Origin of the sequence: Mesorhizobium sp. M9A.F.Ca.ET.002.03.1.2 (assembly GCF_003952365.1) — a bacterium.
Classification (GTDB): Bacteria; Pseudomonadota; Alphaproteobacteria; order Rhizobiales; family Rhizobiaceae; genus Mesorhizobium.
The window spans coordinates 1,735,139-1,960,626 of sequence record NZ_CP034443.1 but is presented as its reverse complement, the minus strand read 5'-3'; the positions used below and the strand labels follow the sequence as shown (position 1 = coordinate 1,960,626).

The following is a 225,488-nucleotide window of genomic DNA, read 5'->3' as shown; positions in this document are numbered from 1 at the left end:
TTTCCGCCATCGGTCCGGAGATCGGGTCGCCCGTCAGCCAGCCATTGCCCCTGTCGAAGATGTTGGTCCAGCGCGTCGCGGCAAACATCGCGCCATGATGCACCGCCCGCTGCGGCTTGCCCGAACGGCTGCGCCCTTCCTGATAAAGCACGCTGCCGCCAGCCGCCCCTTCGGCGACCGGCGGGCATGCCGAGAACAGCCGCTCCGCGATGCCACGCCCGAATTCGGCGAGATTATGCGTCACCAGAAATTCAGCATGGGTCAGCGGGCTGCCAAGCGTGACGAAATCGCTGATCTTCCACGGCAACGGATGATCGGCGTCCCTGGCGCGAAGCTGCCGATAGAGCTCCCATTGGGCGCGCCGGAATCCGGAAAAATCATCCAGACGGTCAGGCCACGCAGAACCATCGGCGTTGAGCGAGGCCTTGTCGATGGCGCGGATTGCTTTCAGCCTCGCCTTGTCGCGGACGGCTTCCAGCTTTCGAGGCCTGAAATCGGCCCACAATATCTGCAGCAAATCATAGGCGATGACTGATCCCAGGCTGTGCGACACCAGCACTATACGGTCGTAGGCATCGTCCATCATAAGACGCTTCAGCAGCGTCAGGCCCCGCTCACGGACAAGCGCGCGCTTCTCGACCGTTGCCGCTTCGGCACGCACATAGGCGGCCACATCGCCGAAATAAGGAAGGCCAAACCGGTCCACCAGCCAGATGACGAACGAGGCCAGGATCGTGACGAGCATGCCCGTGGTCCAGGAAATATATCCTTGCGAGGCCGACGTCGCCAGCACGAGCGCCGCGCACAGGACTACTATGACGGCCAGAAGGGTGGCGACATACAGCCCACGGGCATCGCGCGGAATATCGGCGGGCTTGCGCCAGAGCAGATTTGTCACCCAGGCCGCGAGCCGACCCCGCGTCGTGCCTTGCGTGATATCGGCCCAGTAAAGCTCGTAGAAATCGGTGCGGCGGCCATCGACATCGTAAGGGGTGGTGATCCGGCGAAGCTCGTGCGAATTCGTCCGGCTGTCGGGCGTGATCCAGCTCTGGTTGATCTTTGCGCCGGCAGGGTCGGCCGGATCGGCGACATGGGCATAGAATGGCGCGCGGGCGGGGTCATGGCTCCAAACAGCCTGGACAAATCCCCTCAGCGTGTCCATGGGCCGCTGTTCACCCATGCCATGCACGATCACCACTGCCTGGCTAGGCTTGCGCGGCGCCTTTGCGGAACTTGGCGAAGTGGTCTTGGCCGGCGACACAACAGGGTCGGACACCAGTGCCTCCGTTGGTGACAAATCCCGTCCATCGGAACAGAATTCGCCCATCGTAGCTCTGAAACCGACATGAGGGCAAAGGACCTTCACGGTCGAATGCTCAAGGCCAAGAAAAAACCCGGCGCGGAGCCGGGCTTTTTCGAGCAACTAGAGTCGTATTGGGGCCGCGGACCCTGATCAGTGATCCATGGCCTTGACGATCTCTTCGGTCATCTTCTTGGCGTCGCCGAGCAGCATCATGGTGCCGTCCTTGTAGAACAGCGTGTTGTCGATGCCGGCATAGCCGGAGCCGAGCGAACGCTTGACGAACAGGCAGGTGCGCGCCTTGTCGACATCGAGGATCGGCATGCCGAAAATAGGGGAGCTCTTGTCGTCCCGCGCGGACGGGTTGGTGACGTCGTTGGCGCCGATGACATAGGCGACGTCGGCCTGCGCGAACTCGGAGTTGATGTCCTCCAGCTCGAACACCTCGTCATAAGGCACATTGGCTTCGGCGAGCAGCACGTTCATGTGGCCGGGCATGCGGCCGGCGACCGGATGGATGGCATATTTCACGTCGACGCCGTTGGCCTTGAGCTTGTCGGCCATCTCGCGCAGCGCATGCTGCGCCTGGGCGACCGCCATGCCATAGCCCGGCACGATGATGACCTTCTGTGCGTTCATCATCAGGTAGGCGGCATCGTCGGCCGAGCCCTGCTTGACCGTGCGCTCGATGCCGTCGTCGGCAGTGGCGGAGGTCTCGCCGCCAAAGCCGCCGAGGATGACCGAGATGAACGACCGGTTCATGCCCTTGCACATGATGTAGGACAGGATCGCGCCGGACGAGCCGACCAGCGCGCCGGTGATGATCAGCGCCAGATTGCCGAGCGTGAAGCCAAGTGCCGCCGCAGCCCAGCCCGAATAGGAATTCAGCATCGAGACGACCACCGGCATGTCGGCGCCGCCGATCGGGATGATGAGAAGGACGCCAAGAACAAGCGATGCCGCTACGATCAGCCAGAACACCAGCTTCGACTCGCTGGTGACCAGAAGCACGATCAGCACGATGAGCGCGACGCCGAGGGCCGCGTTGGTGAGATGGCGGCCGCCGATCATGATCGGCTTGCCCGACATGCGCCCGTCGAGCTTGAGGAAAGCGATGACCGACCCGGTGAAGGTGATGGCGCCGATGGCGACGCCGAGACTCATCTCGATCAGCGCCTGGGCGTGGATGTCGGCGACCGTGCCGATGCCGAAGCTTTCCGGCGCATAGATGGCGGCAGCCGCCACCATGACGGCGGCAAGGCCGACCAACGAGTGGAAGGCGGCGACCAGCTGCGGCATCGAGGTCATGGCGATGCGCCGCGCGGTGACCGCACCGACAGAGCCGCCGATGGCCAGGCCGAGCACGATGAGGCCGAAGCCTCCCGCCGAAGGGGTCGCCAGCGCAAGCGTGGTGGCAATGGCGATGGCCATGCCGATCATGCCGTACATATTGCCCTGGCGGCTGGTGGTCGGATGCGACAGGCCGCGCAATGCCAGGATGAACAGGATGCCGGAGACCAGATAGAGGAAGGAGGCGAAGTTGGCGTTCATGGCGCTCTACTTGTCCTTCTTCTTGTACATGGCCAGCATGCGCTGGGTGACGAGGAAGCCGCCGAAGATGTTGACCGAGACCAGCATCAGCGCGACGAAGCCGAAGCCGGTGGCGATACCGGACGCCGAGATGCCGACGGCAAGCAGCGCGCCGACGACGATGACCGAGGAGATGGCGTTGGTGACAGCCATTAGCGGCGTATGCAGCGCTGGCGTGACGGACCAGACGACGTAATAGCCGACGAAGATCGCCAGGACGAAAATGGCGAAGCGGAAGACGAAGGGATCGATCGCCCCGCCTGACAGCGCGTGCGCGGCGTCGCCGGCCGCCTCAGTGCCGCCGGGAGCGGTGGCCAGATCCTGCACCGCGAGCCGGACGGCGGCGGTCGCCTGGTCGAGCTGGTCGAGGGCTTTCTGCAAAGTCTGGTCCATCACGCGACCCCTTTCGACTTGGGTGCGGCCGATTTGGGTGCGGCAGGTTTCTTTGGCGCGGCCAGTTTCTTGGGCGCGGCCGGTTTCTTTGCAGCCGCGGGCGTCTTTGCAGCCGCGGGCTTCACAGGCTCAGCCGAGGCGATCATCACCGCCGGCTTGCCGGCGAAGGCCGGATGCACGACCTGACCACCATCGGTCAGCATCGTCGCCTTGACCAGATCGTCGTCACGGTTGACGGCAAGCGTCTTGGTGGTCTTGTCGACCAGCGTCTCGAGGAACGCAAAGAGGTTCCTGGCATAAAGCAGCGAGGCGGATGCCGCGACGCGGCCCGGCACGTTGAGATGGCCGACGATTTTTACCCCGTTGGCTGTGGTCACCACTTGCCCAGGCACAGCGCCTTCGACATTGCCGCCACGCTCGACCGCGAGGTCGACAATCACCGAACCCGGCTTCATCGAGGCGACCATGGCCGCGGATACCAGTTTCGGTGCCGGCCGGCCGGGGATCAGCGCCGTGGTGATGACGATGTCCTGCTTGGCGATGTGCTCGGCGGTCAGCGTCGCCTGCTTGGCCTGGTATTCCCTGGACATTTCCTTGGCATAGCCGCCCGCCGTCTCGGCCGCCTTGAACTCCTCGTCCTCGACCGCCAGGAACTTTGCGCCGAGTGACTGCACCTGCTCCTTCACCGCCGGGCGCACGTCGGTGGCGGTGACGACCGCGCCAAGTCGCCTTGCCGTTGCGATCGCCTGCAGGCCGGCGACGCCGACGCCCATGATGAAGGCTTTCGCGGCAGGAACCGTACCGGCCGCCGTCATCATCATCGGCAACGCCCGGTCATATTCAGCAGCCGCATCGATCACCGCCTGGTAGCCGGCGAGGTTGGCCTGCGAGGACAAGACGTCCATCGATTGCGCGCGGGTGATGCGCGGCATGAACTCCATCGAAAAGGCTGTGACCCCGGCCTTGGCCAGCGCAGCGACGGCGGCATCGTTGCCGTAGGGATCCATGATGGCAATGACGGCAGTGCCCGGGCGATAGGCCTTCAGCTCCGCTTCATCAGGCCGGCGCACCTTCAGCACCACATCGGCCTTGGCGACATCGCCGGCCTTGCCGATCGCAGCACCAGCCTTGGCGAACTCCTCGTCGGGGATGCGCGACCGTGTGCCGGCGCCGGTCTCGACGACGACGTCAAACCCCAGCCCCGCCAGCCGTTTGACCGTATCGGGCGAGGCAGCAACGCGCGGCTCGTTCGCATCGAGCTCACGAGGGATGAAAACCGTCTGTCCCACCGCATGATCCTTTCGGCTGGAACCTGTCTGCGCAAGACGCCGGCCGGATTTCCGGCGGCGTCACGGGCAAGGGTTTTGAAAAATCTACCGGAGAATGAAGGCGCCGACGGCGAGGATCAGAACGAACAGGATGAACGCCGAGAAGAAGCCGCCCGCGAAGAAGCCGAAAGCCATTGCCAGAAGCACGGCGAGGCAAAAGAGCGATCCGTATTTCGCGAGCCTGAGGAAGCCCGCATAGGTTCGATCATGCTCGGCATAGTCCATCTTCGCGCCCAGCTCGACAGGACCGGTCGGCGTGTGATCAGCCATAGGAATACCCCTTCGAAGACATCTTTCAGGCACATAGCGAAAAGCCGGGCCGAGGGCAATGGCGCTATTGCCGCATCGCCGCCGACAACAGCCTCAAGGGAAAGTTGAAGCTGCCAGATGCAGGAGGATGTTCCGGAGGCGATCGTGGCTGCCGCCCAACGCTTCCTTTCCGGATGGGGCTTGTCACATCAGCCGGCGAGCTGCGGAAACAGCCCAAGCAGACCGACGACGATCAGATAGAGCGCGACGATGTAGTTCAGGAGTCGCGGCATCACCAGGATCAGCACGCCGGCAATCAGCGAGATCAGCGGCGTGAGCGCGAGCGTGGAAATGGTCATGTCGGTTTCCTTTCGTTGGGATTGCCGTCAACGCGATGCAGGTCGACGTCGTTCAAGCGCTACCGGCGCCCTTGCCAGAACGCCGAGGCGACCAGAAAGCTCCGGCCGCGCTTTAAAATCGCGATCCGTCAAGCGGCTTCGCGGTAGTACTTGGCGGTGGGCAGGATGGTCAGCGGCGCAAGTTCGCCGGCATTGGGTGTCTCGAACAGCATGCGTCGCTCCATCGGCGTCGACCGGAAGAACGGAAAACGGGAGAAAGACCGTTCGCGGATGGCGCTGACGTTGGCGCGGTAGAGCACGACCTTGTAATTAAGGCCCGGATAATCGCGCAACTCGCCAATCTGCTCGGAACAGTAAATGCGACGGTAGAAGCCTGCATGTTCCGGGCGGATGGTGGAGAGGCAGTATGGCGCGTCGAAGTAGAAGCATGCCATGCCAGCGAGGCGCAGCGTCAGATAAGGAATCTGCGGATAGACTCGCGACCAGTCCGGATCGGCGGCAAAGCGGCTGGGGTCGGCAAAATGCGCACCAGATGCCAGCATGGGGCGCAATATGTCGCCATAGACTGTCGTGGAAGGCGACTGCGGCGTAACGCTGCAGGCATGGTGAATGCGCAGCGTGCTGACCAGAACGCCGTCGATATAGATTCCGAACTTGGAGCAATTGGCCGCTTCGTCGAGCTCGTCATGCACAATATGGTGGGTATTCTCCGGGACCATATCGCTCAAGCGATAAGATTTGTAGCGCAACCTGTAAATGTCTTCGAGGTCTTCGCCCTTGTCGCAGCGACGATATTCCGTCCGCTCGAGCATTGCCGAGACATTCCTGGCAAAGCTGGACATGGTATCGGACGCGTCAATCCCGTCCGCGCTCGCCGCCTGACGAGGCGAAGTCAACTCAACACCCATGAACTCAATCCCCGTAAACTGCCGCCGCGGTCGACACTACGGCAGGGTCGTGAGATGTAAAGATGAAAATAAGCTAGAGGTTATTTACCGGGTGTTAAGGTTAATAATTAGTAAAATTGTACTAAAATGCGAGATTTTTTGGCCGAAATCAGTGACGCCCCGCCCTCCTGACCGTCTTGATGTCCTTGGCGAAAGGCCAAACCGTGCTCGACATGGTCTCGATGCCGGACGCGCTGAGCGCCGAGCCGAAAAGGAATCCCTGGACAAGGTCCGGCTTGACCTGCGACGATAGGATCTTGAGCTGTTCGAATGTTTCGACGCCCTCGACAGTCACCGAAAGCCCCAGCGGCCGTGACAGATTGACAATTCCCTTGAGCAATTCGAGCGAACGGCGGTTCTGGGTGACGTCCATCAGGAACGAACGGTCGATCTTGATCTTGTCGAGCGGCAGTTTGTGGAGATAGCTCAGGCTCGAATAGCCGGTGCCGAAATCGTCGAGCGCGATACGCACGCCTAGCCGCTTCAATTCCTCGATGTACTGACGCGTCAGCGACTTGTCGTCGAGCAGCGCCGTCTCGGTGACCTCGATCTCCAGGCGGCCGGCGACGAGACCGGAACTGGCGAGCGCATCGCCAACCTTCTGGACGACGTCGCGATTGCGGAAATCCTTGGCCGAGAGATTGACCGAGACACTGGTCTGTACGGGCCATTTGGCGCATTCAGTGCACGCCGCATGCAGGACAAAGGTGCTGATCTCGGAAATGATACCCATTTCTTCAGCCAGCGGAATGAAGATGCCGGGCGAGATCGGCCCGAGATCGGGGTGGTCCCACCGGCACAGCGCTTCGCAACTGGCGATGCGCATCGTGCTCATCGACACGATCGGCTGATAGACCACCCGCAACCCCTTGCTTTCCACCGCGGCGCGTAGGTCCGCCTTCATCAGCTGACGGTTGCGGAAAGCGGCGTCCATCGATGCCTCGAACAGCCGCCACGTGTTCTTGCCGAGTTCCTTGGCCTTGTAGAGCGCGAGATCCGCCTTGACGATCATGGCATCGACATCGGTATCCTTGACCCGCGACAGCACGGCGCCACCGCTGGCCTGGATGCGCAATCCGTGGCCAGCGACGTCGACCTCGCCCTGCAGGTCGACGAAAATCTCGTCGAGTTGGCCGATCAGATGGCTTTCGTCCTCGACGCGGTCGAAGAAGATCATGAACTCGTCGCCGCCGAAACGGCTGACGGTGATGCCTGGGCCAGCGACCGCCGCCAGCCGCTCCGCGACGGCGTAGATCAACCCGTCGCCGACCGGATGGCCAAGCGTGTCGTTGACGCTCTTGAAATCATCGAGGTCGAGCACGGCAAGCCCGCAAAGACGCTCGAGATCGCCGGACGCCATCGCCTCTCCGATCAGCTCGTGGAAATAGGCGCGATTGGGCAGGCCGGTGAGGCTGTCGTAACGCGCCATGAAGCGGATCTTGTCTTCCGCCTCGACGCGGGCCGTGACATCCTCGAAGGTAATGACGCCCAGTTCCTGGCTGCCTTCACGCGCCGAAAACTCATAGTGCTGCCCATTCGCGAGCGAGACGAGGACCTTGCGGTCGCGGCCCTCGCGCAAAGCACGCGTAAGCTGGGCTTCGATATAGCGGCAGTCCTTCGGCGCCAGCATGCCGCCGGCAACGCCACGCATCAGCAGGCCGTGGATCGACCGCCCGAGCAGCGCGTCGGCCGACTTGAGCGACATCAGATGCGCGGCTTCGGCATTGGCCACCGCGACCCGGCCGTCGGGGCCGAGCATGACGAGGCCATGCGACATGGTGTTCAGCGCCCGATTGAAGCGCTGGGCGATGCGGTTCGCCTTCTTCTCCTCGGACAAAGCGGTGAAAAGCACCTCCCTGACCAGATCGGCGAAGCGTTTGATCGCGAATAGGAAGGGAGCCGACATCAGGCCGAGTATCACATGGTAGACATCACCACGCAGGATGAAGCCCAGCGAGATCGGCCACGTCATCGTCATGATGAAGATCACGACCATCCTCGGGGAGCCGTAATTGCGACCGGCGATCGAAGTGGCGGATGCCAGCGTAACGCAGACAGCGGCTATTTCGGCATAGTTGTCATGCGCCAGATAGATGCCGGCGAAACAGAAGGCGCCCAGCATGAAACCATGCATGGAGCCGTAGAGAATGTAATCATTCTCGCGGCGGCGCGCCTCCGCCCAATTCCTGGGTGATGGGGCGTTGCGATATTTCCTGATGTTGCGCAGGCGCAGGAAGGCGACGGTCAGCAATCCGACGGCCACCGCAATGTAGGTCGGATCCCTGGTCTTCCAGTAGACCAGCATGACCAGCAGGGTTTGGGCAAAGAATCCAATCGAAAGCGTCAGGCCGTCGCGAAACAGCGTTTCCACGAACGGGATATAGACGTCGACCGGGATCTCGTTTTTTCTTTTTAGACTCAACGCCTGAATCCCAACCCTTGGGGAGCCAAGCTGTGTCACATTCGCCTTAAGAAAGGTTTAGAGAGGCCGTTTCGGGCCTCCCCGTCAACCCGGTTGACGTAAGGGAACTCTTCTTCAGGTAAACAAGGCGTATCGATCACTCGGCGGCCTGGAGATCAGGTCGCACCGGCGTCTTTGCCAGGCGATCGAGCAGCCTCTGGCGCTCGCCGGCGGCCTTTTCGGCGCTGGCCTGCCTGACATGACCATAGCCGCGAATGAGCGCCGGCACCGAGGCAAGTGCTGCAGCGGCCTCGACCTTACCCGGCGCCAGCACACCGGCGACAAGCTCCAGATCGGCCTCGTACTGCGCAAGAAGCTGCCGTTCCATACGCCTTTCGGTGCTATAGCCGAACACATCGAAGACCGTGCCGCGCAAGCCTTTCATCGCTGCCAGCAGGCGGAACCCCTTCATCATCCAGGGACCGAAGCTCGATTTCCTCGGCTTACCGTCCTTGCCGCGCCTGCCCATGATCGGCGGCGCGAGATGGAATTCGAGTTTGTCGTAGCTCTGAAACTGCTTCCCCAACTCGGCGGCGAAGGAGCCGTCGGTGTAGAGCCTCGCCACCTCGTATTCGTCCTTGATCGCCATCAGCTTGAACAAGTTCCTCGCGGCGACCTCGGTCACATCAGTCGAACCGGGCACCGCCCTGGCTTCGGCCTTGCGCAGCGCGGCCAGCCTGTCGGCATAGCGCTTGCCATAGGCGGCGTTCTGATAGGCGGTGAGGAAAGCGACGCGGCGGGCGATGATATCATCCAGCGTTTCGGCGACAGCGGCAGTCTGTGCAGCCTTGCCCGGCTGGGCGACGAGGCCGCGCACGAAATCCGGCTGGTGAGCGGCGCGGCGGCCCCAGCGGAACGCGGCGACGTTCATCGCCACGGCCTGGCCGTTGAGCTCGATCGCCTTTTCCACCGCCTCGGCCGAAAGCGGCAAGCCGCCATGCTGGAAGGCGAAGCCGAGCATGAACATGTTGGCGCCGAGCGAACTGCCGAAAAGTGCTGCGGCGGTGCGGGTTGCGTCGAAGAAATGCGCCTTGTCGTCGCCCGCGGCAGTGCGGATCGCCTTTTTCAGCCGCTCGACAGGCAGCGAGAAATCCGCCGAACGGGTAAACTCGCCGGGCATGATCTCCGCGGTGTTGGCGAGGAAGATCGTGTGGCCTTCGCGCACCGCAGCAAGCACCTTTTGGGCGCCCGACACGACGAGGTCGCAGCCAAGCACAAGATCGGCCTTCCCCGCCGAAACGCGGATGGCATGGATATCGTCCGGGCTGCGGGCGATGCGGACATGGGTGAACACCGAGCCGCCCTTCTGGGCAAGGCCGGCCATGTCGATCATGCCGCAGCCCTTGTCTTCGAGATGGGCGGCCATGCCGAGCACCGCGCCGATGGTGACGACGCCGGTGCCGCCGACGCCGTCGATGATCGCCGCCCAGCCTTGCTCGCCAAGCGGGAATTCAGCGGGCGCGGGGACGCCGTCGAGCGGATCGGTCGTGCCGGCAATACCCTCGGCCTTCCTGATCTTGGCGCCATGCACGGTAACGAAGGACGGGCAGAAGCCGTTGATGCAGGAGAAATCCTTGTTGCAGCTCGACTGGTCGATCCTGCGCTTGCGGCCGAATTCGGTCTCGACCGGCTGGATCGACACACAGTTCGACTGCACCCCGCAATCGCCGCAACCTTCGCAGACCAGCTCGTTGATAAAGACGCGCTTGTTGGGATCGGGGAAGGTGCCGCGCTTGCGGCGGCGGCGCTTTTCGGCGGCGCAGGTCTGGTCGTAGAGCAGCACGGATACACCCTTGACCGCGCGCAATTCGCGTTGGACGAGGTCGAGGTCGTCGCGGTGATGAATGGTGGCGCCGACGGGGAATTCGACCTTGGCGGCATATTTGCGCGGCTCGTCGGTGACGATGGCGATACGCTCGACGCCCTCGGCTCGCACCTGCCTGGCGATCATGTCCACGGTCAGGCCGCCCTCATGCGGCTGGCCGCCGGTCATTGCGACGGCGTCGTTGTAGAGGATCTTGTAGGTGATGTTGGCGTCGGTCGACAGCGCAAAACGGATCGCCAGTGCCCCGGAGTGGTTGTAGGTGCCGTCGCCGAGATTCTGGAAGATGTGGTCGCGCTTCGAGAACGGCGCCTGGCCGACCCATTGCGCGCCCTCGCCGCCCATGGCGGTGAAGCCAACAGTGTTGCGGTCCATCCACAGCGCCATGAAATGGCAGCCGATGCCGGCGGCGGCGAGCGAACCGTCCGGCACCTTGGTCGAGGAATTGTGCGGGCAGCCGGAGCAGAAGAAAGGCGTGCGCGAAGCGATGTCCGACGTGTCGGCGAGCATCGCCTGGAACTGGCGCAGTTTCGCCACCCGCGCGGCAATCTCATCCGACGGACCGATCGTTCGCAAGATTCTCTCGCCGAGCGCGATGGCGATGTCGTTGGGATCGAGCGCGCCCTTGGCCGGGAACAGCCCGTCGCCACGCTCGTCCTTCTTGCCGACGATGACCGGCTGCGTGGCGGTACCGTAAAGGTTCTCGCGCAGCTGCACCTCGATCAGCGAGCGTTTCTCCTCGACGACGACGATTGTGTCGAGGCCGCGCGCGAAGTCGGCGATGTGCCGCAGGTCGAGCGGCCACGGGCAGCCGACCTTGAACAGCCTGATGCCGATGCGGTTGGCGGCAGCCTCGTCGACGCCGATGTCTTCCAGCGCCTGGCGAACGTCGAGATAGCTCTTGCCGATGGTGACGATGCCAAGCTTCGGGCTGCTGCCACCGGAATAGACGATCCGGTTCAGCCCGTTGGCATGGATAAAGGCTGAAGCGGCGGCGCGCTTATATTCATGCAGTCGCTCCTCCTGACCGAGCATGTCGATCTCGTTGCGGATGTTGAGGCCGCCGGGCGGCATGTCGAAGCCCGGGACGACGATATCAAGCCGTTCGAGCGCGGCATCGACCGAAGCCGTCGATTCGATGTTGTCCTTGACGCATTTGATCGCCGCCCAGGTGCCGGCGAAACGCGACATGGCAAAGCCGTAGAGCCCGTAATCGATGATCTCCTGGACCCCGGCCGGATTGAGGATCGGGATCATGGTGTCGACGAACAGGAATTCGGTGGCGTGCGCGTTGGTCGAGGATTCGGCCATGTGGTCGTCGCCCATCAGGGCGAGCACGCCGCCATGTCTGGACGAGCCGGCGAGATTGGCATGGCGAAACACGTCGCCGGAGCGATCGACGCCCGGCCCCTTGCCGTACCAGACCGAAAAGACGCCGTCATGCGTGCCTTCACCCAGCAATTCGGCCTGCTGCGACCCCCAGCAGGCGGTGGCCGCGAGTTCCTCGTTGAGGCCGGGCTGGAAGACGATGTCCGACTGGGCGAGTTGCTTCCTGGCCTTCCAAAGCTGCATGTCGAGGCCGCCGAGCGGCGAGCCGCGATAGCCGGAGACGAAGCCGGCGGTGTTCAGGCCAGCCCGGCGGTCGCGCTCGCGCTGCATCAAAAGCATGCGGATGACCGCCTGCGCGCCGGAAAGGAAGATGCGCTCCTTTCCCAAGTCGAACTTGTCGTCGAGCGCGACATCATGCAGCGTCATCAGGCATTTCCTCTGCGGAGGCCGCACGTCGCGCGCAGCCAACGTCGGAGTCGGAAGCTGCAGTGTTTCTCCCCTTGCCGGGCAGGTCAAACAAAATCGAAGGCGCCAGGCGAAGCGCAATAAACGATCCGTTCCGCGCCCGATGGCGTAAGAAACCGCACATCGGCTGCTCCATCAGCGCACGAAAATTCAGGCCGCAGCCGATACCGGCGATGGCGCGTCAGGTAGCCTTCGAACAGTCGGGCCTGGGCTCGTCCGGCAGTTTGCCGTCCGGATGACCGACAAGGTCGGGATTGGGCGTATAAAGCTGGTCGATGACCAGCGGCCGGTCGGGCAGGACCGATTGGTCCTGCGTCGACATCAGCGTGGTGTCGATCGTCTGGAGGACCGCACCCTCGGCATCCTTGATGCTGATCGCAATCGCATAGGGCTTGTCCTTGACGATGCAGAAAAGTGCCGGGCTCTCCAGTGATACCTTGCCGAGCTTCGGCCAGACTTTCTGTTCGACGACCAGCGGCTCGCCGCCCGCCGGATTCTGGAAGCTGGCGACCGCGATCTGTCCTTCCTGCATCGGCCGCAGCGGTCTCAGCGTGACAACATAGGTCGCCCTTGCGAGCCGGTAGTTGAAGACGAACAGTTTGCCGGAAATCTCGAACAATCCGCCTTCGCCGTCCGTGCCGGTATCGCGGCAGGCGCCAAGCGTTGTCGCTGCCACGAGCGCAACAATGATCAAGCGTAAGGGGTTCCTAGACATTGGTGGTTCCTCTGGCGGCCGCTCGACGGCGGCGATAATGGCGGCTTGCCTTCCGGCGGTTTCCGCACACCGCCATGTCGCACCAAAGGCGGCTGGAATTGCGGCTTCTGTCGAGGAACAGCCAAGTGCAGTTGGGGCAGATCCTCAGCCTTGCGATCGCGTCGCCCTGCAGCAGAGACAGTGCGGAAACCGCCAGTGCCGCCTCGAAGGCGATGGGCGTCGCCGGATCGCCGAACGGCCGTCCCGACGCACCGATCTCGGTGTGGCTGTGCGCGAGACCCTCGGCGCAGGCTTTCAGAAACGGGGGCAGATCGCCTGTAGCGACCGCGCCTTTCGTCACCGCGCCGCGAAACAGCCTGTCGGTGGTCTCACGGATCGCCAGCACGACCGGCGCGATTTCATCCGGCAACGGCGCTTCGAGCCGCCTGCCGCCAAGCTCGGCTGCGCGGAATTCGCTTGCCGCGTCGGCGAAATGGACGATCTCCGCCGGGTTGTCGAAACGGTCGAAGGTTTTCCGGGGATCACCACGCAGCACGACGGTGTTCGCCGTATCGAGTGCAAGAAGGCCGCCGGTGAAGCGGTGCGGGGTCCAGGAAACGGTCATGAGCAGCATTTCTAACCGATTAATCGCATTTGACAAGTTAGATTGCCCGATGCCAATCTGCTGTGCGTGGACGCGGTTTTCCGCGATCCAGGGAGCTTCGCATGCTCTATTTCTTCCAACAGGTCCTTAACGGGCTGCATTCCGGCGCGCTCTATGCGCTGCTCGCCTTCGGCTATGTGCTGACCAACGGCATCCTGCACCGGACGAACCTCGCCTATGGCGCGCTGTTCGCCTTTTGCGGACAGACGATGATCCTCACCGCGGCCTTCGGCTATCAGGCCCTGTGGCTGACCCTGTTCGCGGCCGTCGCGCTCGGCATTGTCGCGGCATTCCTGTATGCGGCGCTGATCTGCCATGTCCTGTCGCGCAACATCTTCGAGCCGCTGGCCGACCGTACGCCCAACGCGATCGTGGTGACGACGCTGGGCATATTGCTGCTGCTGTCGGAGGCGAGCCGCATCGCCGCCGACACCCACGACCTGTGGCTGCCGCCGATGCTGGCCGAGCCCGTCGTCTTCGCGCGGGACGCCCGTTTCAAGGTGACGCTGACGCTCATCCAGTTGCTCGACAGCGCGGTCGTCGCGGCAACCATCGCGCTCGCCGCCTGGGCGCTCGCCCGCTCGAGCTTCGGCCGGCGCTGGCGCGCCGTGTCCGACGACCCCAAAGCCGCGGCCATGTGCGGCGTCGACGTGCGCGCTATGTTTCGGCACACGGTGGTCGCAGGAGGCCTTTGCGCGGCGCTGGCCGGTGTGCTTGCCGGCCTTTACTATGGCAATATCAGCTTCGGCTCCGGCCTGGTCTATGGGCTGAAAATCCTGTTCGTGACGGCGGTGGGCGGCTATCTCTCGCCGTTGCGGGCCGCACTTGGCGCCGCCGTCTTCGGCATGGCCGAATCGCTGTGGGCCGGCTATTTCCCGGTCGAATGGCGCGACGCCTGGATGTATCTGTTCCTCGTCGCCACCTTGGTGCTGATCGGCGCCGGCCGCGACCAGGGCAAGATCGCCTGAGCCGCATAAGACTTGGGTAGACTTTGGTTGCATGACGTCGACAGCGCCGCGCGTCCTCTCGGACGCGCAAAGGACGCTGCAGCGCCTTGATTTTGCGCATGATCCTTTCCGAAAATCGATTCCGATTTTCGGGGTCATGCGCTGCGTCAGGCGGCCGTTTCGCCTCTTCCTCACCTCACAAGATTGTTCTACTCGGTCTGCACTGTGTTGACCCGCCGGACCACGCACGGCATACCGTTGGGCCACAGCGAGGCGACGGATAACAAGCAGGAATCGGCGCGCCTCTGGTATTTTGAGTCACGCATCGTGCTTTCCGAAAATCGACACCGATTTTCGGGCCGATGCGTAAAGGGAGGAATGCATGGCAGGGCTTCTCGCTCTATCCAGAACCATCGATCGTGTGAGCGAATTCATCGGCAGATGGGTATCGTGGCTGATCCTGCTGGCAATCCTGGTCAGCGCCGCCAATGCGGTCATCCGCAAGACGTTCGACATGTCGTCGAACGCCTGGCTGGAGCTGCAGTGGTATCTGTTCGGCGCCGCCTTCATGCTGGCCGCCGCCTACACGCTGAAGCAGAACGACCATATCCGCATCGACATCGTCTACGGGATGTTTTCGCGCCGCGTGCAGCACTGGATCGACCTGTTCGGCCATGTCTTCTTCCTGATGCCGTTCGTGACGCTGATGGTGATCTATTTCGTTCCCTATGTGTCGCTGTCGTTTCGCAGCGGCGAAATGTCGAACAATTCCGGCGGGCTGATCATCTGGCCGGCAAAGGCGATCCTGCTGGCCGGCTTTTTCCTGCTGGCGCTTCAAGGCATCTCGGAGATCATCAAGAAGATAGCCATCATGCGCGGCGACATGGACGATCCCACCCCGTTCATATCGGTACATGAGCAGGCCGAACTCGAAGCCAAGGCGCTCGCCGAAGAGGTGCGCTCGTGATGGAGTTCATCGCCCAGAACATGGCGCCGATCATGTTCGCCTCGCTGGTCCTCTTCCTGCTGATCGGCTATCCGGTCGCCTTTTCGCTCGCCGCCAACGGCCTGCTGTTCTTCTTCATCGGCGTCCTCCTGTCGCCCTATTCGGGCGGCTCGATCAATCTTGCCTGGCCGCTGCTGCACGCACTGCCGGACAATTTCTACGGCAGCCGGGTGATGTCCAACGACACACTGCTGGCCATCCCGTTCTTCACCTTCATGGGCATCGTGCTCGAACGATCGGGCATGGCCGAGGACCTTCTCGACACGATCGGTCAGTTGTTCGGGCCGATCCGCGGCGGCCTCGCCTATGCCGTGATCTTCGTCGGCGCGCTGCTTGCCGCAACCACCGGTGTGGTGGCTGCCTCCGTCATCGCGATGGGCCTGATCTCGCTGCCGATCATGCTGCGCTACGGCTATGACCGCCGTGTGGCGTCCGGCGTCATTGCCGCATCGGGCACGCTCGCCCAGATCATTCCGCCCTCGCTGGTGCTGATCGTTCTAGCCGACCAGCTCGGCCGCTCGGTTGGCGACATGTATGCGGGCGCGCTGATCCCGGGGCTGATTCTGACCAGCCTTTACACGATGTATATCGTGATCATGTCGATCGTCCGGCCGAAGTCGATGCCGGCCCTGCCGCTGGAGGCCCGCACGCTCGGCCACGGCATCCTGTCGCTGCTGGTCGCGGTGCTGGCGGCAGTGGTGATTTCCTACGCGGCGTATCGCTATCTTGCGCCCACGCAGGGCCAAAACGCCGACATCCTCGGCGCCACCATCGGCGTGATCTTCATCTACGTCCTGGCGATCGCCGATCAGCGCCTAAACATCAACATGATGTCGCGGCTGGCGCAACAGGTGATCATCGTACTGATCCCGCCGCTGGCACTGATCTTCCTGGTGCTGGGCACCATCTTCCTCGGCATCGCGACACCGACCGAGGGCGGCGCCATGGGCGCTGTCGGCGCGCTGATCATGGCTGCGATGAAGGGGCGGCTGTCACTGGACGTAATCAAGCAGGCACTGGCGTCGACGACGCGGCTGTCGTCCTTCGTGCTGTTCATCCTGATCGGCGCGCGGGTGTTTTCACTCACCTTCTACGGCGTCAACGGCCATATCTGGGTCGAACATCTCCTGACATCGCTGCCGGGCGGTGAAGTCGGCTTCCTGATCGGCGTGAATATCCTCGTCTTCTTGCTCGCCTTTTTCCTCGACTTCTTCGAGCTCGCTTTCATCATTGTGCCGCTTTTGGCGCCGGCCGCCGACAAGCTCGGCATCGACCTGATCTGGTTCGGCGTGCTGCTCGGCGTCAACATGCAGACCAGCTTCATGCATCCACCCTTTGGCTTCGCGCTGTTCTACCTGCGCTCGGTCGCCGCCCGGGTGCCCTATCTGGATCGCCTCACCGGCAAGCAGATCGCACCGGTGACCACCGGCCAGATCTATTGGGGCGCGGTTCCCTTCGTCTGCATCCAGGTGATCATGATCGGGTTGACCATCGCCTTCCCGCAGATGGTGATGCACTACAAGGGCACGGCGGTCGACCCGGGCACGATCGATTACCAGGTGCCGGAAGCGCCCGGTTTCGGCCTGCCACCGCTCGGCGCACCACCAGCCGACGGCACCGCGCCTGCGGCGCCCGGGGCCCAGGACCTGTCGCAGCCGCCGAATTTCGGCGAAACGCCGCCTGCCAAGCCGGCAGCCCCAGCGACCGATCTATCCCAACCGCCGAGCTTCAATTGATGCCGGAGGCTCAACAGTCATGAGAGCGGTGCGGCTGGAGGGCGTGGGCAGCATCGCCCTGCGAGAGGTCGGCAAACCGTCCGCCGGGCCGGACGATCTCCTGGTGCGGATCGAGGCATGCGGCGTCTGCGGCACCGACCGGCATCTTTTCCATGGCGAATTTCCCTGCACGCCACCGGTGACGCTTGGGCATGAGTTCTCCGGGATCGTCGAGGCGATAGGAACCGCTGTGTCCGGCTTTTCCGTCGGCGATCGCGTCACCGGCGATCCCAACATTGCCTGCGGGCGCTGCCCGCACTGCCATGCCGGCCGGGTCAATCTCTGCCACAATCTGATTGCCATCGGCATCCGCCGCGACGGCGGCTTCGCCGAGTATGTCGTGCTGCCTCAGAAGCAGGCCTTCCTCCTTCCGAAAGACCTGAAGCCGACGCATGGCGCGTTCTGCGAGCCGCTTGGCTGCTGCCTGCATGGCTTGGATCTGGCGCAGATCAGGCCCGGCTCCTCGGTCGCCGTGCTTGGCGGCGGCGTGATCGGCCTGCTCACCGTGCAACTGGCAAGGCTTGCCGGCGCGACCACAATTATCCTGTCGACGCGCCAGGCCTCGCGGCGTGCCCTCGCCGAAGAATTGGGCGCGACGATGACGGTCAACCCCAGCGCTTACGATATCATCGACGCGATTGTCGGTCCGTCGGGTCTGTTGCCGGGCGGTGTCGATGTGGTGTTCGAATGTGCTGGCGTAAGAGAAACGGTCGAGCAATCGATGCGGCTCGCCAAGGCCGGCGGCACGATCGTCGTCGTCGGCGTGACACCTCAAGGCATGAAGGCAGAATTCGAACCTTTCGATCTGTTGTTCCGGGAATTGAAGGTTCTGGGCTCTTTCCTCAATCCGTTTATGCATCGCCGGGCCGCCGATCTCATCGCCTCGGGCGCGATCGAGATCGACAAGCTCATCTCACGGCAGGTTACTCTTGAAGAGGCGCCTGCGGTAATCGCCAATCCGCCTGCTCCAGGTGAAGTCAAGGTACTGGTGGTACCGCGCTGATCGGCAAATCGAAATGTTGCGGTGCCACGCTTCCGAAGAACGCGTGGCACCAGAGCTGTCTCAGGTTCAGAGCTTGCGGTTGCGCTGCTGGACCATCATGAAGGTGTCGTAATTGTACTCGGCCACCTGCGCCCAGAGATAGTGCTCCTTGCGGAAGGCCTTGATCGACTCCCAGATTTTCTTGAACGGCGCGTTCGAGGCTTCCATCTCGGCATAGACCTCATTCGCCTTGTCGAAGCACGCCGCCATGATTTCCGGGCTGAACGGGCTCAATTTGGCGCCCCCTTTCACCAGCCGATTCACGGCCGCCGGATTCAGATAGTCGTATTTCTGCAGCATGTTGGCGTCGGCGGCCTGCGCGGCGGTGTGCACCAGCGCCTTGTAAGCCGGCGAAAGCTCCTCGTATTTCGCCTTGTTGAACATCAGATGGACGGTTGGGCCGCCTTCCCACCAGCCGGGATAATAGTAATAGGGTGCAACCTTGTAGAAGCCGAGCTTCTCATCGTCATAGGGGCCAACCCACTCGGCAGCGTCGATGGTGCCTTTTTCCAGCGCCGGATAGATATCGCCGCCGGCGATCTGCTGCGGCACGACGCCGAGCCTTTGCACCACTTTGCCGGCAAAGCCACCGATGCGCATCTTAAGGCCCGAAAGGTCGGCGACGGTCTTGATCTCCTTGCGGAACCAGCCACCCATCTGCACGCCGGTATTGCCGCCCGGCAAGCCAAAAAGGCCCTGCGTAGCGAGAAACTCGTTGAACAGGTCGATGCCGCCGCCGTGGTAATGCCAGGCATTGATGCCGCGCGCGTTGAGCGAGAAGGGAACCGCGGCACCCAATGCCCACGTGGGGTCCTTGCCCCAATAATAATATGCCACCGTATGGCAGGCCTCGACGGTGCCGGCGGTGGTGGCGTCCGCGACCTGCAGGCCGGGCACCAACTCACCGGCAGCGAAGACCTGGACCTGGAAGTTGCCGTCGGTTGCCTCCGAAAGCATCTTGGAAAAGACCTCGGCGCCGCCATAGATGGTGTCGAGGGATTTCGGGAAGGACGACGCCAGGCGCCATGTCACTTTCGGATTGGATTGGGCAATTGCCGGCGCGGCAAGCGTTGCGGCAGCGGCCGCGGCGCCCACACCGGTCACGCCGGCCTTGCGGATGAATGATCGACGATCCATGAAGTCCTCCCTATTGGATCAACAGACCGACGTTCGGGAATCCTCGCTGCCCAGGCCGGCTGGGGGGAACAATACACAGGCAAGAAGTCGAGTCCAGCGCGGCAGCCGGATCAGGCGCACGTCATGCAACTATAGTCTAATGCGGATTCGTGGCCCACACGACACGCTGAAACTTGTCATGGAAAGTTGTCTTCGGATCGCCTATTTTGTAAGCAGAATAATTCCTTAGCACCAATGGAACCCGTATCCAAAATGCACCAGCCGCTCGTCGCCATCTCAACCGACGTCCGCCAGTTCGACAACTACACCTGGCATGCCGCTCCGCAGCAATATCTGGAGGCGGCGCTTTCGGGCGCCGGCGTATTCCCAGTGCTGGTGCCGTCCTTCGGCGACCGGCTCGATTTCGACGAATTGCTTTCCTCCGTCGACGGCGTCATGGTCACCGGCTCGAAGTCCAATGTGCATCCCTCGCTCTATGGCGGCGATGCCAGCGAGGCCAACGGCCCTTACGACCCTGCCCGCGACGCCACCACACTGCCGCTGATCCGCAAGGCGGTGGAGCGCGGCGTGCCGCTGCTCGCCATCTGCCGCGGCATCCAGGAGATGAATGTGGCGCTGGGCGGCACGCTGGCTGCTGAAATCCACGAGCGCGAGGGGTCGCTGGACCACCGCGCGCCTGCAAGCGACAATCAGGACGAACGCTTCGCCATCCGTCAGACCGTTTCGATCAAGCCCGGAAGCTGCCTCGCCGGCGTGTTCGGAGCGGGCGACATCATGGTCAACTCGGTGCATCGCCAGGCGATCGACGGGCTCGGTCCGAAGCTGCAAATAGAGGCGGTCGCCGCCGACGGCACGGTCGAGGCTGTCTCGGTGCGCGATGCCCACGCCTTCGCCGTCGGCGTTCAGTGGCATCCCGAATACTGGGTCAAGTCGGACAGCGTCTCGGCAAGGATATTCCGCGCCTTCGGCGACGCGGTGCGCCTCCACGCGGCGGCGAAATCCGGCGCGCGCGCCGCCGCTGAGTAATCAAGGTCGAGAGTTCAAGGATTGGTGACCGCCGGTGGCAACAGCGGCAGGACCGGCACGTAGGATTCATGGCCCTCGTCGTCGGCGATGGCGAAAGTGACGATCGGGTCGATGCCGTTCGCGCAGAGCGCCGCTCAGCTCCGCGCCTTGATCTTTTCTGTCTCCGGCACCGGCGTCAGCGCCTTTCCCTGCGAAAACCAGGAAACCAGATTGTCGACACACAGATCGGCCATGGCGCGGCGGGTGTGCTCCGAAGCCGAGCCGACATGCGGTAAAAGCGAGGTGTTGGGGGCGGCAAGCAGCGCCGGCGGCACGTTCGGCTCGTTGGCGAAGACGTCGAGCCCGGCCGCGGCGATAGTGCCGTTGGCAAGTGCTGCGGCAAGTGCCGCCTCATCCACTGTGCTGCCGCGGCCGATGTTGACGAAGACGCCGTTGGCGCCCAAGGCTGACAAGATCTCGGCATTGACCGCCTTTTCGGTCGAGGCGCCGCCGGGCGCCACCGAGATCAGCGTATCGACCGCCTCGGCAAGGCCTTTCAGTGTCTGGTGATAGTCGTAGGACAGGCCTTCGACCCGGCGCCGGTTGTGATAGGCGATCGGCAGGCCGAAGGCCTCCAGCCGCCGGGCAATGGCGAGACCGATGCGGCCCATGCCGAAAATGCCAATGCTGCGATCGCGCAAGGTTAGCCGGCTTAGCGGATAATTGCCGTTTCGCGCCCAACTGCCGTCGCGCAGCCAGGTCTCGGCGCGCGGCAACTCGCGGATGGTGTTGATCAGAAGCCCGATCGCCGTGTCGGCGACCTCCTCGGTCAACACGTCGGGCGTGTTGGTGACCATGACGCCGCGCTGCGCCGCGTGGCGGGCATCGACCGAATCGTAGCCGACGCCGAAATTGGCGATAATCTCAAGGTTCGGCAGCGCATCGATGAGCGCTGCGCCGACACTTCCGAAGGCGGCAATGCCGCGCACCGTGCGGCGCAGCTCGTCGGTGACCTGCGACGCATCAGGCCGTTCGATCCACACGCGACTGAACGTCCGGTCGATGCGGCTGACCGCATGATCGTTGAACTGGCCCGCCACCAGAATGGCGACTGCTTGCTGCTGTTCGGCTTTTGTCATGCACGTTCCACTGGTTTGCCGGTCGACTGGCGCACATGCAGTTCCGGCTTGATAAGTTCCTGCGACGGTCGCACCATCTGCCCGTTGAGCTTGTCGAGCAGTGCGCTGGCGGCCCGGCGGCCGACCTCGCGCTGGCCGTTCCAGACGGTGGTCAACGCCGGCGTAGCGATCGCCGCCTCCTCGAGATCGTCATAGCCGGTGACGGAGATGTCAATGCCTGGCAACAGGCCGGCGCGCGCAATGCCGTTCATCAGGCCGATGGCGACGAGGTCGTTCCAGCAGCAGGCCGCGGTCGGCTTGTCCTTCAGCGCCAGGAACTGCCCGGCGGCTTCGAAACCGGCCTGCTTGGTGCGCGGGCCGGCAATGCGCCAGGACGGCCTGACCTCCAGCCCGGCCGTCTCCATGGCATTGACATAGCCTTGGTAGCGGTCGCGGCCGGTCGAGGTCTGGTCGGTGCCGCCGACCATGGCGATGCGCTTGTGGCCGAGCGAGATCAGGTGGTTGGTGGCGAGCCCGGTGCCGTAGGCGTCGTCGCCGCGAAAAACGGGGACGTCGGCGCCTTCGACGGTGCGTGCGATCAGCACCGCCGGCAGGCCGTTTTCCTCGGCCATCAGTATGTCTTCGGGCGGCGTGCCAATGGCCGGCGACATGATGACGCCGTCGGCGCCGAGCTGCAGCAGCGTGTCGATGAAGGTGCGCTGCTTTTCGAGCTGGTCGTAATGGTTCGAGAGGATGAAGGTCTGTCGGCTGCGGTCGAGCTCGCTTTCGATCGAACGCAGTATCTCGGCAAAGAAAGGGTTCATGATGTCGTGGACGACGACGCCAACGATGCCCGAACGTGAGGTGCGCAGGCTGGCGGCGCGGCGATTGTAGATGTAGCCGATGGCGCGGGCATGTTCCTTGATGCGGTCGCGGGTGGTTCCGGCGACCAGCGGACTGTCGCGCAGGGCCAGCGAAACCGTGGCCGTGGACACGCCGAGCGCATCCGCGATCGTCGAAAGCTTGATCTTCTGTGCCAGCGCCTTGCGCTCCCCCGACGATCTAGAGCTGATCCATGATCTCCAGCGAAAAACGGATTCCACTTTTCGCTGACGCGGACCTTCGGTTCGGGATCATGATCTAAACAGTTTAAACGCGGCCTTATGCCACCCTTCCGGGACAAATCAAAGTTTTTTTGCCAGCGCTTCCATCTCGACATCGAGGGCCGCGCGGTTGCGCACGCGCAGCCGGTGCTCGCGATGGACGATATAAAGGCCGCTGGCGACGATGACGGCCGCGCCGACGAGCGTCCAGCGGTCGGGAAACTGGTTGAAGACCAGCCACCCGGCAATGATCATCCAGATCATCTGCGAGTAGGGGTAGGGAGCCAGCGCCGTGGTGGTCGCAAGCCGATAGGCCTGTACCAGGAGCCAGTGGCCGATGGCGCCGAAGACGCCAAGCATCAGCAGGATGAACCAGTGCCAGCCATCCTGCGGCAGAGAAAGCGAGAACGGCAGCATGGGCAGGAGCAGCACGGCGGGCGCCAGTGCCGAAAAGAGGATGAGGCTCTCGGAAGTCTCCGTCGCCGACATGCGACGCGTCATGATGACGTAGAGACAGTTCGACAGCATCGAGCCGAGCGCGAAGAGATGGCCGATGCCAAAGACGCCGACGCCCGGCCGGGTGATGATGAGAACGCCGACGAAGCCGCTCAGGATCGCAAGCCAGCGCCGCCAGCCCGCCCATTCGCCGAGCAGCGGACCGGCAAGTGCCGTGATCACCATCGGCGCGAAGAAATAGATCGAAGTGGTTTCGGCCAGTTGCAAAGTCCGCAGCGCCATGACGTTGCAAATGGTCGATCCGAACAGGAAGGCGCCGCGCAGGATATGGGCCGGCAGATTGCTGGCGCGAAACCGCGCCGGCTCGCGCCATCCGCGCAGGAAGATACCGACAAGCACGACATGGACGGCAAAGCGAGCCCAAGCGACGATCAGCGCCGAGACGCCGGCCAGGACAAGATATTTGCTGCTGGTGTCGAGGAAGGTGAAAAACACATAGACGGAAAGCATGCAAAGCATCGCCGCCGGAGGCGTCGCGCTTTCGTCTTGTCTTGGGGGAGCACTCAATTTCAGGCCGGATGGGGAAGCAGGACAGAGCCCAACCTTTGAGGCATTTGTCATCTGCCGGCAAGCCAAAAGAGACTGGACACCAAGAGCCCGCCAACAGGCTCAGGGATGCATGCGGGCGCCCTTGGTGATCTTGTCGACAAGCTTCTTTTCGGCGCGCAGCGCGATGCCGACGACTTTGGCGTCATCGGGTGCGAATTCGGCAAAGACGGCGCGGTTCGCCGCGTCGTGGCCGGTCGAAAACATTTCGTCGACGTAGAGCGAGGTTGTCACACCGCGCTCCAGCGCCCGCCGGTGGATCGCACTGAGCGTCGGGCGGTCGGCCGAAAGCACAATGACCGGCTGGACCGAGAGCGGATTGTAGACGTTGCCCGCACGGTCGCGATAGGGTTCGCCGATGATGTCGGCATATTGTGCTACGATGCCACTGGTCAGGAAGGCGGTGACATTGAGCTTTTGCCAGACGGGAAGGTCGTCTTGCAGCACGATTGCAAATTTCGTGTCGAACATGAGACATTTACCATTCGAGGTTTGTGAATGAAGCGATGTCGCACGGTCTAGATGGCGAGGCCTTTCAGGGTCTTGGACGTTTGTGCGTTGACGTGGCTGAAAACTGCGTCGTCTCGGCTCCCGATTGCGTCGGCATGGAGCGTATCGAGGCACGGTTCCACGGCAGCGCCTTCGATCTCCATCGCCACGACACCTACGCCATCGGCGTGACGCTGCATGGCGTACAGAGCTTCCGTTATCGCGGCGCGACGCATCACAGCCTGCCCGGTCAGATCATCGTGCTCCATCCCGACGAATTGCATGACGGGGGCGCCGGCACCGAAGACGGCTTGCGTTACAGGATGCTCTACCTGGAGCCGTCCCTTGTGATCGACTGCCTCGGTACGATAGGCGCATCGCTGCCCTTCGTCAGGGATGCCGTGGTGACCGACCCCGTCTTTCGCACGAGGCTGCTTTCGGCACTGGGGCCGTTGGACCAGAAGCTGGACGAACTCTTTGTCGCCGACTTCATTGCGCAACTGATGCAAAGCCTGGTACGGCACGCGGGCCTGCCGGCAAGACCGATCCCAAGGACAGCATGGCGGGCAGCCAGCCTGGCGCGCGACTATCTCCAAGAAAATGCGTTCCGTATCGTCCGTTCCGAGGAGTTGGAGGCAATCACCGGGCTGGATCGCTACGCCCTATCGCGGCATTTCCGTGCCGCCTTCTCCACCAGCCCGCATCGCTTTCTCTTGATGCGCCGGCTTCAACGAGCTCGCCGGATGATCGAAGCGAGCGAGCCACTGGCGCAGATCGCGATAGCGGCCGGCTTCAGCGACCAAAGCCATTTCATCAGGCACTTCAAGAAGGCGTTCGGCGTCACGCCGGGCCGCTGGTCGGCATTGATCCATGGGTCGTCAGTAGCAGCTGCCTGATGGCGTCAGCCACGGATCATTCGTCGGCGTCGATCTCATCATCGATGAGAACCATCTCCCCGTTCGAGAGATTCGCCTCGACGCGGGCGAGCAGCTTGAACAGCGCCTTCTGGTCCTTTTTGTCGAGACCCTTCAGCGCCTGTTTCTCGGTCTTCTTCACCGATTTCTCGATGGCGTGAATGATGTCGCGGCCGGTGTCGGTGAGGAAGATATGGGCCTGGCGGGCATCGGCCGCAGAGGCGCGTTTTTCCAGGAAGCCCTGCGCCTGCAGCCGGTTGATGGTCTTGGTGATGGTCGGCGGGCGAACACCGAGGCGGCCGGCAAGATTGCCGGGCGTCTGGCCGTCCTCACGGTCGAGCGCCAGCATGATCTGGTCCTGGCCGGCGTAGAATCCGTGCGCCAGAAGCCGCGCCGCGAGTGCCGTACGTGCCAGCCGCGCCGCCGAATGCAGCCGGCTTATTGTCGCAGTCTTGTCCGCCTTGGCCATGGTGACCCCTTCTCGGCCGAACCGGTGCGGACAGCATAGAGGCGGCCGCCCGATTGGCAATCGACGATCAAAAAGATCCGGCTTTGCAAAACAGCTTTGCCGGCAAGCAATGCGATGTCCGCCGTGGCTAATGCCAGATGTTTATTTCAGTTAGATGACAAAGGACTTTTTCGGTGCGGCTCAATCAGCCTTCACAGCGACGATCATCAAGGCTTGGTAGGCGTCCGCCACCTCGCGCAGCGCCGCCTGGGACAACGGCCCGGCGCGCTGCGCGATACCGTCCCTGGCGTTCAGCGTATCCCGCCTGCCGGACCGGTCGGTGTAGGGTGCGACGGTTGTGAATATCTGCTCGCTCAGGCTGTCCGGGAAAAACATCTGGCCCGTCATCACGGAATTGTCATCGGGGAAGACCTTGAAGTGGATATGTGTGGTGCGGCCGCGATACCAGCCGGGATAGATGGTGGCGAAGGAAACGATGCCGGCGTCGTCCGTCCTCTGCCAGCCGCGCAGAAAACTTTCGCCGGAGGTGTCCACGTCCTGGCCGTCGCCCTGTCCCGGATAGCCCGAATAATGCCCTTGCGCGTCACAATGCCAGATGTCGACGCGCGCACCGGCGAGCGGCCGGCAGGCCGCGTCGACCACCTGCAGCCGCACATTCAGGGCAATGCCCGCTTTGCCTTCGGTGACATCGGCACGTTCCAGCTTCGGATCGAAATAGAACGGCCCCTCGGTCACTTCCGGCGTGATGGCGCAGACACCGGCGCCATCGCCGAACAGGTCAAGCCCCGCATAGGGCGAAGCCTGCTCGCCCAGCGCGATACCCGGCAGAAAGACGCCGCCGCTGGCGGTTACGGCGATAAAGCCGAGCGCCTGACGCCGGCTCAACGGCAAGGAGGACGGTTTGTCGGACATCCGGCGCCTCTTCTGGTTCTTTCGAGCAAGCTGCCTTGTTCCTATCTAGGCAGTGAGACCAGCCGGCGCCAATGAAAGTTCGGCAATGTTGGCGACCTGTAGGCGACCTGTTTTGGCCCATCGGGTTTGCCGCGTGCAAAAGCACGGCGCACATCCTATATGGAGCCAACAATCCTTTTCGAGGCCAAACATGAGCAATGCCACAAGCGACGCACTGACGCAGATTCCCGTAACCGTTCTCACCGGCTATCTCGGCGCCGGCAAGACGACGCTGCTCAACCGCATCCTTTCGGAAAACCACGGCAAGCGCTATGCCGTCATCGTCAATGAATTCGGCGAGATCGGCATCGACAACGAGCTGATCGTGGAATCCGACGAGGAAATCTACGAGATGAACAATGGTTGCGTCTGCTGCACGGTACGCGGCGACCTGATCCGCGTCGTCGAAGGGCTGATGCGCCGGCCGGGCCGCTTCGACGCCATCGTGGTCGAGACGACCGGCCTGGCCGATCCGGTGCCGGTGGCGCAGACCTTCTTCATGGACGACGACGTGCGCTCCAAGACCAAGCTCGACGCGGTGGTGGCGCTGGTCGACGCCAAGCACCTGCCGTTGCGGCTGAAGGATTCCCGCGAAGCCGAGGACCAGATCGCATTCGCCGATGTCGTCGTGCTGAACAAGGCCGATCTCGTCACGCCGGAGGAACTGGGCAAGGTCGAGGCGACGATTCGCGCGATCAACCCGGCGGCCAGGATCCATCGCACCACGCGCGCCGGCCTGGCGTTGTCCGAGGTGCTGGACCGCGGCGCCTTCGATCTTTCCCGGGCGCTGGAGAACGATCCGCATTTCCTCGAGGCGCATGACGATCATGATCATCATGACCACGAGCATCATGACCATGACGGCCATCATCACCGTGATCACGACGGGCATGACCACCATCATCCCGCGCACCCTTCCGATATCCATGACGTGACGGTGCAGTCGGTGTCGCTACGCGGTGGCGAGATGGACCCGAAGAAGTTCTTCCCGTGGATCGAGAAGGTCACCCAGATGGAAGGCCCGAACATCCTCAGGCTGAAGGGCATCATCGCGCTCAAGGGCGATGCCGACCGTTACGTCATCCAGGGCGTGCACATGATCATCGAGGGCGACCACCAGCGCGCCTGGAAGGACGGCGAGAAGCACGAGAGCCGGCTGGTCTTCATCGGCCGCGAGCTCGACGCCGAGCGGCTGAAGAAGAGCTTCGACGCCTGCCAGGCCGCTTGATTTCCAAACCCTATAAGGTTAGCGCTGCCCCTTCCTTCTCTCCTCGTGGGAGAAGGCTGCCGCGCGAAGCTCGGTCGGAATGGGGGGTTGGCTTGGCACCGGCGGCGCTCCGTCCAACACCTCCCAACCGCCTTGGCGCTGCGGGCCAATCCGCCTTCTCCCCCTGGGGAGGAGGTCGCGTCGTACCTAGCCGCGCTAACGATTCCTCTGCGGCGGCTAGGCGCTCACAACAGTCTCGAATGGAATAGTCTCTCATGCCGACAGTCGCTCCGCTTGATCTCCAGGGACATTGCATCGCCGCCGTCTTTCTCGACGACGTGCCGCATTTCGCGCTGGCCGACGGCGCCGTCCACCGGCTCGATCATGGCCACAAGACGGTTCAGGCCAATGACGGGCTGCTCGCCGCCTTCCACGATGCGGCAAACGACCGGCTGGTCACCGGCGGCGAGGATGGCAAGATTTTCTCCGTTACCGCCGGCGGCAGTGCGGCGGAACTGGCAAGCGCCGGGAAAAAATGGATCACCAGCGTCGCTGCCGGACCACAAGGCGCCATCGCCTATGCCTCGGGCAAGACTGCCTTCGTCCGTTTCGCCGACGGCAAGACCAGGGAATTCTCGCATCCGCGTTCGGTCGAGGGGCTGGCGTTCTCGCCCAAGGGCATGCGCTTCGGCGTCGCCCGCTACAATGGCGCGACGCTGCATTTCCCGGCCGCCGACGGCAAGCCGGTCGAGCTTGAATGGGCCGGCGCCCATACCGGCATCACCTTCTCGCCGGACGGCGCCTTTGTCGTCACCACCATGCAGGAGAACGCGCTGCACGGCTGGAAGCTCGCCGACGGCAAGCACATGCGCATGACCGGCTATCCCGGCAAAGTCAAAAGCCTGTCGTGGAGCGTCAAAGGCAAATGGTTGGCGAGTTCCGGCGCGCCGGCTGCGATCGTCTGGCCGTTTTCGGGCAAGGATGGGCCTATGGGGAAGGCACCGCTGGAGCTCGGCACGCGCGGCAACGCCATGGTGACCTCGGTCGCCTGCCATCCGAGCCAGGATGTCGCGGCCGTCGGCTATGATGACGGCATGGTGATGGCGGTGCGCTTCGCCGACGCCAAGGAGGTGCTGTTGCGGCGGCCGGGCAAGGGCGCCATCACCTCGATGATGTGGGACAGGCAAGAGCGCCGCGTCGCCTTCGGCAGCGCCACGGGCGACTGCGGCGTCGTCGACATCTCCGCCTGAGCTCACCTCGCCCGCGCGGCGAGCGGAATGGCCTTTCGCCGCAGCGACAGCCCGTCGCGCATGTTGAGCAACAGGAGCGCGATGTTCACGGCGCCGGCCGCCAGTTCGATCGCCTGGACGATCATGAACATGGTGTCGAAGCGTCCCGAATCGGCAAAGCTGCTAAGCAGGAATGCCGAGGGAACGAGCACCAGCAGCCCGTTCGCCGCGATGATGCGCATACGCCGCTTCTTGCGCGCGACGACCGGGCTCTTCCAGCCCTTGCCGAGCGAGAAGCCGGACGCTCCGGCACCGATCATTGCCGGGATCAGCACGGCCATGCCGATGAGAACGGAAGTCTTGACCGTTGCGATTGTTGCCGCGTCGCCGAACAGCTCCGCCGTTACCGTCGACAGCCAGAAGGCTGCTACCGTGATGAGCGCGATGACGCCGGCGGCTGCGTGAATCCTTGTTTTCATCTTCATCTCCATAGCAAGCTATATATCATTGCATAGCATGCTATTCAACTGCTATTTTGGGGCCATGAAATTTCAAAAGGAACGATCCGCCGGTTTCCTGGCGAACCATATGGCGCGGCTGTTCGCCAACGGGCTGCAACAGCGCATCCGGCCACTCGGACTGGCGCCGGCGCAGTTCATGACGCTGCTTGCTTTGTGGGAGGAAGATGGCCTGACGCAGCGCGACCTCGTGCAGCGGCTCGACGTGGAACAGGCGACCATGGCCAACACGCTGATCCGCATGGAACGGGACGGGCTGATCGAAAGGCGCTCGCATCCCGGCGACGGGCGCTCCCAGTCGATCCATCTCACCGCGAAAGCCGTCGCCCTGCGCGAACCGGCAACGCAGGCGGCGCGTTCTCAGAATGAGGCCGCCCTGACTGGCTTCAGCGAGGGCGAGCGGCGGATGTTTCTCGACCTGATGCGGCGCGCCATCGCCTCGATGCAGGCGGACTGATCTGCCGGATCGAAAGGCCTACTCGGCGCCGCAGGAGACTTTGCCGGTCAACGCGGCCGGCGTGCCATCGTCACCCGTGTCAGCCGCGCCCTCATAAATGGCAAGCGAATAGCGCCCGTCATAGGCGCCTTCCTCGCTTTCCTCGCCGGCCTCGGTCAGGATCGTCAGCTCGACCGAGCTGTAGGTGTTTGCGACCTCGTGCTCGCGATAGACGAGCAGCCGCAGTTCCTTGTCGTCGAGCCAGTATTGCGTGAGGTTGGAGTCCTCGAACACTGTCTTGCGCAGATCGTCGCCAATGGGCCTGCCGAGAACTTCGAGATCGCCGCGGAAATTGAATGTTGGACCGCCCATGCCTCTGGTGACGCCGGCTTCGACCTGGAATTTCACCGCCGCATCCTCGGCCGAGCACCAGATGCCGCCGGTCGCGAAGGCCGAGCCGGCCGACAACAGCAGCGTTGTTACACAGAAGATTGTCCGCATCTTTCTTCCCCCAAGCCATAAACCCTATCCGCATTGATGCCGGATGATCCCTTCAGGTCAAGCGCCAGGCCTCTTCACCGTGGCCGCTGAGCCAATGCAGGGCAGCCGCGCGGCCAATTGCGGTTCCGGATGCCGATTGGCTAGAGTAGCCGCCGAGAGGGGCCTTCATGCATACAATCGACCATTCAAATATCTCCATTGGCGGCATTAGCACTGCCCGCATCGGCGATTTGCGCGAGACCGAAGCTGCAATCTTCCGCAAGGGGCGGCCGAAATCGGCCGCAAAGGTCGGCAATGGCCTGCCCGGCTTCTTCGGCGGCGTGCCGATGCACTGGATGAACGACTGGCCGACGCCGTTCCCGATCCTGGTCGACAGCGCAAAGGGCGCCACCATCATCGATATAGACGGCAACCGGCTCGACGATTTCTGCCTCGGCGATACGGGCTCGATGTTCGGCCACTCGCCGCCGCCGGTCGCCCGCGCCATCCGCCGGCAGGCCGGACGCGGATTGACCTACATGCTGCCTTCCGAAGATGCACTTGCCATCGGCCCGCTGCTGCAACAGCGCTTCGGCCTGCCGTTCTGGCAGATCGCAACGACGGCGACCGACGCCAACCGCTTTGCGCTGCGCGTCGCCCGCGCCGTCACCGGCCGGGAAAAGATCCTGGTCTTCAACGGCTGCTATCACGGCTCGGTCGACGAGACGATGGTGCGGCTGGTCAGTGGCAGACCGGCCAACCGGCCGGGACTGGCCGGCGAATTCCGCGACCTGACCCGGGCAACCGATGTCATCGAGTTCAACGATGTGCCGGCACTTGAGGCCGTGCTCCGGGATAAGGATATCGCCTGTGTCATCACCGAGCCGGTGCTGACAAATTCCTGCATGGTGCTGCCTGACCCTGGCTTCCACGACGCGCTGCGCGGCCTTACCCGCGCGGCCGGCACCCTGCTTCTGATCGACGAGACGCATACGATCTCGACCGACCCCGGCGGCTATACGAAGAAATACAGGCTGGAGCCGGACCTGTTCGTGCTCGGCAAGCCGATTGCCGGCGGTGTGCCGGCCAGCGTCTGGGGCATGAGCGAAGACACCGCCATGCGCTATGCAACCTACAACAGCTGCAAAGAGCCCGGCTATTCCGGCATGGGCACGACGCTGTCGGCCAATCCGCTGCAGTTCGCGGCGATGCGCGCGACACTCGAGGAGGTGATGACCGATGAGAACTATGCCCATATGGACCATCTCGCGCGACGGCTCGACGCCGGGCTGACCGCAGTCATCGACCGCTACCGCCTGCCCTGGCATGTTGCCCGTGTCGGCGCCCGCGTCGAGTTCATCTGCGCACCCGGCCCGCTGAGCAACGGCGGCGAGGCGGAGGCAGCGCACGCGCCGGAGCTCGAAGCGGCGATCCATGTCGCGCTGGTCAATCGCGGCGTGCTGATCGCGCCGTTCCACAACATGATGCTGATCTCGCCGGCGACCAGTGCGGCCCAGGTCAACCGCCTGATCACCGCCTTCGGTGCAGTTGCGGCGAGGCTCGCGGCATGAGACAAGCTTGCGCATGAGAGAAGCGCCCAAGCACACTTTGAACGCCATCATCACCTCCCCTTCCGGCTCGACGCCCGCCGAGGCGCAAGCCTTTCTCGATGCCTATCCCGAAATCGAGGCCTTCGATATCGTGCTGACCGACGCCAACGGCGTTGGGCGCGGCAAGATCGTGCGCCGGCACGAATTGATGAGCATCTTCCAGGGCGGTCGGCACATGCCGATCTCGATCCTTGGCCTCGACATCACCGGCGAGGACGTGCACGAGACCGGGCTGATCTGGACGACCGGCGACGGCGACCTGCGGGCATGGCCGATACCCGGTACGCTGGTGCCGCTGTTCGGCACGCAGCCGCCGCGCGGCCAGGTACTGATGGCGATGTACCATCTCGACGGCCAGGCGATGTCCTCCGATCCGCGGTTGGCGCTGGCCCGCCAGGTCGAAATACTTGCGGCCAAGGGCCTGCATCCGGCCGGCGCCTTCGAGCTCGAATTCTTCCTGCTCGCCAACGAGCGCGACGCCGACGGCAAGGTGCAGCCCGCCAATGCCGTGCTCGACGGTCGCCGCTCGGCCAAGACCGAGGTCTATTCCGTCGACCATCTGCATGGCATGGAACCGCTGTTTTCCGACATTTACGCCGCGGCCAAGCTGCAAGGCATCCCGGCCGAGACGGTCATTTCCGAATATGCGCCCGGCCAGTACGAACTGACGCTGAACTACCGCAAGGATGTGATGCGAGCGGCCGACGATCTCGTCATGCTGAAGCGGCTGGTGCGGGCGCAGGCGCGCCGCCATGGCGTCACCGCTTGCTTCATGGCCAAACCGATCGAGAAATATGCCGGCTCCGGCATGCACTTCCATGTCTCATTGCTGGACGATGCCGGCAAGAACGTCTTCACCGAGGCCAACGGCGAGACCTGGTCCTTGCCGCTGCTGCGCGGGCTCGGCGGTCTCATCCAGACCATGGCCGAATCGATGCTGGTGTTTGCGCCGCATGCCAATTCATGGCGGCGCTTCGTCTCGCAATCCTACGCCCCGGTGGCGCCGACCTGGGGCGTCAACAACCGCTCGGTGGCGCTGCGCGTGCCGGCGGGCGATGCCAAGAACCGGCGCATCGAGCACCGGCCGGCGGGCGTCGACGCCAATCCGTACCTGGTCGCGGCAACGGTGCTGGCGGGCATCACCAGGGGGCTCGATGAAGGCCTCGATCCTGGGCCCGAGACCACCGGCAACGGCTACGAATCGGCAACCACGCGCACGACGATGCCGGTGGACTGGCGCGCCGCGATCGAGGCGGCAAGAGCGTCGACGTTCCTCAAGGAAGCATTGGGCGAAGACCTGCACCGGACGTTCGTGGCGATCAAGCAATCCGAATATCTGCGGGTGGCGCGCACGGTCGGCGAGTTGGATTATCATCTCTATCTGCACGAGGTGTAGGGCATCGCGCGTTGTCGGCCATCCGCCGGTGAAGGCGCAGGCGGTGTAATTTCAACGGAACCTTCCGCGGGCTTTGCTCATTGCGTGTCTGATCGCAGCAGCGGACAAGGCCGCATCAGCCATGATCGCCAGGATGCAGATAAATCCCGCGCCACACCATGCCAAGGTGCAGGCAAGACGCTGGCCGAAGCCTGACTTTCCTGAGACGACGGAAGGCGACAACGCAAGATCTATTCCCGAACTCAGTGAAGTGGCGAAAGCCTGCCGCCGCTGCCCGCTTTGGCGCAATGCAACACAGACCGTGTTCGGCGAAGGGCCTGACAAGGCCAAGGTGATCTTCGTCGGTGAACAGCCTGGCGACCAGGAGGATCTGGCCGGCAAACCCTTCGTCGGGCCGGCGGGCAAGGTCTTAGACGCGATCCTTGACGACGCCGGCGTCGATCGCCAGAAAGTCTATGTCACCAACGCGGTCAAGCACTTCAAGTTCGAGCCGCGTGGCAAGCGTCGTATCCACTCCAAGCCGAATGCCGGCGAGGTGCAGGCCTGCCGCTGGTGGCTCGACAAGGAGCTCGATCTGATCAAGCCCAATCTGGCGGTGGCGCTTGGAGCGACGGCGGCACAGTCGCTGCTCGGCAAGGCCGTGCCGATCATGAGAATGCGCGGCGAGGTCATCGAGCGCGAAGACGGTTTGCGCGTGTTCGTCACCATCCACCCGTCCTTCATCCTGCGCATACGCGACGCGAAAGACAAACAGGCTGAACGCGAGCGGTTCCTGCGGGACATGAAGGCGGTGAAGACGCTGATGGCCGCTTGAGACTTGCGGGCAAGCCTACCTGATCAGGATCGCCCGGAGATCGTTGACATTCGTCCCAGTCGGGCCGGGGACGAAAAGATCGCCAACGGCATTGAAGGCGGTCCAGGCATTGTTGCCGGCGAGCATGGCCTTGGCATCGGCGCCCGCCGCACGCATTCGCGAAACCGTTGAACCATCGGCAAAGGCGCCGGCATTGTCTTGCGAACCGTCGATGCCGTCCGTGTCGGCAGCCAGCGCATGGATGCCTTGCGCGCCGCTGATGCCGATGGCGAAGGCAAGCAGGAACTCGCTGTTGCGGCCGCCCTTGCCTTTTGCCCGCAAGGTCACGGTCGTCTCGCCGCCCGAAAGGATGAGCACCGGCTTCGGGAAAGGCCGGTTGCGCGTCGCGACTTCACGGGCGATCGCGGCGTGGACGCCACCGACCTCGCGCGCTTCGCCCTCGATGGAATCGGAGAGGATGACCGCCTCGACGCCATGGCGCCTGGCTTCCGCTGCAGCCGCCTCCAGCGACACGCCGGCCGAGGCGATCAGATGCACCTCGTTGCGCGAAAAACGCGGATCGTCGTCGCGCGGCGCATCGGCTTGCGGCGAGCTGATATGCGCCATCACTTGGGCAGGCAGTTTCATGCCATAGGCGGCGATCGACGCCAGTGCTTCTTCGCGGTTGCCTGGATCGGGAACGGTCGGACCGGAGGCGACCAGCGCCGGGTTGTCGCCCGGTATGTCGGAGACGACCAGCGATACTACCCTGGCCGGGTAGGCAGCGGCCGCCAGCCTGCCGCCCTTGATCGTGGAAAGATGCTTGCGGATGGTGTTCATGGCGGCTATCGGCGCGCCGGAGGCGAGCAGCGCCTCGTTGACGGCGATCTCGTCGGCCAGCGTCAGTCCTTCGGCAGGCGACGGCAGCAGCGCCGAGCCACCGCCGGAGATCAGCGCCACGACCAGATCGTCCGCGGTCAGCCCCTGCACCTTTTCGAGCAGCCGGCGCGAAGCTTCGAGGCCGGCGGCATCCGGAACCGGATGCGCGGCTTCGATGATCTCGATGCGCTCACACTTCGCGCCATAGCCGTAGCGGGTGACGACAAGCCCTTCGATCGGCCCGTTCCACGCCTTCTCGAAAGCCACCGCCATCTGCGCCGAGCCCTTGCCGGCGCCGATGACGACAGTACGGCCCTTTGGTTTTGCCGGCAAATGGCCCCTGATAGTTTTCTGGGGATCGGCGGCAGCGACGGCGGCATTGAAGATGGCGGCGAGGAAGGTCTTGGGATCGAGCACCGTCATGTTTGGCCGCCAGTTGCGTTCCGCGAGCTTTCATAAGGCTGGCGCCACCCCTCACCCTTACCCTCTCCCCGTATAGAGACGGGGAGAGGGGGGCGCCAGCGTCGGAGCTTCTCCCTTCTCCCCGTCACTATACGGGGAGAAGGTGCCGGCAGGCGGATGAGGGGCGGCGTCAACGTCACGGGTTTTCTTCCAGCGGCAATGCCAACTCATGTCTAGCAATGCCCAAGTGCTCACAGAGCGCATCGACGACGACTCCGTGATCCTCGCGCTCCGGCAGGCCTGAAACCGCGATCACGCCGATCACACCGGCGCCCCTGATCGTTACGGGAAAACCGCCGCCCGCCAACACATAGTCGGCTATGTCCAGTCCCTCGCCGATCTTGAAGGTGCGGTCAGGTCGCTGCTGCTCCAGCACCATGCGATAGGTGCTTTTCAGGAACCGCCGCACCACATTGATCTTGCGCCGCGCCCAATCAGGATTCGAGGCGTTCGAGCCTGGCATCGCCGCGTAGAACAGCGGCCGGTCGAAAGTACGGATGTCGACGATAATTGGCAGGTTCTCGGCCAAAGCCCGGTCGCGGATCGCCGAACCGATCTTGAAGGCGACAGCTTCGTCGAAGGCCGGGAAGACAAGCGTGGCTTCCTGTTTCTTGATCAGAGCGATATCGTCCGCAACGGCCATGTCGTTCCCCTGTCAAACGTCGCTGCACGCTTTGACCGATGGCTGCCGCGCGGTCAAGCCGAGACGTGTGGGATAGCTAAACCGCCATATCCATCTTGGCCGCCCGCCCTGCGACATAGACCTCGCGCACGGCGCGGTCGTCACCCAGCGTCTGCAGCAGAAACAATTCCTCCGCCAGCGTGTCGGCCGTTTCCATCCGCAGCCGCATCGCCGGCGTGGCGCGGGCGTCGAGCACGACGATGTCGGCATCGCTACCTTCGTCCAGCGTGCCAATTTTTTCCGCGACGGATAGTGCCTCGGCATTGCCGCGGGTGAGCTGCCAGAAGGACTGGAACGGGTTGAGCTTCTCGCCATTCAGCGCGATCACCTTGTAGCCCTCGTCCATGGTCCTCAGCATCGAGTAATTGGTGCCGCCACCGACATCGGTGGCGGCCGCGATCCGGAGGGCTTTGTCACGCGTGCGGTAGCGCTGATAGTTGAACAGGCCCGAGCCGAGGAACAGGTTCGAGGTCGGGCAGAACACTGCCACCGAGCCCGTATCCGACAGCGCATCCGCCTCGCGTTCCGACAGATGGATACAGTGGCCAAACAGGCTTTTGCGCCCGAGCAGCCCATAGTGCTCGTAGACGTCAGTATAGTCGCGCGCCTGCGGGTAAAGTTGCAGCGTATAAGCGATCTCGGCGTGGTTTTCCGACAGGTGCGTCTGCATGTGCAGATCAGGATATTCGCGGCAGAGCGCGCCCGCCAACTCCAACTGCTCGGGCGACGAGGTGATGGCGAAGCGCGGCGTGATGGCATAGTGCTGGCGCCCCTTGCCATGCCACTCCCTAATCAGCGCCTTGCTGTCGTCATAGGCCGATTGCGGCGTGTCGAGCACACCCTCTGGTGCGTTACGGTCCATCATCACCTTGCCGGCGATGTTGAGCATGTTGCGGTCATGCGATTCGGCGAAGAACGCTTCAGCCGAGGCCTTGTGCGCAGAGCAATAGGCGGCGACCGTCGTCGTGCCGTGGCGCATAACCTCATCGAGAAACAGCCTGGCGATGCGGCGGCCGTGCTGCGCGTTGTGGAATTTTGTCTCCTCGGGAAACGTGTAGGTGTTCAGCCAGTCGAGCAGTTCGGCGCCGTAGGAGGCGATGACCTGCATCTGCGGGAAATGGGCATGGGCATCGATGAAGCCCGGCAGCAGCAGATGCGGTCGATGGTCGATCTTTTTTGCGCCTTCGCCCGCCTTTTTCTCGACATCGGCATAGGCGCCTGATGCAACGATCCTACCGTCGCGGAGCAGCAGGCCGCCGTCCTCCTCGTAGCGCCAGGCGGCATGATCATCGATGGTTTCGGGCCAGCGCAGGAAGGACAGCGTGCGGCCGCGCAGGAGTGTGCTGGTCATGCTTATTTTCCCGCCTCCTCGAACCAGGCCACCAGCAGCGCCCGCTCGTTGTCGGTCATTTCCGTGACGTTGGCGGGCGGCATCGCGTGGCTGCGGCCGGCCTGCAGGTAGATCTCGCGGGCGTGCTCGGCGATGCCGGCGTCCGTATCCAGCACCACGCCCTTCGGCGCATGGAAGATGCCCTCGTAAACCGGCTCCGCCGCATGGCACATCGAGCAGCGGCCAAGCACCGTGTCGCGCACTGCGGGGAAATGCGCCGAGGCGACATAGACCTGTGCAGACGATGAGGTCTTGACCTCCCCGGTCAGAATCCTGGGCACGGTGGACAGCCAGATGATGACGACGAACAGGACGCCGGCGGCCAGCCAGGTCCAGGTGGGGTTGCCCTTGCGCGCATGCATCGTGTTGAAATAGTGCCGGATCAGCACGCCGATGATGAACACCAGCGAGGCGATCACCCAGCTGAACTGGGTAGCAAACGCCAGCGGGTAGTGGTTCGACAGCATCAGGAACAAGACGGGCAGCGTCAGGTAGTTGTTGTGCAGCGAGCGCTGCTTGGCGATCTTGCCGTATTTGGGATCTGGCTTGCGGCCGGCGATGAGGTCGGCAACGACGATCTTCTGGTTCGGGATGATGACCATGAAGACGTTGGCCGACATGATCGTCGCGGTAATGGCGCCAAGATGCAGGAAAGCGGCGCGGCCGGTGAACAGATGGGTGAGCCCCCAAGCGATGAACACCAGCACGCCATAGAGCACCAGCATCAGGCCGGTGTCGCTTTTCCCCAGCGGCGAACGGCACAAGAGATCATAGACCACCCAGCCGACGCCGATCGTCGCCAGCGACAGCAGGATACCGACCGGCACCGACATGGCAAGCACATTGGGATCGATCAGGAACAGGTCCGCCCCGGCATAGTAGACGATCCACAGCATGGCGAAGCCAGACAGCCAGGTGGCGTAGGATTCCCATTTGAACCATGTCAGGTGCTCGGGCATTTCGGCCGGCGCCACCAGATATTTCTGGATGTTGTAGAAGCCGCCGCCATGCACCTGCCATTCCTCACCGAAGGCGCCGGCGGGCATTCCCGGGCGCTGGCGCAGGCCAAGATCGAGCGCGACGAAATAGAAGGATGAGCCGATCCAGGCGATGCCGGTGACGACATGCAGCCAGCGCACGGCGAAGCTCAGCCAATCCCAGAAAATCGCGAAATCCATCATTGAAAGTCGTCCCTGCCGATTGGGTGACTTTACGGACTGGGACGCAAACGGAAAGGGCCGAGCTGCACGATGACTTTCAAAAAAAAATGGAAAATACTAGGCTCTTCATACGCAGCCGCATGAGAACCACGAATCCGCATGGCCTATCTCGACAACATCGCCGTCTTCGTCCGCGTCGTCGAGCTTGGCAATCTGTCGGCGGCGGGACGCGACATGCGCATCTCGCCGGCGGTCGCCTCCAACCGCATCAAAGAGTTGGAGAAGCACCTCGGCGTCAGGCTGTTCAACCGCACGACCAGGCAATTGATGCCGACCGAACACGGCACGGTATTCTATACCGGCGCCAAGCAGGTGCTGGAAGCGATCACCGAGGCGGAAGCCGCTGTCTCGGCGCTTTCCGGCCAGCCGCGCGGCACCATCCGCGTCACGGCGCCGCTCGGCCTCGGCCGGCGGCTGGTCGCATCGGGCATCCCGGATTTCCACGACAGATATCCTGATATCGAGGTGCGGCTGAGGCTTTCGGACCACAATGTCGACATCATGAAGGAAGGCATCGACGTCGCCTTCCGGCTCGGCATCATCGAGGATTCCAGCCTCAGGATGCGCGGCATCATGGAATGCGAACGGGTGCTGGTGGCGGCGCCGAAATATCTGGACACCCGCGGCGAGCCGACCGAACCGCAGGAACTGATCGGCAACAAGCACGACTGCCTGATGCTGCGCTACGCCGGTGCGCGCGAATATGTGTGGACGCTGCAGACGGCCGACGGCCCGCGGAAATTCGAAGTGCACGGACCCTATGACACGGACGATGGCGACGTGCTGACCGGCTGGGCGCTGTCGGGCCGCGGCATCATCAACAAGCCGCGCTTCGAGGTCGAGCCGTTCATCCGCGACCAGCGGCTGAAGGTGATCTTGACCGACACGCCGCCGACGCCGGTGCAGTTCGCCGCCGTCTACCCGCACAAGAAGCTGCAGGACCCGAAGGTGCGGCTGCTGCTCGACTTCATGGCCGAGCGCTGCCAGCGGCTGATCAAGGATATTCTGGCGGGCAAATGATGCGCAGCTCGAACGACCGTGGCAATGGCACCACAATGAAACTCGCCGTTTCGTTACCTCCTGTCGAGGCTCCTTCCGATGTGCAAGCATCGGCCGATCCGGATTTCGCTCTCCTGGCGCGGTTCGTGCAAAAGGCTGAAGCGGCCGGGCTGGACATGGTGCTTCTTGCCGATTCAGCACCAGCTGCAGGCAGCGACACATCGAAACGGCACGTGCCGTTCGAAGCGACGACCCTGCTGGCGGCGCTGGCAACCGTGACAAGCAGGATCGGCCTCGTCGCCGCGGCGTCGACACTCGCCCATCAGCCCTACAATCTCGCGCGCCGTTTCGCCTCCCTCGACATCATCAGCCACGGTCGTGCCGGCTGGAACGCGACCATGGTTGCGGATCCGCGCGAGGCGGCCAATTTCAGCCGGCCGGAAGGGTTTTCGCCCGATGATTTTCGCCGCCGCGCGGAGGAATTCATTGGCATCGTTCAAGGCTTGTGGAAAGGCTGGGATGCGGATGCCCTGCTGTTCGACCAGCACGGCGGCCGCTTCTTCGATCCCGAAAAGATGCACCTGCTCGATCACAAGGGCGAGTTCTTCTCCGTGCGCGGACCCTTGAACGTGGCGCGATCGCCGCAGGATACGCCAGTGCTCGTCATGTCAGGTCTGTCGGAGCCCGACATGGATATCGTCGCCCGCACCGCCGATGTCATCCTGCTGGACGAGCCATCGGTGGCGGGCGCGAACGATCTGAAGCGCCGTGCGATTGCGTTCGGGCGCAGTCCGGGCGCGATAAAGGTGCTGATGAACGTCGCGCCCGATGCTGAAATGGCCGCCAGGCCGGACGTGATCGCGGACAGGCTCGAAGAGTCCTTCCGATCGAAAAGCTGCGACGGTTTTAACATACTCATGCCGCCGCTCGAGTCTGTGCTCGACGATTTCGTCGACCTCGTGCTGCCGGAGCTTCGCCGACGCGGCCTTGTCCGGTCGGACTATCGCAACGCCACGCTGCGCTCCCATCTCGGACTTGTCGAGGAGGAGGGGCAATGACCGCCCATCAGATGAAGCTCGGTGCCTTTCTGTGGGCGACAGGCCATCACATTGCCGCCTGGCGCCATCCGCAGGCACATGTGACGGCGGGCGTCGACATCGATCATTACATCCAGCTGGCGCGGACGGCGGAAGCGGCGAAGTTCGACATGATCTTCTGTGAGGACGCCGCCGGCGCGCGCGAGGCCAATGTCAACATCGCCAGCCAGACGTCACGCTCGATCGGCTTCGAGCCGATCAGCCTGCTTGCGGCTCTCGCGGTCCAAACCAGCCATATCGGCCTCGTCTCCACGGCATCGACGAGCTACAACGAGCCTTACGGGCTGGCGCGTGCCTTTGCTTCGCTCGACCATCTGAGCGGCGGGCGAGCCGGCTGGAACCTGGTCACCTCCGCCAGCCACATCGAAGCCGCCAATTTCGGCGCGACCGGCCTGCGTCCGCATGCCGACCGTTACGAGCGCGCGCGTGAATTCGCTGCCGTGGTTACCGCACTTTGGCATGGCAAGCCCGATGGGGCTTCCGGGCTTGGCCACGATGGCAGAAGCTTTTCGGTGCGGGACGCGCTCGAACTGCCCCGCTCGCCCCAGGGCGCGCCCGTGATGGTCCAGGCCGGCGCCTCGGACGTTGGCCGTGACCTTGCCGCCCGCACCGCCGACGTCGTGTTCACGGCGGCGCAGACATTCGAGGAAGCGAAGGCCTTCTACGACGATCTCAAGGGGCGGCTGGCGGCCTATGGGCGTGAGCCGGACGACATCAAGATCATGCCGGGTGTCGCCCCAGTGGTGGCCGAAACGGAATCGGAAGCCCGCGAGAAATATGAGGAACTACAGGAACTGATCCCCGACGATGTCGGCGTGGCGCTGCTGTCCAGCTATCTCAGCATATCCGATCTGTGGCGCTATCCGATCGACGGGCCGCTGCCGGAGCTGCCGGCCAGCGAGGGGATGCAGAGCCGGCAAGCGCTCGTCATCGAGCAGTCACGCCGGGACAACCTCTCCATCCGGCAGCTTGCGCGCCATTTCGCCGGCGCGCGCGGCCACTGGCGCATGGTCGGCACGCCGGCCCAGATGGCCGACGAGCTCGAAGCACGGTTCGAGGGCGGCGCGGCAGACGGCTTCAATGTCATGCCATCTTATTTTCCTGGCGAACTCGATACCTTTGCCGCGCTCGTCGTGCCGGAGCTGCAGCGGCGCGGCCTGTTCCGCAAGGATTATGAAGGCCGCACGCTGCGCGAGCATCTCGGTTTGAAGAGACCGGTGTGAGCAGCATGCTGCGGAAGCGCACACGCAAGACAAGGAACGGTCGGCGAAATATAGTAGCCGTCAGCTGACCATCGCCTTGCCGTGAGAGACTGGGGATGGAGTTACTGATGCCGTTGCGTGAGCGACCAGCGCCGTCATGATCTCGGCGGCGGCGAGCGCTGCGATAACCTGCGGGCGCTTATCCTTGACCGCATCGCCACCAATCGGCGAGACGAGGCGGGCAAATTGCGCCTCGCTGCCGCCCGCCGACTTCAGGAACCAGTTCTTGAACGTCGCCTTCTTGGTCCTGGAACCGATCATGCCGACATAGGCTGCGTCCCGGCGTTTCAATGCCTCGGCGACGATCAGGAAATCCAGCGCGTGGTCGTGGGTGAGGATGACGAAGGCCGTTCCTGGAGGGGCGCTGCGCACCAGTGCTTCGGGCACGGGCGTGAGATGGGTATCGATCGTGTCCGGCATGCCTTCCAGCGCCTCGGCACGCGTTTCGATGACGACGACATGCACCGGCAGCAAGGCCGCCGCCGAGGCCAGCGCCTGTCCGACATGGCCGCCGCCGAAGATGTAGACATGCGGCAGCTGCGCCTCCTCGGCTTCCGCCGCCGCAACCAACTCTTGCGCCAACGCTGCGTCAACCAGCCGGATCAGCACCTCGACCCTGCCGCCGCAGCACTGGCCGATTTCCGGCCCGAGCGGGATGTCGAGCGTAGTGACAGTCTTGCCGGGTTCACGCTGCCCCTCACCCATACCCTCTCCCCGTAAGGACGGGGAGAGGAGGTCGCCAGCGTTGCGGCCAGCTCCCTTCTCCCCGTCATTATACGGGGAGAGGGTGCCGGCAGGCGGATGAGGGGCAGCGCCGACATCGGCAAATTCGCCAAAACCGGAGGCTGAAGAGGCCGATCGACCCAGCATCTGCCGCGCCTTGTCGATCGCCATATATTCGAGCTGGCCACCGCCGATCGTACCAAAAATCGCCGAGCGCGAGACGAGCATGAAGGCGCCCTTCTCACGCGGCGTCGAGCCTTTTGTCCCGACCACCTCTACCAGGGCGACCCGACCGGCGCCGGCAAGAAAGGCTTTCAGGCTTTGCACTTTCGAGGTCATGTTCGCTTTCCCTAACGGGAAACATAGGGTTTTCCGGCCCGGATTGCACGCCTTGTCCAGATCTGGGGCCTGTTCGGGGATCGAGTTCAGGTGCCGGCCTTGGCTTCCTTCTTCAGCCGCTCGATCGCCATCAGCACCCGCTCCGGCGTCGCCGGTGCGTCGAGGCGCGGGCAGATCCGGTGGTCGGCAACGCTCGCCACCGCATCCGACAGCGCATGCAGCACCGACATGCCGAGGGGAAGCGGCGGCTCGCCGACGGCCTTGGAGCGGTGCACCGTCGGCTCGCTTGCCTCCGGCCAGTCGGCCAGCGTCACGTTGAAGATCTTTGGCCGGTCGGAGGCGAGCGGGATCTTGTAGGTCGACGGCGCATGAGTGCGCAGCCGGCCCTTGTCGTCCCACCACAATTCCTCCGTCGTCAGCCAGCCCATGCCCTGGATGAACCCGCCCTCGACCTGGCCGAGGTCGATGGCGCGGTTCAGCGAGCGGCCGGTTTCGTGCAGGATGCCGGTGCGCTCGACCATGTATTCGCCGGTCAGCGTGTCGACCGACACTTCCGAGCACGAGGCGCCATAGGCGAAATAATAGAAGGGACGACCCTCGCCCTTATCCCTGTTCCAGTGGATTTTCGGCGTCTTGTAGAAGCCCGCCGCCGAAAGCTGAATGCGCGCCATATAAGCTTGCCTGACGAGGTCGGCGAAGGCGATCTCCTGGTTGCCGATGCGCACCCGGTTTGGCAGGAACAGCACCTGATCGCGCGGCACCTGGTATTTTTCGGCGGCGAAATTTGTCAGCCGCTCCTTGATCTGCCGGGCTGCATTCTGCGCCGCCATGCCGTTGAGGTCGGAGCCGGAAGACGCGGCGGTGGCCGAGGTGTTCGGCACCTTGCCGGTTGTCGTCGCGGTGATCTTCACCTGGTCGAGGTCGATCTGGAATTCTTCCGCCACGACCTGCGCCACCTTGACGTAAAGGCCCTGCCCCATCTCGGTGCCGCCATGGTTCAGATGCACCGAACCGTCGGTATAGACGTGCACCAGCGCGCCGGCCTGATTGTAGTGCGTGGCGGTGAACGAGATGCCGAACTTGACCGGCGTCAGCGCCAATCCGCGCTTGATGAAGCGGCTGTTGGCGTTGAAGGCTTCAATGGTGCGACGGCGCCTCGCATAGTCGCAACTCGCCTCCAACTCGGCGACGATACGATGGATGATGTTGTCCTCGACCGTCTGGTGATAGGGCGTAATGTTGCGGTCTGATCTGCCGTAGAAGTTCTTCTTGCGGATTTCGAGCGGGTCCCTGCCGACGGCAAAGGCGACCTCGTCGATGACGCGCTCGGCGCCAACCATGCCTTGCGGACCGCCGAAGCCGCGGAAGGCGGTGTTCGACACGGTGTTGGTGTAGAGCGGCGCCGACTGCGCGTGCACCGCCGGCCAGAAATAGGTGTTGTCGCAGTGGAACAGCGCGCGGTCGGTCACCGGGCCTGACAGGTCCGCAGAGAAGCCGCAGCGCGCCGCGAACATGAAATCGACGCCGAGAATATTGCCGTCGTCGTCGAAGCCAACCTCATAATCGACGAGGAAGTCGTGGCGCTTGCCGGTGGCGATCATGTCGTCATCACGGTCGGGCCGGATCTTCACCGCGCGATGGTGCTTCTTGGCAGCTATCGCCGCGAGCGCGGCGAACTGGTTGCCTTGCGTTTCCTTGCCGCCGAAGCCGCCGCCCATGCGGCGGATTTCGACCGTGACGGCATGGCTCGGCACGCCGAGCGCATGGCTGACCATGTGCTGGACTTCGCTCGGATGCTGGGTCGAGGAATAGACGGTGACGTCCTGGTCCTCGCCGGGGATCGCCATGGCGATCTGGCCTTCGAGATAGAAATGATCCTGGCCGCCGATGCGCATCTGCCCTTTGAGCCGCCGCGGCGCCCGGCTGATGGCGGCAGCGGCATCGCCGCGCTTCAAGGTAAGCGGCGGGGTGACCAGCTTGTCCTTGCGGGGATCAAGTGCGCCGATGTCGGTGACGAAAGGCAATTCCTTGTATTCGATCTTGGCCAGCCTTGTGGCGCGGCGCGCCTGCTCGCGCGTTTCGGCAATGACGCAGAAGATCGGCTGGCCGAAGAATTGCACCTTGCCGTCGGCCAGCACCGGCTCGTCATGGCGGCCGGTCGGCGAGATGTCGTTTTCGCCCGGCACATCGCTGGCCGTCAGCACGTCGATGACGCCGGGTGCCGCGCGCACCGCCGACAGATCCATGCTGGTGATGGTGGCGTGGGTGGCCGCCGAAAGCCCAAGGCAGCCATGCAGCGTGCCGGCCGGCAGCGGCATGTCGTCGATATAGACCGCCGTTCCGCGGACATGCTTGTGCGCGGAATCATGGCGCTGATCGGTGGCAACGCCGCCGGCGATCTTTTGCGCTTTGAGGTTGGAGGCGTGGGTGGTCATCACGCCGCCTCATGCCGTGAAACCTGGATCGGCGCCTTGGTGCCGCAGGTCTCGGCAAAGAAGCGCAACAGCAGGTTCTTCGCCGCCAGTGCCCGGTATTCAGCGCTCGCCCGCATGTCGGTCAACGGGGTGAAATCGTTTGTATATTCAGCCATTGCCGCTTCCACCGTCGCCTCGGTCCACGGCTTGCCGAGCAGCGTCTTCTCGACCGCGGAGGCCCGCTTCGGCGTTGCGGCCATACCGCCATAAGCGATGCGCACATCCGCCACCGTTCCATTCCCGGCCAGCGTCAGCAAAAAGGCGCCAAGGGCCGCTGTGATGTCCTCATCACGGCGCTTGGTGATCTTGTAGACGGCAAACTTCGTACCCTTGGCCGGCACCGGCACATGCACGGTCTCGACGAATTCGCCCGGCTGCCGGTCCTGCTTGCCATAGGCGATGAAGAAATCTTCCAGCGGGATCGTGCGCCGCTTCTTGCCCCGGCGCAACGTGAGTTGCGCGCCGAGTGCGATCAGCGGCGGCGGCGTGTCGCCGATCGGCGAACCGTTGGCGATATTGCCGCCGATCGTGCCCATATTGCGCACCTGGTCGCCGCCGATGCGATCGAACAGCGGGCCTAGCGCCGGGATGCGCTTGGCCAGCGTTGAGAAGGCTTCGCTATAGGTGACGCCGGCACCAATCGAGATGATGCCGTTGTCTTCGGAGATCGTAGACAGCCCGTCGAGATTGCCGATGAAGACCGCCGGCGCAATATCCCGCATATGCTTGGTCACCCACAGGCCGACATCGGTCGAACCGGCAACGACAGTGGCGCCCGGCTCCTTGTCGAGCACGCGGGCCAGATCATCGGCATCGGCCGGCACGACCAGCCGCTGCTTACCCGAGCCGATCTCGATGCGCGAACCGTCTTTCATGGCCGTGAGCTTTGCCGCGACCGCCTTGCGCTCCGCCGCCAGCGGGTCCTTTGCCGCCTTACCATAGCTGGAGATGGCGCGGGCGGCGCGGGCGATCGCCTCGTAGCCGGTGCAGCGGCAGAGATTGCCCTGCAACGCCTTCTCGATGGAGGCGTCCGACGGCTCCGGCGACCGCATCCACAGGGCGTAAAGCGACATGACGAAGCCCGGCGTGCAGAAGCCGCATTGCGAGCCGTGGAAATCGACCATCGCCTGCTGCACCGGATGCAATTTTTCGCCGTCGCCACGCAGATGCTCGACGGTCACGACATGCGTGCCATCGAGCGAGCCGAGGAAGCGGATGCAGGCATTGACGCTTTCATAGACCAGCCGGCCGGCGGAGAGCCTTCCGACCAGCACGGTGCAGGCACCGCAATCGCCTTCGGCGCAGCCTTCCTTGGTGCCACGCAGCGAGCGCTTGAGCCGCAGCCAGTCGAGCAAGGTCTCGTCGGGCGCTACCATGGTCAGCACCATGTTCTCGCCGTTGAGGATGAAGCGGATTTCGGCACGAGTTCTGAGCTTGGCCATCGCTATTCTCTCCACCCGAAGCGCCGCCCCTCATCCGCCTGCCGGCACCTTCTCCCCGTGAAGGACGGGGAGAAGGGACAAGCTCCAGCGTCGAGTAAGGGTGAGGGGCAGCGCAATCTTTCAAAGTTGGTCATCAGCTCCCCCGGTAAGTCGAATAGCCGTAGGGCGAGATCAGCAGCGGCACGTGATAATGCACCGGCTCGGCCATGCCGAAGCGGATCGGCACGCTGTCGAGGAAGGCCGGTTCCGGCAGACCCAGCCCCTGTCGGCGCAGATAATCGCCGGCCGCGAAAACCAGTTCGTATTCGCCGGTGCGGAATTCCGCGCCGGCCAACAGCGGCGCGTCACAGCGGCCGTCGGCATTGGTGACGACGGTCTTCAGATGCGTCCGCCCATCGTCGTCAACGCGGTAGAGCTCGATCGACAAGCCCGCCGCCGGCCTGCCGGTCGCGGTGTCGAGGACATGGGTCGTCAGACGTCCGCCTTCGGCTTTCGACGTTTCCGCCACTGGCTGCTCCCATCTCCAGTATTAACAAATTGGCCCGGTACAGTCGAACATGTTTGACGAATTGTGCGCCAATTAAAGGCGATGCATAAGTCCCGGTCGAGCGAAGTGCTGCAAAAACACTTTCAAAAATTTTCGGGGGAATGCGCAAGCGATCCTTTCGACTATCCTGATCACACCATCCGGCAGGAGCGACAATGCGTTACGAACGAAACATGCGCGGCTACGGCGCCAATCCGCCGGATCCGAAATGGCCCGGCGGCGCGCATGTCGCGGTGCAGTTCGTCGTCAATTACGAGGAAGGCGGCGAGAACTGCGTGCTGCACGGCGACAAGGCTTCGGAAGCCTTCCTGTCCGAAATCGTCGGCGCGGCACCCTGGGCCGGCCAGCGCCACTGGAACATGGAATCGATCTACGAGTATGGCGCCCGCGCCGGCTTCTGGCGGTTGCTGCGCCTGTTCACCGAGGCTGAGGTGCCGGTCACCTGCTACGGCGTCGCCACAGCGCTGGCGCGTTCGCCTGACCAGGTTGCAGCGATGCAGGAGGCCGGCTGGGAAATTGCCTCGCACGGGCTTAAATGGATCGACTACCGCGACCATGCGCCGGAGGACGAGCGCCGCGACATGGATGAGGCTGTTAGCCTACACTACGAGGTGACTGGGGCACGGCCGACCGGCTGGTACACCGGCCGCACGTCGATCAACACTGTGCGGCTGGCGGCGGAAGAAGGCGGCTTCGACTATATATCGGACACCTATGACGACGAATTGCCCTACTGGCTCGAGCATGACGGGCCAGACGGATCGGCGAAGCCGCAGCTCATCATCCCCTATACGCTCGACGTCAACGACATGCGTTTCGCCACGCCGCAAGGCTTCAATTCGGGCGACCAGTTCTTCGCCTATCTCAGGGACAGTTTCGATACGCTCTACGCCGAAGGCAAGGCGGGACGGCCGCGCATGATGAATATCGGCCTGCACTGCCGCCTCGTCGGACGGCCGGGCCGGGTCGCGGCGCTGAAGCGTTTCGTCGACTATGTCAAATCGCACGACAAGGTCTGGCTGGCGCGGCGCATCGACATCGCAAGACACTGGCAAGAGGCCCATCCGTTCCGGCTGCCCTCGCTGCGTCCGTCAAAAATGGAATTCGAGGCCTTCGTCCAGGCTTTCGGCGGCGTGTTCGAGCATTCACCGTGGATCGCCGAGCGCGCCTACGAACTGGAACTCGGCCCGGCGCATGACAGCGCCGGCGGCCTGCACAACGCGCTGTGCCGCGCCTTTCGTGCCGCCAGCGAGGCCGAGCGGCTCTCGGTGCTCAACGCCCATCCCGACCTTGCCGGAAAACTGGCGCAGGCCAAGCGGCTGACCGCGGAATCGACCAGGGAACAGGCTTCGGTCGGGCTCGACGCGCTGACCGATAAGGAGCGCGAGTTGTTCTCCAAGCTCAATGCCGCCTACGTCACCAGTTTCGGCTTCCCCTTCATCATCGCGGTGAAAGGCAAGACCAAGGCGGAGATCCTGGCTGAATTCGAGGCGCGTATCGGCAACAGCCGCAACGTCGAATTCGAAACCGCCTGCAAACAGGTCGAGCGCATCGCGCTGCTCCGCCTCAAGGACATGCTCCCGCAATAGGTTTGAACCATGGACACGATCAAGATGCCTGACCGAACCTACTACGCGCCGCATGGCGGCCATCCCGGCCAGAGCGAGCTGCTGACCGGCCGCGCCGTCTTCACCGAGGCCTATGCCGTCATTCCAAGGGGCGTGATGCAGGACATCGTCACCAGCGCCTTGCCGTTCTGGGACAAGACTCGTGTCTGGGTGCTGTCGCGCCCGCTGTCCGGCTTCTCCGAGACGTTCTCGCAATATATCGTCGAGGTCGCGCCCGGCGGCGGCAGCGACCGGCCGGAACCGGATGCCGGTGCCGAAGGCGCCCTGTTCGTGGTCGAGGGCGAGCTGACCGTCTTGGTTGCCGGCGAGACGCATATGTTGCTTCCAGGCGGTTTTGCTTTCCTGCCACCGGCCAGCGGATGGACCGTTCGCAATGAGAGCGGTGCTGCGGTCCGCTTCCACTGGATCCGCAAGGCTTACGACGCCGTCGAAGGTATCGATGTTCCGCAAGCCTTTTTCACCAACGAACAGGACGTCGCGCCAAGCCCGATGCCCGGCACTGAAGGCCGTTGGGCGACGACGCGCTTCGTCGATCCGGCCGACATGCGCCACGACATGCATGTCACCGTCGTGACGCTCGAGCCGGGCGCGGTCATTCCCTTCGCCGAAACCCACGTCATGGAGCACGGCCTCTATGTGCTGGAAGGCAAGGCGGTCTACCGCCTCAACCAGGACTGGGTCGAGGTCGAGGCCGGCGACTATATGTGGCTGCGCGCCTTCTGCCCGCAGGCCTGCTATGCCGGCGGCCCGGGACAGTTCCGCTACCTGCTCTACAAGGACGTCAACCGGCATGCCAAGCTCGGCGGCGCCGGCGTCGCGAGGGTCGCGCCATGACCCGCATCGTCGCGCGGCCGCTGAGCCGCGAAAGCTTCGCCGAATTCGGCGACGTCATCGATATGGATGGGGACAATCACTATCCGATCAATGGCGGCAAGGCCGAGCGCTACCACGACCTCGCCACCGCGCAAGCGCAGGGGCCGAATGCACGCGTGCTGATCTCCATGGTGCGCGGCACGCCCTACGATTTTCCGCTGAAGCTCACCATGGTCGAGCGCCATCCCTTCGGCAGCCAGGCCTTCATCCCGCTGTCGCCGCGGCCGTTCCTGATCGTCGTCTGCCATGACGGCGACGACGGTCCGGGCGAGCCGCACGCTTTCATCACCGCGCCCGGGCAAGGCGTCAACTATCCGCGCAATCGGTGGCACGGCGTGCTGACGCCGATCGGCGCCGCCCAGGATTTCCTGGTCGTCGATCGTGGCGGCGACGGCTCCAATCTTGAGGAGTGCCATTTCTCGCACGCTTACGAGATCGATCTCCCCGATGGAACCGCATGATGGCCGACGTCTCGCTGATCGACCGCCTGCTCGACGTGATCGAGCACGACATTATGCCGAAGACGGCGGAAGGCGTCGCCCACGGCAACAAGCTGTTCGGCGCGGCGATCCTGAGAAAGGACGACCGCTCGCTGGTACTGGCCGAAACCAACAACGAGACGGAAAACCCGCTCTGGCATGGCGAGGTGCACTGCCTGAAGCGCTTTTACGAAATGCCGAAGGCCGAGCGCGTCGACACCAAGGACGCCATTTTCCTGGCCACGCACGAGCCTTGCTCGCTCTGCCTGTCGGCGATCACCTGGACCGGCTTCGACAATTTCTATTACCTCTTCAGCCACGAGGATTCGCGTGACAGCTTCGCCATCCCGCACGACCTGAAAATCCTGAAAGAGGTCTTCACCCTCGATCCCGGCGGCTACAATGCCGAGAACGCCTACTGGCAGAGTTTTTCGATCCGCAGACTGGTACGGTCGCTGCCCGAGGCCGAGCGCCGGCGGCTGGAAGCGCGCATCGGCACGATCTCGGCCCGCTACGATGAACTTTCCTACGCCTATCAGGCGAGCAAGGCCGAGAACGACATCCCGCTTAATTGAACCTTGCGGAGCTCGATTGACTTGAACTGCCACCTTTATGGTGGCATATTGCGCTATGGAGAAACGCAGGCCTACTTACGATCTTGATGCGATCAAGGCGGAGTTTGGCTCTGTAGATATGCTGGCGATCACAACGTCCGCGCTGCGGGATGCAATCGGCCTCGGTTTCGATCGCGCTGGTATAGTCGAGGTAATCGGCAGCATCACGCGGAAAATGTTTGTAAAGTCAATGACGACATTCGCGGATCATCGTGTCTGGCAAGATGTCTATCACGTGCCGGCGCGCGACTTGATCCTCTATGTGAAATTTCAGGCGGATGTCGTGACCGAATTCACGGTCATGTCGTTCAAGGAAAAATGACTATGGCGACAAGGGAAAGCAATGAAACGAGCACCATGATCTCCCCTGAAACAGGCGAAACGCTGACGCGCGGGGTGCGTCCGTTCACCGTGAGCTATAAGGGCGAGAGCATGATCGTCGACCTGCCGGGTTACTATCCGCCGTCAGGGGGCGAAGGCGTGCATGTCGGAGACGACATGATTGCTGTCGATGCGGCTCTTCGCATTCTCAAGGAGAAGATAGACGGCATACCAGCCCCGGCTACCATCCGGCGTGTGCGCACCAAGCTCAAGCTGTCGCAGCGCGAGGCGGGATCCCTGTTCAAGGTCGGCGAGAATGCCTTCGACAAATACGAACGAGGGTTGATCGAGCCGAGCGGCCCGACCATTCAATTGATGACGCTTCTGGAAAAACATCCCGAATTGCTGGACGAATTGCGATAACAGCACGTCATTCCGGACAAGTCGCTCTTGTCTGGATCAGGTCGCATATTTCGCTGCTCCAGTCGCGAATAGCGATTGAAAGTCATGTCGCTGCGAGGCGTTATGCCCGGCATGAAAACCGTCACCGAGTTTCCCCGCAAGGTCGTCGAATTCCCCGACATGGCAATCGTCATGCCGGACGGGTGCCGGCTGTCGGCGCGGGTGTGGATGCCGGCCGATGCCGGCGACGATCCGGTGCCGGCGATCCTCGAGCACCTACCCTACCGCAAGCGCGACGGCACGATCTTTCGCGATCAGCTGACGCATCCGTATTTCGCCGGCCACGGCTACGCCTCGATCCGCGTCGACATGCGCGGCAATGGCGATTCCGAAGGGTTGATGGACGACGAATATTCCGAGCAGGAATTGCAGGACGCCCGCGACGTCATCGCCTGGGCGGCGGCCCAGCCCTGGTGCAACGGCAATGTCGGCATGATGGGCATTTCCTGGGGCGGCTTCAACTGCCTGCAGGTGGCGGCAAGGCAACCGCCGGCGCTGAAGGCGGTGATCAGCCTGTGCTCGACCGTCGACCGCTATGCCGACGACATCCACTATAAGGGCGGCTGCCTGCTGATCGAGAATTTCGGCTGGGCCTCGACCATGCTGTCCTATTCGTCGCGGCCGCCTGACCCGCTGCTGGCCGGCGATAACCGCTGGCGCGACCTGTGGCTGACCCGGTTGGAGAACCAGCCCTTCCTGGCGCCGCTCTGGCTGAAGCACCAGCACCGCGACGCTTACTGGAAGCGCGGTTCGATCTGCGAGGACTATTCCGCCATCCAGGCGGCGGTCCTGTCGATCGGCGGCTGGCATGACGGCTATCGCAACACCATTTCCCATCTCGCCGCCAACATCGAGGCGCCGGTCAAGGGCATCGTCGGGCCCTGGATCCACAAATATCCGCATTATGCCGCGCCCGAACCGCGCATCGGTTTCCTGCAGGAGGCCTTGCGCTGGTGGGACCGCTGGCTGAAAGGCATCGACACCGGCGTCGAGGCTGACCCCGCCTACCGCGCCTATGTGATGGACAGCGTCCGTCCCGCGCGCTGGCATCCGGAGCGGCCGGGCCGCTGGGTCGCGGAGCAGAAATGGCCGTCGCCTGATATCAAGACGCAGGAAGTCGAGATGATCCCGGAAGGCAGCAAGCCCGCCATCGTGGCCTCGCCGCAAAGCTGCGGCCTTGCCGGCGGCGAATATTTTCCCTTCACCTTCGGCCCGGAACTGCCCGGCGATCAGCGCCCCGACGATGCGCTGTCGGTGTGCTTCGACCAGCCGGCACTTACCGAAGCGATCGACATTGTCGGCGCACCTGAGGTTCGGGTCCGGGTCTCGTCGGACCGGCGCCAGGCGAACATCGCGGTGCGGCTCTGCGACGTGCATCCCGACGGCGCGTCGGAATTGATCTCCTATGGCGTGCTCAACCTGACGCACCGTAGCTCGCACGAATTCCCGCAAGCGCTTGTGCCGGGCGAAACCGTCACCGCCCGGGTCGTGCTCGACCAATGCGCCTATCGCGTGCCGGCCGGCCACCGCCTGCGTATTGCCGTTTCCAATGCCTACTGGCCGATGATCTGGCCATCGCCGGAACCGGTTCGGCTCGACCTGTCGGCAGCGACGCTGAAGCTGCCGCTGCGCCCGCCGGCTCAAGGCGACGAAGTCACGTTCCCCACGCCCGAGGCAGCCGCGCCCTGGGCGACCGAAACGATTCGCGCCGCCAATTCCGAACGCCACGTCGATCACGACGAAAAGACCGGGACTATCACGCTTTCCATCGTCGACGATTTTGGCGAGGTGCGCGATCTGGAGCATGGCCTCGCCAATGGCAGCATTGCCCGTGAGACATGGGCGATCCATCCTGACAATCCGCTGTCAGCGTCGAGCAAGACGCACTGGACGCAAACGCTGTCGCGAAATGGATGGTCGGTGCGCACCGAAACGTCAGCCGAAATGCGGTCCGACGCGGAAAACTTCATGGTTAGTGCCAGAATCGAAGCCTATGAGGGCGAAAAACTGATTTTCGAGCGCAATTTCGAAGAGAGAATCCCGCGCGCTCTGCTTTGAGCGCTTATGAGAATTGGTCCAATTGCGACGTACGATTTACGCCACGGCATGTCGCATTCGGTCTTGCTTACGCCTTTCCCTTGCGGTCATTATTCACCTCACAAGAAACGAGAAGAACGGCCACAAGGTCGAACCAACAGAGTGAGGAACTCAACATGTCAAACGAACTGGAATTTCTCGGCCGGCGCGTTGCGTCCGGCAAGCTCAGCCGTCGTGATTTTCTCGGCCGGGCGGCAGCGCTCGGTGTCACCGCAACCTTCGCCAACTCGCTGCTTTCAAGTGCAGCGCGCGCCGCGGGTCCGGTCAAGGGCGGCACGCTGAAGGCCGGCCTGGTCGGCGGCGAGTCCACCAACAGCCTTGATCCGGCCCTGTTCATGACCCAGGTGCCGTTCGCCTTCGGCAAGATGTGGGGTGAACTGATCGTCGAACTTTCCCCGGAAGGCAGTCTCGAGAACCGCATCGCCGAGGAGATCGGCTCGTCCGACGACGCCAAGGTGTGGACGCTGAAGATCCGCGACGGCGTCGAATTCCATAACGGCAAGACGGTGACCGCCGAGGACGTGGCCGCCACGCTCGAACGCCATTCGGACGAGAAGTCGAAGTCCGGCGCGCTCGGCTACATGAAGGGCATAGAGAGCATCAAGGCCAGCGGCAAGGAAGTGGTGCTGACGCTGAAGGAACCCAATGCCGACCTGCCCTATCTGCTCAGCGACTACCATTTGATCGTCCAGCCCAATGGCGGCAAGGATGGAGCCGATGCCGGCATCTCGGCCGGACCCTACAAGATCACCACCAACGAGCCCGGCGTGCGTCACGGCGGCGAGCGTTTCGCCAATTACTGGCAGGCCGACAAGATGGGCCATGCCGACCAGATCGAGATCATCGTCATCAACGACGCCACGGCGCGCACGTCGGCCCTGCAGGGCGGCCAGGTCAACATGATCAACCGCGTTGAGCCGAAGATCGTCGATCTGATCAAGCGCCTGCCGGGCGTCACCATCCGCAACCACTCCGGCCCCGGCCACTACGTCTTCATCATGCATTGCAATACGGCGCCGTTCGACAACAACGATCTGCGCACGGCGCTGAAGCTGGCGATCAACCGCGAGGAGATGCTCGACAAGATCCTCAGAGGCTACGGCTCGCTCGGCAACGACTTCCCGATCAACTCGGCCTATCCGCTGTTTTCCGATGACATCGAGCAGCGCACATACGATCCCGACAAGGCCAAGTTCCACTACAAGAAGTCCGGCCATGACGGCGCCATCCTGCTCAGGACATCGGACGTCGCCTTCCCCGGCGCCGTCGATGCCGCACAGCTTTTCCAGCAGAGCGCTGCCAAGGCCGGCATCACGCTGGAGGTCAAGCGCGAACCGGGCGACGGCTACTGGTCGGAAGTCTGGAACAAGCAGCCCTTCTCCGCATCCTACTGGGGCGGCCGCTCGACGCAGGACCAGATGTACTCGACCGCCTATCTGTCGACGGCGGACTGGAACGACACGCGTTTCCTGCGTCCGGATTTCGACAAGATGGTGCTGGCGGCGCGCGCCGAGCTCGACAACGACAAGCGCAAGGCGATGTATCGCGACATGGCGATGCTCGTCCGCGACGAGGGCGGCCTGATCCTGCCGATGTTCAACCAGTTCATCGACGCGACGGGTGCCAAGGTCGCCGGCTGGGTCGACGATCCGCATCAGGAGCTGATGAACGGATACGCTCTGGCAAAGTGCTGGCTCGAAGCCTGAGCCCGGCCTTGCGGATATGTCCTCACCCATCGTGAAACTGGTGACCCAGCGCATCGCGCTGGGCATCCTCCTGCTGTTGGCCGTATCGGTCCTGATCTTCGCCGGCACACAGATCCTGCCCGGCGACGTCGCGCAAGCCATCCTCGGACAGTCGGCGACACCGGAGTCGCTCGCCAATCTGCGCGAGCAGCTCGGCCTCAACGACCCGGCCTTTATCCGCTATTTCCGCTGGCTCGGCGGCGTCGTGACCGGCGATCTGGGCACCGCGATGTCGAGCGGGCAGGATATTGCGACATCGATCAAGGGGCGGCTGTGGAACACGCTGTTCCTCGCCTTCTGGGCGGCGGTCGTGGCCGTGCCGCTGGCGATCATCCTCGGACTGATTGCCGTGCGCTACCGCAATGGCTGGGTCGATAAACTGATCTCCGGACTGGCGCTCGCCTCGACATCCTTTCCCGAGTTCTTCGTCGGCTACGTACTCGTCTATTTCTTTGCCGTGAAGTACCAGATCTTCCCCGGCATCTCGACGGTCTATGACGGAATGCCTTTCGGCGAGCGCATGCAGGCGATCATGCTGCCGGCGGCGGCGCTGACGCTGGTGGTGCTAGCCCACATGATGCGCATGACGCGCGCCGCGATTCTCAACGTGATGCAGTCGGCTTATGTGGAAACCGCCGAGCTCAAGGGGCTTTCGGCATTCGCCGTCATCCGCAGGCATGCCTTTCCCAATGCGATTGCGCCGATCATCAACGTCGTCATGCTCAACCTCGCCTACCTGATCGTCGGCGTCGTCGTGGTCGAAGTGATCTTCGTCTACCCAGGCATGGGCCAATATCTCGTCGACCACGTCACCAAGCGCGACGTGCCGGTGGTGCAGGCGGTCGGCCTGATCTTCGCCGCTGTCTATATCAGCCTGAACATCATTGCGGACATAGCGGCGATCGTCGCCAATCCGCGCCTCAGACATCCGAAGTAAGGGGGCGGGCATGCTCGACATAAAACGCATCCCCGTCCCCGCGCTGATCGGCCTGGTGCTGACGGCGCTGTTCGTGCTGGCGGCGATCTTCGCCCCCTGGATCGCGCCGTACGGCAATGGCGAGATCGTCGGCGACGTCTGGGGGCCGATGTCGTCGGCACATTGGCTGGGCACCGACAATCTCGGACGCGACCTTCTTTCACGCATGATCTACGGTGCCCGCATCACGCTGTTCATCGCGGTGCTGGCCACCGCGCTATCCTTCTCGCTTGGCGCCATCCTCGGTTTCTCGGCGGCGGTTTTCGGCGGCTGGTTCGACACGCTTATGTCGCGTCTAGTCGATCTCCTGATGTCGATCCCGACGCTGATCATGGGCCTCGTCGTGCTGTCCGTCCTGCCATCCAACCTGGTGACGCTGATCCTGGTCATGGGCATCCTCGACTCGACCCGTGTCTATCGCCTGTCGCGCGCGGTCGCCGTCGACATCAACGTCATGGACTTCGTCGAGGCGGCCAAGCTGCGCGGCGAGGGCGAGCTCTGGATCATCTTCCGCGAGATCCTGCCCAATGCGTTGTCGCCGCTGGTTTCGGAACTCGGCCTGCGCTTCATCTATGCGGTGCTCTTCCTGTCGACGCTCTCCTTCCTCGGCCTCGGCGTGCAGCCGCCTAGCGCCGACTGGGGCGGCATGGTCAAGGAAAACAAGGACGGCATCGTGTTTGGCATCGCGGCAGCACTCATCCCTGCGGCGGCTATCGCGATGCTGGCGATTTCCGTCAACCTGGTCGCCGACTGGGTGCTCAACCGCACGACAAGCCTCAAGGGAGGGCGCGGGTAATGGCTGACCAGCGACCAAAGTCCGTGCTGCTCGATATCCGCAATCTGCGCATCGAGGCCACGGTGTTCCCGCCGGGTGAGGCGCCCAAAAACATCGTGCTGGTCCATGACGTTTCGCTGACGCTCGAGAAGGGCAAGGTACTCGGCCTGATCGGCGAGTCCGGCGCCGGCAAGTCGACCATCGGCCTGTCGGCGATGGGCTATGGCCGCGGCGGCGTACGCATCACCGGCGGCGAGGTCATCCTCAATGGCCGCGACATCCTCAAGGGCGGCAAGGAGGGTTTTCGCAAATTGCGCGGCCGCGAGGTCTGCTATGTCGCGCAATCGGCGGCGGCGGCTTTCAACCCGGCGCACAGACTGATGGACCAGGTGGTCGAGGCGACGCTGCTGCACGGCAGGGCGACGCGGGCCGCGGCCGAAAAACGCGCCGTCGCGCTGTTCAAGAAGCTCAGCTTGCCGAATCCGGAAAGCATCGGCGAACGCTTTCCCCACCAGGTGTCGGGCGGTCAGCTGCAGCGCGTGATGACGGCGATGGCACTGTGTTCCGAACCCGACCTGATCGTCTTCGACGAGCCGACCACGGCGCTCGACGTGACGACGCAGATCGACGTGCTGGCGGCGATCAAGGACGCCATCCGCGACACCCATGTCGCGGCGCTCTACATCACCCATGACCTGGCCGTCGTCGCCCAGGTCTCGGACGAGATCATGGTGCTGCGCCATGGCCGGCTGGTCGAATGGGGCGGCACCCGCCAGATCATCAAGGAACCGCGCCAGGAATACACCAATGCGCTGGTGTCGGTGCATGAGATCGAGCACCAGGAGCAGAAGCCCGGCACGACGCCGTTCCTGTCGGTCAAGAACATCACCGCCGCCTACGGCCGCAGCCATATCAAGGTGCTGAAGAACGTCTCGGTCGATATCTATCCTGGCCAGACGCTGGCCGTCGTCGGCGAGTCCGGTTCGGGCAAGTCGACGCTGGCGCGCGCCATCACCGGCCTCTTGCCGCCCGAAGAGGGCACCGTCACCTTCGATGGACGCCCGCTCGCCAACCGGCTCGCCGACCGGCCAAAGGAGGATCTGCGCCAGCTGCAGATGATCTACCAGATGGCCGACGTGGCGATGAATCCGCGCCAGACCGTCGGCACCATCATCGGCCGGCCGCTCGAATTCTATTTCGGTCTGCGTGGAAGGCAACGCGACGCCCGCGTCGCCGAGCTGCTCGACAAGATCGAGATGGGCAAGGGTTTCATCGACCGCTATCCGGCCGAGCTTTCCGGCGGCCAGAAGCAGCGCGTCTGCATCGCCCGCTCGCTCGCCGCCAAGCCGAAGCTGATCATCTGCGATGAGGTGACCTCGGCGCTTGACCCGCTAGTGGCCCACGGCATCCTGGAGTTGCTGCTCGAGCTGCAGAAAGAGGAAAACGTCGCCTATCTGTTCATCACCCACGATCTCGCGACGGTGAAGTCGATCGCCGATTCGATCGCGGTGATGTATCGCGGCGAGGTGGTGCGCTACGGCGCGAAGAGCCAGGTGCTGACGCCGCCCTTCGACGCCTACACCGATCTCCTCTTGTCCTCGGTCCCCGAAATGGAGATCGGCTGGCTGGAAAAGGCGATCAAGGGACGGCGCATGGCCAGCGCGGGGAATTAGACAGCTCGCGATATTGCGGCCTGGAAAGCGCAACAAACGCTGCTTCCGTCATCCAGATGAAATGCGAGGCGAAGAGGATCAACGCGAACGAGCACCGCTCGTGCAAAGCTGTTCTTCGTGAAAGGGGACTTGGACAATGACGACTGAACTCGACCATCTCGCGGACCTTGCCGGCAGGGGCCGGATATCACGCCGCGACTTCCTCGGCCGCGCCGCGGCCCTTGGCGTATCGGTAGCGCTGGCGTCGACGCTGGCCGGCAAAGCCTTCGCCCGGACGCCAGTGAAAGGCGGCACGATCAAGGCCGGCCTGCAAGGCGGCGAATCAACCAACAGTCTCGATCCGGCGCTGAACCTCAGCCAGGTCACGTTCAGCTTCTGCAAGCAATGGGGCGAGTTCCTTGTCCGCCTGAAGCCCGACGGTGGCGTGGAAAACCTCATCGCCGAGGAGATCGGCGCGTCCTCGGACGCCAAGACCTGGACGATCAAGGTGCGCGACGGCATCGAGTTCCACAATGGCAAGACCGTCACCGCTGAGGATATCGCGGCCACCCTCGAACGCCACGCCGACGAGAAATCGAAGTCGGGCGCGCTCGGCATCCTGAAGAACATCAAGGCGGTCAAGGCAAGCGGCAAGGAGGTTGTCGTCACGCTCGGCGATGCCGACGCCGATTTTCCTTATCTGATGGCGGACTACCATCTCGTCATCCAGCCGAACGGCGGCAAGGACGATCCCAACGCCGGCATCAGCGCCGGCCCTTACAAGGTCACCGTCAATCAGCCCGGCGTCCGCCATGGCGGCGAGCGTTTCGCCAACTACTGGCGGGGCGACAAGGCCGGCCATGCCGATCAAATCGAGATCATCGTCATCAACGACGCAACGGCGCGGCTGGCAGCCCTGCAGGGCGGCCAGGTCCACATGATCAACCGCGTCGAGCCGAAGGTGGTGGACCTGGTCAAGCGCATCGCCGGCGTCACCATCGAGAACGTCGCTGGCAGAGGGTATTACCCGTTCAACATGTTCTGCGACACCGCGCCCTTCGACAACAACGATCTGAGGATGGCGCTGAAGCTCGCCATGGATCGCGACGAACTGCTGGAAAAAATCCTGCGCGGCTACGGCTCGGCCGGCAACGACTTTCCAATCAACGAGGCCTATCCGCTGTTTTCGACCGACATCGAGCAGCGCAAGTTCGATCCGGAAAAGGCGGCGGCGCTCTACAAGAAATCTGGGCACAGCGGCTCGATCCTGTTACGCACCTCCGACGTCGCCTTCCCGGGCGCCGTCGATGCTGCCCAGCTTTACCAGCAGTCCTGCGCCAAGGCCGGCATCAAGATCGAGATCAAGCGCGAACCCGGTGACGGCTACTGGTCGGAGGTCTGGAACAAGCAGCCCTTCTCGCTGTCCTACTGGGGCGGGCGGGCCACGCAGGACCAGATGTACTCCACCGGCTACGTCTCGACAGCCGACTGGAACGACACGCGCTTCAAGCGGCCGGAGTTCGACAAGATGCTGTTTACCGCGCGTGCCGAGCTCGACCAGGCCAAGCGCAAGGCGATCTATCACGACATGGCGATGCTGATGCGCGACGAGGGCGGATTGATCGTGCCCTTCTTCAACCAATTCATCGATGCCGCCGCCAGCAACAAGATCAGCGGCTATGTCAAGAACCCGAACGGTGAGATGATGGATGGCTATGCGCTGAACGAGTGCTGGCTCAATGCTTAGCATCCGATCCGTCTGATACGACTTCTAAGGCGCCGTGGGTCCAGGCGACACACGGCGCTTTAACCTCAACGGCCCAAATCGCATGGAGCGGCCCGTGGCGCTCGATACAAAACTTTTGCTCATCATCCTCGACGGCGTGCCTTATCGCAACTGGCGCCGGCTGATGGGCAATCTCGAAGGCTGGGTGCAATCGGGCGAGGCGCGTGTCTGGAAGATGCGCTCCGTGCTGCCGTCGACCTCGGCCAGCTGCTATGCCTCGATCCACACCGGCGTGGCACCGCAGGTGCACGGCATATTGTCCAACGAAAACCGGTTCCGCGTCGAGCAACCGGACATCTTCTCCGAGGTCAGCAAGGCCGGCGGCAAGACCGGCGCGGTCACCCATTCCTACTGGTCCGAATTCTTCCGCGCCTATCCGTTCGATCTGGTCGAGGACATGGAGTTCGACGAGCTGGGCGGGCCGATCACGCATGGCCGTTTCCACACCATGACCGGCTACAATGCCAGGAACCAAATGACGCCGAGCGACGTCGACCTGTTCGCGACGCTGACCATGCTGACCAGGCGGCATGGCATCGACTACGGCATCCTGCACACCTGCACGCTGGACTCGATGGGCCACCGCTTCGGCCATGACTGCCATGAGATGGACCATGCCGTCTATGCGATGGACGGCATGCTCGCCGCCTTCCTGCCGCGCTGGCGCCAAGCCGGCTACGAGGTGATCGTCACCGCTGATCACGGCCAGACCGATCGCGGCCATCATGGCGGCCATGACGACGAGATGCAGGATTTTGCGCTTTATTATTTCGGGCCAGGCAACGGCCCGGAAGCAGAGACGCTGCTCGACCAGTTGCAGCTGGCGCCGACAGTGCTGAAACGCCTCGGCGTGCCGGTGCCGGCGACGATGAAAGCGAAGCCTTTTCTGGGCTGAAGCGCCCTTTCCTTCTCCCCTTGTGGGCCTGTTGCGTAATTCACTGGTTGTGATTCTCTGAGGCGAAAGCCGAGGAGAATCGCGATGGCGGTGAAGCGGACGGGTCAGTTGAGCCTTGCGGAGGCATTTCTGGGGGACAAGCGGGCGGGCGGGTCTTCGCCGCTCGACCGGTTGGTTGACTTGGTGAAGTGGTACCGCTTCGAGAAGCTGCTGACCCCGCTGCGTGATGGTGGGCCGGGACGCGCGGCCTGGCCGCCGCTGCTGCTGTTCAAGGCGCTGTTGCTGCAGTCGCTCTATGGGCTGTCGGATCGCGAGCTGGAGGAAGCGCTGGGTGACCGGCTGTCGTTCCGGCGCTTCGTTGGGCTTGGCCTGGAGGAGAGCATTCCCGATCACACGGTGCTGTCGCGCTTTCGCAATCTGCTTGTTGGCGAAGGTCTCTTGGAGAAGCTGTTTGGCGAACTGGACCGGCAATTGGAGAAGGCCGGTGTGATCCTGAAGCGCGGCACGATGCTGGATGCGACGCTGATCGATGCGGTCTCAGCACCGCCGACAAGCGAGCGGCCGTCGAAGGATGCCGAGGCACGTGGCGTAAGACAGGGCAAGAAGGGCTTCACCTTCGGCTACAAGGCCCATGTCGGCGTGGACGAGGGTTCCGGCCTGATCCGCACGCTGCTCACGACGCCAGCCAACGTCAACGACACGGTGGTGGCCGATGGTTTGATCCGCGGCGACGAGAGGACGGTGTGGGCGGACGCCGCCTATGACACCCATGCCCGCCGCGCGCGGCTCAAGGCCGAAGGCAAGAAGCCGCGCATTGCGCGCCGCCCCAACAAACACCATCCGCTGCCGTCGCGGCTCAAGCACTACAATCGCCTGATCGCCAGACGGCGGGCGACGGTGGAGACCACCTTCGCCACGCTCAAGAACCGCATGAAGCTGACCACGATCCGTTACGTTGGGCTAGCCAAGGCAGCTGCCCAGGTGACGATGGCGGCGATCGCCTTCAACATGCGCCGATGGGCCGCCATCACGGGATAGGTGCGCCGGTGACCGGCCAAACGCCGCACCAATACCCCTCAAACTCCAAACCAGACGCCAAATCACCCAAGCAAAGCGGAATGCTAACGGTGAAACCGTTCCGCAGCCTGTCCTCGCTAACTGCGCAACAGGCCCCTTGTGGGAGAAGGTTGCCGAGCGAAGCTCGGTCGGATGAGGGGTGCTCCAGCTTGGCAACGCCGCACTCCGTCCAGCACCCCTCAACCGTCTTGGCGCTGCGCGCCAATCCACCTTTTCCCACAAGGGGAGGCAAGAACCCCCTCTGGCAACGTTGCCGCTCTTCGGCTAGCTTTCAGAAAAATCCGGGCGGAAAGCGGTGAACCTTTTTGGGCCGATCAGCGACAGAGCAGACAGGAGCCAGGCGGCTCGACCGGCCATGACGGCAGCGACGGAGACCGATCGCGCGCTTGTCGGCCGGGTCGCGAAGGGCGACCGAGCCGCCGTGCGGCTCCTGTTCATGCGCCATCACGCGCGGATCTACCGCTTCGTGGCGCGCCAGACGGGATCGGAAATGATGGCCGACGATATCGCGAACGAGGTGTTTCTCGAACTCTGGCGCCAGGCGCCCGGTTTCGAGGGGCGCTCGGAAGTCTCGACATGGCTGCTCGGCATCGCCCGCTTCAAGGCGCTGTCGTTGCTGCGCAAGAAAAAGGAAGACTGGATCGACGACGACGACGCGGCGCAGGTCCCGGACAGCGCCGACACGCCGGAAGTCGCCACCATGAAGGAAGACAAGGGCGCCGCCTTGCGGCGCTTCGTCGATGCTTTGCCGGAAGAACACCGGACGGTGATCGACCTTGCCTATTACCACGGACAGTCGGTGACCGAGATCGGCGAGGTGCTCGGCATTCCGGTCGCCACGGTCAAGACCAGGATGTTCTACGCCCGCAAGAAACTCGGCGAGGCCCTCAAGGCCGCCGGTTACGACAGGGGGTGGCCATGAGCGCCGCTGAAAAGATGTCGCGCCGCGACGAAATGGAGACGCTGCTGCCGTTCTATCTGAACGGCTCGCTGGAAGGTGCGGAACTCGAAGCCATCGAGGAATGGCTGGCGAACGACCCGGCAGCGCTTGCCGCCCTCGGCGAGGCCGAGGCCGAGTTCTCCGGCACCGCTGCCGCCAATGAGGCGATCCGCCCGCCGGCCGATGCGCTCGGCCGCTTCGCCCGGGCGCTCGACGCCGAGGCCGGTCCTGCGCGCGCGCCGGCGGCATCGTCCTTAATGGCGCAGGTGTGGGGCCGCTTCTTGGCGGTACCCGCCGGCGTCGCCTGGGCCGCAGCCGCCGCTCTGCTGGCGCTTGTCGTGGTGCAGTCGTTTGAGCAGCCCGGCGGCATGGGCGGCGATTTCGAGGTTGCCGGCCAGCAAGGCGATCTGGCGAAAATGCCGTTCGTGCTGGTGAAGTTCAAGCCGGATGCGAAGATGGCCGACATTGCCGTCTTTCTCGGCGAAAACCAGATAAAGATCGCCGGCGGGCCGACCGCCGACGGCGTCTTCCGCCTTGGCATCCCGGCCACGACCGCGGCCGATTATGAAAAAGTGCTCGGCCTCATTGCCGCCCAGCCATTCGCGGAAGCTGTGGTCGAGGGGAGGAAACCGGGCGATGGCGGCTAGAGCATTTTGCAGCCAAAAATCTTCGTTTGGCGCTCGACAAAATGCGTTAAAACAAAGACCTGGAGCGCGGTTTTGGTTCCACCAAAACGCAAAGCGTTCTAAGGTGGTCATTCGATTTGCGGCGCTCCTTGTGGCGACGATGACAATCGCCGCTGCGCCTGCCTTGGCGCAGACCGATGATCCGAAACGAACCCAGGCGGAAATCGACTGCCTCAACCGGACGACGGCGGCCGACTGCGTCGAGTACGATACGAAGGATGACAGCGGCGAGACGCCCGGCGCAGGTTCCGCCGCGACAGGCGCGGTCTTTCTTCCCGCGCTGATCGTCGACCTGTTCCCCAATCCGGTTGACTACGGCCAGACTCCGCTGCCGACGCCCAATCCACGCCGCGATCCGGCCAGCGGCGCGCTACCGCCGCCGGTCCCGCCCGCCGATGCGGCAGCGATACAGGCCACAGCCCCAGGCGGTCCGATCGTTTCGCCCTCCGATCTCGTCGCGGCCGCGCCGCCGCGCGCGATCGTCGGCGATTTCGTGCCCGACGAGGTGCTGGTGACGGTGGACGGCGACGCCGTCCAGCAGATCGCCGCCTCCTTCGGCCTCGAGGTGCGCTCGCAGCGCCAGTCTCAGCTGCTCGGCACCACGCTGGTGCGCTTCGGCATTCCCGATGGCCGCCCGGTCGGCGTCGTGCTGGCTCAGCTTGCCGCCGACGGCCGCACCACGCGGCGCGAGCCCAACCATATCTACTCGCTGCAGCAAGCGGCCGGCATCGTCAACTATGCCTTCGAGCGTATCGCGCTCGATGCGAGAGAGGCCAGCGGCGAGAATGTACGCATCGCTGTCGTCGACACCGCCATCGACGACAGCAATCCGGCGCTCTCCGGCGTTATCGCCAATCAGTTCGACGCCATGCCCGATGTGCCGATCGAGGCGCGCGATCACGGCACCTCGATCGACGGCCTGATCGCCGGCGTCGGCGCGCTCAAAGGCATGGCGCCGGGCGCCAGGATCTATCATGCCCGCGCCTTCGAGGGCGGCAAGTCGAGCATGGACGTCATCCTTGCGGCGCTCGACTGGGCGGCAAGCCAAGATGTCCGCATCATCAATATGAGCTTCGTCGGCCCGAAAAACGACCTGCTCGGCGTCGCCTGCCGCAATGCACGCGTCTTGGGCATCGTGCTGGTCGCCGCCGCCGGTAACAACGGGCCGAAGGCGCCCTACGGCTACCCGGCCGCCTTCGACGGCGTCATCGCGGTGACCGCAACCGATGCGAAGGACGGGCTGATGCAGCAGGCCAATCGCGGCGCCTACGTCTTCCTCTCCGCCCCCGGCGTCGAGATGGTGGCGCCGAGCGGGGCCGGCTCCGACGTGGTCACCGGCACCTCGTTCGCCGCGGCGATCGTGACCGGCGCCATCGCCAATCTGTTGCATGCCGCGCCCGACCGCTCCGCCGACTGGGTCGAGAAGGCGCTGGCCGCCACGGCCAGGGATCTCGGCCCCGAGGGGCGGGACAATGATTTCGGCTATGGGCTGCTGGATACGAAGGCGGCCGAGGCGGCGAAAGAATAGGGTCTGACGCTTAAACGCTTCTGATTTTACCCATGCTCGAACTCAATCAGTTGGTTGCCGCCAATGGCCGCAACGGGTGGAAAGCGGACGAAGGTGCTCGTTCCGCATCTAGCATATCCAGATTGCATTAGACTAACAAAATAGGCACTCACTGCGAGGGAAGCGTTCGAGGTGGCCATGGAAGAAAAAACTGAATCGAAGAAATCGGTCCGCAAGCGTGCCGATGAAATTAAGCCGTTTCGCTGCAAACATCTGATTGCCGTCTTGGAGAATCCGACTGATGTGAAGAATATTGGAACGGTAATCCGAAACGTGAATGCCTTGGGTGTCGAGAAGGTCTATGTGGTCGACCCTCGCCGATCCCTGCCTGACGATTGGCAGGATTTGCGCGATCGGAAATCGGTTTCAAAGACCTCTGTCTCCGCAGTGAAATGGACGTTCATAAAGCGATTCGACAGCACCAGTGAGTGCTTCGACCATCTCGAAAGAAAAGGATTCAAGTCGATCGTTACGTCGCCGCATGTGAAAGGCAAGGCCAGCATTTTTCTTCATGAAGGCGACTATACGGCTCACGCCAAACTTGCGGTGTGGTTCGGCAGTGAAGCGATTGGCATCAGCGATCTGGCTATCGAAAGAAGCGAGATGTGCGTCTGCATTCCGATGTTTGGTATGATCGAAAGCCTTAACCTCGGAACAAGTTCAGGGATCGTTTTGTATGAAGTCACAAAACAGAGGCGCGAATATCAGAGCAAGTACAGGCGGCGCGACCGAAAGGGGGAGCGCTCCACCCCGTTACCAACCGTTCTCCCCCAAAGGCCGAGTTTAGAGTCGAACTCGCTTGCTCAGCCTGATTGAGTTTTGACCCCATATGTCGGCGCGCCGGCGACCGATCCCCTGACCACCAGGTCGACCGGCCAGACCTCGCCGCGGGCGCCCGCCTCCAATCCGGAAATCCGCGCCGCCAGCCGTTCGGCGACGCGCGCGCCGGCCGAACGGATCGACGAACGCGTCGTCGACAACGGCACGGAGAAATTCTCCGGCTTCAGCCAGGGGAAGACGTCGTCATGGGCGATCAGCGACAGGTCGCCGGGAATGGTCAGGCCGAGATCGCGCACCGCGCGCACGACGCCGAGCGCCATGATCAGGCTAGAGCAGGCGATCGCGGTCGGCGCATCGCTGCGCTCGAGCAACCGTCTGGCGGCGCGGTAGCCGTTCTCCTCGGTCATGGCGAGGGAACAGACATGGTCTTGGCCAAGCACCAGACCGCTCGCCGCCAGCGCCCGGCGCACGCCACGCTCGCGGTGAATGGCGAAGGTCTCGCGGTTGTCGCCGTTGATCAGCGCCAGCCGCCGGTGACCTAGCTGGATGAGCAGCCGTGCCGCCTCATGGAAGGCGCCCTCATTGTCGATGTCGGTGAAGGGGTAATCGAAATCGAGGCCTTCGCTGCGGCCGTGGACGATGAACGGGATGCCGAGCGTGTTGACCAGCGCCACCCGCCGGTCGGCGGGCCTTGGCGAGGAGATGTAGACAGCGTCGACCTGCCGGTTGGCGACGATACGCCGGTAGGTCGTCTCCTGGTCGTCGGCATCGGCCGGCGACAGCACCAGGTCGAGTTCGTGCGAACGGGCGTAGTCGCCGAGACCGGACAGGAATTCGACGAAATGCGGATCGATGTCGACGGCCGTCCCGGTCGGCAGGACATAGCCGATCATCCCGGTCTTTCCGGTCGCCAGCCGACGCGCGCTCGGGTTGGGGCGGTAGCCGTGGCGCTTGGCGGCGTCGATCACCCGCCGGCGCGTTTCCTCGTTGACTTCGGGGTAGCCGTTCAGCGCGCGGCTTACCGTTGTCTGCGAAAGCGCCAGCATGTGGGAGAGCTGTTTGAGGTTCACAGGAGGCCTCCAAGCCTCAAAGCGCTTTTAACCATGGACCGCCCAGCCGCTGCGGGCAGCGCTGCCGAATGCAAGGACCATAAGCACCGTTTCTGACCAGTTTGAAGTAAAATTTGCTGCTGCACCGCCAAAAAAGCATGTTGCAGTGCACTTTATTTGCTTCCATATCGCAAAAATTAAATCGATTAGCGCGCAGCCCCCTTGACTCCTGATCGATTCAATGGCGAGATCAGGAAAGCCAAAGCGCTTTGGAAGACTCTTCGAAAGGTTGCGGTTCCTTTCCGACTGAGTCACAGTCCTGCAGCGTCGGCGGACGGAATGGAGGTTTCGTCCGGGTGTTTGTGACCACTGGGAGGAATACCGATGAAGAAAATGCTTTTGCTGGGCGCCGCGTTTGTCACGCTCGCCCTGGGCGCGCCGGCGCAAGCCGAACTGAAGTTCAAGCCGGGTGAGGACCCCCGCTTCAACTGGGCGAACTACGAAGAGCTCAAGAAGGTCGACCTCAAGGGCGAGACGCTGTCGATCTTCGGGCCATGGCGCGGCGAGGACGAGGGCCTCATCCGCACCGTTCTCGACTATTTCTCGGAGGCCACCGGCGCCCAGATCAAATACTCCTCGTCGGAAAATTACGAACAGCAGATCGTCATCGACACGCAGGCCGGCAGCCCGCCCAACATCGCCGTGCTGCCGCAGCCGGGCCTGATCCAGGACCTGGCGTCCAAGGGCCTGCTGACGCCGCTCGGCGACGATACCGCCAACTGGATCAAGGACAATTACGGCGCCGGCCAGTCATGGGTCGATCTCGGCACCTTCAACGACAAGGACGGCAAGCCGGGCTTCTTCGCCTTCCCCTACAAGGCCGACGTGAAATCGCTGGTCTGGTACTCGCCCGACAATTTCGAGGAAGCCGACTACGAGGTGCCGAAGACGCAGGAAGAGCTCGCCGAGCTCGAAAAGAAGATCATCGCCGACGGCGGCACGCCATGGTGCATCGGGCTCGGTTCGGGCGGCGCCACCGGCTGGCCGGCGACCGACTGGGTCGAGGACATCATGCTGCGCACCCAAACGCCCGAAACCTACGACAAGTGGGTGAAGGACGAGATTCCGTTCAACGATCCCGCGGTGGTCAACGCCATCGACATTTTCGGCAAGATCGCGACCGATGACAAGATGGTCGAGGGCGGCGCCAAGGCGGTTGCGGCGACCGACTTCCGCGATAGCCCGAAAGGCCTCTTCTCGGTGCCGCCGAAATGCTATCTGCATCATCAGGCGTCGTTCATCCCGACCTTCTTCCCGGAAGGCACCGAGGTCGGCCAGGACGTCGACTTCTTCTATTACCCGCCCTACGCCTCCAAGGCCGACCTCGGCACCCCGGTGCTCGGCGCCGGCACGCTTGCCATGATCACCAAGGACTCCAAGGCCGCGCGCGCGTTCATCGAGTTCCTGAAGATGCCGCTCGCCCATGAGATCTGGATGGCCCAGGGCGGGTTCGTGACGCCGCTGAAGTCGGTCAACAACGACGCTTATGCCAGCGAGGCGCTGAAGAAGCAGGGCGCAATCCTCGCCGAGGCCTCGACCTTCCGCTTCGACGGGTCCGACCTGATGCCGGGCAAGATCGGCGCCGGCGCCTTCTGGACCGGCATGATCGATCTCGTCGGCGGCAAGTCCGCCCAGGACGTCGCCACCGACATCCAGAAGAGCTGGGACGCGATCAAGTAGGCGGCCCCGGCTGAATATTCGGATTACCGATCCCAAATGGATCCGGGCCTCAATGGCCCGGATCCGACCGGCGGCCCGCGCCGCAGCGATTTTTATGAGCACATTCCGGCATGACGCGCGACCAGCAAGAGTGGAGCCCTGCCTTGCATCCGGTCGCGCTCCAAACAACTGAATCGGCACATGATCCCGTCGCCAAAGCCATTCTCGACTGGCGGATCATGCGCAGAGGGAGGGACCCGTGGCGGCTCAGATTTTCTCGGCCATATTCGTCATCATCGCCGGCGTCGGCGGCTGTGTCGCCTATTTCTGGGGCGCCAACAGATTGGTGGACGTCATCTTCCCGTCGCGCGGCGTCAAGGGTGCAGCAGCCATCGACAATCTGCGCCGGCAGGGGCTGATCCGGCCGTGGCTATTCGTCGGCCCAGCCATGATCATCCTCACCATCTACCTGATCTACCCTGTCGTGGAGACGCTCAGGCTGTCGTTCCTCGATCGCGGCGGCGCCGATTTCGTCGGCTTCGCCAACTATGAATGGGCGTTCGGCGACCGCGAGTTCCGCAGCTCCATCCTCAACAACATCATCTGGCTGGCGGTCGTACCCGCCGCCTGCACCTTCCTCGGGCTGATCATCGCCGTGCTCACCGACAAGATCTGGTGGGGAACCATCGCCAAGAGCCTGATCTTCCTGCCGCTCGCCATCTCCTTCGTCGGCGCCAGCGTCATCTGGAAATTCATCTACGAATATCGCGGCGAAGGCCAGACGCAGATCGGCCTGCTCAACGCCATCATCCAGTATTTCGGCGGCCAGCCGCAGGTCTGGATATCATTGCCGTTCTGGAACAATTTCTTCCTGATGATCATCCTGATCTGGATCCAGACCGGCTTTGCCATGGTCATCCTGTCGTCGGCCTTGCGGGGAATTCCCGAAGAGACGCTGGAAGCGGCTGTCATCGACGGCGCCAATCCGTTCCAGATATTCTGGAAGATCATGGTGCCGCAGATCTGGGGCACGATCGCCGTCGTGTGGACCACCATCACCATCCTGGTGCTGAAGGTTTTCGACATCGTGCTGACAATGACCAACGGCCAATGGAACAGCCAGGTTCTGGCCAATCTGATGTTCGACTGGATGTTCCGCGGCGGCGGCGATTTCGGCCGCGGCGCCACCATAGCCATCATCATCATGATCGCGGTCATTCCGATCATGGTCTGGAACATCCGCCAGGCCAACAAAGAGACGGGAGGACATTGAGATGGCCGTGTCGACCGGAAAGTCCTTTGCCAGCCGTTTCGGCGTCCATATAGCGGTCTTCATCTTCGTCGCGATCTGGACCGTGCCGACGCTCGGCATTCTCGTCTCGTCGCTGCGCGACAAGGATCAGATCATCGCCTCGGGCTGGTGGAACTCGTTCGCCAGTTCCACCCAGACGGAAGCGGGCCGGCTGCCACCCGCCTCGGAGCAAGTCGAGAAGGACGGCAAGTTCGTCCTCGAAGGCAACATCTTCGGCGACGATCCAGCCCGCGACATCAGCGCCTTCGGCGTCAAGTCGGCGGCGCCGACGCAATATCCAGCCGGCACGACAGCCGATCTCGGCGACGGCGAGACCTTGCAGCTCAACGCCGACGGCAGTTTCGTCATGGCCTCACCGAAGGCCTTCGAGGGCAAGCGCGGCCAGCGCGTCTACTACGCCTCGTCGGCGCCGCCGAAATTCACCACCGACAATTACGATACGGTGCTGTTTTCGGAAGGCATCGGCCGCTCCTTCATGAATTCGCTGACCGTCACCATTCCGGCGACCGTCATCCCGATCCTGATCGCGGCGTTCGCGGCCTATGCACTGGCCTGGATGCGCTTCCCCGGCCGGGCGCTGCTCATCGCGGTCATCATCGGCCTCCTGGTCGTGCCGCTGCAGATGTCGCTGATCCCGCTGCTGAAGCTCTACAACGGCGTCGGCAGCTTCTTCGGCGTGCCATCGAAAACCTATCTCGGCATCTGGCTGGCGCATACCGGCTTCGGCCTGCCCTTCGCCATCTATCTCCTGAGAAGCTACATTGCCGGCCTGCCGCGCGAAATCATGGAATCGGCGCGCATCGACGGCGCCAGCGATTTCGAGATCTTCGTCAAGATCGTGCTGCCTTTGTCGTTTCCGGTGCTGGCCTCCTTCGCCATCTTCCAGTTCCTCTGGGTGTGGAACGACCTTTTGGTCGCGATGGTCTTCCTCGGTACCGAGGGGGATCAGATCGTGCTGACCGCCAAGCTCAACGCGTTGCTCGGCTCGCGCGGCGGCGACTGGGAGATCCTGACGACGTCGGCCTTCATCACCATTGTCGTGCCGCTGATCGTGTTCTTCTCGCTACAGCGCTATTTCGTCCGCGGGCTGCTCGCCGGTTCGGTGAAGGGAGGTTGAGATCATGCAATCCGCCGTGAAAGCGACCGCAAAACCCGACCTCGCCGTCGACAGCGACTGGTGGCGAGGCGCCGTGATCTACCAGATCTATCCGCGCAGCTACCAGGACTCGAACGGCGACGGCGTCGGCGACCTCAAGGGCATCATCGGCAGGCTGCCCTACGTCGCGGCGCTCGGCGTCGACGCCATCTGGATCTCGCCGTTCTTCAAGTCGCCGATGAAGGATTTCGGCTACGACGTATCGGACTTTTGCGACGTCGATCCGATGTTCGGCACACTGGCCGATTTCGATGCGCTGACCGCCGAGGCGCACAGGCTAGGGCTCAAGGTGATGATCGACGAGGTGCTGTCGCATACCGCCGACAGCCATCCGTGGTTCAAGGAAAGCCGCTCGAACCGCACCAATCCCAAGGCGGACTGGTATGTCTGGGCAGACGCAAAGCCCGACGGCACGCCGCCCAACAACTGGCTGTCGATCTTCGGCGGCTCGGCCTGGCAGTGGGACACCAGCCGCCAGCAATATTACCTGCATAATTTCCTGGCCGAGCAGCCCGATCTCAACTTCCACAGCCGCGCGGTCCAGGACGCGCTGCTCGACGTCACCCGCTACTGGCTGGAACGCGGCGTCGACGGCTTCCGTCTCGACACCATCAACTTCTACTTCCACAGCCAGGGCCTGGAGGACAATCCGCCGCTGCCGCCCGAAGAGCGCAACGACCAGACCGCTCCTTCCGTCAACCCTTACAACTACCAGGACCATCTCTACGACAAGAGCCGCCCCGAAAACCTCGGCTTCCTCGAACGCTTCCGCGCCCTGCTCGACGAATATCCGGCGACGGCCGCGGTCGGCGAAGTCGGCGATTCACAGCGCGGGCTGGAGGTGGTGGCGGCCTATACCGCCGGCAGCAAGCGCGTGCATATGTGCTACTCGTTCGACTTCCTGGCGCCTGAAAAGATCAGCGCGGCAAAGGTGCGTTCGGTGCTGGAGGCGTTCGGCAAGGTCGCCAGCGACGGCTGGTCGTGCTGGGCCTTCTCCAACCATGACGTGATGCGCCCTGCCTCGCGCTGGGCAGCCGGCGAGGCCGACCCGACCGCTTATCTCAAGGTGATCTCGGCGCTGCTGATGTCGCTGCGCGGCTCCGTCTGCATCTATCAGGGCGAGGAACTCGGGCTCGGCGAAGCCGAGTTGCAGTTCGAGGACCTGCAGGACCCCTACGGCATCCGCTTCTGGCCGGAATTCAAGGGCCGCGACGGCTGCCGCACGCCGATGGTCTGGGATGGCGCCGCCATGAATGGCGGCTTCTCCAAGGCAAAGCCATGGCTGCCCGTGCCCGCCAAGCACCTTTCGCAAGCGGTCGATATGCAGCAGGGCGACGATGCCTCGCTGCTTGAACACTACCGGCGCTTTCTCGCCTTCCGCCGTTTGCATCCGGCGCTGGCCAAGGGCGATATCGACTTCATCGAAAGCGAGGGCGATACAGTCGCCTTCACGCGCCGCGAGGGCAACGAGCAGATCGTCTGCGTCTTCAACCTCGGCGGCCGACCGGCCGAAATCGATCTCGGCGGACGCTCGCTGCAGCCCTTGCCGGGGCACGGGTTTTCGGGACAGACTGGCGCCGGCTCCATCCGCCTCGGCGGCTACGGCGCCTGGTTCGGGCGTATCGACTGAATTTGCAATTCACTGGAGGGAATCATGGCCGATGTCACGCTAAGGCAAGTGAAGAAATCATACGGCAATCTCAACATTCTCCACGGCATCGACCTCGACATAAAGTCGGGCGAGTTCATCGTCTTCGTCGGCCCTTCGGGCTGTGGCAAGTCGACCTTGCTGCGCTCCATAGCCGGGCTTGAGGAAATCACTTCCGGGGAGCTCAAGATCGCCGGCGAAGTGGTGAACGACGTGCCGCCGTCGAAGCGTGGCATCGCCATGGTGTTCCAGTCCTATGCGCTCTATCCGCACATGACCGTCTACGACAACATGGCGTTCTCGATGAAGATCGGCAAGGAGAGCAAGGCCGAGATCGACAAGCGCGTGCGCCAGGCGGCGGAGATCCTGCAGCTGACCAAATATCTCGACCGCTTGCCCAAGGCGATGTCGGGCGGCCAGCGCCAGCGTGTCGCCATCGGCCGCGCCATCGTGCGCAACCCGAAGGTATTCCTGTTCGACGAACCGCTGTCGAACCTCGACGCGGCGCTGCGCGTCGCCACCCGCATCGAGATCGCCAAGCTCAAGGAGTCGATGCCTGCCACGACGATGATCTACGTCACCCACGACCAGGTCGAGGCGATGACGCTGGCCGACCGCATCGTCGTGCTCAAGGAAGGCCATATCGAGCAGGTCGGCACGCCGATGGAGCTCTACAAGAAACCCGGCAATCTGTTCGTCGCCCAGTTCATCGGCTCGCCGGCCATGAACATCCTGCCGGCGACGATCGACAAACCAGGCAACCCGACGGTCGTCAGCCATGTCGGCGGACGCAAGGCGACGGTGCCGATCGCCACCCCGGCATCGGCGAAGGGTGCTTCGGTGAGCTTTGGTGTCCGGCCGGAGGATCTGATGATCGCCACCGGCGCGGATTATCTATTCGAGGGAACGGTGGACTATGTCGAGCAGCTCGGCGAGGTCCAGCTCGTCTATGTCGACATCGGCCGTGCCGACCTGCCGCTGGTGACCAAGCTGCCAGGCAATGTCGAGGTCAAGCGGGGTGCTGCGCTGCGGTTGAGTGCCGATGCCGGCGACCTGCATATTTTCGACGCCGACGGACATTCCTTCACACTCCACCAGGCGGAAGCAAAGGCTGCTTGAGACCGGCAGCCGAACTGCCTGACATAAGCGGTTTGGCGAAGGCAAAAACAAGAGCGGCGGGCAAAGCCCGCCGCTCTTGTGCGTTCAGGTCGCTGTTAGCGGCCGAACAGGTCGCGGTCGCTGCCGTGGACCGGCTTCTCGTCAGCCGGAACCGGATTCTGCGCCGGGGCCGAATTCTGGATCGAAGCCGTGTACGAGCTGTCGACCGCGGCGGCCGGCTGGTTGGCGCCATTCGATCCATAGTTGTCGCTACCGGCAAAAGCGCTGCCGGAGATGGCCAGAATGGCGGCGGTGGCAAGAACAATCTTTTTCATTTCAGTACTCCTGGATTTTCGTATTCCACCAGCGCAGCGGGCAAATGCCGCCGCTCTCTGTTGTTGACCATGATCTTTTCCGAAAACCGGTTTCCACTTTTTGCTTCGCTGACCTTCAGTTCGGGATCATGGTCCGGAATCGGCTGTTAGTTGTTGCCGAAGAGGTTACGGTCGCTGCCGTGGGCAGGCTTCTCGTCGGCCGGAACCGGATTCTGCGCCGGGGCCGAATTCCGAACCGCAGCCGTGTACGAGCTGTCGACCGCAACGGCCGGCTGGTTGGCGCCGTCAGACCCATAATGGTCACTGCCTTCAGCAAAGGCGCTGCCGGTGATGGCCAGAACGGCGACGGCAGCAAGAGCGATCTTTTTCATTTTAACTACTCCAGTATCTTAGTTTCCCGTCCGTCCAGCGGCGTGTCTTGGGAGGAATTCGCGTCGTTCGGACAGCCCCGATGTGGGAAGGCCATTCGGCAGATTCCAATCACGAAGTTGTTCCGCGTGGACCAAGAATCTGCATCTTGAAATTGCGCCAGAGGCTCCTACAACCACAATTTTATGCTATATTATCAATTGGTTAGCTGAATCGCGCCATCCGGCCATTTGACGGATCGGCGAACTTGCGTTCACACTGTCCTGCACGCAGTGTCAACAGAAACGAACCGTTCGGTTCGATTTTAGAAACCGCTTAAAAAGCATTTTGAAGCCCGCTAACGAATCGTTGACCATTTCGGGCTCCAACAACGGCCCAATCCGGCATGCCTTGCAGCCAACGGCGCTCCCAGCCGGGTCGCAATTTCACCTCCCTCAAATTCCAGCCCGCAGGATTCGCGGCCGTGTCGCGCCGCATGGATACGATGTCGCTTTCATGCCGACAGTCAGCCGGCCGCCATGATTAGATCATGCCATCTCAGGTGCCGCTTGGTGACGACCAGGCGGAGAATTGGGAAGCCGGTCAGAACCCGGCGCTGCCCCCGCAACGGTGGTGGAGTTCAAGTCGCAACGGGAGACCACTGGGCCACAAGCCTGGGAAGGTGTCGCGGCCGTCCGTAAGGACACTCCAGAGCCCGGAAACCAGCCCGAGATTCGAGACTCGACTGATCGCGGTGGGCGGTCAAGAGGCGGGTAGTGCATGCCCGGCCGTATCGCCGGCGTGCAGCCGATCCTTCCTCCATCACCACCAGTTCAGTCCTTGGAGCGACGTGCGTCCACTTGGACGCACAAAGTACGCTCCAAGACTTTGAATCTGCGCATCGTGCTTTCCGAAAATCGATTCCGATTTTCGGGCCGATGCGACGAGTATGAGGACAGGACATGGATGCGCGCAACGACATGCTGAGGCTCTTGCACGGCCGCAGGGAAGGCTATTCGCTGGAACAGCCCTTCTACACCGATGCCGATTTCTTCAAGCTCGACATGGAGCTGATCTGGTATCGCGACTGGCTGTTCATCGGCCACGATTGCGAGTTCCCGAAGCCGGGCAGCTACATCACCGCCCAGATCGGCGACTATCCGGTCGTGCTGGTCCGCGACCAGCACGGCCAGATCAACGCCTTCCACAATTCCTGCCGGCATCGCGGCAGCCGCGTCTGCAACGCCGACAAGGGCACGGCGGCGAAGCTCGTCTGTCCCTATCACCAGTGGACCTACGAGCTGGACGGCCGGCTTTTGTTCGCAAGGCAGATGGCGGATGGTTTCGACAAGAGCCAGTTCGGCCTGAAGCCGGTCGCCTGCGAAAGCATCAGTGGCTACATCTTCATCTGCCTGGCCAAGGAGCCCGCGGATTTCGCGCCGATGCGCGCCATGATCGAGCCTTACCTCCTGCCGCACCGGCTGCGCGAGGCAAAGGTCGCCTTCGAATCGACCATCGTCGAGAAGGGCAACTGGAAGCTCGTCTGGGAGAACAACCGCGAGTGCTACCATTGCGCCGGCAACCATCCGGAACTGTGCAAGACATTCCCGGAAGCACCGACCGTGACCGGCGTGCAGGGCGCCGACAGCGACCCGGAAATGCTCGCGCATTGGGCCAAATGCGAGGCGGCGGGCTTGCCGAGCAGGTTCCGCATCGATCCGGCCGGGCAGTATCGCGCCACCCGCGCGCCGCTGCTGCGCGACGCCGTCAGCTATACGATGACGGGACGGCGCGCGGTAAAGAAGAACCTTTCCGACAGCGTTTCGACCGACCGCATCGGCTCGCTGCTGCTCTACCACTATCCGACGACCTGGAACCACATCCTCGGCGATCACGCGGTCACCTTCCGCGTGCTGCCGATCAGCGCCACCGAAACGGCCGTCACCACCAAATGGCTTGTCCACAAGGACGCGGTCGAAGGCATCGACTACGACCTCGCCGAACTCACCCATGTCTGGACCGAGACCAACGACCAGGACCGCCGCATCGTCGAGGAAAACGCCTTCGGCATCCTGTCGCCGGCCTATGAGCCCGGCCCCTATTCGGAGCTGCATGAGGGCGGCGTCATCCAGTTCGTCGAATGGTACGCCTCCTTCATCGGACCGCGCCTTGCCGAGGACGGCCGGCCGGCGTTGCGCAGCGTCGCCTGAAAAAGCTCAAGGGAATGAATGCGATGACGGACCTCGGGCTCTACCGCCATCTCGACGAGATGACGCCCTGGAACGACAGGCTCCAGGTGCTGGAAGTGATCGGCGTCAGCGACGAGGCGCCTGACGTGAAGACCTTCACCTTCCGCTCCGACAACCAGACCTGGTTCCGCTATAAACCCGGGCAGTTCGTGACGCTGGAACTGCCGACCAGCGAAGGGCCGCTGCTGCGGACCTATACGCTGTCGTCCTCGCCGTCGCGGCCGTTCTCCATTGCGGTGACGGTGAAAGCGCAGGCCGGCAGCATCGGCACACGCTGGATGTTCGATAATCTGAAACCCGGCATTCACGTGAAAGCCTATGGGCCGACGGGCGACTTTTCGCTGCACAGCCATCCCGCGGCCAAGTATCTGTTCGTCTCGGCCGGCTCCGGCGTGACGCCGATGATGTCGATGCTGCGCTGGCTGAACGACTGCGCGCCTTGGACCGATGTCGGCTTCGTCAACTGCGCGCGAAAGCCCGAGGAGATCATCTTCCGCAAGGAGCTCGAATTGCTCGGCAGCCGCATGCCGGGTCTGACGCTCGGCTTCATGATCGAGGAGCGCTCCAGCCGCGAGGGCTGGTTCGGCCATATGGGCCGGATAGACGCAATCCGGCTGCCGCTGCTGGCGCCCGATTTTCGCGAGCGCGAAGTCTTCTGCTGCGGCCCTGATCCGTTCATGCGCGCCGTGCGGCAGATGCTGGAGGCCGCCGGCTTCGACATGGCCAGCTATCATCAGGAAAGCTTTGCGGCACCGGCGGTGGAGGAAATACCGGCCCCGTTTGCCTCGCCGGCAGAAGGTGGGGTCGATATCCCTGGCGAAGCCGCAACGCCGATCCGATTCTCGCTTTCGGATGTCGATGCCGAATGCCTTGCCGGCCAGACCGTGCTGCAGACGGCGCGCGCTTCGAGCGTAAGAATCCCCGCGGCCTGCGAGTTCGGCCTGTGCGGAACCTGCAAGGTGAAAAAGGTCTCGGGCGACGTCGAAATGAGCCACAATGGCGGCATCCTCGATCACGAGATCGATGACGGCTTCATCCTCGCCTGCTGCTCGAAGCCGCTGACGGCGCTGGAAATCGAGGCCTGAGACGACAGGCTGAACGGCAGCACACCCGCTTAAAGCGCGTCGCGCCTGAAAGGATTCACGCGCTTTAAGTTCTTGTTCTTATGCATGTCGTTATCCCAAAACCGCTGCGCACTTTTGGGCGACATGCATTAGACCCCGTAGCGTTCGGTGCGGATGAGGCCTGCCGGAACGCCGGCATTTATCAGCGCCTCGGCAGCGGCCGACACGAAGGCATTCGAACCACAGACAAAGGCGAACCTTAGCGGCGCGGGAAGCCGCACTATTGATTGCGCCATCATCGCGGCATCGACCCGCCGCGAATGATCCGCCGGGCGCCGGGCCGGCTCGCGGGTCAGCGTCAGCACCAGATCGAAGCCGTCCCGGCGATCGTGGAAGTCGATCAGCTCGTCGCGAAAGATCACCTCGTTCCAGACACGCGCGGAAAACACCAACGCCATGGGCACCGCCGATTTCAGCGCGGCTCGATGGCGGATCATCGCCATCAGCGGCACCACGCCCGACCCGCCGCCGACCAGCAGAAGCGGGCCGCCGTCGCTGTCGGACCAGACGAAGTGGCCGCCGAGCGGGCCGCGCAATTCGACCTCGTCGCCGACCGCCGCCACCTCATGAAAGAACGGCGAGACCTCGCCGTCGTCTAACCTTTCGATCGCCAGTTCGATCGTCTCGCCCGATTCCGGCGCCGAGGCGATGGAGTAGGAGCGGCGCGCCTGATAGCCGTCCGGCGCCGTCAGCCTGACATCGACATGCTGCCCGGCACGATAGGCGAAAGGCCGCGACGGCCGGAGGAAAAAGCTGGTGACGCGCGGCGTGCGCTTTTCGATCCGGGTGATGGTGACCGTCTGCCAGGGCGACTGCGCCGCCGGCCCGTCGCTCATGGATCGCCCGTATAGCGCTGCTCGCGCCACGGGTCGCCATAGATGTGGTAGCCACGCAGTTCCCAGAAACCCGGCTCGTCGCGCTCGGTGAACTGCAAGCCGTTCAGCCACTTGGCCGATTTCCAGAAGTAGAGATGCGGAACCAGCAGCCGCGCCGGGCCGCCATGGTCCGGCGTGATCGGCTTGCCTTCGTAGAGCAGCGCCACCATCGCCTTGCCGGTGGTGAGATCCTTCGTCGGCACGTTGGTTGTATAGCCGTCGAAAGACAGCGCCAGCGTGAAGGGGCTCAGTGGCTCGATGCCGGCATCCGCCAGAATGTCGTCGACCAGCACGCCCTGCCACGCCGTGTCGAACTTGGTCCACGCGGTGACACAATGGATGTCGCGGGTCATCTTGGTCAGCGGCAGCGCGTTGAATTCCTTCCAATTCCACGTCTTGACCGGCCGCGGTCCGTGCTTGAGCGTGAACGACCACTCCTCGGTGCGCACGCGCGGCGTCGGCCCGGCCGACAGCACCGGAAACCCTTGCTCGAGGTATTGGCCGGGCGGGATACGCGCATCCGTGTCGGTGGGGGGCTTTCGCCCGGAGAAGCCGCGGGTGACCATCGAGACAATCCGTTTGCTTGGGGCCGTTTGCTTGGGGCCGTTTGCTGGAAGGCCGTCTGCCGGCCTGCACCAGTCTTCTCGAAGATGCTCTGGCGGGCAACCGAAATCTTGGCCGCGACAGAACCGGAAAATAAAAAACCCGCCTCGCGGCGGGTCGTCGGCGCAAATCAGCACCGTGAAATAATTCCTAGCATAACTGCCCTCACATGTCAAGTTGAAACTACCCGTGGTTGCAAGACAATCGCTTCAGGTTTGCCCTGAGTTCGCATGTCTTCCCGTCCTGCCGAAGCCTCCTATGCGCCTATCCCGTCTGTTCGCTTGAGATAGAAAGTGGCGATTTCGCGCATTCGCCTGGCGTCGAAGCTCGGTCCATGGCCGCCATGGCCGATGCGGATCGGCAGGTCGAGCAGCCGCTGCATCGTCCGGCGATAGGCGGCGCGGTCGGAGTCCGGCAGGTCGTCGATCAGCATGGCATCGTAGATGGCGTCGCCGGCGAAGAACAGGCCGTCGGCCTCATCGAACAGCGCGATCGAATCGGGCGAATGGCCCGGCAGATGCAGCACACGAAATTGCCGGTCGCCGAGATCGACAATGTCGCCCTCGCCAAGCGTCCGCGTCAGCGGCGCCGGCGGAATTTTGTAATCGGCTGCTTTCCAGCCCGGCGCCGGCAGCTTCGAGACCGCGCCGTCGAGCGTGTGGAACATGTGGGCGTAGGTGACCGCTTCATCCATGCTGTCGAATTGCGCGGCGCTGTGCCTCGGCCCTGCCCGCAGCGGGAATTCGTGCAGCGAGCCGACATGGTCAAGATGGATATGGGTAGCGACGACGAGCAGCGGCTTGCCATCAGGCGTATCGATCTCCGGCGCCAGCGGGCAAATACCCATGCCGGTGTCGACAAGCAGATCGACATCGCGGCCGCGCAGATGCCAGATGTTGGCGCGCACGAAATCATGCACGAATGGCTCGGTCAGCATCGTCGTGTTTTGATCGACGATGCTTCTGCTGAACCAATCGTCCATCAGAAGCGAGCCGGCATCAGACGAACGGCTTTCCGACCTTGTACTTTTCCGGCACCAGCCGCTTCAGATAGGCCATGCCCGCATCGGAAAGCTGGTTGACATCCGGTTTCATGAAATCATCCGGCATGTGGCGCGTCTTGCCGGCGACGTTCTTCAGCGGCACCTTCTTCAGCACGGTTTTCTTGCCGTCATATTGCAGCGCCACCGAGCCGCCGCCCTGTTCGGCGACAGCGACCGCAAAGACGCCGGCGTCGAAGGCTTCCTGCGCATCCACGGCGTTGATGGCGCCGACATAGCCGCGCGGCATGTAGCCGAGCGCGTCGACACGCGCCCGCTTGCCCGGCAATCCTTCGGCCAGCGCGCGCTCGAGGGCGGCCGGCAGGTCGCTGCCCGACAGCTTGACGTTGCCATGCGCATCGCGCTCCAGTTTCTCCGGCGGGACAAGGCTTTCGACCAGCGCCTTGCCGTCGGCGGTGCCGACGCCTTCGGAGACCGCAACGATGCAGCGCTTGTGGCGGTCGAGCGTGGCGCGCACGTCCTCGATGAAGCTAGCTGCCGAGAATGGACGTTCCGGCACATAGACGAGATGCGGGCCGCTGTCGGGGTCAAGCTGCCATGCGGCGGCGGCGGCGGTGAGGAAACCGGCATGCCGCCCCATGACGATGCCGACATAGATGCCCGGCAGAGCGCGGAAATCGAGGTCGACCGAGAGAAAGGCGCCGGCGACGAACTCGGCCGCCGAAATGAAGCCGGGCGTGTGGTCGTTCTCCTCGAGATCGTTGTCGATGGTTTTCGGCGCATGGACGAAAGCCATCTTGCCGCCGGCGGCGTCGGTCAGGATCTGCTGCGTGCCCGAGGTGTCGTTGCCGCCGATATAGATGAAGGCGTCGGCGCCGGCCTTCTTCAGGCCGTTGAGGATGACCTCGCAATAGGCGGCATCCGGCTTGTCGCGCGTCGAGCCGAGGGCAGCGCTCGGCGTTGCCCCAATCAGCCGCAGCCGGTCCTCGGCGATGGCGGAAAGATCGACATAGTTGCCGTCACGAATGCCGCGCACGCCGTGGATGGAGCCCAGGACCTTGGCGCCGGGATGCCGCTTGCGGATCTCGAGCGCGGCGCCCACCATCGTCTGGTTGATGACGGCGGTCGGGCCGCCGCCTTGCGCGATCACAAAAGTTCCGGACATGCTTCACGTCTCCCGAGCAGTGGCTTTGCAGGCACATTCGCCTGTCTTGCGCCATCGCGCAACGGGAGAGTCGGGCAGCCGCCAAGCGGCAGTGAGGTCAGACGACGACGATCGGGTTCTTCCTGGAGACGCGGCTGTAGAGGTCGATGATGTCCTGGTTGATCAGGCGCACGCAGCCCGACGACATCGCCTGGCCGATGCTCCACCATTCGGGCGAGCCATGGATGCGGTAACCGGTGTCCTGACCGTTCTGGTAGATGTAGAGGGCGCGTGCACCGAGCGGATTTTCGAGGCCGCCGGGTTGGCCGCCCTGCCACTTCACCAGTTCCGGTTTGCGGGCGATCATCTCGGCCGGCGGGGTCCAGGTCGGCCATTCCTTGCCGTACTGGATGTTGGCACGGCCGGACCAGCGGAAGCCTTCCTTGCCGATGCCGACGCCGTAGCGGATCGCGTCACCGCCGGGCTGCACCAGATAGAGCAGCCGCTCCTGCGAATGGACGACGATGGTGCCGGGCTGCTCGCCGGTCGGATCGACGACGATCTGGCGGCGGAACTCCGGCTTGACCTTGAGGTAGGGCACTTCCGGCAGGGTGAAGCCGCCGTCGGTGACGGAGGCGTACATGACGGCCGGGCTGGTTATGTTCCTGTCGACGCTGATGCTCGGGCGGATGGGCCGGATCGAGCCGGTGGTGCCGCCGTCGAGCTGAAGCGCCGACAGGTCGAGCGTCTGGCTGCAGCCGGCAAGGCCGAGCAGCGCCAACGAGCCGGCACCGGACAGCATCGCGCGGCGGGAAAGCTGGTTTTCGGAAATTTCGGTTTCGATTGCGTCGCCATTGCACGGCGACGTCAGACCTTGCGGCAACTCACGCATGTACCCAAACCCTACGCTGTCGGCCGGAAACACGGTCCGGCCGGATAGAGGGCATTTTCAGCAATCATGGTTGAAAAAGCGTGAACACGGCTTGCCCCGCCTTAACCTCCTGGCCGAGCCGCGTGCCGTACATTTTCGATGCTGCCCCTTTACATCTTCGCGAGGCCAAGGATTTATCCTCTTCTTTGAGCTCAAGGAGACGAACATGTCCTTCGAAAACTGGGCCGCCTTTGCCGCCGCCTCGACCATCCTTCTTGTCATTCCCGGCCCGACCATCCTCCTGGTCGTGTCATACGCGCTCGGCCAGGGCTGGCGCACCGCGCTGCCGATGGCGGTCGGCGTGGCGTTTGGCGACTTCACGGCGATGACGCTGTCGATGCTGGGCATCGGCGCGCTGCTGGCGGCATCGGCCACCGTGTTCACGGTGCTGAAGGTGATCGGCGCGTTCTATCTGATCTATCTCGGCATAAAGCTGTTTCGCGCCGGCGGCGCGCTCAGGGCCGAGCCGCGCCTGGACGCGGTGTCGTCGGCCAAGATGATGGCGCATGCCTGGCTGGTCACCGCGCTCAACCCGAAAAGCATCACCTTCTTCGTCGCCTTCCTGCCGCAGTTCCTCGACCGGCACGCGGATTTCTGGACGCAGATGCTGATCTTCGAAACGACCTTTCTGGCGCTCGCCTTCGCCAATGCCTTCGGCTACGCGCTGATCGCCGCAAGGGCGCGCAACGTCGTGCGCAACCCGAAGGCGATCCGCATCTTCAACCGCACCGGCGGCACGCTGCTTGTCGGCGCCGGCATCGCCACGGTGGCGATGCGTTCAGGCAATTGATGGTATGATGACATGGCAGTCAGGGACACATTCGGCCTGACGTTTTCGGGTGCGGCGGAAGCCGGGTTTTCGCTCTACAGCCAGGCTGTACGCGAACTGCAATGCTTCATCGGCGATCCGGTCGGCTCCATCGACCGCGCGATCGCCGAGGATCCCGGCTTCGTCATGGCGCATGTGTTCAAGGGCTATCTGTTCGGCCTCGCCACCGAGCGCGAGGCGACGGCCGTGGCCAAAACATGCCACGCGGCGGCGCTGCCGCTTGCCGCGACGACGCGCGAGCAGGCGCATGTCGCAGCCCTTGGCCATCTCGCCGGAGGACGCTGGCATGAAGCCGCCCGTCTGCTCGAGGATATCGCCATTACGTTTCCGCTCGACGCGCTGGCGCTGCAGACCGGGCACCAGATTGATTTCTTCACCGGCAATGCCCGCATGCTGCGCGACCGCATCGGCCGCGCGCTGCCGTCCTGGCAAATTGGCATGCCGGGCTATCACGCCATACTCGGCATGCAGGCCTTCGGGCTGGAGGAAATGGGCGATTATGCGCGCGCCGAAAAGCTTGGCCGCACGGCGGTCGACATCGAGCCGCGCGACGGCTGGGCGCAGCACGCCGTCGCCCACGTCATGGAGATGCAGAGCCGGCAAAAGGACGGCATCGCCTGGATGCGCGCCAATCCCGAAGCGTGGACGAAGGAGAGCCTCCTCAAGGTGCACAATTGGTGGCATCTGGCGCTGTTCCACTACGATCTCGGCGAGACTGACGAGGTGCTTGCGCTCTATGACGGGCCAATCTACGGCGAACAGTCGACATTGGCGTTCAACATGGTCGATGCCTCGGCGATCCTGTGGCGGCTCTATCTGGGCGGGATCGACGTCGGCGACCGCTGGGCGGCGGTTGCCGCCAACTGGTCCAAGGCCAGCGCCGGCAACTATGCTTTCAACGATGCCCACGCCATGATGGCCTTCGTCGGCGCCGGCTTCGAGGCGCCGGTCGGCGCCTTGCTCGAAGCGCAGCGCGAGGCCATGCGCGGCAAGGAAGACAACGCCGCTTTCACGCGGGATGTCGGCCACCCGCTGACGCTCGCCATCAAGGCGTTCGGTGACGGCAACTACGCTGAGACCGTACGCCTGATCCGGCCCATCCGGGCGATCGCCCATAGGTTCGGCGGCAGCCACGCGCAGCGCGACGTCATCGACCTGACGCTGATCGAGGCGGCATTGCGGTCCGGCGACCATGCCTTGGCAAAGGCGCTTGCCGCGGAACGCGCGCTGGCGCGGCCGGACAGCCCATTGTCAGCGCTGCTTTCGCGGCGAGCGGCCGATTTGTCGGAGAATTGACCGGAGACGGATCTTGTCTTAAAAACTGCCAAGTCAGATTTTTTCGAGATCCGAAAAAATTAATGGCATTGGGAGGACACCATGTATCTCGGCCTCGATCTGGGCACGTCGGGCGTCAAGGCGCTTTTGATCGATGCCGGGCAGACGGTCATCGGTTCCGGCCATGCGTCGCTTGACGTGTCGCGGCCGCATCCCGGCTGGTCCGAGCAGGACCCGTCCGACTGGATCCGCGCCTGCGAAGAAGCGGTTGCCGAGCTGAAGGCCACGCATCCGAGAGAACTTGCCGCGGTCAAAGGCATCGGTCTGTCCGGCCAGATGCACGGCGCCACCTTGCTCGACGCCGGCGACCAGGTGCTGCGCCCCTGCATCCTGTGGAACGACACGCGCAGCCATGCCGAGGCGGCTGCGCTCGACGCCGACCCGCGTTTTCGCAAGCTCACCGGCAACATCGTCTTTCCCGGTTTCACCGCACCAAAGCTGGCCTGGGTGAAAAACAACGAACCGGACGTTTTCGCCAAGGTGGCAAAGGTCTTGCTGCCGAAGGATTTCCTGCGGCTCTGGCTTTCCGGCGAGCATATTTCGGAGATGTCGGATTCGGCCGGCACGTCCTGGCTCGATGTCGGCAAGCGAGGCTGGTCATCCGACCTGCTTGCAGCGACGTCGCTCGATGAAAAGCAGATGCCGTCACTCACCGAAGGCACGGCAAAGGCCGGCGCCTTGCGCGCCGAATTGGCCTCGAAATGGGGCATGCAGGCTGGCATCCCGATCGCCGGCGGCGCGGGGGACAATGCAGCCTCGGCCTGCGGCATGGGCACGGTCGGAGCCGGACAGGCCTTTGTCTCGCTCGGCACGTCGGGCGTGCTGTTTGCCGCCAACGCGTCCTACCTGCCCAATCCCGAAAGCGCGGTGCACACGTTCTGCCACGCGCTGCCCGACACCTGGCACCAGATGGGCGTCATCCTGTCGGCCACCGATTCGCTCAACTGGCTGTCGGAAATATCAGGAAAAGGCGCCGGCGAGCTGACCGCCGAACTCGGCGATGCGCTGAAAGCGCCGACCGGCGTGTCCTTCCTGCCCTATCTCTCGGGCGAGCGCACGCCTCACAATGATTCCGCCATTCGCGGCTCGTTCACCGGGCTCGCGCACGAATCCAGCCGCGCTGTGCTGACCCAGGCGGTGGTCGAAGGCGTGGCTTTCGCCTTCCGCGACAGCCTCGAAGCCCTGGCCAAGGCCGGCACGACGCTGACACGGGTGACGGCGATCGGCGGCGGCTCGCGCTCACGCTATTGGCTGAGATCAATAGCCACTGCGCTCGGCCTGCCAGTCGACATTCCCGCCGACGGCGATTTCGGCGCGGCCTTCGGTGCGGCCCGACTTGGCCTGATCGCGGCGACGGGAGCCGATCCGCTAACAGTGTGCGCGGCGCCGGCCACCGACGCCACCATCGAACCGGTCGCCGCACTAAGCGATGCCTATGCGGATGCCTATCAGCGCTACCGGGCGCTCTATCCGGCGATCAGGTCCGTAACCACGTGAGTGGGCGCCAGGCACCCCCCTCTGCCCTGCCGGGCATCTCCCCCTCAAGGGGGGAGATCACGCTCTTTCGCGGCTTTCGCCAATTGCCGGCGCCGCAGGACGGATGCGTGCGCCGAAGCTGCCAATCTCCCCCCGTGAGGGGGAGATGGCCGGCAGGCCAGAGGGGGTGCCTGGCACCCGCCCTAACAACAAATCCTCACTGCGCCGGAACCTTGTCGAGGAAGCCGGTGACGCTTTTCAGGCGGCCGTTCTCGATGACGCCGATGTCGGTGCCTTCGATGATGGAACCGCTGCCTTCCGGCCCGAGGTTCCACGAGAAGCGGATCGTGTCGGCAAAGCCGTCCGGCTTGCCCTTCAGCGAAAACCGGAAGCCGGCAAAGCGCTGCTGCACGCCGTCGATCAGTGCGGCGACGCCGTCATGGCCGTCGCCCTGCATGATCGGATCGCGATAGCTGACGTCCTCGGTGAAGGCCGCCTTGAGCAAGGCTTTCCGGCGCGCGGCGTCGCTCTCATTCCAGGCGGTGATGTAGTTTTCGGCGATCGTGTTGAGGTCGGTCATGGTCTGTCTCCTTGTTGGGGCTTTGACATGACCGTTTTCATCCAGCGCCGGCGCGAAACCAATTACGCCTGAGGTAATCAGGACCATGCGAGAGGAAAGACAATCATGACCAGCGGTTTTTTCGGCGACATCCAAGAGATCAAATATGAGGGGCCGGATTCGACCAATCCGCTGGCCTACCGGTTCTACAATCCCGATGAAATTGTCGCCGGCAAGCGGCTGGAAGACCATCTGCGCTTTGCCGTCGCCTACTGGCACTCGTTTGCCTGGCCCGGCGGCGATCCGTTCGGCGGCCAGACCTTTGAGCGGCCGTGGTTCGCCAAGGCCGGCAGTGTCGACACAATGGAGCTGGCCAAGCTCAAAGCCGACGTCGCCTTCGAGATGTTCGCGCTGCTTGGCGCGCCTTATTTCTGCTTCCACGACGCCGATGTGCGTCCCGAGGGCAAGGACTTTTCCGAAAGCGCGGCGCGTCTTGACGAAATCGCCGATTACTTCGCCGGCAAGATGAAGCAGACCGGCGTCAAGCTTTTGTGGGGCACGGCGAACATGTTCTCCAACCGCCGCTTCATGTCGGGGGCGGCCACCAATCCCGATCCGGATGTGTTTGCCTATGCGGCGGCGACGGTGAAGAGCTGCATCGACGTCACTAAGCGGCTGAAGGGCGAGAACTATGTGTTGTGGGGCGGCCGCGAGGGTTATGAAACTCTGCTCAACACCGACCTTGCCCGCGAGCAGGAACAGGCTGGGCGCTTCCTCAACCTGGTCGTCGACTACAAGCACAAGATCGGCTTCAAGGGCACCATCCTGATCGAGCCGAAGCCGCAGGAGCCGACCAAGCACCAGTACGACTATGACGTCGCCACGGTCTACGGCTTCTTGAAACGCTTCGGGCTGGAAAAGGAAGTCAAGCTCAACATCGAGCAGGGCCACGCCATCCTTGCCGGCCATTCGTTCGAGCATGAGCTGGCGCTGGCCAATGCGCTCGGCATCTTCGGTTCGATCGACATGAACCGCAACGACTACCAGTCCGGCTGGGACACCGACCAGTTCCCCAACAATGTGCCGGAGATGGCGCTGGCCTACTACCAGGTCCTGCAGGCCGGCGGCTTCAAGACGGGCGGCACCAATTTCGACGCGAAGCTCAGGCGCCAGTCGCTCGATCCGCAGGACCTCTTGATTGCCCATATCGGCGGCATGGATTGCTGCGCACGCGGCCTCAAGGCCGCCGCCAGGATGGTCGAGGACAAGGCGCTGTCGGGACCGCTCGCCGAGCGCTATGCCGGCTGGAACTCTGCCGAGGCCAAGGCGATGCTGGCCGGCAAGCGCACGCTGGAGGAGATCGCCGAGCGGGTCGTCAAGAAGAAGATCGAGCCGCAGCCGAGATCCGGCCGCCAGGAGTTGCTGGAGAACATCGTCAACCGGTATGTCTGAGGGCGGAAGCCGCTTCCTACTGTTCGAGAGACGGCGGGATAACCAACTCCCGCCGCCCTGAAATGGCTTTGCGCGCGAGGCTGGTTCCTCGCCTTCGTCATCCTAGGGCGAAGCGAACGCGAAGCGGAGCGCAGACCCTAGGATCCATGCCGTTACAGTAGCCAAAGAATGCAGCGGCTCAGAATAGCGCTTGTATCCGCAACTTCGGCCGCCGCAACCATCATCCGCTGCGCTGCACGCCAGTGCGAAGAGGCACTCGACCCTGATCCGCCGGAGCACTGCCGAAGGGTAACGGCATGGCAACTGTGTTCATGCGAATGCGGTTTTATCGCGGATGATGGCGTTGAGGACGACCAGGAGCTTCCTTGCGACGGCGATGATGGCCAGTTTCTTGGAGCCTGAGCGGGCTGCAAGGTCGGTGTAGAAAGCTCTGAAGCGGTCACAGGCTCGGATGGCGCTCAGCGCCGCCATATAGAGAGCCCGACGCACACGCGATCGACCGCCCTGGATCTGGCTCCTGCGTTGGAGCTTACCGCTCTTATTATCGAACGGGGCAAGGCCGGCGAGTGCCGCGATCGACTTAGGCGAGCGCTGGCCGAGCTCGGGCAGGTGCGCTAGGAGCGAGAGCGCGCTGATCTTGGAGACACCGGGCACGGAGATCATCAGCGTATAATCGCGGGCGGTGTCCTCGGATTGACGAATGACTTTGGCGATCCGGCTCTCGAGCGCTTTGATGCGTGTGTCGAAGCCGGCAATCATGTCTTCCAGCTCGGCAACGACAGTCTCCTCGAAGGCCTCACCGAGGAGCTTCTTCAGCCTTGCCCGCATATCGACCAGTTGGTCACGGTGACGGGCAAGCGATTGAAGTCGCTCGTTTTCTTCGCACGGCCCCGGCTCGGGTGCAGGCTGATAGCGGCGGCCATAGCCGCTCAGCATCCTGGCATCGAGACGATCCGTCTTGGCTCGCCGTCTCGTCGACTTGGCATAGGGGTGAGTGTGCGCCGGGTTGTGCCGGGAGAATGGAACGCCTGCCTTGGCCAGCGCGTGGCGCAGCAGCCGGTCATGGACGCCTGTCGCCTCCATGACGATGAAGTCTCGACTGGGGTCGAGGCCCGCCACATAGGCAGCGATCGCATCGGCCTGGTTGGCGATGCGCTGATATCGGTTGCTTGTCTCATCAAAAAAATCGAGCCACTGCTTGGAGATGTCGCAGCCGACATAGTTCTGCACTATCATGTCCATGCCTCTTCCTGTGGTGCGGGGTCTGCTTGGAACAGCCCCGTGCAACTGTTCAGGTTGATGGTTCACCGGTGGGAAGGGACCGGGCCATGCCACGGCCTGTCCGAAAGGACGACCAGGATCCACTCGGCCTCCTTCCCACTTCAAACCATACACCTGAACCAACACACAGGTCTCCGCGACGTCGCTTCGCTCCTGCTCCGCCCTAGGATGACGAGGAGAGGGATGCTTCGGCTAATCTCGAAGGGCTCGACATACCACTGGGATCTGCCACTGAAAGGACCTATCGGCGTTTGCTGCCGTTCGGCTTCCAGCCTGTCGAAATCATTTGCCCAGAAACTGGAACCGACGACAAGGTTTTGCCCCGCACCGCCCCTCAATCGCCTCGCTCTTGCCTTCAAACAGCCGTCACGAATCTCGTATAGTGTGCTTCGTGGCGGAAACAGAAAGAAGGAGGCGACCCGATATGCAGCACGAACGCGAAATCGACGCCCTGCTCTCATCTGGCGAAGCCGGATCGATCATCGACCGGCTGATGGCGTTGCCGCATCCGAAGGACGGCGCACGCAGCACGAACGAATGGGACCGCGCGGTCGCCAGCCGCTTCGAAACCCATCTTGCAAGACAGATGCGCTCGCAGATCGACGGCGCCGGCGATCGCCAGAACGCAGCCTGATCCCACTACGCCCGTCGCAACCTGACCGGCGCTTCGCCGAAAGCTCTTGAAAACGCTCTTGAAAATGCCGCGGCAGACGAAAACCCCGTCCGCCCGGCAATATCGGCCATGGCCACGCGCGTGTCGACCACCAGCCGGCGCGCGGCGCCCAGCCGCAGCCTGAGATAATAGGCGCCCGGCGTCTCGCCGATCGACTTGCGAAAGATGCTTTCCAGCGTTCGCGCCGTCACCCCGGCGCGCTTCGCCACCGCGGCGATGGTCAGCGGCTGGTCGACATGCGATTCCATCAGCCGGATGGCTTGCGCCAGCCTGGGATCGTAGCCGTCGAGGCGGCCGAGCGAGACCAGCGGCTGCGCGTCGGTCGCCGCCCGCGCCTGGTCATAGATGAAGACACTTGCCACATCGAGCGCCGCCGCCATGCCGAGCCGCGTGCGGATCAGATGCAGCATCAGGTCGAAGGTCGGCGAGGCGCCGCCGGAGGTGAAGACCGGCCCGTCGATGACATAGCGGTCGGGGCGCACGTCGACACCGGGAAAGGCCGACGAGAAATCCTCCATGTCCTCCCAGTGGGTCGTGGCGCTGCGCCCTTCCAGCAAGCCCGCGCGGGCAACCAGCCATGTGCCGGCTTCGACACCGCCGCAGGCGCGCGCGGCGCGCGCCGCCCGGCGCAGGCCGGAAAGCAGAGCCGATGTGGCATAATTCTGCGTGCCGAAGCCGGCGACGACGACAAGCATATCGGTTCTATCAGCCGCATCGAAGCGACCGCTGACCGCAACCGGCAGGCCGCATGTGGTGACCGGAGCTTCGCCGGTCACCGAAACCAGCCTGAAATCGAACAGCGTCTCGCCGGCAATGCGGTTGGCGGCGCGCAGCGGATCGAGCGCCGAGGCCACGCACATGATCGACGATCCGGAAAACACCAGCAGCGTCACCTTGAGCGGCGAACGCTCGGTGCGAAAGATCGAAGGTTTTTCGTTTTTTATCATATGATCTTCGTAAAACGCAAAACAGTTTCCGGCAAGTCAGGCATTCTTGCCGTCTGTTCGATTGGGCCCATGTTTGATTAGGCCCACGTTTGATCGAGACCGTCTGTGCTGATTGGGAGAAAAGTCCATGCCGCTTGCGATGAACCGTGAGGTTTTCATTACCTGTGCCGTGACCGGGTCCGGCAGCTCGCAGGACCGCAGCCCGCATGTGCCGCGTTCGCCCAGAGAGATCGCCGATTCGGCCATCGATGCGGCCAAGGCGGGTGCGGCGATCGTCCACTGCCATGTGCGCGATCCCGAAACCGGCAAGCCTAGGCGCGACGTGAACCTCTACCGCGAAGTCACCGAGCGCATCCGCGCGGCGGATGTCGACGTGGTGCTGAACCTGACCGCCGGCATGGGCGGCGACATGGTGTTCGGCTCGCCGGAAAACCCGCTGCCGCTGAACGAAAAAGGCACCGACATGGGCGGCGCCACCAACCGCATGGAACATGTGCGCCAGTGCCTGCCGGAGATTTGCACGCTCGATTGCGGCACGATGAACTTCGCCGAAGCCGACTATGTCATGACCAACACGCCCGGCATGCTGCGCGCCATGGGCGGCATGATGACGGCGCTCGGCGTCAAGCCGGAGATCGAGGCCTTCGACACCGGCCATCTCTGGTTTGCCAAGCAACTGGTCGAGGAAAAAGTGCTGGATCCGGATGCTCTCGTGCAATTGTGCATGGGCGTGCCCTGGGGCGCGCCGGACGATCTCAACACCTTCATGGCCATGGTCAACAATGTGCCGTCGAGCTGGAACTGGTCGGCCTTCTCGATCGGCCGCAACCAGATGGCCTATGTCGCCGCCGCGGTGCTGGCGGGCGGCAATGTCCGCGTCGGCCTGGAAGACAATCTGTGGCTCGACAAGGGCGTGCTGGCGACCAACGCCCAACTGGTCGAGCGGGCGGCCAGCATCGTCACCAATCTGGGTGCGAGTATCCTCGGACCCGAGGAAGTTCGCAAGAAGCTCAATCTGACCAAGCGCGCGCCGCTTTGAGCAAGCAGGAATCGGTTGGGAGGAGCCGCCGATGAGGACCGTGAAATTCACCGCCATGAAGGACGGCGACCGCGAGGACTACGCCTTTCTGACCGAGCACGAGACCGACTATGCAGCCAGAACCGGCGAGCGGCTGCTCGACGCGCTGGTGCAGCTCGACGAGGGCCTGTCCGGCTACAGGATCACACGGCTCGGCCATTCGCTGCAGGCGGCAACACGCGCCTGGCGCGACGGCGCCGACACCGACTGGATCGCCTGTGCGCTGCTGCACGACATCGGCGACATCTACGCGCCCTACAATCACGACGAATATGCAGCGGCCATACTGAAACCCTTTGTGCGCGAGCAATGTACCTGGGTGGTTGAGAAGCATGGCGACTTCCAGCGCCTCTATTATGCCCACCATCTCGGCGGCAATCCCCATGCCCGCGAGCGGTTCGCCGGGCACACCTATTTCGACGATTGCGACCAATTTTGCGAGCGCTGGGACCAGTCGAGCTTCGATCCGGATTACGAGACGCTGCCGATCGATTTCTTCAAGCCTTTCGTGCTCGAAGTGTTCGCGCGCAAGGCCTACGACGCGTCAGTGATCCGCGCCGGCGAGCGCGTGCCCCTCACCGATCCAGACATGGCGAACAAAAGAACCGGAGCTTCCGCATGAGCATCATCACCAAGGCGGCCGCCATCGGCGGCGGCGTCATCGGCGCCGGCTGGGTGGCGCGCCTGCTGTTGAACGGCATCGACGTGTCGATCTTCGATCCGGATCCCGAAGCCGGGCGCAAGGTCGGCGAAGTGATGAAGGGCGCGCGGCGCGCCTACAGGCAGATGCTGCCCGGCGGCCTGCCCAGGGAAGGCAAGCTGACCTTTGCCAAGACCATCGCCGAGGCGGTCGCCGATGCCGATTTCATCCAGGAGAGCGTGCCGGAACGGCTCGACCTCAAACATCGCGTGCTGGCCGAGATCGACATGCACGCGCCGGCCAACGCCATTGTCGGTTCCTCGACCTCGGGCATCAAGCCGACCGACATGCAGGTGGCGATGAAGAAGCATCCGGAGCGGCTGGTCGTCGGCCATCCGTTCAACCCGGTCTACCTCTTGCCGCTGGTCGAGATCGTCGGCGGAGAACAGACCTTTCCCGAGGCGATCGAGGTCGCCAAGGAAATGTACACCTCGATCGGCATGAAGCCGGTCGTGATCCGCAAGGAGATCGAGGCCTTCGTCGGCGACCGCCTGCTGGAGGCGGCATGGCGCGAGGCGCTGTGGCTGATCAAGGACGGCATCTGCACGGTCGAGGAACTCGACGACATCATGCGCTATGGCTTTGGCCTGCGCTGGGCGCAGATGGGCATGTTCCAGGTCTATCGCGTCGCCGGCGGCGAGGCCGGCATGCGCCATTTCATGGCGCAGTTCGGGCCGTGCCTGAAATGGCCATGGACCAAGCTGATGGATGTGCCGGAGTTCAACGACGAGCTGGTCGACCTGATCGCCACGCAATCGGACGACCAGGCGCATGGCCTGTCGATCCGCGAGCTGGAAAAGATCCGCGACGACAATCTGGTCGCGATCATGGAGGCGCTGTCGAAGCAGAACAAGGGCAAGGGCTGGGGCGCCGGCGCTTTGCACAAGGACTATACGAAGCAGCTGGCCAAGCTTGCGGCGAAGAGGCCCACCGCCTCCAAGGCGGCCGAAAAGGCCAAGGCGACCAAGCCGGTGAAGGCCAAAGCTGAAAAGCTGAAGAAAAAGAAGAAAGGCTGAGACCATGGATTTTGGTCTTTCGGAGGAGCAGAAACTCATCGTCGAAACGACGCGCGCCTTCGTCGAAAACGAGCTTTACCCGCATGAGCGCGAGGTGGAGCGCACCGGCGTGCTGCGCCGCGAGCTGATCGACGAGATCCAGGCCAAGGCGATCGAAGCCGGGCTCTATGCCGCCAACATGCCAACGGAAGTCGGCGGCGCCGGCCTCGATACGGTGACCTGGCTGCTCTACGAAAAAGAGCTCGGCCGCGCCAATTACGCGCTGCACTGGACCTGCGTGGCGCGGCCTTCCAACATCCTGTTGGCCGGCACGCCGGAGCAGCGCGAAAAATATCTCTATCCCTGCATTCGCGGCGAGAAATGGGATTGCCTGGCGATGACGGAGCCCGGCGCCGGTTCCGACCTGCGCGGCATGAAGGCGACCGCCGTGCAGGACGGCGACGACTGGGTGCTGAACGGCACCAAGCATTTTATCAGCCACGCCGACCTCGCCGATTTCGCCATCGTCTTCATGGCTTCGGGCGAGGAAGAGACGCCGCGCGGCAAGCGCAAGAAGATCACCGCCTTCTTCGTCGACAAGGGCACCAAGGGTTTTACGGTGCGTGACGGCTACCGCAACGTCTCGCATCGCGGCTACACCAACGCCATCCTCGAATTCGACGATTGCCGGCTACCCGGAGCCCAAGTTCTGGGCGAGGTCCACAAGGGCTTCGACGTCGCCAATTCGTGGCTCGGCGCGACCCGCCTGCAGGTCGGTGCGACCTGTCTTGGCCGGGCCGAGCGGGCGCTTGGCCATGCCATCGAATACGCCGCCCAGCGCCAGCAGTTCGGCCAGCAGATCGGCAAGTTCCAGGGCGTGTCGTTCAAGCTCGCCGACATGGCGACCGAACTGAAGGCCGCCGACCTGATGGTGTTCGAAGCCGGCTGGAAGTACGATCAGGGCACCGTCACCGATCAGGACATGGCCATGGCCAAGTTGAAGGCCACCGAAATGCTCGCCTTCGTCGCCGACGAGGCGATCCAGATCCATGGCGGCATGGGGCTGATGGACGATCTGCCGCTGGAGCGCATCTGGCGCGACGCCCGCGTCGAGCGCATCTGGGAAGGCACTTCCGAGATCCAGCGCCACATCATCTCGCGGGCACTGCTGCGAGCGGTTGGGGGCTGATCGATGCACAAACTTGAACGCCTTCTGCGGCCGAAATCGGTCGCCGTCTTCGGCGGCGCGCAGGCTGCTGCCGTCGTCGCGCAATCGATCAAGATGGGCTTTGCCGGCGATATCTGGCCGGTGCACCCGACCAAGGACGAGGTCGCCGGACGGAAAGCCTATCGTTCAGTGGCCGACCTGCCTGCGGCGCCCGACGCCGCCTTTGTCGGCGTCAACCGGCATTTGACCATCGAGGTGGTCAAGGCGCTGGCCGAACGCGGCGCCGGCGGCGCCGTCTGCTTTGCCGCCGGCTTCCTCGAAACAGAGGCCTATGACGAGGACGGCGAGCGGCTGCAGGCCGAGCTGATTGCAGCCGCCGGCCGGATGCCGATCATCGGGCCGAACTGCTACGGCCTGATCAACTACGCCGACGGCGCGCTGCTATGGCCGGACCAGCATGGCGGCATCAGGCTGGCCGAGGGCGGCAAGGGTGTGGCCATCATCACCCAGTCGTCCAACATCGCCATCAACATGACGATGCAGAAGCGCGGCCTGCCGATCGCCTTTTTGATGACTGCCGGCAACCAGGCGCAGACCGGCCTTTCCGAAATGGCGCTCGGCCTGATCGAGGACGATCGCGTCACCGCGCTCGGCCTGCACATCGAGGCCTTCGATTCGGTAGCCGGCTTCGAGCGGCTGGCGGCGCGGGCGCGGGAGCTGAAAAAACCTGTTATCGCCATGAAAGTCGGCCGCTCCGAGCAGGCGCGGCAGGCAACCGTGTCGCATACGGCATCGCTGGCCGGCTCCGACGCGGCATCAGGCGCCTTCCTGAAGCGGCTCGGCATCGCCCGCGTCGATTCGATCCCGGCCTTCATCGAGGCGTTGAAGCTGCTGCACGTCACCGGACCCCTGCCCGGCTACCGGCTGTCGTCGATGAGCTGTTCGGGCGGCGAGGCGTCTGTCATGGCCGACAGCGCCGAAGGCCGCTGGGTGAACTTCCCTGATCTGACCGACACGCACCGCGCCCATGTCAAATCGACGCTCGGGCCGCTGGTCGCGGTGGCTAACCCGCTCGACTACCACACCTTCATCTGGAACGACGAACCGGCGATGACCGCCACCTTCACGGCCATGGTGTCGGGCGGCTTCGACCTCAACATGCTGGTGCTCGATTTCCCGCGTCCAGATCGCTGCTCTGACACCGATTGGTGGACGACGCTGCGCGCCTTCGAATCGGCGTTGAAGACCAACAAGGCGCAGGGCGCGATCGTCTCCTCGCTGCCCGAGAACCTGCCCGAGGAATACACCGCCGGGCTGATGGCGCGCGGCATGGTGCCATTGTTCGGCATTGCCGAGGCCATGGACGCCGCCCAGGCGGCAGCGTTCATCGGCTGGGCCTGGCGCGAGCCGCAGGCGCAGGCGATCGACACCTCCGCATCCGGCGCGCCGGCCGGCGACCATGTCACCCCTGATGAGGCCGAGGCGAAAGCGCGCCTTATCGAGGCCGGGCTTTCCGTGCCCAGGGGCGAACGCGCCGGCAATGCCGTCGAGGCTGTCATCTCCTCGATGGCGCTCGGCTTTCCGGTGGCGCTGAAGGCTTTGGGCGTGACCCACAAATCCGAGCTCGGCGCGGTGCGGCTCAACCTCAGGGATGCCGAATCCGTCAGCACGGCCGCCCATGATCTCGACCCGCTTGGCACCGGCCTCTATGTCGAGCGCATGGTGCGCGACGGCGTCGCCGAACTCATCGTCGGCTTCACCCGCGACCCGATGTTCGGCGCGGTGATGACGCTGGGCACCGGTGGCGTGCTGGTAGAGCTGCTGCGCGACAGCGTCACGCTGATGCTGCCGGCGACACGCGACGACATCGAGGCGGCGTTGCGCGGGCTCAAATTGTTCCCGCTGCTCGAAGGCTATCGCGGCCGGCCCAAGGCCGATGTCGCGGCGGCCATCGCTGCGATATCGGGCATTGCCGCCTTCGTGCAGGACAATGCCGCCGAGATCGAGGAGCTCGACATCAACCCGCTGATCGTCTGCACCGAGGGCAATGGCGCCTGGATCGCCGACGCGCTGCTGGTGCTGGGAGACAAGAAGAATGCCTGACGTCATTTCGACCCGCCGCGAGGGCACGATCCTCGAAGTCACGCTCGACCGGCCCAAGGCCAATGCCATTGATCTCAAGACCTCGCGGCTGATGGGCGAGACGTTCAAGGCGTTCCGCGACGATCCGGGCTTGCGCGTCGCCATCGTCAGGACTGCTGGCGACAAGTTCTTCTGCGCCGGCTGGGATCTCAAGGCCGCGGCCGGCGGCGACGCGGTCGACGGCGACTATGGCGTCGGCGGCTTCGCCGGGCTGCAGGAATTGCGCGACCTCAACAAGCCGGTCATCGCCTGCGTCAACGGCATGGCGGTCGGCGGCGGCTTCGAGCTGGCGCTGTCCTGCGACCTCATCTACGCGTCCGATCATTCCTCCTTCGCGCTGCCCGAGATCCGCGCCGGCACTTTGGCCGACGCGGCAACGATCAAGCTGCCGAAGCGCATTCCCTATCACGTCGCCATGGACCTTTTGCTCACCGGCCGCTGGATGGATGTCGCCGAGGCGCATCGCTGGGGCCTGGTCAACGAGGTGCTGCCCAAGGACAAACTCGAGGACCGCGTCTGGGAGATCGCACGGCTGCTGGCCAGCGGCCCGCCGCTGGTCTTCGCCGCGATCAAGGAGACGGCGAGAGTCGCCGAGGCGCTCACCTTCCAGGACGCCATGAACCGGGTGACGCGCCGACAGCTGGCGACTGTCGATGCGCTGTACGGCTCAGAGGACAATCTCGAGGGTTTTCGCGCATTTGCGGAGAAGCGTGACCCGGTTTGGAAGGGGAAGTGAGGGAGTGCTGAGATGACGGCGTTCCGTCACACCCCCTACTGCCCTGCCGGGCATCTCCCCCGCAAGGGGGGAGATTGGCAGCTCAAACGGCACCGCCCTTCCTCGACCGCTGAAAATTGGCGAAAGCCCACGCGACATCCAATCTCCCCCCTTGCGGGGGAGATGGCCGGTCCACCCTCCGCAGCTGCAGCGCAGCTGCTGCGGAGGACGGGCAGGCCAGAGGTGAGTGTCCAGGCGGGTTCGTTATCGTTACGATCCGTTCCGTTCCCATGACCAACTACAAAACCCTCATCGACGCCGAGACATGGGCTTTCATCGAGCGGACCAATTCCTACTATCCGCCTGATACGATCGACTACACCATCGACCAGCAGCGCCAGATCTACGACCGCATGTGCCGCGAATTCTTTGCCGGCTATCCCCAAGGCGTGACGGTGGAAACCAACGTCATAGCCGCGCCAGCGCACGACGTCACGATCCGCATTTATCGCAGCGCGGCACCGAACGCCTCTGCGATGGTGCTCTATGTCCATGGCGGCGGTTTCATCCTCGGCGGACTCGATAGCCATGACGATGTCTGCGCCGAGCTTTGCGCTCGCACCGGCTATGAGGTGGTTTCGGTCGACTACCGGCTGGCACCCGAGCATCCGCATCCAGCCGCCTTCGACGACGTGATCGGCGCCTTCGAATGGGCCACCTCAACCTACGAATGCCCCGTCCTGCTCTGTGGTGACAGCGCCGGCGGCAATCTCGCGGCTGCCGTCAGCCATGCGACGCGCGGCCACGCGCGAAGGCCGATCGGCCAGGTTCTGATCTATCCCGGCCTCGGCGGCGACCGCTCGCAAGGCTCTTACGTCACCCATGCCGAGGCGCCGATGCTGACGGTGCGCGACCTCGATTTCTACAGGGATGTCAGGACCGGCGGCGAGGACCGCACCGGCGACCTCACGCTGTGGCCGCTTGCCGACGCTGATTTCACCAATCTGCCACCGAGCGTGGTGATCACCGCGCAATGCGACCCGCTGTCATCGGACGGCGAGGCCTATCGCGATCGCGTCGTTGCGGCAGGCGGCCATGCCTTCTGGTTAGAGGAGCCGGGGCTGGTGCATGGCTATCTCAGGGCCCGGCATATGGTCGGCCGTGCCCGCTCGAGCTTCACCCGGATTGTTGACGCAGTGTCAGTTCTAGGGCGGGGCGAATGGGTCTGGTGAGGTCTCACGCCATCCCACGCGTGGCCGCGCGGCCGGCGCTGCGGCCGGAGAAGATGCAGCCGCCGAGAAACGTGCCTTCCAGCGCTGCGTAACCATGCATGCCGCCGCCGCCGAAACCGGCGGCTTCGCCGGCGGCATACAACCCCTCGATCGGCTGGCCGTCGGCGCCCAGCACGCGGCTGTCGAGATCGGTCTGCAGGCCGCCCAGCGTCTTGCGCGTCAATATGTTGAGCCGGACCGCGATCAGCGGGCCATTGGCAGGGTCGAGCATCTTGTGCGGCTTAGCCGTGCGGATCAGCCGGTCGCCGAGATAGGCCCGCGCGCCGCGCAAGGCGGTGATCTGCATGTCCTTGGCGAACGGATTGTCGAGCTGCCGGTCGCGAGCGCGGATTTCGCGCTCGACTTGGGCCAGTTCAAGCAGCGGCTCGCCGCCGGCAAGCGCGTTCATGCGGGCGACCAGCGCCGGCAAATCAGGCTCTACGATGAAGTCCTCGCCCTTCTCCATGAACGCCTTCACCGGACCGGGAACGCCTGACGTGGCGCGGCCGAGCACCTGTCGCCAGCTTTTCCCCGTCAGGTCGGGATTCTGCTCGGAGCCCGACAGCGCGAACTCCTTCTGGATGATCTTTTGGGTCAGGATGAACCAGGAATAGTCGAAGCCGGTGCTCATGATGTGGCTGAGCGTGCCCAGCGTGTCGAAGCCGGGATAGAGCGGCACCGGCAGGCGTTTGCCGCGGGCGTCGAGCCACAGCGACGACGGGCCGGGCAGGATGCGGATGGCATGATCGGTCCAGAGCGGCGCCCAGTTCCTGATGCCTTCGACATAGTGCCACATGCGGTCGCGATTGATGATCGAGCCACCGGCCCGTTCGGTGATCGCCAGCATGCGGCCGTCGACATGGTCGGGAACGCCGCTGATCATGCGGCTGGGCGGCGCGCCCAGGCGCTGCGGCCAGTTCTTGCGGACAAGCTCGGGATTGGCGCCGATGCCGCCGGAGGCGACGATGACCGCTTGCGCCCTGAATTCGAAGTCGCCTGATTTGTCGCGCGAACTCTTGCGGCCGCGCTCGACATCGCTCGGCATCAAGACATCGCCGCGCACGCCGTCGACGGTGGTGCCCGTCCGGGTCAGCTCGTTGACCCGGTGGCGGAACTTGAAGCGGATCAGCCCTTGTCTTTCGGCCTCGCGCACGCGCCGGACGAACGGTTCCAGCACGCCGGGCCCGGTGCCCCAGGTGACATGAAAGCGCGGCACCGAGTTGCCGTGGCCGACGGCGTTGCCGCCGCCGCGCTCGGCCCAGCCGACCACGGGAAAGAATTTTATGCCGCGCTGCATGAGCCACGAGCGCTTCTCAACGGCGGCGAAGCCGACATAGGCCTCGGCCCAGCGGCGCGGCCAGAGATCTTCCGGGCGGTCGAAGGCGGCGGTGCCCAGCCAGTCCTCGAGCGCCAGATCATGCGAATCGCGGATGCGCATGCGCCGCTGTTCGGGCGAATCGACGAGGAAGATGCCGCCAAGCGACCAGAATGCCTGGCCGCCGAGCGACTGTTCAGGCTCCTGGTCGACGATGATGGTCTTCTTGCCGGCCTCGGCCAGTTCCGCCGCCGCGACGAGGCCGGCAAGGCCGGCGCCGACAATGATCACATCCGCATCGCCAGCCATTTTCTCCCCCCGGCTCTCCTCCCCGGCTTTAACTAAGCAGGCATTCGTGGACTAGCCCACGAATGCCTGCTTAGATTCTTTGGTTTGTCGCAGGTTCTTGTCGCAAAACCGTGGGACACTTTTGCGGAACCTGCTTAGTTGTCAGACCGTCTCCCAGCCTTCCTTCTCGCCGGCGCGGAAGATGGCGTCGATGACCTTCTGGTTGAGCACTGATTCTTCCAGCGTGAAGACGCGGTCCTTGCCGCCAAGTGCCGCCCGCGCGAAGGCCTCGACCTCCAGCCGGTATTGCTGCATGCCGGGGAAGCGGAAAACTTGCGCCTCGCTGTGGTTCTGGTTGTGCAGTTCGATGCGATGATGATCGTAGATTCCGGCGTTGAACGGCGAAAGCACCTCGATGAAGCCCTTCTCGCCGTGGAACACCATCACCTGCCGCGCCGCCATCTGCGTCGACAGGTAGAACGACAGTTCGAAGTCGCCGAAATCGGCGCGGATCGAGGAGTAGATGTCGGTGCCGAACGTCTTGTCGCGCTCGATCGTCGCCTGGACGCGCAGCGGCTCCTTGCCCGTCGAAAAGCGCGTCGACACCGTCGGGTAGACGCCGATGTCGGGCAGCGCGCCGCCGCCGAGGTCAAGCTGGTTGCGCATGTTGGCCGGATCGACATTGTAGTAGGAGAACGCGCCCTGGACATGGCGCAGCCGGCCGATGGCGCCGTTGGCGATCAGCTCGCGCACCTTGATCCATTGCGGGTGGTAGACGACCATGAAGGCTTCGCAGACCAGAACTTTCTTGGCGTTGCGCAGCTCGATCAGCGGCGGAATGTCCTTGGCATCGAGCGCCAAAGGCTTTTCGACCAGCACATGCTTGCCGGCTTCGATAGCCTTGGCCGTCCATTCGACATGCTGCGCGGTCGGGAGCGGGATGTAGACGCCGTCGACGTCCTCGGAGGCGAGCAGCTCCCTATAGGAACCGAAGGCATGGGGCGCGCCGAAACGGTCGGCCAGGGCACGGGCTTTCGACAAGTCGCGGCTGGCGATCGCCGACAGAACGCCGTTCTCCGCCTCGACAATTGCCGGCAAAAGATGCTCGCGGCCGATCTTGGCCGTCGACAAAACACCCCATCGGAACATCAGGCTTCTCCCTCTCGAAATTACAGGCGTCGAGGTTTGCCTGAAATCGGTGGAAAAGCCAATGCGGGAGCATGGCGGCGAACAAATACGGCTCCCCTCCGCAGCTTGGGTTCCTCAACTGCTCAGCCTCGTCTACCCGTAAGCGTCATGTCGAAGTTGACGACGTTCGAATAGATCGGCGTGCCGACATCCATGCCGTAGCGCGACCGCAGCACCTTGCCGGTGACGTGGAATTTTATCGTGCCCGCCTTGAGGCCGCCGAGCTCGGCCGTGAATTTTTCCGAAAAGGTCTTGCCGCGCGCCGTCAGCCGACCGGTGACAAGCGCCGACGTGTCGCCGGTGCGTTTCACGCTGGTCGAGCGGAACTGGATTTCCGGGTTGTTGGCGGCGTCGAACACCGCGTCGGAACGAAGGAAGGCGTCGACGCGACTCTGACCGGTGCCGACGCTTTCGGGGAAGATAGTGAAGTTGACCCTGGAGCGTCCGACATTGCTGTTGTCGATGCGTATCGAGCCCTTAAAGCGAGCGAAGGCGCCGTCGAGCCCGCCGCCGCCGGCCTTGCCGATGGAGAAGCGGATGCTGGAACTCGCCGGGCTGATCGTGTAGCTGCCGGCAGCGTCGCTGAGCGCCACTGCCGCGAAAACAGGCATGGCAAGGCAAGCGGCGACCGCCGCAAATCCGAAGATGCGCGCATACATGGGGTATTCCTTTTTTGGAGGCAACGCTTTTCCGCGTCCTCACCCCATGAACGAATGAGCCGCCCGCTCTATTCCACGCTGTGATCTGACGAAGGCGTGATCATGCGCATCAGCACCGCGTCCTTCAGCCAGAAATGATGGCGCAGCGCCGCGACGAAATGCAAGGCGACGAGCCCGATGCCGGCATAGGCAAGATACCAGTGCACTGCCGCCCAGAAGCTCTCTGCCGCGTCCGATTGCGCGAGTGGCAGGTTCGGCATCACGAACAGGTTGAAGGGCACGCTCGGGATGCCCAGCATCGAGACCGAGACCAGCGCCCAGCCGGACAGAGGCAACGCAAGCTGAAACGCATAAAGCCCAAGGTGAGCAAGCGGCGCCATGCGGCGCTCCAGAGGCCCGACCGAGTGCGGCAGCGCCGGCGCTGCATTGCCGAGACGCCAGGCGATGCGCAGGATCACCAGGCCGAGCAGCAGGAAACCGAACGACTTGTGCAGCTGGATCAGTTCGAAGGCGGTGCGCTGGCTGGATAGCCGCATCATGACGAAGCCGAGCACGAACTGGCCGATGAAGATCGCGGCGATCAGCCAGTGAAGGATGATCGCCGCCCAGCCGTAGCGGGTCGTGCTGTTTATGATCGTAGCTTGCATGGTCCGCAAACGCTTCCCGGTCCAGCTTTCTTCCACCCTCCCTTGTGGGGAGGGTGGGCTTAGCCAGCCACCTTGAAGAAATCGACAAAGGCCCTGAGCGCCGGCCGCATCTGGCGGCGGCTTGGGTAGTAGACGAAGAAACCGTCGAAGGGCGGACACCAGTCCTCCAGCACCCGAATGAGCTTGCCGGCGGCCAGCGCCTCGCGGACATAATCCTCGAACAGGAAGGCAAGCCCGGCGCCGTCGACCGCCGCATTGGCGATCAGATGGTCCTCGTCGAGGATCAGCGGCCCTTGCACCGGCAGTTCGATCTCCTCGCCGTCCTTCTCGAATTCCCAGCGGTAGAGAATGCCGCTGGAGAAACGGAAGCGGAGGCAACGATGATCGACGAGATCGTGCGGATGACGCGGTCTGGGCATGGTCGCGAAATAGGATGGCGCGCCGACGACGGCGCCGCGAAGGTCTGGCCCGATGCGCACAGCGATCATGTCGCGCTGCAGGCTTTCGCCGAGCCGCACGCCGCCGTCGAAGCCGCCTTCGACCACATCGGTGAAGCGGTCTTCGATGACGATCTCCAGCACGATGTCCGGATAGGCCGATGCAAAGGCGCCGAGCCGCGGCGTCAGCGCCAGATGGGCCGCAGTGCGCGGCACGGTGAGCCTGAGATTGCCGGCCGGCCGGTCGCGCGCCTCGATCGCCGATTCCAGAGCGAGGTCGATCTCCGACAGGGCCGGCCGCAAGCGCTCGAGCAATTGCGCGCCTTCCTCGGTCGGAGCGACGCTACGCGTGCTGCGCGCCAGGAGCCGAACGCCGAGATGCGCTTCCAGGCTGGACACCGCGTGGCTGACCGCCGAGGGCGCGATGGCGAGTTCCCTGGCCGCGCCGCGAAAGCCGCCGCACTGGGCGACGGTCGCCAGCACCGCGAGTTGGGAGAGATGGGTTCGCTTCATTGATCTATATTTTAGAACAGCCCGTGCGAATGGGAGCCGATTATCGAACGCAACGCAAGACGTTATTTCCGTCGCATCACAACAAGGAGACGCGTGATGCAAACCCGCAAGCTTGGAAATGAACTTGACGTCTACCCGGTCGGCCTCGGCTGCATGGGGATGAGCTTCGTCTATGGCGGCCAGCCGGAGGCCGAGGCGATCGCCACGCTGCGCCGCGCCGTCGAGATCGGCGTCAATTTCTTCGACACGGCCGAGGTCTATGGCCCCTACGAGAACGAGATCCTGCTCGGCAAGGCATTGAAGCCGGTGCGCGATCACGTGACGATCGCGACAAAATTCGGCTTCAAAATCCTGGAGGAAGGCACGGGCATCGATCGCATGGCCGGCGTCGACAGCCGCCCCGAACACGTCAAGGCGGTCGCCGAGGCGTCGCTCAAGCGGCTGGGCACCGATGTGATCGACCTCTACTACCAGCACCGCGTCGATCCCAATGTGCCGATCGAGGACACGGTCGGCGCCATGGCCGAACTGGTGCGCGAGGGCAAGGTACGGGCGCTGGGTCTGTCGGAAGCGAGTGCCGCGACCATCCGCCGGGCGCACGCTGTGCATCCGATAGCGGCCGTGCAGAGCGAATATTCGTTGTGGAGCCGCGACCCCGAGGAAGAGGTGTTCGCCGTCTGCCGCGAGCTCGGCATCGGCTTTGTCCCCTATAGCCCGCTCGGTCGCGGCCTTTTGACCGGCACGATCGCCAAGCCAGAGATGCTCGGCGCCGACGACTGGCGCCTCACTCTGCCGCGCTTCCAGGCCGACGCCATGGCCGCCAATGCGGCTGTCATCGCCACGCTGGAAAAGATGGCGGCGGAAAAGGGCGTGACCTCGGCGCAGCTGGCGCTGGCCTGGGTGCTGCACCAGGGCGATTTCATCGTGCCGATCCCCGGCGCGCGAAAGATCCGCCATCTGGAGCAGAACACGGCCGCGGCCGAGATCGTGCTGAGCGAGGCGGAGGTGGCGGCCATCGGCGACGCGCTGTCGCCGGAAAAGGTCACCGGCAAGCGCTACACCGAAGCGGCTCTGGCGCTGGTGAATGGGTGAACCGTCGCGGACCGGGGTGGATCAAAAAGGGGCGCTTCGGTGCCCTTTTCGAACGCCGCGCGATGCAGAAGGTTGCGAGACGTTGGCGGGACAGCGCCTATGGGGCGCTGTCCCGCCGACTTTTCTTATTTCGCTAGTCCCACCAAGGCACCACACTAATCTCCGGCCAGTTCTCCCTGGCACGCGCACCCTTCGCCTCATGTGTCTTCTGGTTGTCCATCACCCGGTTCGGCGTGATGCGGAACGTGAAAATGTCATTGAGACCGAACGGCGCCACGAGATCCAACTGCCCATTCCCGTCGTATCGAACGCCGACCGCATGGGTCCTCGAAGCGAAATAGCTGACCGATTCACTGGAACTCGTATAGCGCGGGCACGGCTGTCCGAATTTCTTGGGGTACCACAGATGCACCCGCGCCTGGTTGCGCACTTCGACCGGCAGCGGCAGCTCCTCGAAATGCCTGGCCGCGCGGCGAATGACCACGTCCTCGGCCTCATACGACAGATCAGAGTCGTCGAAATAGAACAGGTCGATATCTTTGATGCCGTAACCCGATGGCTTGCCGGTCAGGTGGTTCCAGACGCTGTTGTAAAGCGCGCCGGAGACCACCAGCCAGTCCGGCAGTGCGAGCGCGCGCACCCGCGCCAGCGCATCGGCGAGCAGCGGGTCGGTGGACACTATGGCGAGAAAAGCCGCCCGTTGTGCCTCGAACGAAAGCCCGGCATAGCGAAGGTGATCCATCACCCCTTTGGAAGGCGATTCGCCACCTGGCGGCAATCCCTCAGGTTCTGAGCACGCCACCCGTCTGCTTGTGTACGTTCTCGACGATGCGCTTGGCCAAAGCCTCGAAATCCTCGTCGGTCAGCGTCTTTTCGACCGGCTGGATCGACACTTCGATGGCGACCGATTTCTTGGCCGCGCCGAGCGCCGCACCTTCGAAAATATCGAAGACCGAGACGCCGGTGATCAGCTTCTTGTCTGCGGCAAGTGCTGCGCGGGTCAGCGTTCCGGCCTCGACCGCCTTGTCGACGACGAAAGCAAAATCGCGCTTGACAGCCTGGAAGGCGGACAGGTCCAGCTTCGGTTTTGTCCGCGTCGGCTTGGCCTTCGGCTCGGGAACCGCGTCGACGAAAACCTCGAAGCCGCAGAGCGGGCCGGAGACATCCATTTCCTCGAGCGTCTTCGGATGGAATTCACCGAACGTGCCCAACACCACCTTTGGCCCAAGCTTGATCGTGCCGGAGCGGCCGGGATGATACCAGGCCGGGCCGCCGGCCTCGATCTGCAGCCGCTCGACCGGCGCGCCGCAGGCTTCAAGTGCTGCAATCGCGTCGGCCTTGGCGTCGAACACGCCGACGGCGCCGGCATTGCCGGCCCAGTGGCGGCCGGAGCCGTCGAGCCTGGCGGTGCCGCGCCGCACGCCGGCGGCGACGCGCCGCTGCTGATCGGCGCCGTCGCCCTCATAGGTGCCCGACACTTCGAACAGCGCGACGTCACTGACGCCCCTGTCGGCGTTGCGCTGGGCGGCGGCGATCAGGCCCGGCAGCAGCGACGGCCGCATATCGGACATGTCGGCTGCGATCGGGTTGGCGAGCTTCAGCGCGGTCTGGCCGCCGCCGAACAGTTCGGCATGTTTTGCCGGAATGAACGACCAGGTGACGGCCTCCATCATGCCGCGCACCGCCAGCGCCCGCTTGGCGGCGCGGGTGCGGATCTGCAGCACGGTCAGGATCTTGGCGTTGACCGCGTCATGCGAAACGAGCGGCTGCGGGGCGATGTTGTCGACGCCGTGGATGCGCATCACTTCCTCGACCAGGTCGGCCTTGCCGTCGACATCAGGCCGCCAGGAAGGCACCTTCACATCGACGACGTCGCCCGAGCCTTGCGGCTCGAAGCCAAGGCGGGACAGGATCTCGAGGCTCTCCGCCTTCGGCACCTCGATGCCGGTCAGCCGCTTCACTTCCGCCAGCGGGAAGTGCACGATCTTCTCGACATGGCCGGCATAGCCGGTGACTTCGATCTCGGTCGGCGTACCGCCGCAGAAATCCAGCACCAGTTTCGTCGCCAGCTCCACCCCGGGAACCATGAATTCAGGGTCGACGCCGCGCTCGAACCGGTAGCGCGCATCGCTGATGATGCCGAGGGCGCGGCCGGTGCGAGCCGTGGTCATCGGATCCCACAATGCGGATTCGATCAGAACGTCGGTGGTGTTCTCGTCGCAGCCGGAATGCTCGCCGCCCATGATGCCGGCGATGGATTCGACGCCGTCCTGGTCCGCTATCACGCACATCTCGGGCGTCAGCGTGTATTCGCGGCCGTCGAGCGCCAGCACCTTCTCGCCGTCGCGCGCACGGCGCACGGTAAGGTTGCCGGCGACCTTGCTGGCGTCGAACACATGCAAGGGCCGGCCGCGGTCGAAGGTGACATAGTTGGTGATGTCGACCAGCGCGCTGATTGGCCTCAGACCAATGGCAATCAGCCGCTGCTGCAGCCATTTCGGCGACGAGCCGTTCTTGACGCCCTTGACCAGCCTGAGCGCAAAGCCGGGGCAGAGCTCCGGCGCCTCGATCGTCACCTTGACCGGGCACATGCCGCTGCCGACATGCGGCATGATGGCCCCGCCGACGAGACGGCCAAGGCCGCTTGCCGCCAGATCGCGGGCGATGCCGTAGACACTTGTGGCGTCCGGCCGGTTCGGCGTCAGATTGATCTCGATGACCGGATCGTCGAGATGCGCGTAGGCGGCGAAGCTGGTGCCGACCGGCGCATCGGCGGGCAGGTCGATGATGCCGCTATGCTCGTCCGAGAGCTCGAGCTCGCGCTCGGAGCACATCATGCCATGGCTTTCGACGCCGCGGATCTTGCCGACCGTCAGCGTCACGTCGATGCCGGGAATGTAGGTGCCGGGCGCGGCGAAGGCGCCGATCAGGCCCGCGCGGGCGTTAGGCGCCCCACATACCACTTGAACCGGAGCCTTGCCGTCGCCGGTATCGACGGTGAGCACGCGCAGCCGGTCGGCGTCGGGATGCTGGACCGCCGTCAGCACCTTGGCGATGACGAAGGGCTTCAGGCTCGTTCTGTCGTCGACATGCTCGACTTCGAGGCCGATCGAGGTCAGCCGCTCGACGATCTCCGCCAGCGAGGCGTCGGTCTCGAGATGGTCCTTGAGCCAGGAGAGGGTGAGTTTCATGACTGTGTTTCCGAAGGTCTTGCCACGCTGCTCTTGAGATGGCGCGGCAGTGAATCTGGCATGTGGAGGAAGGGCAGCTGCTCGCGCACATGGGCATGGTGCGTCGGCTTGAAATAGGCCGGCATGTCCATGGCGCCGAGCATGAAATAGATCTGGTCGGCCAGCCGCGCGTCGACATAGGCGATCGGCGAGCCGCAGATGCCGCAAAAGGAGCGCGTCACCGGCCCGTTTTCAAACATCTTCAGTGCCTTGCCCGCGAAGGCGACCTGACCGGTCAGGAAGCCGACAAAGGCCGACACCGGCGCGCCGCTGGCCCGCCGGCAATCGCCGCAATGGCAATAGCTGACATGGTGCGGTTCGGCCGAAGCCTCGAACCGCACGGCGCCGCAGCGGCAACCGCCGGTGTGGACCGCTGTCACGTGCTCAAGCCTCCGAACAGCGTCGGCATGTCGAGCGGTCTAAAACCGTAATGCGACAGCCAGCGCACATCGGCGTCGAAGAAGGCGCGCAGGTCCGGCATGCCGTATTTCAGCATGGCGATGCGGTCGATGCCCATGCCCCAGGCGAAGCCCTGGTATTCGTCGGGATCGAGCCCGCCATATCTCAGCACATTGGGATGCACCATGCCGCAGCCGAGGATCTCCATCCAGTCGGAGCCTTCGCCGAAGCGCACCTCGCCCGGCCGCGAACGGTCGCATTGGATGTCGACCTCCATGCTGGGTTCGGTGAACGGGAAGAAGGACGGACGGAAGCGCATCTTGACCTGGCGAACCTCGAAGAAGGCCTTGCAGAACTCCTCCAGCACCCATTTCATGTTGGCGACATTGGCTGTCCTGTCGATCACCAGCCCCTCGACCTGATGGAACATCGGCGAATGGGTGGCATCGGAATCCTGCCGGTAAGTCTTGCCGGGGATGACGATGCGGATCGGCGGCTTCTGCGCCTCCATGGTGCGGATCTGCACCGGCGAGGTGTGGGTACGCAAAAGTTTGCGCTCGCCCTTCTCGTCCGGCTGGAAGAAGAAGGTGTCATGCATCTCGCGCGCCGGATGGCCTTCCGGGAAATTCAGCGCGGTGAAATTATAATGGTCGGTCTCGATATCGGGACCTTCGGCGATGGCAAAGCCGAGATCGCCGAAGATCGCGGCGATCTCGTCGCTGACCTGGCTGATCGGATGGATGCGGCCGCGCTCGGCCGGCGATTGCCGCACCGGCAGGCTCACATCGACCTTCTCAGCGGCAAGACGGGCCGAGATCGCCACATCCCTCAGCTCGGCGCGGCGCACGACAAGCGCCTCGGTGATGCGGTTCTTGAGCCCGTTGATGGCCGGGCCTTTTACCTGGCGCTCCTCGGCCGACATCGAGCCGAGCGTCTTCAGCATTTCGGAGACCGAGCCCTTCTTGCCGAGCGCCGAAACACGCACGGCTTCAATCGCCTGCTCGTCGGCGGCCGACGCAATGTCGGTCATCAGGGAATTTTCGAGGGTTTCCATGTCACTCATGTTCCAGACTCGATTGGAAGCAAAGAAAAACCCGCGCCGGCCCTGCCAGCGCGGGTTTCCCAAAATCAGAATGCGAATGCTTGGGAAGCGCTGGCTTAGGCTACAGCGCTTTCAAAAGCGTTCGGCGTGGTGTTCTTGAGGTATTCGAGCGCGACCTTGGCCTTGGCCACGAGTGCGGCGAAAGCCTGCGGCTCGTGGATGGCCATGTCCGACAAGACCTTGCGGTCGATCTCGATGCCGGCCTTGTTGAGGCCGTCGATGAAGCGGCCATAGGTCAGGCCATGCTCGTGGGCCGCGGCATTGATGCGCTGGATCCACAGCGCGCGGAACGAGCGCTTGCGGTTCTTGCGATCGCGGTAGGCGTACTGCAGCGACTTTTCCACCGCCTGCTTGGCGATGCGGATGGTGTTCTTGCGGCGGCCGTAAAAACCCTTGGCGGCTTTCAGGACCTTCTTGTGCTTGGCGTGCGAGGTGACGCCTCTTTTTACGCGTGCCATGTCATGATCTCCTTAAAAGCAATTCCAGGAAAAGTGCCTGGCGGTTTTCCGTTCGGAATTGCGTAAAACAAATGCGTGTCCGGGCCGAAAGCTCTAGAGGCCGTTCGGCAGAAAATTCTTGATGACCTTCTTGCCGTCCGGTTCAGCCAGAACCATCGTGCCGCGGGCATTTCGAATGAACTTGTTGGAACGCTTGATCATGCCGTGACGCTTGCCGGCCGCAGCCGACAGGACTTTACCGGTACCTGTGATCTTGAACCGCTTCTTGGCGGCCGACTTGGTCTTCATCTTGGGCATTTTGCTACTCCGTTTCTTTGAGGTCCCAGTCGTGCCTTCGGCACTCCACGCCTCTTGTTTTGTTCGCTTCAGGCCGACCAAAGCCCGAAAAGCAAATGAAACCGCCACGGCATGCCCTGCCGGGCGGTTTTTGGGAACGGCGGTTCTATACGTCAAAGCGGGCCGACGTGCAACACCTGCAAGGATGCGACGCACTGTCCGGTATATTATCTTTATTACCGCATGTTCTTATCTGAAAACCGGTTCCCACTTTTCGGGATCATGCTCACGGGAAACGGAACAGCACCGGCAGTATGCCCGATTCCTGCGCGCCATCGATCAACTCGAAAGCCGGCAAGGCAATGAGGAACACCAGCCCGTCCAGCAGCGTCGTCCGCAGCAGGCGCGGCTTGAAGCTGCCGGTATCGCCTTCCTGATACAGCGAAAGCCTCGGGAAGAAGCGCGGCACTTTCGTAAGGTAGGTCTGGTAAGGGGCGCCGAGGGCCTCCTTCAGGAACTTCTCTTCGCGCAGGATGACGACATGAAAAGCGGCGGCGCAAAGCACGGCGAAGCCGATCATCGTGGTGATCGAACCGATCTGCGCGCCGACACCGGCGGCAGCCATCGAGGAGAAGACGTAGAGCGGATTGCGGGTGATCGAATAGGGTCCGCCGGTCACCACCTCGGAGGATTTGCGCCCGCCGATATAGAGCGTCGACCACAAGCGCCCGACAATGCCTAAAAAGATCAGCAGGACGCCGACCATTTCGATCGTTTCGTGCGGCACGCTGTCGGGAGGAAAAGAAGACTGGCCAAACAGCAGCGCCGCGAACAGGACGACCACGAGCGCGGCAAGCACCATCCTGCGCGCGTGCTGGTAGCTGCCCAGCGCATGCCTGGCCCGTACTTGTTCGGCCTGTGCCGATTTGACTTCATTGAGCATTTCGTGAATCCGATCGTCGAGGAACTTTGCCGGCGATCGCGGCGTCTGGCCAAGAAACAGGCGCCCCGCCGATCGCCGGGACGCCTTGCAACAGGATTCAGGCGGATTTAATGCATGTCAGGATTCAGCGGATTTAATGCATGTCGCCCCTTTTGCCGGCGTCCGCAACTCAATACAACCAGAAGAGGACGGGAATTACACCGCTTTCCTGTCCGGACTCGATGAGTTCGAAAAACGGTATGGAAACCAGGAACATCAAGCCGTCGCGCAGCGTGTGATTGAAGACGCGCGGTGTGAAGGTGACCTCGGCCTGATCGCGAAAAAGCCGGGGGTTGGGAAAAAACCGCGGCACCCGTGCGATGTAGTCCTTGTACGGCGCCCCGAGCACCGTGGTCAAGTGCCGTTCCTCGCGCAGCGCGACGATATGGAACGCGGCCGCGCACAGAACCGCCGACGCGACCGAGACGATCACGCTGCCGGTCTGGGCGCCTATGCCGGCGGCCGCTACGGTGGAGAAAAATACAGCGGGTTGCGCATCACCGAATATGGGCCGGTAGCAACCACTTCGGCCGACTTGCGGTCGCCGATATAGAGGATCGACCAGAGCCGGCCGCCGATCCCGATCAGTATCAGGGCGATCCCGTACTGCCCTTCTATGCGTTCGTGGCCTAGTTCATCGTGCGTGGAGCCGCCGAAGATCAGCAAAGCGCAAAAAACACCGACCAACAGCGCCAGCAGGAGACGCCGGCGCCGCTGGTAGCGGCCCATTTCGTCGAACGACTTTTCATTCGGAGAGCGTGCCGCAGCGGCCATGGAACAATCCTTTTGCCGCGAGGACCGGCAACCAGGTTCCTTGTCGATGCAACTTGCGGAGAAATCATGGCGAAGGCAAAACAAACAAAAGGCCGCCGAAGCGGCCTTTGCTTTTGACGGAAATCGCTTTAGCGGGGCGCCAGCACCATCATCATCTGGCGGCCTTCGAGCTTCGGTTCGGCTTCGACCTTGGCGATGGGCGCCACTTCCTCGCGAACCTTGTTCAGAAGCTGCATGCCGAGTTCCATATGCGCCATCTCGCGGCCGCGAAAGCGCAATGTCAGCTTGACCTTGTCACCTTCCTCGAAAAACCGCCGGACCGCTTTCATCTTGGTCTCGTAATCATGACTGTCGATGTTCGGGCGCATCTTGATCTCCTTGATCTCGATGACCTTCTGATTCTTGCGCGCCTCGGCCGCCTTCTTCTGGTTGGCGTATTTCAGCTTGCCGAGATCGAGAATTTTTACGACGGGCGGCACCGCATTGGGCGATATCTCGACCAGATCGAGCCCAGCCTCTTCGGCGAGCAGCAATGCGTCGTTGATGGAGACATCGCCGTGGTTCTGGCCTTCGGCGTCGATAAGCTGGACCCGGGCAACCCGGATGTCACGGTTGGAGCGCGGGCCCTCCTTGGTGGGCGCCGTTGCTTTGAAAGGTCTGCGAATGGTCGTGGTCTCCTTGAGCCGTTTCGTTCAGGGTTTTCAATTCAGATTGCGAACGCGCCAATGTGGTGAGCGCGCGGCCGGAGTCAATAGCACAGCGTTCACAGGAAATCACCTTGTTCCCTACTGCAGCCTTGTGCCAAACGAAGAAAGTTGCCGAGCACTTTTCGTCGAACCGCCAGTTGTGCCAAAAGACCGGCGTGAAGGAACCAGCCATGACCTCTCCGGTTTTTCTCGACGTCGACGGAACCAGCATCGCCGCCAGGCATGCCGAAGGTGCAGCACCAGGCATCGTCTGGCTCGGCGGCTACAAATCGGACATGCTGGGCACCAAGGCCGAGACGCTGTCGGAATGGGCAGCCAAGCAAGGCCGCGCCTTCCTGCGCCACGACTATTCCGGCCATGGCGAATCGGGTGGCGCATTTGCCGACGGCACCATCTCGAAATGGCTTTCGCAAAGCCTCGCCGTCTTCCGCCGTTTCACGCAAGGCAGGCAAATCCTGGTCGGCTCGTCGATGGGCGCATGGATCGCGCTGCGCATGGTCCAGGAATTGCACAAGGTGGGCGAGAATCGCATCGCCGGCCTGGTGCTTCTGGCGCCGGCGCCGGATTTCACCGCCGAGCTGGTCGAGCCGGCGCTGAGCGAGGCGCAGAAGCGCGATCTTGCCGAAAAGGGTTTTTTCGAGGAGCCGTCGGACTATTCGGCCGAGCCTTATATTTACACTCGCGCGCTGATCGAGGACGGCCGCAACAACCTGACAATGACCGGGCCGATCGACACCCATTGCCCCGTCCACATATTGCAAGGGCTGGCCGATGCCGACGTGCCGCCGAGCCATGCTTTGAAGCTGGTCGGCCTGCTGCCGGCCGACGACGTCACGCTGTCGCTGATCCCCGACGGCGACCACCGCCTGTCGCGGCCGCAGGATCTCGACATGCTGGTGCGTGCGGTCGACGCCATGGTGCGGCAGGCGGGCTAAAGCATGCGCATTTCCATTCCGGTATCCGCCTTCGTCGCGGCGATCATCGGCTTCGGCGGCACGCTGGCCATCGTCATCGCGGCCGCCAAGGCGGTCGGGGCGACGCAGGTCGAAACCGCAAGCTGGGTGACGGCGATCTGCCTCGCCATGGCGATCGAGTGCCTTTGGCTGTCCTGGCGAACCAGGATGCCGGTCATCACCGCATGGTCGACACCTGGCGTGGCGCTGATCGCGGCATCGAGCGGCTTTTCAATGGGCGAGGCCGTCGGCGCCTTCATCGTCACCGGAATTTTGTTGATTGCCACGGGCCTGTTCAGGCCTTTGACCAAACTGATCGCCAGGATACCGGCCTCGGTCGCGTCGGGAATGCTGGCCGGCATCGTCGTCACCTTCGCCATCAACGCCGTGAAGGCCATTCCCGTCGACCCTTGGCTGATCCTGCCGCTGATCGCCACCTTCTTTGTCATCCGCTTGTTCAATCCGGCGCTCTCGGTGCTGGCGGTGCTGATCGTCGGCGGCGCTGCCGCCTTTCTCACCGGACGTGTTGGCGGCCTGCCGACCCCTGAACTTTCGACAGTGACGCTGATTGCGCCGCAGTTCACCGTCACGGCGATCATCGGCCTGGCGCTGCCGCTCTACCTGGTTACCATGGCCTCGCAGAACCTGTCCGGCCTCGCCGTGCTGAGGGCCGCGGGCTACCATCCAGAACCCGGCCCGCTGATCGGCGTCACCGGCCTGCTTTCGCTGCTGTCGGCGCCGTTCGGAGCCTCGACCACCAATCTGGCGGCGATCTCGGCGGCGATCTGCACCGGCCCGGACGTGCATCCCGATCCGGCCGAGCGCTGGAAGACCGGCCCCTTCTACGCGCTTGCCTATCTCGTCTTCGCCATTTTCGGCGCCTCGCTGGTGGCGATCTTCGCGGTGCTGCCGCAGAGCCTGATCGTGCTGGTCGCCGGACTGGCGCTGATGGCGCCGCTCGCCAACGCGCTATCGATCGCCCTGAAGGAGGATGGCGAACGGATGGCCGCCACCGTCACCTTTGCCGTCACCGCCTCGGGGCTGACGCTGTTCGGCGTAGGCGCGGCGTTCTGGGGCCTGATTGCGGGCCTGGTCGTGCTTTTCCTCGAAACGCTCAAAAAGCGATAATCATTTCAGACGCTTGTCCGGTTTTGACAGTGGCTGTCTTGAATCGCCGTTTTTCCCTTCCCATTTCGATTCCACGCAGCCGGGATTGGCTGTCTCCAACTGAAGGATTGGGAGAAAATGAACACATCTGCATTGATCCGTCCGGCCTGGACGCCGGCGACCATCGCACTGATGGTGATCGGCTTCATGGTGTTCTGGCCGCTCGGCCTCGCCATGCTCGCCTACATCATCTGGGGCGACCGGCTTGACGGCTTCAAGCGCGACGTCAACCGCGCGACCGACGGCATCTTCGCCGGTTGCCGCCGCGGTTCGGACAAGGCGGCGCGCTGGGGCCACGGCTCCGCCCGCACCGGCAATGTCGCTTTCGACGACTGGCGCGAAAAGGAACTCGAGCGACTCAATGAAGAGCGCCGCAAGCTCGACGAGATGCTGAGCGAGTTCGACGAATATGCCAGGGAATTGCGTCGCGCCAAGGACCAGGAAGAGTTCGACCGCTTCATGGCGAACCGCAACAAGTCGACCTCGCCCACAACCGGCGGCCCGACAACCGGTGGGTCGACCGGCTCGACGGCGACCGGCAAACGCGGTGGCAAATCCACGCCTGGCCTGTTGGACGAGTAAGAGCCTTGCCCCGATAAATAATCAAAAACGGCGTCGCGTCAGCGGCGCCGTTTCTTTTTTGTTCTATTCGTTTTCCTCGAATCGCGTATCGTCCCGCCATGTCATTCGGCTTCTTCCGCAACCTGACCAAACCCAGGCCCGCTCCCGTCGTGGAGCGAGAGCATTGTGTCGCCGGCCGCACGCTGCCGCTCAAGATCGTCGAGAGCGACCGGGCGCGCCGCCTGACGCTGCGCATCGATTCCGGCGGCCGCGGCTTGCGCATCACTGTGCCGCCGGGCTTGCGCCGCGGCGAGGTGGAAAAATTCCTGGACCGCCATCAGGACTGGCTGGAGCAGCGGCTGGCCAAGGTGCCCAACCGCCCGCAGGTGCGGCCCGGCATCAAGATACCGGTGCGCGGCGTGCCGCATCGCATCGTTCATGAACCTTCCAAACGCGGCACCGTCATGCTGTCGCGTGACGAGCGTGGCCCGCTGATGATCGTGCATGGCGATCGCGTGCATCTGCCGCGCCGCATCGCCGATTTCCTCAAGCGCGAAGCCAAGCGCGAGATCGAGGCGCTGGTCATCAAGCACACCGTGGCGGTCGGCAAGCGCGCCAGGGCGATCCGCTTCAAGGACACGTCGAGCCGCTGGGGGTCGTGCACCTCCGACGGCAACCTGTCCTTCTCCTGGCGCATCATGATGGCGCCGGCGCCTGTCATAAACTATCTGGTCGCGCATGAGGTGGCGCATCTCAAGGAGATGAACCACGGACCGAAATTCTGGAAATTGTGCGAGCAGCTTTGCCCCGACACCGAGCGCTGCAAGGACTGGCTCAAGCGCAACGGCGGCGCGCTGCAGGCGATCATGTTCGAGTGATTGATGCCCGCGCGGATCGAATACCGGCTGATTGGAGCGGGTTGGGCGATGTGCGATGTGACGGTTGGCGACCTTCAGGCAACCGTGGCAGCGTCTTATCTGGGCGATGCTCTCAACGAGCTGCTTGGCGCTACACTGAAAGCGCTGAAAGGCACCAGGTATTCGGTCGCTCGCTTCTGTGATGAACCCGGTGAGTATCGCTTCGTCCTGGTGCCGGAAGGCGCTTTTGTTAGAGTGCAGATACTGGAATTTTCAGAAATCTGGTCTGACGAGCCGGATGACTTCGGCGAGGTGAAACTTGAAGCCACATGCGGATTGCGAGAGTTCGCAGAAGCAGTTCTCAGTGCCGTTCGTGCGGTTCTGAACACACATGGCGTCAAGGGTTACAAGGAGAATTGGGTCCGTCACGAGTTTCCATTGGAGGCCATGAACGAGCTGAGCCGCGCGTTGGGAGTGGCGACACTCCAATGACAAGCGAGCTTTGAAAGCTTAGCCGATCAATCATCGTTCGCTGCGTTGAGTTCCTCCGGCCGCAAGCCTTCATCGGCATGGCGCGGCCATGGCAAGAAGTCCGTCTCGAAGGCGTCGCTGTCGAAATAGTCGAGCGCGCGCTGCGCCTCGGCGCCGTTGAAGGCGGCCTTGTCCATCAGATGAGCGATGACCTCGCGGGCCTGCGCGATCTTTTGCCTGAGTTGGGCGACGGTTTCGTCTGCCATGTTTTTTGCTCCCGCCTGTACTATCTGAAGTAAGGTAGCGCGTTCCGCGTTGGCGGCAAACAGCATGCTTTTTCTCGACTCTTTTGCTGTTTCGTGCCAATGCCCGCGTCATGGCGCTCGACATCAAGATATGCGGATTGAAGACCGACAGGGCATTGACCGCGGCACTGGCCGGCGGCGCAAGCCATGTCGGCTTCATTTTCTTCACCAAAAGCCCGCGCTATGTCGAGCCAGCGGAAGCCCGCCGCTTGCGTGAAGCGGCGATCGGCAAGGCCAAGGCGGTTGCCGTGACGGTCGACGCCGGCGACACGTTGCTGGATGAGATCGTTGAGAAAATGCAGCCCGATATGCTGCAGCTGCATGGTTCGGAAACGCCGGAGCGAGCGGCCGAGGTCAAGACACGCTATGGTCTGCCGGTGATGAAGGCGCTGGCCGTCAGCGCGGCTGCCGATCTGGAGCGGATAAAACCCTTCGTCGGCATTGCCGACCGTTTCCTGTTCGACGCCAAGCCACCGAAGGGTTCGGAACTGCCGGGCGGCAACGGCGTTGCCTTCGACTGGCGCATTCTGGCCGGCCTTGACGCAGGCGTCGATTACATGCTTTCCGGTGGGCTCAACGCCGCCAATATCGGCGATGCCCTTCGGTTTGCCAACCCGCCCGGAATAGACATTTCCTCGGGCGTGGAAAGCGCGCCGGGCGTCAAGGATCCGGCGCTGATCGAACAGTTTTTCCGGGCCGTCAGAGCCGCGCGGAACACCCGCGCAGCCTGAAGCGTAGAATCCAGAGCATGTCCCGGAAAAGTGGAAACCGGTTTTCCGACAAGGACATGCTCCAAAACAAGAAGTAGGAGATCGGCGATGGACAAGCCGGCGATACCCAATTCCTTCCGCACCGGACCCGACGAACAGGGCATGTTCGGCATCTTTGGCGGCCGCTTCGTCGCCGAGACGCTGATGCCGCTGATCCTCGACCTGGAACGGCACTGGAACGAGGTCAAGGACGACCCGGATTTCAAGGCCGAACTGACTGACCTTTCGACCCACTATGCCGGGCGGCCTTCGAAGCTTTATTTCGCCGAAGGCCTGACCAGGCATCTTCGCGAGGTCTCCTCGGCGAAGGGCCTCGGCGGCGGCGCGAAAGTCTATTTCAAGCGCGAGGATCTGAACCACACCGGCTCGCACAAGATCAACAACTGCCTCGGCCAGATCCTGCTGGCCAAGCGGATGGGCAAGAAGCGGATCATCGCCGAGACGGGCGCTGGCCAGCATGGCGTGGCGTCGGCCACGGTGGCGGCGCGTTTCGGCTTTCCGTGCGTCGTCTATATGGGCGCTACCGACGTCGCCCGGCAAAGCCCCAACGTCTTCCGCATGAAGCTGCTCGGCGCCGAGGTGCGACCGGTGACCGCAGGACACGGCACGCTGAAGGACGCCATGAACGAGGCCCTGCGCGACTGGGTGACCAATGTCGAGGACACCTATTACCTGATCGGCACCGCCGCCGGCCCGCATCCCTATCCGGAGCTGGTGCGCGACTTCCAGTCGGTGATCGGCACCGAGGCGCGGGCGCAGATTCTCGAACAGGGAGGCCGGCTGCCGGACACCATCATCGCCTGTGTCGGCGGCGGGTCCAACGCCATCGGCCTGTTTCATCCGTTCCTCGACGACAAAGACGTTCGCATCATCGGCATCGAGGCCGGCGGCCGCGGCCTCGACGGCATCGAGCATTGCGCCTCGATGAATGCCGGCGCGCCCGGCGTGCTGCACGGCAACCGCACCTATCTCCTGCAGGATGCCGACGGCCAGATCATGGACGGGCATTCGATCTCGGCCGGCCTCGATTATCCGGGCGTCGGGCCGGAGCATTCCTGGCTGCGCGATACCGGCCGCGTCGATTATGTGCCTGTTCTCGATGACGAGGCGCTGGAGGCGTTCCAGCTGACGACCCGCGTCGAAGGCATCATTCCGGCGCTCGAATCCGCTCATGCCATCGCGCATGCGGTGAAGATCGTGCCCGCCATGGACAAGGACCAGATCGTCATCGTCAACCTGTCCGGCCGCGGCGACAAGGACGTGCATACGGTGGCCAATATGCTGGGCATGGAGATCTGATCATGACCACCCGCATCGACCGCCGCATGGCCAAGCTGAAGGCCGAAGGGCGCCCGGCGCTCGTCACCTATTTCATGGGCGGAGACCCGGACTACGAGACCTCGCTGTCGATCATGAAGGCGCTGTCCGGCGCCGGCAGCGACATCATCGAGCTCGGCATGCCGTTCTCCGATCCGATGGCCGACGGCCCGGCGATCCAGGCCGCCGGCCTGCGCGCGCTGAAGGGCGGCCAGACGCTGGTCAAGACGCTGAAGATGGCGTCGGAATTCCGCGCCGGCGACAATGAGACGCCAATCGTTTTGATGGGCTACTACAATCCGATCTACATCTACGGCGTCGATCGCTTCCTCAGGGATGCGCTGGCCAGCGGCATCGACGGGCTGATCGTCGTCGACCTGCCGCCGGAAATGGATGAGGAACTGTGCATTCCGGCGCTGAAGGCCGGCATCAATTTCATCCGGCTGGCGACGCCGACCACCGACGACAAGCGCCTGCCCAAGGTGCTGCAGAACACCTCCGGCTTCGTCTACTACGTCTCGATGACCGGCATCACCGGCTCGGCGCTTGCCGACACCGGCAAGGTGGCGGCGGCGGTCGGGCGCATCAAGAGCCATACCGACCTGCCGGTCTGCGTCGGCTTCGGCGTCAAGACCGCCGAGCAGGCGCGCATCATCGGGGCGTCGGCCGACGGCGTCGTCGTCGGCACCGCGATCGTCAACGCGGTCGCCAATGTTCTGGGATCAAAGGGCGAAAAGACCGCCGACCCGGCCGAGGCGGTCGCCACACTGGTCAGCGGGCTTTCGCAAGGCGTGCGCGCGGCCCGCCTTGCTGTCGCCGAATAGTCTTCCTACGTCTTTCCTATCTCTTCGTCAGGACAGGAGCCGAAGTGATGAACTGGATCACCAACTACGTTCGCCCGAAGATCAATTCGATGCTCGGCCGGCGCACCGACATGCCCGAGAATCTCTGGATCAAGGATCCCGAGACCGGCGAGATGATCTTCCACAAGGATCTGGAGCAGAACCAGTTCGTCATCCCGTCCTCCGGCCACCACATGAAGATCTCGGCCAAGGAGCGGCTGAAATTCTTCTTCGACGACGGCAAATACGAGACGCTCGAAAATCCCAAGGTCGTGCAGGATCCGCTGAAGTTCCGTGACGAGAAGCGCTACACCGACCGGCTGAAGGACGCCAAGTCCAAGACCGGACTGGAGGACGCGATCGTCAATGCACTGGGCACCGTCGAGGGCCTGCCGGTGGTGGTGACGGTGCAGGATTTCGCCTTCATGGGCGGCTCGCTCGGCATGGCCGCCGGCGACGCCATCGTTCATGCCTTCGAGGTGGCCTTGCAACGCAAAAGGCCGCTGGTCCTGTTCGCAGCCTCCGGCGGCGCCCGCATGCAGGAAGGCATCCTGTCGCTGATGCAATTGCCGAGAACCACCGTCGGTGTCGATCGCCTGAAGGAGGCCGGCCTTCCCTACATCGTCGTTCTGACCAATCCGACCACCGGCGGCGTCACCGCCTCCTATGCCATGCTGGGCGACGTGCACATCGCCGAGCCCGGCGCGCTGATCGGCTTTGCCGGGCCGCGCGTCATCGAGCAGACCATCAGGGAAAAGCTGCCCGACGGCTTCCAGCGCTCCGAATATCTGATGGAGCACGGCATGGTCGACATGGTGGTGTCGCGGCTGGAGATGCGCCAGACGATCGCGCGGCTGCTGAAAATGCTGCTCAAGCTGCCGGAAGAGCAAAAACCGCTGGAGCCGGAAATCCTGCCGCCGGCGGCCATCCCGGCGGAGGCACGCCCGCAAGCCTGAAGCGACATCCTTCGCCGCGAACCGCGATTGCGCGCCGTCCGCGACGCGCCTAGGATTCTCCCATGACCACGCTTGCCGCCGACCGCGAAATCGAAAGCCTGATGTCGCTTCATCCGAAGGGCTTCGACCTTTCGCTCGACCGCATTTCGCGGCTGCTGGAGCGGCTGGGCAATCCGCAGGACCACCTGCCGCCGGTCATCCACATCGCCGGCACCAACGGCAAGGGCTCCTGCGCCGCCTTTTCGCAGGCGCTGCTCGAAGCCTCTGGCCACCGCGTCCATGTCCACACTTCCCCACATCTGGTGAACTGGCATGAGCGCTACCGGCTGGCCGCCGACGGCGGCGGCAGGCTGGTCGAGGACAAGGTCTTCGCCGACGCGATCGCCCGCGTCGCCAAGGCCAATGGAGGCGAGACGATCACCGTCTTCGAAATCCTCACCGCCGTCACCTTCCTGCTGTTTTCCGAACACCCGGCGGATGCCGTCATCATCGAGGTCGGCCTCGGCGGCCGCTTCGACGCCACCAATGTCGTCACCGAGCCGGCGGTGTCGGTGATCATGCCGGTCTCGCTAGACCACGAGGCCTATCTCGGGGACCGTGTCGAACTGATCGCCGCCGAAAAAGCCGGCATCATCAAGCCCGGTTGCCCGGTGGTCATCGGCGCGCAGGAAAGCGAAACGGCGCTGCAGGTGCTCATCGAAACCGCCGAGCGGCTCGACTGTCCCGCCTTCGTCTATGGCCAGGACTTCCTCGCCTTCGAGGAAAACGGCCGCATGGTCTACCAGGACGAAGACGGCTTGATGGACCTGCCGCCGCCGCGCCTGCCGGGGCGCCACCAGTTCGCCAACGCGGCGGCGGCAATCGCGGCGGTCAAGGCGGCGGGCTTCGAGATCAGCCACCGCGCCGCCGAGAAGGCGATGGCCAATGCCGCCTGGCCGGCGCGGATGCAGAAATTGCCGCAAGGCAGGCTGACCGAACTGGCGCCGAAGGGCGCCGAGATCTGGCTCGACGGCGGCCACAATCCGGGCGCCGGCATGGTCGTCGCCGAGGCGCTGGCCGAGCGGGAGGAAAAGAACCCGCGGCCGCTGTTCCTGATTTCCGGGATGATCAACACCAAGGACCAGAGCGGCTATTTCCGCGCCTTCAAGGGCCTGGTCCGGCATGTCTACACGGTGCCGGTGAGCCTCAGCGAGGCCAGCGTGCCGAATGATGAACTGGCGATCCGCGCCGTCGAGGCCGGGCTGTCGGCCGAACCGGTGAGCTCGGTCGCCAATGCATTGATGCTGTTGCGCGACGGCTGGGACGGACCGCCGCCGCGTATCCTGATCAGCGGCTCGCTCTATCTGGCCGGCGCGGTGTTGGCCGAAAACGGCACGCCGCCGGTCTGAAGCCGGATTTTCTGCGAGGAGCCAGTCATGCTCAAGGTAAAGCAGCTCGCTCATGTCTGCATCTTCGCGCATGAACTGGAAGCGACGCGAAGCTTCTACAGGGACGTCCTCGGCATGGACACCCAGTTCAATTTCCTGCGCGACGGCAAGATTTTCGGGTTCTACCTCAATTGCGGCGGCCGCAGCCACGTCGAGGTATTCCACAAAGACGAGGCCCGCTATAGCGACTTGAACCAGATCAACCACTTCTGCCTTGAGGTGGAAAACATCGACGCGGCGATCGCCCACATAAGATCGAAGGGCATCGATGTCACGGCAAAGAAGCACGCGTGCGATGACACCTATCAGGCCTGGATACGCGATCCCAACGGCGTGAAGATCGAGTTGTTCGAGTATACCGAAAAGAGTGCGCAATTCGCCGGAGGCGATCGCATCGCCGATTGGTGATCGCGCGGTGGATTATTTCAGCTCGATCTCGATGAAGGCGTATTCGCCCTCATTGGCGCTGATGACGTCGTGCTCGACGCCTTCCTTGCGGAAATAGGGCGCGCCCTTCTTCATCTCGGCAAAGGATTCGCCGTCCTTGGTCAGCAGCTTGACCTTGCCGTCCATGAGCGGCACGACGACGTAGTCGTGGCCATGGCGGTGCCAGCCGGTGTTGTCGCCCGGCGCGAAGCGGTACTCGGTGACGATGACGCGGTCATTGTCGATAAAGACGGTTGCCTTGGCGGATCCGGTCATGGAGCTCTCCTGTTCGCCAAGCAGAGGATATGACGCACATTGGCGCGAGTGCCAGAACCATCCAGCGATAACGCCAACAAAAAGCCCGGCGCGACGGCCGGGCTTGTCCTGCAGAATTTCGTACCGGATCAGGCGAGGTTGCCGTTGATCCAGTGCGACAGCGCCGTCTTGGGTGCTGCGCCAACCTTCATGTCGGCCATCTCGCCGCCCTTGAAGATCATCAGCGTCGGGATCGAGCGCACGCCGAACTGCGCGGCAAGCTCGGGATTCTCGTCGATGTTGAGTTTCGCGATCTTGACCTTGCCGCCGAGTTCGCTGGCGATATCTTCCAGCGCCGGCGCGATCATCTTGCACGGGCCGCACCATTCCGCCCAGAAATCGACGACGACCGGCTCCTTGGCGTCGAGCACGTCGGCCTGGAAATTGCTCTTGTCGACCTTGACGGTGGCCATGCTGAAATCCTTTCGAGAGTTGTTGTCGCACCAAATGTGGTGGTTATCGCGTGTTTGTTCAAGCAGGTGTTGTGTCACGCTCCCGTGAGTCGGGCAAGGGCATCGTCCATCGCCTTTGCCGGCAGCTCGATCAGCCGCGGCGCTTCGGTGAACAGCAAGGCGGCCGAGACCTCGCGGCCCGGGTAAAGCGGCTGAAGCAGCGCGCGATAGAGCGCGAGCTGCAGAACATAGGCCGGCGGAACGTCCGCCAGCGCTGCCGGCGCCGGCCGATTGGTCTTGTAGTCGACGATCGAAACCCTGCCTGATGTTACCGCCAGCCGGTCGATCTTGCCGGAGATGGAGCGCAGCTTGCCCTTGACCTCCAGGCTGCCCATGACCGCGACCTCGGCGCGCGACGACGATGCGAACAGCTGATCGAAGCGGCTGTCGGCAAGGATCGCCGCCACCGAGGCCAAGGCCTTGTCGCGCTCGGCATCGGGCCATTGCGCGCCGGCGCGCTTGAGATAACGTTCCGCGGCACCCCGGCGTTCTCCTTCCGCAATGCCGGGCAGCATCTGCAACAATTTGTGCAGCGCCAGTCCCCGCATCACGGCAAAACCAGGCTCCGCCTCGGTGTCCAGCACCGGCGAGCCGGTGTCGATCGCGGCTTCCTTGACCTCGTCGATCAGCGCCGAGGCGCCGGAGGGCGACAGCGGCCGCGGCAGGTCCTCGAAAGGCGGCAAGGGCTCGAACAAGGTCTTCGGCAACGGCCCAAACTGTTGCGTCTGCTGCGCCTCTTCGGCGGCGGCCTGTGCGACCGGCGGCAGCTTCGTTACGTGAAAGCGATGCACGGTCTCGCCGGTGGCGGGGTGCCGCCGCTCCGCGCTTTCGGGGGCGCCGACGAGCGCGCGGCTGACGATCGAATGCCAAGTGCCGGCATTCGGCGCCCGCTTGCCGTGATAGCCGCAGACGATCAGCCGGTCCTCGGCGCGGGTCATGCCGACATAGAGCAGCCGGCGGTATTCGTCGTCGGCCAGTTCGCGCGCGCGAACCGAAGCGGCTCGCGAAAATCCATTGGCGACGTCGCTGGCCGAGCGCCAGAGATAGCCCTTGCCGTCCCAGTATTCGCCCGAGCCATCGAACGGCATCAGTCGCGGCAGATGCTGGTCGCTGAACGGGGCGGAACCGCCATCGACCAGGAATACGACAGGCGCCTCCAGGCCCTTGGCGGCGTGCACGGTCATGACGCGAACCTCGTCGCGGGTCTGGTCCATTTCGCGCTTGATCTCGGGGCCGGCGTTTTCCAGCGTCGACAGGAAGGCCTCCAGCCCCGGCAGGCCGGTCCGCTCCTCGGCCAGGCAGAAGCTCAAAAACTCGTCGATTATGTCGCCGGCTTCCGGCCCGAGCCGCGCGATCATCTTCCTGCGCAGGCCGTCGCGGGCGAGAGCCCCAGCATAGAATTCGAACACCGGCTTGAATGCGGCCTCATCGGACCATGTGTCGAGCTGGGCAGCGATTGCAGCCAAGGCAGCGCTTTCGCCGGCATGCCGCCTGAGCGAGGCGATCAAGGAGAGGCCGGACGGCCGCCCGCCCGCGAGCGCGAAAAGCACCTCTTCAGAAACATCGAAGATCGGGCTGCGCAGCACGACGGCAAGCGACAGATCGTCCTCAGGCTGGATGAGAAAATGGCCGAGCGCGATCAGGTCCTTCACCGCGATGTGGCCGGGCAGGCTGAGCCGGTCGGCGCCGGCAACCGGGATGCCGCGGCGCTTCAGCGCACGCGTCAACGCATGGACGAAGCGATCGCGCTTGCGCACCAGCACCAGGACGTCGCCGGGCCGAAACTTGCTTCCGCGGCCTTCGATGGTCTCACCGGCGCCGATCCAGCCGGCAATGGTCGCCGCCACGTTTTCGGCAACGCGCACCGCCGGCGCATGGGCGTGATCGACGGCTTGCGTCCAGTCGTCGGGCTCGTCGACGGCGTCGGCGCCGATCGATGGCCAGACCTCGACATAGCCCGGCGCGTCGGTGCGGATCGCCTTGTGGTTCAGCGGATCGGGATCGTGGCTGATGCCGCGTCGCACGACCGGGTCGGCAAAGACGCGGTCCACCGCCGCAAGCACGTCGTCGGTCGAGCGGAAGGACCAGGTCAGTTTGAGATCGGCGAAGGCGGCGTTGGCGGCGCGCACCTTGCCGGCAAACAGGAGCCTTGAGTCGGCGAAGGAGTCGGGCGCCGCTCCCTGAAAAGAGTAGATCGACTGTTTTTCGTCGCCGACGGCAAAGACCGTGCGGTGAAGGTTGTCGCGCGCGCCGAGCCCGGCGAAGAATTCTTCCGCCAGCCGCTTCACCACCTCCCACTGGTCGGGGCTGGTGTCCTGCGCCTCATCGAGCAGGATGTGGTCGATGCCTTGGTCGAGCTTGTATTGCACCCAAGGGCCGGCATCGGGCCGCGCCAGAAGATTGACCGTTCGGGTGATGAGGTCGTTGAAGTCGAGGAAGCCGCGGGCGCGCTTCAAGTGCTCGTAGCGGGCGATCAGCCAGTCGGCGATGGTCAGCGCGGCACGCGTGCCTTCCAACATCCGGAACAAGGCCAGCCGGTCGGAGATTTCGAGGATGGCGTCGGCCGCGGCCAGATAGCGCTCGCCAAGGTCCGGCAACCGGTCGAGCAACGCCTTCTTGAATGTCTTTGCCGGCTCATAAGGCTCGCCATCCGCCCGCAGGAAGGCTTTTGCCAGCAATTGCAGCCGGCGAACCGGATCGTCCTCGGCAAAGGCAAGCTGCGCATAGGGCAGAAGATTGTTCAGCACGATGCGGGCGTCAGTGGCTTCAGCGGCGCGGGCAAAGGTGACGAAATAATCCGGCAGGAAGCCCGGCAGCGGCCAGACGGACGCCGCCAGGCCTTCGGCGGACTGGCCGGCGCGAAACCTGAACTCGTCGAACAGCGCCCGGAAGCCGTCGCCGCCGGCAGCAGCGATGAAGGCGCGCAGGCCGTCGCGCTTGCGCACGATCTCGGCCAGTAAGGCGTCGAGCCCGTGTTCGCCGCCGCGTTCCAGAATGGTGGCGATCGCCTCGTCCAGTCCCGCATCGCAAGCAGCCGCGCCCGAGATCATGTCGCGGCGGGCGGCGGCGAAGAGCGACGCCTCCATCTGCGGATCGAGCATTTCGAAATGGGCCGGTATGTTGGCTTCCAGCGGGAACTGGTGCAGCACCGATTCGCAGAAGGCGTGGATGGTCTGGATCTTCAGCCCGCCCGGTGTCTCCAGCGCCTCGGCAAACAGCCGGCGCGCGCGGCGCATGGTTTTACGATCGGGCTGGCGACCATCCAGCGCCTCTATCCTTGTCGCCAGTTCCGTATCGCCAAGCGCCGTCCATTCCGACAGCGTCGAAAACACCCTGTTCGACATGTTGGCGGCGGCGGCGCGGGTGTAGGTCAGGCATAGGATCTTCGACGGATCGGTGCCGCGCAGCAAAAGCCGGATGACGCGCTGGGCCAGCACATGGGTCTTGCCCGATCCGGCATTGGCCGACACCCAGGCGGAATTTTGCGGGTCGGAGGCGCTCGCCTGGCTGGCCGCGGTGTCGGTCGGGATGGGATAGGCCTTCTTCATGCCTCCCCTCCCTCGTCGTCGGCGTCGCCACCAGCGGACCATTCAAGCACGCGGGCGAGATGGTCGTAGTCGCCGTCGGTCTCGCCCTCGCGGAACGGCAGCGCGCGCGACAAATAGCCGGTCGCCGGGTCGGCATAGTAGTTCAGCAGTTTTTCGAGCCGCGCCCAGGCCTCCTCGGCGAGATCGGCGGCGGTTCGCGGCTTGCGGTTGTATTCGAGGATGGATTCCTCGAACACCTCGCCATTCGGCTTCAGCCGCACAAAGGCCAGCTGCGACGGCTCGCGCGCGCCAAGCCCCTTGAAGGCGCCGCGCCTGAGCAGCGCGCCTTCGAGCGCCAGTTGCGGCGAAAGCAGCGTATGGGCCTGCGCCTTGGACGGCGAGGAGCCGGTCTTGTAGTCCAGGATGTCGGCCATGCCGCCGGCCAGCAGGTCGACGCGATCGGCATAGCCGGACAGCGTTACGCCGGACTGGCCGACGCCGGTCTTTTGGGCGCGCTCCTCGGCATGTCGCCGGACTACGGCATCGGCGCGGCCACGCTCCCATTCGACGATGCCGCCGGCGAGCTTTTCGAAGCGCGGCCACCACACCGCCTCGACATCGGCCGGAAGGGCCGCCTCGGCAAAGCAGGCGCGGCCAGCAGCGATAAGGCCGGCCAGCGCCTCCGGTGCGCGCGGGTCGGCCACATCAGCAGAGAAAAGATGCAGGATGGCGTGGAACAGCGTGCCGCGCTCGGCGGCGCCCGGATCGCGGATGACCGGATCGAGCGGCATCAGGCCGAGGATCCTCCTGGCATAGATCGCATAGGGGTCGCGGCGCAGCGTCTCGATCTCGGTGACGGAGAAATGCTGCGGTCGCGCAGCCAGCGGCGGCTTCGGCTGCGGCCGCGGCGCGAAATCTCTTCTTTCACCGGCATCGAGCGCCCGTGCCCAGGACAGGAGTTCATCACCGCGCCGGCGAAGCACCGCCGCATGATGCTTGCCGATGAAAGTCAGGATGCGCTGCAGCCAGCGCGACGGCACCGCCGGCGCGTCGCCGGAGCGGGCGGAGCGCGCCAGCACCACTTTCTTCGCCCCCATCGCCATCTGGAAATCATGGGCGGCAAGGCCGATGCGCCGTTCGGGCGGCTCGAGATCGATGCCGGTTTTCATCAGCCGCGACATGAAGCGGTCGCTTTCCGGCTTGCGCGGCCACACGCCTTCGTTGAGCCCGCCAATGACCAGCGTGTCGACGTTCTGCAACCGGGCTTCCAACGCGCCCCAGATGGCGATGTTCCTGTCGGTGCCTTGCGCCGGCTTGACCGTTTCGGGCGCGATCAGCGCCTCCATCACATCGGGCCATTCGTCCGCCGCGAAGGAGAACGACGCCGAGGCAGCAATCAGTCCGCGCAAAAGCTCGGCGAGCTTTTCACCGGCGTCGCCCGCATAGAGTTCGCTCAGGCTACCGTCCGCGGCGCGGCCAAGAGCTTCGAGTGCGACGACGCTGGCCCGGGTCAATGCGGCAAGATCGGCTTCGATTTGACTGCGAAAGGCGATCAGCGGTGCCAGCGCGGCGGCAAGGCGGACGAGCAATTCGCGGGCGCCGTCGATGTTTCGCACGGTAAGGCGGGAGAACCAGAAAGGCGGGCGGGTATCGCCGAGGACAGTGAGGCGGGTCTCGAAAAGCTCTGGCAGCGATGCGATGTCGGGGCGGCCGGTGCCGCCGCGCAGCGCCACCAGTTCGACGATCTCGGCGGCATGACGGACGCCCGCGCGCTCCAGGCCGAGGCCAAGCAGCGGGTGCTTGAGCAGCGACAGCAGGGCGACCGGATCGCCGGGCCGGAACGCGGCCTGAAGCGCCAGCCTGAGCAGGCTGGCGGCAGGCGTGTTGGCGAGCGGCGTGCCGCCCGAATCGTCGGCGACGACACCGAAGCGCAAGAGCTCGACGGAGACGCGCCGCGCCAAGGCGCGGTCGCCGGTGACGAGCGCCGCGCGCTGGCCGGGCTGCTCGACGGCGCGTTTGAGCGCGACGGCGATCGCCACGGCTTCGTCGCGTTCGCCGGCGGCTTCGAGAAGCGTCACATCGGCGAAGGCCTCGGTGATCTCGCCAGCGGCAAAACCGGCACGCGTCTCGGCCCACAGCTCGGTGGTTTCGGCCGGCCGCAACGCCTCGCCGACAAGCGCGGCGCGCAGCGCGAGCGGCCTTTCGGCAACGGCGATCTCCTCGATGTCGCCACGCGGCACGCCGATCTTGCCGATCAGTTTTGCCAGGCCGTATTGCGGATGGCCAAGCAAGGCCGGGCGCGCACCGGGTGCCGCGATCGCCTGGAACGACGGCTCGTCCAGCATCAGGTCGAGACCGGGCAGCACGACGGCGCCGCTCGGCAGGCCGGCAATCACCGCAAGCAGTTCCGCCGTGGCGGGAATGGACCCGGTCGAGCCGGCGGCGATCACCGGTCCGGTGGGTGGATTGCGCTTCAGCCGCGCCGCTTCCAGCCTTATCAAGGCGTTGCGGTGCGCGGCCGGGTTGGAGCGGTTGTGTTCCTCGAGGAGGTTCGGCCAGTTTTCGGTGACGATACTCAGGAAGTCGAGCGTCACCTGCCACCAGCCGGCGAGGTTTCCGGTCACCAGATCGGCGAGCCTGGTCCAGTCCGTGCCTTCCGTCTCGATCTCATCCATCAGCCGGGCCAGGTCGCGCGCCAGCCAGATGGCGTCGGCGGCCGACGCCGGCACGACGATCTCCTCGTCGAAAAGTGCCGCGACATGCGCCGGCAGGCGGCGTTTCCAGGCACGCACCAGCGGCGCCAACAGCAGCAGCCGCTCAATCGCGGCGATCGGCGGCGCGAGATCGATCGCCGCCGATGCGTCGGCCTCGAATGCAGCTTCGTCCTCGTCGAACTCGCCGAGCGGGCGGATAACCGGCAGGATCGCCGAGCGGCTGCCCAGACGGTCGACGAGGACGCCGCGCAGCGCCCGCGCCGCACGGCGCGTCGGCACGTAGATGGTGGCGTCGGCCAGCGCCAGCGGATCGCCGTCGAAGCGGAAACCGGGAACAAGCCGCCCTGACAGCAGGGCCTCAGCCAGCGTCGGCAGGAACGGCGCTCCGGGGGGGATCGAGAAGACGCGGCGGGTGCCGCTCATTTCAACTCGTTAAGAGCGCTGGCCGATCCGGCAAGCGCGCCGGCGACTGCCGCTTCCGCAAGCGGAATGGCGTCGGGCGTGCCGACCGTGATCCAACGGCCGTGCATCGTCATGCCGTATAGGCGGCCAGCTGCGATGGCCGCATCGAAATAGGCGTTGAGCGAGTGCGGCCCGGCCGGCGCGTCGTTGAAAAGACGCGGGTGGACGATGGCGGCACCAGCATAGATCAGGCCCGCCGGATCGCCTTTCGAACGCCGCAAGGCGCCGTCCGGCACCATCAGGAAATCGGTGCCGCCGCTGTGTCCGGTCGCTGACTGGAGATCCGAAAGCATCAGCAGAATATCCATTTTCGCCGCGTCCCATGCAAGGGCAAGGCGAACAAGGTTGGGCATACCGCTGTCGATCCAGAAAGTGTCGGCGTTGACGATGTAGAAGGGAGCCTTGCCCAGTTCCGGCAAAGCATGGACGATCCCGCCGGCGGAATCGAGCAGCGTTTCGCTTTCGTCGGAAATGGCAACGCGCGGTGCGCGGCGCGCGGCGACATGGGCGACGATCTGTTCGGGGAAATAATGGACGTTGACCACGGCCTTGTCGACGCCGGCATGGGCCAGGCTGTCCAAGCTCCAGTCGAGCAACGTCTTGCCTGATATCTGGACCAGCGGCTTCGGCATCGTGTCGGTGATCGGCCGCATGCGCTTTCCCAGGCCAGCGGCAAGCACCATCGCGGTCTTGGGGCGTGTCGTCACAGCGGCCGTTCCTCCAACAGGCCGTTGGCGGTGTAGAAATCCCGCAGGCTGGCCAACGCCGGATGCGCCAGCGCCCGGCGAAGATAGTCGCGAATGCGCGGCAGGTGCTTCAGATAATAGGGCTTGCCGTCGCGCTTTTCGAGCCGGACGAAAATGCCGAGGATCTTCGAATTGCGCTGCGCCGCCATGATTGCATAGGTCTCGACGAATTCATCTTCATCGAAGGCGCCGGCCTTATGGCGCGCGGCGATATAGGCATCGAGCGTCCGCTTCTCGATCTCAGGCGATATGGTGACCCGCGCGTCCATGGCGAGCGAGGCGAGATCGTAGGCGGAGGGACCGATCAGCGCGTCCTGGACATCGATGATGCCGAGGCGATCGTGACCGGTGCGCTCGCCGCGCCAGATGATGTTGGGCGAATGAAAGTCGCGCAGCATGAGCGTGTATTCGCGCCCCTGCAGCCGGTCGAGGGCCGCATTCCATTCTTTTGTGTAGCCGACGCGCAAAGCCTCGCTTGCCGGGTCGCCCGATATCGCCGGCACGTACCAGTCGAGCAGCAGTTCGGCTTCGATCATCATGGCGTCGCGATCGAAAGGCGGCACATCGTGAAAGACGCCGGGCGCGGCCTCCATGCGATCGGGCCATGGCTTGCCATGCATCATGGTCAGCAGTTCGGCCGCCGCCTCGTAGCGCTCCGCCACCGGCTCGCCGTGCTTGCCGAGAACCCCCTCCGAGCCGAGATGCTCCAGGAGAAGAAAGCCCTGGTCCAGGTCCTGGGCATGGATCTCCGGGGCACTGACCCCACCTGCCCGCAACGCCCGGTCGATGGCAACGAAGGCAGCGACGGATTGCGCGGTGTGGGCGATCACCGCATAGGGCTTGCCGCCGCGGACCGGCGGCCCGAGCACCAGCCGCGGCGAGTTCATCAGTACGCGCGGCGGCAGGCCGGCCAGCGAGACGATCTCATAGGAGCGGGCCGAAGCGTCGCCGATGAAGTACCGCCGCTGCGCCTCGCCCCAACCAGATCGCCCCAGAAAATCGCGCATGGCCAGCGATCGCGCCGCGCGCTCGAAGGCAGCGCCTTGCCCCGACAGTCTCGCCAGGCGTCCGTCGCCCTGATGGACCAGTTCGATCAGAACCGAAGTCTTCGGCAGATAGGCCTCTGCCCGTTCCGGCCATTCGACCAGGGCAACGCCTTGCGCCAGTGCTTCGTCGAAACCCAGTTCGTCCAGTTCGGACGCCGAGGACAGGCGGTAGAGGTCGAAATGATGGACGGGAACGCGCGCCTCGTAGCTCTGGACGAGCGTGAAGGTCGGGCTCGGCACATCGAGACCGGAATCGTCGGTCATGGCCCTGATCAGCGCCCGCGCCAAACTCGACTTGCCGGCGCCGAGATCGCCTTTGAGGGACAGCACGTCGCCGGGGCGCAGCGACATCGCCAGATCCTCGCCCAGCCTTGCGGTCGCAGCCTCGTCGGCGAGAAAACGTTCCAGCACCACGCCTGCCATCGAGCGTGCTACTCGGCCGCCGCGCGAATGCCGGATGGCGTGTCGGGAAAGGCACAGATGACGGTGGTGCCTTTGTCCATGCCGGTCTCGATGCGGACGCTGCCGCCATGCAGTTCGACAAAACTCTTGACGATCGACAGGCCGAGTCCGGCGCCGCGCCGGCGGCCGCCATTGGCGCGCGGCTCGAAACGGCGGAACACCGAATCGAGCACGTCCGGCGGCATGCCGGGGCCGTCGTCGTGAACGGAGAATTCCACGCCTTCGGCAAGCGAGCGGCAGGCGAGCGTGATGGTGCTGGCCTCCGGCGCGTAATTCGCGGCGTTGCTCAGCAGATTGTAGAGGATCTGGCGGATACGGATTTCGTCGCCGTGGAACGTCTTTGGCGCGGTAGCCGCGTCGACTTTGAGCCTGATCGCATGTTCCTCCAGCCGGTCTGCAACCAGCTCGGCGGCGGCGGCGATGGTCCGGTCGACGTGAACTTCGGAGATATCGAGCTGCATGATGCCGGCATCGACGGTCGCCAGGTCGAGGATGTCGTTGACGATGGTGAGCAGGACCGAGGAAGACGAGCCGACATGCTCGACATATTCGCGCTGCTTCTGGCTCAATGGCCCGGTCGACGGCAGCGAAAGAAGCTCGGTGAAGCCGATGATGTTGGTCAGCGGCGAGCGCAGTTCGTAGGAGACGTGCTGCACGAATTCGTTCTTGAGCTGGTCGGATTTTTCCAGCGCCTCGTTCTTGTCCTTCAACGCCCGCTCGACATTGACGCTGTCGGTGACGTCGACGAAGGTCATCATCACCTGCCCGTTGGGCAGCGGGATCATCGCGTAACGCAGCACGGTGCCATTGTTCAGCTCGGTCTGACCGTGGCGGTCGCGGCGCTCATCGTCGAACCCGGTGATGGCGGCAACGAACCCGCCCCAGGGGCTGCCGGCAGCACGCCGGTCGCACAGATCGCGGATCGAGGAGACGTGAACGTTGGGCTTGGCGGCGTCGGCGTCCAGCCCCCACAACGCCGCGAATGCCGGATTCGACAGTCTGAGCCTTCCGTCCGGGCCGAACACGGCCACGCCTTCGGCAAGATTGTCGAGCGTCTCGCCCTGGACCCGCACCGCGGTCTGGTAGCGGCTTTCGAGATCCATCTTCTCGGTCAGGTTCTCGAACACCCAGGTCACGCCGCCCTTGGGCTGCGGATTGGCGACGACGCGGATGGTCTTGCCGTCCGGCAAATGCCACCAATGCTCCTGCGATTCGACCGCGCGATACGCCCCGAGCAGGCTTTCCTTCCAGCGCCGCCATTCGGGCTGCTCGGCGATCTTGCCCTCGCTGCGCAGCCGGTCGAGCAACAAGGCGTTGTCCGGAGCGCTGTGCAGGAAGCCGCTGTCGAGACCCCATAGTTTCTGGAACGCCTGGTTGAAGAACCGCAATTTTTCGTCGGTATCGAAAATCGCCACGGCGGTGTTGAGCTGATCGAGCGTGTCGGCGTGGCTGCGCACGGTCCGCTCATATTCGCTACGGATCGTTTCGATGGCGCTGGTGTCGCAGGCAAGCCCCGCCGAGCCGTCCGCGCCGGCGAAGTCGGTCACGGCGAACATGCGCCGGTCGCCTTCGATGACGGTGGAAAGCGCCTGCTCGAAGACAGGATGCGACTTGTGCTGCGCGGCGATCGCATCGCGCGCCTGGCCGCCCAGGAATTCCTTCGCGTCGCGAACGGCCGTTTCGGCGTTTGCCGCTTCGACCGCCTTCGCATAGGCGCGGTTGACCCACTTCAGCCGCCCGTCCGCCGTGCGCAGCCATGACGGCATGCTGAGCGCGTCGAGAAGGCCGATCAGGGTGTCGTAGTCGGCGGCGAGGCGCTGGTTCTCGATTTTCAGCCTGGCCTCGCTTCGCTGCGTTTCAGACAGCGAAACGAAACGCACGAGCACGTGTGCCGCGCTCTTGCGCCCATGCACTTCGAGCGGCGCGCCAACCTGCGATTCGATGACGAGATCGAACGGCTTCGCCTTTTCGCGCAGTCCCGCCACGGCATTCTCGAGCGCCGCCGCCGAGCGCGGCATCAGCCAACGACCGAAGGCGAGGAAGGCGGCACGATCTTCCGGAGCGCCGCTCTCGACCGGCAATGTCCCGACGAGTTCGGGTTTCTTGTTTTCCGAGGTCCATACGACGACACGCTGGTCGCGCAGGTTGAGCAGCGCCTCGGAGCGCTGCAGCGCAACGTTGACGTCGGCCAAGCGGGCTCTGAGTTCGACATTCTGCGCCGAGGTGCGCGCTCTTTCGCGGATCAGGAAAATGGCTGAGACAAGTGCCGCGCCCATGACGCCGACAAACATGGCGAGTTGCATGACCTCGACCGTGCCGACCGACAGCCCGGCTTCGGGCGCAGCAGCCGTCTCTGCGTGTGCCGAAGGGCCAAGCAGCGAACCGGCGAGCGCGGAAGAAGCCAGCAGCGTTCCGACACGGATACCGGCGCGCCATAAAAGGCTCCCGCCTCTGGCAGCGGAACCCGCGACAGCTGAATCGTTGCGGCCGCCGGAAACGGCCTGTCCCGCGCGAGGCGGGTTATCCCCCGGCATGTCCTGGTCCTCTTCGCCGCCTGAATGCAAGACCGCCCTGATGCGGGCGTCGGCCCTCGTCCCCGGACCCGCGAATCAGCACCATAGCGCTTGCGCGAATCGGCGTGAAGAATCAATCAGCGCAAAAAGTAAGCCGGGCGAAAAGTCAATCGCCCGGCCTCAATATCTAGTGGTAATTTGCGCTGTGATTAATAGCGGTAGTGTTCCGGCTTGAACGGTCCCTGCTGAGTCACGCCGATATAGGCGGCCTGTTCACCCGACAGTTCGGTGAGGCGGGCGCCGAGCTTGTCGAGATGCAGGCGCGCGACCTTTTCATCGAGATGCTTGGGCAGGACATAGACCTGGTTCTCGTACTGGCCGGGCTTGGTGTACAGCTCGATCTGGGCCAGCACCTGGTTGGTGAAGGACGCCGACATGACGAAGCTCGGATGGCCGGTGGCATTGCCGAGATTGAGCAGGCGGCCTTCCGACAAAAGGATCATCCGCTTGCCGTCCGGGAAGGTGATCATGTCGACCTGCGGCTTGATGTTGGTCCACTTCAGATTGCGCAGCGACGCCACCTGAATCTCGTTGTCGAAGTGGCCGATATTGCCGACGATCGCCATGTCCTTGAACGACCGCATGTGGTCGATGGTGACGACGTCCTTGTTGCCGGTTGTGGTGATGACGATGTCGGCCGTCGGGGCGGCATCTTCGAGCGTGACCACCTCGAAGCCGTCCATCGCCGCCTGCAATGCGCAGATCGGATCGACCTCGGTGACCTTGACGCGGGCGCCGGCGCCCTTGAGCGACGCCGAAGAGCCCTTGCCGACGTCGCCATAGCCGCAGACGACCGCGACCTTGCCGGCCATCATCGTGTCGGTGCCGCGGCGAATGCCGTCGACCAGCGATTCCTTGCAGCCATACTTGTTGTCGAATTTCGACTTTGTCACGCTATCGTTGACGTTGATGGCCGGGAAGGGCAGCAGGCCCTTCTTCTGCAACTGGTAGAGCCGGTTGACGCCGGTTGTCGTCTCTTCAGTGACGCCGCGGATCGCTTCCTTCTGCCTGGTGAAGAAGCCGGGCGAGGCCTTCAGGCGCTTCTTGATCTGGGCAAACAGGATTTCCTCCTCCTCACTGCCCGGATTGGAGAGCACGTCCTCGCCGGCTTCGGCACGCGCGCCGATCAGGATGTACATGGTGGCGTCGCCGCCATCATCGAGGATCATGTTGGACGTGCCGCCGTCGGCCCACTGGAATATCCTGTCGGTGTAGACCCAGTAGTCCTCAAGCGTCTCGCCCTTGACGGCGAAGACCGGAATGCCAGCCTCGGCGATTGCCGCGGCCGCATGGTCCTGGGTCGAGAAGATGTTGCAGGAGGCCCAGCGGATATCGGCGCCGAGCGCCTTCAGCGTTTCGATCAGCACCGCGGTCTGGATGGTCATGTGCAGCGAACCGGTGATGCGCGCGCCCTTGAGCGGCTGCGCCTTGCCGAATTCCTCGCGGCAGGCCATCAGGCCCGGCATCTCGGTTTCGGCGATCTCGATCTCCTTGCGGCCCCAGTCGGCAAGCGAAATGTCGGCGACCACATAGTCCTTGCTACCCGTCATGGCAGTGCTCCGATGCGAAATTGTTTCGGGTGCGCCCGCGCCGGAAGGCGTGTCGATGGGCGCGAGTGCCGCCTGACTAGCAGATCGCCGGTCGAACGACAATGGGATATAAAGAAATCTTTATCCGTGCATGTCTTCGGAAGTCGTCAGGACTCCTCGCCGAAGCGGGACGCAACGAGCTGCTCCAGCGCATCGATGACCTGCTCGGCCTCCGGTCCGCTGGCGGTGACGCGAATCGAAAAGCCGGGGCTCGCCGCCAGCATCATGAGCCCCATGATCGAGGTGCCGCCGACCTTGACGCCGTCCTTCTCGACATGGACGGAGGCGTCGAAACCGCTGGCAACCTGAACGAACTTCGCCGAGGCGCGGGCATGCAGGCCACGCTGGTTGACGATTGGAAACTCCCGAACGATGTGATCCTTCTTGGCCGACACCGCGTTCATTTGCTGCTCAGAAGCTGGCTGGCGACGTTGATGTATTTGCGGCCGGCCGCCTGCGCCTCGTCCAGCGCTGCCGTCATGTTGTCGCCCTTGCGGACGCTGGACAGCTTGATCAGCATCGGCAGGTTCATGCCGGCAATGACCTCGGTACGACCGGATTCCATCACCGAAATGGCGAGATTGGAGGGCGTGCCGCCGAACATGTCGGTCAAAACGATGACGCCCGCCCCGGTGTCGACGCGGGCAACGGCGTCGACGATGTCGCTGCGGCGCTGCTCCATATCGTCGTCGGCGCCGATCGCGACGGTCTCGAAACTGTCTTGTGGCCCCACGACATGTTCCACGGCATGGCGAAACTCGGCGGCCAGTTGACCGTGCGTTACAAGCACGAGTCCGATCATTCTTTGGTGGCTCCCGTCATCGCCGCTTCACAGGCGCATTTCATGCTCGCCGGCCATTCCAGGCGGCGGGAGCGCTATCTTGTCGACGAGAGACGCGTTGACAAGCCCAAAATTGCGCAGGCCCAGGCCATTTTGACGCATTGCAGCAAAAAACCGGAACCGGATCATAAAAAAGGTGCAATCGACAGCCGCGCCATCACCGCCGGCAAGGCCGTGGCGGCGTTGCGCTCGGCAAGGTCGATACGCGGCACCGGACAGCCTGCCACCGGCTCGCTGATTTCCTCCTGGAAACGGGCCATGTCTGCCTTCGGCACCAGCCGGACATGCAGGTCGATCACTCCACCCGGCTCGAACGGCAGCGGGCGCGGCATGAACCCAGGCACTTCGGCGAGACCGGCGATTGTCGCCGGCACGCGACAGACCAGCCGCCCGGCGTGGGCCACGGCGAGCAGCCTGTCGTCGCCGATAAGCCGCGAAAACAGCCCGCGCGCGCGGCAATGATCCAGGAGTGTCAGCGCCAGCGTCGTCTTGCCGGCGCCGGACGGTCCGGTGATGAGGACGCCGCGCTCGCCGATCAGCAGCGCCGTGCCATGAATGTTTTCACCGCGCACAGATCAGCCTTCGGCCGGCAGCGTGACGACGAAGCGCGCGCCCTTGATCTCGCCGGGTTTGGTGCCCGGGATGTTCTCGGCGGTCAGCGTGCCGCCATGGGCTTCGACGATCTGCCGGCTAATCGACAGGCCAAGGCCTGAATTCTGGCCGAACGCCTCGCCGGCCGGCCGATCGGTGTAGAAGCGTTCGAAGATGCGGTCGATGTTATCGGCCCTTATTCCGGGACCGTTGTCGTCGACGGTGATGATGTTGACCTTGCCGGCGCGCGCCAGCGAGATAGTGATGTGGCCGCGCTCTTCGGGAACGAAGGAGCGGGCATTCTCGATCAGATTGGTGATGACCTGGCCGATCCTCAGATCATGGCCGGCAACGAAGTAGCCTTTGACGCCCTGCGGCGGTTTGGCGACCTTGAACTCGATCTCGACCGTCTTCTTGTTGCGCGTGGCCGTGCGCGAAACGGCGATCAGATCGGTGATGAATTTCTTCAGATCCACTGTTCCCGCGTCCTCCCGCGCGAGCTCGGCGTCAAGACGGGAGGCATCGGAAATGTCGGTGATGAGACGGTCCAGCCGCCTGACATCGTGCTGGATGACATCCATCAGCCGGCTGCGCGACGTGTCGTTCTTGGCCAGCGGCAGGGTCTCCACCGCGCTGCGCAGCGAGGTCAGCGGGTTCTTCAACTCGTGCGAGACGTCAGCCGCGAAACTTTCGATCGCCTCGATGCGGGCGTAGAGCGCATTGGTCATGTCGCGCACGGCAATCGACAGGTTGCCGATCTCGTCCTGCCGGTCGGAGAAGTCCGGGATTTCCTCGCGATTCTTGACGCCGCGCCGCACCCTGACCGCCGCCGCCGACAGCCGGCGCAGCGGGTTGGCTATAGTCGAGGCGAGCAGCATCGACAGGATGGCGGTGACGAGGGCGGCAATGCCGAAGACGCGCAGGATCGCCTTGCGCTCGGCCGCAACGATCTTGTCGATGTCGCCGCCTTCGGTCGACAGCATCAGCACGCCGAGGACGGCGCGGAAGCGCTGGATCGGCACGGCGACCGAAACGATCTGCTCGCCCTGTTCGGAGATCCGCACGATGGTCGACGGGCTGCCGGTAAGCGCCTTGACCACCTCTGGAAATGCAGCGCCATTGCCGCCCGGCTGTTCATGGTAGACCGGCAGCGCGGTGTTGCGGAAGAAATCGAAGACGAATTTCTGGATACGCTCCAGGAGGTCGGGCTCTTCCTCGTCGACCGGCGGCAGGTCGTAGCGAAGGATCTGGCCGCGCGAATAGAGATGGCGGGAATCGAGCAGCAGGTTGGCGTCGCGGTCATAGATGCGGGCGCGCGTCCGCGTCGGCGAAATCAACCGCCGGAGCACCGGCGCGACGCGCTCCGGATTGATCGGGAAATCCAGATTGTCGAGCTGATCGGAGCCGGGGCCCAGGCTTTCGCCGGCCTGCATTTCAAGCAGTTTTTCCGGATCGATCCTGATCGAATCGGTCTCGACCGTCGCCGACGCCGCGATCGCGCCGGCGATGATCTCACCCTGGGTCATCAGGCTCTCGACGCGAGCATCGATCAACCCGTCGCGAAACGTGTTGAGGTAGAGAATGCCGGTGACCAGGACGGCTAGGCCGGCGAGGTTGAGGAAGAGAATGCGCCGCGTCAGGCTGGAAAAGATATGGTGGCCGAGGAAGCGGCGCATCGGCACTGTGATCCTCGACAGGAATGCGGGCAGAATCCGAGACGGGCGCCGGGCGCCCGTCCGTCTCATTCGCTCTACGTCCACTGCCATCGAATAGCAGCCCCCGCTTAGGCCCTGTTTTTGTGCATGTCGTTATCCCAAAACCGCTGCACACCCTCGCGTCAAGCCCGTGGGCATGCTTTTGGGCGACATGCATCAACTCATGCTTCGCGGAACCGGTATCCGACTCCGTAAAGGGTTTCGATCATCTCGAAGTCATCATCGACGGCCTTGAACTTCTTGCGAAGCCGCTTGATGTGACTGTCGATGGTGCGGTCATCGACATAGACCTGTTCATCATAGGCCGAATCCATCAGCGCATCACGGCTTTTTACCACGCCGGGGCGCTGGGCCAGCGAATGCAGGATCAGGAACTCGGTGACGGTAAGCGTCACCGGCTCGCCCTTCCAGGTGCAGGTATGGCGCTCCTGGTCCATGACAAGCTGGCCGCGCTCGAGCGAACGGGCCTGCTGGTTGGGCGTCTTGGCCGACGCCTCGCGGGCGCTGGCACGGCGCAGCACGGCGCGCACCCGCTCGACCAGAAGACGCTGCGAGAAGGGTTTGCGGATGAAGTCGTCGGCGCCCATCTTGAGGCCGAAAAGCTCATCGATCTCGTCATCCTTGGACGTCAGGAAGATCACCGGCAGGTCGGATTTCTGGCGCATCCGGCGCAGAAGCTCCATGCCGTCCATGCGCGGCATCTTGATGTCGAGGATGGCAAGATTCGGCGGGCGGGCCGCCAGGCCTTCCAGCGCCGACGCCCCATCCGTGTAGGTTTCGACGCGGTATCCCTCCGATTCGAGGGCGATCGACACCGAAGTCAGAATGTTGCGATCGTCATCGACAAGCGCGATAGTTGCCATTTCAAGCGGCTCCCTCATTGAGCTGTCCCTTCTTTGGTCGAGAAGGGGCTTTTGCAGGACAAATTAGGTACAAAATGTGGCACAGGCTCCGTCCGCTATCTTGAGCGGCACGCCGATGGCCACAATCTCACCTCGACATGGATTGGACTGATAAAGACCGCCAATCCTTTGGGCAACCGTCTGACTTTTTGCATATATAAACGATTTAAACAACTTTCAAAATATTTAAATCGATTAATGATTTGATATCATTTGGTTTTTCTGGTTCTGACCCATATAGTCTCCTTCATGGGGGCTCCGGAAGTTCGCCGGCCAGGATGCTGCAAAACGAAGAAGGAACCCTCATGTCGGAAGCCGGCAAACGCAATCCCGCATGGGCGATCGATCGAATCGGCCTGAAGACCACGGGCGCGGTGCGCTATAATTTCGGCGCAGCCCCTCTTTACGAAGAAGCGATCCGCCGCGGCGAGGCCCGACTCACCGCGCATGGCGCGCTCGTCGCCGAGACCGGACAGCACACCGGCCGCTCGCCCAAGGACAAATTCGTCGTGCGCGACGAGACCACCGGGCCGCATGTGTGGTGGGACAACAACAAGGCGATTTCGCCGGCCCAGTTCGACACGCTGCTCGCCGATTTTCGCGCCCATGCGGCGGACAAGGATCTCTATGTGCAGGATCTGGTCGGCGGTGCCGACAAGGACTTGAAGCTGACGACCAGGGTCGTCACGGAGCTTGCCTGGCACTCCTTGTTCATCCGCAATCTGCTCATTCGTCCGGAGACCGCCGAGCTCGAGCATTTCGTGCCCGACATGACGATCATCGACCTGCCGTCGTTCCGCGCCGATCCCGCCCGCCACGGCACCCGCACCGAAACGGTGATCGCCGTCGACCTCTCGCGCATGATCGTGCTGATCGGTGGCACGTCCTATGCCGGCGAAATGAAGAAGTCGGTGTTCACGGTGCTCAACTACCTGTTGCCGGCGAAGGGCGTGATGCCGATGCATTGCTCGGCCAATGAAGGCGCTGGCGGAGACGCAGCCATCTTCTTCGGCCTCTCGGGGACCGGCAAGACGACGCTGTCGGCCGATCCGTCACGCACGCTGATCGGCGACGACGAGCACGGCTGGGGTCCGCACGGCATCTTCAATTTCGAAGGCGGCTGCTATGCCAAGACGATAAAGCTTTCGGCCGAAGCCGAGCCGGAGATCTTCGCCACCACCCGGCGCTTCGGCACGGTGCTGGAGAATGTGGTGCTCGACGCGGCCCGTGTGCCGGATTTCGACGACGGCAGCCTCACCGAAAACACGCGATGCGCCTACCCCCTCGACTTCATCCCCAACGCCAGCAAGACGGGCCGCGCGGGCCATCCGAAGAACATCATCATGCTGACGGCCGATGCATTCGGCGTGATGCCGCCGATCGCGCGGCTGTCCCCGGCGCAGGCGATGTATCATTTCCTCTCCGGTTACACCGCCAAGGTGGCAGGGACCGAAAAGGGCGTCACCGACCCCGAAGCGACGTTTTCGACCTGTTTCGGCGCACCGTTCATGCCGCGCCATCCTTCGGAATACGGCAATCTGCTGCGCGAGCTGATCGCCCATCACGGCGTCGATTGCTGGCTGGTCAACACCGGCTGGACCGGCGGCGCCTACGGCACCGGCAAGCGGATGCCGATCAAGGCGACGCGGGCGCTGCTTGCCGCGGCGCTCGACGGCTCGCTGAAAGGGGCCGATTTCCGGACCGACGCCAATTTTGGTTTCGATGTGCCGGTGGCGGTTGCGGGCGTCGACCGCGCCATTCTCGATCCGAGATCGACATGGGCCGACACATCAGCCTATGACCTGCAGGCGGCGAGGCTGGTCGGCATGTTCGCCGTCAACTTCGAGAAATTCGAACCTCATGTCGACGCCATTGTGCTTGGCGCCGCGCCGCGCATGCGCGAAGCAGCGGAATAATCGCCGGCTGGATATGCTGCACTTCGAGGCCCGGACCGGGATCGGGAAGGCCGACCCGGGGATCGGGAAGGCCCGACCCGGGTGAACGGGCCTTTTCTTTTTTCATCCGCCGCGCCATGACTGCGGCATGAACGCCGACGACAAGATCATCATTGCCGACGATGCGGTGATCCATCCGGATGACCTGCACGAGGACTTCATCCGCTCGTCCGGCCCCGGCGGCCAGAACGTCAACAAGGTGGCGACGGCGGTGCAATTGCGCTTCGATGCAGCCAATGCAGCGGGCCTGTCGGAGCGCGTTCGCGAGCGAACCATAAAGCTAGCCGGCCAGCGCGCCACCAAGGACGGCATCATCGTCATCGAGGCCGGACGCTTCCGCACGCAGGAGCAGAACCGGGCGGACGCCCGGGCGCGGCTTGCGGAACTGGTCGCCAAGGCCGCCGAACCGCCGCCGCCGCCGCGCAAGAAGACGAGGCCGTCGAAAGGCGCGGTCGAAAGGCGGCTGAAGACCAAGGCCGGGCGCGGCACCATCAAGAAACTGCGGGGCCGGGTGAACGACGATTAGGTCGTCAACTCACGACGAAGCGGCTTCCAATTCAGGGTTGCAGGTGGCAAGTTCGGTATTCGCCACAGCAAGGAGACCGCACATGGGCATGTTTGATTTCGTCAAGGGCGTCGGCAAGAAGCTCGGCTTCGGCGACGATGAGCCGGAGCCGACCGCCGATACGCTCAAGAAGGAGCTCGATTCGCACGCGCTCGGCACCGACAATGTGGAAGTCGTCGTCAAGGGCGATACGGCTGTCTTGAAAGGCGTGGTCAAGGATCAATCGATCTTCGAAAAAGCGGTCATCGCCGTCGGCAATACGCTCGGCGTGTCCAAGGTGCAGGCGGACGAATTGCAGGTCGCCGCGCCTGAGTCCGGCACGCCGGCAACCGCGGCTAAGCAACCGACCTTTTATACGGTCCAGAAAGGCGACAACCTCTGGAAGATCGCCGAAAAGAGCTATGGCAAGGGCAAGGGCGCGAAGAACTCGATCATCTTCGAAGCCAACAAGCCGATGCTGACCCACCCGGACAAGATCTATCCGGGGCAGGTCCTGCGCATACCGGATCTCGATCAAGCCTGAACCAGATCGGGGACGGTCAATCGCCAGCGGCGGCTTTCGGGTCGCCGTTTTCATTTGATGGTGGCATTCTTTGCCAGATGAGAATGAAGCGACCAATCTGATGCTCGTTCTGCCCAAAGGCGTTCGCCACATGCCCTTCTATCTGTCGCGCGCCGTGCAGGAAGCGCTGGTTGAGGATGTGAGCCGGGTCGTGCGGGAGGCTCCCCTGTTCGTGCCGGCCATGCCGCGCACCGGCAAGGAGATGAGCGTGCGCATGACCAATTGCGGCTCGCTTGGCTGGGTCACCGACAAGGAGCGCGGCTATCGCTACCAGCCGACGCACCCGGTGACCGGAATGCCATGGCCGCCGATCCCCGACGTGCTGCTGGAGCTGTGGCGGGACGTGTCCGCCTATCAGCATCCGCCGGAGGCCTGCCTGGTCAATTTCTACGCGCCGGACGCGAAGATGGGCCTTCATCAAGACCGCGACGAGATCGACTTCTCCGCGCCGGTCGTCTCCGTTTCACTGGGCGACGATTGCCTGTTCAGGGTCGGCCAGAGCACGCGCGAAGGGGCGACCCGGTCGTTCAGGCTGAAAAGCGGCGACGTCGTCGTGCTCGGTGGCGAAGGCCGCCTCTGTTTCCACGGCGTCGACCGAATCTATCCGTCGACCTCGGCATTGCTGAAAAACGGCGGACGGATCAACCTGACGCTGCGGCGGGTGACGTATCCTGGCTAGATGTGAGCGGCTAAGATCGAATCGCCGCTCTATCTCGTCACAGCTTCCTGAGCGCCACTTCCTCGACCAGATGATTGGCGCCCTTGCGCAGGATGAGATCGGCCCGCGCCCGCGTCGGCAGGATGTTCTCGCGCAAATTCTTCAGGTTGATGTTGGCCCACAGGCCTTCGGCGATGGCGCGGGCCGCTTCTTGCGAAAGTTGCGAATAGCGGTGGAAGAAGGAATCCGGATCGCGGAAGGCGGTCTCGCGCAGCCGCATGAAGCGGGCAATGTACCAGTGATGGATCAGCTCCTCTTCGGCATCGATATAGATCGCGAAATCGAAGAAATCCGACAGGAAAGGCACGATCTTGCCGTCCTTCGGCAGCTTGCCCGGCTGAAGGACGTTGATGCCTTCGAAGATCAATATGTCCGGCCGGTCGATGGTCTGGAACTCGCCGGGAACGACGTCGTAGGTCAGGTGCGAATAGACCGGCGCGCGGACATTGCGCTGCGCCGACTTGATGCCCGACAGGAAACGCAGCAATGCGCCGACATCGTAGCTGTCGGGAAAGCCCTTGCGCTCCATCAGATTGTTGCGGCGCAGGATTTCGTTGGGAAGCAGGAAGCCGTCGGTGGTGATCAGATCGACCTTGGGGCTCGACGGCCAGCGCGCCAGCAATTCCTTGAGCACGCGCGCCGTGGTCGATTTGCCGACCGCGACAGAGCCGGCAATGCCGATGATGAAGGGTGTCTTGACGATATCCTGTGCGTTGAAGAAGGCCTGGCGCTGTCTGAACAGAAGTTGGCTCGCCTCGACATGGGCCGACAAAAGCCGCGACAGCGAAAGATAGATGCGCTTGACCTCTTCGAGGTCGACCGGGTCGTTGAGCGAGCGCAGGCGGTTGATTTCATCTTCGCTGAGCGTCAGCGGCGTGTCGGCGCGGAACTGCGACCATTGCTCGGCCGAAAAGAATCGATAAGGCGAATATTTCTCGGTGGGGGCGAGCTGGTCCATCGAGTTTCCTGCCCTCCGCAGCGATCAGCCCCGGTCCTGCCGAGACGCCTTTTCGGCGATGCCCGAACGCCCGGTGCGGGTTTCGAGCTCCTTGAGCACGTCGCTTAGCGGAACACCTGCGACACCGAGAACGACGAGCCAATGATATATAAGATCGGCGCTTTCCGAAACGAGGGCTTGTCGGTCACCCGCGACGGCCGCGATCACTGTTTCGACCGCCTCTTCGCCGAGCTTCTGCGCCGCCTTGTCCATGCCGCGCGCGAACAGCTTTGCCGTCCACGAATCCGGATCGCCAGAATGCGCACGCTCCCTGATGATTGTCTCCAGATCGGAGAGCGACAACTCAGCCATGGCGCCATCTATCTGCTTGTTTAAGCATGATCTTTTCCGAGAACCGGTTTCCACTTTTCGCTGACGCGGACCTTCGGTTCGGGATCATGCTTTAAGGCCGATCAACCGATGAGTCCAGTCGCATTGGCAGGCCGGCGCGGGCCATATATGCCTTGGCTTCGGCAATGCTGTACGTGCCGAAATGAAAGATCGATGCCGCCAGCACCGCGCCCGCATGGCCGTCGCGAATGCCCTCGACCATGTGCTCGAGCGTGCCGACGCCGCCGGAGGCGATGACCGGCGCACGCACGGCGGCGGCTACAGCACGGGTCAGCGCAATATCGTAGCCGGCCTTGGTGCCGTCGCGATCCATCGACGTCAGCAGGATTTCGCCGGCGCCGCGATCGACCATCCGCCGAGCGAACTCGACAGCGTCTATGCCGGTCTTCTCGCGGCCGCCATGGGTGAAAATTTCCCAGCGGTCGGCCTCGCCTTCGCCCGACACTTTCTTGGCGTCGATGGCGACGACGATGCACTGGTTGCCGAACTTGTCGGCCGCCTCGGCGACGAAATCGGGATTCTTCACCGCCGCCGTGTTGATCGACACCTTGTCGGCGCCGGCCAAAAGCAGCTTTCTTATGTCGGCGACCTGGCGCACGCCGCCGCCGACGGTCAGCGGCATGAAGCATTGTTCGGCGGTGCGGGCGACGATGTCGAAGATGGTCTCGCGATTTTCGGACGAAGCGGTGATGTCGAGAAAGCAAAGCTCGTCGGCGCCGGCGCCGTCATAGGCCTTTGCCGCCTCGACCGGATCGCCGGCATCGACAAGGTCGACGAAGTTGACGCCCTTGACGACGCGGCCGTTCTTGACGTCGAGACAGGGGATGACGCGGGCTTTCAGCATCAGGTTCTCTCGATCGCTGCAAGAAAATCGCCAAGCAATTGCCCGACGACAGGCGGAACCTCGCCCTTGGCGTCAAATGCCGGGTCGTAGGCGGACAGGGTGACGCCGGCAATCGGGATCGACCTGGCCAGCCCGCAAACCAGTTGCCGCAGCTGATCCGGGTTTGGACCGCCTGATTTCGTATAACGATTCACCTGCAGCACGTCCGGATCGAGAACGTCGAGGTCCAGATGCAGATGCGCGCGAACCGCGCCGGCCGCCTTCAGCTTTCCGACAGCGTCCAGCGCATCGGCACATCGGGTGCGAATAATCGGCAATGTGTCCAGCAGGCGCTTTTCGTCGGGATCGAGATCGCGCGCATCGACCAGCATGCATCGCGACGGGTCTATCGCCTGGAAGCCGGGGATCGCCGACGTCATCGGGCGCCAGCAGAGCCCTAGCGTCGTCGCCAGCGCCATGCCATCGAGGAAGCCATAGGCGGATGTCTCGGGCGTGTTGAGATCGCCATGCTGATCGATCCAGATGATCGAATCCGCGGCATCGCCAGCCACCGCACCGGCGGCGGTCAGGCAATTTCCGGTGAGCACGATGGGAAAACGTTCATCGTCGCGGGCCAGATCGACCTTCGCCGCGACTGCCCGGCAAACGGCGAAGCCTGTCGCGATTTCGCGTTTCTGGGCATCGCCGACCTCGCCGATGTCCTCGACGACGACATCGTGGCCACGCAAGGTGAGTTCATCGACAAGGCCGCCGGCGATGATGGCGTCGGGGCCCTGGCCAAAGCCGGCATGGTAAAGGCCGCTGTCATAGGGCGCCAGGATGATCGAGAGTTTCATCGCGCCCTCGCCTTCTCCGATCCCGCCGCCAGTATCGCCAGCGCCTCGGCCGGATCGATACGCCCATCGTAAAGCGCGCGGCCGGAGATGGCGCCTTCGAGTTTTCGCGCGTCGGGCATGGTCATGCGTACGATGTCGGCGATCGAGGCCAGACCTCCAGAGGCGATGACCGGGATCGACACCGCCTCGGCGAGATCGATGGTGGCGTCCCAGTTGATGCCGGTCAACACGCCGTCACGGTCGATGTCGGTGTAGATGATGGCGGCGACGCCGGCGCCCTCGAACTTCTTCGCCAGTTCGATGACGCCGAGGCTTGAGGCCTCGGCCCAGCCCTCGACCGCCACCTTGCCGCCCTTGGCGTCGATGCCGACGGCGATCCTGCCCGGGAACGCCTTGCACGCCTGCCTGACCAGATCGGGATCGCGCACGGCCACGGTGCCGAGAATGACGCGGGCCAACCCACGGTCGAGCCAGTCCTCGATCTGCGCCAGCGTGCGGATGCCACCGCCAAGCTGCACCGGGTTCGTCGTCGCCTTGAGGATGGCGCCGACCGCCGCGCTGTTGACGCTCTGGCCCTTGAACGCACCGTTGAGGTCGACGACATGCAGCCACTCGAAGCCCTGTTCTTCGAAGGCTTTGGCCTGTGCGGCCGGATCCTCGTTGTAGATCGTCGCGGTCGCCATGTCGCCGTGCTTCAGGCGCACGCACTTGCCGTCCTTGAGGTCGATGGCCGGGAACAGGATCACCGTTCAGGCGCCTTCGACAATGACGAAGTGGCCGGTCGAGGCGGCAAGCCTGTACTTCAAGGCCGCCCGGTATTCAGGCGACTCGTAGCATTCTATCGCCTTGTCGTAGGATTCGAACTCCACCAGGACATGGCGGTTGCCTGTCGGCCCTTCCGGGTTCGCGTAGCGACCAGCCCGCACGGGAAATTTCGCCCCGTATTTCGCAAAAGCCACCGCGTTCGCCTCGATATATTGCTTGTAGATTTCGGGGTCGCGGACATCGACCATCGCCATCCAGTAACCCTTCTTGTTCATGATTTTGTCCTTTTGAAACCTCAAGGCTTCCAGCGCAGGAAATTGGTGATCAGCGCAAGGCCAAGCGCCTGGCTCTTCTCGGGGTGGAACTGCGTGCCGGCGAGATTGTCGCGGGCGACCGCCGCCGTCACCGGGCCACCATAGTCGGCAATCGCCAGCACCTCATCCGGCTTTCGCGCGTCGAGATGGTAGGAGTGGACGAAATAGGCGTGCAACCCCTTGGCACCGGTCGGAATGCCGGAAAACAGCGGGTGCTTGCGCGTCAGTTCGATCGTGTTCCAGCCGATCTGCGGGATCTTCAGCGCCGGATCGGCCGGCGTGATCTCCTTGACGTCACCGGCGATCCAGCCAAAGCCTTTTGTAACCGTCTTTTCCAGACCGCGCTCCGACATCAGCTGCATGCCGACGCAGATGCCGAGGAACGGCCGCCCCTTGGCGATGGCGACCTCTTCCACCGCGTCCCACATGCCCTCGACGGCGCGCAGCCCGGCCGCGCAATCGGCGTAGGCGCCGACGCCGGGCAGGACGATGCGATCTGCGGTCCTGACACGCTCGGCATCGGCGGTCAGGTCGATGGCGGCGGCGATGCCGGCTTCATGCGCGGCGCGCTCGAAGGCCTTGGTGGCCGAGCGCAGATTGCCCGAGCCGTAGTCGATGATCGCGACCCGCATGTCAGGGTCTTCCCGGAATGTGGGTCAGCCCCAGTACCATGCCCGTCTGCGACGGCCGGGCAAGGGCTGCGTCCGGAACGATGCGTTGCGCGGGCGCTTGCTCATCCGAATGCGCTTCGGCTTCCAGCACATAGCGCGTATCGGCATCGTCGATCCTGTCGGCTTCGACGACGCCCCATTCATGCCAGCCACGGCGGCGCAGCGCGGCAATCCGCAAGGCCTGCCCTTCCAGCCCGACATAGAGCGATACCAGCAGCGACAAAAGCGAGCCGGCCAGCCCAAGGCTCAATCTTTCGGCGAGCACCGAAAGAACCGCCATGGCGACAAAGGCCAGTGCTGCCTCGATCCACAACCGGTGCCAGAGCAGCCACAGCGGCGGCACGAGGAAGCCGAGCCAGGAAAACCCATCACGGACAAAGGTGGTTGTATCAGGCTTTTCGCCGCGGCCTGGCGGTTCCATCACGACATAGATGGCCATGGCCTATCCCTTCAGAGATCCCTTGGTGGAAGGAACCGCGTCCGGCTGGCGCGGGTCGCTTTCAAGCGCGAAGCGCAGCGCACGGGCCACGGCTTTGAAACAGGTCTCGGCGATGTGGTGATTGTTGGCGCCGTAGTGGTTGGTGACATGCAATGTGATGCCGGCATTCTGCGCCAGGGCCTGGAAGAATTCGCGCACCAGTTCGGTGTCGAACGTGCCGATCTTCGGCGATGAGAACGCAACGTTCCATATGAGGAAAGGGCGCCCGGAAACGTCGATCGCCGCGCGCGTCAGCGTCTCGTCCATGGCGAGATCGATCGAGGCATAGCGCATGATGCCGCGCCGCTCGCCCAGCGCCTTGGCCAGCGCCTGGCCGAGCGCGATGCCGGTGTCCTCGACGGTGTGGTGGTCGTCTATGTGCAGATCGCCCTTGGCCTTGACCGTCATGTCGATCAGCGAATGACGCGAAAGCTGGTCCAGCATATGGTCGAAGAAGCCGACGCCCGTGGCAATATCGGATTTTCCCGAGCCGTCGACGTGGACCGACACGGAGATATCGGTTTCCCTGGTCTTGCGGCTTATCTCGGCGGAACGGGGCGGCATGACCTCATCCTTGTCCAGAGTTCAGTCCAAGCTTCACTTGCTTGAAAACGAGAGCCTTCTAGCAGCATGATCCGGCGATTGCCAGTTGCCATGGCAAGCGGTATCGGGACGGTCGGATGACCGGTTTGCAATCATCGGGCCTATGCATACATATGGCCGATCAAGTCCACTCGTAACGCGCCGATCGCCTTTCGGGATCGGCGCTGATCGGAGCAGAAAATGTCTGATGAACTGACCATGCACGCCACGACCATCGTGACGGTGCGCAAGGGCAGCAAGGTGGTGATCGCCGGCGACGGCCAGGTCAGTCTCGGCCAGACCATCATGAAGGGCAACGCCAGGAAGGTGCGCCGCATCGGCAAGGGCGGCAGCGTCATCGCCGGTTTCGCCGGCGCCACCGCCGATGCCTTTACCCTTCTGGAGCGGCTGGAAGCCAAGCTCGAACAATATCCGGATCAACTGACGCGGGCCTGTGTCGAGCTCGCCAAGGACTGGCGCACCGACCGCTATCTGCGCCGGCTGGAAGCGATGATGCTGGTCGCCGACAAGTCGGTCTCGCTGGCGCTGACCGGCACCGGCGACGTGCTCGAACCCGAATATGGCGTCATGGCGATCGGTTCGGGCGGCAACTACGCGCTGGCCGCGGCGCGCGCGCTGATGGACAGCGAAAAGGATGCCGAGGAGATCGCCCGCAAGGCGATGCAGATCGCGTCCGAAATCTGCGTCTACACCAACAGCAACTTCGTCATCGAAACGCTCGATGCCGGCTGAGCGGGCCGCGCTATACGATTTTCGGCCGGTGACCGAAAGAGACCTGCCGATGATCGCGGCATGGCTGGCCGAGCCGCATGTCGCGCAGTGGTGGGACGATCCCGAGACGGAGATCGCCCAGATCCGCGAGCATATCGACAGCATTTCCGTCGAACCGCTGATCATCGAACTCGACGGCGAGCCGATCGGCTACATGCAGAGCTACGACCCGCATCTGGAGGACGGCCATCCATATAGCGACCAGCCGTTCGGCACGCTCGGCATCGATCTGTCGATCGGCAAGCCTGAGCTTGTCGGGCGCGGCCACGGCTCGGCAATTGTCCGGCAGTTCGTGGAACAGCTGTTCGAGGAAGGCGCGCCGCGCGTCATCATCGATCCGGATCCATCCAACGGACGAGCCATACGCGCCTATGAAAAAGCTGGTTTCCGGGCTATCGGTCGCAGGCAGTCGGAATATGGCGACGCCGTGCTGATGGCGATCGATTTCGATGAGGGCGATTTCGATGAGGGCGATGCCAAAGAGGGCGACGCCGAAGAGGGGCAGTAATGAGCACAAGCGGCGCCGACAAACCCGTCTCGGCCTATGAAGACAGCTGGCGGATGGGGCTTCTGCTCGTCCTGGGCCTGGTCATCTTCCAGGCTGGAGCCCTCTACGGCATGGGTCGGACGCCGATCTGCACATGCGGCTATGTCAAGCTATGGCACGGCATCGTGCAGAGCTCGGAAAATTCCCAGCACATTTCCGACTGGTACACGTTCTCGCACATCATCCACGGCTTCCTGTTCTATGCGCTGGCGTGGTTTCTGTTCCCACGCTCGCCGATCGGGCTCAGGCTGGCATTCGCAGTCGTCATAGAGGGCGGCTGGGAGCTTCTCGAGAACAGCCCTTTGATCATCGAGCGCTATCGCGCCGGCACAATTTCCCTGGATTACTATGGCGACAGCATCATCAATTCGGTGGCGGACACGCTGGCGATGGTGCTGGGATTTGTGATGGCGCGGAGGCTTCCTATATGGGTGATCGTTACCCTCGCCCTCATCTTCGAATTCGGTGTCGGCACCATCATCAGGGACAATCTGACACTCAACGTGATCATGCTGCTGCATCCGTTCGAGTCCATCCGGCAGTGGCAAAGTGGAATTTAGTGATATGAGCACATTCTCGCCCCGCGAAATCGTTTCGGAACTCGATCGCTTCATCATCGGCCAGAAGGACGCAAAGCGCGCCGTGGCCATCGCCTTGCGCAACCGCTGGCGGCGCCAGCAGCTCGAAGGCCAGATGCGCGAGGAGGTGATGCCGAAGAACATCCTGATGATCGGCCCGACCGGCGTCGGCAAGACCGAGATTTCGCGCCGCCTGGCGCGCCTTGCCGGTGCGCCGTTCGTCAAGGTCGAGGCGACCAAGTTCACCGAGGTCGGCTATGTCGGCCGCGACGTCGAGCAGATCATCCGCGACCTGGTCGAGATCGCCATCGGGCTGGTGCGCGAAAAGATGCGCGAGGATGTCAAGGCGCGCGCGCATATCAACGCCGAGGAACGCGTGCTGGAAGCGCTCGTCGGCAAGACGGCGAGCCCGGCCACGCGCGACTCCTTCCGCAAGAAGCTGCGCGACGGCGAGCTCGACGACAAGGAGATCGAGATCGAAGTGAGCGACACCGGCACCGGCGGCATGCCCGGCTTCGAGATTCCCGGCATGCCAGGCGCCAATATCGGCGTGCTGAACATCAACGACATGCTGTCGAAAGCGATGGGCGGCCAGAAGACCAAGACCCGCAAGACGACGGTGAGGGAATCCTACGCGCTGCTGGTGGGCGACGAGTCCGACAAGCTGCTCGACCAGGATGAGGTGGTGCGCAGGGCGCTCGAATCGACCGAAAACGACGGCATCGTCTTCCTCGACGAGATCGACAAGATCGCCTCGCGCGAGGGCGGCATGGGCGCCGGTGTGTCCCGCGAAGGCGTGCAGCGCGACCTGCTGCCGCTGGTCGAAGGCACCACGGTCGCGACCAAATACGGACCGGTGAAGACGGATCACATCCTGTTCATCGCATCGGGTGCGTTCCACGTCGCCAAGCCGTCCGACCTGCTGCCCGAACTGCAGGGCCGCCTGCCGATCCGCGTCGAGCTGCGCGCGCTGGAGAAGGACGATTTCGTCCGCATCCTGACCGAGACGGAGGCCAGCCTGATCAAGCAGTACATCGCGCTGATGAAGACCGAGGGCGTCGATCTCGTGTTCGCAGACGACGCCATCGATTCGCTGGCCGGCATCGCCGTCGACCTTAACGCCAGCGTCGAGAATATCGGCGCCAGGCGGCTGCAGACGGTGATGGAGCGGGTGCTGGACGAGATCTCCTATGACGCGCCGGACCGCCACGGCACGTCGGTAACGATCGACGCCGCCTATGTGGAGAAGCATGTCGGCGACCTGTCCAGAAACACGGATTTGTCGCGATTCATCCTGTAAGACGACGGCGCCGGGCATTCCGGTGCAGGGTGGGCGGGGATTCTCCAACGTGTGGCCAAATGGAAGCATATGGCCACCTTTTGTCTCGGCAGGCGAAGGGGCTCTCGACTCGACCTGGAGCTTTACCTAGTTTGCCCGGCGACTACGGCACCGCGCAGCCTTTGAATGCGCAAAGGACGCCGTAGCAGTTGATTCTGCGCATGACCCCCGAAAATTGCTTCCGGGGGTCATGCGCTGTTATAGGCGGCGGCGCATGAAAAAACTGATCCTCGTCATTCTCGGGCTGACGCTGGCGACAGCCATGTTCGCCGCGCAAGCGGCGACGATGGTGCCGCCGGGCAACCGCAATGCCGAGCAGCCCAACATACCGGGCGCCTCGAGCCGGCGCACCCAGGCCACCAACACCACCTTCCAGGCGAAATACCGCAAGGTCTATGCGCTGCTGCAGAACGACGCCGATCTTCGCGGCAAGATCAGCCAAGCGGCGGCGACATATGGCATCGACCCGATGCATATCGTCGGCGCCATCGTCGGCGAGCACACGTACAATGTCGATGCCTACGACCGGCTGCAGACCTACTACGTCAAGGCGATCTCCTATCTGTCGAGCAAGCTGTCCTTCGCCTATGACGGCGAGGACATCACCGATTTCGTGCAGCGGCCGCAATTCCAGAAATGCGCCGGAAAATCGGACAGCTACGCGCTCTGGGCGTGCCGCGAGCAGGTGTGGAACCAGTCCTTTCGCGGCAAGAACGTCGACGGGGAGAGCTTTCCCGACGACCGCTTCGGCGCCACCTTTTTCCAGCCTTATTATGCCGGCCAGACCTTCGGCCTCGGCCAGCTCAATCCGCTGACCGCCTTGCAGATGAGCGATCTCGTGAACGAGGTTTCCGGCCTGCCGAAGCTCGACGTCGGCGATCCGAACGCGGTCTACAAGACCATCATGGATCCCGACCTCACCTTGTCCTATGTCGCGGCGGCGCTCCGCAAATCGATTGATGCCTACAAAGACATTGCCGGCTTCGACATATCGGGCAATCCCGGGATCACATCGACGCTCTACAATGTCGGCAATCCGGAACAGCGCGCCCATGCGCTGAAGGCCGAAAACGACAGACGCCGTGCCGCGGGCGAGCCGGAGAAGCTGCCCGAGGAAAATTACTATGGCTGGCTGGTCAACGACAAATTGCCGGAGCTGAAGGCGCTGTTTTAGCGGTGAAATCCGACGCTTGGTACCGCACAGCCGCCCTGGGTGGAAAGCGGAAATCGCTTGCACCCTGTAAACATGGTGCGCCGCCATCCCATAGAATTCCGGGCGGCGTTCCCAGCGCGCCTCGTTGGCTGGCCTTCAGCCCACCGGCCGGAGTGACACTTTGCAGTCGTCCAATTGCGAGCGTCGCATGACGCCATCTCCTCACATGTTCAAAAGGTGATCGGGTCCTTCTTCATTGGTCGCGGTGATTGCTGGCAACTTCGCCACCTCCCATAAGCCATCTTGCATCGAACCAGCGGTCCGCCGGCCCGTCATAGGGCAGCCGCGTGACATCCCAGTGGCTGACGAAGCGCGCGTAGGCGTCCCAGACCGGTGGACCGCCGCCGATGAAGACCACCCGGCCGGCAAAGCGCTGGAGCGTGTCCTTGGGATCCATGCTGGAGCGAACGACGACAAGTTCCCGATCCGCGCGAGCAAAATCCGGAACGCTCGCGATCGTCTTGGGACCGGCGAGCAAGACGTGTCCCCTTGTGAGGTCGAAAAACCGTGCCACGTCGGCGACGAACTCCGGCGACCGCTCGCCTTCCCATGGAAGGCGGCCTTTGAGGCCGAGCTGCCCCGCTTGGCCGATGGCACAGACAACCCTGACGACAGTCTTCTTCATGAGAGCTCCATCCATAGCTGGTCTGATCGCATTCGCCATGCGGCGCAACGTGTTTCCGTAAGATGGCCCAAACAGCCTCAAACAACGCTCTCTGCTCCGCATAAATTGCCTTTGCGGCACCAAGCGGTGCCGATGCTCGCATTGAGCTCTATCCGACTGCCGAGAGACAGAATTAACTACATTCGAAGAAGACGAAAAGCGGTTCGGTTTGTCACCGATCCGTCTCGCGTAACATGTTAATCGTTGAAATCGGGGTCATCCGCAGTACGTCCAGGCGCAAAGGCAAGGAAGAGACAGGATGCCGACCTTGAGCAATGGCAGTGAACTTGTCGTATGGAACGAACCCGAGGATCCCAATCCTAGCCCTGACGCGGTCCTATTCAGTATTACAGAGACCGACGGGGACGTAATCGGACCGGTAGGGGCGAAGCCGGATTTCCTTTTCGGTCGGATCGAACTGGCTTCTGTCGATGTTTTCGACGGCTTCTTCACCATCACCAGCTTCACCCATGAAGGCAGGATCGAGACTTGGACGACCGTGGAAACGCAGGTCTTCGACAACGAAGGCAATTTGCTCCGCACCGTGTCCGACCAGGCGGCGTTCCTGTCGGCCCAGATCGTCTCGGTCAGCGCCGACAGCCCCGACGACATCACGGTGACATGGATCGGGGCGAACGAATATTTCGGCGGCGAAAACACTCAATACGGTCAGCACCAGATCATCTTGGAAGGGGGCGTGCTTCAGTCCGACACCTTCGTCAATCACACGCCCATCGTTGCCGACCTGGACTTGTCGGTTTCGCAGGCGCAACCTCTCGACGACATTAAGTTCAGCGCGGCAGATGCCGACTACGACCTCTTGAACTTTGTCATCGTAGACGGGCCGGACAACGGCACCCTAGCGCAGGGGACGAGTTTCGACGGTAACTACTACCCGTTCCACCAGGGTCATTATGGCACCACCCTGCACTATCATGCGGATTTTCTGAGCGGAAACCTGTTCGACTACACGCCAGATGCCGGCTTCATCGGCACCGACAGTTTTACTGTTTACGCCACGGACGGTCAGGGCAACAGCAATTTAGCGACGATTACGATCACAGTCACTCCGCCGGCCGAATCCATCACCTTGACCGACGCCAAAAACATCGTGAGCTACGCAAGCTATGACCATGCCGTGCTCGTCGCCGCGCTGGGCGGCGGCGACCGCATCAGCGGCACCCCGTTCAACGATACGCTCGACGGTGGCGCCGGCCACGACCAGCTATTCGGCGGCGCGGGCGCCGACGACATCATTGGCGGCGGGGGCACCGATTGGCTGAAAGGCGGCGCCGGCAATGACGAGATCAGCGGCGGTGAGGGCGCGGACGGCATCCGCGGTGACACCGGCGACGACGTCCTCGACGGCGGCGCCGGCTCCGACGACATGCGGGGTGGTGTTGGCGACGACATTCTCAATGGCGGCGCCGGCCGCGACCGGCTGGCTGGCGACCCGGGCAGGGATGTCTTCGTGTTCGACGCACTCGGGCCGGCGAACTACGACAGGATAGAAGACTTCAATGCGATCGACGACGTGTTCTGGCTGGACAGCTCCGCATTCGTCGGGCTATCGGCCGGCTCGCTTTTCGCTGCGGCTTTCGTCGTCGGCAAGCAAGCCATCGATGACAGCGACCGCATAATTTACGACAAGGGGACCGGCGACCTGCTGTTCGATGTGGACGGGGCAGGAGGAGCGGCGGCTGTCAAGTTTGCCGCCGTGGATCCGAGCACATTCCTCACTGTGGACGACTTCTTCGTGATCTAGGAGCGCGTGGGTGGGGCGCAGTTAAATCGACCAGGCGTAATCGCGCCCATGCGAAGGGCTTCTCTCTCGATTGCGCAGTAAGCCGCCCCGGGGGGAACACCAGGGCGGCGCAGACGGCATCTCAAATCAGCAGTAGCTCGAGCTTCAGCAATAAACGGTTAGCCCGGCCAATCGAAACTTTGGGCAGCTCGGACCATTGCTGCCGTCGCCGGGCTATATGGCCGACCCGGAACGCTAGCCAGGGACACCGTGCGTGCCACCGCGGGTTCGATCAGCGGGCGCTGCAGAAGTTCAGGCGATGTCACCGAATATTCAGGCATGAAGGCGAATCCGATCCGCGCCAACACCATTGATTGGACCCAATCCTCGCGCTCGGAACGAAAGCGGGCATAAAGGCTGACGTCTCTTTCCCGGCACACACCCATCACCAGGTCCCGCATTTCGCAGGACAGACGATCGACATAGGGTTCCTGAGAGAGATCGACCAACTTGATTGCATTAAGGGTCGCAAGCCGGTGATCCGGCGCGAATACGACGACATAACGCTCACTGTAGAGATCATGGACGCGGAAAGCCGCTCCCAGTCCCTCCAGCGGATTAAGAACGGCCAGATCGAGATCGCCTTGCTCAAGCCTGTTTTTCAATTCCTGAACGCTCGCTTCGCTAACTTCGAGCTCGACGCCATGATAGTCGCGCTGGAACTTTGCGAGAAACCGGGCGAGCTTCACATGGCCAATGGTCGACATGACGCCGAGGCGGATCGGCACCTGGTTGAGCAGCCTAAAATTATCGGCAAGCGTCCTGGTTGCGTGGGCCTCCTGCATGATCTGCTGAAGATGCGGCAGAATGGAGCGCCCGAACTCACTCAGGAGGATGCGCTTTCCTTCGCGGTGGAACAAGGGCGCGCCAAGCTCATCCTCGAGCGTCTTGACCGCTTTGGTGAGCGCAGGCTGAGACACATTGCAATCGGTGGCGGCCTTGGTGAAGTTCAGCATCTTCGCGGCGGCAAGCACGTAGCGGACCTGAAACATCTCCATGGCGAGCCCTCCCGAGGCGGTTCCACGAAACGACATTGTAGCCTCTTCATCGATAACTGTCGGCTATCGATTGATAGAAAAAATGTCGTTCTCTTTCGCCCGCCATTGCGTTCAACTCCTGTGGTCACTGAACCAGGAGGAGATCTGGAAATGACCGTCTATATGGTTGAACGCGACCTCAAGGGCATCAGCATGGAAGCTCTGGGAGATGCGCAGAAGGCGGCGATCAGCAAGGCCGCCGAGATGACGTCCAAGGGCACCGACATCAGGTATCTGCGCTCGACCTTCGCACCGGAGGACGGGCGCTGCATGTGCCTGTTTGACGCTGTCTCCGATACCGACGTGCAGCGTCTAAACGACGATGCGGGGCTGCCCTATAACAGAATCGTACCGGCGCTCGATCTTACCCCATAAGACCGGCACGACCGGGCTCGTGACGACCATCCGGGCCTGGTGTTCTTGCGGAGTCATGCGCAGCAAACGCAACGCCGTGGGCTATCGGCATCCCGAAACAGAGCATTACATTATCCTCGGCCAGCACCTGTTGTGCTTGCCGTTGGAACGGCGGGAAGACCAAAGACGTTCATCCGCCAGGCGCCGGTCTAACGCTTGCTGTTCCCAGGACGCGTACCATGTTTCGCAACTCGGGCAACATTCCTCTGCCTCGCCCGCTTGAGCGTCGTGTGGACACTCTTGCGCGGTCGTTGATGCGCCAGCGGCTCGGACCTCAGATGGACTTCTCGACCCCGGAAGGCGAGCCGGCGCTGTTGCCGCCTGACTCCCTGTCCTGGCGTATCTTCAAGAACCCTGTTGCACTGTTCATCGGCGGGGTTACTGCGGTGCTGCTCGAATTGGCAGAGCCGCGGGTTCGCGACGCCATTTGGCAGCACAGCACATTTCGCTCCCATGCGCTCCGACGATTGCAGCGTACGGGCCTCGCTGCCTTGATCACGGTCTACGGCCCTCGAACCAAGGCCAAGGCCATGATTGAAGGTGTGGTCAGGATGCATGGCGGCGTTTCAGGTCGAACCAGCGAAGGCGAGCCATACCACGCCACCGACCCGGAGTTGCTGGACTGGGTGCAAGCGACGGCCGAGTTTGGTTTTATGGAGGCCTATCACACCTATGTGCACCGTCTGCATTTTTTCGAACGGGACGCGATGTTTGCTGAGTCTCGCCCCGTCGCGCTTCTCTATGGTGCGGTCAGCGCGCCCACGTCTCAGACCGAGCTTTACGCGCTATTCGACGTGATGAGGCCAAGACTCGTCGCATCGCCGATCGTCTCGGAGTTCCTGGAAATCATGGAAGAGGTTCCCGCCTTGCCGAGAGTGGCTCGACCGCTTCAGCGGCCGCTTCTCAAGGCGGCCGTCGAGATCCTGCCCCACTGGGTCCGCAAGCGGTTGGAACTCGGCGACCGATGGACGTTGAAGCCGTGGGAGCATGCTTTTGTGAAGACGACGGCCGCAATCTGCGATCGCATCGTGATCCCCTCATCACCAGCCGTCCAGTCGTGCCGTCGCCTCGGTCTTTCCGAGAGCTATCTCTATCGGCGACGTGATCCACGCTTTTCACCATTGACGGAGCGCGTCACGGATGCGTCACCAGGAGGATTGATTTGCGACCTCCGAGCGCCGCAAAGCGCGTAAGATTGAATTCATCGGGCGACTTGGTCGGCCATTGGCTATGCACACACTATGTATTCCAGTACGGAAATTGTGCATCAAGCCAGAGACAGAGGGATGAGTGGCAGCGCCGATCAATATCGATTCCTATAGCGATGCGCTTGTCGTACTTGGGACGGCGGGCATTGTTGTTCCGTTGATGCGGCGTTTCGGATTTAGCACCGTGCTCGGTTACATGGCGGCTGGGGCGCTCCTTGGTCCACTGGGCTTGGGCTCGCTCATCAACGCATTTCCGTTCTTGTACTGGGTCACCGTCGTCGATGCCAAAAACGTTGCTGGGATCGCCGAACTCGGCGTGGTGTTCTTGCTCTTTATTGTCGGCATGGAGCTATCCTACGAACGTTTGAAGACCATGCGCCGCCTGGTGTTCGGACTCGGGAGCTTGCAGGTCATCTTTTCCGCCGCTGTGATCGGCGGAATCGCAGCCCTGGCCGGCAACTCACCGACCGTATCGATCATCCTCGGCGCCTGCCTTGCCTTGTCCTCGACCGCGATAGTTATCGAGGTGCTTTCCCACCAGGGGCGGCTTGCCACGGTTGCCGGCCGAGCCAGTTTTGCCGTGCTCCTGGCGCAAGACCTGGCTGTGATTCCAATCCTGCTCTTCGTCTCCATCCTAGGTGGCGACACGAGCAGCTCAGTCACGGCCAATCTCGCGCTTACCTTCTTGAATGCGACGCTTGCCGTTACGGCGATCGCTATCGTCGGGCGTCTGTTTCTGCGGCCCCTCTTCCGAATGGTCGCCTCCGCCGGAAGCATTGAATTGTTTGTGGCCGCGACGTTATTCGTGATTATCGGTACCGGGGTCGCGGCCGCGCTGGCCGGACTGTCCATGGCGCTGGGAGCGTTCATCGCGGGGCTGCTGCTCGCCGAGACCGAATTTCGCAAGGCGATAGAAACAACCGCCGGTCCTTTCAAGGGGCTGCTGCTTGGCGTATTCTTCTTTACTGTCGGCATGAATATCGACGTCCGCGAGCTTGCTCGCGAACCATTCTGGCTTCTTGCCTCTGTCGTCGGCCTCATTGGTGTCAAGGTGCTCCTGCTCACCGGCCTTGCCTGGATCTTTCGCTTGTCCTGGCCTGCAGCGATCGAAACGGGCCTGCTCCTTGGTCCAGGCGGCGAATTCGCATTCGTTGGCATTGGCATGGCAACCACGCTCGGACTTATCAGCTCCAACGTCTCGAGCTTCACCTTGACAGTGACTTCGATCACGATGACGCTCATTCCGGCGCTGAGTCTGGTCGCACGGCGATTGACGCCGAGGTTCCAGGAGTCCAGGGCGCTCGACCCGGAACTCGCCGTCGCGCCAAGTGACGTCGCCGGACACGCAATCGTCATCGGGCATGGCCGGGTCGGACACGTCGTCTGCTCGCTGCTGGATCGGCACAGCTGTCGCTATATCGCAGTGGACAATGACGCCGCCGCGGTCCCGGCATACCGGCGAAGCGGGCGAGAGGTCTATTACGGCAACGCGACAGACCCGGAATTCCTGAAGAGCTGCGGTCTCACGGACGCCAAAGCCGTCATCGTAACGGTTGCCGGGCAGGCCGATATCGACGAAATCGTAAGACAGGTACGTGCGCTGAGACCGGACATCGTCATCGTCTCGCGCGCCCGCGATGCTGGCCACGCGCGTCACCTCTATGCGATTGGTGTGACCGACGCCGTGCCTGAAACGATCGAGGCCAGCCTGCAGCTGTCAGAAGCGGCGCTGATCGGATTGGGCCAGGCGGCAGGACCGGTCATCGCTTCGATCCATGAGAAACGCGATGAATTTCGCCGCGAGCTGCAGGAGGCGGCGGCACCGAAAGCAAGCGGTTCCACGCATTCGATCCGGTCAAAAAGATCTCGATTGCCGTGAGATGGACCAAGGACAAATAAGCCATTGGCAATATCCGATCAGGGTCATGGGCGTGAATTCGGCCGACGAGCTTCCGCTCGGGTCGTCTCCCGCCATTCCGAGTGGGTACCGAGCGTCAGGCTTTCATCACTAGACAGCGGTGAAAATCCAACGTTTGGTACCTGACGACCACAGCCGCCCGGGTGGGCCGAACACCTACTATGCTCATGGTCTCGGCATCGCGATGTACGATCTGTTCGCCGGCGGCGGGTTTCTTGCCGGTGATGTCGAGTTCTACCGCACGAGCAACGAGTGCCAACCTGCTGACATTCACCCCGGCGTCTAAATTCGAAGGCCTCATCTGTTCGGATGCCGTTGGCTCCCGCCCCGATCTGCTGCTCGACCTGCCATCCCAGATGTGGTTGTTCCTTCAGCCGTTTCGAGACTGCGACGAAGCCGAGCACGGTTCAGTTGGTGTCGGGCATAATTGTTCTCAGGCACCGAACCTCGACATTTCTCGGCAGCTCCAGCACTTTACATCGGCAGCCGAGCCCCTAGTTTTAGAGTCTCGCACCGCGCACCTTCGTGCGTGGATGGTCGAGAACGGGGCCGTGAACTCTGGGCCGGTCCCTCAAAAACTCCCAAAGGATGGCAGCCATGACACAGGCCAAGAATGGCGATACCGTGCGCATCAACTATACTGGACGTCTAGTCGACGGCACTCAATTCGATTCTTCCGGCAGTGAACCGCTGCAGTTCACACTGGGTGAAGGACAGCTGATCCCCGGTCTTGAAACCCATGTCGATGGCATGGAGGTCGGCACGAAAAGCACCGTTACCGTTCCCGCCGACGCCGCCTACGGCCCGCATCGCCCTGAAGCGGTGGTAACCATCGACCGCGCCAACGTGCCGGAAAACATAAACATTGATATCGGCGCCCGATTGCAGGCCCGCACCCGCGAAGGGCGCGCCATGCCAGTAACAGTCGTCGGCGTGGACGACGCCAGCGTCAAGCTCGACGGCAATCATCCGTTGGCCGGAAAGGACCTGGTGTTCGACGTTGAACTGGTCGAGATCGTCGAAGCGGCGTAGTTCCGGCATCGACGGCCCGGTTCATGCCGCCAGCAGCGACTTCAGCTTGACCGTTTGCGAGCCGAGCGCTTCCGGCGCCGGCGTCGCCCGCCTGGCGATCAGCATCTCCGCCAGCCTTATGTCGCGGGCGACCGCATTGCCCGGGCCGATGCCGCTCGCCGCGACCAGCCGGCCGTCCTGCGTCAAATGGAACAGGATGAAGGCGCCGTCGTCGAGGTCGCGGCGCACAACGCTGCAGCCCTCGTCCGGCAGGCCGGATATCTGCAAGGTCAGGCCGTACTGATCCGACCAGAACCATGGCACAGCCGCGTGGGCCTCGCCGGCGCCCAGCATGTTCCTGGCCGCAAGCGCGCCCTGCTCCTGCGCGTTGCGCCAGGCTTCCAATCGCACGCGCCGGCCGCCATAGACGGCAAGCGGAAACGAGCAGCAGTCGCCGGCGGCAAAGATATCCGGATCGGTGGTGCGAAGCTCGGCATCGACCGCTATGCCGTTGTCGATCGCCAGTCCCGCCTCTGCGGCAAGTCCGGTCACCGGCACGGCGCCGATGCCGATCACCGCCAGATCGGCGACGATGTGCTGCCCGCTGGCAAGCGCGATGCGCACCTCGGCGCCGTCGTCGGCGATCGCGGCGATGCCGGCCCCGCATAGGATGTCGACGCCTTCGGCCTCATGCGCGTCATGGACGATTTTGGCGATCTCGGCCGGCACGCCGCGCATCAGGATGCGCGGCTGCGCCTCGATGACGGTGACCGCGGCGCCCAGCCTGCGCGCCGCGGCGGCGAGTTCGAGGCCGATGAAGCCGCCGCCGACGATGGCGATGCGGTTCCCGGCGCTGAGATGGGCGCGAATGGCGAGTGCGTCGTTGAAGGTCCGGAGATAGACGCAGCGCGGCCCGAGGCCCGGCATCGGCAGCTTGCGCGGGATCGAACCGGTCGCCAGCAACAGCTTGTCGTAGGGCAGGACCGAGCCGTCGGACAGGCGCACGAGATGCGCCGCGCGGTCGATCGCCACCGCCTGAACCGAGTGGATATGCCTGATCGATCTCTCGGCCAGCACCGCGTCGCTGGCGATCGCCTTGATCTCGGGCGCGTCGCTGACCATTGCGTCCTTGGACAGCGGCGGCCGCTCATAGGGCAGATGCGGCTCGTCGCCGACCAGCGTCACCGGCCCGTCATAGCCGAGATCGCGCAGCGCCAAGGCAGCGCGTCCACCGCATTCGCCGGCGCCGATGATGACCATCCCCTTCGTCATCGCCGTCACCCAATCTGAATGAGGATTTTGCCGGCGTCGACCTTGACCGGATAGGTCCTGAGATTGACGCAGACCGGCGCACCCCTGGCCGCACCGGTCTTGTAGTTGAAGCGGCCATTGTGCTTCGGGCATTCGATGATGTCGTCCATCACCAGCCCGTCGGCCAGATGCACCTTCTCATGCGTGCACAAACCGTCCGTCGCGAAATATTCGTCGTCGGGGCTGCGATAGATGGCGAAGGTGCGGCCGTCATGGTCGAACCGCATCACGTCCTCTTCGTCGATGTCTTCGGCATCACAGGCCTCGACCCAGTCGCTCATCGGTCCTCCCGGCAGAATTTTGCTTGGTCAACTTGCCCGGCACGGGCGCATGTCATTCCGCTGCCGCCGCGACAGCATGGTTATCGTTGTGAAGCTCTTCACGATAGGGCTTCGCGGTCGGCGGCAGCGCGCGCTTGAGGAAATAGTCTTCATGGCGCAGCTGGCGCAGGAAGGCAGGCACCATCTCGCGATAGCCGACCAGGATCGACGGCGTCGGCGCCGGCAGGTCGTGCTTGATCAACTCGTGCAGCCTCGGCAGCGCGTGATAGGGCACCATCGGGAACATGTGGTGCTCCACATGGTAGTTCATGTTCCAGTAGATGAAGCGGCTGATCGGGTTCATGTAGACGGTGCGGCTGTTGAGGCGATGGTCGATGACATTTTCGGCGAGGCCGCCATGCTGCAGCAGGCCGGTCATGACATGATGCCAGGCGCCGTAGAGCCTCGGCAGCCCGACCAGCATCAAGGGCAGGAACGAGCCCGTATAAAGCGCCAGCGCGATCGTCGCGGCATAGATCGCTGTCCAGATACGGGCGATGCGGATCGCCTTCGGCTGCTCCTGCTCGGGAATGAAGGTCTTTTCCGCCGGGCTGATGATGCCGGCCGCATTGCGCACCATGTCGGTCATGGCATGCCAGGCATCGACAATGCCGAAGACATTGAGCACGACGCGCAACAGATCCGGCGGGCGCATCACCGCGATCTCCGGATCGCGGCCGACGATGATCGTATCGGTGTGGTGCCGCGTGTGACTCCAGCGCCAGGTCACCGGGTTGCGCATGATCATGAAGCTGGCGACCTGGTAGATCACATCGTTCATCCACTGCGTCCTGAACGCGGTGCCGTGACCGCATTCGTGCCAGCGTGAATCTGTCGAGGATCCATAAAGGACGCCATAGACGAAGAAGAACGGCACGCACCACCACGTGCCCCAGAACCAGGCGCCGCCGGCGCCGCTCAGGATCAGCGCGCCGAGCCAGATGATCGTATCGCGGATCGCCGGCCCGTCCTCCCGCTTCATCAGCTCCTTCATCTGCTTGCGGGGCACGTCGGTGTGATACCACTCGGCCGCCGCCAGCCCGGTCTCGACGGCGCGCTTCGCGTCGCGGCCGAGCAGGCTGTAGTCACGCCGGGAGGGCGTTGCGGATAGTGTCGCTTCCATAGACGCTGCCTCCGTCGGCACAACGTCCGTCAGGACGGGTGCCCCCTGCCACAGGTGCTTGCGTTGTAAAGTAGCGCCAAGCCATGATAGGCTCAATGTCACAAAGATAGTTTCTATCATTTCCTATCATAGTGGTGTAAGGCTATGCTAGCAATCAGGCAGGAATCTCATGGCAAAACGGCCGACCATCACCGATCTGGCGCGCATCTCCGGGGTCAGCGTCGCCACAGTCGACCGGGTGCTGAACAACCGCTTGCCGGTGCGCGAGGAAACCGCGCGCCGCGTCTATGAGGCCGCCACCAGCATCGGCTACCACGCCGCCGGGCTGATCAAGCAGCGGATGCGCCAGGAACTGCCTGAATACCGGCTCGGTTTTCTGCTGCTGAGGGGCAATGATGTTTTCTATAACGATTTCGCGCGGGAGCTCGAACTGGCGGTGTCGCAGTCGCAGCGCTTCCGCGGCGTCGCAACCATCGATTTCGCCAGTTCGCTGGCGCCCGACGAGATCGCTTCCCAGATGCGCAAGCTGGCGGCGAAATCCAGGGCCGTCGCCCTTGTCGGCCCGGACCATCCGACGCTGACGGCAGCCGTCGAGACCCTGAAGGCAAGGGGGCAACCCGTCTTCTCGCTGTTGTCCGACTTTGCCGCCGGTATCCGGGAGGGCTATGTCGGCCTCGACAACCGCAAGGTCGGCCGCACCGCGGCCTGGATGATCGCCAAGGCGGCGAGAAAGCCCGGCAAGGTCGCCCTTTTTGTCGGCAGCCATCGCTTCCATGGCCATGAGCTGCGCGAGATCGGCTTCAGATCATTCTTCCGCGAGCATGCGCCGGAATTCACGGTGCTGGAGACGCTGGTCAACCTGGAAGCCAACCAGGTCACCCATGATGCGATGATCGATCTTCTGGCGCGGTACCCGGATCTTGCCGGCTGCTACGTCGCCGGCGGCGGCATGGAAGGCGCGGTCTCGGCGCTCAGGGCCGTGAGGCCGGTAAATATGCCGGTGGTCGTCTGCAACGAGATCAACGCCGAATCGCGCGCGGCGCTCGCCGACAACATCCTGACCATGGTGATCTCGACGCCGCTGGCAGCACTATGCCGCGAACTTGTCGGGCTGATGGCGCATGCCATCGAGGCAGGCGCTGCCAATGCGCCGGGCCAGACCTTCCTGCCCTTCGATATCTATCTGCCCGAGAACATCTAGGTTCGGGCAAAACCTCTGGGCTCAGACAAGGCATCCAGGTTCAGATCGGGCATCGCGAATGCGTCGGCAATGATGTGAACCATCAGCCTGATGGATTCTTGCAGAAGATTTGCCGACCCTCAGCTGCGTTATCCGAAAATCCGGCGTCCGCTTTCGGAATCTCCTTGACGCCCGCACTCAGAATGGAATAAATATTTCACTAACTAGGCATTTTGGTTCTTTCGTTCCGGAACATCTGTTTCAAGCGGAGGACGTGGCGTTCCAGTCAACGCGGAAATCGCCATCGGGAACGGAGATGGCAATCGGGAGAGATTCCCCGGGAGAGCGGGGATTCCGGGTAGATCGGTGTAGCCGGACACCAATTCTGTGGAGGAGAAATAAAATGAAGAAACTGCTTTTGGGCGTCGTGTTTTCGGCGCTGATGAGTTCGTCCGCCCTCGCCGCCAAGATCGGCGTGTCGATGGCGCTGTTCGACGACAACTTCCTCACCGTGCTGCGCAACGGCATGATCGAGCAGGCCAAGGGCATGGAAGGCGTGGAATTGCAGGTCGAGGACGCGCAGAACGACGTCGCCAAGCAGCTTGACCAGATCAAGAACTTCGTCGCCTCGGGCGTCGACGCGATCATCGTTAACCCGGTCGACACCTCGGCCACCCAGGCAATGTCGGACGCCGCAGCTGCGGCCAAGGTTCCGCTGGTCTATGTCAACCGCGAGCCGGTCAACGTCGACACCCTGCCGGACAACCAGGCCTTCGTTGCCTCCAACGAGGTTGAGTCCGGCACTCTCGAAACCCAGGAAGTCTGCCGCCTGTTCAAGGAGGCCGGCAAGACCGAGGCCAATGTCTACGTGATCATGGGCGAGCTGTCGAACCAGGCCGCGGTGCAGCGCACCAAGGATATCGACGATGTGATCGCCACTGCGGAATGCAGCTTCATCAAGATCATCGACAAGCAGACGTCGAACTGGAAACGCGAGGAAGCGCAGAATCTGATGACCAACTGGCTGTCGACCGGCACGCAGTTCGACGGCGTGATCGCCAACAATGACGAAAGCGCCATCGGTGCCATCCAGGCCATGAAGGCCGCCAACATCGACATGAAGTCGGTTGTCGTCGGCGGCGTGGACGCCACCCAGGACGCGCTTGCCGCGATGCAGGCGGGCGACCTCGACGCGACCGTGTTCCAGGATGCGGCCGGCCAGGGCGCCGGCGCCCTGGACGCCGCGCTCAAGCTTTCCAAGGGCGAGACGGTCGAACAGAAGGTCTACATCCCCTTCCAGCTGGTCACGCCGGCAAACATCGACAAGTTCCTGCAGAAGAACTGAGGCAGCGGGATCGTTTCGATAGGGAGCGGCGCGTCAGAGCATCGGACCGGTTTCGAGAAGGTCCAATGCTCGAAACAAGAGCATCGGACCTAAACGTGGAAACCGGTTTTGGGGAAATCCGATGCTCAAAGCAAGGGACGGCGCCGCTCCTCTTTCCCTCATCGCCGTAGACAGGCGGCGGAACGGCGACTGCTGACGGAGGAAGCAAGATTTGGCACAGACAACCCATGGCGTCGGCGGTCTCAGCTATGATGCGAAGAAGCGCACATGGCCTGCCGAGTTCAACGTTTTCCTGGCGCTCATCATCCTCGTCGGGGCCTTCGAGCTGATAGGCCGGATCTTTCTCGGCGACAGCTTCCTGTTCAACACCCGCGCCAATGTCGATACGATCTTCAACCAGGCGCGCCTGCAGATCATCATCCTGCAGGTATCGATCGTCGGCATCATCGCCATCGGCGTAACGCAGGTGATCATTTCCGGCGGCATCGATCTTTCCTCGGGTTCGATCGTCGGCGCCACGGCGATGATCGCCATGAGTTTCGCCCAGGTGGCGACGGTCAACGGCAACCCTAACCCCAAGGCGATGTTCCTCGCGCAGGGCTGGACCGACCTGCCGGTGATCGTGCCGGTGCTCGTCGCGATCGGCTGCGGCCTGCTGGCGGGCCTGATCAACGGATCGCTGGTCGCCTACACCCGCATTCCACCCTTCATCGCCACGCTCGGCATGATGGTCACCGCGCGCGGCGTCGCCAAATGGTGGTCCAAGGGGCAGCCGATCTCGTTTCCCACCGAAAGCTTTGCCGCAATCGGCAAGGGGCTGATGCCGGTCATCATCTTCATATCGCTGGCGGTGCTGTTCCAGCTGATCATGACATACACACGGTATGGGAAGCACTGTTATGCCATCGGCTCCAATGAGGATGCCGCCCGCATGTCCGGCATAAATGTCCAGAACCACAAGATCCTCGTCTTCGTCATTGCCGGCATCCTCGCCTCACTCGCCGCCGTGGTGCTGAGCTCCAAGAACCTCACCGCTCAGGCCGGCATGGGTGTGATGTACGAACTGGACGCGATCGCCATGGCGGTCATCGGCGGCGTCTCGCTGTCGGGCGGCCGCGGCTCGATCATCGGAACGGTGATCGGTGCGCTGATCTTCGGCGTCATCATCTCCGGCTTCACCTTCCTGCGCCTCGACGCCTACTACCAGGAGATGGTCAAGGGCGTGATCATCATCGGCGCAGTCGTTCTCGACCAGTGGCGCCAGCGCCTGCGGGCAATGAGGGCTTGATCATGTCAGACATCGTCCTGAAGACCGAAAACCTGACCAAATATTATGGCGGCGTGCATGCGCTCGAAAGCGCGAACTTCGAACTGCGCAAGGGCGAGCACGTCGCCATCATGGGTGACAACGGCGCCGGCAAATCGACCTTCGTGCGCCAGATCACCGCCGTCGAGCAGCGCACCAGCGGCAAGGTCTGGTTCGACGGCCAGGAAGTGAACTTCTCCGGCCCGATCGCGGCGCGCGAGGCGGGCATCGAAACCGTGTTCCAGAACCTTGCGCTTGCCGACGATCTCGACGTACCGTCGAACCTGTTTCTCGGCCGCGAGAAGGTGCTTTTCAATCTCGGGCCCTTCTCGATCCTCGATCGCAAGTTCATGCGCAAGGCGACCGAGGCGGCACTGGTCCGCACCGCGGTGAAGATCCCCAACCTCAACAATACCATCCGCCATATGTCGGGCGGCCAGCGCCAGTGCGTGGCGATCGCCAGAACCGCGACCTTCGCCTCCAAGCTCATCATCATGGACGAGCCGACGGCAGCACTTGGTGTGCAAGAGACGATGCAGGTCGAGAACATCATCCGCACGCTGAAGGCCAATGGCGAGCCGCTGATCCTGATCAGCCATAATATGCGCCAGGTGTTTGACCTTTGCGACCGCATCGTCGTGTTCCGGCGCGGCCGCATCGTCGCCAATTTGCGCAAGCAGGACACCGACGGAAACGACATCGTCTCCTACATCACCGGCTCCAAGACCGGGGAGGCGGAACTTGCCGCCTAGAATCGATGCCGCGGCGGCGGGCTGTCGGTCCGTCGCCGCTCTGCCACGATAAGACAATCCCCGTGCCTCTCGGCTTGACAGGCCGGCGCGCAGACACTTCCATTTCGAACCATCCTCAAAGGAAACTCCTATGCCTCTCCGCTTCGCCCTCCTCGGTGCCGGCCGTATCGGCAAAGTCCACGCCCGCGCGGTCGGCTCCAATCCGCAGGCCAAATTGGTCGCCGTGGCGGACGCCTTCGAGAAGGCGGCGACCGAGCTGGCGTCGGCCTATGGCGCCGACGTGCGCACCATCGAGGCCATCGAAAAAGCCGGGGATATCGACGCGGTCATCATCTGCACGCCGACCGACACCCATGCCGATCTGATCGAGCGGTTCGCCAAGGCCGGCAAGGCGATCTTCTGCGAGAAGCCGATCGACCTGGACGCCGGCAGGGTGGAAAGATGCCTGGCCGTGGTCGACAAGGCCGGCGCCACTTTGATGGTCGGCTTCAACCGCCGCTTCGATCCGCATTTCGCCGCCGTGCGCAAGGCGATCGACGACGGCGCCATCGGCACGGTCGAGATGGTGACCATCACGTCGCGCGATCCCGGCCCGCCGCCGCTCGACTATATCGGCCGCTCGGGCGGCATCTTCCGCGACATGACCATCCATGATTTCGACATGGCGCGCTTCCTGCTCGGCGAGGAGCCGGTGGCCGTCAGCGCCCATGCCTCGGTGCTGGTCGACAAGAAGATTGGCGAGGCCGGCGATTTCGACAGCGTCAGCGTCATCCTCGAAACCGCTTCCGGCAAGCAGTGCGTTATCTCCAATTCGCGGCGAGCCACCTATGGCTACGACCAGCGCATCGAAGTGCATGGCTCGAAAGGCATGATATCGGCCGAGAACCAGCGGCCGGTGTCGATCGAATTGGCCAATGAGAAGGGCTATACGCGCCCGCCGCTGCACGACTTCTTCATGACCCGCTATCTCGATGCCTATGCCAACGAGATCGCCGCCTTCATCGCAGCGGCGACGTCAGGCAAGAAGGCGGCGCCGAGCGGCAAGGACGGGCTCGTCGCGCTGAGGCTGGCGGACGCGGCGCTGAAATCGGCCAGCGAAGGCAAGACCGTCCGCCTCGACAGCTGAGCAACACCAATCACAGGAGCAAGGCGATGAACGGTTCAGCCGATCGCAATTCAGAAACATGCGCCATCGTCACAGGCGGCGCGCAAGGCATCGGCTTCGCCGTTGCCGAGGCGCTGGCCGATGAGGGCTGCCGGGCGCTGGCGCTGGTCGGCCGCTCGCAGGAAAAGGGCGACAAGGCCGTCGCCGCGCTGAAGAAAAACGGCGTCGACGCCATCTTCATCAGCGCCGATGTCTCAGAGGTGGCCGATTGCAAGCGGGCCGTCGAGACGGCGATCGCCCATTTCGGCGCCGTCAACGCGCTGGTCAACGCCGCCGCCACCTCGGCGCGCGGTTCGCTGGTCGAGACAAGCGAAGAGCTTTTCGACACGATCTTTGCGACCAATGTGCGCGGCCCCTTCTTCCTGATGCAGGGCGTGGTGGCGCATCTGCTCGCCCGCAAGGCGCCCGGCTCGATCGTCAACGTGCTCTCGATGTCGGCGCATTGCGGCCAGTCCTTCCTGACTCCCTATTCGTCGAGCAAGGGCGCGCTGATGACGCTGACCAAGAATGTCGCCAATGCCTATCGCGGCAATCGCATCCGCTGCAACGCGGTGCTGCCCGGCTGGATGGACTCCGAGGGCGAAGCGATCGTGCAGAAGAAATGGCACGACGCGCCAGACGACTGGCTGGAAAAGGCCGAGGCTGCGCAGCCGATGGGCCAATTGGTGAAGCCGGACCAGCTTGCCCGGCTGATCAGCTATATGATCAGCCCGCAATCCGGCGTCATGACGGGATCGCTGGTCGACTATGACCAGAACATCGCCGGATCGTCGCCAGAGTAGGATCGACGGAGCAGCCTCTCGTCCAGAAACAGCTCGGCCATGCGTCGGCCGAGAAGACCCGAAAATATCAGTGCCGGCGTGAACGGTTCCGGACCAAAGTATCCAGGCTCTGAAAGCCCCTCTCCTTCCCTGTTGCCGCCACATCGCCATTCCCATATAGTCAAGATAGTCAGAATGGTCATGGAAGCTGAGATGCAGTCTGCGCCTAAAGAGGGTACCAACTGGACGGTCGCCGGGGCAAAAGCCCGGCTCTCGGAGGTTATCGAGCGCGCGCAGTCTTCGCCGCAGACGATCACCAGAAACGGCAAACCAAGCGTGGTTGTCGTCTCGGCCGAGGAATGGCAGCGCAAGACCGCGCGCAAGGGTACGCTTGCGGAGTTCCTGATGGAGTCGCCGCTGCGCGGCGCCGATCTCAACCTTGAGCGTCAGCGCGACGAACCGCGTGATCTGCCGCTGTGAGGCTACTGCTCGATACGAATGTCCTGTCCGAGGTGACAAGGCCGGCGCCGGACGCACGCGTTCTGGACTGGCTGGACGGGCTTGATGAGGACCGCTCATTCATCAGCGTCGTGTCAATCGCCGAGATCCGGCGTGGCGTCGCCCTCATGGATGAGGGCCGGAAACGCGAGGCACTGGCCGAATGGCTAGCTCAGGATCTGCCGCAGCGCTTCGAGCAGAGGGTTCTTCCGGTGGACGAACCGGTTGCCTTGGCTTGGGGCGACCTGATGGGCCTTGCGAAGCGCCGGGGTCGCGGTCTGTCGTCAATGGACGGCCTGATCGCAGCCACCGCGATTGCGCGGCAGCTCACCTTGGCAACGCGCAATATGAAGGATTTCGAAGGCTTTGGATTTGAACTCTTCGATCCCTGGACTGCGTGAACCGCCCGGCTCAGCATGTCGAACCTCGAAAACGACTAGAGGCAAGGAGGAGTGCATTTGCTTTCATATCAATTGCTGAAAAACCACGCTGGCATTCTTCTGATCGGCGACTACACGTCTCTTCGATGGCTACACACGGTCGTGCATGACATCAATGAGCGATCGCCGCTCATTAAGGACAGAGAAGGCCTGTTCCTAAATCTAGCCTACGATGTCCGGAAGGCCTACGAACGCCAATGCGAGATTCTGCAGCCGCCCCCAGATCATGAGGAAATGGGCATCCGTTATGGTGTCCAGGCGCTGTGGCCCGTTATTCTTCTTCAGCAAAGGATGCTGAGGGTATCGCTGGCGTATCTCGAACACACCGCTAAAACCCAGGCCGGAGGCTCTCAAGGAGGATTTCGCAGCGCTTGGCGCTGAAGCAGTTGCGCATTGGCAGCGGCTGGATCCAGCATACCGCAATGTTTTCGATGGTCTCTGGAGCCGTACCGCGATTTTCTGCTCATGGTCAAAAGCTGAGCGAAGGCGGCATTTTCTGGACCTACTGTCCAGTTTCGAACCATGTACGAAACCCTCTACACATACCGCCTTCAACGCGGCGAGAAGAATCTTCTGTCACCTGGAGACCTTTTGGAGTGGGACAACGTCGAATGGCCTGATCCGCGCTGGTAGGCCCAATCAAGCACGTGACAAGCGCCCCGGCTTCGATTATATGAGCCGCATGATCAACCTGACCGCCACGTATTGGTACTTTAGCAGCTCGCTGGCGGCGGGAGGATTGCGCTCGATCTGAAGATTGCAGCATCAAAATCCGAACAGCCGCCAGACCTGGCGGCTTTTTTGTTTCAGCCGGCAGGTCTCCCAACCAGGAGCAGAAAGCCGTGTTGACCACCACAGATGATCTTCGGGTCACCGAACTCAAGGAACTGAGCACGCCGGACCAGGTGATGCGGGAGATTCCGCGCACACTGACGGCGACGCGCACCGTTGCTACGTCACGCAACGCCATCCATTCCATCCTGACGGGGACTGACGATCGACTTGTAGTCATCGTCGGCCCTTGTTCCATCCACGATCCGGTTGCCGCCGTGGACTACGCCAGCCGTCTGGCGGCGCTGCGCGAGGCCCTGGCGGACCGGCTCGAGGTCGTCATGCGCGTTTATTTCGAGAAGCCGCGCACGACGGTCGGCTGGAAGGGCCTCATCAACGATCCCGACCTCGACGGCAGCTTCAACATCGACAAGGGGCTGAGGCTGGCCCGCAACGTGCTCTCCGCCGTTAACAATCTCGGCCTGCCGGCGGCGACCGAATTCCTCGATATGGCCACCCCGCAATACATTGCCGACCTGGTCGCCTGGGGCGCGATCGGGGCGCGCACGACCGAGAGCCAGATCCATCGCGAACTCGCATCCGGCCTGTCCTGCCCGGTCGGCTTCAAGAACGGCACCGACGGCAATTTGCGGATTGCCGCCGAGGCGGTGAAATCCGCCGCCCAGCCGCATCATTTCATGGCGGTGACGAAGGGCGGACGCAGCGCCATCGCGACGACCACCGGCAACGAGGACTGCCACGTCATCTTGCGCGGCGGCATTCAGCCCAATTATGACGCGGCAAGCGTCGCCACGGCCTGCGCGGAACTCGGCCGGATCGGTGTCGCGCCCCGGCTGATGATCGACGTCAGCCATGCCAACAGCAACAAGAAGCCGGAGAACCAGCCGGCGGTGGCGGCTGAGGTGGCGGGCCAGGTCGCGGCAGGCGGCGAGCGCATCATCGGTGTGATGATCGAGAGCAACCTCGTCGCCGGCCGGCAGGACGTCGTGCCGGGCAGGCCGCTCGTCTATGGCCAGAGCATCACCGACGGCTGCATCGACTGGGCGACCACCGAGGCGGTGCTGCACGGCCTTGCCGACGCGGTCGAGCGGCGCCGGTCAGCGCGGCGCGCCATGATCGCCAGCCGCCCGGGAGCCGCCTGAGGACTTCGCCTTCTCCTCTCGTGGGAGAAAAGGGATCGGCGCGGCGCGGCGAGACGGATGGGGTGCCGGAAGAAACGCGGCGTGGCCCTTGGTAAGGGTCACGCCGCCCTCAGCCCTTCCCATGCGGTGAATACCGAGATCGCGAACAGCAGCAGCCCGGCCGCGCGTCCAGCGAGAACGGTTGCCCGGGGATTATCGACCAGCAGCCCCCGGCTGCGCCCGGCGGTGATGGCGAGCCCGCCATAGATCGCTGCCTGCGTAGCGACCGTCAGCAGCCCCATGACGGTCGCCTGCATCCAGATCGGTCCGTAAGCCGGCTTCAGGAACTGCGGATAGACGGCAATCACGAAGAGATAGGCCTTCGGGTTGATCAGACAGGTGACCAACCCCTGGCGAAAGGCTGTCCAGGCAGTGCGGCTGCCGGCCGGCCCATCATGGCCGACGGTGATCGAGCTGCGCATCAGCGTGATGCCGATATAGGCCATGTAGGTGGCGCCGGCGATCAGCAGCGGCTTGAACAGGATCGGCACGAAATGCATCAGCAGGCCGACGCCGATCGCCCCGTTGAGCGTATGCGCCACGCCCCCAAGCATGATACCGCCAGTCGCGGCAAGGCCTCGGTCGCGTCCGCCGGTCAGCGCGTTGGCCAGCACAAACAGCATGTCCATGCCGGGGACGACGATGATGCCGAATAGCAGGACGAAGAACAGCCAGAGATTTTCCGTATAGCTCATGTCAGTTGCGTGGAGCCTCATGCGGCCAAATCCCGGAGGACTCCGTTGATTTTCAAACCGATGGGCGTTCCTATAGAACGCTCCAACTGACGGGGATGTGTCAGTTGCGTTTCAGCCGGGTGAGGAAATGCGCAAGGCTTCGCGCCTGTTCGAGATCATTCAGATCCTGCGGCTCGCCCGGAAGCCGGTGACGGCGGCTACGATCGCCGAACGCCTGGAAGTGACAGTGCGCTCGGTCTATCGCGACATTTCGGCCCTGCAGGCGATGCGCGTGCCGATCGAGGGCGGGCGCGGCATCGGCTACATTTTGCGTCCCGGTTTCGATCTGCCGCCGCTGATGTTTTCCATCGAGGAGATGGAAGCGATCGTTCTGTCGCTGGCGCTGCTCGAACGCACCGGCGACGACGAGCTCAAGCAGGCCGCAAAACGCGTCGGCGCCAAGATCGCCGGCGCGGTGCCGCCGCCCTTGCGCCAGACGCTCGACGCCAACGCCCTGCATGCCTGGGGATTCGCAGCACCTTCGGCCTCGGCGGTCGATCTCGCGCTGGTGCGCCGCGCCATCCGCGACGAGGAAAAGCTCGGCCTCTCCTATCGCGATGAAGCGGGCCGGGCGACCGAACGCATCATCCGCCCGATCGCCCTCATCTACTATGCCGAAACCGCCAACATCGTCGCCTGGTGCGAACTCCGCCAGGCCATCCGTAATTTCCGCAGCGACCGCATCGATGACTGCCAGCCGACAGGCCTACGGTTCAAGGGCGAAGGCGATGATCTGCGGCAACTCTGGGTGGACGGGTGGGAGATCAACGCCACAACCGCCGGCAACTGATGCGTCGCCGGCTCCCAGTTTGAGCTATCTCACATCCACCCAGCGCTGTTCCTCGAACGAGCGCGCCATGGCGTGCACGGTGCGCTCGATCTCCAGCCCTTCGTCAAAATCGATGATCCGCGCCGGCTTGCCGGCAAGGCGCGTCAAAAGCTCCCGGCATTCGACGATCTTGAGGTCGTTGAAGCCGAGGCCGTGGCCGGGCGCCGGCACGAAGGCGTCATAAGGTTTGTGATGCGGCGCCACCAGGATGGTGCGGTAGCCCTGCTCGGTCGGGCGGTCGGATGTCAGGTAAAGCTGGAACTCGTTCATCCGCTCCTGGTCGTACAGGATGGAACCCTTCGAGCCGAAGAGCTGGATGGCGATCCGGCCTTTGCGGCCCCAGGCCGAACGGTTGACCAGCAGCGTGCCGGCAATGCCGTTTTCGAGATGCATCAGCACGCTGGCGATGTCGTAGGTCTCGACCGCGCGGCGCCCGCCGGACGCGACGCGGCGGTCGGCATAAGGCTTGGTCATGTCGCACATGACGCGGGCGACGCGGCCGAACAGCACGGCGACCAGCGATAGCGGATGCACGGCGAAATCGTCGAGCGCGCCGTAACCGGACGCCGCCTCGTGCTTCCAGAAGAACGGCGCCTCCGGGTCGGCCATGAAATCCTCGTCCATCTCGATGCGCAGATGATTGACCTCGCCGATGATCTTCTCGTCGAGCAGTGCACCGATATGGCGGATCGCCGGATTCTGGATGTAGTTGTAGCCGAGAGCCGCCACCTTGCCGGACTTTTGGGCCGCCGCCGCCATGGCTTGCGCCTCGGCGAAGCTCGGCGCCATCGGCTTTTCGCACCACAGATGCTTGCCGGCCTCGAGGATGGCGATGGCCATTTCCGGATGGAACTGATTCGGCGTGGTCAGCGAGACGATGTCGACGTCCGGGTCGTTGACGACGGCGCGCCAATCGCCGGAGGCCCTGGCGAAGCCGAATTCGGTGGCACGGCGTTTGGCAAGGTCCTCATCGACCTCGCCGAGATGGACCAGCCTTGGCTTGGTCACATCGGGAAAGACGGTGCCGACCGCATTCCAGGCGATGGCGTGACACTTGCCCATGAAGCCCGTGCCGATAAGACCGACTCCGACCATTTCCCTTGTCTCCGCTGTCAGGAAGATTTGTGTGGATGAATTAGTCCATTTTATCCAGAAATGGAACGCATGCCTCATTTTTTATGGCCTTCTTGCACAGGCTCGCTATGATGGGGCACACAGCATCGATTGATGGGCTTGGGCGGAGCGACGATGGACGAACGGGTGCCCCGCGATTTCGAGACATTGCGGGCGACGATCCTGGAGCGGCGGCAGAGCCTGCCCAAGCGTATCGCGCAGATCGCCGCCTATGCGCTCGACAATCCCGACGATATTGCCTTCGGCACCGCCGCAAGCATCGCCGCCTCCGCCGGCGTTCAGCCTTCGACCCTGATCCGCTTCGCCCAGCAGCTCGGCTTCGACGGCTTCACCAGCCTGCAGCTGGTGTTTCGCGAGCGCCTGCGCGAGCGCAATTCGTCCTATGACGAAAGACTGGCGGCATTGCGTGCCAAGGCCGAGGAAGGCGCCGGTCACCGGGCGATCTTCGACGGCTTCGTCGCCGCGGCCAGCACCTCGCTCAACGACATTTCAGGCAGGTTGAACGAAGACCATTTCGAAGATGCGATCGCCTTGCTGGCAAAAGCGGAGACCATCTATGTGCTGGCCAAGCGCCGCTCGTATCCAGTCGCCTCCTACATCGCCTACGCGCTGGGCAAGCTCAAGATCCGCAACCAGCTGATCGAATCGGCCGCCGGCCTCAACGCCGAAATGATCGGCTTTGCCTCGCCCAGGGACGCCGTCATCGCCATCAGTTTCTCACCCTATGCCCCGGCGGCCATCGAGGAGGCGCGCGTCATCTCGGAACAGGGCGTTCCGATCGTGGCGATCACCGACAGCTCGTTCTCGCCGCTCGCCCAGTTCGCCAAGGTCTGGTTCGAGGTCGCCGAGGCCGACTTCGCCGGTTTCCGCTCGCTGTCGGCGACGATGGCGCTGGCCATGGCGCTGACCGTCGCGGTTGGGGAGAAGCGGCGTGATGCCGGCCGCAAGCGCAAGGCGTAGAGGGCCACTTTTCGGCCTGGGAATGCTCGTTCCATATTGACTATGGATTGGAATTATTATTTCATATTGCCGGCGCCACGCTGCCGCTCGCGTGTGAAAAACAACAAGGCCGACGGGAGGTTCGAATGGGCGAAGCCATGGACGCGAAACATGCGCCGCTCGACGTCATCACCATTGGCCGCGCCTCCGTCGATCTCTATGGCCAGCAGATCGGCTCGCGCCTGGAGGACATCACGTCCTTTGCCAAGTCGGTCGGCGGCTGTCCGGCCAACATCGCGGTCGGCACGGCCAGGCTCGGCCTGCGCTCGGCGCTGCTCACCCGCGTCGGCGACGAGCAGATGGGCCGCTTCATCCGCGAACAGCTGACACGCGAGGGTGTCTCGGTCGACGGCCTCAAGACTGATCCGGACCGCTTGACCGCATTGGTGCTGCTGTCGGTCGAGGACGAATGCGTCTCGCCGATGATCTTCTATCGCAGCGACTGCGCCGACATGGCGCTTTCGGAAGACGATATCGATGAGGCGTTCATCGCTTCGGCACGCGCCATCGTCGTCACCGGTACGCATTTTTCGCGGCCCAACAGCGATGCCGCGCAGCGCAAGGCGATCCGCGCCATCAAGGCCAAGGGCGGCAAGGTGGTGTTCGACATCGACTACCGCCCCAACCTCTGGGGCCTTGCCGGTCATGCCGAAGGGTTCGAGCGCTATGTGAAATCCGACCGGGTCTCCGCGCAGCTGAAATCGGTACTGCCCGATTGCGACCTGATCGTCGGCACCGAAGAAGAGATCATGATCGCCTCCGGTACTGACGATTGCCTGAACGCGCTCAAGACGATCCGCTCGCTGTCGGCGGCCACCATCGTCTTGAAGCGTGGCGCCATGGGCTGCATCGTCTATGACGGGCCGATCAGCGACGATCTCGAGGACGGCATCGTCGGCAAGGGGTTTCCGATCGAGGTCTATAATGTGCTTGGCGCCGGCGACGCCTTCATGTCGGGCTTCCTGCGCGGCTGGCTCGGCGAGGAAAGCCTGGCGACGGCGGCGACCTGGGCCAATGCCTGCGGCGCCTTCGCCGTGTCGCGGCTGCTCTGCGCGCCGGAATACCCGACCTTCGAGGAATTGCAGTTCTTCCTGAAGAACGGCAGCAAGCACATGGCTTTGCGCAAGGACGAGGCGATCAATCATATCCATTGGGCGACGACGCGCCGGCGCGATATTCCCTCGCTGATGGCGCTGGCCTGCGACCACCGTATCCAGCTCGACGATGTCGCCGCGAAAGCCGGTGCCGACACCTCGCGCATCCATGATTTCAAAGTGCTGACGGTCAAGGCAGCGGCGAAGGTCGCCGCCGGCCGTGCCGGTTACGGCATGCTGCTCGACGAGAAATACGGCCGCGAGGCGATGTTCGAATTTGCCCGCCATTCCTTCGCCTGGCTCGGCCGGCCGGTCGAGCTGCCAGGGTCTCGCCCGCTTCGTTTCGAATTCTCGCAGGACATCGGCTCGCAGTTGATCGAGTGGCCGGTCGACCATTGCATCAAATGCCTGTGCTTCTATCATCCGGACGACCCCGCCGCGCTGAAGACCGAGCAGCAGCAGAAGCTCAAAAGCCTGTTCGAGGCCGCGCGGAAAGTGGGAAGAGAACTGCTGATCGAGATCATCGCCGGCAAGCACGGCGAGCTCGACGACACGACGATCCCGCGCGCGCTGGAGGAACTCTATGCGCTCGGCATCAAGCCCGACTGGTGGAAGCTCGAGCCGCAGGCCTCAGCCGGTGCTTGGGCAAAGATCGAAGCGGTGATCCTGAAGAACGATCCGTGGTGCCGCGGCATTGTGCTGCTCGGCCTGGAAGCGCCGCAGGACGAGCTGGAAGCGGCCTTTGCCGCCACCGCCAAGGCACCTATCGTCAAGGGCTTCGCCGTCGGCCGCACCATCTTCATCAACGCGGCCGAACAATGGCTTGCGGGCAAGATGTCGGACGAGGAGGCTATCGCCGACATGGCGTCTCGCTTCGAGAGGCTGACCGAGGCATGGCTTGCCGCACGCGGCCGCAAAGCAGCATAAGAAGGCGCGGCATAAGGACTGCGGAGGAAACCGAGATGACCAAGACAATCCGCCTGACGATGGCACAGGCGCTGACCCGCTTTCTTGCCCGACAGATGACAGAGATCGACGGCAAGAAAATACCGATCTTCGGCGGCGTCTGGGCGATCTTCGGCCATGGCAATGTCGCCGGCATCGGCGAGGCGCTCTATCAGGTGCGCGACGAATTGCCGACCTTCCGCGCCCATAACGAGCAGGCGATGGCGCATGCGGCGATCGCCTACGCCAAGGCCAATTTTCGCCGCCGCTTCATGGCGGCGACCAGTTCGATCGGCCCCGGCGCGCTCAACATGGTGACGGCGGCAGCACTCGCCCACGTCAATCGGTTGCCGGTTCTTTTTCTCCCCGGCGACGTCTTCGCCAATCGCATCCCCGATCCCGTCCTGCAGCAGGCCGAGGATTTTTCCGACGGCACGGCGACGGTCAACGACTGTTTTCGGCCGGTGTCGCGCTATTTCGACCGGATCACAAGGCCGGAGCAGATCATCCCGGCGCTCAATCGCGCCATGCAGGTGCTGACCGATCCAGCCGAATGCGGGCCGGTGACATTGGCGCTCTGCCAGGACGTACAGGCCGAGGCCTATGACTATCCCGAGAGCTTCTTCGTCGAACGGATCTGGCATCAGCGCCGGCTGCGTCCGGACCGTGGGGAATTGGCCGCCGCGGTGGCGGCGCTGAAGGGGGCGAAAAAGCCGTTGGTGATTGCCGGCGGCGGCGTGCTCTATTCGCAGGCCTCCAGTGAACTGGCGAAGCTGGCGCAGGGCGCCGGTATCCCGGTCTGCGAGACGCAGGGCGGCAAATCCTCGCTGCCGGACGATCATCCGCTCAACATGGCGGCGGTTGGCGTCACCGGCACTTCGGCGGCCAACCGGCTGGCTGAAGAAGCCGATGTCGTGCTTGCCGTCGGCACCAGGTTGCAGGATTTCACCACCGGCTCGTGGGCGCTGTTCAAGAATGCCGGCAAGACCATCATCGGGCTGAACGCCCAGCCCTTCGACGCTGGCAAGCATCAGGCGTTGCCGTTGGTGGCCGACGCGGCGGAAGGGCTCGCCGAGCTCATAGCGGCGCTGGAAGGCTGGAAGGCGCCGGCCGCCTGGACCGACAATGCTGTCGGGGGCAAGAAGGACTGGCAGGCCGATGCCGGCAAGGTGACGGCTTCGACCAATGCCGCCTATCCGTCGGATGCGCAGGTGATCGGCGCCGTGCAGCGCGCCATGGGTTCCGGCGTCATCCTGCTCCATGCCGCCGGCGGCCTGCCCGGCGAGTTGCACAAGCTTTGGCAGGCGGGCGCGCCCGGCTCCTACCACGCCGAATACGGCTTTTCGACCATGGGCTACGAGATCGCAGGAGGGCTCGGCGTCAAGATGGCCAAGCCCGACGAAGAAGTCGTCGTCATGATCGGCGACGGCTCCTATCTGATGCTCAATTCCGAGATCGCGACCTCGGTGATGCTCGGCCTCAAGCTGACCATCGTGCTGCTCGACAACCGCGGCTATGGCTGCATCAACCGGCTGCAGATGGCGACCGGCGGCGCCAACTTCAACAATCTGCTGAAGGATGCTCGCCACGAGGTGATGGCCGATATCGACTTCGCCACGCATGCAGCAAGCCTCGGCGCCATCGCCGAAAAGGTTTCGTCGATCGCCGGGCTGGAAACGGCGCTGGCGCAAGCGAAGAAGAATGCACGAACGACCGTGCTGGTGATCGACACCGATCCGCTGGTTTCGACCGAGGCCGGTGGAAGCTGGTGGGATGTTGCCGTGCCGGAAGTCTCGGTGCGCCCGCAAGTCAACGCGGCGCGCAAAGCCTACGATGAAAAGCGGCAGATGCAGAAGATTGGAGATTGATGTCAGTAAGGCCGAGCCCATACCTCCCCCTTGTGGGGAAGTCGGACCGAAGGTCCGGGTGGAGATCGGCGCCGCATCCCCACCCCGCTGCTTCGCAGCGACCCTCCCCACAAGGGGGGTAAGCACGAACCTGAAAATCGGAGTGACGACTTGAAAGCCAAATTGGGCATGTCCCCCATTGCATGGTGGAACGACGATCTTGCGGAACTGAGCGATGACGTGTCGCTGGAGGAATGCTTGGCGCAATCGCGTTCGGCTGGCTTCATCGGCATGGAAATGGGCCGCCGCTTTCCCAATGATCCGAAAATCATGCTGCCGATCCTGAAAGAGGCCGACGTCACGCTTTGCGGTGGCTGGTTCTCCGGTACGCTGGTCGACGAAGAGATGGCGAAGAACAAGGATCGCATCCAGCCGATGATCGATCTGTTCAAGGCGGTGAACGCGCCTTGCATCGTCTATGGCGAGGTCGGCCGCTCCATCCAGGGCGATCGCTCGAAGCCGCTCGCCACCAAGCCCAGGCTTTCGGACGACGAGATGAAAGCCTATGCGAGGCGCCTCACGCAGTTCGGCGAATGGTGCGCCGAGCAAGGCATGCCGCTCTCCTATCACCATCACATGGCTGCGGTCGTCGAGACCGAGCCCGAACTCGATGCATTCATGCGCTACTCGGGAGCAGGCATTCCGCTGCTGCTCGATGCAGGCCACCTGGCTTTTGCCGGTGGTGACGTGCTGCGCGCCATCGACAATCATCACAAGCGCATCAACCACGTGCATGTGAAGGACGTGCGCATGGAGGTGATCGAGAAACTCGACCGCCAGAAGCAATCCTTCCTCGATGCCGTGGCGCTCGGCGCCTTCACCGTGCCGGGAGATGGCTCGCTGGATTTTGGCGCCATTGTGGAAAGGCTGGCGAACTATGGCTATGAAGGCTGGTTCGTGGTCGAGGCCGAGCAGGACCCTAGAAAGAATCCGCCACTCAAGATGGCGCAAGTCGGCTACAAGGAGTTGATGCGGGTGATGACGGTCGCCGGCTACACGGTTGAGACACAGGGCTTCCCCAATGCTTGAACGCAGTGTTCCCGACGATGGGCTGATCCGATGCGGGGGCTGATCCGATGAAGGACTCCGAGCATCCGTTCTTCCGGCCTCTGTGGCGGCGCGTTGCCATCGTCGCGGTCTGCCTGGCCTGGGCCGTGGTCGAGTTTGCCACCGGCGCGCCGTTCTGGGGCACGATCGCACTCGGTTTCGCCGGTTATGCCGTCTGGCAGTTCTTCTATCTCTATAAGCCGGTGGACGAGAGCAAGCCTCCGGTCGAGCCAAAGGAATAAAGCGGTCCATGGCGCAGAAGGCTTACGGGTCGGGCACTGCGCGCATGACGGGTCGCATGCGTTGGAGATTAGCTGAAACGCCTCTCGTTTCGTCATCCTGGGGCGGAGCAAGGAGCGAAGCGACGCGGCGCAGACCCCAGGATCCATGCCGTGACATCAAAACAGCCGCTGCGGTGCAGAATTCCGCTCGGCTGCGCTCTTCGACTGAGGTTACGGCATGGATCCTAGGGTCTTCGCGACGGAGCTTCGCTCCTGCTACGCCCTAGGATGACGAAATTGGAAGGCGCCGGTCAATCTCGAAGATTTGCGATGGTCTTTCAAACAAGCGGCTTGGCTTCACGCCTGTAGCCCGTCAAGCCACTGAAATAGGAGAGACAAAATGCCGAAACTGCTCGTCAAAGCCGATAAGGGCCATGGCCGCGTCGCCCATGTAACGCCGCAAAACGCCGGCTGGACCTATGTCGGTTTCGATCTGCATCGGCTGCGGCCGGGCGAAACAGCCTCCGGGCAAACGGAGAATCGTGAAGTCTGCCTGGTGTTCGTCACCGGCAAGGGCAAGGCCAAGGCCGGCGGCAAGGATCTCGGCCTGCTTGGCGAACGCATGTCGCCCTTCGAAGGTAAGCCGTGGTCTGTTTATGTGCCGCAAGGCTCTGACTGGTCGGTGATCGCCGACACCGATCTCGAACTCGCCGTCTGCTCGGCGCCTGGACTTGGCGGCGGCCTGCCCGTCCGCGTCATCGGGCCGGACGATCTCGGCCAGGAAGTTCGCGGCAAGGGCACCAACACGCGCTATGTCACCAACATCCTGCCGGAGGGCAAGCCGGCAGACTCATTGCTGGTGGTCGAGGTCATCACGCCGGGCGGCCACACATCGAGCTATCCGCCGCACAAGCATGATCAGGACAATCTGCCGGCCGAATCCTATCTCGAGGAGACCTACTACCATCGTCTCAATCCGCCACAGGGCTTTGCCTTCCAGCGCGTCTACACCGATGCCGACAAGAATGGCGCCCGCGCGCTGGACGAGGCGATGGCGATCGAGGACGGCGATGTCGTGCTGGTGCCCAAGGGCTATCATCCATGTGCCGCCTGCCATGGCTATGACCTCTATTATCTCAATGTCATGGCCGGGCCGAAGCGGACGTGGAAATTCCACAACGCGCCCGAGCATGAATGGCTGATGAAGAGCTGACCGCGCTGCCCGTCCGGGTCGGCAAACTGGCCCACGGCGAAAAATCGCCGGCTAATGACCCGTCTGAACAACTTTGTTATCAGGAGCGATCCTCAGCTTCGTCATTTCGTCATGCAAATCGCCTATGGCAGCGGGGCTGACGAGGAACTTCGATGCGCTACGCTATCTATTTCACCCCCCGGCAGGACGAACCGCTGGCGCGGATTGCCGCCAATTGGCTCGGCCGCGACCCGTTCGGCGCCGCCACAAGGCCGGTCGAGGCTGTGGGCGACCTGTCGGCGGCGGAAGTCGCCTTCCACACCGCTTCGGCGCGCCGCTACGGCTTTCATGCGACGCTGAAGGCGCCCTTCCGGCTGGCTTCGAACGAAACGGAGGCCTCGCTTCGCGCCGCACTGGACAATTTTGCCGAGGCGACGCCGGTGGTGACGATCCCGCGCCTTGTCGTCAGCCAGATCGACGGCTTCTTCGCGCTGGTGCCGGAAGCGCCGCTGCCGGCGCTCAACCGCTTCGCCGACGACGTCGTGCGCGGCTTCGACCGCTTCCGCGCGCCGCTGAGCGAAGCGGAAATCGAGCGACGCAGCCCCGATTCGCTGAAGCCGGACGAATTCCGCAATCTGTGCCAATGGGGCTATCCTTATGTCTTCGAGACCTTTCGGTTCCATATGACGCTGTCCGGCCGGGCCTCGCCACAGGAAAGCCCTCGTCTTCGCTTAGCAATCGACAGCCTGTTTGCGGAGATCCTGCAACGGCCGGTGCTGGTGGACGCGCTGACGCTGTTTGTCGAAACCGAACATGGCGCCCCGTTCATGGCGCTTTCCCATCACGCGCTCGGCCGCCGCCCGGCCAGAAAAACCGCCTGAAGTGATCTCTTGTTTTAACCGCATTTGTGCGACGCCAATTGATCCCAATTGGCTGCAAAATGCTCCAAGGACTGCCTGAAATGACCGCCGAGACTGTTCTCAACAACGCCCGCATCGTGCTTGCCGACGAGATCGTCGAAGGGTCGATCGTGCTGCGCGACGGCTTGATCGCCGGGATCGATGCCGGCGCCAGCCGGACCGGAGAGGACATGGGCGGCGATTTTGTCATTCCCGGGCTGGTCGAGCTTCATACCGACCACCTCGAAGGCCATTACGCGCCGCGGCCGAAGGTGCGCTGGAACCCGATCGCCGCGGTGCTTGCTCACGACGCACAGGTGGCGACCGCCGGCATCACCACCGTGCTCGATGCCTTGCGCGTCGGCATGGACGAGGATGCCGATCTCACCTCCGCCGACATACGCAAGCTGGCCGACGCGATCGAGGACAGTGTCCAGCAGGACCGGCTGCGGGCCGACCATTTCATCCATCTGCGCTGCGAGGTTTCGGCGCCGGATTGCCTTGCCGCCTTCGCCCATTTCGATAGCGATGAAAGGGTGAAACTGGCGTCGCTGATGGACCATGCGCCGGGACAGCGCCAGTTCGTCGATCTCGAGACCTACGCCTATTACTACCAGCGCAAGCTGAAGCTGACGGATCCTGATTTTCAGAAGTTCTGTGAGAAGCGGATGGCGGAGTCGGCGACGAATTCGGGGCCAAACCGCACCTTCATCGCTGCCGCCTGCCATCAGCGCGGCATCGTGCTGGCCAGCCATGACGACGCCACATCGAGCCATGTCGACGAGGCGATCGAACAGGGCGTCCGCGTCGCCGAATTCCCGACCACCGAAGAAGCCGCAAGAGCTTCGAAAGAGGCGGGACTCGGCGTGCTGATGGGCGCACCGAACGTCATGCGCGGCGCTTCGCATTCGGGCAATGTTTCGGCCCGCACACTCGCCGGCGACGGCCTGCTCGACATCCTGTCGTCCGACTACATTCCCTTCAGCCTGATCCAGTCGGCCTTTTTCCTCGGCGATGTGGTCGACGGCATTTCCCTGCCTCAGGCGGTGGCCATGGTTTCGAAGAACCCGGCCGAGGCGGTCGGCCTTGCCGATCGTGGCGTTATCGAACAGGGCCGGCGCGCCGATCTGGTTCGTGTACGTCTTGACGACCATGTCCCGGTGGTCCGCACTGTCTGGCGGCAGGGACGCCGGGTCGCATGATGGTGTCGGCGTCGATCGAGCGTGAATTGTCCGCCGCGGCGTTTCCGATCCGCGATGGTGTCTTCGTCGCCGTCGTCGGACCGAGCGGCGCCGGCAAGGACACGGTGATCGGCTATGCCCGCACCCTGTTTGCCGACGAAAGCCGGCTGGAGTTCGTGCGCCGGGTCATCACCCGGCCGAGTGACACGGCGAGCGAGGATCACGACACGCTGGCCGATGCGGCCTTTGTCGAGGCCGAAGCGGACGGCGCCTTCGCCATTGCCTGGGAGGCGCATGGCTTGCGCTACGGCATCCCGGCTGAAGTCGATCGGTCGGTCGCCAATGGCCGCGTCGCCGTCGCCAATGTCTCCCGCGCGATCATCCCGGCGCTGCGTGACCGCTACGCTAATCTCGCGATCGTCGAGATCACCGCATCGCCGGAAATCCTGGCCGAGCGGTTGGCCATGCGCGGCCGCGAGTCGCGCGGCGAAGTGCTGGCGCGGCTGGCGCGCAGCGCCAATGTGGGGTTGTCCGGGCCTGATGTCACCTCGATCGACAATAGCGGCCCACGCGAGGCAGCCGGTGAGCGCTTCGCCGACGTGCTTCGCAAGGCCATGGCTTTCTCCGACATGTCGGGCTTGATCTAAGCCCGGAGCGGTTACTCCGCAGCCGCGCCGGCCGCGTCCTTGCGGGTTGCGTCCAGCATCAGCCGCCGCTCCCGGAACACGCTCCATTGCTGGTCGACCAGCACGCCGATGAGGATCACGCCGCCCATCACCGCGAAATTGAGCGAGGAGGGGATGCCGAGCAGGTTGACGAGGTTTTGCAGTTCCTGAAGCAGAACCGTTCCGAGGATGACGCCGATCAGCGAGCCTTCGCCGCCGCGCAGCGAGAAGCCGCCGAGCACGGCTGCGGCAATGGCATAGAGTTCGTAGAACTGGCCGTGGCTCGCCGGCGAGATCGAGCGCGTATACATGGCGAAGTAGATCGCCGACAGCGCCGTCAGCACGCCGCAGATGACATAGGCCGCCATGACGACGCGGCCGGTGCGGATGCCCGAATATTTCGCCGCCTCCTCGTTCTTGCCGATGGCGTAGAGGTAGCGCCCGAACACCGAACGGTGCAGCACCACCCACATCACGATGGCGATGACGATCAGCGCGATGAAGCTGTTCGGCACGCCCCAGGATCGCCCGGCGGTCAGGAACTCGAGCTCCGGAAAATTCTGCCCGAAGGCGAAGCCCGCGGTGCCGTCGGCAGTATAGAACCGGGCCACGCCGCGGTAGATCAGCAGGCCGCACAGCGTCACCACGAAGGGCTGTAATTTGAGCCGGGTGATCAGCCAGCCATGCGCGAGCCCGATCATGCCGCCGAGGACGAGGATCAGCGGCAGAGCGACCGGCCATGCCATGCCGCGCGTGGCGATGAAATCGATGAACAGGACGCCGAGCAAAGCGACCACCGAGCCGACGGACAATTCAATGCCGCCGGTGATGATGACGAAGGCCTGGCCGATCGCCAGGATGCCGAATAGGCCGATCAGATTCGACGTGTTGGCGAGGTTGATCGGCAGCAGGAAGCGCGGATTGATGATGGCAACCACCGCTCCCACCACAAGGATCAGGATCAGCAGACCGAGATCTTTCTTGCTCATCGTCTTCTCCCCAATGCCTGTCTAAGCAGGTTCCGCAAAAGTATTCCGCGGTTTTGCGACCAGAACCTGCGCCAAAACAAAAGCTATCTCGGCTGCTTGCCCACCGCCAGCAGCAGGACGTTTTCCTGGCTGAACTGTTCCTTGTCGAGAATGCCTGAGATCTGGCCCTCATGCATGACGGCGATGCGGTCGGAAACCCCGATCACCTCCTCCATGTCGCTGGAGATCATCAGCACGCCGACACCGGCGTCGGCCAACGCTCGCATCAGCCCGTAGATTTCGGCCTTGGCGCCGATGTCGATGCCGCGCGTCGGTTCATCGAGGATCATCACCTTGGGGTTCATGGCAAGCCATTTGGCCAACACCACCTTTTGCTGGTTGCCGCCGGACAGCGTGCCGGTGCGCGTCGCCACCGACGGCGCCTTGATACCGAGATTGCTTTTCTGCTTTTCAGCGGTGGCGGCTTCGGCACGGGCAGAGACCAGGGATCGCCGGGCATGCGCCGGCAGATTGGGGAGCGAAATATTCTGGGCGATCGACAGGTCGAGCAGGATGCCGGTCAGCTTGCGGTCCTCCGGGACGAGGAAGATCCCGTTGGCCACAGCGTCGGCGGCCGAGCCGAGAACCAGATCCGTTCCATCAAGCTGGAGCGCACCGCCAAGGCACTTCTCAATGCCGAAAAGCACGCGCGCCAGCTCGGTGCGTCCCGAGCCGACAAGACCCGCAAGCCCCAGGATTTCGCCATGCCTGACGCCGAGATCGACCGGCCGGTCTGGATAGGCGTTGGTGCGAACGGCCTTGGCCGACAGGGCGACCGTGCCGGGCGGGCGCGCCGATTCTGCGGCCTTCTCCCTCTCCTTCAGCATGCGGCCGATCATCAGCTTGACCATCTGGTCGTGGTTGATGGCGCTCTTCGGCAGTGTGCCGGCAAGCATGCCGTCCCGCAGCACGACGACGCGGTCGGCGACACGCTCGACCTCGTGGAGACGGTGCGAGATGAAGATGACGCTGATGCCCTCCGCCTTCAGCGCCTTGATGACATCGAGCAATTTGTCGGTTTCGGCGATCGGCAGGCTCGACGTCGGCTCGTCGAGGATGACCAGCCGCGCCTCGATCGACAGCGCCTTGGCGATTTCGACCATCTGCTGCTGGGCAAGCGACAGCGCCGATACCGGCGTGTCGGCGGAGAAATTGGCACCCACCCTTTTCAGCAACGGCGCCACCAGGATGCGAAGTTTGCTGCGGTCGACCAGCTTGAGCGGACCGGCACGCAATGGCTCGCGCCCGAAGAAGATGTTGGCGGCGACGTCGAGGTTTTCGAACAGGTTGAGTTCCTGGTGGACGAAGGCGATGCCGGAACCGATGCTGGCCGCGACGGTCAGCCCGTCATGAGCGACGCCGTCGACGGTGATCGTGCCGGTGTCGGGCGTTGTCACGCCGCCGAGGATCTTCATCAGCGTCGACTTGCCGGCGCCGTTTTCGCCGACGAGACCGATAACCTCGCCGGGCCTGACCTCCATCGAAAATCCATCCAGCGCGACCACGCCGGGATAGGTCTTGCGCACGCCCTCGAGACTGAGGAACGGGGCAATCGTGGATGCGCCGATGGATGCGTCGGAATAGTTCATCATGCCTGACAGCAGCCGGTGGGCCCTTGTTTGAGCATGATCCCTTCCGAAAACCGGTTCCCACTTTTCGCCGGCGCGGTCCTTCGGTTCGGGATCATGCTCGTAGCCACATCTGCAGACTGACGACCCTTGGCGGGTTCGTCAATGCGAGCCGCCGGCCCGAAGCGAACCTCGAGCCGGCGCAACTGCCTTCGTCTTAATTGCCGGACATCGCCTTCAGATTGGCGGCATAGGCGTCGACGTCGTCCTTGCCGATGATCTTGGTTGGCACGATGATCAGCCCGTCGGCGGGAACGCCCGACTTGTCGCCCTTGAGATAGGCGGCCATCAGCTTCATGCCCTGATAGGCCCATTCGAAGGGTTGCTGCACGACGGTGGCGGCCACGGTGCCTTCCTTGACGCCGCCCAGCGTGATCGGATCGTCGTCGAAGCCGACAACGGTGATCTGGCCGAGCTTGCCGGCGTCGCGCAGGGCTTCATAGATGCGCGGCGTGTTGTAGGAATAGAAGCCGACCATGCAGGTCACGTCGGGGCTGGCGACCAGCGCGTCCTCGACGTTCTTCTTGGCGCGGGCCTGGTCGATATCGTCGCCGCGCACGTCGATCAGCTCGATCTTGGTGCCGGCGAGCCCATCCTTCATGCCCTCGATGCGCTCCTTGGCATTGTCGGCGCCGAGCAGCCCGACGAAGCCGAGGCATTTGCCGCCGTCGGGCATCGCCTTCTTGGCGATCTCAGCCGCCTGCTTGCCGGCATCGATGTTGGAGGAACCGATATAGGCGACACGCTTGGTCTGCGGCGCGTCGCTGTCGGTGGTGAACAGCGCCGTTTCCGAGGCGATCTTGTTCAGCCCGTCGGTCGAGGTCTTGGGATCGACGGCCGAAACCATGATGGCCTTGACGCCGGCCGTCACCAGATCATCCATCAGCCGCTGCTGGATGGCGACCGACGACTGCTCCGGATATTTGAGCTGCAGATTGTAGTCGGGCAATTCGGCCTGCGCCTTCTTGACGCCGGCCTCGGCTGCCTTCCAGAAATCGGAGGCGCCGTTGACGACGAAGGCCAGCGTCGGTTTTTCCTGGGCGCGGGCAATCGCCGTGATGGACAGGCCGAGGGCCAAGGCCGCGGCGGCGACGGACGCATTTCGTATCGCAGATTTCATGTTCAACCTCCCTTTAACTCAGTCGTTTTCGCTGATCTGAATTGTCGATTGCGGCATTGTCGAATGCGGCCTGGACGCCCTCCTCCTCAAGGGGTGCTGGCAGCGAAAGAACGGCGCCATTCCAGCCACGATTTGAACTCTAGAGACTCATTGGCTGTTCGTAAATAGTCGGATTTGTCTGACATTTCGTGTTGTGCGGCGTTGTTCTGCCACCCCAAGAGCCGCCGATACTGCGCTACACGCCTGCTTCCGTCATGGCCCGTTCGATCCCGAGCCGGGCATGACAAATTGACATTAGAACGCTTACGAATATTAGTAAATAGTATTAGTTTCAGGTTGAATATCTGATGTCACCGGCAGGAATGGTTCCTGCTGCATCGCGCGACAAAGGGGAGGCTTCCGTCGTTGACGAGACTGTCCAAGGGCTTTGAATTGGCCGCATCCCGAAAAATCGGTTTTTCAGGACCGCGTATTCTCTCACGCTTCTCTCTTCGCGCCGATAGCCACCCGGCCGCTAGGATGATAATATCTATTAGTCGAGTGCTTGTTTTATAAACGCGCGGCATCGGACCGCCTTGCCGTCTTTAGTGACCTCTGCTTAGACAAGCCGGAAAATCTGGAACACAATGCCATGAGCGAACCGACGGATCTGCGCGATCCTGCCCTTGAAGCGTCCAGGCGCCGAAAGCCATCGGGCAAGAATCCCAAGGGCCGCGTCACCATGACCGACATCGCCAGGGCCGCCGGCTGCTCGCAGGCGACGGTTTCGTTCGTCCTCAACAACACGCCTGGCATAAGGCTGTCGCAGCAGACCCGCGAACGGGTGATCGAGGCCGCGCGGGGTCTGGGCTATGCGCCACCAGCCTTCTCTGCTCTTCGCGGCCCTGTCGCCTCGTTCGAGGGGCTGGACGGGGTGATCGGCTTCGCGGTCGATCAACTGGCGACCAGCCCCGAGGCGGTCGTCGCCATTGAAGGCGCGCGGCAGGCCTCGTGGAATGCCGGCAATGTCGTGCTGGTCGCGCAGACTTTGGGGGACTCCGTCATGGAGCCGCGCGCGATTGCGGCGCTGACCAAGCGGGGCATTTCGGCGCTGATCTACATGACCATCTTCACGCGAGAGATCGTTGCGCCCGATTATCTCTACGGCCTCGATATCCCGGTCATCCTGCTCAATTGCTATACCGCCGACTACGCCTTCCCCGCCGTGGTGCCGAGCGAAATCGCCGGCGGGCAGAGTTCCACCCGCCACCTGATCAGCCATGGCCACCGCCGCATCGCCACCATCACCGGTGAGCCCTGGATGCAGGCGGCGCAGGACCGGCTGAAGGGCTACCGCCGGGCGCTGGCGACGGCCGACATCCCGTTCGATGCGGCGTTGGTGGTCGAGGGCGACTGGTCGGCGAGCGCCGGCTACGCCGCGACCGTCAAGCTCCTGGCGCTCAAGGACCGCCCGACCGCCATCTTCTGCCAGAACGACCGCACCGCGATCGGCTGCTACGAAGCGCTCAAGGAAGCCGGCCTGCACATCCCTGGGGATATTTCGGTCGTCGGCTACGACGACGAGGAGATCGCCCGCCATTTATTCCCGCCTTTGACGACGTCGATCCTGCCGCATATGGCGATGGGGCAGTGGGCAATCGAGCAGCTTGAGGTTCCCGCACCGCCCGGCCGCGGCCGATACCCCATCACCAAGCTCGAATGCCCGCTGGTCGAACGGGAATCGGTTGGAGCCGTGGCGGGTTTGCCTGCACGCTCACACGGGCTGACAGCCGGCTGAGGACCTCCAGACTTCCGGCGGTTCACACACCATACGGTTTGCTGCAGTCTGGTTGTGGTGAAATCCTGGATCCAAGGGTACAACAAGCCTGATCTCGCTCGCCGTTCCAAGCCTGCCTTCGAGCCCGATCCGCCCGCCGAACCATGCATCCGGATCGGCAACCCGCCAGGAGTTGTACTGCCATGAATTCCCAGCATCGCCTTGGCCCGCCGCGCGATTTCGTCGGTTACGGCCGGCGGCCGCCGCGGATCACCTGGCCGGACGGGCGTCTGGTCGCCGTCAATCTGGTGGTCTGCTACGAGGAAGGGGCGGAATATTCGCTGTTCGAGGGTGACGACCACAGCGACGGCTGGGGCGAATATCCGTTGTCGGCGCCGGCCGGCATCCGCGACCTCGGAACCGAAACCCATTTCGAGTATGGCAGCCGCGTCGGCATCTGGCGCATCGCCAGGCTGCTCGAGCGGCACGGCGTCCACGCCACGATCTCGAGTTGCGCCGAGGCGCTGCGGCGCAACCCGGAGGTGACAGCATGGCTGCGCCAATCGGGTCACGATCTGCTCGGCCACGGCTTGCGCTGGACCGAACAATGGACCCTCAGCCGTGACGAGGAGCGCGACCATCTGCAACGCGCCGTGGCGCTGTTCATCGAGCTGCTCGGCGAGCGCCCGATCGGCTGGAACAGCCGTTCCTTTTCCAGCGTCAACACGCGCGACATCCTGATCGAGGAGGGCGGCTTCCTGTACGATTCGGATCCGTGCAACGACGACCTGCCCTATTTCGTGCCGGCAAGGGACGGGCGCCTGCTGATCGTCCCCTATTCCAAGACCTTGAACGACAGCCGCTATCTGGTCAGCCCCGGCTATGTGACGCCCAAGGACTTCGTCGACAATGTCGAGACCTATCTGGACTTCCTGATCAGGGAAGCCAGGGAAGAAGGCGGGCGAATGATGACGATAGCCGTCCATGCGCGATGGAGCGGCCAGCCCAACAGGGCCGCGGCCCTGGAAGGCGTGATCGAAACGGTTCTGTCCAGGCCGGAGGCCGCCTTCATGCGCCGCAACGACATCGCCCAGTATTGGCTGTCGCTGTTTCCGGCCGAGGGCGAAGCGCGATGATCGCCCAGCGCGCTCGGTTCGACCTCGTCGTGCGTGATGGCCTGGTGGCGGTCGGCGACGCCACTGTGCGGGTCGACCTAGGCATCCGTGACGGGTGCATCCGGGCCATCGCGGAGCGCATCGAAGACGCCACGCAGGTGGTCGACGCAAAAGGCCGCCTTGTGCTGCCCGGCGGCGTCGATGCGCATTGCCACCTGGACCAACCCAACTATGGCGCTGCCTGCGCGGACGATTTCCGCAGCGGCACGCTGTCGGCCGCCTGTGGCGGAACGACGACGATCGTTCCGTTCGCGATGGCCTATGCTTCGGATCCACTGGCCGAGACGGTCGCCGCCTACCGCCGCAAGGCAGAAGGCCAGGCCCTGATCGACTACGCGATCCATCCGACCATACAGGCGGCGAGCGCCCAGACCCTCGAACGAGACCTGCCCGACCTGATCCGCGGCGGCTACGCCTCGCTCAAGATCTTCACGACCTACGACGATTTCAGGCTCGGTGATCCCGAGATCCTGGCAATCCTGAAGGTGGCGGCAGCGCATGGCGCGCTTGTCATGGTGCATGCGGAAAACGACGCCATCATTGCGATGCTGAAGCAGGACTTGTTGAGCCGGGGCCTTGTCGCCCCCGCTTCCACGCGAAGGCACGACCACCGATCGCTGAAAGCGAAGCCATCCACCGCATCGCCAGCTTTGCCGAACTGACCGGCGCCGAGGTTCTGATCGTCCACGTCTCCAGCCGTGTCGGCCTCGAAGAGGTAACGCACGCCCGCGCCAGAGGCGTCAGGATCCACGCCGAGACGTGTCCGCAATATCTGCTTCTGACCGAAGCCGACCTCGATCGCGACGGCCTCGAAGGCGCTAAATTCATGTGCAGCCCGCCGCTGCGGACGATCGGCGACCAGGAGGCGCTGTGGGCCGGCATGGCCCGGGGCAGCGTCGCGATCTATTCCTCCGACCATTCGCCCTACCGCCTGGCGGGACCGGACGGGAAGCTGCGGCACGGCCCGCAATCGCGCTTCGACCAGATTGCCAACGGCCTGCCCGGACTGGAGCTGCGGCAGCCGCTGCTGTTCAGCGAGGGTTATCTGAAGGGCCGCATCAGCCTCGCCCAGTTCATCGCGCTGAGTTCCACGAATGCCGCCGAACTGCATGGCATCGCACCGCAGAAAGGCTCGATCGCCATCGGCGGCGATGGCGATCTGGTGATCTGGGACCAGGAACGGGAGACGACCGTCACCCGGGATCTGCTGCATGACAATACCGATCACACACCCTATGAGGGCATGCGTATCCGAGGCTGGCCGGTGACCACCATCGCCCGGGGCGAGGTCATCGTCGACGACGGGCGCGTGCTTGGCGTCGCGGGGCGCGGCCGCTTCCTTCCGTCAAAGGCAAGGACGGCATCATGAGCCTGCCTCTGTGCCGACGTAAGCGATCTATGCCGTCCCGCGCAAATGCGCCGTGCCCCGGTCGCGAAGGACTATCAGGGGGATGGCAACAAAGCCGCTTGCGAGGAGCAGCCAATCCTGCGCTACGCCAAGCGCGATGGCGGCGCTGCCGCCGATCAGCGACCAGACGAAGGGGATGACCAGCAGCCAGCGGGGCAGGCGCTGCGTGGTCAGCAGGAGCATGCCGAAAGTGAATATCGTCACCGGGCACGGCGTCACGCCGAACATCGGCATCTCGGGATAGGCGTGTCCCGTCGCCATGCCGATCAACGGATAGAGGACGGCCGCGTAAAACAGGAAAGCGGCGCCCACCCACGCGGCCAGTCCTGACTGAAAGCCGAAGAGCCGGTCGTGCCGGATCCCGGCATAGGCCAGGACCCCTCCCTGAAACAGGAACAGGACACCGAAGAGATAAGCCGCCGTGTTGATCGGCGCGAAGAACAGCCCGTGATAGACAATCCCGGTCCAAACCCACATCGCCGCGAGAACGCCCGCGATGATCCGGTCAGGGGAACGGCTGGGTCGAAACAACAGGGCGACGACGACAATGCCGAACAGGTAGGCTGCGATCTGCAGCGGCCAGATCGCATCATTGTACGTGACGAAGACATCAAGGAATTGCTCGCGCGTGAACGGCAACATCAGCCACGGCTCCCAGCTTCCAGCGCAAGAGATCAGAACTGTTGCGGCCGCGCTTTGACCTGGCGCAACCGACAGCGCCAACGGCGTTCGGTTCGGGCCACAAGACGGCATGATTCAGATCAAAGCCGGGCTGATCCTAGCCGTGATACGCACCTGTCATGTCTGAGGTCCATCAAAGCCGTCGCGGGTTCCTGGCCGCACTAGCCATCGGAGGAGGGCTTGCCGCACTTGGCGGCACAACCGCGCTGGTGATGAACGCCCGAGGTCTTTCCGGTTATGAGGACGCTGTCAACGCCACGTGGCGCCATAGCGACAGCACCGATCTGCCGTTGTCGTCGGCCCGACAAGAACTTGTCCGTTACGCCACCTTGGCGGCAAACAGCCATAACACGCAGCCTTGGCAATTCCGGCTCTCGGACCGCTCCATCCTCGTGCTGCCCGATCCCGGGCGCGGCTTGCGCGCCGTCGATCCCGACAATCACCATGTGTTCGCCAGCCTCGGCTGCGCCGTCGAGAATATGGTTCAAGCGGCTCGCGCATTCGGGCTTCGGGCGGTTCCGAGCTACGACGCCGACGCGCGCGGAATACGGGTCGATCTCGAGGCCGCGCCGCCCGAACGGACGGACCTGTTCGACGCCATCCCGCATCGCCAATCGACGCGCGCGCTCTATGACGGCCGGTCTGTCTCGCCCGAGCATCTCCGGCTTCTGGAAGCCGCCGGCAATGGTGACGGCGTGCGGATGCTGCTTTTCACCGAGCGGCAGCAACGTGAGGACATCCTCTCCTATCTCGTCGCGGGCAACAGTGCGCAGATGGACGATGCCGCGTTCGTGGAAGAACTGAAATCGTGGATTCGGTTCAGCTATGGCGATGCCCTTTCGACCCGAGATGGACTGTTTTCGAAATCCTCCGGCAATCCGGCCCTGCCGGGCTGGATCGGCCGCCTGATCTTCAGCCAGGTGTTCACGAAGGCCGGTGAAAACAGCAAGTATGAGAACCAGCTCAGGAGTTCGGCCGGTGTTGCCGTGTTCGTCTCCGACAAGGATGAGCCGGCCTCTTGGGCCGAAGCCGGTCGTTGCTGCCAGCGCTTCGCCCTTCAGGCGACGGCCCTCCAACTGCGGCATGCCTTCATCAATCAACCGGTCGAGGTTCCCGCCGTGCGCGGGCAATTCGCCAGCTATCTCGGCATCGGCGGCCGCCGGCCGGATCTCGTGATGAGGTTCGGCTATGGGCCCGAGTTGCCCAAATCGCTCCGCCGCCCTGTCGAGGACGTCATTCTTCCGGTGTAGGTGATGCCGAGCGAGGCGAAGAACCGGCGTCTGAACACCGAAGGGGCACCGATGGCATGCCCGCGAAGCCTAACGCTCACCGTCCCACAGTGCCCGCTCTGCGGATCGACCTGCCCTTAGCCAAAATGGCTTGAACCATTTCGTATACGAGTATACAGCGACCCACTCTGGCGCATCCGGCGTCGAGACCTGAGCGTCTGTGGTAGCACTTGGCTGAAGATCATCACCACCGGCGGGATCGCCGTCGGCTACCCGGCCGCTCAAAACCGGATCATTTGGAGCTTTTCATGGCCGCTTCCTCGAACAGACTGCGTATTGCCGTGCTCTTTGGCGGACGCTCCGCCGAGCATGACGTTTCGGTGCTTTCGGCAACCAATGTCATGCGTGCGCTGGATCCCGCGAAATACGTCGCCATTCCCGTCTTCATCACCCGCGAAGGACAATGGCTGCTGAGCAGCTTCGAGGATGGCGCGCTGGCGAAACCTTCGAGCGGCACGGAAGTCTGCCTCGTGCCGGGCGGACAGGGGCGGATGATGGCGGTTCCGATCGAAGGCGCGCCCTACGAATTGCCGAAGATTGGAATCCTCTTCCCGGTGCTGCACGGCCTCCATGGCGAGGACGGCTCGGTGCAGGGTCTCGCGGAGGTGGCGCGCGTACCGCTCGCCGGCTGCGGCATCCTCGGTTCTGCAGCCGCACTCGACAAGGACACTGCCAAACGTCTGCTGAACGAGGCGGGCCTGCCCGTTGCGCGATCCGTCACGATCCATCACGGCGTCGCACCGGCCTTTGCGGAGCTGCAGGGTGCGCTCGGGCTTCCGCTTTTCCTCAAGCCGGCCCGGCAGGGCTCCTCCGTCGGCGTCAGTAAGGTTTCGACTGAAAAAGATTACGAGGCAGCGCTTGCCGAAGGCTTCAGGCACGACCGCAAGCTGCTGGCCGAAGAATTCATTCGAGGCCGCGAGATCGAGTGCAGCGTGCTGGAGGATACGGAAGGCGGCCTCTTTGTTTCCCGCCCCGGCGAGATCGTACCGGCACAGAGCCACGGTTTCTACAGCTACGACGCCAAATATATCGACGAGAACGGCGCGGCTCTGGAAGTGCCGGCACAGCTGCCGGAAGAGATCGAAGGCAGTCTCCGCGCGATGGCGGCAAAGGCCTTCCGGGCGGTCGGCTGCGATGGCATGGCGCGCGTTGATTTCTTCGTCACACCGGACATGCGCGTTCTCATCAACGAGCTCAACACCATTCCCGGGTTCACCGATATCAGCATGTATTCCAAGGCGATGGCGGCAAGCGGCGTCAGCTATTGCGAGATCATCGATCGGCTGGTGGCGCACGGGCTGGCCCGCGCTGCGCGACTGGCCTGATTCTGCCGGCGCAAGAAACGAAGAAGGGCGCATAAGGCGCCCCTCCTGCCTCCAGGTAAGGCGGCCTACGACCGCCGTCTCGTCGTCAGAAGCGGTAGGTGACGCCCGTGCCGATCAGCCAGGGGTTGAGCTTGGCTTTGCCGGTCAATTCCGCACCGCCGACCGTGACGTCGTATTTGGGCTCCAGAAACAGCTTCTTCACGTCGAAATTGACGCCCCAGTGCTCGTCCACCATATAGTCGAAGCCGACCTGCAGGGCCCCGCCGAACGTGTCCTTGACATCAATGGCGTCGGCGTTGGTCGCATCCTGGCTGTAGAACATCGTGTAGGTCGCGCCGGCGCCGACATACGGCTTGAAGGCGCCGAAATTGGTGAAGTGATACTGCAGCGTCAGCGTCGGCGGCAGCAGCCAGACCTTACCGATCTCGCCCAGCCCGCCTATGGTCCCTCCGCCATCGATTTTGGCATAGGTGGTGCCGAGAATGAGCTCGGCGGCGAGGTTGTCGGTGAAGTAGTAGGAGATGTCGAGTTCGGGTGTCACCGTATCCGAATAAGAAAGATCCGAGCCGGGAATCCCGTTGACATAACCCGAATCTTCCGTGAGCACGCCCAGAGCGCGCAGGCGGACCTGCCACGGGCTTTTCGGCGCCGCCACGTCCACGGGTTCGAGGTCCGCCGCCACGGCCTGCTGTCCTGCCAGAAAAAGCGCGACGGCCGCCGCAATCCCCCGGGCCACGCCCAATCGGTCTGTCACCATGATGTTCTCTCCTTGAGACTCGAATATGTTGCGGCGCAACAATGGTTCCGGCGGAGAGACGCCGGTTGATCTGGATCAATTGCGGGGAGGCAAGAAAGGAGCGGATGCCTTTCGGCGCCTGCTTGTAACAAAAATACCACAACGGTTTGGGCAAACGGCCATGGCCGCCTGTCGCCTCGGGGTGGTAGCGCGACCGGGCGCGCCTCGGGCGAGACGACCGTGCAGAGGGCTCGAATCGGAGCCTCGGCCGTCAATCGCTCGGCGAAACTCGCCGCTCTTCGAGCCGCACGTCTGGCCGCCGATCGGGCGTCTCATCCGACAGAGGCGCGGGTTTTCCCTTCAGATAGCGATCGAAGAAGGCGAGCGTGTAGGCCTTGGTCTCGGCGAGACCGCGATAGGAGTCGGTCGGGTCTGCAAGTCCGATCCAGCTGGCTGGAGCGGCATCCTGCAGAGTTATGTCCAATTGATCGAGAAGCGGCAGGCTGCCAATCGACCGGCCAACACGCTTACCCTTTGAATGCGTGAAAGGTGCGCTTCAATTCGCAATGCATGTGCTATAGCTAAAGACTAAGAGGGCGGCCTGCCGCTTCCTGAGGCAACGAAGGCGAAAGCGTATTTAGTCGCAGTGTAATGAAGAGCCGTACCAGTGAGATGAGACGAAGCGGCCGAAGACAGGCTGGCACGAGGCCCGGTGTTCTGCTCAGCGCGGGTGCTGGCCTGCGGCTGCTCGCTTCATTGCTCTTTTTGATCTGGACCATTCCTGCGGCAACAGCCAACCAGGTCGCACAGGATATTGCCAAGGGGCAAATGAGGCTCGGCGCGACCGAGCCAGTAACACACCCGACTATCATAGCTCGCGGCATTGCGCGCCACGTTGGTGCAGAGACTTCCCGCTTCAAGACGGGAACGCCTGCCATTGCGGGAAACGGCAAACCCTTTTGCATTATCCCGGATTTACGCCTGCCGCTCGAAATCGCGTCAGCCGCATCGTTTGGTATACGGTCTGAAGACCGGCCGAAACTGCCGCCGATCCGCGCTTTCGATGCGCGCGCGCCTCCGCTTCTCACGGCATGATCTTGGCCGCGCGACCGCGGCACCCGACTCCTAAAACTTTCACATCGCGTTCCGTTCGGGCTCTCGTCGAGTTGCTCGCCGATCGGAACGCCAAAGCACTTGTCGGAGGCGGTTTCCGCCCGATATGGGCTGAACGGACAAGAAGATGCTGCATTTTTCGCGCTGGAAGACCATTCTCATCTGGCTAACGGTCCTAGCCGGTATCCTCTACGCAGCCCCCAACCTGGTTCCCGCCTCCACTCTGGCATCGCTGCCGAATTGGCTGCCAAAGCAGCAGCTGACGCTGGGGCTGGACCTGCAGGGCGGCTCGCACATCCTGCTCCAGATCGATCGGCAGGACCTCGCCAACGAACGCCTCGAATCGGCACGCGACGAGGTCCGCACATCGCTGCGCGATGCCCAGATCGGCTATACCGGACTTACCGGCACCGCCAATTCCATCCAGGTCCGCATTCGCGACCAAGGTCAGATCGAGGCTGCGAAGAGTGCGCTCGAAAGATTGACGCAGCCGATCTCGACCGGCCTTTTCATGAGCGGCTCCGTGACCGAGATGGAGATGGCCGAGCCGGAACCGGGCCTGCTGCGTTTTACGCTAACCGAAGCCGGGATCGACTACCGGATCGCCGCGGCGCTGACTCAATCGATCGAGGTGGTGAGCCGGCGCGTGAACGAGCTCGGCACGACCGAGCCGATCATCCAGCGCCAGGGATCGGACCGCATCATGGTCCAGGTGCCGGGCCTGCAGGATCCGCAGCGGCTGAAGGATATTCTCGGACAGACCGCGAAGCTGACCTTCCAGATGGTCGACCAGTCGATTCCGGTCGAGGAGGCGATCTCCGGCCGCCCGCCGGCTGGCTCGACGGTGTTGTATTCGACGGACGAGCCGCGGGTTCCCCATCTGATCGAGAACCGGATCATCGTCTCCGGCGAAAACCTCGTCGACGCGCAGGCAACCTTCGACCAGCGCACCAACGAGCCGGTGGTCTCGTTTCGCTTCGACAGCCGCGGCGCCACCCGCTTCGGTCAGGCTACTCAGGCCAATGTCGGGCGCCTGTTCGCGATCATCCTCGACGACGAGGTGATCTCCGCGCCTCAGATCCGCGAACCAATCCTGGGCGGCACCGGGCAGATATCCGGCAGCTTCACGGTAGATAGCGCGAACGACCTTGCGGTCCTGCTGCGCGCCGGCGCACTGCCTGCCGACCTCACCATCGTCGAGGAACGCACCGTCGGTCCGAGCCTCGGCAGCGATTCGATCGAGGCGGGCCAGTTCGCGTCAATCATCGCCGGGTTCCTGGTCGTCGGCTTCATGCTGTTCGCCTATGGGCGACTGGGACTGATCGCGAATATCGCGCTCCTGGCCAACGTCGCACTGATCATCGCCGTCCTGTCCGTTCTCGGCGCGACGCTGACGCTGCCTGGCATCGCCGGCATCGTGCTGACGATGGGCATGGCGGTCGATTCCAACGTCATCATCTTCGAGCGCGTCCGCGAAGAGAGCCGCCAGGGGCGCTCGATCGTGCAGTCGATGGATTCCGGGTTCAGACAGGCGCTGGCGACCGTCGTCGACGCCAATGTGACGACGCTGATTGCCGCCGTCATCCTGTTCTTCCTCGGCTCAGGGCCGATCAAGGGGTTTGCCGTCACCCTCGCCATCGGCATTGTCACCACTGTGTTCACGGCGTTCACCCTGACGCGCTGGCTGGTCGCATTCTGGCTTCGCCGGCAGCGGCCGAAAGCGATGCCCAGCGGCGTTATGCGCTTGGTGCCAGACGACACGCGCGTGCCATTCATGGCATTCCGAAAGTACGCCTTCACGCTGTCCTTGTTGTTGTCGATCGCTTCGGCTGCGGCGTTCTTCACCGTCGGCATGAACTACGGCATCGACTTCCGCGGCGGCTCGAGCATCGAGGTGCAGGCGAAGGGTCAGCAGGCCGACATCGGCGACATCCGCGAGCGCCTGACGGGTCTCGAACTGGGTGAGGTGCAGGTGCAGGAGTTCGGGTCGACCCGGGATGTGCTGATTCGCATTGGCACCCAGGGGGGCGGCGACATTGCCGAACAGTCCGCCGTTGAGAAAGTGAGAAGCGCGCTCGAAACCGACTACGAATTCCGCCGCATCGAGGTTGTCGGTCCGACGGTGTCCTCCGAACTCGCGTTCAACGGCACAATGGGCGTGCTCGCCTCGCTGCTGGCGATGCTCGTCTACATCTGGGTCAGGTTCGAGTGGCAGTTCGGGCTCGGCGCCATCATTTCGACGTTCCACGACGTGATCCTGATGGTCGGCTTCTACGTCGTCGCGGGCATAGAGTTCAATTTGACCTCGATAGCCGCGATCCTGACTATCGTTGGCTATTCCATCAACGATACGGTTGTTGTCTATGATCGGGTCCGCGAGAATCTGCGCCGCTACAAAAAGATGCCGATCGCCGAGTTGCTCGATCTGTCGATGAACCAGACGCTGGCGCGAACGGTCCTGACCGGCGTGACCACGCTGTTTGCGCTGGCGGCGCTTTCGATCTGGGGCGGCGAGGTCATCCAGTCCTTCACGATCGCGATGATCTTCGGCATCCTCGCCGGGACCTATTCCTCCATCTTCGTCGCCGGGCCGCTCCTGATCCTGTTCAAGCTCCGGCCGGGCGCCCTCAGTCCAGAGGAAGCCGCGGCGGCGAAAGAGCCGCCGGCGCGACAGGCCTTATGACGTGACGGCTCGAAGCTGATCCACGATGGTGTCGATTTCGGTCTCGGTCGTGGCCCGACCAAGACTGAAGCGAACGGCGCCCATGCCGACCTTCTCGGGCACGTCCATGGCCGCGAGCACCGGCGAGAGCTCGACCCGGCCGGCGTGACACGCCGAACCGGTCGACGCCGCGACGCCGTCGAGGCGCGAAAGCAGCTCGGCGCCGATCATGCCGACGAAGGAAACACTGAGCGTGTTGGGAAGGCGATGCTGAGGGTGCCCGTTGAGCACGATACGGTCGCCGAAACCTTCCTGCAGCGCGTCCCAAAAGCGATCCCGCAACGCGTGGACGCGCGCCATCGGCTCCAGGTCGCTGGCGAGCGCACAGGCGGCGCCGAGGCCGACCGCGAGCAAGGCGCTCTCAGTGCCAGCGCGCCGGCCATGTTCGTGCCCCGCGCCATGGATCAGCGGCTCGAGCCTGGCTCCGCCTCGGACATAGAGCGCGCCGACGCCCTTCGGCGCGTAGAGCTTGTGGCCGGCGATGGTCAGCAAATCGACGCCAAGCGTGTCGACCTTGGTTGCAATCTTGCCGGCCGACTGCGCTGCGTCGGTGTGAAATCGAACCCCATGCTCCCGCGCAAGTGCACCGAGCTCCTCGATCAGCTGGATCGTGCCAACCTCATTGTTGGCGTGCATGACGCTGATCAGGATGGTGCCCGGCGTGATGGCACGGCGCACATCCTCGGGATCGACCCGGCCCGTACTGTCGACCGGCACATAGGTCACTGCCGCGCCGAGCTGCTCGAGGAAACGGCAAGGAGCGAGAACCGCCGGATGCTCGACCGTGGTGGTGACGATGTGCTCGCCCTTGTGCCTCAGCGCGAAGAACGTGCCCTTGATCGCCAGGTTGTTGGCCTCGCTGCCGCCGCTCGTGAACACGATCCCATCGGGCGCGCAGCCGAGCAGCGCCGCGATCTGCCCGCGGGCGTGCTCAAGTGCAGTCTTCGCCGGCGTGCTAGCCCAATGCGCGCTCGACGGATTGCCGAACGCCTCGTCTAGAAACGGTCGCATCGCCAATGCCACCGCCGGATCGATAGGCGTACTCGCGTTGTAGTCCAGATAGATCGGCGCCATTGCGGGAGCCTCCTCAGCGTTTGTCAGAATACCAGCGCCTTGTCGGCCTCGACCGTGGCGGCGGCGAGTTCCGCCATGCTGCTGCGTCGCGCGCCCGGCATCATCTCGGTGTCCTTCGACCGGGCTCCAGTCGGAAGGCGACTCCCGCAAGCACAAATCGTTCGACAAGGACGGCCTATTCGCCGAGCACGCGGCGCCGTTCCTCGAACTCGTCCTTGTCGATCTCGCCACGCGCAAAGCGTTCCTTGAGAATATCGAGCGGTGTGCGGCCCGGCGGCGCATGATGCGGTGGCACTGTTGTCTGCCATGGCCCGCCGGCCCAGCGGGCCAGAAAAACCACGGCTGCGATCAGCACGGCGAGGAAGAGGATCATGAACAGCGGCCCGAAAACCATGGCGTACCAGCCTCCACCCCACATCATATGTGGCCCGTAAGCGTACCTGTCAGCATCTGACGGTGCCTGCGCCAACACCGCGCCAGGCGTGAGGGTGAGGACGGCGCTCGCCGCCGCGAAAATCGGAATCAAAGCCTTTTGCATTGGCTAACTCCATCATGGTCAGCATGATTGGAAGTGCCGTGGAGGCCGTCGCGCCAGGCGATCGGCTTGCGCGCCGCTACTCCCGCATGAATGCCTGAACCTCCTCGGGCGTTACTTTGCCGTCTTTGTCGGCGTCCACCTTGTCGAAGATTCGCTTATGGACGGCCGTGATCTCTTCGAAGGAGAGCCCGCCGTCGCCGTCCGTGTCGGCAATGGCGAACATGATCTTCATCATGTGCCCGCGCATGCGCATCATCGGCATTGCGCCCATCATGCCGGGCTGCATCATCTCGCCCATCATGCCCTGACCCATGCCTTGACCCATCATGCCCTGGCCCATCATTCCGGGAGGCATCATGCCGGGTTGAGCAGGCTGCGCACCTTGGCCTTGTCCCGCCGTATCTCCAGGCTCGGCAGACGGCGCCGCCTGTGCGACCGCCGTATCGGGATGGTGCGGATCGGCTGCGGTCGTTTGCGCGGCGGCTGTGGCCGTCACGCCGGCGGCGGCAATGGCGGCGAGCGCGGCCACGCGCGTCAGTGAAATCAACGTCATAATATCCTCCTTCGTCTCATGGGGCTCGGCAGAGCCCGTTCTAAGCTGCTGGCGGCTCTGCGGCTTCTACACGGAATGTCTTCGGCTCTTTCCGTGCGCCGGCAAACCGCCTGTCGCGGCCAATTCCAATATAAGCCACAAAGGCGGCGCGGCGAATTTGCGCCGGATCAATTGATCGGGCAGACGATCCGCAGCCGCTGTCATGTTGCCCTCCTCGAGGACGGATGGGACGCGCGCGAGACATAAGATTCGCGCATCACGGCAGCCACGACCGCACCCGAAAGAAACGTCAGCGCGGCGATCGAGGCGATCGCCCATGACAGGCCAAAGCTGTCGGCGATGAGGCCGGCGGAGAGCGCCCCGATCGCGTAGCCGAGATCCCGCCAGAACCGGTAGACGCTGAGCGAGCGGGCGCGCCAGGTCGGATGCGAGGCATCGGAGACGGCTGCGATCAAGCTCGGGTAGACCATCGCCGTGCCGAGGCCGAGCAGAAGGCTGCCGACGATCCATCCCTCGAACTGGCGCGTCGCCGCGGTGAGAAACAGGCCGCCGGCCTGGATCCACATGCCGGCGACGATCAGGCCCTTGCGTCCCCAGCGATCGCTCAACGGGCCCGTGGCGATCTGCAGGATGCCCCACGTCGCGGGATAGATCGCCTTGAGGATGCCGATGCGCTCGACGCCGAGGCCGAAGGAAGCGAAGAACAATGGGAAAATGCCCCAGCTCATGCCGTCGTTGAGATTGTTGACGAGACCGGCCTGCGAGGCGGCAAACAAATTGCGATCCCCGAACGAGGTCAGCGCGAAGACCTGACGAAAGCTGATCGGCGCGGATTGCTGCGCGTGAGATGAAGCCTCCAGCCGGACGTGGTCCCGCGTGTCGCGCACGAGCAGGATCGACAGCAGGGCGCCGAGGACCGCATAACCGATGCCGAGATAGATCGGCACTGGCCGAAGTCCGTATCGCGAGGCGAGATAGCCGGTCAGGAACGCCGTCACCCCGACGGCGAGATAGCCGGCGAACTCGTTGAGGCCGACGGCAAGGCCGCGCGACTTCGGGCCGACGAGATCGACTTTCATGATCACCGTCATCGACCAGGCGAGCCCCTGGTTGATGCCGAGCAATGCGTTGGCCGCAATCACCCATTCCCAGGTCGGCGCCCAGATGATCATGAACGGCACCGGCAGGCCGACCACCCATCCCAAAACGAGTACGCGCTTGCGGCCCCACGCATCCGCAAGCTGGCCCGAGACCAGATTGGCGAGGGCCTTGACGACGCCGAAGCTGACGATGAAGGAGACGATGAGCGTTGTCGACGTGACGTGGAACTCCTCCGATCCGATCAGCGGCACCACCGTTCGTTCAATCCCGACCATGCCGCCGACAAAGGCGTTGATCACGACGAGCAGCGCGAATTGCGGCCAGTTCTCCCTGAGGCCGAGCCTGACGGGTGAACCCGCCTTGCCTGGATCCGATGCCGCTTCGTCCATCGGTCAGGCCGCCGTCGCAGCCAACGCCGAATTGGCGGCCCGGAGCGCGGCGGCCTCGGGCGGAGCCGGCGGAATCTCGGCAAGCATGAAGCGGATGAACGCTGCTTCGTCCTCGATCCGGAGGCCCTCGTTGTGGCGTTTCTCGAAACCGACGGTCGACCAGGGCTTGCCGCTCAGGCGCCGGCCGCAGACCGAGCCAGCATAGGCCCCGGGGAGCACCTCGACATGGTCGGGGAGAGCCTTGAGCCGACCGGCGCTGCGAAAGAGATCCCTTGCGCCTTGCTCGGCACTGACGGCGAGTTCGGTGCGACCGAGATCGCCGACCATCAGCGTATGGCCGGTCAGCACGAACCACGGCTCGTCGGCGCGCGTGCGGTCGCTGACGAGAAGGCAGATGTGCTCCGGGGTGTGACCGGGCGTGTGCAGGACGGTTGCGGTGACGTTGCCGAGCGAGAGGACCTCTCCATCGCGCATGGCTTTGAACGGGAACGCAACATCCGCCTCCGCCGAGAGCACATAGGCGGCGCCCGCCGCTGCGGCGAGCGCGCGGCCGGCGGAGAGATGGTCGGCATGAACATGCGTATCGACGACGAAGTGGATGCGCATGCCGGCGGCTTCGGCGGCGCGCAGGTAGAACTCGACGTCGCCGGCCGGATCGACCACGGCCGCGGCTGCTTTGCCGCCGCAACCGAACAGGTACGAGACGCCGACTGGATCGGTATGAAGGAATTGACGAAGGATCATGGTCTTGCGCTCCCCGCTAAGAGCGGCTAGAGACATTCAATCATTCCGCTGAATGTTTCATTGAGGAGAAGCCGTGTCAAGCACCGGACCGAAACAGGCGATCTACGCGAGCCTTGCCGAAGTGGCTCAGGCGCTCGGCCATCCGCATCGGCTCGAGCTTCTGGAGCACCTCGCGCAAGGGGTGCGCAGCGTCGAGGACCTCACCGCGCGAGCCCATCTGAGTTTCGCCAACACGTCGCGCCACCTGCAGATCCTGCGGCGGGCGCGCCTCGTCGAGACGGAACGCCGCGGCAAGCACGTGCTCTACAGCCTCGCCGGAGACGCCGAGGTGGTGGCGCTGATCAAGGCGCTCGGCCGCGTCGGCGAGCGAAACGTGGCCGAAATCGACCGCATCATGGCCGACTACTTCCGCGCTCGCGATGCGATGGAGCCCGTGTCGCGAGACGATCTCGTCTCGAGGCTGCATGACGGCATGGTCACGGTTCTCGACGTGCGCCCAGAGGACGAGTTCGCGGTCGGACATCTTCCAGGCGCCCTCAACATCCCGCTGGCCGAGCTGGAGCGCCGCTTGGGCGAGCTGCAGGCAGATCGGGAAGTGATCGCCTATTGCCGCGGCCCCTATTGCGTTCTTTCGTTCGAAGCGGTCGCCGCCTTGCGAGAGCGAGGCTATCTCGTCCGTCGGCTCGAGGACGGCTACCCCGAATGGAAGGCCGCCGGCCTGCCGGTCGAAACGGCCGCCTGAAACAATACGAGGGGCGAGTTCCATGGATCAGAAGGCAGACAAGACGCGGAGCACGAACGCCGTATGGCCGATCGTGAACGACAAGGACCATGCTTCTCGTTCCGTGTTCCGGCCGGAGGCGCTGTTGCGCGAGGCGCGCCGGCAGAAGGGATTGCCGCTCGTCGCGGTCCCTCGTGTGTGTGTCCTCGATCCCGACGGCGACGTGGTGCAGCACCTCAAACTTGCAGGACAGGGCCGCGTGCACGAGGGGTGGGCTTGCTACCATACCGAGCTTCTTGCCTTCGATCTCGACGACGTCGGAGAGGTCGGCATCATCGGCTGCGCGGTGGGCGCCTCCTTCGCGGTGCTCGTGGCCGAGCAGCTTTTTGCGGCCGGCTGCCGGCTGCTCGTGAGCGTCACATCCGCCGGCCAGATCACCGACAACGGGCCCACGCCGTACTTTGTCCTGATCGACCGCGCTCTCCGGGACGAAGGGACGAGTTATCATTATCTGCCGCCGGCAATCTTCGCCGAGGCGCCGGACGCGAGGCTTATCGATCGCATCGAAGACGCTCTGTCGGGGCTTTCTGGTATTGTTGTCCACCGGGGCGCGACTTGGACGACCGACGCTCCTTACCGCGAAACCGAGACCGCGATTGCGTCTGCGCGAGATCTGGGCGCCCTCGCCGTCGAGATGGAAGCCGCGGCTTTGTATGCGTTTGCCGCTGCAACACACCACCCCGTCGTGTGCTTTGCGCATGTTACGAATGCCATGGCGCAAACCGAGGGGGATTTTGAGAAAGGCGAGGCGAACGGAACAACCGCGACGCTCGCAGTCATCGCCGCAGTTGCACGAGTTTGGCTGTCCTCCATCAAGGCCGAACAACACGCAGGAGCAGGCGGCGATCCGACTGTGCGGTGAGGAGCCAGAGAATGGTGGCCGTGGCTTTGAGCGCGTTGGGAGATTGCAACGCTGGTCTTGCGTGGAACCGTGTCTATCCCTAGCGGAAAGGTCCAGCTTCCCAGCGAGCTTCGCGGCACTGGATTTCAGGAGCATAATGCCAGGAGGAAGATTATCAGGACCCCCAGTGCGGCGGTGACCGAAACGGGATAGTCCGCGAACAGCGTCTCAAGGGCCCTCCGCCAGGTCTCGCTCCGAGCTTTTGGCGCATCACTTGGACGGCTTTCCGTCGGTCTATAGCCCGGAGAGGTTTTCATCTGCGTGAGATACCTGCCGCGCTTCACCGGCCTTCGGCCGATGGCCTAGATTCTTTGAGATTTGATTCGCTGCATCGAAGATATGCCTGACCTGCTCCGTCGTCGGCGTTTCACCGATGAACTGAACGGAGTCGGTTATTGCAACGGCGCCGACATAATGGCCCAGCGCATCGAAAATCGGGGCGGCCAGAGCATTGAGCCCCACCATCTCTTCATTGGGCGCAACCGCCCAACCACGCCTCCGCACCGCATCGATTTCCGCCTTGAGCCTTTCGGGATCGGAGATCGTGTAGGGTGTATGCATATCGAGCCTGCCGCTTGTCACCTGCGGCAGCAGCGTTGCGTCTCCGAATGCGAGAGTGAGCTTTCCCTGCGCACTGGAATGGAATTTAAGGATCGAGCCCGGCTTCACGCTGATATCGATGTTGGAGCGACTGGGCATGAGCAGCAGAATACGGTTGCCTTCCTTTTCGGGTTGGCTGATGGCGACTGCGTGGCCTAACCGGTCGCGCAATTCCCGCGCGGTCTGCCGCGCCGCGGAAGCCAGTTCGAAGCTTTCGGAGACAGCCTGGCCCAGCGCCATGAGGCGGGCACTGATCATATAGCGCTCGCTCTCTTCGTTGCGGATCAGGTAGCCGGCCGTCACCAGCGTCTGGAGATGGCGATGTATGCGGCTCTTCGTGGTATCGAAGGCGCGCGCAAGCTCGGATACACCCACAGAGGTCTGGCACTGGGCGACATATTCAAGGATGTTGAGCGCGAATACGACGGCTTGTACCCCGCTGCCTTCCCGCCTGGTGTCTTTGTCGTCCAGCATCGTCGTCTCCGAATCGGATGGCTTCAATCACGCCGCCCGTTCACGGGCGGGCTGGCGCGAGATATGCAGTTCGCACGACCGGGTGACAAGAAACCTTCGACGGCCAGGTCTTCGGCACTGTTGCCGCTGTCCGGTGAAAGCCAAGCCATGTCAGGCCTCCGGCGGCATGGGATACTCATCGGCGTTGAGCACCCAACCTGACTGTTTCGAGAAGTCGACGCGCGGCGGCGAGAATATGTCGACGAGCTGATTGAGACCCTCTTCCATGCCGCGTGAGGTGTGGACGGCGGGCGGCGGGATGACGGTGAGCGAGGGCGACTTGCAATACGCATGCTCATCCTCGCGCCAGGCGGTCATGTCGGTGGTCCAAGGCCAGCGCAGATGATGCGTGAAGGCTCCGTCGAGCGCCAGCGACCCCTGTTCGAAATCGTCGTGATGGTGAGGCGAAAGTTTGGTGACGTCGCGCGGCCCCTGTTGAGGGTCGAGGTAGTTCACCATCAGCGTGGTGCAGCGGAAGATGCGGCCGAAGCGGCCTGGCTCCTTCGGGATGTCGAGGCTGTAGGCGCGCACCCTGTAGCCCGCGGGCGGTTCGGGCCACGGCTCGAAGGGCGGGATGCGCGGGTGCTCGGCGCCGAACGAGCCGGCGTTGGAGCAGCGGGCCACCAGATCCGGCGATCGGTTTGAAAAGATACGGGCTATGCGCCCGCCGTCCGGCAGCGCAATGCGTGTGTCGCCCGGGGGCAGGATGACCAGTGAAAAGCCTTCGGCTACCGTCTGCCCTTCCGGCGCATCGATCACTGCGCGCTTTTCCTTGTCGGGCAGGAGCAGCACATATTCGTCGATCTGGTCTTTGCGCTCGAGCACGGCGCCGGGTTCGGCCTCCGAATAGGCCACGAGAAGGTTCTGCCCGCGCGACATCCAGGTCCTGGTATCGGCCGCGGTCTCCCGCGGGTCTTCCTCGTAGTACAGGCCATACTCAGCCGGCGTGTAGTGGCCGGAGATGGAGGACGCCTTTGCAGCGGCGGCCATGCGCGATCTCGGGTCGCTTGAATCATACATTTGCATTCCCTCCAGGGCAGCGTGACGGAAGGCCGTTCATGCGTTCCGCCATGCGGAACAAAAGGATGCACATAAGAACGCATCCTCACCGACCCCGTGTCAAGTGGCAGTGTGTGTTGCAGTGCAGCTAATTTCTTTGTGGTCGCATGCTTGACAGCAATGCGGGGCGCATGAATTATAGACGAAACAGCGTTCTGCACAACGAAACAGGAGGAGACGTTATGCTGACTCGCCGCAGGGTGATAACCCTTGCGAGCGCCGCCGCCGCGACGCTTGCAATGCCCAACATCTCTCGTGCCGCTCCCATCAACATGCGCCTGGCGCACGCCGCGAATGAAATTCATCCAGGTCATGTCGCGGCCGTCGAGTTCAAGAAGGCCCTCGAGGCACTGGTTCCCGGTGCGACCAATCTGACGATCTTTCCCAACCGGCAGCTCGGCGAAGACCGGCAAAATCTCGAATCCGCCATCGCCGGCACCAACGAGCTGTGCGGCTGCAGCGGCGTCTTGTTTCCCCTCGTGACCGGCCGCAACGCGCTCGACGCGTACCAGCTTCCCTTCCTGATCAAGGATTACGATCACTTTTCGCGGATCGCGACGGCAGACATCGGCCAGAAGCTGCTCGACGATCTGGAGCCTGCCGGCCTCGTCGGGGTGCAGACCACCGACATTGGACAGCGCCACTTCCTGTGCGCCACCAGGGAAGTGAAGTCGGTGCCGGATTTTGCAGGGCTGAAGACGCGCATCCTGCCAGTGCCGCTGCACAAGGCGATCTGGGAAGGCGTCGGCACGGCGCCCATAGGCCTGCCCTACGGCGAGGTCTACGGCGCGCTCGAGACCAAGGTCATCGACGCCGTCGAAATCAACGTCTCTTCCATGCTGGGCGAGAACCTGTGGGAGGTCGGCAAGAACTTCACGCTCACCGGTCACTATCCGTGGCACAACGTGATCGCGATCAACAAGACCTTCTTCGACGGCCTGCCGACGGAAATCCAGCAGGCGATCAAGCAGGCAGGCCGCGATTCCATCGCGCCGACGCTCGAATACACCAAGAAGCAGGACCATGAAGGCCGCGACGAATTGCGTGCCAAGGGCGTCCAGATCTTCGAACTCGAAAATCTCGCCGGGATGCAGGCGAAGGTCGAGCCGATCATCGAGCAGTGGAGTTCGAAGTCGCCGCTCATCAAGGAGTTCGTCGGGCAGGCGCGCACGCTGACCTGAGCGCGGCTGCCGCGATGCGACAACGCTGCGGGCAGCGCCCGGCGACCCGCAGATACCTCCTATTCGCCTCCTGGGGATTCCGAATGGATGTCAACGAGGAAAGTGCGGCATGGCCGAGCAGGCTCTTGGGCTGGTACGTCAAGATCATCCGCTTCCTGGCAGGGATTTCCATGCTGGCGATCGTGTCGATCATGATCGCGCAGGTCATCGCGCGCTACATCTTCAACGCCTCCTTCATCTGGGCCGAGGAGATTTGCCGTTACCTGCTGATCTGGCAAACGTTCCTTTTCATCGGCATGGCCTATCACCGCGGTGAGCTCGTCGCTGTCGACGTGGTGCCGCTCATGCTGAGGCCGCATGCACGCCTCGTGCTCAAGGCGATCGTCACGATTCCGATCCTCGTCTTCCTCTGTCTGATGGCGATCAACGGCTATGATTACGCAACCCGCTTCGGCGGCCAGATCGTGCCGGCCGTCGATTTCATCGCCATGTCGCTCATCGGCCATGGCGTCGGCCTGTCGATCTTCTGGGTCTATGTCTCGGTCGCGCTGGGCTCGGCGCTTCTTGCGCTGCACATGATCGCCGCGATCGTCATCGAGGCCCGCGACATCAGGGCCGGCCGCGCCGATTCCGGCCTCGACCGCATCCCGGGAGCCTGAGGGATGGGAGCGTTCTTCGGCGCCTTCTTCCTGCTGCTCGCCACGGGGGTGCCGATCGCGCTCGCGCTCGGGGTAGGCGGCATGATCTACCTCTATATAAGCGGCAACGGCGCGATCGTCCTGGCATTCCCGCAGCGCATGATGGCCGGCGTCGACCAGTTCATTCTATTGACCATTCCGCTGTTCCTGCTCGCCGGCATGCTCATGAACGTCGGCGGCATCACCGACCGCATCGTGGTCTTCGCGCGCGCCATGGTCGGCCATCGCAAGGGCGGCATGTCCTCGGTGACGGTGCTCTCCAGCGGCTTCTTTGCAGGCATATCGGGAAGCGCTGCGGCCGAAGCCTCGGCGCTGGGTTCGATCCTCATTCCCGCCATGCGCAAACAGGGCATGCCACCGGCTTATGCGGCGGCGCTGGTCGGCGTCAGCTCGATCATGGGTCCGATTATCCCGCCCTCCATCACCATGATCATCTACGGCGTCCTTTCGGGCGCCTCGATCGGCCAGCTCTTCATCGCCGGCGTCGGTCCCGGACTCCTCCTGGCCGCAGGACTTCTGATCTATGCAGGCTGGCGCGCGCGCCGGGACGGCTTTCCCGTCACGCCGAAGTTGCGCTGGGCCGAGCGGCGCCAAGCAACCATCCGAACCCTGCCCGCGCTGATCCTGCCCCTGATCATCGTCGTCGGGATCAAGGCGGGCGTGTTCACGCCGACGGAGGCAGCGGCGGTTGCGGTCGCTTATGCCCTCGTGGTCGGCTTCGCCTATCGCGACCTGACGCCGAGGCGCGTCTGGGAGTCGCTGGTCGCGACGACGCTGGTCAGTTCCTCGATACTCTTCATTACCGCCATGGCGAGCATCGTCGCCTTCGTCTTCACGCTGGAGCAGGTGCCGACGACGATCGCTTCCGCGGTGCTGTCGGTCAGCGAGAACCCGATCGTCGTCCTGATCATGCTCAACCTTGCGCTGCTCGTGCTCGGGATGTTCCTCGAGCCGATCTCGATCCTCATCCTGACCATGCCGATCCTGCTGCAATTCAACAAGATCATCGCCATGGATCCGGTGCAGTTCGGCATGATGGTGGTGCTTAACGTAGTGATCGGCATGGCTACGCCGCCGGTCGGCATCCTGCTGTTCATCGTCTGCGCCGCCTCGGGCCAGTCCTTGACCGATGTCGCGAAGGAGGCCGTACCGCTGATCGGTATCTGTCTGCTCGTGCTTTTTCTCGTCGCCGCCGTACCGGCCGTTTCACTGTTCCTTCCGCACGCCATGCTGCCGATGCGGTGATATCCATATCCAGGGAGAAATTCACAGCATGACCACCGAACGCCGCAGTTTTCGCCAACGCTTCCTCGCCTGCGAGCACCTCGTCGGCACGTTCGTCAAGACTCCCGCGACCCATCCGATCGAAATTCTAGGCGCGGTCGGCTTCGACTTCGTGGTGATCGACGAGGAACATGCCCCCTGGGATCGCGTCGCAATCGACGGCGGACTGCTCGCCGCGCGCGCTTCGGGCACCGCCGGCCTGGTGCGCGTGGCCGAACCGACGGCGGCAAAAATTCTCTCAGTGCTGGACGACGGCGCGACAGGCGTTCTGGTACCGCATGTCAGTTCGCCCGCAAAGGCCAGAGACATAGCCGCCGCCTGCCGCTACCGCGGGGGCAGGCGCGGCTTTTCGAACACGACGCGCGCCGGCGGTTTCGGCGCGGTCGGGATTTGGGATCACGTCAAGGCAGGCGACGAGAACGTCACGTTCATCGCGATGATCGAGGACCCGGAAGCGCTCGACGACCTCGACGGCATTCTGGGGACCGAGGGCCTGGATGGCGTCTTCATCGGCCGCGGTGACCTGACCGTGGCTTTCGGAGCAACCAGGATGGACGCGCCACAGGTGCGGGACGCCTGCGACAGGATTTTCGCCGCGGCGAAACGAGCCGGCAAACCCGTCGCAGTCATGGTCGCGAGTGCCGAGGAGGCGGCGCGGTTCCGCGGCATGGGCGCAAGCGCCTTCATCGTCGCCTCCGACCAGGGTTTCATGCGCCAGGCCGCGATGAAAGCCTATGGCGACATCGCTTCGGTCGCCAGCGGCTGAAGCCCGCGAAATCTCAAGAACGAGGAACAGAAAGATGGCTGACACAACCACCGACTATCCGACCATCGTGCCGCTGCCGCCGATGGAACCTTCGCGCGCGGCCGAGGTCGCCGACCTGCTGGTCGGAGCGGTCGACCTGCACTGCCATTCCGGTCCGGCCGCCATGCCGCGCATCCTGGGTCATCACGAGGCCTTCAAGATGGCCCTCGACGCCGGGTTCAAGGCGCTGCTCTACAAGGACCACTATTACATCGGCATGCCGCACTGCGCTGTGCTGAAGGACATCTATCCCGACGCCGATATCGAGCTTTTCTCGGGCGTGGCGCTCAACAATGCCTCCGGCGGCGTCAACCCCCACGCGGTCGACCATGCGATCAAGCTCGGCGGCAAGATCGTCTGGTTTCCGACATTCGCGGCGAAAAACCACATCGCGGCCTATGCGGCGAAGAGCTTCCCCAAGACCGCCAAGCCGATGCTGCCGCCGGCCCCGCTCACGGTGCTCGATGCGAACGGCAAGCTCGTCGACGAGGCCAAGCAGATCTGCGACCTGATCGCGGAGGGCGACATCATCCTGGCCGGCGGCCATCTCCACGTCAGCGAGCTCTTCGTGCTGTTCGAGGAGGCGAAGAGGCGCGGCGTGAAGAAGATGCTCGTCAACCACCCGTCCTACATCATCGGATGCTCCGACGAGGACATTCGCGGCCTGGTCTCGCTCGGTGCCTATATCGAGCACTCGATCTGCATGTTCATACCCAGCCGCGCCAAACAGCATGACGGCCAGGACCTGCTTCACCTGATCGAGGTGGCGGGCGTCGAACGCACCATCTTCGGATCCGACCTCGGGCTGACCCAGGCGCCGAAGCCGGTGGACGGCTATCGCATGATCGTCTCGATGATGCTCGACCTCCAGGTGCCGCGCCAGGACATCACGAGGATGATCTCGGCCAATGCGGCCGGGCTTCTCAACCTCGCCGCCTGAACCTGGACAATCGAGAGGAAAAGTCCACGTCATGGCGCCACGAAAAGTCATCATCACATGCGCGGTCACCGGGTCGATCCATACGCCCTCTATGTCGCCTCACCTGCCGGTCACCGCCGAAGAGATCGCCGATGCCGCCGTCGGGGCGGCGGAAGCCGGCGCGGCCATCGTGCACCTCCATGCCCGCGATCCGGAGACGGGTCTGCCCGACCAGTCTCCGCAACGATTCGAACCGTTCCTGAAGATCATCAAGCAGCGTTCCGATTGCGTGGTGAACATCACCACCGGCGGCGCACCGACGATGACGGTCGAGGAACGGCTCAAGCCGGTCGCATTTTTCAAACCGGAAGTCGCTTCCCTCAACATGGGCTCGATGAATTTCGGCCTGTTTCCGATGCTGGAGCGCTTCAGGGAATTCTCGCACGACTGGGAGCGGCCGTATCTGGAAGGATCGCGCGACCGCATCTTCAAGAACACCTTCGCCGACATCGAGAACATCCTGACGACCTGCGCGCAGAACGGCACCCGTTTCGAGATCGAGTGCTACGATATCGGCCATCTCTACACACTCGCCCATTTCGTCGAGCGCGGCCTGGTGAAGCCGCCATTCTTCGTCCAGAGCGTCTTCGGCATTCTTGGCGGCATCGGTCCGCATCCGGAAGACGTCATGCACATGAAGCGCACCGCCGACAGGCTGTTCGGCAACGATTACCGCTGGTCGGTCCTGGGCGCGGGCCGCAATCAGATGCCGATTGCCGCGATCGCCGCCGCGAACGGCGGCAATGTCCGTGTCGGGCTGGAGGATTCGCTATGGATCGGTCCGGGCAAGTTCGCCCGCTCGAACGCAGAACAGGTGCTCAAGATCCGTGAGATCATCGAGGGCCTCGGCCTGGAGGTTGCCACGCCGACCGAGGCGCGTGCGATCCTCGAACTCAAGGGCGCCGACCGCGTGAACTTCTGACCGGAGGGAGCTCATGAACGTTCTGATCGTCTACACGCATCCCGAACCGACCTCGTTCAACGCGGCGCTGGTGGCGTGTGCGAAAGCCGCCCTCCGGGCCGCCGGGCACACGGTGACGGTGTCGGACCTCTACGCCGATGGATTCGATCCGGAGGCCGGACGGCACGACTTCTCGACCATCGCAGATCCGGATCGGTTCCATTACCAGAGCGAGCAGGCCCTGGCTGCAAGGGAAGCAGCCTTCGTTCCGGAAATCGCGCGCGAACAGGCGCGGGTCGCCGCGGCCGATCTTCTGGTTCTGCAGTTCCCGCTGTGGTGGGGTGGCACGCCGGCAATTCTGAAAGGCTGGTTCGAGCGCGTGCTGGCCTACGGCTTCGCCTATGTAGACGGCCGGCGCTTCGACACCGGCGTGTTCAAGGGACGCCGGGCTCTGCTCTCCGTGACGACCGGCGGCACGACGACCCGTTTCGGCCCCGATGGCGTCTATGGCGAGATCGAGAAGGTGCTGTGGCAGACGCAGCGCCTCACCCTGCAATATATGGGCTATTCGGTCGAGGAACCCTTCGTCGCCTACGGCGCGCCGCGGGTCGGCGATGAGGGTCGTGCTGCATATCTGGACGAGTTCGCCCGTCGTGTCGTCGAAGCGGCGGCGAAACCGGTGGAACGCAGGACAGACGAGGCTCTGCTCGAAAGCGTACCGGCCGACGCCTGGGCGCAGGCGCGTTGAGCCGAGCGAGGAGACAGGGCATGAGCAGATCCAAGGCTTTCGAAGGCAAGGTGGTTCTGGTGGTCGGCGGATCGCGCGGCATCGGCGCCGCGGTGTCGCGCCGCTTCGCGGGGCTGGGCGCAGCCGTCGCGATCGGCCATCGCACGGCCGGTGCGGCCGACGCGATCGTCGCCGAAATCGCCGCGGACGGCGGTCAAGCGAAAAGCTTCGCCGGAGACACCTCAAAGCCCGACGAGGCCGAGGCCATCGTGCACGGGGCATACGAGGCTTTCGGACGGCTGGACGTCCTGGTCAACACGGCCGGCATCGGGCCATACCTGCCGCTGGTCAGGATCGACGAGGCCCATTACCGTTCGATCTTCGACACCAACGTGCTGGGAACGATCCTGCTTACGCAGGCAGCCGCACCTCTCTTGCCTTCGCCGGGCGGGCGCATCATCCATTTTGCGTCGCGCCTCGCCTACAACCCGATCCCGACCAGTTCCGTCTATTCTGCGTCCAAAGCGGCTGTCATCACGCTCGTCCACGGTTTCGCGCGGGAGTTGGGCGCGAAGGGCATCACCGTCAACGCGGTGGCTCCGGGCGTGATCGAGACGGACATGACGACGACGATCATCGCCGAGCGCGGCGAGCAGATACGCGCCATGACGCCGCTCGGCCGCATCGGTCAGCCGGAAGATATAGCAGGGATCGTGACCTTCCTCGCCTCGGACGATGCTGGCTGGATCACCGGCCGCACGATCCTGGCGGATGGCGGCGTGAACTGATCCGGGTTTGACCGGAACCATAGGGCCGGCCCGGTTGCTACGGCGCGAACTGAGTCGCTGGCGACGTCGGTCGCGTGAGGAAGCTCTCGATCACTTGCGCGTGCGCCCGCCGTCGCGGCCCGAGAGCTCGACCGATACGCGCCTTGCGATTGGCGAAAGCCGTCGACCTGCCAGCCGGTGCGGATAATTTCGCGGCCCAGCCGTTCAATTACCGCCTTGTGGATCAGCCTCAGCGGCTTGCCGCGACGTATGCTGTACTGCGGATGAAGGTGCCCTGCGTCGATGCCGCGCAGTTCCTGCCAAACCACTTGCCCGAATCGGTTTGCGTAGATGAGCTCGTGTGTGCGGATGCCCTGAGCGTCCAGGGTCCGCCTGAAGTCCGAGAGGCGCCAGTTCCTTCACGGCATGCGGCAAGATGTTAATGCCCACGCCGCGCTCACGAATAGGGCTGCGGTCAGCCCGCCGATGCCGCCACCGGCGATCAGCGCCTTCATGATGCCGCCTCTCTTCTTCGTCTGTCCAAGGCAGCCTATCGGCGTGGTGACGTATCTGAAATGACATAAAGCGCAGGATATCTGCCACCTCCGGCCTTACCCGCCACGGAAGAACGACGTGTCCCCCGCCCACAGCGGGCAATTGCAATGACAGTGCCGTTCGTTGTAGCCATTCCGACCGCTTGATTTTGCCGACCGCTTGATTTTGCCGACCGCTTGATTTTGGAGGTACGCAGCATGGACCGATTCACCGGCGGTTGCCTGTGCGGTGACGTCCGAATTGTGGCGTCGGGACTCCCATACCGGGTCGGCCTTTGTCACTGTCTCGACTGCCGCAAGCATCATGGGGCCCTTTTTTCCGCTTCCGCGGTGTTCCCTCAGGATGCGGTGACGATCGATGGCGAAACACGCGACTACGCCGGGCGTTTTTTCTGTCCCCGCTGCGGCTCGTCCGTTTTCGCACGCACCGCAGACGAAATCGAAGTGCACCTGGGATCCATGGATGCCCCTGACCAACTGATGCCAACCTACGAAAGCTGGATCGTCCGTCGCGAGTCCTGGTTGCCGCCGTTTCCGCTCAAGAGACGATACGACCGCGATCGTGACGCCACGGGTCGCTTTGAGGAGTAGGTCGCACGAACGGTGCGAGGGGCGCCGTTACGAGGTAACAGAGATGTATGCCTTGATCGATATCTCGAACCAGATGATCTCGAGGACAGCGCGCTCGATCACGCCGGCCGTCACTCCGGAAGACCGGCCTTGCGGAAACCATCAACGAAATGCTCAAGCGTCGCAGCGTCGCGGAATGGCTCCGTCGTGGCCCAGTGGCGGGTTGTGAAATGCGGGTTGCCGACGAGGAACAATTCGACCTCCGCGCGCGCCTCGTCGAGCCGGCCGAGTTGCGCGAGGCTTGCCGCCAGGAAACGGCGTGAGCTCGTACGATAAGTCTCGTCCCTGCGCAGCGTCTCGACAGCGGCTTCGTATTCGCCGGCCGCATATTGCGCCTGGCCGAGCGTCAGATAGTACCAACTTGCCGGGAACGGGTTCAGCCGGAACGCCTTGCGAATGTGCTCGAGGCCCTCCTCGACCCGCCCGGCCAGGACCGCGATGTCGGACAATGCCGCCCAGGCATCGGCCTCGTTCGGGTCGAGCTCGATCGCCTTGGCGAATTCCGCATCCGCGTCGGCGAAGCTGCGGTCATAGGCAAGCAGGTAAGCCAGGACCCAGCGGCAGCCGGCATCGTTGGGATCGATCGCCACGGCCTTGCGCGCCAGTTCCAACGCAAGGCTACGGGAAGATTCCGTTGGTCCGCCGGAATGCACCCATCCCATCCAGTGGTTCATGGCAAGCCAGCGATAGGGCTCGGCGTACCCCGGATCGAGCGAAACCGCGCGCGTGAGCATCAGATGCGCTTCCCGTGCCGTCTGCGGCTGATCATCCATGAGCTTGCGCGCCCGCACGCAGAGATCGTAAGCCTCGAGATTTTTGGGCCGATTGCGCGGCGGCGGTGCGCGCAGCCGGCCGAGCAACGCCTCCACGATCTTGGCCGTCACCTCGTCCTGAACGGCAAAGATATCTTCCACGCTGCGATCGAAGCGTTCCGCCCACAGATGCTCGCCACTCTCCGCGTCGACCAGCTGGGCGTTGATGCGCACGCGCCTCGCTGCGCGCCTTGCGCTCCCTTCCAGCAGGTAGCGCACGCCAAGGTCCTGTGCGATCTCGCGCACGTCCATCGCCTTTCCTTTGTAGGCAAAGGCCGAGTTGCGTGCGATGACGAACAGGCCGGAGATCCTGGACAGGTCGGTGATCAGGTCTTCGGTCAACCCATCCGCGAAGGATTCCTGCTCGGGATCGTTGCTGACATTGACGAAGGGCAGTACGGCTATCGATGGTTTGTCGGGCAGCGGCAAAGGTTTTCGCTTCGTGTCACCGAGCTGTTCGATAGCCCCCGTGAAGCGGTAGCCGACGCGTGGGACCGTAGCGATCCATTGACCACCGTCGGCGACCGGACCAAGCAGCTTCCGCAGCAGCGCGATCTGGACGGTGAGGTTGCCTTCCTCGACGGCCGTGCCCGGCCACGCCGCGTCCATCAACTCGGCTTTTCCCAGGATTTCACCGGGCCGTCCGACGAGCGCCGCAAGCAGCTTTAGCCCGCGGTAGCCAACACCAACGGGGACATCGTCGCGAAGGAGCGTTCCCGCGCCCGGATCAAGCACAAACGGACCAAAGGCAAAGCGCGATCCCTGCATAGGGGCATCTATAGCCCGTTTGGAAGTTTTGAGAACTATTTGGAAGGGCTTAATTACGACGCTGTTCGTATCCTGCAGAATTCAACCTCTTTCAAGTCGAGGGTCCCCCGGATCTTCAAACCATATGGAGGTTGCTATGAACGATACCCTTGCGGCCCCGCATCAGGCAGCGCGGCCGGGAACGCCTTTGGGACTGGCTGAAATGTCGCGCCGGCACTACGGCCTGGCGACCCTGCGAAGCATTATCGCGACCTGGAGCTGGCGGATACGCTTTCGCTGGGAACTTGAGCAAATCTCGAGGACCAATCCCCATTTGATCGACGATATGGGTCTGACGAGACGGCAGGTCGAGGCAGAAATCGCCAAGCGCTTCTGGCAACGATAGGGCGAATGCTGCAATGACACCCGATCGCGGCGCCATGCGCGGGAAGTCGCGACGATGGCGCGTCGGCGGGCGCAGCTGCACAACGTGCGCGTCAGACAGTGCGATCTAAGATCGGCGGCTACACCGTACCATGGAGGGCTATCGGCGGTTTATGGCGCGCCGGACGAGACGAAACTGGGAACCGCTATGTGATTGAAGTCGCTCTGTAAAAACCTTCAGGCGGATTCAGGGGCCTTGGCCTGCGCGAGGTCCTGCAGGAACTCTTCCATCAGCGGCCTGTCACCGAACCGGCGGTAGGCGCGCTCTGCTTCCAGCGAGAATTCCGGATGCGCCTCAATCAGCTTTGCCATCGTCTGCTGGGCTGCCTCGACCTCTCCGCCCCCGCCCTGCAAAGCGGCCTGAATCAGAAGGCAGTTTGCATCGCGCGGCGCCCGGATCAGGCATTCCTCTATGACCGCGGAAGCCTCATCGCGGCGGTCAGCCGCGTAGAGCGCCTGCCCGTGCACATAGGCATAGTACTCGGGCGCCATAGGATGAAGGCGGCGGGCCCGCTCTGCGTTGGCGACGGCATCATCATATTCCCCGAAGCGCACCTGCGCCTTTGCAAGCGCCATCATGCTGTCGGGATCGTTAGGGTTGAGCTCCACAGCGCGCCGTGCGGCCTGCAAGCCGCCTGAATAGTCGCCCTGCACGGCAAGTCCGAAGCTGATGACCTGATAGCCAAGGCCAAGATTGGGATCGAGACGGACCGCCTGCCGGGCTTCGCTAAGCCCAAGATGGAGCTCCGCGGCGTTTGCCCGGCCGTCACCGCTCTGCGCCACGCTGGCGATATAGGTCAGCGCGAGGCCGGCTCGGGCGGCCGCATAGGACGGGTCCATTTCAAGGGCGCGCTGGTAGAGGCCCCGCGCTTCCAGAATGTCCTGCGGGTCATTGGCGCCGTGCCGGTAGCGGTTGCGGGCCTGCAGCACGAGGTCATAGGCCTGCAGATTGTCGGTCGGGCGCTCCGCTGCCGCCGCCGCCTCGCTCCTGCCGATATAGGGCGCGATCTGCGCGACGATTTCAGTGGTCAGCTCGCTCTGGACGGTGAACACGTCGGCGACCTGCCGGTCAAAACTGCGCGACCACAGATGCGCGCCTGTCTTTACATCGATCAGCT

General features: G+C 63.4%; 219 protein-coding genes, 2 pseudogenes and 1 riboswitch (2 of these 222 running past the window's edge). Of the genes and pseudogenes, 120 read left to right on the top strand and 101 right to left on the bottom strand.

The annotated features are described in order from the left end of the window. The 11 genes from EJ066_RS09815 to EJ066_RS09765 form a co-directional block, all read right to left on the bottom strand. Positions 1-1,276, bottom strand: partial view of a hypothetical protein gene (locus EJ066_RS09815; RefSeq protein WP_245455111.1) — the 5' portion only. 224 nt of this gene lie to the left of the window's left edge; only the first 1,276 of its 1,500 coding nucleotides appear in the window; the start codon lies at positions 1,274-1,276; its stop codon lies beyond the left edge, outside the window. Positions 1,277-1,453: 177 nt separating this feature from the next. Further along, positions 1,454-2,851 carry an NAD(P)(+) transhydrogenase (Re/Si-specific) subunit beta gene (locus EJ066_RS09810; protein WP_126037169.1) on the bottom strand — a complete coding sequence of 466 codons (1,398 nt, stop codon included), beginning with the start codon at positions 2,849-2,851 and terminating at the stop codon, positions 1,454-1,456. A gap of 6 nt (positions 2,852-2,857) precedes the next feature. Continuing rightward, entirely contained in the window at positions 2,858-3,286 is a 429-nt protein-coding gene (locus EJ066_RS09805) for an NAD(P) transhydrogenase subunit alpha (protein ID WP_189644465.1), read from the bottom strand. Continuing rightward, positions 3,283-4,572 (bottom strand): Re/Si-specific NAD(P)(+) transhydrogenase subunit alpha, encoded by a 1,290-nt coding sequence (locus EJ066_RS09800; RefSeq protein ID WP_126037165.1) that lies wholly within the window; start codon positions 4,570-4,572, stop codon positions 3,283-3,285. Before EJ066_RS09800 ends, EJ066_RS09805 begins: the two co-directional genes overlap by 4 nt. 84 nt (positions 4,573-4,656) lie before the next feature. After that, complete coding sequence (locus EJ066_RS09795; RefSeq protein WP_126037163.1) at positions 4,657-4,881, bottom strand: aa3-type cytochrome c oxidase subunit IV; 225 nt, start codon at positions 4,879-4,881, stop codon at positions 4,657-4,659. Positions 4,882-5,069: 188 nt separating this feature from the next. Beyond that, entirely contained in the window at positions 5,070-5,219 is a 150-nt protein-coding gene (locus EJ066_RS09790) for a DUF3096 domain-containing protein (RefSeq protein ID WP_065006071.1), read from the bottom strand. 128 nt (positions 5,220-5,347) lie between these two features. After that, the gene (locus EJ066_RS09785) at positions 5,348-6,031 is read right to left on the bottom strand and encodes a hypothetical protein (protein ID WP_245455110.1); all 684 of its coding nucleotides are present in this window, start codon (positions 6,029-6,031) and stop codon (positions 5,348-5,350) included. A 244-nt stretch (positions 6,032-6,275) separates the two neighbouring features. After that, positions 6,276-8,588 (bottom strand): EAL domain-containing protein, encoded by a 2,313-nt coding sequence (locus tag EJ066_RS09780; protein ID WP_126037159.1) that lies wholly within the window; start codon positions 8,586-8,588, stop codon positions 6,276-6,278. A 136-nt stretch (positions 8,589-8,724) separates the two neighbouring features. Further along, the gene (locus EJ066_RS09775; protein WP_126037157.1) at positions 8,725-12,204 is read right to left on the bottom strand and encodes an indolepyruvate ferredoxin oxidoreductase family protein; all 3,480 of its coding nucleotides are present in this window, start codon (positions 12,202-12,204) and stop codon (positions 8,725-8,727) included. Between the two features lie 220 nt (positions 12,205-12,424). Next, positions 12,425-12,958, bottom strand: coding sequence for a hypothetical protein (locus tag EJ066_RS09770; protein WP_126037155.1), 534 nt, complete (start codon positions 12,956-12,958; stop codon positions 12,425-12,427). Next, positions 12,951-13,562, bottom strand: coding sequence for a CGNR zinc finger domain-containing protein (locus tag EJ066_RS09765; protein ID WP_126037153.1), 612 nt, complete (start codon positions 13,560-13,562; stop codon positions 12,951-12,953). Before EJ066_RS09765 ends, EJ066_RS09770 begins: the two co-directional genes overlap by 8 nt. Positions 13,563-13,663: 101 nt before the next feature. Between EJ066_RS09765 and EJ066_RS09760 the strand changes: the two genes are divergently transcribed. The 4 genes from EJ066_RS09760 to EJ066_RS09745 all read left to right on the top strand — a co-directional run bounded on the left by EJ066_RS09760 (position 13,664) and on the right by EJ066_RS09745 (position 18,332). After that, on the top strand, positions 13,664-14,569 hold the full coding sequence (locus tag EJ066_RS09760) for a branched-chain amino acid ABC transporter permease (RefSeq protein ID WP_126037151.1): 906 nt from the start codon (positions 13,664-13,666) through the stop codon (positions 14,567-14,569). A 361-nt stretch (positions 14,570-14,930) separates the two neighbouring features. Next, on the top strand, positions 14,931-15,515 hold the full coding sequence (locus EJ066_RS09755; protein ID WP_126037148.1) for a TRAP transporter small permease subunit: 585 nt from the start codon (positions 14,931-14,933) through the stop codon (positions 15,513-15,515). Further along, positions 15,515-17,290: a TRAP transporter large permease subunit gene (locus EJ066_RS09750; RefSeq protein ID WP_126043807.1), complete on the top strand. Its 1,776-nt coding sequence runs from the start codon at positions 15,515-15,517 to the stop codon at positions 17,288-17,290. The genes EJ066_RS09755 and EJ066_RS09750 overlap by 1 nt, the downstream gene beginning before the upstream one ends. Before the next feature lie 19 nt (positions 17,291-17,309). After that, positions 17,310-18,332 (top strand): zinc-dependent alcohol dehydrogenase family protein, encoded by a 1,023-nt coding sequence (locus EJ066_RS09745; protein ID WP_126037146.1) that lies wholly within the window; start codon positions 17,310-17,312, stop codon positions 18,330-18,332. 66 nt (positions 18,333-18,398) lie between these two features. On the opposite strand, the gene EJ066_RS09740 is transcribed toward EJ066_RS09745, so the two are convergent. Continuing rightward, positions 18,399-19,508 carry a TRAP transporter substrate-binding protein gene (locus EJ066_RS09740; protein WP_126037144.1) on the bottom strand — a complete coding sequence of 370 codons (1,110 nt, stop codon included), beginning with the start codon at positions 19,506-19,508 and terminating at the stop codon, positions 18,399-18,401. Positions 19,509-19,760: 252 nt separating this feature from the next. Here EJ066_RS09740 and EJ066_RS09735 point away from each other — a divergent pair, with 252 nt between their 5' ends. After that, positions 19,761-20,534: a gamma-glutamyl-gamma-aminobutyrate hydrolase family protein gene (locus tag EJ066_RS09735; RefSeq protein ID WP_126037142.1), complete on the top strand. Its 774-nt coding sequence runs from the start codon at positions 19,761-19,763 to the stop codon at positions 20,532-20,534. Positions 20,535-20,668: 134 nt separating this feature from the next. Here the strand turns inward: EJ066_RS09735 and EJ066_RS09730 are convergent, their stop codons facing one another. The 4 genes from EJ066_RS09730 to EJ066_RS09715 form a co-directional block, all read right to left on the bottom strand. Continuing rightward, positions 20,669-21,652, bottom strand: a complete 984-nt coding sequence (locus EJ066_RS09730; protein WP_126037140.1) for a 2-hydroxyacid dehydrogenase — start codon at positions 21,650-21,652, stop codon at positions 20,669-20,671. Further along, complete coding sequence (locus EJ066_RS09725; protein ID WP_126043806.1) at positions 21,649-22,671, bottom strand: LacI family DNA-binding transcriptional regulator; 1,023 nt, start codon at positions 22,669-22,671, stop codon at positions 21,649-21,651. The genes EJ066_RS09730 and EJ066_RS09725 overlap by 4 nt, the downstream gene beginning before the upstream one ends. Before the next feature lie 144 nt (positions 22,672-22,815). Then, complete coding sequence (locus tag EJ066_RS09720; protein WP_189644464.1) at positions 22,816-23,700, bottom strand: DMT family transporter; 885 nt, start codon at positions 23,698-23,700, stop codon at positions 22,816-22,818. Between the two features lie 159 nt (positions 23,701-23,859). Then, positions 23,860-24,267: a DUF2000 family protein gene (locus EJ066_RS09715; RefSeq protein WP_126037136.1), complete on the bottom strand. Its 408-nt coding sequence runs from the start codon at positions 24,265-24,267 to the stop codon at positions 23,860-23,862. Between the two features lie 35 nt (positions 24,268-24,302). On the opposite strand from EJ066_RS09715, the gene EJ066_RS09710 reads away from it, so the two are divergent. Continuing rightward, positions 24,303-25,181: an AraC family transcriptional regulator gene (locus EJ066_RS09710; RefSeq protein ID WP_126037134.1), complete on the top strand. Its 879-nt coding sequence runs from the start codon at positions 24,303-24,305 to the stop codon at positions 25,179-25,181. Positions 25,182-25,197: 16 nt separating this feature from the next. On the opposite strand, the gene EJ066_RS09705 is transcribed toward EJ066_RS09710, so the two are convergent. Then, the gene (locus EJ066_RS09705; protein ID WP_126037132.1) at positions 25,198-25,668 is read right to left on the bottom strand and encodes a MarR family winged helix-turn-helix transcriptional regulator; all 471 of its coding nucleotides are present in this window, start codon (positions 25,666-25,668) and stop codon (positions 25,198-25,200) included. Positions 25,669-25,848: 180 nt separating this feature from the next. Continuing rightward, on the bottom strand, positions 25,849-26,580 hold the full coding sequence (locus EJ066_RS09700; protein WP_126037130.1) for an intradiol ring-cleavage dioxygenase: 732 nt from the start codon (positions 26,578-26,580) through the stop codon (positions 25,849-25,851). A gap of 190 nt (positions 26,581-26,770) precedes the next feature. Here EJ066_RS09700 and EJ066_RS09695 point away from each other — a divergent pair, with 190 nt between their 5' ends. Together EJ066_RS09695 and EJ066_RS09690 are read left to right on the top strand one after the other, a co-directional pair. After that, the gene (locus EJ066_RS09695; protein WP_126037128.1) at positions 26,771-27,847 is read left to right on the top strand and encodes a GTP-binding protein; all 1,077 of its coding nucleotides are present in this window, start codon (positions 26,771-26,773) and stop codon (positions 27,845-27,847) included. Positions 27,848-28,101: 254 nt separating this feature from the next. Continuing rightward, positions 28,102-29,076 carry a WD40 repeat domain-containing protein gene (locus EJ066_RS09690; protein WP_126037126.1) on the top strand — a complete coding sequence of 325 codons (975 nt, stop codon included), beginning with the start codon at positions 28,102-28,104 and terminating at the stop codon, positions 29,074-29,076. Positions 29,077-29,078: 2 nt separating this feature from the next. Here EJ066_RS09690 and EJ066_RS09685 read toward each other — a convergent pair whose 3' ends face one another. Further along, positions 29,079-29,534: a hypothetical protein gene (locus tag EJ066_RS09685; protein WP_189644463.1), complete on the bottom strand. Its 456-nt coding sequence runs from the start codon at positions 29,532-29,534 to the stop codon at positions 29,079-29,081. 64 nt (positions 29,535-29,598) lie between these two features. Here EJ066_RS09685 and EJ066_RS09680 point away from each other — a divergent pair, with 64 nt between their 5' ends. Beyond that, entirely contained in the window at positions 29,599-30,030 is a 432-nt protein-coding gene (locus EJ066_RS09680) for a MarR family transcriptional regulator (protein WP_126037122.1), read from the top strand. An 18-nt stretch (positions 30,031-30,048) separates the two neighbouring features. On the opposite strand, the gene EJ066_RS09675 is transcribed toward EJ066_RS09680, so the two are convergent. After that, the gene (locus EJ066_RS09675) at positions 30,049-30,510 is read right to left on the bottom strand and encodes a hypothetical protein (protein WP_126037120.1); all 462 of its coding nucleotides are present in this window, start codon (positions 30,508-30,510) and stop codon (positions 30,049-30,051) included. 167 nt (positions 30,511-30,677) lie between these two features. Between EJ066_RS09675 and EJ066_RS09670 the strand changes: the two genes are divergently transcribed. The 3 genes from EJ066_RS09670 to EJ066_RS09660 all read left to right on the top strand — a co-directional run bounded on the left by EJ066_RS09670 (position 30,678) and on the right by EJ066_RS09660 (position 34,309). Continuing rightward, positions 30,678-32,060, top strand: coding sequence for an aspartate aminotransferase family protein (locus EJ066_RS09670; protein ID WP_126037118.1), 1,383 nt, complete (start codon positions 30,678-30,680; stop codon positions 32,058-32,060). Positions 32,061-32,073: 13 nt separating this feature from the next. Then, positions 32,074-33,495 carry a glutamine synthetase family protein gene (locus tag EJ066_RS09665; RefSeq protein WP_126043805.1) on the top strand — a complete coding sequence of 474 codons (1,422 nt, stop codon included), beginning with the start codon at positions 32,074-32,076 and terminating at the stop codon, positions 33,493-33,495. 133 nt (positions 33,496-33,628) lie between these two features. Next, complete coding sequence (locus EJ066_RS09660) at positions 33,629-34,309, top strand: UdgX family uracil-DNA binding protein (protein WP_245455109.1); 681 nt, start codon at positions 33,629-33,631, stop codon at positions 34,307-34,309. A gap of 15 nt (positions 34,310-34,324) precedes the next feature. On the opposite strand, the gene EJ066_RS09655 is transcribed toward EJ066_RS09660, so the two are convergent. The 4 genes from EJ066_RS09655 to EJ066_RS09640 form a co-directional block, all read right to left on the bottom strand. Then, positions 34,325-35,590, bottom strand: coding sequence for a glycerate kinase (locus EJ066_RS09655; RefSeq protein ID WP_126037114.1), 1,266 nt, complete (start codon positions 35,588-35,590; stop codon positions 34,325-34,327). A 175-nt stretch (positions 35,591-35,765) separates the two neighbouring features. Then, complete coding sequence (locus tag EJ066_RS09650) at positions 35,766-36,272, bottom strand: heme-degrading domain-containing protein (protein ID WP_126037112.1); 507 nt, start codon at positions 36,270-36,272, stop codon at positions 35,766-35,768. Between the two features lie 76 nt (positions 36,273-36,348). Continuing rightward, positions 36,349-37,662, bottom strand: coding sequence for a guanine deaminase (gene guaD / locus EJ066_RS09645; protein WP_126037110.1), 1,314 nt, complete (start codon positions 37,660-37,662; stop codon positions 36,349-36,351). Between the two features lie 2 nt (positions 37,663-37,664). Further along, entirely contained in the window at positions 37,665-38,882 is a 1,218-nt protein-coding gene (locus EJ066_RS09640; protein ID WP_126037108.1) for a urate hydroxylase PuuD, read from the bottom strand. Between the two features lie 138 nt (positions 38,883-39,020). On the opposite strand from EJ066_RS09640, the gene EJ066_RS09635 reads away from it, so the two are divergent. The 3 genes from EJ066_RS09635 to EJ066_RS09625 are packed head-to-tail and all read left to right on the top strand — an operon-like array spanning position 39,021 to position 42,240. Continuing rightward, the gene (locus EJ066_RS09635) at positions 39,021-39,941 is read left to right on the top strand and encodes a LysR family transcriptional regulator (RefSeq protein ID WP_126037106.1); all 921 of its coding nucleotides are present in this window, start codon (positions 39,021-39,023) and stop codon (positions 39,939-39,941) included. Then, positions 39,938-40,978: an LLM class flavin-dependent oxidoreductase gene (locus EJ066_RS09630; protein ID WP_245455108.1), complete on the top strand. Its 1,041-nt coding sequence runs from the start codon at positions 39,938-39,940 to the stop codon at positions 40,976-40,978. Before EJ066_RS09635 ends, EJ066_RS09630 begins: the two co-directional genes overlap by 4 nt. Beyond that, on the top strand, positions 40,975-42,240 hold the full coding sequence (locus EJ066_RS09625) for an LLM class flavin-dependent oxidoreductase (RefSeq protein WP_126037104.1): 1,266 nt from the start codon (positions 40,975-40,977) through the stop codon (positions 42,238-42,240). The genes EJ066_RS09630 and EJ066_RS09625 overlap by 4 nt, the downstream gene beginning before the upstream one ends. 60 nt (positions 42,241-42,300) lie before the next feature. Here the strand turns inward: EJ066_RS09625 and xdhC are convergent, their stop codons facing one another. The 4 genes from xdhC to uraH all read right to left on the bottom strand — a co-directional run bounded on the left by xdhC (position 42,301) and on the right by uraH (position 47,765). Beyond that, complete coding sequence (gene xdhC / locus EJ066_RS09620; RefSeq protein ID WP_126037101.1) at positions 42,301-43,341, bottom strand: xanthine dehydrogenase accessory protein XdhC; 1,041 nt, start codon at positions 43,339-43,341, stop codon at positions 42,301-42,303. Positions 43,342-43,427: 86 nt separating this feature from the next. After that, positions 43,428-45,776: a xanthine dehydrogenase molybdopterin binding subunit gene (gene xdhB, locus EJ066_RS09615; RefSeq protein ID WP_126037099.1), complete on the bottom strand. Its 2,349-nt coding sequence runs from the start codon at positions 45,774-45,776 to the stop codon at positions 43,428-43,430. After that, on the bottom strand, positions 45,776-47,257 hold the full coding sequence (xdhA, locus tag EJ066_RS09610; protein WP_126037097.1) for a xanthine dehydrogenase small subunit: 1,482 nt from the start codon (positions 47,255-47,257) through the stop codon (positions 45,776-45,778). The genes xdhB and xdhA overlap by 1 nt, the downstream gene beginning before the upstream one ends. Positions 47,258-47,390: 133 nt before the next feature. Beyond that, positions 47,391-47,765 carry a hydroxyisourate hydrolase gene (gene uraH, locus EJ066_RS09605; protein WP_126037095.1) on the bottom strand — a complete coding sequence of 125 codons (375 nt, stop codon included), beginning with the start codon at positions 47,763-47,765 and terminating at the stop codon, positions 47,391-47,393. A gap of 194 nt (positions 47,766-47,959) precedes the next feature. On the opposite strand from uraH, the gene puuE reads away from it, so the two are divergent. The 18 genes from puuE (at position 47,960) to EJ066_RS09515 (ending at position 67,193) form a co-directional block, all read left to right on the top strand. Next, positions 47,960-49,393 carry an allantoinase PuuE gene (gene puuE, locus EJ066_RS09600; protein WP_126037093.1) on the top strand — a complete coding sequence of 478 codons (1,434 nt, stop codon included), beginning with the start codon at positions 47,960-47,962 and terminating at the stop codon, positions 49,391-49,393. A 9-nt stretch (positions 49,394-49,402) separates the two neighbouring features. Then, entirely contained in the window at positions 49,403-50,266 is an 864-nt protein-coding gene (locus EJ066_RS09595; RefSeq protein WP_126037091.1) for a bifunctional allantoicase/(S)-ureidoglycine aminohydrolase, read from the top strand. After that, positions 50,263-50,766 (top strand): ureidoglycolate lyase, encoded by a 504-nt coding sequence (locus EJ066_RS09590; protein ID WP_126037089.1) that lies wholly within the window; start codon positions 50,263-50,265, stop codon positions 50,764-50,766. Before EJ066_RS09595 ends, EJ066_RS09590 begins: the two co-directional genes overlap by 4 nt. Further along, positions 50,766-51,359, top strand: a complete 594-nt coding sequence (locus EJ066_RS09585) for a nucleoside deaminase (protein ID WP_126043803.1) — start codon at positions 50,766-50,768, stop codon at positions 51,357-51,359. Before EJ066_RS09590 ends, EJ066_RS09585 begins: the two co-directional genes overlap by 1 nt. Before the next feature lie 55 nt (positions 51,360-51,414). Continuing rightward, positions 51,415-51,720: a type II toxin-antitoxin system MqsR family toxin gene (locus EJ066_RS09580; protein ID WP_126037087.1), complete on the top strand. Its 306-nt coding sequence runs from the start codon at positions 51,415-51,417 to the stop codon at positions 51,718-51,720. Positions 51,721-51,722: 2 nt separating this feature from the next. Next, positions 51,723-52,142: a type II toxin-antitoxin system MqsA family antitoxin gene (locus EJ066_RS09575; RefSeq protein ID WP_126037085.1), complete on the top strand. Its 420-nt coding sequence runs from the start codon at positions 51,723-51,725 to the stop codon at positions 52,140-52,142. A 111-nt stretch (positions 52,143-52,253) separates the two neighbouring features. Next, positions 52,254-54,239, top strand: coding sequence for a CocE/NonD family hydrolase (locus tag EJ066_RS09570; protein WP_126037083.1), 1,986 nt, complete (start codon positions 52,254-52,256; stop codon positions 54,237-54,239). Between the two features lie 155 nt (positions 54,240-54,394). Then, positions 54,395-55,984 (top strand): ABC transporter substrate-binding protein, encoded by a 1,590-nt coding sequence (locus EJ066_RS09565; RefSeq protein ID WP_126037080.1) that lies wholly within the window; start codon positions 54,395-54,397, stop codon positions 55,982-55,984. A gap of 16 nt (positions 55,985-56,000) precedes the next feature. Beyond that, entirely contained in the window at positions 56,001-56,960 is a 960-nt protein-coding gene (locus tag EJ066_RS09560) for an ABC transporter permease (protein ID WP_126037078.1), read from the top strand. 10 nt (positions 56,961-56,970) lie between these two features. After that, complete coding sequence (locus tag EJ066_RS09555) at positions 56,971-57,795, top strand: ABC transporter permease (protein ID WP_126037076.1); 825 nt, start codon at positions 56,971-56,973, stop codon at positions 57,793-57,795. Further along, positions 57,795-59,447, top strand: coding sequence for an ABC transporter ATP-binding protein (locus EJ066_RS09550; RefSeq protein ID WP_126037074.1), 1,653 nt, complete (start codon positions 57,795-57,797; stop codon positions 59,445-59,447). The genes EJ066_RS09555 and EJ066_RS09550 overlap by 1 nt, the downstream gene beginning before the upstream one ends. A gap of 136 nt (positions 59,448-59,583) precedes the next feature. Beyond that, positions 59,584-61,173 (top strand): ABC transporter substrate-binding protein, encoded by a 1,590-nt coding sequence (locus EJ066_RS09545; protein ID WP_126037072.1) that lies wholly within the window; start codon positions 59,584-59,586, stop codon positions 61,171-61,173. 94 nt (positions 61,174-61,267) lie between these two features. Beyond that, positions 61,268-62,107 carry an alkaline phosphatase family protein gene (locus EJ066_RS09540; RefSeq protein ID WP_126037070.1) on the top strand — a complete coding sequence of 280 codons (840 nt, stop codon included), beginning with the start codon at positions 61,268-61,270 and terminating at the stop codon, positions 62,105-62,107. A gap of 84 nt (positions 62,108-62,191) precedes the next feature. After that, positions 62,192-63,145, top strand: a complete 954-nt coding sequence (locus EJ066_RS09535; protein ID WP_126037068.1) for an IS5 family transposase — start codon at positions 62,192-62,194, stop codon at positions 63,143-63,145. 394 nt (positions 63,146-63,539) lie between these two features. Beyond that, positions 63,540-64,106 (top strand): sigma-70 family RNA polymerase sigma factor, encoded by a 567-nt coding sequence (locus tag EJ066_RS09530; RefSeq protein ID WP_126037066.1) that lies wholly within the window; start codon positions 63,540-63,542, stop codon positions 64,104-64,106. Continuing rightward, complete coding sequence (locus EJ066_RS09525; protein WP_126037064.1) at positions 64,103-64,771, top strand: anti-sigma factor; 669 nt, start codon at positions 64,103-64,105, stop codon at positions 64,769-64,771. Before EJ066_RS09530 ends, EJ066_RS09525 begins: the two co-directional genes overlap by 4 nt. A gap of 139 nt (positions 64,772-64,910) precedes the next feature. Further along, positions 64,911-66,338: a S8 family serine peptidase gene (locus EJ066_RS09520; protein WP_126043802.1), complete on the top strand. Its 1,428-nt coding sequence runs from the start codon at positions 64,911-64,913 to the stop codon at positions 66,336-66,338. 177 nt (positions 66,339-66,515) lie between these two features. Then, on the top strand, positions 66,516-67,193 hold the full coding sequence (locus EJ066_RS09515; protein ID WP_126037062.1) for an RNA methyltransferase: 678 nt from the start codon (positions 66,516-66,518) through the stop codon (positions 67,191-67,193). On the opposite strand, the gene EJ066_RS09510 is transcribed toward EJ066_RS09515, so the two are convergent. Further along, on the bottom strand, positions 67,181-68,227 hold the full coding sequence (locus EJ066_RS09510; RefSeq protein ID WP_126037060.1) for a substrate-binding domain-containing protein: 1,047 nt from the start codon (positions 68,225-68,227) through the stop codon (positions 67,181-67,183). The two genes, EJ066_RS09515 and EJ066_RS09510, sit on opposite strands and share 13 nt — an antisense overlap. A gap of 363 nt (positions 68,228-68,590) precedes the next feature. Between EJ066_RS09510 and EJ066_RS09505 the strand changes: the two genes are divergently transcribed. The 5 genes from EJ066_RS09505 (at position 68,591) to ugpC (ending at position 75,160) form a co-directional block, all read left to right on the top strand. Then, positions 68,591-69,946 carry an ABC transporter substrate-binding protein gene (locus EJ066_RS09505; protein ID WP_126037058.1) on the top strand — a complete coding sequence of 452 codons (1,356 nt, stop codon included), beginning with the start codon at positions 68,591-68,593 and terminating at the stop codon, positions 69,944-69,946. Between the two features lie 238 nt (positions 69,947-70,184). Beyond that, positions 70,185-71,198 (top strand): sugar ABC transporter permease, encoded by a 1,014-nt coding sequence (locus EJ066_RS09500; protein ID WP_126037056.1) that lies wholly within the window; start codon positions 70,185-70,187, stop codon positions 71,196-71,198. Position 71,199: 1 nt separating this feature from the next. Then, on the top strand, positions 71,200-72,354 hold the full coding sequence (locus tag EJ066_RS09495; protein ID WP_126037054.1) for a carbohydrate ABC transporter permease: 1,155 nt from the start codon (positions 71,200-71,202) through the stop codon (positions 72,352-72,354). Between the two features lie 4 nt (positions 72,355-72,358). Then, positions 72,359-74,023, top strand: a complete 1,665-nt coding sequence (locus tag EJ066_RS09490; protein ID WP_126037052.1) for an alpha-glucosidase — start codon at positions 72,359-72,361, stop codon at positions 74,021-74,023. Positions 74,024-74,047: 24 nt separating this feature from the next. Next, a complete protein-coding gene (ugpC, locus tag EJ066_RS09485) occupies positions 74,048-75,160 on the top strand; it encodes a sn-glycerol-3-phosphate ABC transporter ATP-binding protein UgpC (protein WP_126037050.1) in 1,113 nt (370 codons plus the stop codon). A gap of 95 nt (positions 75,161-75,255) precedes the next feature. Here the strand turns inward: ugpC and EJ066_RS09480 are convergent, their stop codons facing one another. After that, entirely contained in the window at positions 75,256-75,474 is a 219-nt protein-coding gene (locus tag EJ066_RS09480) for a DUF680 domain-containing protein (protein ID WP_126037048.1), read from the bottom strand. A gap of 146 nt (positions 75,475-75,620) precedes the next feature. Next, positions 75,621-75,845, bottom strand: a complete 225-nt coding sequence (locus tag EJ066_RS09475; RefSeq protein WP_126037046.1) for a DUF680 domain-containing protein — start codon at positions 75,843-75,845, stop codon at positions 75,621-75,623. A 520-nt stretch (positions 75,846-76,365) separates the two neighbouring features. After that, a riboswitch (cobalamin riboswitch) is annotated at positions 76,366-76,568 on the top strand. 216 nt (positions 76,569-76,784) lie between these two features. Between EJ066_RS09475 and EJ066_RS09465 the strand changes: the two genes are divergently transcribed. Together EJ066_RS09465 and EJ066_RS09460 are read left to right on the top strand one after the other, a co-directional pair. After that, positions 76,785-78,032 carry an aromatic ring-hydroxylating dioxygenase subunit alpha gene (locus EJ066_RS09465; protein WP_126037044.1) on the top strand — a complete coding sequence of 416 codons (1,248 nt, stop codon included), beginning with the start codon at positions 76,785-76,787 and terminating at the stop codon, positions 78,030-78,032. A gap of 23 nt (positions 78,033-78,055) precedes the next feature. Continuing rightward, positions 78,056-79,156, top strand: coding sequence for a hybrid-cluster NAD(P)-dependent oxidoreductase (locus EJ066_RS09460; protein ID WP_126037042.1), 1,101 nt, complete (start codon positions 78,056-78,058; stop codon positions 79,154-79,156). Positions 79,157-79,284: 128 nt separating this feature from the next. Here the strand turns inward: EJ066_RS09460 and EJ066_RS09455 are convergent, their stop codons facing one another. The 5 genes from EJ066_RS09455 to EJ066_RS09435 all read right to left on the bottom strand — a co-directional run bounded on the left by EJ066_RS09455 (position 79,285) and on the right by EJ066_RS09435 (position 83,709). Beyond that, entirely contained in the window at positions 79,285-80,031 is a 747-nt protein-coding gene (locus tag EJ066_RS09455; protein ID WP_126037040.1) for an FAD-binding oxidoreductase, read from the bottom strand. Next, positions 80,028-80,636 (bottom strand): molybdopterin-dependent oxidoreductase, encoded by a 609-nt coding sequence (locus tag EJ066_RS09450; RefSeq protein ID WP_126037038.1) that lies wholly within the window; start codon positions 80,634-80,636, stop codon positions 80,028-80,030. The genes EJ066_RS09455 and EJ066_RS09450 overlap by 4 nt, the downstream gene beginning before the upstream one ends. Positions 80,637-80,929: 293 nt before the next feature. Further along, positions 80,930-81,655 carry an MBL fold metallo-hydrolase gene (locus tag EJ066_RS09445; RefSeq protein ID WP_126037036.1) on the bottom strand — a complete coding sequence of 242 codons (726 nt, stop codon included), beginning with the start codon at positions 81,653-81,655 and terminating at the stop codon, positions 80,930-80,932. A gap of 16 nt (positions 81,656-81,671) precedes the next feature. Continuing rightward, positions 81,672-82,838 (bottom strand): diphosphate--fructose-6-phosphate 1-phosphotransferase, encoded by a 1,167-nt coding sequence (locus EJ066_RS09440; protein ID WP_126037034.1) that lies wholly within the window; start codon positions 82,836-82,838, stop codon positions 81,672-81,674. 97 nt (positions 82,839-82,935) lie between these two features. Beyond that, positions 82,936-83,709 (bottom strand): L,D-transpeptidase, encoded by a 774-nt coding sequence (locus EJ066_RS09435; RefSeq protein WP_126037032.1) that lies wholly within the window; start codon positions 83,707-83,709, stop codon positions 82,936-82,938. A 205-nt stretch (positions 83,710-83,914) separates the two neighbouring features. On the opposite strand from EJ066_RS09435, the gene EJ066_RS09430 reads away from it, so the two are divergent. The 3 genes from EJ066_RS09430 to xylB all read left to right on the top strand — a co-directional run bounded on the left by EJ066_RS09430 (position 83,915) and on the right by xylB (position 87,409). After that, positions 83,915-84,538: a LysE family translocator gene (locus EJ066_RS09430; RefSeq protein ID WP_126037029.1), complete on the top strand. Its 624-nt coding sequence runs from the start codon at positions 83,915-83,917 to the stop codon at positions 84,536-84,538. 12 nt (positions 84,539-84,550) lie between these two features. Then, positions 84,551-85,873: a tetratricopeptide repeat protein gene (locus EJ066_RS09425; protein ID WP_126037027.1), complete on the top strand. Its 1,323-nt coding sequence runs from the start codon at positions 84,551-84,553 to the stop codon at positions 85,871-85,873. Between the two features lie 81 nt (positions 85,874-85,954). Then, entirely contained in the window at positions 85,955-87,409 is a 1,455-nt protein-coding gene (gene xylB, locus EJ066_RS09420; protein ID WP_126037025.1) for a xylulokinase, read from the top strand. Between the two features lie 196 nt (positions 87,410-87,605). On the opposite strand, the gene EJ066_RS09415 is transcribed toward xylB, so the two are convergent. After that, positions 87,606-87,968, bottom strand: coding sequence for a nuclear transport factor 2 family protein (locus tag EJ066_RS09415; RefSeq protein ID WP_126037023.1), 363 nt, complete (start codon positions 87,966-87,968; stop codon positions 87,606-87,608). 105 nt (positions 87,969-88,073) lie between these two features. Here EJ066_RS09415 and xylA point away from each other — a divergent pair, with 105 nt between their 5' ends. Beyond that, positions 88,074-89,399 (top strand): xylose isomerase, encoded by a 1,326-nt coding sequence (gene xylA / locus EJ066_RS09410; protein ID WP_126037021.1) that lies wholly within the window; start codon positions 88,074-88,076, stop codon positions 89,397-89,399. Positions 89,400-89,708: 309 nt separating this feature from the next. Here the strand turns inward: xylA and EJ066_RS09405 are convergent, their stop codons facing one another. Beyond that, complete coding sequence (locus EJ066_RS09405; RefSeq protein WP_126034559.1) at positions 89,709-90,641, bottom strand: IS110 family transposase; 933 nt, start codon at positions 90,639-90,641, stop codon at positions 89,709-89,711. A 463-nt stretch (positions 90,642-91,104) separates the two neighbouring features. Between EJ066_RS09405 and EJ066_RS09400 the strand changes: the two genes are divergently transcribed. Beyond that, positions 91,105-91,314 (top strand): hypothetical protein, encoded by a 210-nt coding sequence (locus EJ066_RS09400; protein ID WP_126037019.1) that lies wholly within the window; start codon positions 91,105-91,107, stop codon positions 91,312-91,314. 5 nt (positions 91,315-91,319) lie between these two features. Here the strand turns inward: EJ066_RS09400 and EJ066_RS09395 are convergent, their stop codons facing one another. After that, positions 91,320-92,300, bottom strand: coding sequence for a GlxA family transcriptional regulator (locus EJ066_RS09395; protein WP_126037017.1), 981 nt, complete (start codon positions 92,298-92,300; stop codon positions 91,320-91,322). Between the two features lie 127 nt (positions 92,301-92,427). On the opposite strand from EJ066_RS09395, the gene EJ066_RS09390 reads away from it, so the two are divergent. The 7 genes from EJ066_RS09390 to EJ066_RS09355 all read left to right on the top strand — a co-directional run bounded on the left by EJ066_RS09390 (position 92,428) and on the right by EJ066_RS09355 (position 100,330). After that, complete coding sequence (locus EJ066_RS09390) at positions 92,428-93,339, top strand: 3-keto-5-aminohexanoate cleavage protein (protein ID WP_126037015.1); 912 nt, start codon at positions 92,428-92,430, stop codon at positions 93,337-93,339. A 31-nt stretch (positions 93,340-93,370) separates the two neighbouring features. Then, the gene (locus tag EJ066_RS09385) at positions 93,371-94,000 is read left to right on the top strand and encodes an HD domain-containing protein (protein WP_126037012.1); all 630 of its coding nucleotides are present in this window, start codon (positions 93,371-93,373) and stop codon (positions 93,998-94,000) included. Next, positions 93,997-95,094, top strand: a complete 1,098-nt coding sequence (locus EJ066_RS09380; protein ID WP_126037010.1) for a carnitine 3-dehydrogenase — start codon at positions 93,997-93,999, stop codon at positions 95,092-95,094. Before EJ066_RS09385 ends, EJ066_RS09380 begins: the two co-directional genes overlap by 4 nt. Positions 95,095-95,098: 4 nt before the next feature. After that, on the top strand, positions 95,099-96,262 hold the full coding sequence (locus EJ066_RS09375; protein ID WP_126037008.1) for an acyl-CoA dehydrogenase: 1,164 nt from the start codon (positions 95,099-95,101) through the stop codon (positions 96,260-96,262). A gap of 3 nt (positions 96,263-96,265) precedes the next feature. Further along, on the top strand, positions 96,266-98,344 hold the full coding sequence (locus tag EJ066_RS09370; RefSeq protein ID WP_126037006.1) for an acetate--CoA ligase family protein: 2,079 nt from the start codon (positions 96,266-96,268) through the stop codon (positions 98,342-98,344). After that, positions 98,337-99,119 (top strand): carnitinyl-CoA dehydratase, encoded by a 783-nt coding sequence (locus EJ066_RS09365; protein WP_126037003.1) that lies wholly within the window; start codon positions 98,337-98,339, stop codon positions 99,117-99,119. Before EJ066_RS09370 ends, EJ066_RS09365 begins: the two co-directional genes overlap by 8 nt. A gap of 269 nt (positions 99,120-99,388) precedes the next feature. Further along, positions 99,389-100,330 carry an alpha/beta hydrolase gene (locus tag EJ066_RS09355; protein WP_126037001.1) on the top strand — a complete coding sequence of 314 codons (942 nt, stop codon included), beginning with the start codon at positions 99,389-99,391 and terminating at the stop codon, positions 100,328-100,330. A 4-nt stretch (positions 100,331-100,334) separates the two neighbouring features. Here EJ066_RS09355 and EJ066_RS09350 read toward each other — a convergent pair whose 3' ends face one another. The 5 genes from EJ066_RS09350 to EJ066_RS09330 form a co-directional block, all read right to left on the bottom strand. After that, complete coding sequence (locus EJ066_RS09350; protein WP_126036999.1) at positions 100,335-101,993, bottom strand: FAD-binding dehydrogenase; 1,659 nt, start codon at positions 101,991-101,993, stop codon at positions 100,335-100,337. 141 nt (positions 101,994-102,134) lie between these two features. Further along, positions 102,135-103,121: a Gfo/Idh/MocA family oxidoreductase gene (locus tag EJ066_RS09345; RefSeq protein WP_126036997.1), complete on the bottom strand. Its 987-nt coding sequence runs from the start codon at positions 103,119-103,121 to the stop codon at positions 102,135-102,137. Positions 103,122-103,243: 122 nt separating this feature from the next. After that, complete coding sequence (locus EJ066_RS09340) at positions 103,244-103,819, bottom strand: YceI family protein (RefSeq protein WP_126036995.1); 576 nt, start codon at positions 103,817-103,819, stop codon at positions 103,244-103,246. 68 nt (positions 103,820-103,887) lie between these two features. Further along, positions 103,888-104,466, bottom strand: a complete 579-nt coding sequence (locus EJ066_RS09335) for a cytochrome b (protein ID WP_126036993.1) — start codon at positions 104,464-104,466, stop codon at positions 103,888-103,890. Between the two features lie 59 nt (positions 104,467-104,525). Beyond that, entirely contained in the window at positions 104,526-105,416 is an 891-nt protein-coding gene (locus EJ066_RS09330; RefSeq protein ID WP_126036992.1) for a LysR family transcriptional regulator, read from the bottom strand. A 96-nt stretch (positions 105,417-105,512) separates the two neighbouring features. Here EJ066_RS09330 and EJ066_RS09325 point away from each other — a divergent pair, with 96 nt between their 5' ends. Continuing rightward, complete coding sequence (locus EJ066_RS09325) at positions 105,513-106,508, top strand: aldo/keto reductase (RefSeq protein WP_126036990.1); 996 nt, start codon at positions 105,513-105,515, stop codon at positions 106,506-106,508. A gap of 133 nt (positions 106,509-106,641) precedes the next feature. Here the strand turns inward: EJ066_RS09325 and EJ066_RS09320 are convergent, their stop codons facing one another. From EJ066_RS09320 to EJ066_RS09275, 11 genes are all read right to left on the bottom strand, one after another. Then, a complete protein-coding gene (locus tag EJ066_RS09320; RefSeq protein ID WP_126036988.1) occupies positions 106,642-107,250 on the bottom strand; it encodes a nucleotidyltransferase family protein in 609 nt (202 codons plus the stop codon). A gap of 40 nt (positions 107,251-107,290) precedes the next feature. Further along, complete coding sequence (pheT, locus tag EJ066_RS09315; protein ID WP_126036986.1) at positions 107,291-109,699, bottom strand: phenylalanine--tRNA ligase subunit beta; 2,409 nt, start codon at positions 109,697-109,699, stop codon at positions 107,291-107,293. Beyond that, entirely contained in the window at positions 109,696-110,118 is a 423-nt protein-coding gene (locus EJ066_RS09310) for a GFA family protein (protein WP_126036984.1), read from the bottom strand. The genes pheT and EJ066_RS09310 overlap by 4 nt, the downstream gene beginning before the upstream one ends. After that, positions 110,115-111,200 (bottom strand): phenylalanine--tRNA ligase subunit alpha, encoded by a 1,086-nt coding sequence (pheS, locus tag EJ066_RS09305; protein WP_126036982.1) that lies wholly within the window; start codon positions 111,198-111,200, stop codon positions 110,115-110,117. Before pheS ends, EJ066_RS09310 begins: the two co-directional genes overlap by 4 nt. Before the next feature lie 95 nt (positions 111,201-111,295). Further along, entirely contained in the window at positions 111,296-111,697 is a 402-nt protein-coding gene (gene rplT / locus EJ066_RS09300; protein ID WP_126036980.1) for a 50S ribosomal protein L20, read from the bottom strand. Positions 111,698-111,790: 93 nt separating this feature from the next. Next, positions 111,791-111,994 (bottom strand): 50S ribosomal protein L35, encoded by a 204-nt coding sequence (gene rpmI / locus EJ066_RS09295; protein ID WP_006201248.1) that lies wholly within the window; start codon positions 111,992-111,994, stop codon positions 111,791-111,793. 265 nt (positions 111,995-112,259) lie between these two features. Continuing rightward, positions 112,260-112,916 (bottom strand): isoprenylcysteine carboxylmethyltransferase family protein, encoded by a 657-nt coding sequence (locus EJ066_RS09290; RefSeq protein ID WP_126036978.1) that lies wholly within the window; start codon positions 112,914-112,916, stop codon positions 112,260-112,262. Positions 112,917-113,085: 169 nt separating this feature from the next. Then, positions 113,086-113,388 carry a hypothetical protein gene (locus tag EJ066_RS32530; protein ID WP_348629301.1) on the bottom strand — a complete coding sequence of 101 codons (303 nt, stop codon included), beginning with the start codon at positions 113,386-113,388 and terminating at the stop codon, positions 113,086-113,088. A 32-nt stretch (positions 113,389-113,420) separates the two neighbouring features. After that, a complete protein-coding gene (locus tag EJ066_RS32525; RefSeq protein ID WP_348629300.1) occupies positions 113,421-113,729 on the bottom strand; it encodes a hypothetical protein in 309 nt (102 codons plus the stop codon). A 128-nt stretch (positions 113,730-113,857) separates the two neighbouring features. Then, positions 113,858-114,394 (bottom strand): translation initiation factor IF-3, encoded by a 537-nt coding sequence (gene infC / locus EJ066_RS09280; protein ID WP_126036976.1) that lies wholly within the window; start codon positions 114,392-114,394, stop codon positions 113,858-113,860. After that, a complete protein-coding gene (locus EJ066_RS09275; protein ID WP_126036974.1) occupies positions 114,336-114,608 on the bottom strand; it encodes a hypothetical protein in 273 nt (90 codons plus the stop codon). The genes infC and EJ066_RS09275 overlap by 59 nt, the downstream gene beginning before the upstream one ends. Here EJ066_RS09275 and EJ066_RS09270 point away from each other — a divergent pair. From EJ066_RS09270 to EJ066_RS09250, 5 genes are all read left to right on the top strand, one after another. Further along, positions 114,607-115,371, top strand: a complete 765-nt coding sequence (locus EJ066_RS09270) for an alpha/beta hydrolase (RefSeq protein ID WP_126036972.1) — start codon at positions 114,607-114,609, stop codon at positions 115,369-115,371. The two genes, EJ066_RS09275 and EJ066_RS09270, sit on opposite strands and share 2 nt — an antisense overlap. A 3-nt stretch (positions 115,372-115,374) precedes the next feature. Further along, entirely contained in the window at positions 115,375-116,517 is a 1,143-nt protein-coding gene (locus tag EJ066_RS09265; protein WP_126036970.1) for a benzoate/H(+) symporter BenE family transporter, read from the top strand. A gap of 117 nt (positions 116,518-116,634) precedes the next feature. Beyond that, a complete protein-coding gene (locus EJ066_RS09260; RefSeq protein ID WP_126036967.1) occupies positions 116,635-117,138 on the top strand; it encodes a DUF2852 domain-containing protein in 504 nt (167 codons plus the stop codon). Positions 117,139-117,236: 98 nt separating this feature from the next. Further along, entirely contained in the window at positions 117,237-117,995 is a 759-nt protein-coding gene (locus EJ066_RS09255; RefSeq protein ID WP_126036965.1) for a M48 family metallopeptidase, read from the top strand. Between the two features lie 3 nt (positions 117,996-117,998). Beyond that, entirely contained in the window at positions 117,999-118,466 is a 468-nt protein-coding gene (locus tag EJ066_RS09250; protein WP_126036963.1) for a hypothetical protein, read from the top strand. Positions 118,467-118,492: 26 nt separating this feature from the next. Here the strand turns inward: EJ066_RS09250 and EJ066_RS09245 are convergent, their stop codons facing one another. Beyond that, complete coding sequence (locus EJ066_RS09245; RefSeq protein ID WP_245455107.1) at positions 118,493-118,777, bottom strand: hypothetical protein; 285 nt, start codon at positions 118,775-118,777, stop codon at positions 118,493-118,495. Between the two features lie 44 nt (positions 118,778-118,821). Here EJ066_RS09245 and EJ066_RS09240 point away from each other — a divergent pair, with 44 nt between their 5' ends. The 6 genes from EJ066_RS09240 (at position 118,822) to EJ066_RS09215 (ending at position 124,470) form a co-directional block, all read left to right on the top strand. After that, a complete protein-coding gene (locus EJ066_RS09240) occupies positions 118,822-119,481 on the top strand; it encodes a phosphoribosylanthranilate isomerase (RefSeq protein ID WP_126036961.1) in 660 nt (219 codons plus the stop codon). Between the two features lie 87 nt (positions 119,482-119,568). Then, positions 119,569-120,819 (top strand): tryptophan synthase subunit beta, encoded by a 1,251-nt coding sequence (gene trpB / locus EJ066_RS09235; protein ID WP_126036959.1) that lies wholly within the window; start codon positions 119,569-119,571, stop codon positions 120,817-120,819. Positions 120,820-120,821: 2 nt separating this feature from the next. Next, entirely contained in the window at positions 120,822-121,661 is an 840-nt protein-coding gene (trpA, locus tag EJ066_RS09230; protein ID WP_126036957.1) for a tryptophan synthase subunit alpha, read from the top strand. 47 nt (positions 121,662-121,708) lie between these two features. Next, positions 121,709-122,635 (top strand): acetyl-CoA carboxylase, carboxyltransferase subunit beta, encoded by a 927-nt coding sequence (gene accD / locus EJ066_RS09225; RefSeq protein ID WP_126036955.1) that lies wholly within the window; start codon positions 121,709-121,711, stop codon positions 122,633-122,635. 62 nt (positions 122,636-122,697) lie between these two features. Then, positions 122,698-124,023 (top strand): folylpolyglutamate synthase/dihydrofolate synthase family protein, encoded by a 1,326-nt coding sequence (locus tag EJ066_RS09220; protein ID WP_126036953.1) that lies wholly within the window; start codon positions 122,698-122,700, stop codon positions 124,021-124,023. Positions 124,024-124,050: 27 nt separating this feature from the next. Next, positions 124,051-124,470 (top strand): VOC family protein, encoded by a 420-nt coding sequence (locus EJ066_RS09215; protein ID WP_126036951.1) that lies wholly within the window; start codon positions 124,051-124,053, stop codon positions 124,468-124,470. Between the two features lie 12 nt (positions 124,471-124,482). Here EJ066_RS09215 and EJ066_RS09210 read toward each other — a convergent pair whose 3' ends face one another. From EJ066_RS09210 to EJ066_RS09145, 13 genes are all read right to left on the bottom strand, one after another. Next, positions 124,483-124,764 carry a cupin domain-containing protein gene (locus EJ066_RS09210; RefSeq protein WP_126036949.1) on the bottom strand — a complete coding sequence of 94 codons (282 nt, stop codon included), beginning with the start codon at positions 124,762-124,764 and terminating at the stop codon, positions 124,483-124,485. Between the two features lie 128 nt (positions 124,765-124,892). Beyond that, positions 124,893-125,216: a thioredoxin gene (gene trxA / locus EJ066_RS09205; RefSeq protein WP_126036948.1), complete on the bottom strand. Its 324-nt coding sequence runs from the start codon at positions 125,214-125,216 to the stop codon at positions 124,893-124,895. Between the two features lie 74 nt (positions 125,217-125,290). Continuing rightward, positions 125,291-128,803 carry a double-strand break repair helicase AddA gene (gene addA / locus EJ066_RS09200; protein WP_126036946.1) on the bottom strand — a complete coding sequence of 1,171 codons (3,513 nt, stop codon included), beginning with the start codon at positions 128,801-128,803 and terminating at the stop codon, positions 125,291-125,293. Beyond that, the gene (addB, locus tag EJ066_RS09195) at positions 128,800-131,919 is read right to left on the bottom strand and encodes a double-strand break repair protein AddB (protein ID WP_126036944.1); all 3,120 of its coding nucleotides are present in this window, start codon (positions 131,917-131,919) and stop codon (positions 128,800-128,802) included. The genes addA and addB overlap by 4 nt, the downstream gene beginning before the upstream one ends. Continuing rightward, positions 131,916-132,665 (bottom strand): nucleotidyltransferase family protein, encoded by a 750-nt coding sequence (locus EJ066_RS09190; RefSeq protein WP_126036942.1) that lies wholly within the window; start codon positions 132,663-132,665, stop codon positions 131,916-131,918. Before EJ066_RS09190 ends, addB begins: the two co-directional genes overlap by 4 nt. Beyond that, the gene (gene tsaE / locus EJ066_RS09185; RefSeq protein ID WP_126036940.1) at positions 132,662-134,173 is read right to left on the bottom strand and encodes a tRNA (adenosine(37)-N6)-threonylcarbamoyltransferase complex ATPase subunit type 1 TsaE; all 1,512 of its coding nucleotides are present in this window, start codon (positions 134,171-134,173) and stop codon (positions 132,662-132,664) included. The genes EJ066_RS09190 and tsaE overlap by 4 nt, the downstream gene beginning before the upstream one ends. 8 nt (positions 134,174-134,181) lie before the next feature. Beyond that, on the bottom strand, positions 134,182-136,746 hold the full coding sequence (locus tag EJ066_RS09180; protein WP_126036938.1) for a PAS domain-containing sensor histidine kinase: 2,565 nt from the start codon (positions 136,744-136,746) through the stop codon (positions 134,182-134,184). A gap of 188 nt (positions 136,747-136,934) precedes the next feature. Beyond that, complete coding sequence (ahcY, locus tag EJ066_RS09175) at positions 136,935-138,335, bottom strand: adenosylhomocysteinase (protein ID WP_126036937.1); 1,401 nt, start codon at positions 138,333-138,335, stop codon at positions 136,935-136,937. A 146-nt stretch (positions 138,336-138,481) separates the two neighbouring features. Beyond that, entirely contained in the window at positions 138,482-138,778 is a 297-nt protein-coding gene (locus EJ066_RS09170; protein ID WP_126036936.1) for an HPr family phosphocarrier protein, read from the bottom strand. Continuing rightward, positions 138,775-139,176, bottom strand: coding sequence for a PTS sugar transporter subunit IIA (locus EJ066_RS09165; RefSeq protein ID WP_126036935.1), 402 nt, complete (start codon positions 139,174-139,176; stop codon positions 138,775-138,777). The genes EJ066_RS09170 and EJ066_RS09165 overlap by 4 nt, the downstream gene beginning before the upstream one ends. Positions 139,177-139,340: 164 nt before the next feature. Further along, positions 139,341-139,787: an HPr kinase/phosphorylase gene (locus EJ066_RS09155; RefSeq protein WP_126036933.1), complete on the bottom strand. Its 447-nt coding sequence runs from the start codon at positions 139,785-139,787 to the stop codon at positions 139,341-139,343. Between the two features lie 3 nt (positions 139,788-139,790). Next, complete coding sequence (locus tag EJ066_RS09150; protein ID WP_245455106.1) at positions 139,791-141,482, bottom strand: sensor histidine kinase; 1,692 nt, start codon at positions 141,480-141,482, stop codon at positions 139,791-139,793. Between the two features lie 200 nt (positions 141,483-141,682). Beyond that, positions 141,683-142,384, bottom strand: coding sequence for a response regulator transcription factor (locus tag EJ066_RS09145; protein WP_023796909.1), 702 nt, complete (start codon positions 142,382-142,384; stop codon positions 141,683-141,685). A gap of 344 nt (positions 142,385-142,728) precedes the next feature. On the opposite strand from EJ066_RS09145, the gene EJ066_RS09140 reads away from it, so the two are divergent. The 4 genes from EJ066_RS09140 (at position 142,729) to EJ066_RS09125 (ending at position 146,184) form a co-directional block, all read left to right on the top strand. Further along, positions 142,729-144,339 carry a phosphoenolpyruvate carboxykinase gene (locus EJ066_RS09140; protein WP_126036931.1) on the top strand — a complete coding sequence of 537 codons (1,611 nt, stop codon included), beginning with the start codon at positions 142,729-142,731 and terminating at the stop codon, positions 144,337-144,339. A gap of 127 nt (positions 144,340-144,466) precedes the next feature. Continuing rightward, on the top strand, positions 144,467-144,904 hold the full coding sequence (gene arfB / locus EJ066_RS09135; RefSeq protein ID WP_126036929.1) for an alternative ribosome rescue aminoacyl-tRNA hydrolase ArfB: 438 nt from the start codon (positions 144,467-144,469) through the stop codon (positions 144,902-144,904). Positions 144,905-144,986: 82 nt separating this feature from the next. Continuing rightward, positions 144,987-145,466, top strand: coding sequence for a peptidoglycan-binding protein LysM (gene lysM, locus EJ066_RS09130; protein ID WP_126036927.1), 480 nt, complete (start codon positions 144,987-144,989; stop codon positions 145,464-145,466). Between the two features lie 100 nt (positions 145,467-145,566). Next, complete coding sequence (locus EJ066_RS09125) at positions 145,567-146,184, top strand: alpha-ketoglutarate-dependent dioxygenase AlkB (RefSeq protein ID WP_126043800.1); 618 nt, start codon at positions 145,567-145,569, stop codon at positions 146,182-146,184. A gap of 37 nt (positions 146,185-146,221) precedes the next feature. Here EJ066_RS09125 and coaA read toward each other — a convergent pair whose 3' ends face one another. From coaA to hisB, 9 genes are all read right to left on the bottom strand, one after another. Continuing rightward, positions 146,222-147,181: a type I pantothenate kinase gene (gene coaA / locus EJ066_RS09120; RefSeq protein WP_126036925.1), complete on the bottom strand. Its 960-nt coding sequence runs from the start codon at positions 147,179-147,181 to the stop codon at positions 146,222-146,224. 24 nt (positions 147,182-147,205) lie between these two features. Beyond that, on the bottom strand, positions 147,206-147,532 hold the full coding sequence (locus tag EJ066_RS09115) for a phosphoribosyl-ATP diphosphatase (protein WP_126036923.1): 327 nt from the start codon (positions 147,530-147,532) through the stop codon (positions 147,206-147,208). A gap of 91 nt (positions 147,533-147,623) precedes the next feature. Continuing rightward, complete coding sequence (hisF, locus tag EJ066_RS09110; RefSeq protein ID WP_126036921.1) at positions 147,624-148,415, bottom strand: imidazole glycerol phosphate synthase subunit HisF; 792 nt, start codon at positions 148,413-148,415, stop codon at positions 147,624-147,626. After that, positions 148,415-149,251: an arginase family protein gene (locus tag EJ066_RS09105; protein ID WP_126036919.1), complete on the bottom strand. Its 837-nt coding sequence runs from the start codon at positions 149,249-149,251 to the stop codon at positions 148,415-148,417. Before EJ066_RS09105 ends, hisF begins: the two co-directional genes overlap by 1 nt. Further along, positions 149,248-149,997 carry a 1-(5-phosphoribosyl)-5-[(5-phosphoribosylamino)methylideneamino]imidazole-4-carboxamide isomerase gene (gene hisA / locus EJ066_RS09100; protein ID WP_126036918.1) on the bottom strand — a complete coding sequence of 250 codons (750 nt, stop codon included), beginning with the start codon at positions 149,995-149,997 and terminating at the stop codon, positions 149,248-149,250. Before hisA ends, EJ066_RS09105 begins: the two co-directional genes overlap by 4 nt. 3 nt (positions 149,998-150,000) lie before the next feature. Continuing rightward, positions 150,001-150,291, bottom strand: a complete 291-nt coding sequence (locus EJ066_RS09095) for a DUF1330 domain-containing protein (protein ID WP_126036916.1) — start codon at positions 150,289-150,291, stop codon at positions 150,001-150,003. Between the two features lie 20 nt (positions 150,292-150,311). Further along, positions 150,312-150,962 carry an imidazole glycerol phosphate synthase subunit HisH gene (gene hisH / locus EJ066_RS09090; protein ID WP_126036914.1) on the bottom strand — a complete coding sequence of 217 codons (651 nt, stop codon included), beginning with the start codon at positions 150,960-150,962 and terminating at the stop codon, positions 150,312-150,314. 1 nt (position 150,963) lies between these two features. After that, complete coding sequence (locus EJ066_RS09085; protein WP_126036912.1) at positions 150,964-151,440, bottom strand: DUF2628 domain-containing protein; 477 nt, start codon at positions 151,438-151,440, stop codon at positions 150,964-150,966. A 3-nt stretch (positions 151,441-151,443) separates the two neighbouring features. Then, positions 151,444-152,043 carry an imidazoleglycerol-phosphate dehydratase HisB gene (hisB, locus tag EJ066_RS09080; RefSeq protein WP_126036910.1) on the bottom strand — a complete coding sequence of 200 codons (600 nt, stop codon included), beginning with the start codon at positions 152,041-152,043 and terminating at the stop codon, positions 151,444-151,446. Between the two features lie 219 nt (positions 152,044-152,262). On the opposite strand from hisB, the gene hslV reads away from it, so the two are divergent. The 5 genes from hslV to EJ066_RS09055 all read left to right on the top strand — a co-directional run bounded on the left by hslV (position 152,263) and on the right by EJ066_RS09055 (position 156,491). Beyond that, positions 152,263-152,814 carry an ATP-dependent protease subunit HslV gene (gene hslV, locus EJ066_RS09075; RefSeq protein ID WP_126036908.1) on the top strand — a complete coding sequence of 184 codons (552 nt, stop codon included), beginning with the start codon at positions 152,263-152,265 and terminating at the stop codon, positions 152,812-152,814. Continuing rightward, positions 152,804-153,361 (top strand): GNAT family N-acetyltransferase, encoded by a 558-nt coding sequence (locus EJ066_RS09070; protein ID WP_126036906.1) that lies wholly within the window; start codon positions 152,804-152,806, stop codon positions 153,359-153,361. Before hslV ends, EJ066_RS09070 begins: the two co-directional genes overlap by 11 nt. After that, complete coding sequence (locus EJ066_RS09065) at positions 153,361-153,960, top strand: DUF2585 domain-containing protein (protein ID WP_126036904.1); 600 nt, start codon at positions 153,361-153,363, stop codon at positions 153,958-153,960. Before EJ066_RS09070 ends, EJ066_RS09065 begins: the two co-directional genes overlap by 1 nt. Positions 153,961-153,964: 4 nt before the next feature. Further along, positions 153,965-155,278 (top strand): ATP-dependent protease ATPase subunit HslU, encoded by a 1,314-nt coding sequence (hslU, locus tag EJ066_RS09060; RefSeq protein ID WP_126036902.1) that lies wholly within the window; start codon positions 153,965-153,967, stop codon positions 155,276-155,278. A 253-nt stretch (positions 155,279-155,531) separates the two neighbouring features. After that, positions 155,532-156,491 carry a DUF1402 family protein gene (locus tag EJ066_RS09055; protein ID WP_126036900.1) on the top strand — a complete coding sequence of 320 codons (960 nt, stop codon included), beginning with the start codon at positions 155,532-155,534 and terminating at the stop codon, positions 156,489-156,491. Between the two features lie 232 nt (positions 156,492-156,723). Here the strand turns inward: EJ066_RS09055 and EJ066_RS09050 are convergent, their stop codons facing one another. After that, positions 156,724-157,155: a dihydrofolate reductase gene (locus tag EJ066_RS09050; protein ID WP_126036898.1), complete on the bottom strand. Its 432-nt coding sequence runs from the start codon at positions 157,153-157,155 to the stop codon at positions 156,724-156,726. Positions 157,156-157,453: 298 nt separating this feature from the next. Between EJ066_RS09050 and EJ066_RS09045 the strand changes: the two genes are divergently transcribed. Continuing rightward, positions 157,454-158,959, top strand: a complete 1,506-nt coding sequence (locus EJ066_RS09045; RefSeq protein WP_126036896.1) for an Ig-like domain-containing protein — start codon at positions 157,454-157,456, stop codon at positions 158,957-158,959. Positions 158,960-159,117: 158 nt separating this feature from the next. Here the strand turns inward: EJ066_RS09045 and EJ066_RS09040 are convergent, their stop codons facing one another. Further along, positions 159,118-159,996 carry a LysR family transcriptional regulator gene (locus EJ066_RS09040; RefSeq protein ID WP_189644461.1) on the bottom strand — a complete coding sequence of 293 codons (879 nt, stop codon included), beginning with the start codon at positions 159,994-159,996 and terminating at the stop codon, positions 159,118-159,120. A gap of 150 nt (positions 159,997-160,146) precedes the next feature. Here EJ066_RS09040 and EJ066_RS09035 point away from each other — a divergent pair, with 150 nt between their 5' ends. The 5 genes from EJ066_RS09035 to EJ066_RS09020 all read left to right on the top strand — a co-directional run bounded on the left by EJ066_RS09035 (position 160,147) and on the right by EJ066_RS09020 (position 164,607). Then, positions 160,147-160,410 (top strand): DUF4242 domain-containing protein, encoded by a 264-nt coding sequence (locus EJ066_RS09035; RefSeq protein ID WP_126036892.1) that lies wholly within the window; start codon positions 160,147-160,149, stop codon positions 160,408-160,410. 218 nt (positions 160,411-160,628) lie between these two features. Then, positions 160,629-161,642 carry an oxygenase MpaB family protein gene (locus EJ066_RS09030; protein WP_126036890.1) on the top strand — a complete coding sequence of 338 codons (1,014 nt, stop codon included), beginning with the start codon at positions 160,629-160,631 and terminating at the stop codon, positions 161,640-161,642. A gap of 97 nt (positions 161,643-161,739) precedes the next feature. After that, a complete protein-coding gene (locus EJ066_RS09025; protein WP_126036888.1) occupies positions 161,740-163,536 on the top strand; it encodes a cation:proton antiporter in 1,797 nt (598 codons plus the stop codon). Between the two features lie 154 nt (positions 163,537-163,690). Next, a complete protein-coding gene (locus EJ066_RS31270) occupies positions 163,691-163,861 on the top strand; it encodes a hypothetical protein (RefSeq protein ID WP_189644460.1) in 171 nt (56 codons plus the stop codon). A 311-nt stretch (positions 163,862-164,172) separates the two neighbouring features. Then, positions 164,173-164,607 (top strand): peptidylprolyl isomerase, encoded by a 435-nt coding sequence (locus EJ066_RS09020; RefSeq protein WP_126036886.1) that lies wholly within the window; start codon positions 164,173-164,175, stop codon positions 164,605-164,607. 21 nt (positions 164,608-164,628) lie between these two features. Here the strand turns inward: EJ066_RS09020 and EJ066_RS09015 are convergent, their stop codons facing one another. Genes EJ066_RS09015 through EJ066_RS09005 form a run of 3 tightly spaced genes read right to left on the bottom strand, consistent with a single transcriptional unit; the run spans position 164,629 to position 167,340 of the window. Then, positions 164,629-165,858: an FAD-dependent oxidoreductase gene (locus EJ066_RS09015; RefSeq protein ID WP_126036884.1), complete on the bottom strand. Its 1,230-nt coding sequence runs from the start codon at positions 165,856-165,858 to the stop codon at positions 164,629-164,631. Positions 165,859-165,863: 5 nt separating this feature from the next. Next, positions 165,864-166,178, bottom strand: a complete 315-nt coding sequence (locus tag EJ066_RS09010; protein WP_126036882.1) for a MocE family 2Fe-2S type ferredoxin — start codon at positions 166,176-166,178, stop codon at positions 165,864-165,866. Between the two features lie 52 nt (positions 166,179-166,230). Further along, on the bottom strand, positions 166,231-167,340 hold the full coding sequence (locus tag EJ066_RS09005; protein ID WP_126036880.1) for a fatty acid desaturase family protein: 1,110 nt from the start codon (positions 167,338-167,340) through the stop codon (positions 166,231-166,233). A gap of 169 nt (positions 167,341-167,509) precedes the next feature. Here EJ066_RS09005 and EJ066_RS09000 point away from each other — a divergent pair, with 169 nt between their 5' ends. The 11 genes and pseudogenes from EJ066_RS09000 (at position 167,510) to EJ066_RS08950 (ending at position 176,721) form a co-directional block, all read left to right on the top strand. After that, positions 167,510-168,541 carry a LacI family DNA-binding transcriptional regulator gene (locus EJ066_RS09000; protein WP_126036877.1) on the top strand — a complete coding sequence of 344 codons (1,032 nt, stop codon included), beginning with the start codon at positions 167,510-167,512 and terminating at the stop codon, positions 168,539-168,541. Between the two features lie 382 nt (positions 168,542-168,923). Next, positions 168,924-169,865 carry a sugar ABC transporter substrate-binding protein gene (locus tag EJ066_RS08995; protein ID WP_126036875.1) on the top strand — a complete coding sequence of 314 codons (942 nt, stop codon included), beginning with the start codon at positions 168,924-168,926 and terminating at the stop codon, positions 169,863-169,865. A 211-nt stretch (positions 169,866-170,076) separates the two neighbouring features. Further along, entirely contained in the window at positions 170,077-171,153 is a 1,077-nt protein-coding gene (locus EJ066_RS08990) for an ABC transporter permease (RefSeq protein WP_126036873.1), read from the top strand. A gap of 2 nt (positions 171,154-171,155) precedes the next feature. Beyond that, positions 171,156-171,923, top strand: a complete 768-nt coding sequence (locus EJ066_RS08985; RefSeq protein WP_126036871.1) for an ATP-binding cassette domain-containing protein — start codon at positions 171,156-171,158, stop codon at positions 171,921-171,923. Between the two features lie 130 nt (positions 171,924-172,053). Continuing rightward, complete coding sequence (iolG, locus tag EJ066_RS08980) at positions 172,054-173,049, top strand: inositol 2-dehydrogenase (RefSeq protein WP_126036869.1); 996 nt, start codon at positions 172,054-172,056, stop codon at positions 173,047-173,049. A 26-nt stretch (positions 173,050-173,075) separates the two neighbouring features. Further along, positions 173,076-173,870, top strand: coding sequence for an SDR family oxidoreductase (locus EJ066_RS08975; protein WP_126036867.1), 795 nt, complete (start codon positions 173,076-173,078; stop codon positions 173,868-173,870). An 8-nt stretch (positions 173,871-173,878) separates the two neighbouring features. After that, positions 173,879-173,983: pseudogene (locus EJ066_RS31800) on the top strand (integrase); the annotation flags it as partial. Between the two features lie 79 nt (positions 173,984-174,062). Then, positions 174,063-174,329 (top strand): type II toxin-antitoxin system Phd/YefM family antitoxin, encoded by a 267-nt coding sequence (locus EJ066_RS08965; protein ID WP_126043799.1) that lies wholly within the window; start codon positions 174,063-174,065, stop codon positions 174,327-174,329. Then, complete coding sequence (locus tag EJ066_RS08960) at positions 174,326-174,748, top strand: type II toxin-antitoxin system VapC family toxin (protein WP_126036865.1); 423 nt, start codon at positions 174,326-174,328, stop codon at positions 174,746-174,748. Before EJ066_RS08965 ends, EJ066_RS08960 begins: the two co-directional genes overlap by 4 nt. A gap of 57 nt (positions 174,749-174,805) precedes the next feature. Continuing rightward, entirely contained in the window at positions 174,806-175,168 is a 363-nt protein-coding gene (locus EJ066_RS08955; protein ID WP_126036863.1) for a hypothetical protein, read from the top strand. Between the two features lie 461 nt (positions 175,169-175,629). Continuing rightward, on the top strand, positions 175,630-176,721 hold the full coding sequence (locus EJ066_RS08950) for a 3-deoxy-7-phosphoheptulonate synthase (protein ID WP_126036861.1): 1,092 nt from the start codon (positions 175,630-175,632) through the stop codon (positions 176,719-176,721). A 98-nt stretch (positions 176,722-176,819) separates the two neighbouring features. Here EJ066_RS08950 and EJ066_RS08945 read toward each other — a convergent pair whose 3' ends face one another. Further along, positions 176,820-177,455, bottom strand: coding sequence for a LysE family translocator (locus EJ066_RS08945; protein ID WP_126043798.1), 636 nt, complete (start codon positions 177,453-177,455; stop codon positions 176,820-176,822). A 127-nt stretch (positions 177,456-177,582) separates the two neighbouring features. On the opposite strand from EJ066_RS08945, the gene EJ066_RS08940 reads away from it, so the two are divergent. Continuing rightward, positions 177,583-178,284: a YafY family protein gene (locus EJ066_RS08940; protein WP_126036859.1), complete on the top strand. Its 702-nt coding sequence runs from the start codon at positions 177,583-177,585 to the stop codon at positions 178,282-178,284. 24 nt (positions 178,285-178,308) lie between these two features. On the opposite strand, the gene EJ066_RS08935 is transcribed toward EJ066_RS08940, so the two are convergent. Then, positions 178,309-179,418 (bottom strand): Gfo/Idh/MocA family oxidoreductase, encoded by a 1,110-nt coding sequence (locus tag EJ066_RS08935; RefSeq protein ID WP_126036857.1) that lies wholly within the window; start codon positions 179,416-179,418, stop codon positions 178,309-178,311. A gap of 153 nt (positions 179,419-179,571) precedes the next feature. Here EJ066_RS08935 and EJ066_RS08930 point away from each other — a divergent pair, with 153 nt between their 5' ends. From EJ066_RS08930 to phnN, 9 genes are all read left to right on the top strand, one after another. Then, complete coding sequence (locus tag EJ066_RS08930; RefSeq protein ID WP_189644459.1) at positions 179,572-180,417, top strand: MurR/RpiR family transcriptional regulator; 846 nt, start codon at positions 179,572-179,574, stop codon at positions 180,415-180,417. A gap of 125 nt (positions 180,418-180,542) precedes the next feature. After that, positions 180,543-182,477, top strand: coding sequence for a 5-dehydro-2-deoxygluconokinase (iolC, locus tag EJ066_RS08925; RefSeq protein WP_126036853.1), 1,935 nt, complete (start codon positions 180,543-180,545; stop codon positions 182,475-182,477). A gap of 35 nt (positions 182,478-182,512) precedes the next feature. After that, entirely contained in the window at positions 182,513-184,363 is a 1,851-nt protein-coding gene (gene iolD, locus EJ066_RS08920; RefSeq protein ID WP_126036851.1) for a 3D-(3,5/4)-trihydroxycyclohexane-1,2-dione acylhydrolase (decyclizing), read from the top strand. 150 nt (positions 184,364-184,513) lie between these two features. After that, a complete protein-coding gene (gene iolE, locus EJ066_RS08915; RefSeq protein WP_126036849.1) occupies positions 184,514-185,431 on the top strand; it encodes a myo-inosose-2 dehydratase in 918 nt (305 codons plus the stop codon). Between the two features lie 47 nt (positions 185,432-185,478). Continuing rightward, entirely contained in the window at positions 185,479-185,691 is a 213-nt protein-coding gene (locus EJ066_RS08910) for a DUF3329 domain-containing protein (RefSeq protein ID WP_126036847.1), read from the top strand. Positions 185,692-186,070: 379 nt separating this feature from the next. Next, a complete protein-coding gene (gene iolB, locus EJ066_RS08905; protein WP_126036845.1) occupies positions 186,071-186,883 on the top strand; it encodes a 5-deoxy-glucuronate isomerase in 813 nt (270 codons plus the stop codon). A gap of 152 nt (positions 186,884-187,035) precedes the next feature. Further along, positions 187,036-187,743: a DUF1045 domain-containing protein gene (locus tag EJ066_RS08900; RefSeq protein WP_126036843.1), complete on the top strand. Its 708-nt coding sequence runs from the start codon at positions 187,036-187,038 to the stop codon at positions 187,741-187,743. 80 nt (positions 187,744-187,823) lie between these two features. Further along, positions 187,824-188,963, top strand: coding sequence for an alpha-D-ribose 1-methylphosphonate 5-triphosphate diphosphatase (locus EJ066_RS08895; protein ID WP_126036841.1), 1,140 nt, complete (start codon positions 187,824-187,826; stop codon positions 188,961-188,963). Beyond that, positions 188,960-189,589 carry a phosphonate metabolism protein/1,5-bisphosphokinase (PRPP-forming) PhnN gene (phnN, locus tag EJ066_RS08890; protein WP_189644458.1) on the top strand — a complete coding sequence of 210 codons (630 nt, stop codon included), beginning with the start codon at positions 188,960-188,962 and terminating at the stop codon, positions 189,587-189,589. The genes EJ066_RS08895 and phnN overlap by 4 nt, the downstream gene beginning before the upstream one ends. Positions 189,590-189,600: 11 nt before the next feature. Here phnN and EJ066_RS08885 read toward each other — a convergent pair whose 3' ends face one another. From EJ066_RS08885 to EJ066_RS08875, 3 genes are all read right to left on the bottom strand, one after another. Further along, a complete protein-coding gene (locus EJ066_RS08885; RefSeq protein WP_126036839.1) occupies positions 189,601-190,596 on the bottom strand; it encodes an ABC transporter permease in 996 nt (331 codons plus the stop codon). A gap of 83 nt (positions 190,597-190,679) precedes the next feature. Beyond that, a complete protein-coding gene (locus EJ066_RS08880) occupies positions 190,680-192,224 on the bottom strand; it encodes a sugar ABC transporter ATP-binding protein (protein ID WP_126043796.1) in 1,545 nt (514 codons plus the stop codon). A gap of 196 nt (positions 192,225-192,420) precedes the next feature. Beyond that, positions 192,421-193,383, bottom strand: coding sequence for a sugar-binding protein (locus EJ066_RS08875; protein ID WP_126036837.1), 963 nt, complete (start codon positions 193,381-193,383; stop codon positions 192,421-192,423). Positions 193,384-194,014: 631 nt separating this feature from the next. Here EJ066_RS08875 and EJ066_RS08870 point away from each other — a divergent pair. The 4 genes from EJ066_RS08870 to EJ066_RS32355 all read left to right on the top strand — a co-directional run bounded on the left by EJ066_RS08870 (position 194,015) and on the right by EJ066_RS32355 (position 197,683). After that, entirely contained in the window at positions 194,015-195,160 is a 1,146-nt protein-coding gene (locus EJ066_RS08870; RefSeq protein ID WP_189644457.1) for a LacI family DNA-binding transcriptional regulator, read from the top strand. Between the two features lie 182 nt (positions 195,161-195,342). Further along, entirely contained in the window at positions 195,343-196,275 is a 933-nt protein-coding gene (locus EJ066_RS08865; RefSeq protein ID WP_126036835.1) for a polysaccharide deacetylase family protein, read from the top strand. Next, positions 196,272-196,976: an amidohydrolase family protein gene (locus tag EJ066_RS32360; protein WP_281035456.1), complete on the top strand. Its 705-nt coding sequence runs from the start codon at positions 196,272-196,274 to the stop codon at positions 196,974-196,976. Before EJ066_RS08865 ends, EJ066_RS32360 begins: the two co-directional genes overlap by 4 nt. Continuing rightward, positions 196,928-197,683 carry an amidohydrolase family protein gene (locus EJ066_RS32355; RefSeq protein ID WP_348629322.1) on the top strand — a complete coding sequence of 252 codons (756 nt, stop codon included), beginning with the start codon at positions 196,928-196,930 and terminating at the stop codon, positions 197,681-197,683. The genes EJ066_RS32360 and EJ066_RS32355 overlap by 49 nt, the downstream gene beginning before the upstream one ends. A 27-nt stretch (positions 197,684-197,710) precedes the next feature. On the opposite strand, the gene EJ066_RS08855 is transcribed toward EJ066_RS32355, so the two are convergent. Beyond that, complete coding sequence (locus tag EJ066_RS08855; RefSeq protein WP_245455105.1) at positions 197,711-198,445, bottom strand: DUF6064 family protein; 735 nt, start codon at positions 198,443-198,445, stop codon at positions 197,711-197,713. 77 nt (positions 198,446-198,522) lie between these two features. Between EJ066_RS08855 and EJ066_RS08850 the strand changes: the two genes are divergently transcribed. Together EJ066_RS08850 and EJ066_RS08845 are read left to right on the top strand one after the other, a co-directional pair. Beyond that, positions 198,523-199,653, top strand: coding sequence for a twin-arginine translocation signal domain-containing protein (locus EJ066_RS08850; protein ID WP_126036833.1), 1,131 nt, complete (start codon positions 198,523-198,525; stop codon positions 199,651-199,653). A 287-nt stretch (positions 199,654-199,940) separates the two neighbouring features. After that, entirely contained in the window at positions 199,941-201,017 is a 1,077-nt protein-coding gene (locus EJ066_RS08845; protein WP_126036831.1) for a D-alanine--D-alanine ligase family protein, read from the top strand. An 85-nt stretch (positions 201,018-201,102) separates the two neighbouring features. Here the strand turns inward: EJ066_RS08845 and EJ066_RS08840 are convergent, their stop codons facing one another. Then, complete coding sequence (locus EJ066_RS08840; protein WP_126043793.1) at positions 201,103-201,774, bottom strand: OmpW family protein; 672 nt, start codon at positions 201,772-201,774, stop codon at positions 201,103-201,105. Between the two features lie 250 nt (positions 201,775-202,024). After that, on the bottom strand, positions 202,025-202,237 hold the full coding sequence (locus EJ066_RS08835) for a hypothetical protein (protein ID WP_126036829.1): 213 nt from the start codon (positions 202,235-202,237) through the stop codon (positions 202,025-202,027). A gap of 167 nt (positions 202,238-202,404) precedes the next feature. Here EJ066_RS08835 and EJ066_RS08830 point away from each other — a divergent pair, with 167 nt between their 5' ends. Both EJ066_RS08830 and secDF read left to right on the top strand, forming a co-directional pair. Next, the gene (locus tag EJ066_RS08830; protein ID WP_126036827.1) at positions 202,405-202,848 is read left to right on the top strand and encodes a hypothetical protein; all 444 of its coding nucleotides are present in this window, start codon (positions 202,405-202,407) and stop codon (positions 202,846-202,848) included. Positions 202,849-202,993: 145 nt separating this feature from the next. Continuing rightward, positions 202,994-205,549, top strand: a complete 2,556-nt coding sequence (gene secDF / locus EJ066_RS08825) for a protein translocase subunit SecDF (RefSeq protein ID WP_126036825.1) — start codon at positions 202,994-202,996, stop codon at positions 205,547-205,549. Here secDF and EJ066_RS08820 read toward each other — a convergent pair. From EJ066_RS08820 to EJ066_RS08800, 5 genes are all read right to left on the bottom strand, one after another. Then, on the bottom strand, positions 205,544-206,662 hold the full coding sequence (locus EJ066_RS08820; protein ID WP_126036823.1) for a cysteine desulfurase family protein: 1,119 nt from the start codon (positions 206,660-206,662) through the stop codon (positions 205,544-205,546). The genes secDF and EJ066_RS08820 overlap by 6 nt on opposite strands. Positions 206,663-206,837: 175 nt before the next feature. Beyond that, the gene (locus tag EJ066_RS08815; RefSeq protein WP_126036821.1) at positions 206,838-207,200 is read right to left on the bottom strand and encodes an SHOCT domain-containing protein; all 363 of its coding nucleotides are present in this window, start codon (positions 207,198-207,200) and stop codon (positions 206,838-206,840) included. A gap of 76 nt (positions 207,201-207,276) precedes the next feature. After that, a complete protein-coding gene (locus tag EJ066_RS08810) occupies positions 207,277-207,753 on the bottom strand; it encodes an EF-hand domain-containing protein (protein ID WP_126036819.1) in 477 nt (158 codons plus the stop codon). A gap of 200 nt (positions 207,754-207,953) precedes the next feature. After that, the gene (locus EJ066_RS08805) at positions 207,954-209,243 is read right to left on the bottom strand and encodes an MFS transporter (RefSeq protein ID WP_126036818.1); all 1,290 of its coding nucleotides are present in this window, start codon (positions 209,241-209,243) and stop codon (positions 207,954-207,956) included. Positions 209,244-209,246: 3 nt separating this feature from the next. Next, positions 209,247-209,987 carry an MBL fold metallo-hydrolase gene (locus tag EJ066_RS08800; RefSeq protein WP_126036816.1) on the bottom strand — a complete coding sequence of 247 codons (741 nt, stop codon included), beginning with the start codon at positions 209,985-209,987 and terminating at the stop codon, positions 209,247-209,249. Between the two features lie 73 nt (positions 209,988-210,060). On the opposite strand from EJ066_RS08800, the gene EJ066_RS08795 reads away from it, so the two are divergent. Next, positions 210,061-210,729 (top strand): metalloregulator ArsR/SmtB family transcription factor, encoded by a 669-nt coding sequence (locus EJ066_RS08795; protein ID WP_126036814.1) that lies wholly within the window; start codon positions 210,061-210,063, stop codon positions 210,727-210,729. Positions 210,730-210,751: 22 nt separating this feature from the next. Continuing rightward, the gene (locus tag EJ066_RS08790) at positions 210,752-211,630 is read left to right on the top strand and encodes a nucleoside phosphorylase (RefSeq protein ID WP_126036812.1); all 879 of its coding nucleotides are present in this window, start codon (positions 210,752-210,754) and stop codon (positions 211,628-211,630) included. A gap of 273 nt (positions 211,631-211,903) precedes the next feature. Here the strand turns inward: EJ066_RS08790 and EJ066_RS08785 are convergent, their stop codons facing one another. Both EJ066_RS08785 and EJ066_RS08780 read right to left on the bottom strand, forming a co-directional pair. After that, the gene (locus tag EJ066_RS08785; RefSeq protein ID WP_126036810.1) at positions 211,904-212,743 is read right to left on the bottom strand and encodes an IclR family transcriptional regulator; all 840 of its coding nucleotides are present in this window, start codon (positions 212,741-212,743) and stop codon (positions 211,904-211,906) included. Between the two features lie 150 nt (positions 212,744-212,893). Then, positions 212,894-213,802 (bottom strand): hypothetical protein, encoded by a 909-nt coding sequence (locus EJ066_RS08780; protein ID WP_126036808.1) that lies wholly within the window; start codon positions 213,800-213,802, stop codon positions 212,894-212,896. 221 nt (positions 213,803-214,023) lie between these two features. Between EJ066_RS08780 and EJ066_RS08775 the strand changes: the two genes are divergently transcribed. The 8 genes from EJ066_RS08775 (at position 214,024) to EJ066_RS08740 (ending at position 221,204) form a co-directional block, all read left to right on the top strand. Further along, positions 214,024-215,022, top strand: a complete 999-nt coding sequence (locus tag EJ066_RS08775) for a TRAP transporter substrate-binding protein (RefSeq protein WP_189644456.1) — start codon at positions 214,024-214,026, stop codon at positions 215,020-215,022. Between the two features lie 83 nt (positions 215,023-215,105). Further along, positions 215,106-215,681 (top strand): TRAP transporter small permease, encoded by a 576-nt coding sequence (locus tag EJ066_RS08770; protein WP_189644455.1) that lies wholly within the window; start codon positions 215,106-215,108, stop codon positions 215,679-215,681. Between the two features lie 3 nt (positions 215,682-215,684). Further along, entirely contained in the window at positions 215,685-216,965 is a 1,281-nt protein-coding gene (locus EJ066_RS08765; protein WP_126036801.1) for a TRAP transporter large permease, read from the top strand. Positions 216,966-216,993: 28 nt separating this feature from the next. Beyond that, a complete protein-coding gene (locus EJ066_RS08760) occupies positions 216,994-217,770 on the top strand; it encodes an aldolase/citrate lyase family protein (RefSeq protein WP_126036798.1) in 777 nt (258 codons plus the stop codon). Between the two features lie 34 nt (positions 217,771-217,804). Beyond that, positions 217,805-218,749 carry a DUF6282 family protein gene (locus tag EJ066_RS08755; protein ID WP_245455104.1) on the top strand — a complete coding sequence of 315 codons (945 nt, stop codon included), beginning with the start codon at positions 217,805-217,807 and terminating at the stop codon, positions 218,747-218,749. Positions 218,750-218,780: 31 nt separating this feature from the next. Continuing rightward, complete coding sequence (locus EJ066_RS08750; RefSeq protein WP_126036796.1) at positions 218,781-219,710, top strand: 3-keto-5-aminohexanoate cleavage protein; 930 nt, start codon at positions 218,781-218,783, stop codon at positions 219,708-219,710. Positions 219,711-219,723: 13 nt separating this feature from the next. Beyond that, on the top strand, positions 219,724-220,437 hold the full coding sequence (locus tag EJ066_RS08745; protein ID WP_126036794.1) for an NAD(P)H-dependent oxidoreductase: 714 nt from the start codon (positions 219,724-219,726) through the stop codon (positions 220,435-220,437). Between the two features lie 20 nt (positions 220,438-220,457). Then, the gene (locus EJ066_RS08740) at positions 220,458-221,204 is read left to right on the top strand and encodes a glucose 1-dehydrogenase (RefSeq protein WP_126036792.1); all 747 of its coding nucleotides are present in this window, start codon (positions 220,458-220,460) and stop codon (positions 221,202-221,204) included. A gap of 140 nt (positions 221,205-221,344) precedes the next feature. Here the strand turns inward: EJ066_RS08740 and EJ066_RS08735 are convergent. Continuing rightward, positions 221,345-221,698: pseudogene (locus tag EJ066_RS08735) on the bottom strand (flavin-dependent oxidoreductase); the annotation flags it as partial. A gap of 237 nt (positions 221,699-221,935) precedes the next feature. Here EJ066_RS08735 and EJ066_RS08730 point away from each other — a divergent pair. Next, positions 221,936-222,328, top strand: a complete 393-nt coding sequence (locus EJ066_RS08730) for a GFA family protein (protein ID WP_126036790.1) — start codon at positions 221,936-221,938, stop codon at positions 222,326-222,328. Between the two features lie 110 nt (positions 222,329-222,438). Here the strand turns inward: EJ066_RS08730 and EJ066_RS08725 are convergent, their stop codons facing one another. Then, positions 222,439-223,947: a winged helix-turn-helix domain-containing tetratricopeptide repeat protein gene (locus tag EJ066_RS08725; protein ID WP_126036788.1), complete on the bottom strand. Its 1,509-nt coding sequence runs from the start codon at positions 223,945-223,947 to the stop codon at positions 222,439-222,441. Positions 223,948-224,083: 136 nt separating this feature from the next. Between EJ066_RS08725 and EJ066_RS08720 the strand changes: the two genes are divergently transcribed. Beyond that, entirely contained in the window at positions 224,084-224,332 is a 249-nt protein-coding gene (locus EJ066_RS08720; RefSeq protein WP_126036786.1) for a DUF1127 domain-containing protein, read from the top strand. 215 nt (positions 224,333-224,547) lie between these two features. Here EJ066_RS08720 and EJ066_RS08715 read toward each other — a convergent pair whose 3' ends face one another. Then, on the bottom strand, positions 224,548-225,488 hold the 3' portion of the coding sequence (locus EJ066_RS08715; protein ID WP_126036784.1) for a tetratricopeptide repeat protein. It continues 931 nt past the right edge of the window; the window shows 941 of its 1,872 coding nt (coding positions 932-1,872); its start codon lies beyond the right edge, outside the window; its stop codon occupies positions 224,548-224,550.

What these genes read in the sequence shown, in the direction of transcription:
- pheS (WP_126036982.1), bottom strand. Translation starts at nt 111,200, where the DNA reads ATGAGTGACATGGAAACCCTCGAAAATTCCCTGATGACCGACATTGCG.
- EJ066_RS09265 (WP_126036970.1), top strand. Translation starts at nt 115,375, where the DNA reads ATGCGCATTTCCATTCCGGTATCCGCCTTCGTCGCGGCGATCATCGGC.
- EJ066_RS09070 (WP_126036906.1), top strand. Translation starts at nt 152,804, where the DNA reads ATGCCGGCTGAGCGGGCCGCGCTATACGATTTTCGGCCGGTGACCGAA.
- EJ066_RS09730 (WP_126037140.1), bottom strand. Translation starts at nt 21,652, where the DNA reads ATGACAAAAGCCGAACAGCAGCAAGCAGTCGCCATTCTGGTGGCGGGC.
- trpA (WP_126036957.1), top strand. Translation starts at nt 120,822, where the DNA reads ATGACCACCCGCATCGACCGCCGCATGGCCAAGCTGAAGGCCGAAGGG.
- xylA (WP_126037021.1), top strand. Translation starts at nt 88,074, where the DNA reads ATGACCAGCGGTTTTTTCGGCGACATCCAAGAGATCAAATATGAGGGG.
- EJ066_RS08840 (WP_126043793.1), bottom strand. Translation starts at nt 201,774, where the DNA reads ATGGTGACAGACCGATTGGGCGTGGCCCGGGGGATTGCGGCGGCCGTC.
- EJ066_RS09770 (WP_126037155.1), bottom strand. Translation starts at nt 12,958, where the DNA reads ATGTCTAGGAACCCCTTACGCTTGATCATTGTTGCGCTCGTGGCAGCG.
- EJ066_RS09795 (WP_126037163.1), bottom strand. Translation starts at nt 4,881, where the DNA reads ATGGCTGATCACACGCCGACCGGTCCTGTCGAGCTGGGCGCGAAGATG.
- EJ066_RS09050 (WP_126036898.1), bottom strand. Translation starts at nt 157,155, where the DNA reads ATGAAGAAGACTGTCGTCAGGGTTGTCTGTGCCATCGGCCAAGCGGGG.
- EJ066_RS08775 (WP_189644456.1), top strand. Translation starts at nt 214,024, where the DNA reads ATGCTGACTCGCCGCAGGGTGATAACCCTTGCGAGCGCCGCCGCCGCG.
- lysM (WP_126036927.1), top strand. Translation starts at nt 144,987, where the DNA reads ATGGGCATGTTTGATTTCGTCAAGGGCGTCGGCAAGAAGCTCGGCTTC.
- iolG (WP_126036869.1), top strand. Translation starts at nt 172,054, where the DNA reads ATGCCTCTCCGCTTCGCCCTCCTCGGTGCCGGCCGTATCGGCAAAGTC.
- EJ066_RS09650 (WP_126037112.1), bottom strand. Translation starts at nt 36,272, where the DNA reads ATGGCCGTTGCGGACGATATCGCTCTGATCAAGAAACAGGAAGCCACG.
- EJ066_RS08830 (WP_126036827.1), top strand. Translation starts at nt 202,405, where the DNA reads ATGAAGAGCCGTACCAGTGAGATGAGACGAAGCGGCCGAAGACAGGCT.
- EJ066_RS09445 (WP_126037036.1), bottom strand. Translation starts at nt 81,655, where the DNA reads ATGGACGATTGGTTCAGCAGAAGCATCGTCGATCAAAACACGACGATG.
- EJ066_RS08725 (WP_126036788.1), bottom strand. Translation starts at nt 223,947, where the DNA reads ATGCAGGGATCGCGCTTTGCCTTTGGTCCGTTTGTGCTTGATCCGGGC.
- EJ066_RS08850 (WP_126036833.1), top strand. Translation starts at nt 198,523, where the DNA reads ATGTCTGAGGTCCATCAAAGCCGTCGCGGGTTCCTGGCCGCACTAGCC.
- EJ066_RS09290 (WP_126036978.1), bottom strand. Translation starts at nt 112,916, where the DNA reads ATGCTCAATGAAGTCAAATCGGCACAGGCCGAACAAGTACGGGCCAGG.
- EJ066_RS09045 (WP_126036896.1), top strand. Translation starts at nt 157,454, where the DNA reads ATGCCGACCTTGAGCAATGGCAGTGAACTTGTCGTATGGAACGAACCC.
- EJ066_RS09240 (WP_126036961.1), top strand. Translation starts at nt 118,822, where the DNA reads ATGGCGCTCGACATCAAGATATGCGGATTGAAGACCGACAGGGCATTG.
- EJ066_RS08910 (WP_126036847.1), top strand. Translation starts at nt 185,479, where the DNA reads ATGAAGGACTCCGAGCATCCGTTCTTCCGGCCTCTGTGGCGGCGCGTT.
- EJ066_RS09405 (WP_126034559.1), bottom strand. Translation starts at nt 90,641, where the DNA reads ATGGACATGATAGTGCAGAACTATGTCGGCTGCGACATCTCCAAGCAG.
- EJ066_RS08740 (WP_126036792.1), top strand. Translation starts at nt 220,458, where the DNA reads ATGAGCAGATCCAAGGCTTTCGAAGGCAAGGTGGTTCTGGTGGTCGGC.
- hisF (WP_126036921.1), bottom strand. Translation starts at nt 148,415, where the DNA reads ATGCTGAAAGCCCGCGTCATCCCCTGTCTCGACGTCAAGAACGGCCGC.
- xylB (WP_126037025.1), top strand. Translation starts at nt 85,955, where the DNA reads ATGTATCTCGGCCTCGATCTGGGCACGTCGGGCGTCAAGGCGCTTTTG.
- EJ066_RS09465 (WP_126037044.1), top strand. Translation starts at nt 76,785, where the DNA reads ATGGATGCGCGCAACGACATGCTGAGGCTCTTGCACGGCCGCAGGGAA.
- EJ066_RS08785 (WP_126036810.1), bottom strand. Translation starts at nt 212,743, where the DNA reads ATGCTGGACGACAAAGACACCAGGCGGGAAGGCAGCGGGGTACAAGCC.
- EJ066_RS08895 (WP_126036841.1), top strand. Translation starts at nt 187,824, where the DNA reads ATGACCGCCGAGACTGTTCTCAACAACGCCCGCATCGTGCTTGCCGAC.
- EJ066_RS09705 (WP_126037132.1), bottom strand. Translation starts at nt 25,668, where the DNA reads ATGGCCAAGGCGGACAAGACTGCGACAATAAGCCGGCTGCATTCGGCG.
- EJ066_RS09355 (WP_126037001.1), top strand. Translation starts at nt 99,389, where the DNA reads ATGACCAACTACAAAACCCTCATCGACGCCGAGACATGGGCTTTCATC.
- EJ066_RS09495 (WP_126037054.1), top strand. Translation starts at nt 71,200, where the DNA reads ATGGCCGTGTCGACCGGAAAGTCCTTTGCCAGCCGTTTCGGCGTCCAT.
- EJ066_RS09215 (WP_126036951.1), top strand. Translation starts at nt 124,051, where the DNA reads ATGCTCAAGGTAAAGCAGCTCGCTCATGTCTGCATCTTCGCGCATGAA.
- EJ066_RS09345 (WP_126036997.1), bottom strand. Translation starts at nt 103,121, where the DNA reads ATGTTCCGATGGGGTGTTTTGTCGACGGCCAAGATCGGCCGCGAGCAT.
- EJ066_RS09145 (WP_023796909.1), bottom strand. Translation starts at nt 142,384, where the DNA reads ATGGCAACTATCGCGCTTGTCGATGACGATCGCAACATTCTGACTTCG.
- EJ066_RS09520 (WP_126043802.1), top strand. Translation starts at nt 64,911, where the DNA reads ATGACAATCGCCGCTGCGCCTGCCTTGGCGCAGACCGATGATCCGAAA.
- EJ066_RS08765 (WP_126036801.1), top strand. Translation starts at nt 215,685, where the DNA reads ATGGGAGCGTTCTTCGGCGCCTTCTTCCTGCTGCTCGCCACGGGGGTG.
- EJ066_RS09400 (WP_126037019.1), top strand. Translation starts at nt 91,105, where the DNA reads ATGCAGCACGAACGCGAAATCGACGCCCTGCTCTCATCTGGCGAAGCC.
- EJ066_RS09435 (WP_126037032.1), bottom strand. Translation starts at nt 83,709, where the DNA reads ATGCGTGAGTTGCCGCAAGGTCTGACGTCGCCGTGCAATGGCGACGCA.
- EJ066_RS09055 (WP_126036900.1), top strand. Translation starts at nt 155,532, where the DNA reads ATGAAAAAACTGATCCTCGTCATTCTCGGGCTGACGCTGGCGACAGCC.
- EJ066_RS09180 (WP_126036938.1), bottom strand. Translation starts at nt 136,746, where the DNA reads ATGCCGGGGGATAACCCGCCTCGCGCGGGACAGGCCGTTTCCGGCGGC.
- EJ066_RS09570 (WP_126037083.1), top strand. Translation starts at nt 52,254, where the DNA reads ATGAAAACCGTCACCGAGTTTCCCCGCAAGGTCGTCGAATTCCCCGAC.
- EJ066_RS09220 (WP_126036953.1), top strand. Translation starts at nt 122,698, where the DNA reads ATGACCACGCTTGCCGCCGACCGCGAAATCGAAAGCCTGATGTCGCTT.
- EJ066_RS08810 (WP_126036819.1), bottom strand. Translation starts at nt 207,753, where the DNA reads ATGACGTTGATTTCACTGACGCGCGTGGCCGCGCTCGCCGCCATTGCC.
- EJ066_RS09685 (WP_189644463.1), bottom strand. Translation starts at nt 29,534, where the DNA reads ATGAAAACAAGGATTCACGCAGCCGCCGGCGTCATCGCGCTCATCACG.
- EJ066_RS09630 (WP_245455108.1), top strand. Translation starts at nt 39,938, where the DNA reads ATGATGCGCAGCTCGAACGACCGTGGCAATGGCACCACAATGAAACTC.
- EJ066_RS09625 (WP_126037104.1), top strand. Translation starts at nt 40,975, where the DNA reads ATGACCGCCCATCAGATGAAGCTCGGTGCCTTTCTGTGGGCGACAGGC.
- EJ066_RS09460 (WP_126037042.1), top strand. Translation starts at nt 78,056, where the DNA reads ATGACGGACCTCGGGCTCTACCGCCATCTCGACGAGATGACGCCCTGG.
- EJ066_RS09740 (WP_126037144.1), bottom strand. Translation starts at nt 19,508, where the DNA reads ATGGATCGTCGATCATTCATCCGCAAGGCCGGCGTGACCGGTGTGGGC.
- EJ066_RS09745 (WP_126037146.1), top strand. Translation starts at nt 17,310, where the DNA reads ATGAGAGCGGTGCGGCTGGAGGGCGTGGGCAGCATCGCCCTGCGAGAG.
- EJ066_RS09530 (WP_126037066.1), top strand. Translation starts at nt 63,540, where the DNA reads ATGACGGCAGCGACGGAGACCGATCGCGCGCTTGTCGGCCGGGTCGCG.
- EJ066_RS09635 (WP_126037106.1), top strand. Translation starts at nt 39,021, where the DNA reads ATGGCCTATCTCGACAACATCGCCGTCTTCGTCCGCGTCGTCGAGCTT.
- arfB (WP_126036929.1), top strand. Translation starts at nt 144,467, where the DNA reads ATGAACGCCGACGACAAGATCATCATTGCCGACGATGCGGTGATCCAT.
- EJ066_RS09140 (WP_126036931.1), top strand. Translation starts at nt 142,729, where the DNA reads ATGTCGGAAGCCGGCAAACGCAATCCCGCATGGGCGATCGATCGAATC.
- EJ066_RS09375 (WP_126037008.1), top strand. Translation starts at nt 95,099, where the DNA reads ATGGATTTTGGTCTTTCGGAGGAGCAGAAACTCATCGTCGAAACGACG.
- EJ066_RS08875 (WP_126036837.1), bottom strand. Translation starts at nt 193,383, where the DNA reads ATGAAATCTGCGATACGAAATGCGTCCGTCGCCGCCGCGGCCTTGGCC.
- EJ066_RS09680 (WP_126037122.1), top strand. Translation starts at nt 29,599, where the DNA reads ATGAAATTTCAAAAGGAACGATCCGCCGGTTTCCTGGCGAACCATATG.
- addB (WP_126036944.1), bottom strand. Translation starts at nt 131,919, where the DNA reads ATGAGCGGCACCCGCCGCGTCTTCTCGATCCCCCCCGGAGCGCCGTTC.
- EJ066_RS32525 (WP_348629300.1), bottom strand. Translation starts at nt 113,729, where the DNA reads ATGGCCGCTGCGGCACGCTCTCCGAATGAAAAGTCGTTCGACGAAATG.
- EJ066_RS09490 (WP_126037052.1), top strand. Translation starts at nt 72,359, where the DNA reads ATGCAATCCGCCGTGAAAGCGACCGCAAAACCCGACCTCGCCGTCGAC.
- EJ066_RS09380 (WP_126037010.1), top strand. Translation starts at nt 93,997, where the DNA reads ATGAGCATCATCACCAAGGCGGCCGCCATCGGCGGCGGCGTCATCGGC.
- EJ066_RS09715 (WP_126037136.1), bottom strand. Translation starts at nt 24,267, where the DNA reads ATGTTCGACACGAAATTTGCAATCGTGCTGCAAGACGACCTTCCCGTC.
- EJ066_RS09670 (WP_126037118.1), top strand. Translation starts at nt 30,678, where the DNA reads ATGCATACAATCGACCATTCAAATATCTCCATTGGCGGCATTAGCACT.
- EJ066_RS08940 (WP_126036859.1), top strand. Translation starts at nt 177,583, where the DNA reads ATGCGCAAGGCTTCGCGCCTGTTCGAGATCATTCAGATCCTGCGGCTC.
- rpmI (WP_006201248.1), bottom strand. Translation starts at nt 111,994, where the DNA reads ATGCCCAAGATGAAGACCAAGTCGGCCGCCAAGAAGCGGTTCAAGATC.
- EJ066_RS09665 (WP_126043805.1), top strand. Translation starts at nt 32,074, where the DNA reads ATGAGAGAAGCGCCCAAGCACACTTTGAACGCCATCATCACCTCCCCT.
- hslU (WP_126036902.1), top strand. Translation starts at nt 153,965, where the DNA reads ATGAGCACATTCTCGCCCCGCGAAATCGTTTCGGAACTCGATCGCTTC.
- EJ066_RS08935 (WP_126036857.1), bottom strand. Translation starts at nt 179,418, where the DNA reads ATGGTCGGAGTCGGTCTTATCGGCACGGGCTTCATGGGCAAGTGTCAC.
- EJ066_RS09790 (WP_065006071.1), bottom strand. Translation starts at nt 5,219, where the DNA reads ATGACCATTTCCACGCTCGCGCTCACGCCGCTGATCTCGCTGATTGCC.
- EJ066_RS08985 (WP_126036871.1), top strand. Translation starts at nt 171,156, where the DNA reads ATGTCAGACATCGTCCTGAAGACCGAAAACCTGACCAAATATTATGGC.
- EJ066_RS08870 (WP_189644457.1), top strand. Translation starts at nt 194,015, where the DNA reads ATGAGCGAACCGACGGATCTGCGCGATCCTGCCCTTGAAGCGTCCAGG.
- secDF (WP_126036825.1), top strand. Translation starts at nt 202,994, where the DNA reads ATGCTGCATTTTTCGCGCTGGAAGACCATTCTCATCTGGCTAACGGTC.
- EJ066_RS09450 (WP_126037038.1), bottom strand. Translation starts at nt 80,636, where the DNA reads ATGGTCACCCGCGGCTTCTCCGGGCGAAAGCCCCCCACCGACACGGAT.
- EJ066_RS09040 (WP_189644461.1), bottom strand. Translation starts at nt 159,996, where the DNA reads ATGGAGATGTTTCAGGTCCGCTACGTGCTTGCCGCCGCGAAGATGCTG.
- EJ066_RS09245 (WP_245455107.1), bottom strand. Translation starts at nt 118,777, where the DNA reads ATGCTGTTTGCCGCCAACGCGGAACGCGCTACCTTACTTCAGATAGTA.
- EJ066_RS09550 (WP_126037074.1), top strand. Translation starts at nt 57,795, where the DNA reads ATGGCTGACCAGCGACCAAAGTCCGTGCTGCTCGATATCCGCAATCTG.
- EJ066_RS08780 (WP_126036808.1), bottom strand. Translation starts at nt 213,802, where the DNA reads ATGTATGATTCAAGCGACCCGAGATCGCGCATGGCCGCCGCTGCAAAG.
- EJ066_RS09105 (WP_126036919.1), bottom strand. Translation starts at nt 149,251, where the DNA reads ATGAAACTCTCGATCATCCTGGCGCCCTATGACAGCGGCCTTTACCAT.
- EJ066_RS09385 (WP_126037012.1), top strand. Translation starts at nt 93,371, where the DNA reads ATGAGGACCGTGAAATTCACCGCCATGAAGGACGGCGACCGCGAGGAC.
- EJ066_RS09335 (WP_126036993.1), bottom strand. Translation starts at nt 104,466, where the DNA reads ATGCAAGCTACGATCATAAACAGCACGACCCGCTACGGCTGGGCGGCG.
- EJ066_RS09750 (WP_126043807.1), top strand. Translation starts at nt 15,515, where the DNA reads ATGGAGTTCATCGCCCAGAACATGGCGCCGATCATGTTCGCCTCGCTG.
- rplT (WP_126036980.1), bottom strand. Translation starts at nt 111,697, where the DNA reads ATGGCACGCGTAAAAAGAGGCGTCACCTCGCACGCCAAGCACAAGAAG.
- EJ066_RS08900 (WP_126036843.1), top strand. Translation starts at nt 187,036, where the DNA reads ATGCGCTACGCTATCTATTTCACCCCCCGGCAGGACGAACCGCTGGCG.
- EJ066_RS08790 (WP_126036812.1), top strand. Translation starts at nt 210,752, where the DNA reads ATGGATCAGAAGGCAGACAAGACGCGGAGCACGAACGCCGTATGGCCG.
- EJ066_RS09395 (WP_126037017.1), bottom strand. Translation starts at nt 92,300, where the DNA reads ATGATAAAAAACGAAAAACCTTCGATCTTTCGCACCGAGCGTTCGCCG.
- EJ066_RS09555 (WP_126037076.1), top strand. Translation starts at nt 56,971, where the DNA reads ATGCTCGACATAAAACGCATCCCCGTCCCCGCGCTGATCGGCCTGGTG.
- EJ066_RS09325 (WP_126036990.1), top strand. Translation starts at nt 105,513, where the DNA reads ATGCAAACCCGCAAGCTTGGAAATGAACTTGACGTCTACCCGGTCGGC.
- addA (WP_126036946.1), bottom strand. Translation starts at nt 128,803, where the DNA reads ATGAAGAAGGCCTATCCCATCCCGACCGACACCGCGGCCAGCCAGGCG.
- EJ066_RS09015 (WP_126036884.1), bottom strand. Translation starts at nt 165,858, where the DNA reads ATGACGAAGGGGATGGTCATCATCGGCGCCGGCGAATGCGGTGGACGC.
- ugpC (WP_126037050.1), top strand. Translation starts at nt 74,048, where the DNA reads ATGGCCGATGTCACGCTAAGGCAAGTGAAGAAATCATACGGCAATCTC.
- EJ066_RS09810 (WP_126037169.1), bottom strand. Translation starts at nt 2,851, where the DNA reads ATGAACGCCAACTTCGCCTCCTTCCTCTATCTGGTCTCCGGCATCCTG.
- EJ066_RS08815 (WP_126036821.1), bottom strand. Translation starts at nt 207,200, where the DNA reads ATGCAAAAGGCTTTGATTCCGATTTTCGCGGCGGCGAGCGCCGTCCTC.
- EJ066_RS09755 (WP_126037148.1), top strand. Translation starts at nt 14,931, where the DNA reads ATGGCAGGGCTTCTCGCTCTATCCAGAACCATCGATCGTGTGAGCGAA.
- EJ066_RS08965 (WP_126043799.1), top strand. Translation starts at nt 174,063, where the DNA reads ATGCAGTCTGCGCCTAAAGAGGGTACCAACTGGACGGTCGCCGGGGCA.
- EJ066_RS09505 (WP_126037058.1), top strand. Translation starts at nt 68,591, where the DNA reads ATGAAGAAAATGCTTTTGCTGGGCGCCGCGTTTGTCACGCTCGCCCTG.
- EJ066_RS09525 (WP_126037064.1), top strand. Translation starts at nt 64,103, where the DNA reads ATGAGCGCCGCTGAAAAGATGTCGCGCCGCGACGAAATGGAGACGCTG.
- EJ066_RS08730 (WP_126036790.1), top strand. Translation starts at nt 221,936, where the DNA reads ATGGACCGATTCACCGGCGGTTGCCTGTGCGGTGACGTCCGAATTGTG.
- EJ066_RS09020 (WP_126036886.1), top strand. Translation starts at nt 164,173, where the DNA reads ATGACACAGGCCAAGAATGGCGATACCGTGCGCATCAACTATACTGGA.
- EJ066_RS08930 (WP_189644459.1), top strand. Translation starts at nt 179,572, where the DNA reads ATGGACGAACGGGTGCCCCGCGATTTCGAGACATTGCGGGCGACGATC.
- puuE (WP_126037093.1), top strand. Translation starts at nt 47,960, where the DNA reads ATGCGTTACGAACGAAACATGCGCGGCTACGGCGCCAATCCGCCGGAT.
- EJ066_RS08885 (WP_126036839.1), bottom strand. Translation starts at nt 190,596, where the DNA reads ATGAGCAAGAAAGATCTCGGTCTGCTGATCCTGATCCTTGTGGTGGGA.
- iolC (WP_126036853.1), top strand. Translation starts at nt 180,543, where the DNA reads ATGGGCGAAGCCATGGACGCGAAACATGCGCCGCTCGACGTCATCACC.
- xdhB (WP_126037099.1), bottom strand. Translation starts at nt 45,776, where the DNA reads ATGACCACCCACGCCTCCAACCTCAAAGCGCAAAAGATCGCCGGCGGC.
- EJ066_RS09640 (WP_126037108.1), bottom strand. Translation starts at nt 38,882, where the DNA reads ATGATGGATTTCGCGATTTTCTGGGATTGGCTGAGCTTCGCCGTGCGC.
- EJ066_RS09010 (WP_126036882.1), bottom strand. Translation starts at nt 166,178, where the DNA reads ATGAGCGACTGGGTCGAGGCCTGTGATGCCGAAGACATCGACGAAGAG.
- EJ066_RS08995 (WP_126036875.1), top strand. Translation starts at nt 168,924, where the DNA reads ATGAAGAAACTGCTTTTGGGCGTCGTGTTTTCGGCGCTGATGAGTTCG.
- EJ066_RS08945 (WP_126043798.1), bottom strand. Translation starts at nt 177,455, where the DNA reads ATGAGCTATACGGAAAATCTCTGGCTGTTCTTCGTCCTGCTATTCGGC.
- EJ066_RS08845 (WP_126036831.1), top strand. Translation starts at nt 199,941, where the DNA reads ATGGCCGCTTCCTCGAACAGACTGCGTATTGCCGTGCTCTTTGGCGGA.
- EJ066_RS09165 (WP_126036935.1), bottom strand. Translation starts at nt 139,176, where the DNA reads ATGATCGGACTCGTGCTTGTAACGCACGGTCAACTGGCCGCCGAGTTT.
- hslV (WP_126036908.1), top strand. Translation starts at nt 152,263, where the DNA reads ATGTCTGATGAACTGACCATGCACGCCACGACCATCGTGACGGTGCGC.
- EJ066_RS08865 (WP_126036835.1), top strand. Translation starts at nt 195,343, where the DNA reads ATGAATTCCCAGCATCGCCTTGGCCCGCCGCGCGATTTCGTCGGTTAC.
- xdhC (WP_126037101.1), bottom strand. Translation starts at nt 43,341, where the DNA reads ATGACCTCGAAAGTGCAAAGCCTGAAAGCCTTTCTTGCCGGCGCCGGT.
- coaA (WP_126036925.1), bottom strand. Translation starts at nt 147,181, where the DNA reads ATGGACCAGCTCGCCCCCACCGAGAAATATTCGCCTTATCGATTCTTT.
- EJ066_RS09700 (WP_126037130.1), bottom strand. Translation starts at nt 26,580, where the DNA reads ATGTCCGACAAACCGTCCTCCTTGCCGTTGAGCCGGCGTCAGGCGCTC.
- EJ066_RS09585 (WP_126043803.1), top strand. Translation starts at nt 50,766, where the DNA reads ATGGCCGACGTCTCGCTGATCGACCGCCTGCTCGACGTGATCGAGCAC.
- EJ066_RS09260 (WP_126036967.1), top strand. Translation starts at nt 116,635, where the DNA reads ATGAACACATCTGCATTGATCCGTCCGGCCTGGACGCCGGCGACCATC.
- EJ066_RS09765 (WP_126037153.1), bottom strand. Translation starts at nt 13,562, where the DNA reads ATGACCGTTTCCTGGACCCCGCACCGCTTCACCGGCGGCCTTCTTGCA.
- EJ066_RS09275 (WP_126036974.1), bottom strand. Translation starts at nt 114,608, where the DNA reads ATGGCTGGTTCCTTCACGCCGGTCTTTTGGCACAACTGGCGGTTCGAC.
- ahcY (WP_126036937.1), bottom strand. Translation starts at nt 138,335, where the DNA reads ATGACGGGTAGCAAGGACTATGTGGTCGCCGACATTTCGCTTGCCGAC.
- EJ066_RS09390 (WP_126037015.1), top strand. Translation starts at nt 92,428, where the DNA reads ATGCCGCTTGCGATGAACCGTGAGGTTTTCATTACCTGTGCCGTGACC.
- EJ066_RS09320 (WP_126036988.1), bottom strand. Translation starts at nt 107,250, where the DNA reads ATGGATCACCTTCGCTATGCCGGGCTTTCGTTCGAGGCACAACGGGCG.
- EJ066_RS09370 (WP_126037006.1), top strand. Translation starts at nt 96,266, where the DNA reads ATGCACAAACTTGAACGCCTTCTGCGGCCGAAATCGGTCGCCGTCTTC.
- EJ066_RS08760 (WP_126036798.1), top strand. Translation starts at nt 216,994, where the DNA reads ATGACCACCGAACGCCGCAGTTTTCGCCAACGCTTCCTCGCCTGCGAG.
- EJ066_RS09330 (WP_126036992.1), bottom strand. Translation starts at nt 105,416, where the DNA reads ATGAAGCGAACCCATCTCTCCCAACTCGCGGTGCTGGCGACCGTCGCC.
- EJ066_RS09710 (WP_126037134.1), top strand. Translation starts at nt 24,303, where the DNA reads ATGTCGCACGGTCTAGATGGCGAGGCCTTTCAGGGTCTTGGACGTTTG.
- EJ066_RS09535 (WP_126037068.1), top strand. Translation starts at nt 62,192, where the DNA reads ATGGCGGTGAAGCGGACGGGTCAGTTGAGCCTTGCGGAGGCATTTCTG.
- hisH (WP_126036914.1), bottom strand. Translation starts at nt 150,962, where the DNA reads ATGCGGGTCGCGATCATCGACTACGGCTCGGGCAATCTGCGCTCGGCC.
- EJ066_RS09210 (WP_126036949.1), bottom strand. Translation starts at nt 124,764, where the DNA reads ATGACCGGATCCGCCAAGGCAACCGTCTTTATCGACAATGACCGCGTC.
- EJ066_RS09430 (WP_126037029.1), top strand. Translation starts at nt 83,915, where the DNA reads ATGTCCTTCGAAAACTGGGCCGCCTTTGCCGCCGCCTCGACCATCCTT.
- EJ066_RS08720 (WP_126036786.1), top strand. Translation starts at nt 224,084, where the DNA reads ATGAACGATACCCTTGCGGCCCCGCATCAGGCAGCGCGGCCGGGAACG.
- EJ066_RS09675 (WP_126037120.1), bottom strand. Translation starts at nt 30,510, where the DNA reads ATGCGGACAATCTTCTGTGTAACAACGCTGCTGTTGTCGGCCGGCTCG.
- EJ066_RS08800 (WP_126036816.1), bottom strand. Translation starts at nt 209,987, where the DNA reads ATGATCCTTCGTCAATTCCTTCATACCGATCCAGTCGGCGTCTCGTAC.
- EJ066_RS09365 (WP_126037003.1), top strand. Translation starts at nt 98,337, where the DNA reads ATGCCTGACGTCATTTCGACCCGCCGCGAGGGCACGATCCTCGAAGTC.
- EJ066_RS09515 (WP_126037062.1), top strand. Translation starts at nt 66,516, where the DNA reads ATGGAAGAAAAAACTGAATCGAAGAAATCGGTCCGCAAGCGTGCCGAT.
- EJ066_RS09775 (WP_126037157.1), bottom strand. Translation starts at nt 12,204, where the DNA reads ATGACGCTGCATGATGTCGCGCTCGACGACAAGTTCGACTTGGGAAAG.
- EJ066_RS09255 (WP_126036965.1), top strand. Translation starts at nt 117,237, where the DNA reads ATGTCATTCGGCTTCTTCCGCAACCTGACCAAACCCAGGCCCGCTCCC.
- EJ066_RS09415 (WP_126037023.1), bottom strand. Translation starts at nt 87,968, where the DNA reads ATGACCGACCTCAACACGATCGCCGAAAACTACATCACCGCCTGGAAT.
- EJ066_RS09690 (WP_126037126.1), top strand. Translation starts at nt 28,102, where the DNA reads ATGCCGACAGTCGCTCCGCTTGATCTCCAGGGACATTGCATCGCCGCC.
- EJ066_RS08750 (WP_126036796.1), top strand. Translation starts at nt 218,781, where the DNA reads ATGGCGCCACGAAAAGTCATCATCACATGCGCGGTCACCGGGTCGATC.
- EJ066_RS09760 (WP_126037151.1), top strand. Translation starts at nt 13,664, where the DNA reads ATGCTCTATTTCTTCCAACAGGTCCTTAACGGGCTGCATTCCGGCGCG.
- EJ066_RS09695 (WP_126037128.1), top strand. Translation starts at nt 26,771, where the DNA reads ATGAGCAATGCCACAAGCGACGCACTGACGCAGATTCCCGTAACCGTT.
- pheT (WP_126036986.1), bottom strand. Translation starts at nt 109,699, where the DNA reads ATGAAACTCACCCTCTCCTGGCTCAAGGACCATCTCGAGACCGACGCC.
- guaD (WP_126037110.1), bottom strand. Translation starts at nt 37,662, where the DNA reads ATGACCAGCACACTCCTGCGCGGCCGCACGCTGTCCTTCCTGCGCTGG.
- EJ066_RS09125 (WP_126043800.1), top strand. Translation starts at nt 145,567, where the DNA reads ATGCTCGTTCTGCCCAAAGGCGTTCGCCACATGCCCTTCTATCTGTCG.
- accD (WP_126036955.1), top strand. Translation starts at nt 121,709, where the DNA reads ATGAACTGGATCACCAACTACGTTCGCCCGAAGATCAATTCGATGCTC.
- EJ066_RS09660 (WP_245455109.1), top strand. Translation starts at nt 33,629, where the DNA reads ATGCAGATAAATCCCGCGCCACACCATGCCAAGGTGCAGGCAAGACGC.
- EJ066_RS09545 (WP_126037072.1), top strand. Translation starts at nt 59,584, where the DNA reads ATGACGACTGAACTCGACCATCTCGCGGACCTTGCCGGCAGGGGCCGG.
- EJ066_RS09085 (WP_126036912.1), bottom strand. Translation starts at nt 151,440, where the DNA reads ATGGCCATCTATGTCGTGATGGAACCGCCAGGCCGCGGCGAAAAGCCT.
- trxA (WP_126036948.1), bottom strand. Translation starts at nt 125,216, where the DNA reads ATGGCCACCGTCAAGGTCGACAAGAGCAATTTCCAGGCCGACGTGCTC.
- EJ066_RS08820 (WP_126036823.1), bottom strand. Translation starts at nt 206,662, where the DNA reads ATGGCGCCGATCTATCTGGACTACAACGCGAGTACGCCTATCGATCCG.
- EJ066_RS09425 (WP_126037027.1), top strand. Translation starts at nt 84,551, where the DNA reads ATGGCAGTCAGGGACACATTCGGCCTGACGTTTTCGGGTGCGGCGGAA.
- hisB (WP_126036910.1), bottom strand. Translation starts at nt 152,043, where the DNA reads ATGCCGCCCCGTTCCGCCGAGATAAGCCGCAAGACCAGGGAAACCGAT.
- EJ066_RS09350 (WP_126036999.1), bottom strand. Translation starts at nt 101,993, where the DNA reads ATGGCTGGCGATGCGGATGTGATCATTGTCGGCGCCGGCCTTGCCGGC.
- EJ066_RS09005 (WP_126036880.1), bottom strand. Translation starts at nt 167,340, where the DNA reads ATGGAAGCGACACTATCCGCAACGCCCTCCCGGCGTGACTACAGCCTG.
- EJ066_RS09150 (WP_245455106.1), bottom strand. Translation starts at nt 141,482, where the DNA reads ATGCGCCGCTTCCTCGGCCACCATATCTTTTCCAGCCTGACGCGGCGC.
- EJ066_RS09475 (WP_126037046.1), bottom strand. Translation starts at nt 75,845, where the DNA reads ATGAAAAAGATCGCTCTTGCTGCCGTCGCCGTTCTGGCCATCACCGGC.
- tsaE (WP_126036940.1), bottom strand. Translation starts at nt 134,173, where the DNA reads ATGGCAGGCGTGGTGCTGGAACGTTTTCTCGCCGACGAGGCTGCGACC.
- EJ066_RS09035 (WP_126036892.1), top strand. Translation starts at nt 160,147, where the DNA reads ATGACCGTCTATATGGTTGAACGCGACCTCAAGGGCATCAGCATGGAA.
- EJ066_RS09720 (WP_189644464.1), bottom strand. Translation starts at nt 23,700, where the DNA reads ATGCTTTCCGTCTATGTGTTTTTCACCTTCCTCGACACCAGCAGCAAA.
- EJ066_RS09655 (WP_126037114.1), bottom strand. Translation starts at nt 35,590, where the DNA reads ATGACGGTGCTCGATCCCAAGACCTTCCTCGCCGCCATCTTCAATGCC.
- EJ066_RS09065 (WP_126036904.1), top strand. Translation starts at nt 153,361, where the DNA reads ATGAGCACAAGCGGCGCCGACAAACCCGTCTCGGCCTATGAAGACAGC.
- EJ066_RS09560 (WP_126037078.1), top strand. Translation starts at nt 56,001, where the DNA reads ATGTCCTCACCCATCGTGAAACTGGTGACCCAGCGCATCGCGCTGGGC.
- EJ066_RS09455 (WP_126037040.1), bottom strand. Translation starts at nt 80,031, where the DNA reads ATGAGCGACGGGCCGGCGGCGCAGTCGCCCTGGCAGACGGTCACCATC.
- EJ066_RS09440 (WP_126037034.1), bottom strand. Translation starts at nt 82,838, where the DNA reads ATGTCCGGAACTTTTGTGATCGCGCAAGGCGGCGGCCCGACCGCCGTC.
- EJ066_RS09340 (WP_126036995.1), bottom strand. Translation starts at nt 103,819, where the DNA reads ATGTATGCGCGCATCTTCGGATTTGCGGCGGTCGCCGCTTGCCTTGCC.
- EJ066_RS09575 (WP_126037085.1), top strand. Translation starts at nt 51,723, where the DNA reads ATGGCGACAAGGGAAAGCAATGAAACGAGCACCATGATCTCCCCTGAA.
- EJ066_RS09030 (WP_126036890.1), top strand. Translation starts at nt 160,629, where the DNA reads ATGTTTCGCAACTCGGGCAACATTCCTCTGCCTCGCCCGCTTGAGCGT.
- EJ066_RS08805 (WP_126036818.1), bottom strand. Translation starts at nt 209,243, where the DNA reads ATGGACGAAGCGGCATCGGATCCAGGCAAGGCGGGTTCACCCGTCAGG.
- EJ066_RS09170 (WP_126036936.1), bottom strand. Translation starts at nt 138,778, where the DNA reads ATGAACGCGGTGTCGGCCAAGAAGGATCACATCGTTCGGGAGTTTCCA.
- iolD (WP_126036851.1), top strand. Translation starts at nt 182,513, where the DNA reads ATGACCAAGACAATCCGCCTGACGATGGCACAGGCGCTGACCCGCTTT.
- EJ066_RS08770 (WP_189644455.1), top strand. Translation starts at nt 215,106, where the DNA reads ATGGATGTCAACGAGGAAAGTGCGGCATGGCCGAGCAGGCTCTTGGGC.
- EJ066_RS09590 (WP_126037089.1), top strand. Translation starts at nt 50,263, where the DNA reads ATGACCCGCATCGTCGCGCGGCCGCTGAGCCGCGAAAGCTTCGCCGAA.
- EJ066_RS09480 (WP_126037048.1), bottom strand. Translation starts at nt 75,474, where the DNA reads ATGAAAAAGATTGTTCTTGCCACCGCCGCCATTCTGGCCATCTCCGGC.
- trpB (WP_126036959.1), top strand. Translation starts at nt 119,569, where the DNA reads ATGGACAAGCCGGCGATACCCAATTCCTTCCGCACCGGACCCGACGAA.
- EJ066_RS09000 (WP_126036877.1), top strand. Translation starts at nt 167,510, where the DNA reads ATGGCAAAACGGCCGACCATCACCGATCTGGCGCGCATCTCCGGGGTC.
- EJ066_RS09095 (WP_126036916.1), bottom strand. Translation starts at nt 150,291, where the DNA reads ATGAACAAGAAGGGTTACTGGATGGCGATGGTCGATGTCCGCGACCCC.
- EJ066_RS09595 (WP_126037091.1), top strand. Translation starts at nt 49,403, where the DNA reads ATGGACACGATCAAGATGCCTGACCGAACCTACTACGCGCCGCATGGC.
- xdhA (WP_126037097.1), bottom strand. Translation starts at nt 47,257, where the DNA reads ATGGCCAAGCTCAGAACTCGTGCCGAAATCCGCTTCATCCTCAACGGC.
- EJ066_RS08755 (WP_245455104.1), top strand. Translation starts at nt 217,805, where the DNA reads ATGGCTGACACAACCACCGACTATCCGACCATCGTGCCGCTGCCGCCG.
- EJ066_RS09250 (WP_126036963.1), top strand. Translation starts at nt 117,999, where the DNA reads ATGCCCGCGCGGATCGAATACCGGCTGATTGGAGCGGGTTGGGCGATG.
- EJ066_RS08745 (WP_126036794.1), top strand. Translation starts at nt 219,724, where the DNA reads ATGAACGTTCTGATCGTCTACACGCATCCCGAACCGACCTCGTTCAAC.
- EJ066_RS09735 (WP_126037142.1), top strand. Translation starts at nt 19,761, where the DNA reads ATGCACCAGCCGCTCGTCGCCATCTCAACCGACGTCCGCCAGTTCGAC.
- EJ066_RS08880 (WP_126043796.1), bottom strand. Translation starts at nt 192,224, where the DNA reads ATGAACTATTCCGACGCATCCATCGGCGCATCCACGATTGCCCCGTTC.
- EJ066_RS09580 (WP_126037087.1), top strand. Translation starts at nt 51,415, where the DNA reads ATGGAGAAACGCAGGCCTACTTACGATCTTGATGCGATCAAGGCGGAG.
- EJ066_RS09270 (WP_126036972.1), top strand. Translation starts at nt 114,607, where the DNA reads ATGACCTCTCCGGTTTTTCTCGACGTCGACGGAACCAGCATCGCCGCC.
- iolB (WP_126036845.1), top strand. Translation starts at nt 186,071, where the DNA reads ATGCCGAAACTGCTCGTCAAAGCCGATAAGGGCCATGGCCGCGTCGCC.
- EJ066_RS09565 (WP_126037080.1), top strand. Translation starts at nt 54,395, where the DNA reads ATGTCAAACGAACTGGAATTTCTCGGCCGGCGCGTTGCGTCCGGCAAG.
- EJ066_RS09785 (WP_245455110.1), bottom strand. Translation starts at nt 6,031, where the DNA reads ATGCTCGAGCGGACGGAATATCGTCGCTGCGACAAGGGCGAAGACCTC.
- EJ066_RS08975 (WP_126036867.1), top strand. Translation starts at nt 173,076, where the DNA reads ATGAACGGTTCAGCCGATCGCAATTCAGAAACATGCGCCATCGTCACA.
- phnN (WP_189644458.1), top strand. Translation starts at nt 188,960, where the DNA reads ATGATGGTGTCGGCGTCGATCGAGCGTGAATTGTCCGCCGCGGCGTTT.
- EJ066_RS09115 (WP_126036923.1), bottom strand. Translation starts at nt 147,532, where the DNA reads ATGGCTGAGTTGTCGCTCTCCGATCTGGAGACAATCATCAGGGAGCGT.
- EJ066_RS32360 (WP_281035456.1), top strand. Translation starts at nt 196,272, where the DNA reads ATGATCGCCCAGCGCGCTCGGTTCGACCTCGTCGTGCGTGATGGCCTG.